This window comes from Sphingobacterium sp. ML3W, from assembly GCF_029542085.1.
Taxonomy (GTDB): Bacteria; Bacteroidota; Bacteroidia; order Sphingobacteriales; family Sphingobacteriaceae; genus Sphingobacterium.
Genome location: NZ_CP107036.1, coordinates 1,498,727 through 1,729,412 on the forward strand (window position 1 = coordinate 1,498,727; position 230,686 = coordinate 1,729,412).

General features: G+C 37.0%; 229 protein-coding genes and 2 pseudogenes (2 of these 231 cut by a window edge). 99 read left to right on the forward strand and 132 right to left on the reverse strand.

Going from position 1 to position 230,686, the window contains the following annotated elements:
* The 5 genes from OGI71_RS06285 to OGI71_RS06305 form a co-directional block, all read right to left on the reverse strand.
* Positions 1 to 1,188, reverse strand: the beginning of a protein-coding gene (locus OGI71_RS06285; protein ID WP_282254535.1) for an FdhF/YdeP family oxidoreductase. 1,206 nt of this gene lie to the left of the window's left edge; the window shows 1,188 of its 2,394 coding nt (coding positions 1-1,188); it begins with the start codon at positions 1,186 to 1,188; the stop codon falls past the left edge of the window.
* Between the two features lie 31 nt (positions 1,189 to 1,219).
* Positions 1,220 to 1,570, reverse strand: coding sequence for a hypothetical protein (locus OGI71_RS06290; protein ID WP_282254536.1), 351 nt, complete (start codon positions 1,568 to 1,570; stop codon positions 1,220 to 1,222).
* 123 nt (positions 1,571 to 1,693) lie between these two features.
* Complete coding sequence (gene fdhD, locus OGI71_RS06295) at positions 1,694 to 2,566, reverse strand: formate dehydrogenase accessory sulfurtransferase FdhD (RefSeq protein ID WP_282254537.1); 873 nt, start codon at positions 2,564 to 2,566, stop codon at positions 1,694 to 1,696.
* Between the two features lie 67 nt (positions 2,567 to 2,633).
* A complete protein-coding gene (locus tag OGI71_RS06300; protein ID WP_282254538.1) occupies positions 2,634 to 3,050 on the reverse strand; it encodes a molybdenum cofactor biosynthesis protein MoaE in 417 nt (138 codons plus the stop codon).
* Positions 3,051 to 3,054: 4 nt separating this feature from the next.
* Positions 3,055 to 3,297: a MoaD/ThiS family protein gene (locus tag OGI71_RS06305; RefSeq protein ID WP_282254539.1), complete on the reverse strand. Its 243-nt coding sequence runs from the start codon at positions 3,295 to 3,297 to the stop codon at positions 3,055 to 3,057.
* A gap of 357 nt (positions 3,298 to 3,654) precedes the next feature.
* Between OGI71_RS06305 and OGI71_RS06310 the strand changes: the two genes are divergently transcribed.
* From OGI71_RS06310 to OGI71_RS06320, 3 genes and pseudogenes are all read left to right on the forward strand, one after another.
* The gene (locus OGI71_RS06310) at positions 3,655 to 4,152 is read left to right on the forward strand and encodes a GAF domain-containing protein (RefSeq protein ID WP_282254541.1); all 498 of its coding nucleotides are present in this window, start codon (positions 3,655 to 3,657) and stop codon (positions 4,150 to 4,152) included.
* Positions 4,153 to 4,309: 157 nt separating this feature from the next.
* Positions 4,310 to 5,266: a Dyp-type peroxidase gene (locus OGI71_RS06315; RefSeq protein ID WP_282254542.1), complete on the forward strand. Its 957-nt coding sequence runs from the start codon at positions 4,310 to 4,312 to the stop codon at positions 5,264 to 5,266.
* 954 nt (positions 5,267 to 6,220) lie between these two features.
* Positions 6,221 to 6,368 (forward strand): annotated as a pseudogene (locus tag OGI71_RS06320) (histone H1).
* A gap of 86 nt (positions 6,369 to 6,454) precedes the next feature.
* On the opposite strand, the gene OGI71_RS06325 reads toward OGI71_RS06320, so the two are convergent.
* The 7 genes from OGI71_RS06325 to dnaK all read right to left on the reverse strand — a co-directional run bounded on the left by OGI71_RS06325 (position 6,455) and on the right by dnaK (position 14,299).
* Positions 6,455 to 7,312, reverse strand: a complete 858-nt coding sequence (locus OGI71_RS06325) for an AraC family transcriptional regulator (protein ID WP_282254543.1) — start codon at positions 7,310 to 7,312, stop codon at positions 6,455 to 6,457.
* Between the two features lie 480 nt (positions 7,313 to 7,792).
* Positions 7,793 to 9,550 carry a hypothetical protein gene (locus OGI71_RS06330; RefSeq protein ID WP_282254544.1) on the reverse strand — a complete coding sequence of 586 codons (1,758 nt, stop codon included), beginning with the start codon at positions 9,548 to 9,550 and terminating at the stop codon, positions 7,793 to 7,795.
* 16 nt (positions 9,551 to 9,566) lie between these two features.
* On the reverse strand, positions 9,567 to 9,749 hold the full coding sequence (locus OGI71_RS06335) for a hypothetical protein (RefSeq protein ID WP_282254545.1): 183 nt from the start codon (positions 9,747 to 9,749) through the stop codon (positions 9,567 to 9,569).
* Between the two features lie 309 nt (positions 9,750 to 10,058).
* A complete protein-coding gene (locus OGI71_RS06340) occupies positions 10,059 to 10,853 on the reverse strand; it encodes a helix-turn-helix domain-containing protein (protein ID WP_282254546.1) in 795 nt (264 codons plus the stop codon).
* A gap of 394 nt (positions 10,854 to 11,247) precedes the next feature.
* Positions 11,248 to 11,838, reverse strand: coding sequence for a hypothetical protein (locus tag OGI71_RS06345; RefSeq protein WP_282254547.1), 591 nt, complete (start codon positions 11,836 to 11,838; stop codon positions 11,248 to 11,250).
* Between the two features lie 79 nt (positions 11,839 to 11,917).
* Complete coding sequence (locus OGI71_RS06350) at positions 11,918 to 12,304, reverse strand: DUF5856 family protein (protein ID WP_282254548.1); 387 nt, start codon at positions 12,302 to 12,304, stop codon at positions 11,918 to 11,920.
* A gap of 114 nt (positions 12,305 to 12,418) precedes the next feature.
* A complete protein-coding gene (gene dnaK / locus OGI71_RS06355; protein WP_282254549.1) occupies positions 12,419 to 14,299 on the reverse strand; it encodes a molecular chaperone DnaK in 1,881 nt (626 codons plus the stop codon).
* Between the two features lie 519 nt (positions 14,300 to 14,818).
* Between dnaK and OGI71_RS06360 the strand changes: the two genes are divergently transcribed.
* The 3 genes from OGI71_RS06360 to OGI71_RS06370 all read left to right on the forward strand — a co-directional run bounded on the left by OGI71_RS06360 (position 14,819) and on the right by OGI71_RS06370 (position 16,476).
* A complete protein-coding gene (locus OGI71_RS06360) occupies positions 14,819 to 15,754 on the forward strand; it encodes a J domain-containing protein (protein ID WP_282254550.1) in 936 nt (311 codons plus the stop codon).
* Positions 15,755 to 15,766: 12 nt separating this feature from the next.
* Positions 15,767 to 16,093, forward strand: a complete 327-nt coding sequence (locus tag OGI71_RS06365) for a chaperone modulator CbpM (protein ID WP_282254551.1) — start codon at positions 15,767 to 15,769, stop codon at positions 16,091 to 16,093.
* Between the two features lie 74 nt (positions 16,094 to 16,167).
* Complete coding sequence (locus tag OGI71_RS06370; RefSeq protein WP_282254552.1) at positions 16,168 to 16,476, forward strand: hypothetical protein; 309 nt, start codon at positions 16,168 to 16,170, stop codon at positions 16,474 to 16,476.
* Between the two features lie 100 nt (positions 16,477 to 16,576).
* Here the strand turns inward: OGI71_RS06370 and OGI71_RS06375 are convergent, their stop codons facing one another.
* Positions 16,577 to 16,903 (reverse strand): YegP family protein, encoded by a 327-nt coding sequence (locus OGI71_RS06375; RefSeq protein ID WP_282254553.1) that lies wholly within the window; start codon positions 16,901 to 16,903, stop codon positions 16,577 to 16,579.
* A 204-nt stretch (positions 16,904 to 17,107) separates the two neighbouring features.
* Positions 17,108 to 18,286 carry a HAMP domain-containing sensor histidine kinase gene (locus OGI71_RS06380; RefSeq protein WP_282254554.1) on the reverse strand — a complete coding sequence of 393 codons (1,179 nt, stop codon included), beginning with the start codon at positions 18,284 to 18,286 and terminating at the stop codon, positions 17,108 to 17,110.
* A gap of 395 nt (positions 18,287 to 18,681) precedes the next feature.
* Between OGI71_RS06380 and OGI71_RS06385 the strand changes: the two genes are divergently transcribed.
* Positions 18,682 to 19,086: a hypothetical protein gene (locus OGI71_RS06385; protein WP_282254555.1), complete on the forward strand. Its 405-nt coding sequence runs from the start codon at positions 18,682 to 18,684 to the stop codon at positions 19,084 to 19,086.
* Positions 19,083 to 19,628: a hypothetical protein gene (locus OGI71_RS06390; RefSeq protein ID WP_282254556.1), complete on the forward strand. Its 546-nt coding sequence runs from the start codon at positions 19,083 to 19,085 to the stop codon at positions 19,626 to 19,628. The genes OGI71_RS06385 and OGI71_RS06390 overlap by 4 nt, the downstream gene beginning before the upstream one ends.
* A 104-nt stretch (positions 19,629 to 19,732) precedes the next feature.
* Here the strand turns inward: OGI71_RS06390 and OGI71_RS06395 are convergent, their stop codons facing one another.
* The 3 genes from OGI71_RS06395 to OGI71_RS06405 are packed head-to-tail and all read right to left on the reverse strand — an operon-like array spanning position 19,733 to position 21,527.
* A complete protein-coding gene (locus tag OGI71_RS06395; RefSeq protein ID WP_282254557.1) occupies positions 19,733 to 20,071 on the reverse strand; it encodes a transposase in 339 nt (112 codons plus the stop codon).
* Complete coding sequence (locus OGI71_RS06400; protein ID WP_282254558.1) at positions 20,061 to 20,495, reverse strand: transposase; 435 nt, start codon at positions 20,493 to 20,495, stop codon at positions 20,061 to 20,063. The genes OGI71_RS06395 and OGI71_RS06400 overlap by 11 nt, the downstream gene beginning before the upstream one ends.
* 39 nt (positions 20,496 to 20,534) lie before the next feature.
* The gene (locus tag OGI71_RS06405; protein ID WP_282254559.1) at positions 20,535 to 21,527 is read right to left on the reverse strand and encodes a hypothetical protein; all 993 of its coding nucleotides are present in this window, start codon (positions 21,525 to 21,527) and stop codon (positions 20,535 to 20,537) included.
* 310 nt (positions 21,528 to 21,837) lie between these two features.
* Here OGI71_RS06405 and OGI71_RS06410 point away from each other — a divergent pair, with 310 nt between their 5' ends.
* The 6 genes from OGI71_RS06410 (at position 21,838) to OGI71_RS06435 (ending at position 26,170) form a co-directional block, all read left to right on the forward strand.
* Positions 21,838 to 22,803: an alpha/beta hydrolase gene (locus tag OGI71_RS06410; RefSeq protein WP_282254560.1), complete on the forward strand. Its 966-nt coding sequence runs from the start codon at positions 21,838 to 21,840 to the stop codon at positions 22,801 to 22,803.
* A 270-nt stretch (positions 22,804 to 23,073) separates the two neighbouring features.
* Positions 23,074 to 23,628, forward strand: coding sequence for an ankyrin repeat domain-containing protein (locus tag OGI71_RS06415; protein WP_282254561.1), 555 nt, complete (start codon positions 23,074 to 23,076; stop codon positions 23,626 to 23,628).
* A 352-nt stretch (positions 23,629 to 23,980) separates the two neighbouring features.
* The gene (locus tag OGI71_RS06420; RefSeq protein ID WP_282254562.1) at positions 23,981 to 24,349 is read left to right on the forward strand and encodes a hypothetical protein; all 369 of its coding nucleotides are present in this window, start codon (positions 23,981 to 23,983) and stop codon (positions 24,347 to 24,349) included.
* A 173-nt stretch (positions 24,350 to 24,522) separates the two neighbouring features.
* Positions 24,523 to 24,930: a GNAT family N-acetyltransferase gene (locus OGI71_RS06425; RefSeq protein ID WP_282254563.1), complete on the forward strand. Its 408-nt coding sequence runs from the start codon at positions 24,523 to 24,525 to the stop codon at positions 24,928 to 24,930.
* 134 nt (positions 24,931 to 25,064) lie between these two features.
* Positions 25,065 to 25,649 carry a hypothetical protein gene (locus OGI71_RS06430; protein ID WP_282254564.1) on the forward strand — a complete coding sequence of 195 codons (585 nt, stop codon included), beginning with the start codon at positions 25,065 to 25,067 and terminating at the stop codon, positions 25,647 to 25,649.
* 8 nt (positions 25,650 to 25,657) lie between these two features.
* A complete protein-coding gene (locus OGI71_RS06435) occupies positions 25,658 to 26,170 on the forward strand; it encodes a hypothetical protein (protein WP_282254566.1) in 513 nt (170 codons plus the stop codon).
* Positions 26,171 to 26,357: 187 nt separating this feature from the next.
* On the opposite strand, the gene OGI71_RS06440 is transcribed toward OGI71_RS06435, so the two are convergent.
* From OGI71_RS06440 to OGI71_RS06450, 3 genes are all read right to left on the reverse strand, one after another.
* Positions 26,358 to 26,531: a hypothetical protein gene (locus tag OGI71_RS06440; protein WP_282254567.1), complete on the reverse strand. Its 174-nt coding sequence runs from the start codon at positions 26,529 to 26,531 to the stop codon at positions 26,358 to 26,360.
* A gap of 180 nt (positions 26,532 to 26,711) precedes the next feature.
* A complete protein-coding gene (locus OGI71_RS06445) occupies positions 26,712 to 27,314 on the reverse strand; it encodes an SMI1/KNR4 family protein (RefSeq protein ID WP_282254568.1) in 603 nt (200 codons plus the stop codon).
* A gap of 65 nt (positions 27,315 to 27,379) precedes the next feature.
* Positions 27,380 to 27,898, reverse strand: a complete 519-nt coding sequence (locus OGI71_RS06450) for a DinB family protein (RefSeq protein ID WP_282254569.1) — start codon at positions 27,896 to 27,898, stop codon at positions 27,380 to 27,382.
* A gap of 142 nt (positions 27,899 to 28,040) precedes the next feature.
* Here OGI71_RS06450 and OGI71_RS06455 point away from each other — a divergent pair, with 142 nt between their 5' ends.
* Positions 28,041 to 28,409: an ATP-binding protein gene (locus OGI71_RS06455; RefSeq protein ID WP_282254570.1), complete on the forward strand. Its 369-nt coding sequence runs from the start codon at positions 28,041 to 28,043 to the stop codon at positions 28,407 to 28,409.
* Positions 28,410 to 28,489: 80 nt separating this feature from the next.
* Here OGI71_RS06455 and OGI71_RS06460 read toward each other — a convergent pair whose 3' ends face one another.
* Both OGI71_RS06460 and OGI71_RS06465 read right to left on the reverse strand, forming a co-directional pair.
* Positions 28,490 to 29,245 (reverse strand): PoNe immunity protein domain-containing protein, encoded by a 756-nt coding sequence (locus OGI71_RS06460; RefSeq protein WP_282254571.1) that lies wholly within the window; start codon positions 29,243 to 29,245, stop codon positions 28,490 to 28,492.
* 112 nt (positions 29,246 to 29,357) lie between these two features.
* Positions 29,358 to 29,621 carry a hypothetical protein gene (locus OGI71_RS06465; RefSeq protein WP_282254572.1) on the reverse strand — a complete coding sequence of 88 codons (264 nt, stop codon included), beginning with the start codon at positions 29,619 to 29,621 and terminating at the stop codon, positions 29,358 to 29,360.
* Positions 29,622 to 30,179: 558 nt separating this feature from the next.
* Between OGI71_RS06465 and OGI71_RS06470 the strand changes: the two genes are divergently transcribed.
* Together OGI71_RS06470 and OGI71_RS06475 are read left to right on the forward strand one after the other, a co-directional pair.
* Positions 30,180 to 30,758 carry a hypothetical protein gene (locus OGI71_RS06470; RefSeq protein ID WP_282254573.1) on the forward strand — a complete coding sequence of 193 codons (579 nt, stop codon included), beginning with the start codon at positions 30,180 to 30,182 and terminating at the stop codon, positions 30,756 to 30,758.
* A 265-nt stretch (positions 30,759 to 31,023) separates the two neighbouring features.
* Positions 31,024 to 31,470, forward strand: a complete 447-nt coding sequence (locus OGI71_RS06475; RefSeq protein WP_282254574.1) for a GNAT family N-acetyltransferase — start codon at positions 31,024 to 31,026, stop codon at positions 31,468 to 31,470.
* A gap of 551 nt (positions 31,471 to 32,021) precedes the next feature.
* On the opposite strand, the gene OGI71_RS06480 is transcribed toward OGI71_RS06475, so the two are convergent.
* From OGI71_RS06480 to panB, 5 genes are all read right to left on the reverse strand, one after another.
* A complete protein-coding gene (locus OGI71_RS06480) occupies positions 32,022 to 33,074 on the reverse strand; it encodes an ATP-grasp domain-containing protein (protein ID WP_282254575.1) in 1,053 nt (350 codons plus the stop codon).
* 294 nt (positions 33,075 to 33,368) lie between these two features.
* Positions 33,369 to 33,773 carry a PaaI family thioesterase gene (locus OGI71_RS06485; RefSeq protein ID WP_282254576.1) on the reverse strand — a complete coding sequence of 135 codons (405 nt, stop codon included), beginning with the start codon at positions 33,771 to 33,773 and terminating at the stop codon, positions 33,369 to 33,371.
* A gap of 205 nt (positions 33,774 to 33,978) precedes the next feature.
* Complete coding sequence (locus OGI71_RS06490; RefSeq protein WP_282254577.1) at positions 33,979 to 34,107, reverse strand: hypothetical protein; 129 nt, start codon at positions 34,105 to 34,107, stop codon at positions 33,979 to 33,981.
* Positions 34,108 to 34,116: 9 nt separating this feature from the next.
* Positions 34,117 to 35,079 (reverse strand): helix-turn-helix domain-containing GNAT family N-acetyltransferase, encoded by a 963-nt coding sequence (locus OGI71_RS06495; RefSeq protein WP_282254578.1) that lies wholly within the window; start codon positions 35,077 to 35,079, stop codon positions 34,117 to 34,119.
* A 19-nt stretch (positions 35,080 to 35,098) separates the two neighbouring features.
* On the reverse strand, positions 35,099 to 35,917 hold the full coding sequence (gene panB, locus OGI71_RS06500; protein WP_282254580.1) for a 3-methyl-2-oxobutanoate hydroxymethyltransferase: 819 nt from the start codon (positions 35,915 to 35,917) through the stop codon (positions 35,099 to 35,101).
* Between the two features lie 765 nt (positions 35,918 to 36,682).
* Between panB and OGI71_RS06505 the strand changes: the two genes are divergently transcribed.
* The 3 genes from OGI71_RS06505 to OGI71_RS06515 all read left to right on the forward strand — a co-directional run bounded on the left by OGI71_RS06505 (position 36,683) and on the right by OGI71_RS06515 (position 38,068).
* Positions 36,683 to 37,078, forward strand: a complete 396-nt coding sequence (locus OGI71_RS06505) for a hypothetical protein (RefSeq protein WP_282254581.1) — start codon at positions 36,683 to 36,685, stop codon at positions 37,076 to 37,078.
* 94 nt (positions 37,079 to 37,172) lie between these two features.
* Positions 37,173 to 37,430 (forward strand): hypothetical protein, encoded by a 258-nt coding sequence (locus OGI71_RS06510; protein ID WP_282254582.1) that lies wholly within the window; start codon positions 37,173 to 37,175, stop codon positions 37,428 to 37,430.
* Positions 37,430 to 38,068 carry a zeta toxin family protein gene (locus OGI71_RS06515; RefSeq protein WP_282254584.1) on the forward strand — a complete coding sequence of 213 codons (639 nt, stop codon included), beginning with the start codon at positions 37,430 to 37,432 and terminating at the stop codon, positions 38,066 to 38,068. Before OGI71_RS06510 ends, OGI71_RS06515 begins: the two co-directional genes overlap by 1 nt.
* Before the next feature lie 355 nt (positions 38,069 to 38,423).
* On the opposite strand, the gene OGI71_RS06520 is transcribed toward OGI71_RS06515, so the two are convergent.
* The 5 genes from OGI71_RS06520 to OGI71_RS06540 form a co-directional block, all read right to left on the reverse strand.
* A complete protein-coding gene (locus OGI71_RS06520) occupies positions 38,424 to 39,074 on the reverse strand; it encodes an HD domain-containing protein (protein ID WP_282254585.1) in 651 nt (216 codons plus the stop codon).
* 409 nt (positions 39,075 to 39,483) lie between these two features.
* Complete coding sequence (locus tag OGI71_RS06525) at positions 39,484 to 40,107, reverse strand: hypothetical protein (protein WP_282254586.1); 624 nt, start codon at positions 40,105 to 40,107, stop codon at positions 39,484 to 39,486.
* A gap of 414 nt (positions 40,108 to 40,521) precedes the next feature.
* Complete coding sequence (locus tag OGI71_RS06530) at positions 40,522 to 41,610, reverse strand: hypothetical protein (RefSeq protein WP_282254587.1); 1,089 nt, start codon at positions 41,608 to 41,610, stop codon at positions 40,522 to 40,524.
* A gap of 213 nt (positions 41,611 to 41,823) precedes the next feature.
* Positions 41,824 to 43,011, reverse strand: coding sequence for an NAD(P)/FAD-dependent oxidoreductase (locus tag OGI71_RS06535; protein ID WP_282254588.1), 1,188 nt, complete (start codon positions 43,009 to 43,011; stop codon positions 41,824 to 41,826).
* On the reverse strand, positions 43,004 to 43,501 hold the full coding sequence (locus OGI71_RS06540; protein ID WP_282254589.1) for a transposase: 498 nt from the start codon (positions 43,499 to 43,501) through the stop codon (positions 43,004 to 43,006). The genes OGI71_RS06535 and OGI71_RS06540 overlap by 8 nt, the downstream gene beginning before the upstream one ends.
* 124 nt (positions 43,502 to 43,625) lie before the next feature.
* Between OGI71_RS06540 and OGI71_RS06545 the strand changes: the two genes are divergently transcribed.
* Positions 43,626 to 44,588, forward strand: coding sequence for an AraC family transcriptional regulator (locus OGI71_RS06545; protein ID WP_282254590.1), 963 nt, complete (start codon positions 43,626 to 43,628; stop codon positions 44,586 to 44,588).
* 325 nt (positions 44,589 to 44,913) lie between these two features.
* Entirely contained in the window at positions 44,914 to 45,966 is a 1,053-nt protein-coding gene (gene rsgA / locus OGI71_RS06550) for a ribosome small subunit-dependent GTPase A (RefSeq protein ID WP_282254591.1), read from the forward strand.
* 55 nt (positions 45,967 to 46,021) lie between these two features.
* Here rsgA and OGI71_RS06555 read toward each other — a convergent pair whose 3' ends face one another.
* Positions 46,022 to 46,249 (reverse strand): hypothetical protein, encoded by a 228-nt coding sequence (locus OGI71_RS06555; protein ID WP_282254592.1) that lies wholly within the window; start codon positions 46,247 to 46,249, stop codon positions 46,022 to 46,024.
* A 434-nt stretch (positions 46,250 to 46,683) separates the two neighbouring features.
* Between OGI71_RS06555 and OGI71_RS06560 the strand changes: the two genes are divergently transcribed.
* The gene (locus OGI71_RS06560; protein WP_282254593.1) at positions 46,684 to 46,878 is read left to right on the forward strand and encodes a hypothetical protein; all 195 of its coding nucleotides are present in this window, start codon (positions 46,684 to 46,686) and stop codon (positions 46,876 to 46,878) included.
* Between the two features lie 454 nt (positions 46,879 to 47,332).
* Here OGI71_RS06560 and OGI71_RS06565 read toward each other — a convergent pair whose 3' ends face one another.
* Entirely contained in the window at positions 47,333 to 47,476 is a 144-nt protein-coding gene (locus tag OGI71_RS06565) for a hypothetical protein (RefSeq protein ID WP_282254594.1), read from the reverse strand.
* A gap of 289 nt (positions 47,477 to 47,765) precedes the next feature.
* Here OGI71_RS06565 and OGI71_RS06570 point away from each other — a divergent pair, with 289 nt between their 5' ends.
* Together OGI71_RS06570 and OGI71_RS06575 are read left to right on the forward strand one after the other, a co-directional pair.
* Entirely contained in the window at positions 47,766 to 48,305 is a 540-nt protein-coding gene (locus OGI71_RS06570) for a cupin domain-containing protein (RefSeq protein WP_282254595.1), read from the forward strand.
* Positions 48,306 to 48,565: 260 nt separating this feature from the next.
* Complete coding sequence (locus OGI71_RS06575; RefSeq protein ID WP_282254596.1) at positions 48,566 to 50,692, forward strand: S41 family peptidase; 2,127 nt, start codon at positions 48,566 to 48,568, stop codon at positions 50,690 to 50,692.
* 836 nt (positions 50,693 to 51,528) lie between these two features.
* Here OGI71_RS06575 and OGI71_RS06580 read toward each other — a convergent pair.
* From OGI71_RS06580 to OGI71_RS06605, 6 genes are all read right to left on the reverse strand, one after another.
* The gene (locus OGI71_RS06580) at positions 51,529 to 51,993 is read right to left on the reverse strand and encodes an HD domain-containing protein (RefSeq protein WP_282256131.1); all 465 of its coding nucleotides are present in this window, start codon (positions 51,991 to 51,993) and stop codon (positions 51,529 to 51,531) included.
* Positions 51,994 to 52,136: 143 nt separating this feature from the next.
* Positions 52,137 to 55,211: an efflux RND transporter permease subunit gene (locus tag OGI71_RS06585; protein WP_282254597.1), complete on the reverse strand. Its 3,075-nt coding sequence runs from the start codon at positions 55,209 to 55,211 to the stop codon at positions 52,137 to 52,139.
* A 12-nt stretch (positions 55,212 to 55,223) separates the two neighbouring features.
* Positions 55,224 to 56,270: an efflux RND transporter periplasmic adaptor subunit gene (locus OGI71_RS06590; protein WP_282254598.1), complete on the reverse strand. Its 1,047-nt coding sequence runs from the start codon at positions 56,268 to 56,270 to the stop codon at positions 55,224 to 55,226.
* Positions 56,271 to 56,278: 8 nt separating this feature from the next.
* On the reverse strand, positions 56,279 to 57,646 hold the full coding sequence (locus tag OGI71_RS06595; RefSeq protein WP_282254599.1) for a TolC family protein: 1,368 nt from the start codon (positions 57,644 to 57,646) through the stop codon (positions 56,279 to 56,281).
* A gap of 46 nt (positions 57,647 to 57,692) precedes the next feature.
* On the reverse strand, positions 57,693 to 58,301 hold the full coding sequence (locus OGI71_RS06600; protein ID WP_282254600.1) for a TetR/AcrR family transcriptional regulator: 609 nt from the start codon (positions 58,299 to 58,301) through the stop codon (positions 57,693 to 57,695).
* A gap of 25 nt (positions 58,302 to 58,326) precedes the next feature.
* A complete protein-coding gene (locus OGI71_RS06605) occupies positions 58,327 to 59,088 on the reverse strand; it encodes an SDR family NAD(P)-dependent oxidoreductase (protein ID WP_282254601.1) in 762 nt (253 codons plus the stop codon).
* Between the two features lie 289 nt (positions 59,089 to 59,377).
* Between OGI71_RS06605 and OGI71_RS06610 the strand changes: the two genes are divergently transcribed.
* From OGI71_RS06610 to OGI71_RS06620, 3 genes are all read left to right on the forward strand, one after another.
* Positions 59,378 to 60,514, forward strand: coding sequence for an NAD(P)/FAD-dependent oxidoreductase (locus OGI71_RS06610; protein WP_282254602.1), 1,137 nt, complete (start codon positions 59,378 to 59,380; stop codon positions 60,512 to 60,514).
* Positions 60,515 to 60,696: 182 nt separating this feature from the next.
* Positions 60,697 to 61,113: a hypothetical protein gene (locus OGI71_RS06615; protein ID WP_282254603.1), complete on the forward strand. Its 417-nt coding sequence runs from the start codon at positions 60,697 to 60,699 to the stop codon at positions 61,111 to 61,113.
* 225 nt (positions 61,114 to 61,338) lie between these two features.
* A complete protein-coding gene (locus OGI71_RS06620) occupies positions 61,339 to 62,040 on the forward strand; it encodes a VIT family protein (RefSeq protein ID WP_282254604.1) in 702 nt (233 codons plus the stop codon).
* A gap of 114 nt (positions 62,041 to 62,154) precedes the next feature.
* On the opposite strand, the gene OGI71_RS06625 is transcribed toward OGI71_RS06620, so the two are convergent.
* Both OGI71_RS06625 and OGI71_RS06630 read right to left on the reverse strand, forming a co-directional pair.
* Positions 62,155 to 63,069 carry an AraC family transcriptional regulator gene (locus OGI71_RS06625; protein ID WP_282254605.1) on the reverse strand — a complete coding sequence of 305 codons (915 nt, stop codon included), beginning with the start codon at positions 63,067 to 63,069 and terminating at the stop codon, positions 62,155 to 62,157.
* A gap of 17 nt (positions 63,070 to 63,086) precedes the next feature.
* On the reverse strand, positions 63,087 to 63,824 hold the full coding sequence (locus OGI71_RS06630; RefSeq protein WP_282254606.1) for an SDR family oxidoreductase: 738 nt from the start codon (positions 63,822 to 63,824) through the stop codon (positions 63,087 to 63,089).
* 913 nt (positions 63,825 to 64,737) lie between these two features.
* Between OGI71_RS06630 and OGI71_RS06635 the strand changes: the two genes are divergently transcribed.
* The 5 genes from OGI71_RS06635 to OGI71_RS06655 all read left to right on the forward strand — a co-directional run bounded on the left by OGI71_RS06635 (position 64,738) and on the right by OGI71_RS06655 (position 70,109).
* Positions 64,738 to 65,406 (forward strand): BON domain-containing protein, encoded by a 669-nt coding sequence (locus tag OGI71_RS06635; protein ID WP_282254607.1) that lies wholly within the window; start codon positions 64,738 to 64,740, stop codon positions 65,404 to 65,406.
* 161 nt (positions 65,407 to 65,567) lie between these two features.
* The gene (locus OGI71_RS06640; RefSeq protein ID WP_282254608.1) at positions 65,568 to 66,329 is read left to right on the forward strand and encodes an SDR family oxidoreductase; all 762 of its coding nucleotides are present in this window, start codon (positions 65,568 to 65,570) and stop codon (positions 66,327 to 66,329) included.
* Between the two features lie 29 nt (positions 66,330 to 66,358).
* Positions 66,359 to 69,100 carry an HAD-IC family P-type ATPase gene (locus tag OGI71_RS06645; protein ID WP_282254609.1) on the forward strand — a complete coding sequence of 914 codons (2,742 nt, stop codon included), beginning with the start codon at positions 66,359 to 66,361 and terminating at the stop codon, positions 69,098 to 69,100.
* 139 nt (positions 69,101 to 69,239) lie between these two features.
* Positions 69,240 to 69,809 carry a DUF308 domain-containing protein gene (locus tag OGI71_RS06650; protein ID WP_282254610.1) on the forward strand — a complete coding sequence of 190 codons (570 nt, stop codon included), beginning with the start codon at positions 69,240 to 69,242 and terminating at the stop codon, positions 69,807 to 69,809.
* A 99-nt stretch (positions 69,810 to 69,908) separates the two neighbouring features.
* Complete coding sequence (locus OGI71_RS06655; protein ID WP_282254611.1) at positions 69,909 to 70,109, forward strand: transposase; 201 nt, start codon at positions 69,909 to 69,911, stop codon at positions 70,107 to 70,109.
* A 121-nt stretch (positions 70,110 to 70,230) separates the two neighbouring features.
* Here the strand turns inward: OGI71_RS06655 and OGI71_RS06660 are convergent, their stop codons facing one another.
* From OGI71_RS06660 to OGI71_RS06675, 4 genes are all read right to left on the reverse strand, one after another.
* Positions 70,231 to 70,620, reverse strand: a complete 390-nt coding sequence (locus tag OGI71_RS06660; protein ID WP_282254521.1) for a RidA family protein — start codon at positions 70,618 to 70,620, stop codon at positions 70,231 to 70,233.
* Positions 70,621 to 70,701: 81 nt separating this feature from the next.
* Positions 70,702 to 71,274 (reverse strand): Crp/Fnr family transcriptional regulator, encoded by a 573-nt coding sequence (locus tag OGI71_RS06665; protein WP_282254612.1) that lies wholly within the window; start codon positions 71,272 to 71,274, stop codon positions 70,702 to 70,704.
* 245 nt (positions 71,275 to 71,519) lie between these two features.
* Positions 71,520 to 72,697, reverse strand: a protein-coding gene (locus OGI71_RS06670) for an IS3 family transposase (protein WP_282254613.1) whose coding sequence is annotated in 2 segments (ribosomal slippage) — positions 71,520 to 72,427 and positions 72,427 to 72,697 — 1,179 coding nt in all. Because the reading frame shifts where the segments join, the coding sequence is not laid out codon by codon here.
* A gap of 306 nt (positions 72,698 to 73,003) precedes the next feature.
* Complete coding sequence (locus OGI71_RS06675) at positions 73,004 to 73,879, reverse strand: helix-turn-helix domain-containing protein (protein WP_282254614.1); 876 nt, start codon at positions 73,877 to 73,879, stop codon at positions 73,004 to 73,006.
* Positions 73,880 to 74,061: 182 nt separating this feature from the next.
* Between OGI71_RS06675 and OGI71_RS06680 the strand changes: the two genes are divergently transcribed.
* Complete coding sequence (locus OGI71_RS06680; protein WP_282254615.1) at positions 74,062 to 75,096, forward strand: hypothetical protein; 1,035 nt, start codon at positions 74,062 to 74,064, stop codon at positions 75,094 to 75,096.
* Positions 75,097 to 75,298: 202 nt separating this feature from the next.
* Here OGI71_RS06680 and OGI71_RS06685 read toward each other — a convergent pair.
* Positions 75,299 to 76,476, reverse strand: a protein-coding gene (locus OGI71_RS06685; protein WP_282251020.1) for an IS3 family transposase whose coding sequence is annotated in 2 segments (ribosomal slippage) — positions 75,299 to 76,206 and positions 76,206 to 76,476 — 1,179 coding nt in all. Because the reading frame shifts where the segments join, the coding sequence is not laid out codon by codon here.
* A gap of 105 nt (positions 76,477 to 76,581) precedes the next feature.
* Between OGI71_RS06685 and OGI71_RS06690 the strand changes: the two genes are divergently transcribed.
* Positions 76,582 to 77,193, forward strand: coding sequence for a hypothetical protein (locus OGI71_RS06690; RefSeq protein WP_282254616.1), 612 nt, complete (start codon positions 76,582 to 76,584; stop codon positions 77,191 to 77,193).
* Complete coding sequence (locus OGI71_RS06695; RefSeq protein ID WP_282256133.1) at positions 77,186 to 77,584, forward strand: nucleotidyltransferase domain-containing protein; 399 nt, start codon at positions 77,186 to 77,188, stop codon at positions 77,582 to 77,584. Before OGI71_RS06690 ends, OGI71_RS06695 begins: the two co-directional genes overlap by 8 nt.
* A gap of 146 nt (positions 77,585 to 77,730) precedes the next feature.
* Here the strand turns inward: OGI71_RS06695 and OGI71_RS06700 are convergent, their stop codons facing one another.
* From OGI71_RS06700 to OGI71_RS06710, 3 genes are all read right to left on the reverse strand, one after another.
* Positions 77,731 to 78,198: a GNAT family N-acetyltransferase gene (locus OGI71_RS06700; RefSeq protein WP_282254617.1), complete on the reverse strand. Its 468-nt coding sequence runs from the start codon at positions 78,196 to 78,198 to the stop codon at positions 77,731 to 77,733.
* 386 nt (positions 78,199 to 78,584) lie between these two features.
* Complete coding sequence (locus tag OGI71_RS06705; protein ID WP_282254618.1) at positions 78,585 to 79,481, reverse strand: GNAT family N-acetyltransferase; 897 nt, start codon at positions 79,479 to 79,481, stop codon at positions 78,585 to 78,587.
* 176 nt (positions 79,482 to 79,657) lie between these two features.
* The gene (locus tag OGI71_RS06710; protein WP_282254619.1) at positions 79,658 to 80,218 is read right to left on the reverse strand and encodes a GNAT family N-acetyltransferase; all 561 of its coding nucleotides are present in this window, start codon (positions 80,216 to 80,218) and stop codon (positions 79,658 to 79,660) included.
* Positions 80,219 to 80,370: 152 nt separating this feature from the next.
* On the opposite strand from OGI71_RS06710, the gene OGI71_RS06715 reads away from it, so the two are divergent.
* Complete coding sequence (locus OGI71_RS06715; protein ID WP_282254620.1) at positions 80,371 to 81,195, forward strand: helix-turn-helix domain-containing protein; 825 nt, start codon at positions 80,371 to 80,373, stop codon at positions 81,193 to 81,195.
* A 100-nt stretch (positions 81,196 to 81,295) separates the two neighbouring features.
* Here the strand turns inward: OGI71_RS06715 and OGI71_RS06720 are convergent, their stop codons facing one another.
* On the reverse strand, positions 81,296 to 82,483 hold the full coding sequence (locus OGI71_RS06720; RefSeq protein ID WP_282254621.1) for an MFS transporter: 1,188 nt from the start codon (positions 82,481 to 82,483) through the stop codon (positions 81,296 to 81,298).
* A gap of 150 nt (positions 82,484 to 82,633) precedes the next feature.
* Here OGI71_RS06720 and OGI71_RS06725 point away from each other — a divergent pair, with 150 nt between their 5' ends.
* Together OGI71_RS06725 and OGI71_RS06730 are read left to right on the forward strand one after the other, a co-directional pair.
* A complete protein-coding gene (locus OGI71_RS06725; RefSeq protein WP_282254622.1) occupies positions 82,634 to 83,503 on the forward strand; it encodes a helix-turn-helix domain-containing protein in 870 nt (289 codons plus the stop codon).
* Between the two features lie 480 nt (positions 83,504 to 83,983).
* The gene (locus tag OGI71_RS06730; RefSeq protein ID WP_282254623.1) at positions 83,984 to 84,430 is read left to right on the forward strand and encodes a GNAT family N-acetyltransferase; all 447 of its coding nucleotides are present in this window, start codon (positions 83,984 to 83,986) and stop codon (positions 84,428 to 84,430) included.
* A gap of 203 nt (positions 84,431 to 84,633) precedes the next feature.
* Here OGI71_RS06730 and OGI71_RS06735 read toward each other — a convergent pair whose 3' ends face one another.
* From OGI71_RS06735 to OGI71_RS06745, 3 genes are all read right to left on the reverse strand, one after another.
* Entirely contained in the window at positions 84,634 to 85,275 is a 642-nt protein-coding gene (locus tag OGI71_RS06735; RefSeq protein WP_282254624.1) for a hypothetical protein, read from the reverse strand.
* 144 nt (positions 85,276 to 85,419) lie between these two features.
* A complete protein-coding gene (locus OGI71_RS06740) occupies positions 85,420 to 85,647 on the reverse strand; it encodes a hypothetical protein (protein ID WP_282254625.1) in 228 nt (75 codons plus the stop codon).
* Between the two features lie 172 nt (positions 85,648 to 85,819).
* A complete protein-coding gene (locus OGI71_RS06745) occupies positions 85,820 to 86,728 on the reverse strand; it encodes an AraC family transcriptional regulator (RefSeq protein WP_335995674.1) in 909 nt (302 codons plus the stop codon).
* Between the two features lie 152 nt (positions 86,729 to 86,880).
* Here OGI71_RS06745 and OGI71_RS06750 point away from each other — a divergent pair, with 152 nt between their 5' ends.
* From OGI71_RS06750 to OGI71_RS06785, 8 genes are all read left to right on the forward strand, one after another.
* Positions 86,881 to 87,732, forward strand: coding sequence for an aldo/keto reductase (locus OGI71_RS06750; RefSeq protein WP_282254626.1), 852 nt, complete (start codon positions 86,881 to 86,883; stop codon positions 87,730 to 87,732).
* A gap of 20 nt (positions 87,733 to 87,752) precedes the next feature.
* Positions 87,753 to 88,736 carry an aldo/keto reductase gene (locus OGI71_RS06755; protein ID WP_282254627.1) on the forward strand — a complete coding sequence of 328 codons (984 nt, stop codon included), beginning with the start codon at positions 87,753 to 87,755 and terminating at the stop codon, positions 88,734 to 88,736.
* Between the two features lie 10 nt (positions 88,737 to 88,746).
* Positions 88,747 to 89,832 (forward strand): alpha/beta fold hydrolase, encoded by a 1,086-nt coding sequence (locus OGI71_RS06760; RefSeq protein ID WP_282254628.1) that lies wholly within the window; start codon positions 88,747 to 88,749, stop codon positions 89,830 to 89,832.
* An 80-nt stretch (positions 89,833 to 89,912) separates the two neighbouring features.
* On the forward strand, positions 89,913 to 90,560 hold the full coding sequence (locus tag OGI71_RS06765) for a flavodoxin (RefSeq protein WP_282254629.1): 648 nt from the start codon (positions 89,913 to 89,915) through the stop codon (positions 90,558 to 90,560).
* Between the two features lie 21 nt (positions 90,561 to 90,581).
* Positions 90,582 to 91,631, forward strand: coding sequence for an alpha/beta hydrolase (locus OGI71_RS06770; protein ID WP_282254630.1), 1,050 nt, complete (start codon positions 90,582 to 90,584; stop codon positions 91,629 to 91,631).
* Between the two features lie 21 nt (positions 91,632 to 91,652).
* Positions 91,653 to 92,096, forward strand: coding sequence for a nuclear transport factor 2 family protein (locus OGI71_RS06775; RefSeq protein ID WP_282254631.1), 444 nt, complete (start codon positions 91,653 to 91,655; stop codon positions 92,094 to 92,096).
* A gap of 53 nt (positions 92,097 to 92,149) precedes the next feature.
* On the forward strand, positions 92,150 to 92,878 hold the full coding sequence (locus tag OGI71_RS06780) for a carboxymuconolactone decarboxylase family protein (protein WP_282254632.1): 729 nt from the start codon (positions 92,150 to 92,152) through the stop codon (positions 92,876 to 92,878).
* Between the two features lie 119 nt (positions 92,879 to 92,997).
* Positions 92,998 to 93,489 (forward strand): cupin domain-containing protein, encoded by a 492-nt coding sequence (locus tag OGI71_RS06785; protein ID WP_282254633.1) that lies wholly within the window; start codon positions 92,998 to 93,000, stop codon positions 93,487 to 93,489.
* A gap of 217 nt (positions 93,490 to 93,706) precedes the next feature.
* Here the strand turns inward: OGI71_RS06785 and OGI71_RS06790 are convergent, their stop codons facing one another.
* From OGI71_RS06790 to OGI71_RS06800, 3 genes are all read right to left on the reverse strand, one after another.
* Positions 93,707 to 94,153, reverse strand: coding sequence for a PD-(D/E)XK nuclease family transposase (locus OGI71_RS06790; protein WP_282254634.1), 447 nt, complete (start codon positions 94,151 to 94,153; stop codon positions 93,707 to 93,709).
* The gene (locus OGI71_RS06795; protein WP_282254635.1) at positions 94,128 to 94,628 is read right to left on the reverse strand and encodes an Rpn family recombination-promoting nuclease/putative transposase; all 501 of its coding nucleotides are present in this window, start codon (positions 94,626 to 94,628) and stop codon (positions 94,128 to 94,130) included. The genes OGI71_RS06790 and OGI71_RS06795 overlap by 26 nt, the downstream gene beginning before the upstream one ends.
* 291 nt (positions 94,629 to 94,919) lie before the next feature.
* Positions 94,920 to 95,159 carry an HD domain-containing protein gene (locus OGI71_RS06800; RefSeq protein WP_282254636.1) on the reverse strand — a complete coding sequence of 80 codons (240 nt, stop codon included), beginning with the start codon at positions 95,157 to 95,159 and terminating at the stop codon, positions 94,920 to 94,922.
* A gap of 1,333 nt (positions 95,160 to 96,492) precedes the next feature.
* On the opposite strand from OGI71_RS06800, the gene OGI71_RS06805 reads away from it, so the two are divergent.
* Positions 96,493 to 98,754, forward strand: a complete 2,262-nt coding sequence (locus OGI71_RS06805; RefSeq protein WP_282254637.1) for a WG repeat-containing protein — start codon at positions 96,493 to 96,495, stop codon at positions 98,752 to 98,754.
* A gap of 325 nt (positions 98,755 to 99,079) precedes the next feature.
* On the opposite strand, the gene OGI71_RS06810 is transcribed toward OGI71_RS06805, so the two are convergent.
* Positions 99,080 to 99,250 carry a hypothetical protein gene (locus OGI71_RS06810; RefSeq protein WP_282254638.1) on the reverse strand — a complete coding sequence of 57 codons (171 nt, stop codon included), beginning with the start codon at positions 99,248 to 99,250 and terminating at the stop codon, positions 99,080 to 99,082.
* Between the two features lie 229 nt (positions 99,251 to 99,479).
* On the opposite strand from OGI71_RS06810, the gene OGI71_RS06815 reads away from it, so the two are divergent.
* Positions 99,480 to 99,644: a hypothetical protein gene (locus OGI71_RS06815; RefSeq protein ID WP_282254639.1), complete on the forward strand. Its 165-nt coding sequence runs from the start codon at positions 99,480 to 99,482 to the stop codon at positions 99,642 to 99,644.
* Between the two features lie 98 nt (positions 99,645 to 99,742).
* On the opposite strand, the gene OGI71_RS06820 is transcribed toward OGI71_RS06815, so the two are convergent.
* Positions 99,743 to 100,654 carry an Rpn family recombination-promoting nuclease/putative transposase gene (locus OGI71_RS06820; RefSeq protein ID WP_282254640.1) on the reverse strand — a complete coding sequence of 304 codons (912 nt, stop codon included), beginning with the start codon at positions 100,652 to 100,654 and terminating at the stop codon, positions 99,743 to 99,745.
* Positions 100,655 to 101,000: 346 nt separating this feature from the next.
* Complete coding sequence (locus OGI71_RS06825) at positions 101,001 to 101,657, reverse strand: CPBP family intramembrane glutamic endopeptidase (RefSeq protein ID WP_282254641.1); 657 nt, start codon at positions 101,655 to 101,657, stop codon at positions 101,001 to 101,003.
* A gap of 639 nt (positions 101,658 to 102,296) precedes the next feature.
* On the opposite strand from OGI71_RS06825, the gene OGI71_RS06830 reads away from it, so the two are divergent.
* From OGI71_RS06830 to OGI71_RS06840, 3 genes are all read left to right on the forward strand, one after another.
* Positions 102,297 to 102,851, forward strand: a complete 555-nt coding sequence (locus tag OGI71_RS06830; RefSeq protein ID WP_282254642.1) for an SMI1/KNR4 family protein — start codon at positions 102,297 to 102,299, stop codon at positions 102,849 to 102,851.
* 131 nt (positions 102,852 to 102,982) lie between these two features.
* A complete protein-coding gene (locus OGI71_RS06835; protein ID WP_282254643.1) occupies positions 102,983 to 103,795 on the forward strand; it encodes a tetratricopeptide repeat protein in 813 nt (270 codons plus the stop codon).
* A 311-nt stretch (positions 103,796 to 104,106) separates the two neighbouring features.
* Positions 104,107 to 104,895, forward strand: a complete 789-nt coding sequence (locus OGI71_RS06840) for a DUF2711 family protein (RefSeq protein WP_282254644.1) — start codon at positions 104,107 to 104,109, stop codon at positions 104,893 to 104,895.
* Between the two features lie 174 nt (positions 104,896 to 105,069).
* On the opposite strand, the gene OGI71_RS06845 is transcribed toward OGI71_RS06840, so the two are convergent.
* From OGI71_RS06845 to OGI71_RS06855, 3 genes are all read right to left on the reverse strand, one after another.
* The gene (locus OGI71_RS06845; protein WP_282254645.1) at positions 105,070 to 105,720 is read right to left on the reverse strand and encodes a hypothetical protein; all 651 of its coding nucleotides are present in this window, start codon (positions 105,718 to 105,720) and stop codon (positions 105,070 to 105,072) included.
* Positions 105,721 to 105,730: 10 nt separating this feature from the next.
* Complete coding sequence (locus OGI71_RS06850; protein WP_282254646.1) at positions 105,731 to 106,774, reverse strand: SMI1/KNR4 family protein; 1,044 nt, start codon at positions 106,772 to 106,774, stop codon at positions 105,731 to 105,733.
* Positions 106,775 to 107,109: 335 nt separating this feature from the next.
* Complete coding sequence (locus tag OGI71_RS06855; RefSeq protein ID WP_282254647.1) at positions 107,110 to 107,424, reverse strand: hypothetical protein; 315 nt, start codon at positions 107,422 to 107,424, stop codon at positions 107,110 to 107,112.
* Between the two features lie 315 nt (positions 107,425 to 107,739).
* Between OGI71_RS06855 and OGI71_RS06860 the strand changes: the two genes are divergently transcribed.
* The gene (locus OGI71_RS06860) at positions 107,740 to 108,588 is read left to right on the forward strand and encodes a DUF5694 domain-containing protein (RefSeq protein WP_282254648.1); all 849 of its coding nucleotides are present in this window, start codon (positions 107,740 to 107,742) and stop codon (positions 108,586 to 108,588) included.
* 122 nt (positions 108,589 to 108,710) lie between these two features.
* Here OGI71_RS06860 and OGI71_RS06865 read toward each other — a convergent pair whose 3' ends face one another.
* From OGI71_RS06865 to OGI71_RS06875, 3 genes are all read right to left on the reverse strand, one after another.
* On the reverse strand, positions 108,711 to 108,866 hold the full coding sequence (locus OGI71_RS06865) for a hypothetical protein (RefSeq protein ID WP_282254649.1): 156 nt from the start codon (positions 108,864 to 108,866) through the stop codon (positions 108,711 to 108,713).
* A 520-nt stretch (positions 108,867 to 109,386) separates the two neighbouring features.
* Positions 109,387 to 110,304, reverse strand: a complete 918-nt coding sequence (locus tag OGI71_RS06870) for an AraC family transcriptional regulator (protein WP_282254650.1) — start codon at positions 110,302 to 110,304, stop codon at positions 109,387 to 109,389.
* 38 nt (positions 110,305 to 110,342) lie between these two features.
* Positions 110,343 to 111,245, reverse strand: a complete 903-nt coding sequence (locus OGI71_RS06875; protein ID WP_282254651.1) for an SDR family oxidoreductase — start codon at positions 111,243 to 111,245, stop codon at positions 110,343 to 110,345.
* Between the two features lie 339 nt (positions 111,246 to 111,584).
* Between OGI71_RS06875 and OGI71_RS06880 the strand changes: the two genes are divergently transcribed.
* Positions 111,585 to 112,493 (forward strand): SMP-30/gluconolactonase/LRE family protein, encoded by a 909-nt coding sequence (locus tag OGI71_RS06880; RefSeq protein WP_282254652.1) that lies wholly within the window; start codon positions 111,585 to 111,587, stop codon positions 112,491 to 112,493.
* Positions 112,494 to 112,895: 402 nt separating this feature from the next.
* Here the strand turns inward: OGI71_RS06880 and OGI71_RS06885 are convergent, their stop codons facing one another.
* Positions 112,896 to 113,642: an SDR family oxidoreductase gene (locus tag OGI71_RS06885; RefSeq protein WP_282254653.1), complete on the reverse strand. Its 747-nt coding sequence runs from the start codon at positions 113,640 to 113,642 to the stop codon at positions 112,896 to 112,898.
* A gap of 101 nt (positions 113,643 to 113,743) precedes the next feature.
* Between OGI71_RS06885 and OGI71_RS06890 the strand changes: the two genes are divergently transcribed.
* Together OGI71_RS06890 and OGI71_RS06895 are read left to right on the forward strand one after the other, a co-directional pair.
* Positions 113,744 to 114,082: a helix-turn-helix domain-containing protein gene (locus tag OGI71_RS06890; RefSeq protein ID WP_282254654.1), complete on the forward strand. Its 339-nt coding sequence runs from the start codon at positions 113,744 to 113,746 to the stop codon at positions 114,080 to 114,082.
* Between the two features lie 154 nt (positions 114,083 to 114,236).
* Positions 114,237 to 114,959 (forward strand): MBL fold metallo-hydrolase, encoded by a 723-nt coding sequence (locus OGI71_RS06895; protein WP_282254655.1) that lies wholly within the window; start codon positions 114,237 to 114,239, stop codon positions 114,957 to 114,959.
* 116 nt (positions 114,960 to 115,075) lie between these two features.
* Here OGI71_RS06895 and OGI71_RS06900 read toward each other — a convergent pair whose 3' ends face one another.
* The 6 genes from OGI71_RS06900 to OGI71_RS06925 form a co-directional block, all read right to left on the reverse strand.
* The gene (locus tag OGI71_RS06900; RefSeq protein WP_282256135.1) at positions 115,076 to 115,429 is read right to left on the reverse strand and encodes a WG repeat-containing protein; all 354 of its coding nucleotides are present in this window, start codon (positions 115,427 to 115,429) and stop codon (positions 115,076 to 115,078) included.
* 319 nt (positions 115,430 to 115,748) lie between these two features.
* Positions 115,749 to 117,407 carry a RagB/SusD family nutrient uptake outer membrane protein gene (locus tag OGI71_RS06905; RefSeq protein WP_282254656.1) on the reverse strand — a complete coding sequence of 553 codons (1,659 nt, stop codon included), beginning with the start codon at positions 117,405 to 117,407 and terminating at the stop codon, positions 115,749 to 115,751.
* Positions 117,408 to 117,410: 3 nt separating this feature from the next.
* The gene (locus tag OGI71_RS06910; protein WP_282254657.1) at positions 117,411 to 120,743 is read right to left on the reverse strand and encodes a TonB-dependent receptor; all 3,333 of its coding nucleotides are present in this window, start codon (positions 120,741 to 120,743) and stop codon (positions 117,411 to 117,413) included.
* Positions 120,744 to 120,928: 185 nt separating this feature from the next.
* Positions 120,929 to 121,990 (reverse strand): FecR family protein, encoded by a 1,062-nt coding sequence (locus OGI71_RS06915; RefSeq protein WP_282254658.1) that lies wholly within the window; start codon positions 121,988 to 121,990, stop codon positions 120,929 to 120,931.
* Between the two features lie 220 nt (positions 121,991 to 122,210).
* Positions 122,211 to 122,789: a sigma-70 family RNA polymerase sigma factor gene (locus tag OGI71_RS06920; protein WP_282254659.1), complete on the reverse strand. Its 579-nt coding sequence runs from the start codon at positions 122,787 to 122,789 to the stop codon at positions 122,211 to 122,213.
* Between the two features lie 394 nt (positions 122,790 to 123,183).
* On the reverse strand, positions 123,184 to 123,555 hold the full coding sequence (locus tag OGI71_RS06925) for a helix-turn-helix domain-containing protein (RefSeq protein ID WP_282254660.1): 372 nt from the start codon (positions 123,553 to 123,555) through the stop codon (positions 123,184 to 123,186).
* A gap of 95 nt (positions 123,556 to 123,650) precedes the next feature.
* Between OGI71_RS06925 and OGI71_RS06930 the strand changes: the two genes are divergently transcribed.
* Complete coding sequence (locus OGI71_RS06930; RefSeq protein ID WP_282254661.1) at positions 123,651 to 124,475, forward strand: alpha/beta hydrolase-fold protein; 825 nt, start codon at positions 123,651 to 123,653, stop codon at positions 124,473 to 124,475.
* A 135-nt stretch (positions 124,476 to 124,610) separates the two neighbouring features.
* Here the strand turns inward: OGI71_RS06930 and OGI71_RS06935 are convergent, their stop codons facing one another.
* Together OGI71_RS06935 and OGI71_RS06940 are read right to left on the reverse strand one after the other, a co-directional pair.
* Positions 124,611 to 125,249: a pentapeptide repeat-containing protein gene (locus tag OGI71_RS06935; protein ID WP_282254662.1), complete on the reverse strand. Its 639-nt coding sequence runs from the start codon at positions 125,247 to 125,249 to the stop codon at positions 124,611 to 124,613.
* A gap of 827 nt (positions 125,250 to 126,076) precedes the next feature.
* Positions 126,077 to 126,424: a helix-turn-helix domain-containing protein gene (locus tag OGI71_RS06940; RefSeq protein ID WP_282254663.1), complete on the reverse strand. Its 348-nt coding sequence runs from the start codon at positions 126,422 to 126,424 to the stop codon at positions 126,077 to 126,079.
* Between the two features lie 89 nt (positions 126,425 to 126,513).
* On the opposite strand from OGI71_RS06940, the gene OGI71_RS06945 reads away from it, so the two are divergent.
* On the forward strand, positions 126,514 to 127,023 hold the full coding sequence (locus tag OGI71_RS06945) for a dihydrofolate reductase (protein WP_282254664.1): 510 nt from the start codon (positions 126,514 to 126,516) through the stop codon (positions 127,021 to 127,023).
* A 52-nt stretch (positions 127,024 to 127,075) separates the two neighbouring features.
* Here OGI71_RS06945 and OGI71_RS06950 read toward each other — a convergent pair whose 3' ends face one another.
* From OGI71_RS06950 to OGI71_RS06960, 3 genes are all read right to left on the reverse strand, one after another.
* On the reverse strand, positions 127,076 to 127,786 hold the full coding sequence (locus OGI71_RS06950) for a hypothetical protein (RefSeq protein WP_282254665.1): 711 nt from the start codon (positions 127,784 to 127,786) through the stop codon (positions 127,076 to 127,078).
* A 985-nt stretch (positions 127,787 to 128,771) separates the two neighbouring features.
* A complete protein-coding gene (locus OGI71_RS06955) occupies positions 128,772 to 129,686 on the reverse strand; it encodes a helix-turn-helix transcriptional regulator (protein ID WP_282254666.1) in 915 nt (304 codons plus the stop codon).
* Between the two features lie 27 nt (positions 129,687 to 129,713).
* The gene (locus OGI71_RS06960) at positions 129,714 to 130,451 is read right to left on the reverse strand and encodes an SDR family NAD(P)-dependent oxidoreductase (protein WP_282254667.1); all 738 of its coding nucleotides are present in this window, start codon (positions 130,449 to 130,451) and stop codon (positions 129,714 to 129,716) included.
* Between the two features lie 260 nt (positions 130,452 to 130,711).
* On the opposite strand from OGI71_RS06960, the gene OGI71_RS06965 reads away from it, so the two are divergent.
* Positions 130,712 to 131,662 (forward strand): hypothetical protein, encoded by a 951-nt coding sequence (locus tag OGI71_RS06965; protein ID WP_282254668.1) that lies wholly within the window; start codon positions 130,712 to 130,714, stop codon positions 131,660 to 131,662.
* Positions 131,663 to 131,785: 123 nt separating this feature from the next.
* On the opposite strand, the gene OGI71_RS06970 is transcribed toward OGI71_RS06965, so the two are convergent.
* Complete coding sequence (locus OGI71_RS06970) at positions 131,786 to 132,196, reverse strand: hypothetical protein (RefSeq protein WP_282254669.1); 411 nt, start codon at positions 132,194 to 132,196, stop codon at positions 131,786 to 131,788.
* A 163-nt stretch (positions 132,197 to 132,359) separates the two neighbouring features.
* Positions 132,360 to 133,832: a WG repeat-containing protein gene (locus OGI71_RS06975; protein WP_282254670.1), complete on the reverse strand. Its 1,473-nt coding sequence runs from the start codon at positions 133,830 to 133,832 to the stop codon at positions 132,360 to 132,362.
* A 265-nt stretch (positions 133,833 to 134,097) separates the two neighbouring features.
* Here OGI71_RS06975 and OGI71_RS06980 point away from each other — a divergent pair, with 265 nt between their 5' ends.
* Entirely contained in the window at positions 134,098 to 134,442 is a 345-nt protein-coding gene (locus OGI71_RS06980) for a TfoX/Sxy family protein (RefSeq protein ID WP_282254671.1), read from the forward strand.
* Between the two features lie 54 nt (positions 134,443 to 134,496).
* Positions 134,497 to 134,718 (forward strand): hypothetical protein, encoded by a 222-nt coding sequence (locus OGI71_RS06985; protein ID WP_282254672.1) that lies wholly within the window; start codon positions 134,497 to 134,499, stop codon positions 134,716 to 134,718.
* 723 nt (positions 134,719 to 135,441) lie between these two features.
* Here the strand turns inward: OGI71_RS06985 and OGI71_RS06990 are convergent.
* The 12 genes from OGI71_RS06990 to OGI71_RS07045 all read right to left on the reverse strand — a co-directional run bounded on the left by OGI71_RS06990 (position 135,442) and on the right by OGI71_RS07045 (position 146,847).
* Positions 135,442 to 136,359, reverse strand: a complete 918-nt coding sequence (locus OGI71_RS06990; protein ID WP_282254673.1) for an alpha/beta hydrolase — start codon at positions 136,357 to 136,359, stop codon at positions 135,442 to 135,444.
* A 114-nt stretch (positions 136,360 to 136,473) separates the two neighbouring features.
* Positions 136,474 to 137,331, reverse strand: a complete 858-nt coding sequence (locus tag OGI71_RS06995) for an AraC family transcriptional regulator (RefSeq protein WP_282254674.1) — start codon at positions 137,329 to 137,331, stop codon at positions 136,474 to 136,476.
* Positions 137,332 to 137,531: 200 nt separating this feature from the next.
* Positions 137,532 to 138,035 carry a DoxX family protein gene (locus OGI71_RS07000; protein ID WP_282254675.1) on the reverse strand — a complete coding sequence of 168 codons (504 nt, stop codon included), beginning with the start codon at positions 138,033 to 138,035 and terminating at the stop codon, positions 137,532 to 137,534.
* Between the two features lie 42 nt (positions 138,036 to 138,077).
* Positions 138,078 to 138,740 carry a hypothetical protein gene (locus OGI71_RS07005; protein ID WP_282254677.1) on the reverse strand — a complete coding sequence of 221 codons (663 nt, stop codon included), beginning with the start codon at positions 138,738 to 138,740 and terminating at the stop codon, positions 138,078 to 138,080.
* Positions 138,741 to 138,819: 79 nt separating this feature from the next.
* Positions 138,820 to 139,713 (reverse strand): AraC family transcriptional regulator, encoded by an 894-nt coding sequence (locus tag OGI71_RS07010; protein WP_282254678.1) that lies wholly within the window; start codon positions 139,711 to 139,713, stop codon positions 138,820 to 138,822.
* A gap of 849 nt (positions 139,714 to 140,562) precedes the next feature.
* Entirely contained in the window at positions 140,563 to 140,688 is a 126-nt protein-coding gene (locus OGI71_RS07015; protein ID WP_282254679.1) for an efflux RND transporter permease subunit, read from the reverse strand.
* Positions 140,689 to 141,244: 556 nt separating this feature from the next.
* Positions 141,245 to 141,976 (reverse strand): SDR family oxidoreductase, encoded by a 732-nt coding sequence (locus tag OGI71_RS07020; protein WP_282254680.1) that lies wholly within the window; start codon positions 141,974 to 141,976, stop codon positions 141,245 to 141,247.
* 122 nt (positions 141,977 to 142,098) lie between these two features.
* Positions 142,099 to 143,004, reverse strand: coding sequence for an AraC family transcriptional regulator (locus OGI71_RS07025; protein WP_282254681.1), 906 nt, complete (start codon positions 143,002 to 143,004; stop codon positions 142,099 to 142,101).
* Positions 143,005 to 143,172: 168 nt separating this feature from the next.
* The gene (locus tag OGI71_RS07030; protein ID WP_282254682.1) at positions 143,173 to 144,174 is read right to left on the reverse strand and encodes an NADP-dependent oxidoreductase; all 1,002 of its coding nucleotides are present in this window, start codon (positions 144,172 to 144,174) and stop codon (positions 143,173 to 143,175) included.
* Between the two features lie 152 nt (positions 144,175 to 144,326).
* Complete coding sequence (locus OGI71_RS07035) at positions 144,327 to 145,055, reverse strand: SDR family NAD(P)-dependent oxidoreductase (RefSeq protein WP_282254684.1); 729 nt, start codon at positions 145,053 to 145,055, stop codon at positions 144,327 to 144,329.
* A gap of 37 nt (positions 145,056 to 145,092) precedes the next feature.
* Positions 145,093 to 146,187: an alkene reductase gene (locus OGI71_RS07040; protein ID WP_282254685.1), complete on the reverse strand. Its 1,095-nt coding sequence runs from the start codon at positions 146,185 to 146,187 to the stop codon at positions 145,093 to 145,095.
* A gap of 69 nt (positions 146,188 to 146,256) precedes the next feature.
* Complete coding sequence (locus OGI71_RS07045; protein ID WP_282254686.1) at positions 146,257 to 146,847, reverse strand: TetR/AcrR family transcriptional regulator; 591 nt, start codon at positions 146,845 to 146,847, stop codon at positions 146,257 to 146,259.
* 570 nt (positions 146,848 to 147,417) lie between these two features.
* On the opposite strand from OGI71_RS07045, the gene OGI71_RS07050 reads away from it, so the two are divergent.
* Positions 147,418 to 148,611, forward strand: a complete 1,194-nt coding sequence (locus OGI71_RS07050; protein WP_282254687.1) for an FAD-dependent monooxygenase — start codon at positions 147,418 to 147,420, stop codon at positions 148,609 to 148,611.
* A gap of 165 nt (positions 148,612 to 148,776) precedes the next feature.
* Here OGI71_RS07050 and OGI71_RS07055 read toward each other — a convergent pair whose 3' ends face one another.
* The 3 genes from OGI71_RS07055 to OGI71_RS07065 all read right to left on the reverse strand — a co-directional run bounded on the left by OGI71_RS07055 (position 148,777) and on the right by OGI71_RS07065 (position 150,322).
* A complete protein-coding gene (locus tag OGI71_RS07055; RefSeq protein WP_282254688.1) occupies positions 148,777 to 148,980 on the reverse strand; it encodes a hypothetical protein in 204 nt (67 codons plus the stop codon).
* Positions 148,981 to 149,210: 230 nt separating this feature from the next.
* Positions 149,211 to 149,582, reverse strand: a complete 372-nt coding sequence (locus OGI71_RS07060) for a response regulator (RefSeq protein ID WP_282254689.1) — start codon at positions 149,580 to 149,582, stop codon at positions 149,211 to 149,213.
* A gap of 155 nt (positions 149,583 to 149,737) precedes the next feature.
* Positions 149,738 to 150,322 (reverse strand): ferritin-like domain-containing protein, encoded by a 585-nt coding sequence (locus tag OGI71_RS07065; protein WP_282254690.1) that lies wholly within the window; start codon positions 150,320 to 150,322, stop codon positions 149,738 to 149,740.
* 389 nt (positions 150,323 to 150,711) lie between these two features.
* On the opposite strand from OGI71_RS07065, the gene OGI71_RS07070 reads away from it, so the two are divergent.
* The 4 genes from OGI71_RS07070 (at position 150,712) to OGI71_RS07085 (ending at position 154,139) form a co-directional block, all read left to right on the forward strand.
* Complete coding sequence (locus OGI71_RS07070; RefSeq protein ID WP_282254692.1) at positions 150,712 to 151,887, forward strand: GAF domain-containing sensor histidine kinase; 1,176 nt, start codon at positions 150,712 to 150,714, stop codon at positions 151,885 to 151,887.
* Positions 151,888 to 152,341: 454 nt separating this feature from the next.
* Positions 152,342 to 152,938 carry a Crp/Fnr family transcriptional regulator gene (locus tag OGI71_RS07075; protein WP_282254693.1) on the forward strand — a complete coding sequence of 199 codons (597 nt, stop codon included), beginning with the start codon at positions 152,342 to 152,344 and terminating at the stop codon, positions 152,936 to 152,938.
* A gap of 353 nt (positions 152,939 to 153,291) precedes the next feature.
* The gene (locus OGI71_RS07080) at positions 153,292 to 153,888 is read left to right on the forward strand and encodes a hypothetical protein (protein WP_282254695.1); all 597 of its coding nucleotides are present in this window, start codon (positions 153,292 to 153,294) and stop codon (positions 153,886 to 153,888) included.
* 11 nt (positions 153,889 to 153,899) lie between these two features.
* Positions 153,900 to 154,139 carry a hypothetical protein gene (locus tag OGI71_RS07085; RefSeq protein ID WP_282254696.1) on the forward strand — a complete coding sequence of 80 codons (240 nt, stop codon included), beginning with the start codon at positions 153,900 to 153,902 and terminating at the stop codon, positions 154,137 to 154,139.
* A 592-nt stretch (positions 154,140 to 154,731) separates the two neighbouring features.
* On the opposite strand, the gene OGI71_RS07090 is transcribed toward OGI71_RS07085, so the two are convergent.
* The 4 genes from OGI71_RS07090 to OGI71_RS07105 all read right to left on the reverse strand — a co-directional run bounded on the left by OGI71_RS07090 (position 154,732) and on the right by OGI71_RS07105 (position 158,655).
* On the reverse strand, positions 154,732 to 155,604 hold the full coding sequence (locus OGI71_RS07090) for a hypothetical protein (protein WP_282254697.1): 873 nt from the start codon (positions 155,602 to 155,604) through the stop codon (positions 154,732 to 154,734).
* A gap of 38 nt (positions 155,605 to 155,642) precedes the next feature.
* Positions 155,643 to 156,422, reverse strand: a complete 780-nt coding sequence (locus OGI71_RS07095) for a toxin-antitoxin system YwqK family antitoxin (protein ID WP_282254699.1) — start codon at positions 156,420 to 156,422, stop codon at positions 155,643 to 155,645.
* Positions 156,423 to 156,768: 346 nt separating this feature from the next.
* A complete protein-coding gene (locus tag OGI71_RS07100; protein ID WP_282254700.1) occupies positions 156,769 to 157,008 on the reverse strand; it encodes a hypothetical protein in 240 nt (79 codons plus the stop codon).
* Positions 157,009 to 157,437: 429 nt separating this feature from the next.
* Complete coding sequence (locus tag OGI71_RS07105; RefSeq protein WP_282254701.1) at positions 157,438 to 158,655, reverse strand: enolase C-terminal domain-like protein; 1,218 nt, start codon at positions 158,653 to 158,655, stop codon at positions 157,438 to 157,440.
* Between the two features lie 650 nt (positions 158,656 to 159,305).
* Between OGI71_RS07105 and OGI71_RS07110 the strand changes: the two genes are divergently transcribed.
* Entirely contained in the window at positions 159,306 to 160,487 is a 1,182-nt protein-coding gene (locus tag OGI71_RS07110) for a glycosyltransferase (protein ID WP_282254702.1), read from the forward strand.
* 166 nt (positions 160,488 to 160,653) lie between these two features.
* Positions 160,654 to 160,806, forward strand: coding sequence for a lmo0937 family membrane protein (locus OGI71_RS07115; protein WP_223585335.1), 153 nt, complete (start codon positions 160,654 to 160,656; stop codon positions 160,804 to 160,806).
* Positions 160,807 to 161,150: 344 nt separating this feature from the next.
* Here OGI71_RS07115 and OGI71_RS07120 read toward each other — a convergent pair whose 3' ends face one another.
* The 3 genes from OGI71_RS07120 to OGI71_RS07130 form a co-directional block, all read right to left on the reverse strand.
* Positions 161,151 to 161,696 (reverse strand): hypothetical protein, encoded by a 546-nt coding sequence (locus OGI71_RS07120; RefSeq protein WP_282254703.1) that lies wholly within the window; start codon positions 161,694 to 161,696, stop codon positions 161,151 to 161,153.
* A gap of 100 nt (positions 161,697 to 161,796) precedes the next feature.
* Complete coding sequence (locus OGI71_RS07125; protein WP_282254704.1) at positions 161,797 to 162,426, reverse strand: NAD(P)H-dependent oxidoreductase; 630 nt, start codon at positions 162,424 to 162,426, stop codon at positions 161,797 to 161,799.
* A gap of 125 nt (positions 162,427 to 162,551) precedes the next feature.
* A complete protein-coding gene (locus OGI71_RS07130) occupies positions 162,552 to 164,918 on the reverse strand; it encodes an outer membrane beta-barrel protein (RefSeq protein WP_282254705.1) in 2,367 nt (788 codons plus the stop codon).
* A gap of 203 nt (positions 164,919 to 165,121) precedes the next feature.
* On the opposite strand from OGI71_RS07130, the gene OGI71_RS07135 reads away from it, so the two are divergent.
* The 4 genes from OGI71_RS07135 to OGI71_RS07150 all read left to right on the forward strand — a co-directional run bounded on the left by OGI71_RS07135 (position 165,122) and on the right by OGI71_RS07150 (position 169,136).
* Positions 165,122 to 166,225, forward strand: a complete 1,104-nt coding sequence (locus OGI71_RS07135) for a histidine kinase (RefSeq protein WP_282254706.1) — start codon at positions 165,122 to 165,124, stop codon at positions 166,223 to 166,225.
* Positions 166,226 to 166,271: 46 nt separating this feature from the next.
* Complete coding sequence (locus tag OGI71_RS07140) at positions 166,272 to 166,910, forward strand: LytTR family DNA-binding domain-containing protein (protein ID WP_282254708.1); 639 nt, start codon at positions 166,272 to 166,274, stop codon at positions 166,908 to 166,910.
* Between the two features lie 338 nt (positions 166,911 to 167,248).
* Complete coding sequence (locus tag OGI71_RS07145) at positions 167,249 to 168,253, forward strand: SDR family NAD(P)-dependent oxidoreductase (RefSeq protein ID WP_282254709.1); 1,005 nt, start codon at positions 167,249 to 167,251, stop codon at positions 168,251 to 168,253.
* A 64-nt stretch (positions 168,254 to 168,317) separates the two neighbouring features.
* The gene (locus OGI71_RS07150; protein ID WP_282254710.1) at positions 168,318 to 169,136 is read left to right on the forward strand and encodes an AraC family transcriptional regulator; all 819 of its coding nucleotides are present in this window, start codon (positions 168,318 to 168,320) and stop codon (positions 169,134 to 169,136) included.
* A 167-nt stretch (positions 169,137 to 169,303) separates the two neighbouring features.
* Here OGI71_RS07150 and OGI71_RS07155 read toward each other — a convergent pair whose 3' ends face one another.
* Together OGI71_RS07155 and OGI71_RS07160 are read right to left on the reverse strand one after the other, a co-directional pair.
* Positions 169,304 to 170,167, reverse strand: coding sequence for an SDR family oxidoreductase (locus OGI71_RS07155; protein ID WP_282254711.1), 864 nt, complete (start codon positions 170,165 to 170,167; stop codon positions 169,304 to 169,306).
* 93 nt (positions 170,168 to 170,260) lie between these two features.
* Positions 170,261 to 172,375: a catalase gene (locus OGI71_RS07160; protein WP_282254712.1), complete on the reverse strand. Its 2,115-nt coding sequence runs from the start codon at positions 172,373 to 172,375 to the stop codon at positions 170,261 to 170,263.
* Between the two features lie 343 nt (positions 172,376 to 172,718).
* On the opposite strand from OGI71_RS07160, the gene OGI71_RS07165 reads away from it, so the two are divergent.
* Complete coding sequence (locus OGI71_RS07165; RefSeq protein WP_282254713.1) at positions 172,719 to 173,075, forward strand: response regulator; 357 nt, start codon at positions 172,719 to 172,721, stop codon at positions 173,073 to 173,075.
* A gap of 119 nt (positions 173,076 to 173,194) precedes the next feature.
* On the opposite strand, the gene ligD is transcribed toward OGI71_RS07165, so the two are convergent.
* On the reverse strand, positions 173,195 to 175,750 hold the full coding sequence (gene ligD / locus OGI71_RS07170; protein ID WP_282254715.1) for a DNA ligase D: 2,556 nt from the start codon (positions 175,748 to 175,750) through the stop codon (positions 173,195 to 173,197).
* Positions 175,751 to 175,795: 45 nt separating this feature from the next.
* Entirely contained in the window at positions 175,796 to 176,575 is a 780-nt protein-coding gene (locus tag OGI71_RS07175) for a Ku protein (RefSeq protein ID WP_282254716.1), read from the reverse strand.
* A 619-nt stretch (positions 176,576 to 177,194) separates the two neighbouring features.
* Here OGI71_RS07175 and OGI71_RS07180 point away from each other — a divergent pair.
* Positions 177,195 to 177,404 carry a transposase gene (locus OGI71_RS07180; RefSeq protein ID WP_282254717.1) on the forward strand — a complete coding sequence of 70 codons (210 nt, stop codon included), beginning with the start codon at positions 177,195 to 177,197 and terminating at the stop codon, positions 177,402 to 177,404.
* Between the two features lie 284 nt (positions 177,405 to 177,688).
* On the opposite strand, the gene OGI71_RS07185 is transcribed toward OGI71_RS07180, so the two are convergent.
* Together OGI71_RS07185 and OGI71_RS07190 are read right to left on the reverse strand one after the other, a co-directional pair.
* Positions 177,689 to 178,627: an SPFH domain-containing protein gene (locus tag OGI71_RS07185; RefSeq protein WP_282254718.1), complete on the reverse strand. Its 939-nt coding sequence runs from the start codon at positions 178,625 to 178,627 to the stop codon at positions 177,689 to 177,691.
* A 155-nt stretch (positions 178,628 to 178,782) separates the two neighbouring features.
* Positions 178,783 to 179,424, reverse strand: coding sequence for a hypothetical protein (locus OGI71_RS07190; RefSeq protein ID WP_282254719.1), 642 nt, complete (start codon positions 179,422 to 179,424; stop codon positions 178,783 to 178,785).
* 479 nt (positions 179,425 to 179,903) lie between these two features.
* On the opposite strand from OGI71_RS07190, the gene OGI71_RS07195 reads away from it, so the two are divergent.
* The 3 genes and pseudogenes from OGI71_RS07195 (at position 179,904) to OGI71_RS07205 (ending at position 181,782) form a co-directional block, all read left to right on the forward strand.
* Entirely contained in the window at positions 179,904 to 180,200 is a 297-nt protein-coding gene (locus OGI71_RS07195) for a GNAT family N-acetyltransferase (RefSeq protein WP_282254720.1), read from the forward strand.
* A 175-nt stretch (positions 180,201 to 180,375) separates the two neighbouring features.
* Positions 180,376 to 180,885, forward strand: a complete 510-nt coding sequence (locus tag OGI71_RS07200) for a hypothetical protein (protein ID WP_282254721.1) — start codon at positions 180,376 to 180,378, stop codon at positions 180,883 to 180,885.
* A 102-nt stretch (positions 180,886 to 180,987) separates the two neighbouring features.
* Positions 180,988 to 181,782, forward strand: a pseudogene (locus OGI71_RS07205) (IS256 family transposase).
* 204 nt (positions 181,783 to 181,986) lie between these two features.
* Here OGI71_RS07205 and OGI71_RS07210 read toward each other — a convergent pair.
* Positions 181,987 to 182,583, reverse strand: a complete 597-nt coding sequence (locus tag OGI71_RS07210; protein ID WP_282254722.1) for a hypothetical protein — start codon at positions 182,581 to 182,583, stop codon at positions 181,987 to 181,989.
* Between the two features lie 231 nt (positions 182,584 to 182,814).
* A complete protein-coding gene (locus tag OGI71_RS07215) occupies positions 182,815 to 183,642 on the reverse strand; it encodes a hypothetical protein (protein ID WP_282254723.1) in 828 nt (275 codons plus the stop codon).
* Positions 183,643 to 183,802: 160 nt separating this feature from the next.
* On the opposite strand from OGI71_RS07215, the gene OGI71_RS07220 reads away from it, so the two are divergent.
* From OGI71_RS07220 to OGI71_RS07230, 3 genes are all read left to right on the forward strand, one after another.
* On the forward strand, positions 183,803 to 184,627 hold the full coding sequence (locus OGI71_RS07220; RefSeq protein ID WP_282254724.1) for a helix-turn-helix domain-containing protein: 825 nt from the start codon (positions 183,803 to 183,805) through the stop codon (positions 184,625 to 184,627).
* 76 nt (positions 184,628 to 184,703) lie between these two features.
* Positions 184,704 to 185,303, forward strand: coding sequence for an NAD(P)H-dependent oxidoreductase (locus OGI71_RS07225; protein WP_282254725.1), 600 nt, complete (start codon positions 184,704 to 184,706; stop codon positions 185,301 to 185,303).
* A 417-nt stretch (positions 185,304 to 185,720) separates the two neighbouring features.
* Complete coding sequence (locus tag OGI71_RS07230; protein ID WP_282254726.1) at positions 185,721 to 186,392, forward strand: phosphodiester glycosidase family protein; 672 nt, start codon at positions 185,721 to 185,723, stop codon at positions 186,390 to 186,392.
* A 70-nt stretch (positions 186,393 to 186,462) separates the two neighbouring features.
* Here the strand turns inward: OGI71_RS07230 and OGI71_RS07235 are convergent, their stop codons facing one another.
* From OGI71_RS07235 to OGI71_RS07260, 6 genes are all read right to left on the reverse strand, one after another.
* Positions 186,463 to 187,536: a nitronate monooxygenase gene (locus OGI71_RS07235; protein WP_282254727.1), complete on the reverse strand. Its 1,074-nt coding sequence runs from the start codon at positions 187,534 to 187,536 to the stop codon at positions 186,463 to 186,465.
* 96 nt (positions 187,537 to 187,632) lie between these two features.
* Positions 187,633 to 188,202, reverse strand: coding sequence for a Crp/Fnr family transcriptional regulator (locus OGI71_RS07240; protein WP_282254728.1), 570 nt, complete (start codon positions 188,200 to 188,202; stop codon positions 187,633 to 187,635).
* A gap of 237 nt (positions 188,203 to 188,439) precedes the next feature.
* Complete coding sequence (locus OGI71_RS07245; RefSeq protein WP_282254729.1) at positions 188,440 to 189,429, reverse strand: hypothetical protein; 990 nt, start codon at positions 189,427 to 189,429, stop codon at positions 188,440 to 188,442.
* A 305-nt stretch (positions 189,430 to 189,734) separates the two neighbouring features.
* The gene (locus OGI71_RS07250; protein WP_282254730.1) at positions 189,735 to 190,406 is read right to left on the reverse strand and encodes a hypothetical protein; all 672 of its coding nucleotides are present in this window, start codon (positions 190,404 to 190,406) and stop codon (positions 189,735 to 189,737) included.
* Positions 190,407 to 191,574: 1,168 nt separating this feature from the next.
* Positions 191,575 to 192,702, reverse strand: a complete 1,128-nt coding sequence (locus OGI71_RS07255) for a serine hydrolase domain-containing protein (protein ID WP_282254731.1) — start codon at positions 192,700 to 192,702, stop codon at positions 191,575 to 191,577.
* A 166-nt stretch (positions 192,703 to 192,868) separates the two neighbouring features.
* Positions 192,869 to 193,393 (reverse strand): hypothetical protein, encoded by a 525-nt coding sequence (locus OGI71_RS07260; protein WP_282254732.1) that lies wholly within the window; start codon positions 193,391 to 193,393, stop codon positions 192,869 to 192,871.
* 213 nt (positions 193,394 to 193,606) lie between these two features.
* On the opposite strand from OGI71_RS07260, the gene OGI71_RS07265 reads away from it, so the two are divergent.
* From OGI71_RS07265 to OGI71_RS07280, 4 genes are all read left to right on the forward strand, one after another.
* Positions 193,607 to 194,784 (forward strand): IS3 family transposase gene (locus tag OGI71_RS07265; RefSeq protein ID WP_282251020.1). Its coding sequence is split into 2 segments (ribosomal slippage): positions 193,607 to 193,877 and positions 193,877 to 194,784, totalling 1,179 coding nucleotides; the frame shifts between segments, so codons are not numbered across the junction.
* Between the two features lie 51 nt (positions 194,785 to 194,835).
* A complete protein-coding gene (locus OGI71_RS07270; RefSeq protein WP_282254733.1) occupies positions 194,836 to 195,369 on the forward strand; it encodes a sigma-70 family RNA polymerase sigma factor in 534 nt (177 codons plus the stop codon).
* Positions 195,350 to 195,622 carry a hypothetical protein gene (locus OGI71_RS07275; protein WP_282254734.1) on the forward strand — a complete coding sequence of 91 codons (273 nt, stop codon included), beginning with the start codon at positions 195,350 to 195,352 and terminating at the stop codon, positions 195,620 to 195,622. The genes OGI71_RS07270 and OGI71_RS07275 overlap by 20 nt, the downstream gene beginning before the upstream one ends.
* A 12-nt stretch (positions 195,623 to 195,634) precedes the next feature.
* Positions 195,635 to 196,318 (forward strand): ATP-dependent Clp protease proteolytic subunit, encoded by a 684-nt coding sequence (locus tag OGI71_RS07280; protein WP_282254735.1) that lies wholly within the window; start codon positions 195,635 to 195,637, stop codon positions 196,316 to 196,318.
* A 145-nt stretch (positions 196,319 to 196,463) separates the two neighbouring features.
* On the opposite strand, the gene OGI71_RS07285 is transcribed toward OGI71_RS07280, so the two are convergent.
* From OGI71_RS07285 to OGI71_RS07295, 3 genes are all read right to left on the reverse strand, one after another.
* Positions 196,464 to 197,641, reverse strand: a protein-coding gene (locus tag OGI71_RS07285) for an IS3 family transposase (RefSeq protein ID WP_282251020.1) whose coding sequence is annotated in 2 segments (ribosomal slippage) — positions 196,464 to 197,371 and positions 197,371 to 197,641 — 1,179 coding nt in all. Because the reading frame shifts where the segments join, the coding sequence is not laid out codon by codon here.
* Between the two features lie 1,571 nt (positions 197,642 to 199,212).
* Positions 199,213 to 199,581 carry a DUF4240 domain-containing protein gene (locus OGI71_RS07290; protein WP_282254736.1) on the reverse strand — a complete coding sequence of 123 codons (369 nt, stop codon included), beginning with the start codon at positions 199,579 to 199,581 and terminating at the stop codon, positions 199,213 to 199,215.
* A 96-nt stretch (positions 199,582 to 199,677) separates the two neighbouring features.
* Entirely contained in the window at positions 199,678 to 200,529 is an 852-nt protein-coding gene (locus tag OGI71_RS07295) for an AraC family transcriptional regulator (RefSeq protein WP_282254737.1), read from the reverse strand.
* Between the two features lie 85 nt (positions 200,530 to 200,614).
* Between OGI71_RS07295 and OGI71_RS07300 the strand changes: the two genes are divergently transcribed.
* From OGI71_RS07300 to OGI71_RS07310, 3 genes are all read left to right on the forward strand, one after another.
* A complete protein-coding gene (locus tag OGI71_RS07300) occupies positions 200,615 to 201,796 on the forward strand; it encodes an MFS transporter (RefSeq protein ID WP_282254738.1) in 1,182 nt (393 codons plus the stop codon).
* 207 nt (positions 201,797 to 202,003) lie between these two features.
* Entirely contained in the window at positions 202,004 to 202,591 is a 588-nt protein-coding gene (locus OGI71_RS07305; RefSeq protein ID WP_282254739.1) for a Crp/Fnr family transcriptional regulator, read from the forward strand.
* 102 nt (positions 202,592 to 202,693) lie between these two features.
* Positions 202,694 to 203,197, forward strand: coding sequence for a GNAT family N-acetyltransferase (locus OGI71_RS07310; RefSeq protein WP_282254740.1), 504 nt, complete (start codon positions 202,694 to 202,696; stop codon positions 203,195 to 203,197).
* 218 nt (positions 203,198 to 203,415) lie between these two features.
* Here OGI71_RS07310 and OGI71_RS07315 read toward each other — a convergent pair whose 3' ends face one another.
* The gene (locus OGI71_RS07315; protein ID WP_282254741.1) at positions 203,416 to 203,577 is read right to left on the reverse strand and encodes a hypothetical protein; all 162 of its coding nucleotides are present in this window, start codon (positions 203,575 to 203,577) and stop codon (positions 203,416 to 203,418) included.
* Between the two features lie 315 nt (positions 203,578 to 203,892).
* On the opposite strand from OGI71_RS07315, the gene OGI71_RS07320 reads away from it, so the two are divergent.
* Complete coding sequence (locus tag OGI71_RS07320) at positions 203,893 to 204,819, forward strand: hypothetical protein (protein ID WP_282254742.1); 927 nt, start codon at positions 203,893 to 203,895, stop codon at positions 204,817 to 204,819.
* A 174-nt stretch (positions 204,820 to 204,993) separates the two neighbouring features.
* Here OGI71_RS07320 and OGI71_RS07325 read toward each other — a convergent pair whose 3' ends face one another.
* From OGI71_RS07325 to OGI71_RS07335, 3 genes are all read right to left on the reverse strand, one after another.
* Entirely contained in the window at positions 204,994 to 205,221 is a 228-nt protein-coding gene (locus tag OGI71_RS07325) for a nucleotidyltransferase domain-containing protein (RefSeq protein WP_282254743.1), read from the reverse strand.
* 141 nt (positions 205,222 to 205,362) lie between these two features.
* A complete protein-coding gene (locus OGI71_RS07330; RefSeq protein WP_335995672.1) occupies positions 205,363 to 205,575 on the reverse strand; it encodes an alpha/beta hydrolase fold domain-containing protein in 213 nt (70 codons plus the stop codon).
* A gap of 131 nt (positions 205,576 to 205,706) precedes the next feature.
* Positions 205,707 to 207,425, reverse strand: coding sequence for a hypothetical protein (locus OGI71_RS07335; RefSeq protein ID WP_282254744.1), 1,719 nt, complete (start codon positions 207,423 to 207,425; stop codon positions 205,707 to 205,709).
* Between the two features lie 403 nt (positions 207,426 to 207,828).
* Between OGI71_RS07335 and OGI71_RS07340 the strand changes: the two genes are divergently transcribed.
* The 5 genes from OGI71_RS07340 (at position 207,829) to OGI71_RS07360 (ending at position 212,166) form a co-directional block, all read left to right on the forward strand.
* Complete coding sequence (locus OGI71_RS07340) at positions 207,829 to 208,791, forward strand: hypothetical protein (RefSeq protein WP_282254745.1); 963 nt, start codon at positions 207,829 to 207,831, stop codon at positions 208,789 to 208,791.
* Positions 208,792 to 209,363: 572 nt separating this feature from the next.
* A complete protein-coding gene (locus tag OGI71_RS07345; protein WP_282254746.1) occupies positions 209,364 to 209,576 on the forward strand; it encodes a hypothetical protein in 213 nt (70 codons plus the stop codon).
* Between the two features lie 2 nt (positions 209,577 to 209,578).
* The gene (locus OGI71_RS07350) at positions 209,579 to 210,124 is read left to right on the forward strand and encodes a hypothetical protein (RefSeq protein ID WP_282254747.1); all 546 of its coding nucleotides are present in this window, start codon (positions 209,579 to 209,581) and stop codon (positions 210,122 to 210,124) included.
* Between the two features lie 72 nt (positions 210,125 to 210,196).
* Positions 210,197 to 210,856, forward strand: a complete 660-nt coding sequence (locus tag OGI71_RS07355; protein WP_282254748.1) for an FCD domain-containing protein — start codon at positions 210,197 to 210,199, stop codon at positions 210,854 to 210,856.
* A gap of 89 nt (positions 210,857 to 210,945) precedes the next feature.
* The gene (locus OGI71_RS07360) at positions 210,946 to 212,166 is read left to right on the forward strand and encodes an MFS transporter (RefSeq protein WP_282254749.1); all 1,221 of its coding nucleotides are present in this window, start codon (positions 210,946 to 210,948) and stop codon (positions 212,164 to 212,166) included.
* Positions 212,167 to 212,215: 49 nt separating this feature from the next.
* On the opposite strand, the gene OGI71_RS07365 is transcribed toward OGI71_RS07360, so the two are convergent.
* Together OGI71_RS07365 and OGI71_RS07370 are read right to left on the reverse strand one after the other, a co-directional pair.
* Positions 212,216 to 214,093: a RagB/SusD family nutrient uptake outer membrane protein gene (locus tag OGI71_RS07365; protein WP_282254750.1), complete on the reverse strand. Its 1,878-nt coding sequence runs from the start codon at positions 214,091 to 214,093 to the stop codon at positions 212,216 to 212,218.
* A gap of 120 nt (positions 214,094 to 214,213) precedes the next feature.
* A complete protein-coding gene (locus OGI71_RS07370; protein ID WP_282254751.1) occupies positions 214,214 to 217,429 on the reverse strand; it encodes a TonB-dependent receptor in 3,216 nt (1,071 codons plus the stop codon).
* 524 nt (positions 217,430 to 217,953) lie between these two features.
* On the opposite strand from OGI71_RS07370, the gene OGI71_RS07375 reads away from it, so the two are divergent.
* A complete protein-coding gene (locus tag OGI71_RS07375) occupies positions 217,954 to 218,493 on the forward strand; it encodes an N-acetyltransferase (RefSeq protein ID WP_282254752.1) in 540 nt (179 codons plus the stop codon).
* A 39-nt stretch (positions 218,494 to 218,532) separates the two neighbouring features.
* Here OGI71_RS07375 and OGI71_RS07380 read toward each other — a convergent pair whose 3' ends face one another.
* The 6 genes from OGI71_RS07380 to OGI71_RS07405 all read right to left on the reverse strand — a co-directional run bounded on the left by OGI71_RS07380 (position 218,533) and on the right by OGI71_RS07405 (position 225,652).
* Positions 218,533 to 219,480, reverse strand: coding sequence for a polysaccharide deacetylase family protein (locus OGI71_RS07380; protein WP_282254753.1), 948 nt, complete (start codon positions 219,478 to 219,480; stop codon positions 218,533 to 218,535).
* A 198-nt stretch (positions 219,481 to 219,678) separates the two neighbouring features.
* Complete coding sequence (locus OGI71_RS07385; RefSeq protein ID WP_282254754.1) at positions 219,679 to 220,428, reverse strand: succinate dehydrogenase/fumarate reductase iron-sulfur subunit; 750 nt, start codon at positions 220,426 to 220,428, stop codon at positions 219,679 to 219,681.
* 11 nt (positions 220,429 to 220,439) lie between these two features.
* Entirely contained in the window at positions 220,440 to 222,356 is a 1,917-nt protein-coding gene (locus tag OGI71_RS07390; protein ID WP_282254755.1) for a fumarate reductase/succinate dehydrogenase flavoprotein subunit, read from the reverse strand.
* A 10-nt stretch (positions 222,357 to 222,366) separates the two neighbouring features.
* Positions 222,367 to 223,023, reverse strand: coding sequence for a succinate dehydrogenase cytochrome b subunit (locus tag OGI71_RS07395; protein ID WP_282254756.1), 657 nt, complete (start codon positions 223,021 to 223,023; stop codon positions 222,367 to 222,369).
* A gap of 11 nt (positions 223,024 to 223,034) precedes the next feature.
* Entirely contained in the window at positions 223,035 to 224,465 is a 1,431-nt protein-coding gene (locus OGI71_RS07400) for an anion permease (RefSeq protein WP_282254757.1), read from the reverse strand.
* A gap of 20 nt (positions 224,466 to 224,485) precedes the next feature.
* Entirely contained in the window at positions 224,486 to 225,652 is a 1,167-nt protein-coding gene (locus tag OGI71_RS07405) for a porin (RefSeq protein ID WP_120257830.1), read from the reverse strand.
* 309 nt (positions 225,653 to 225,961) lie between these two features.
* Between OGI71_RS07405 and OGI71_RS07410 the strand changes: the two genes are divergently transcribed.
* The 5 genes from OGI71_RS07410 (at position 225,962) to OGI71_RS07430 (ending at position 230,213) form a co-directional block, all read left to right on the forward strand.
* Positions 225,962 to 227,350 carry a family 10 glycosylhydrolase gene (locus OGI71_RS07410; protein WP_282254758.1) on the forward strand — a complete coding sequence of 463 codons (1,389 nt, stop codon included), beginning with the start codon at positions 225,962 to 225,964 and terminating at the stop codon, positions 227,348 to 227,350.
* A 48-nt stretch (positions 227,351 to 227,398) separates the two neighbouring features.
* The gene (gene glsA, locus OGI71_RS07415) at positions 227,399 to 228,430 is read left to right on the forward strand and encodes a glutaminase A (protein WP_282254759.1); all 1,032 of its coding nucleotides are present in this window, start codon (positions 227,399 to 227,401) and stop codon (positions 228,428 to 228,430) included.
* Positions 228,431 to 228,552: 122 nt separating this feature from the next.
* Positions 228,553 to 228,918 (forward strand): VOC family protein, encoded by a 366-nt coding sequence (locus tag OGI71_RS07420; RefSeq protein WP_223585281.1) that lies wholly within the window; start codon positions 228,553 to 228,555, stop codon positions 228,916 to 228,918.
* Between the two features lie 128 nt (positions 228,919 to 229,046).
* Positions 229,047 to 229,487: a carboxymuconolactone decarboxylase family protein gene (locus OGI71_RS07425; protein ID WP_282254760.1), complete on the forward strand. Its 441-nt coding sequence runs from the start codon at positions 229,047 to 229,049 to the stop codon at positions 229,485 to 229,487.
* Positions 229,488 to 229,700: 213 nt separating this feature from the next.
* Positions 229,701 to 230,213, forward strand: coding sequence for an SRPBCC family protein (locus tag OGI71_RS07430; RefSeq protein ID WP_282254761.1), 513 nt, complete (start codon positions 229,701 to 229,703; stop codon positions 230,211 to 230,213).
* Positions 230,214 to 230,292: 79 nt separating this feature from the next.
* Here the strand turns inward: OGI71_RS07430 and OGI71_RS07435 are convergent, their stop codons facing one another.
* On the reverse strand, positions 230,293 to 230,686 hold the 3' portion of the coding sequence (locus tag OGI71_RS07435; protein ID WP_259179039.1) for a Bax inhibitor-1 family protein. Its footprint extends 293 nt past the window's final position; the window shows 394 of its 687 coding nt (coding positions 294-687); the start codon falls outside the window, past its right edge; the stop codon is at positions 230,293 to 230,295.

Genomic DNA, 230,686 nt, shown 5'->3' on the forward strand with positions numbered 1-230,686 from the left:
ATTGGGCTGCTGTGTCAGTCCCATTCCCCAACAGAAAATAATACGCTTTTTAAAAGCTAAGGTGGCAGCGGCCTCATACAATGCCTCCTTGGATACACCTGAAAGCGAAGCCAGCTCAGCCAGATTATAGTTATCAAACTGCTTTAGAAAATCTTCATATCCTACCGTTTTTTCCTGAATGAATGGTGCATCGAATACTGTACCTGAGCTTTTCTTCTCAAACTCGATCAATAGAAGTTCCAGGGCTTTCAATAATGCCATATCACCATTGATCTTTACCGGTAGATAGAGATCCGCCAGCTGTGTTCCCCCATGTAGAATCGCACCGACACTCTGCGGATTAATAAAACCCATTAGTCCAGCTTCTGGCAGAGGATTGATCGCAATGATCTTTGCCCCGTTTTGCCTTCCTTTTGCCAAGGCGCTCATCATACGCGGTGCATTGGTCCCCGGATTCTGCCCAATAATGACGATAACCTCTGCATTGTAAAAATCTTCCAACGTTACCGTCCCCTTGCCGATACCTATCGTAGGACGCAAGGCTGAACCCGAGGTCTCGTGACACATATTTGAACAGTCAGGCATATTATTGGTTCCAAACTCTTTAGCGAATAACTGATACACAAATGACGCTTCATTACTCGTTCTTCCGGAAGTATAAAACGCAGCTTCATCCGGCGATTCAAGCGCATTGAGATGCTCAGCTATTTTCTTAAAAGCATTATCCCAACTTATTGGCTGGTAATGGGTCGCTCCCTGAGGCAAATACATCGGGTCGGTAAGCCTTCCCATCTTACCAATCTGATAATCGTCAAGTTTAGCGAGATCAAACACACTATTTTGTTTGAAAAACTCTGGTGTAACCCGCTTACTAGTCGCTTCCTCCGCAAGCGCCTTAGCTCCATTTTCACAGTATTCTCCTAGTACGGAACGTTCATCATCAGGATCAGGCCACGCACAACTTGGACAGTCAAAACCTCCTTTTTGGTTCATTTTGAACAACGCCCGCATCCCTCGGATAGCTGCCTTCTCCTCAAATAAATCACTGAAAGCCGCCATTACTGCCGGAATACCTGCAGCAGATTTTTCAACATGTGTGAGCTTTAGATCAAGTAATCTATAGGGATTCTCCGCGTTAGGTTCCTTTTTCAATTCTTTCTCTACTCCTTTTTTATCAAATTCTTCCATAACCTACGATATTTATTTGATATTTAAATGATTAGCAATTAAGATTTGGATTTGGATAATTATCACTTTGATCCTCAACCGTGTTATCAATACATACAAAATCCTTTTCGATCAAAAGTTTCACTTCTCCAGCCTGCCCATTAAAACCCACTATTTCCGTTGTTGCCAGCTCTTCGACCATATGTTTGGGAACTCCTAGCACAACGCTATCCTCGACAAAACTTGCAGTTAGCTCCCGACCATCTATTTGTTCTATCTTGTAAATAAATGGTCTTCCGATAAATGATGTAACACTCGATACAACACCATTTTTGCCTAACTCAGCTACTTCAGACTGTGTCAGGCGATATCTTACCGAATTATCTTTAATTCTTATTTTCATTTTTACTTTTTTTAAAGCACATTTACAATGCCGCATTTTCTATCACCGATAAACACACATACTCAATTTTTATAACCTAATAAAAATTATCCCTGGCAATGAATGTAAACTGCACTGAACTTATCATTCTTTCTCGATTTTAAGATTGTTTCCCTTATGATAAATATTAAACCGATGATCACGGAGAAATCCTAGCAAAGTAATATCAAATTCTTTGGCTAAATCTATTGCCAGACTCGAGGGTGCACCTATTGCTGCCACAATAGAAATACCAGCCATAGCTGCTTTCTGAATAAGCTCAAAACTTGCTCTACCACTTAATAGAAGAATACTATTCTCCAACGGCAGTTTGTTGGTAAGCAAAGCATGACCAATGAGTTTATCCAAGGCATTGTGTCTGCCAACATCTTCCCGAAGGGCAAGCAGATTTCCATCCAAATCAAAAATACCGGAAGCATGAATTCCACCGGTAGCACTGAAATTATTCTGAAAAGTCTGCAACTTCTCTGATAATTGATAGAGAACATGAACGGATATCCCCCGTTCTTCCCGCATCTGCAGATCAAATATGCTCACAGTCCGTATTGATTCAATAGACCCTTTTCCGCAAACTCCACAGCTGGAAGTCGTATAAAAGTTTCTATCCGCTTTCATCAGTTGAGGTATAAAATTTTCCATCAGCTCAACCGTCACAATATTTTCACTATTTCTAGAACATAATACCTCCGAATGACCGATAGCCTTGATCTGATGATTACTCGAGATAATACCCTCAGTAAAAAGAAAACCTGCGGCTAGTTCACTATCATTACCCGGGGTACGCATCGTAACAGACACATTCTTAAGCACCATCTCTCCTCCCAGATCATATAATAATCTAATTTCAAGCGGTTCTTCAATGGCAATATCATCCAAATAAGAAAAACTACTCAGGCCCTTCATTTTAACAATCTCGATCTTCCTGACCGATTTATTTTCCTGTAAATCCGCTTTCATTTCACAATAACGCTAGTTAACTAAAAATAAACCCTCATATTAAATATACGAAATTATGCATCCATAATTAGGGATGCGCGGCAACCCATTCAGCACCATTTTCAAAGATCTCCTTCTTCCAGATGGGAACACGTTGTTTAGTGGTATCAATAATATATCGACATGCATCAAAAACTTTATCGCGGTGACCTGCATTAACCACAATAATCACGGCAACGTCAGTCGGATACAAAATTCCTATACGATGATGAACGACTACATTCCTTACAGAAAACTGCGCGATAGCAGCTTCCGCTATTTTTCTTATTTCGTTAATCGCCATCGGTTTATAACATTCAAATTCTAAACGCAGAACACGTTCCCCGTTTGTCATATCCCGAACATTGCCAATAAAAATAGCATTTCCTCCGCTTCTCGGATCCTCTGTAAGAGCTAGACAATCCGTTATATCCAATTTATCCGCTGTAATTCTAATATCAATCATATCGCTATCCTCCACTTACTGGTGGTATCAAAGCAATCTCATCGCTGCTTTCAATGATGCGATCGCCTTCGGCATACTCCTCATTGACGGCAATAAAAAAAGATTTTAATTGCTTTAATTGAGGAAAATCTGTTTCCAATATATGACTCAATTGTCCAACAGAAATTCCTTCCATTACGACAATTTCTTTTTCTGCTGCGCCCAAAATATCTTTTGTAATTCCAAAAGCTAATATGTTAAGTTTCATGTGCATCTATTTGTACATAAATTTACCAATTCAAAATGTCCCAAATCTTGCTGGATAATTTATTTACAATATTAGTCATTTTAAATAGTCAACCTGACGTGCCAATTTAAAAGACTGTATAATGATTCGTGAAAAAAATAACACATATTGTGTATCTAAAAAGCAAAACGAAAAACTACAGCTAAATTTGGAAAACACCGCAACGGTCATATAATTTCTTTCATATTTGGCTAACAGAGACTGAATTTATTTACATGTTTTACATAGAGAAGCTGCCTATGAGATATATAGATATAAAATATATAAATAAGAGGAATGTTCGGCTATACCCGGAGTTAGGAAACTAAATAAAAACGAATGGATAAAAACCACAAATGGAGTGAACAGCCGGATGCTTCACCCCTTTTCTCCAAATATATGAATACCTGTAAAAAGATACTGGAGAAGCTATGTCTACACACACATATGGAAACATTGATCATTCATAGAAAAATAAATGAAAAGCTATCCTTCTGGTATCGATACGATGCATTAGTTCATAAACTTACAATCGGATCAGACGAGGATTATAATATCTGCAATAATATCCAATATGAACGTGATCCAATTGTCATTGAAGATGCAGAATCCTGCGAAAATTTAGGCTGGAAGAATTTGCTGCTTCACAATAATATAAGGAGCTATATTTCATATCCTTTCACAGACAAAGATGGTGGCGAGCTTGGATATTTATTTTTTATAAATACGAACCCAATGTTCAGGGATAAATCTATCTCAAGTGATATGCTGAATTTTTGCTGTGATCTAATTGCGATCAATTTTACCTCAATATGGGATATACCAGACAGTATATAAAATATAAATGCATATTTTAACTATACACCTAATCAATAGCATATTATTAAAAACCTTAATAGAAAAATCAATACAATAATCTGTAAAAGAGGTCGAATTAGCATTGGATTCATTCCTTTAAAAAAATGAATATTTACAATTGATAACAATAAAAATTATGGCAACAAAAAATCCCTCATATACACATATGAGATCTCAGAATGTCACTGATTATCCAAATAACAATACCTTTTTTCTTGTTTGGAACTTTAAAGAAAACATCACTCCATCAAAAATACAAGCTGTTTTCCAACGTGTTTGTGCTTTGGTGATCAATTTAAACAATTCAGCATTGGACCGCTTTCCAAATTCAAGAGCAAGTTGCGTGATGGGGATCGGATACGAGGCCTGGATAAAATTGGAGCTCCCAAAACCATTACCAAAAGAATTAAAAAAATTTGAAGAGATCAGAGGAATAAAACATACCGCGGTAAGTACACCTGGTGATCTCCATTTTCATATCCGTGCAGATGAAAAAAGTTACGCCTATGATGTGGCCAATATAATTTCCGATCTTATGAAAGATATTGCGCAATGTCATGTCGAGGTTCAGGGTTTCAGATATTGGGATAGCCGCTCGATTTTAGGCTTTGTCGACGGAACTGAAAATCCTCACGGCCAGGACCGAGAATATTTTGCGCTCATTGATGAAGTAGATCCTTCATATCGAGGGGGCAGCTACTTATTCGTTCAGAAATATATCCATAATCTCGATGCTTGGAAAGAACTTTCCATAAAGGAGCAAGAAAACGTCATCGGAAGATCCAAAGAACAGGATATTGAGATGGATGACCAGACAAAACCCGCTAATTCGCATAGTGCACTCGCAAACATCGGTGACGATTTAAAAATAGTACGGGACAATATGCCCTTTGGAAGTGTTACCTCGAATGAAATGGGAACTTACTTTATCTGCTATGCCAGCACTTTCACAACTGTAGAAAAAATGCTTACCAATATGTTTGTCGGTAATCCACCTGGAAATTATGACCGTATACTGGATTTTAGTACCACTGTAACCGGAACGCTCTTTTTCGCCCCTTCAATCGACATGCTCGATAGTTTCTCTGCATAAAAAAATGCATTGCTCTTATTCCTAAAAGATGTCGAAAGCATAAATAGTCAAGAAGAAACAATAGCCTAAACTTATTTCTTCTTGACTGTTTAGATCAGCTTCCTTAATGACCACAGTCCTTAGTAAAATTAACCCCACAACCCCTATTCTGCACATTGATATTTAAAAATATGCTATACTGGCTCTAAATATCGGATTTAAGTAATAAAAATCATGATTAACAAAACATAAAGTATTAACAATCAAGATATCTATATTATAATTTTATACCATAAACAACATTCAAAAAATCTGTTAGGATCAATGTTAAAAGATTATAAATGAGAAATTGGCATATATTCCTCCAAATATTTCTGTGGAATATGTGAAATGCACAAGGGGTAGCTATAGGTTCAACCATAATCTCCTCTAAACCTAGTTCTGGAGATGTGAAACCAATTCTCTTTATCATAATTCAATTGATTGCCACGGAGCTGTTGAATAGAAATTTAACTATTTAAGATTAGAAATTTTAACAACTTTAAAATTTGGACAGATGACAACAGCACTATTAATCAAATTATTTATGATATGGATTCCATTCTATGTTGTGGTTATATATCTATTTTTTCCGATTAGAAAAGGACATACCCGAACTTCTACTCACTCCAAAAAGAAAATTAGTGCAGTGATATCCCAAAAGGAACTCGAGCAGAAATATATCAGGCACTGAGCTTTCGTTTAGTGTGCCGACTGTCCAATCAAGCTACTAACATCGTTCTTTTTTTATATATGTTTTTTGGTTAACCTGTACGCTTTTTGAAATATAGAAGCGTATGGGTTTATTTGGTTAGTTATCGTCCCAAAAAGCTATTTAATAGGCAAAAGAATCTTATTTCTATCAATCCCAAGCTAAGAAATGCATTCACTTAAAATTAATATCAAAATGGAAAATTCAAATAACTCAAAGATCTAATTAAAGATGCAGAAACTGAAGCCTTAGCCTTCTATGAAAAAGGGAATAAATCCGCAACAACTAGGCTAAGGCAACGCTCTTCAGCAAACCAAAACAATTGCCCAGGAAATCCGAAACGATGTAACTGCCATTAAAAATTCTAAATAAATCGATTTTTATAAGATAAACCCCGTTTATCAAAATAGCAAATGGGGTTTATCTTGAGTATGGTCACTTACGAATTCTACTAATCTTTACTGGTAGCTAGAAGTCGATTCATATAATTCCTCTCTAAGCATCTTTGGAGACATGCCACTATTGATCTTCATGAAAGTTGAAAATGCACCCAAGGTTGGAAAGCCAAGTGTATAACTTATCTCCTTTATACTCAAAGCTGAGCCTAATAATAGACGCTGTCCTTCTAACGACACTCTTTTTGTAATTAAATCTTTCGGCGTTTTATTGAGCTTCCTTCTCACTAAAACAGAAAGATAATCTGGCGCAATACCTAATGACTTCGCATAAAATGCGACCGTTTTCTCCTCCCGGAAATGGATTTCCAATAACTTCAAAAATTTCGATACAATCCACGATGCGCGATCTCCCGAATGAATATCGTTGTCCAGTTCATTCTCAATAAGATCACCGATCAAGGTTAAAACCAGCTGCACGCGTAAACTAACAATATGGTGAGTTACTTTTCCTATATCCTGACCAATCATTGTCAATTCAAAAAAGACTTTCTCTGCGATATCCTTAGGCATATCTATAACAGGACAATTATTAAGGTACAAAGTGGTAAAGACCGATTTAATTAATCGCGTTTCCACGAAATTTTTGGAAAGAATTAGCTTATGCCCTTTGCTTTCTGCCTCTGTTTTCCACGAATGGATCTGACCGGGGAATGATATGTGTACTTGGTTGTCTTTATCTTCGTATTCCACTAAATCTATTGAATGCCATCCGCGACATTCTTCAAAAAAAAGAAACACATAAGAATCCGGTGCCCAAAAATTGGAGTTTTCACTTGCTCCCAAAAGCGGGAGATATGTAATATCATCCTTAACACTGGATTCCCAATCAAGATCTTTCGTTATTTGTTTATCTTTCATTAATTACTTGATAACTTGATATAAATACTGTTTAGTTAAACATTGCACCATTATATTTATAATATGTGACTTCAAAATAGATTTCTCCAAATGATGGTAAAATCTGCCGGATAGTTTTTGAAGGATGGGAATTAATCTTTGAATATGCGCAACGTCAAGTAAAAAAATATAGTTTAGGAGCTTTTTCATATAAGTATTTGTAAGTATGCAAGACAAAGCTATCAATATATAATATTGATAGTTAATCTTTTATGTTATATATATTGTGTTTTCTATTATATATTTCACAAATTAGATGGGTTAATTCCCTACCAATTTCAGCTCCACGAGCCTAACGGACACAAAAAAATTATAATTCTTGCTAATAGCAATAAAATTAAAAGTCCAGTAGGAATTTTGGGTTCCATTGAACATGAAAAATCCCCTACACCATGATCAGAATATGGAAATAGGGGATTAGCTGTTAAAAGTTACAAAGATTTAGTTATTGACAACATTCCGTACACAGCGGATCGTAACTCCTCTGTTATATGCAACCTCCTGTACCGAAGTGTTTCCAAAGGATCCATTGTTTATTTCAGCATAGAGTGACGAGCTTGTATTATTGCTTGTATATCTATTACTTCTATACAATAAGATACCCGTGCCTGAAGCACTTCCCGAAGGTTGTTGTTGCACATTTCCATTAGCGTCACGAATACCATAATAGGAAAGTACCAACTGATTATCAGGGTATGCCGAGTTTGCCGGTTGTGACGTTTGCCATGTCATGCTGTGTCTATATCCATCAGACACCCGTGTAGTAGATGTCGAGCGATTTCCATTCTGCGATAATTCTGTGATCTCGTGTGGACTATTTAGCTCCTGTGGCAATCTCCAAGTTCCTTCTGGATAAACACGTCTACACTCATCAACAGTCTGATAATCTGTCCCTTTAGGTGTAGCAGTTCCGAAATTCCAGAATTCAGTATTGACATTAGCATATGCATACTGGTTATTTGGTCTGAAACGATAAGCATCTGATTTACCTTGAGTATAACTAGAACCATAAAGCTTATTTGCATCATAGATCAAGTTTGTCCTAGCCCACAAAAGACCTTTCACATTTACACCCGACTCAATCAATCTTACATTGGTTTTCGATAATGTACCTTTTGTCAATGATAAAGAAGAACTGTGGCTGATCGGCACAATTGTATTTGACGAGAAGTTTCTTGAAGTATTGTCATCAAGCGTGATGCTCAATGCATTTAATTTTACCTTCAGGTTATTCGCCGCAACAGTAGTAGATGTATTTGCTGTATAAAAACGGGCAACCTTTTCAGCATCTCCCCAGCGGCTATCAACAACAGTCATCTCTGAACCTTTAACGGGATCAGCATCCTTGAAGTTAGAAAAACTAGCATCATAAATATTAAAGTCACCAGTCTGGATAATATTGGTAAAAGTAGAACCCGAACCTGACCCAACAGAAAATGTAGAATTGCCTGTTATTTTGCCAAAAATACCTCGGGTGTTAACAGTAACATCAATAGCGGACATCTGTCTTAAGAAAAGAATATCCAAATAGTTTTGATCCTCCTGTGTTGTGATTTCACCGGAAGCAAACATAAAATCTTTGTTTGCTAAATCCGTACTGGAAATCTTGCCCGAAGCATCAATATCGGGAGCCGTGTTCGTATCATTGATCGAAATCGCGTACCATTTATATTTTTGGTTTGCAGCAACTTCCAGCTCTGGATCTTGTCCAGGAGTTAAAACACCATTGTATATAGGCGTTGAACTTCCATCCTTAATAAAGATCAAACGGAATTTTTTGTTTCCATTCATGGCGACATCTGCCGCACGCTTTGTTGGTGCACTTTTTGTCGATGCCTTCGATTGACCAGCTGAACCATCCTGACTGACTGCATTTGTCTGCATATCAACCATATAATCAAATTCATGAGACGATTGAATAGGAAGTTGAGCCTCGACTTTAGCATTCAATGCCGTTGATATTTGACTATTCCCAGCTGCCCTTGCACTAGCCAACAACTTATCAGAAACTCCCCCCTCTCCTGCAGAATTTACAGTGATCGTATTTTCACCATCTAAAAAATGTACAGCTCTGATAGCTATCTTGTGCTCTCCAGATGGAACATTAATATTATCTTTTTGCGATGAACATGACAGTGCTACCAAAGAGACCATGCCCAACATAATTGAACGATTCAATTTATTGTGATATTTTATCATTTTTTTAATTTTATTATTAAATGTCAAAGTCTTTACCGTTAGACCATCCAGAATTAAATTCTCTTTCATTGGGCACATCATCAGTCTTACCAGTGTTGATGTTTGCAGATCCAGCAGCAATTCCTTGCTCCAATTCTACAAGCTCTGTTGTAAGTCGGGGCGAGACATACTTCAATCTTTTTTTGATTTCTTTTTCCATAATCTTTTTTTAAATTATTTAATTATTTGTCATTTATAACAAGGGCAAAGCTACCAATATAAACACCTTGACTGTTAGTGTTTTATGTTTTGGAAATCATGATATTAGTTATAAAAATCCGAAATAACTTAATATTTGAGTGTACATCATGCTTCTGGTATCTCATACGAAGACGCTCATATCCTGCTTCATAGAAATTATCTTGTCAGCAAAAGCAACCTGAATTCCCTAAAAATTAGGGTAGTGAAGATGTATGAAGAAGAATTATTAAAATGGATTACGGGAAGGTATAGGGCTTCCAATTTATAATCATAGGTTTGATCGAAATGCTCCAGGCGTCATGCCCGTATATCTCCTAAAAAAAAACGTAAAATGGGAAAAAGATTTGAAGCCCAGCTCAAAAGATATCTCCTTAATCGTATAAGTTGAGCGGCCTAATAATTTTTTGGCTTCTGAAATAATTTTTTGGTAAATAACATCCAATGGTGATACCTGATATTGTTTTCTGCAGATCGTACCCAAATAATTGGGAGTAATACATAATTTTCCTGCATAAAATGCTACCCGCTTCTCCATTTTGTAATTCTGCTCTACAAGTGTGAGAAAACGAAAGCCTATATCATTTTGAACGGATTGTCCCGAAAGGCCGTACTTCTCCTTCAAAAATAGATTTATCATTAACGCCATTAACCTCGCCCGGGCATCAATAATCTCCGGAAATATTACTTCCGAGGTGATTTCGCTCCGGATCGCATTAAAATCCGCACTTAATTTATGATATATTTCATCGTTAAGTAGTATTGTTTCGCAATGATGAAGAAAGGAAAAGTTCTGTTTCAGCTTAGAAAATCCCCAAAGAACTGAATCATCTAGAATCAAGGTACGACCAGACGCCCCTGCTGGCAAATTCCACTTATATTCCCTGGATGGATAATAGATAAATAACTGTTTTGAAGTCAGTGCATAAATTTTATTCTCCGCAATACATTCACCATGACTGCAAATATCAATGATAACAATTGCCAAAGAGCTATCCGAAAAGCAACTAAACTCCTTAGCGTAAATTACCTCTTGATATATGACATTAATTTTTTGATTATCCAATTTCTAGCTCTAGCTCCATATTGTTGCCCGCTCAGATTCATAATAAATCTTTGCAAGCTATTTATCGCCAAAACTATCAATATAACCTTATTGAGTGGTAGCCTAAATTGTTATCTAAATTTTTACTTTAGTTATCAAAATCCGTAAAATTCAGTGTTTTATAAGATATTTTTAGATATACCTTTTTTGTAAGATATATTTAAACGCCCAGTTGGCAAACACTTCCTAAAATTGCAAAGAGCTACATGACGTAGCTCTTTGTCTAATAAATACGCAATAACCTCCCCCTATTTTGCGAGGTTTCCAATTCCCCGCAAAGAAAATATTGAATATTAAGCCACCGGTTTCATTTAATTGTTTATCAAAAAAAAATGATGACTACTCAGCGGAAATTTTACATGTATTGCCAATACTGACTATTCGGATTTAGGTTTGAAGCTATGCTATAGTGCGCATCGCTATCAACTTCTAGGCAGTCATTAACCAGCCAGAAGGCTTTCTTTTGATAACAGGCAATAACCGTGGTTATCAGATTCACCAATGAATCATATATTGGGATCGGCGTTCCGGTTCCCAGCAACGACGGGGAATACAAACATATCGTTTTATAAGCAGCGTTATCTTCATCCAGATTTATAAGTAAAATATTTTCATTTCCATCTGAAAACAATGGGAAATAATCCGGTTCAAACAGCTGTTTAGTGATCGCATGCGAATTATACACCCCCACAGCTTCCATTATACTGAACGGAATACCATCAGGAAAAATAAGCAATTGCTCAACTGATGATATACCCATATGACTAACGCCATTTTTCCATGTAAATAGATCATAGACCTCTTCACAAAAATCAACTCGATTCGCAGATGCTATTTTATCAATTTCTTCCTTAGCAATCCCTGTAGTTAATCGCTTAAACAAGGAAGGATGTATTTCCTCCAATACTTCCTCAAGGGTCTTGAGTAAATTTGTATCTAGTATCATAGTATTTCCTTTATTTTTGTGTAATCAATATATCCATATCACCTATCAAATTATATGATCTTGAGTAGGTTTCTAAAATTTATTCTAATCTTTTCAACCTAAACAACAACTGTTGTACGCTCTCCTGAATATCATCGACAATTGATTGCGAAAAAGATTCGGGAAATAACTTTTTTCTTCTGAGCTCTACGTCTTTATAAAAGTTTTCAATATATAATACGTAATCTTTTGGCCTTTCTGTTTTAGGTATGGTAATTTCCAGATTACCCTCCAGTGCAAAAGAGGTCTCAACAAGCCTGTCTGTTGCTTCAATCAGGGATTCTATAGCCTGATCCAGTGATATATGCGCCTCGTAACTTCCTTTACCGGTAATCGACCAATGAATTAATTTCAATGCATTCCGAAATGAAATTAAATCGCCTAGAAATAAAGAAGTTCCCTCTTTGTTTGATTTCAAGTTTGCCATTCTAATATTTTTAAAAGTTGGTTATTATTTGCTGATTTGCTATTTTGGAATAACCTTCACCCTGGGATCTAAAACCGATGATGAAGGTTATTTAAAATAAATAATTGATCGTCCCTATACCTCTTCGTATGGTACATCTGTAACATCGTCGTCAGAACTGTTCTGTACCTCAGCTCCTGCAGAGGTTTGTTGCGATCCTTTACCGTACATATCTTCGCTAGCGCTATTCCACGCCATGCTAAGATCAGCAGAGGCTTTTTCTATTCCAGCAATATCCCCTTCATCCTGTGCATATTTTAACGCTGAAATTGCTCCTTCAATTGCCTTTTTGTTTTCATCGGAAATCTTATCTCCATATTCCCGTAATTGCTTTTCCGACTGAAACAAAAGCCCATCAGCATGATTGAGGGCTTCTACTTTTTCCTTTGCGGCTTTGTCTGCAACCTCATTAGCTTTGGCATCAGCTTTCATTTTTTCGACCTCTTCTTTACTCAAACCACTCCCTGCTTCTATCCTGATGGTCTGCTCTTTACCCGTACCCTTATCTTTAGCACTCACATTCAAAATACCATTCGCATCTATATCAAATGTTACTTCAATCTGCGGTATACCTCTAGGCGCAGGCGGTAAACCATCCAAATTGAAGATTCCCAAACTCTTATTGTCTTTTGCCATAGAACGGTCTCCCTGTAAAACATGCACCTGTACACCGGGTTGGTTGTCAGAGGCCGTCGAAAATACTTCAGATTTCTTAGCTGGAATAGTCGTATTCGCAGGAATAAGCGTTGTTGCTACTCCACCCATGGTTTCGATTCCCAAGGCAAGTGGTGTTACATCCAAAAGGACAACACCCTTAACATCTCCACTTAATATAGCACCTTGAATAGCCGCTCCAATCGCAACCACCTCATCAGGATTGACTCCTTTATTAGGCTTTTTTCCAAAGAACTTTTCTACAATCTCCTGAACCTTTGGAATACGGGTACTTCCACCAACAAGGATAACCTCATCTATATCCTTGGGCGTTAATCCTGCATCTTTCAAAGCGGTCTCACAAGGTTTTAGACAACGTTCAAATAGTGATTCCGTTATTGACTCAAATTTTGCCCGCGTTAGCTTTTTCACCAAATGTTTCGGTACCCCATCAACTGCAGTGACATAAGGTAGATTGATTTCTGTAGAACTCGATGCAGATAATTCTATTTTGGCTTTCTCTACCGCTTCTTTTAGACGTTGTAGCGCCATCGGGTCTTTACGCAGATCAATGTTTTCATCTTTCTTAAACTCATCCGCTAACCAATCTACCACAAGCCTGTCAAAATCATCTCCCCCCAGATGTGTGTCACCATTGGTTGATTTTACCTCAAATACACCATCGCCCAATTCCAACAATGAAATATCGAAAGTTCCCCCACCAAGGTCGAAAACAGCGATTTTATGCGCTTTATCACTCTTATCCAAACCATAAGCAAGTGCAGCTGCCGTCGGCTCATTCACAATACGGCTTACTTTTAGTCCCGCGATTTCCCCGGCCTCTTTCGTTGCCTGACGTTGCGCATCGTTAAAATAAGCGGGTACTGTAATTACAGCTTCAGTGACTGATTGCCCAATATAATCTTCAGCTATTTTTTTTATTTTTTGAAGAAGTATAGCAGAAATTTCCTGTGGTGTGTATTGACGTCCCTCAATATCTATCCGAACAGTATCATTATTACCACGCACAACCTTATAGCTAACATGTGAAATTTCCCCCTGAACCTCATCAAACTTACGTCCCATGAAACGTTTTACGGAGGAAATCGTATTCTGAGGATTAGTAATAGCTTGTCGCTTTGCTGGATCTCCCACCCGGCGTTCCCCATCTTTTAGAAATGCCACAACAGATGGTGTCGTGCGATGCCCTTCATCATTAGCAATTACTGTAGGTTCATGTCCTTCCATTACTGCAACACAGCTATTGGTAGTACCTAAATCTATACCAATTATTTTTCCCATAATTATTAATTTTTAAGTGAAATAATTTACCATGATTTTAATCTAGGTTGAATGTATTCCATCCCAGCGGTGATAAAACTCCCATCAAATGGTGTCCCGGGCGGAGTAGCATATGTAAAAGAAAACTGCAATAATGGTAATAACATTCCAAATCACACATTTCTTAAGTTCCATTCTACAATTTACAACCTTGCATTTGTTGAATATTCAAACAAACACTTCAATTACATTAAATAATTGTAATACAATATTAAATAATATGACCTTTAAGGCAAGATGCTTTTACTATCACAATTCGTGAAAATAATATTTCAGATTATCTATTCACCAAGTAAACCATAGGATAAAAGCTAGGGTATACTAAATTTGAAGTCAAAACAATCAAAATTTGAATCGAAAGAATAAATCTCAGTATGCACAAGCCTACTGAATTAAATAAATAGAAATTACAAGGAAATTCGCAATTATATCGACAAGAATTGAAATTAAATAGAGTAAAATTTATCAATAATATTATAAATGGATTATATAGACTATTATAAAATTTTGGGCATTTCCAAAAATGCCTCGAACGATGAAATAAAAAAAGCATATCGAAAACTCGCGCGAAAGCACCATCCTGACTTAAATCCAAACAATCCTGAAGCCGCAACCTTATTTCAGCAAATCAATGAGGCGAATGAGGTTCTGAGCGATCCAGAAAAAAGAAAGAAATATGATAAATATGGTAAGGACTGGAAACATGCCGATCAATTTGAACAAGCCAAAAGACAGCAAAAAAACACGGGTAACTACGCAAATGCTGGATCTGCAAGAAATGGCGGTAATCCATTTCAAGGAAACGATAGCTATTACTCATATGGAGGTTCGGACGATGGTGACTTCTCTGACTTCTTTTCTTCAATGTTCGGTGGACAACGGACGGGTAATTCCAATCAAACGAAATTCAAAGGACAGGATATTCGCGCAAACTTACAGGTAAATCTTTCCGAAGCATATACTACCCATAAACAAACTTTTTCGATCAATGGAAAAAATATACGTATTACCATTCCTGGAGGAATCGATAATGGCCAGGAAATTAGGCTAGCAGGTTACGGTTCTCCAGGAGCTAACGGAGGTCCCGCTGGTGACCTATATATTACCTTTGAAATTGTTAATAACACAGCATACATCCGTAAGGGAAATGATCTGTACATTAATATGCCCCTAAATCTTTACAAAGCGATATTAGGAGGTGATGAAATGATATCTACCCTATCTGGTAACATTAAACTAAAAATTGCTCCTGAAACTCAGAACAATACGAAGGTCCGGCTGAAAGGAAAAGGTTTCCCTTTATACAAAAAAACAGATGCTTTCGGAGACCTCTATATTACTTGGCAAATCCAAATTCCGACAAAGCTTACAGCAAAGGAAAAAGAACTATTTGAACAACTTTCAAAAGAACGCTAAAAAATGAATACGATGTCAAAATTAAAATTTAAGAAAGTATCAATTGAAAAATGTAGTTTTCACTATAATATCGAAACCTCCTTTATCCAGGAATTGAATGAACGTGGCTTGATAAAACTTACTTTCTTTCAAAAAAATCATTATTTGGATTACAAACAATTGACTGCACTTGAAAAATATATTCGTCTCTATTTCGATTTGAAAATAAATATGGAAGGAATTGAAGCGATCAGTCATTTGCTCCTCCGTTTAGAAAAAATCGAAAATGAGAAAAAGCAGCTTAAAAATGAATTAACAGCGGTTTATAAAACCTTGGATCTTGATATAGAGCAATCTTAGCTCCTATTATTTTTTCACAAAGTTCCAATGAAGAATTTCCATTTACAAACAACAAACTTTTTAAAAATATTCCAATGTTAGAAATAAAAGAAGAAATTGAACAGCACCTTCATATTTTTTTGACTGATCTAAAAAATGAATACAAGGGGGACAAGTCCGCAATTGTCGTAATACATAAATATATCAGTGGTGATGCAATAACTCCTGAAGACGATCTATTGCTGAGAACCCAATTGGTTGATTCATTAAAAATTATAGGTATCGTCGTTCCCTTAGTAATTATTCCGGGAAGCAGTATACTTTTACCGCTATTGATAAAAGAGTCAGAAAAACATCATATCGAAATTATGCCTTCAGCTTTTGAACAAAAAAAATATGATTAATGAACTGATAATTTCGACAAACATAATAAAGCCTGCTATTGAGCAGGCTTTATTTATGATCTAATATCGTTTGTTAATATTTAATCCTCAATTACGTTTTTTACTCCTCAGCCACAGATGCATTTGGGGCATTGTTTTTAACTGAATTAATACCATTATCCCTGCTTGCGGTTGATTCGTACATCTCGCTACTGCCGATTACCTGGCCATTGCTCGCTTTCAGATTAAAAAAGTACTTGCCATTTGATGAAGTTTTCTTCTCATAACGTCCATCATTTGGAGCATTTGTTTTTACCGAATCAATACCAATTATACACGCTCCTTTAGTCGTATACATTTCGCTGGAAAGAATGGTCTGACCATTATCCGCTTTCAAATTAAAATAATACTGCCCGTCTTTGGCAGTTTTAATAACAAATTTTCCCATAATCTAAATTTAAAATGAATGTATAACAAATATATCTTTTTCCTAAAATATTCAAATATAATTAACCATTTTTAATTAAAAATCAACAGGTTAAATCAATGAGTTGGATCTCGAAATATTCAATAATGCATATGCTTGTTGGGCTTAAAAATACTGAACGGCACGCTACACTCCTTTCCATATAACAGAATTCAATAACTAAATCTAAAGTGTACATGGAATTGACAACGTGAACATAATTTTACCATTATTGCTTGAGACTGCCACACCTCCGCCATGTATTTCAGCGATCTGTTTGGTTATAAACAACCCAAGTCCTAACCCGTTCCCCTTTGATTTTCTGACAAATGGCTGGAAAAGTTCGGCTAAGTCATTAGGTGATATCGGATACACCTCATTCTCAATGGTAAAAACATAGTTATTATTGTCTAGAAATGAAGAAATCTCAATGCTTCCCCCTTTCTTCCCATACTTATAGGAATTACCAATTAAATTGGAAAATGCCCTACCTATCTTGCTCTTGTCACATACGATTGGGGTTACATTTTTAATATTTTTAATTAAATTCTGCGAGTTATCTGAGCTGAACTCACTGATAATCTCATCTATTAATTTTTCAACACGAACATATTCGTAATTCAATACAGCAGCACTCCCCAGTTTCATCTTATTGAAATCGAGTATGTCACCTATCATATTTTTCATTCTTAAAGAAGCATCGACTATCTTACCCGCTATTTCATTTAATTTATAACTGGATGCCTTATATTTTAAAAATTGTGACAATATGAGAACAGAACTAAGTGGATTTTGAAGGTCATGGGCCAGTGACATCAAAATGATATCTCTGTTTTTGGAATATTCCAATTCGATATCCAAGCGCTCCCTAACCTTCTGAATATTAGAAATCGAGGCAAAATTTATAACGATAATATCGCAATAAATCGCCATCATCTGAGTAAATATTTTTTTATCGAAAAAGCTTGAAGTTGAACTTAAAAAAAAGAGCTTCCCAAGCAGTATGCCATCTTTATCCAAAAGTGGAAACGATATAAAACTTCCTATCCCATTCTGCAACAAAAAAATTTTCCATGCTCCATTCTCGCAATAGTGAACATCCTGAATAACGATTGGATTGAGGTCATCCCGAATTTTACTACATACATCGTAATAATATCGATCTGAATCAAAAGTCAGCTTTTGATATTTGGCATCGTACCTACACCAAAAGAACTGATTTTCATCACTTTTTCGATGTATGATCGCAGTCTCCATATCTGTTTGAAAACATAACCGTTCCAGAATTTTTCGGATCGTGTCCATATCCCCATTTGCAAAGAGGCTATTGCTTTCCTGTTTCTTTGATCTACTGTATTTATCCATATAACTTTTTATAAGGCTTGACCTATATAGCATATTCAAAAAATATAAACTAGTTTCCAAACTATAGCTTTCATGCTAATAGGATCATCTATAGCCACATAAGACTAACTTCAATGCTTTCAGCTATTCGCTCAAAGTATAACTTAAGTGGCTCTTATATTAACATTATAAGGGTCATTATCACCTTCAAAGACTGAGAAAATATTTAATCTCATAACATTAACACGAAAGGTTAAAGATATTAAATAAGATAAGGTACGGCTAGCTCATTTAGTTGCTATAATCTGGATTTTATTTACAATAATCCAAACTCAATAATACGAATGAACTGCATAAATATCTTTATTAAAAAAGTGTCTTGTCCTGAAATAGCTTTACACTAAATTGTAAAGTATATGACAAAAAAGAGTAATGTGGATAATTCCAAGCCGTTCCAAAGAGTTGGAAGGTCTTATCCAGAAGAGTTAAAAAAGAGGCTCGTGCAAGAAGTTGAAAGCGGTCGGCTCAGTCAACGTACTGTAGAAAGGACTTATAAGATTAATCGGAGGACCATTGACAGTTGGATAACCCAATTTTCTTTACTTCCTTTGGCACCTAATGGATTGATTGCAAAGCCGATGAAGGAACCAAATGAAAGCTCAAAGATAAAGCTACTATCCAAACAAGTTTTAGAATTGCAGAAGACCTTGGAAAAGGCCAACCTAAAAATAAATGGATTAGAAACTTTAATCCAGGTTAGCGAAGAAGAACTTAAGATCAAAATAAGAAAAAAGCATGGTGCCAAACAGTCAAAAGAATGAGGCAGAGCTATCCCTATGTAAGTCTAGGAGATCTCTGTGCACTGTTTGGCGTAACGAGACAAGCTTATTATGACGCTATCCGACATGCTGAAAAAGCTACTATTGCTAATATGGTGGTGCTGACGCTGATTAAAGAAATACGGACACAGATGCCAATGTTGGGGACAAGAAAACTAATGTACGTGCTGGAACCAAAGTTAGTTGAACATGGCATTAAAATAGGGAGGGACCAATTTGATTTACTTCGGTTTCATGGCCTGTTGATCAGACGTCGCAAGCGTATCGCGCGTACAACAGATTCCAACCATGTTTTTAGAAGGTATCCAAACCTCATAAAACTAATTATAACTGGCCCCGAGCAGCTGTGGGTAAGCGATATCACATATATTCGGACTTTACATGGGTTTAGTTACCTTAGCCTGATCACAGATGCTTACTTGAGAATGATCGTCGGCTATTCCTTACATCCAACTTTAGAGGCGATTGGTTGCTTAAAGGCATTAGAAATGGCGATAACAGGGACTGTCCCACTAAGTGTGTAAATAGAAAATACGGAGTTCAGTTATGTTCCTTATAACTGGACTCTTTTTTCAAATAAAGTTAAGAACTGATTTAGGATAATGCCCCAATTATGAATAGGCATAGTTCACTTTTTAGAGATTTCTCTCAAAGCCAAATATACAGATTTTAGTACGGCATCATCACTGGGGAATGACAGTTTATTCTTTGTGTATTTACGGATCTTCCCATTCATGTTTTCGATGATATTGGTCGTGTAGATAATTCTTCGGATCTCAAGTGGAAAGTCGTAAAAGACGGTCAGTTCATCCCAGTTCTCCCTCCATGATCTTACGGCATAGGGATATTTGGATTCCCATCTACCGGCAAAATCTGCCAGCGCGGCTTGTGCAGCCTGTTTATTGGGGGCATCATAGATAGGCTTCATATCCGCTGTAAACGCCTTTTTATCCTTCCTATACAACATATCTGCACGCATTTCTGATCTGATGGACAACACAGACCTGGGTACTACACTCAGGAAAAACACTCCGTATAGTAGCGGAGAAACCATGGAGATTATCGGTCGCTGTAATCAGCATATCCTCTACGCCCCGGGATTTCAGGTCTGTCAGGATTCCCATCCAAAAACTGGCACTTTCATTCTTGCCCAGCCACATGCCCAGAACTTCTTTATAGCCATCCCTGTTCAGGCCCACGGCAAGATAAATGGTCTTATTGACCACTTTGGAGTTCTCCCTGACCTTAAAAACAATGCCATCCATCCAGACAATCAGATATACGCTGTCCAGCGGACGGTTTTGCCAGGCGATCACATCACCCGCCACACGGTCGGTAATCCGGGAAATCGTCGATTTAGAAAGGTCAAATCCATACACATCCCGCATCATATTTTCTATATCAGTTTAATTACTTGCTGGATGCCGATCTTAATAAACTTGAAGCTCCTTGCTATTTTTTGGGCGGTACAGATATAGCGGAATGTAAGTTGTAGTACCAACTTCTTTATCTTTTCGCTTAAAGCCTCCCCATAATGCTGATTTTTCATTGTTAATTTTCTCTAAACACACCAGTTGTCCGTTAGCATAGAAAGTCATTTTGTATTTTTCAATGGGTTTCAGATCAAAAAACTCTAAATCCTCATCTGTTCGGAATTGATATTCTTTGTCCCAGTTGTTTTTTATTTCTTCGGAAGAAAGATACTGTTGCTGTGCAAGTCTTTTTTCTTTTTCATAAACAGCATTCGCCAAATCGTCTTTCGTACCTTTCATATATATACATCTTATCTCATTGTACTTTGCAACAACTTGCTTTTCTAATGCTTGTAACTGGTCTTTATTCTTTGTAAAAAGAACTTCGGCATTATCTAAAATGTTTATTTTGTAGGGAACTTCGGCGTCAAAAGTAAAACTTTCTTCAAAAAAATTCTTTCCGTCAAATGTTGAAACTTCTTTACCTTCCACTATTTTTTGTGGAGTGGTGTAGGTAGTCACTTCTTCCTCATCCCCCCAACTGCCATCTGTATCTATGAAGGATTTTTCGATTTTGATCTGAACCCCAGAGTTTCTCATCAATGATGGATGCATTGACTTTGCATTTTGATTAAATCCGGGAGAGAGACGAATGGTGATTTTTTGCGGGCCTTTTTGTGTGATGTCCCAATTCAAAGGGAAGTACGAACCCGATAAACCACCTCCTGAATTATCCTTGTATTTGATAACGGGAACATCGTTGATAAGAATTTCGAACGAGCAATTACTTGTTACTATATTTGCGCCATAATGCGGTTCTTTATCGAAGTGCTTTATTTCGGTTCCGATAGCATAGATATCCTTTTCTGATTTTGTGCTTTTATTCTGTCCCGTACAGCTTACAGATAGAAGTATAAGATTTATAAATAAAAATATTCTGCTAAATTTCATCGTAATTGGTTATTTATTTTTTTTTTGCCGCGAAAATCAGTAGGCCAATTATCGTAATTGAACTGTGCTTCTTTACGATATACTCATCATCATTTTGCTTATACCATTTGTTTTTCATGGATAGATTTTTGAATAAATTTAAAGATTTAATGCTTAGGTGTTCCCTATAATTACAATTCGCCTGATGTGCTTTATTATTCGTTGCGGTAGGCCAGTTTTTTGGAAAGAGGTCAGTTTTGACTCTTGACATTCTGCTGTCACAAACCAGATTTAAATTTGCCTCATGACAATTTTATTAAACAATAAAAACATGAGCGACATATCATCCGGTGCAGCATCCGATCAGATCGAATTTCCAAAGCCTACACTAATTTCAGTTAATAATGTAGTATTAGAGGTATTTGAAGCCGGAAGACAAAATTCGGGGAAACCGATTATTCTCTGTCACGGTTTTCCGGAACATGCATTTTCCTGGCGTTATCAGATACCAGTTCTGGTCGCTGCAGGTTATCACGTCATTGTCCCAAATCAACGTGGCTACGGTAACTCATCTTGCCCAAGCGAACTAACTGAATATGATATAAAGCACTTAACTGCTGACCTTATCGCGCTACTTGATCATTACGGATACAAGGATGCCACCTTTGTGGGGCATGACTGGGGTGCTAATGTTGTGTGGAATCTGGCTCTATTGTATCCCGAACGGGTAAATAAAATAATAAACTTAGCGCTGCCTTATCAGGAGCGCGGAGAACAACCATGGATTGAATTTATGGAAACCGTATTTGGAGAAGACTTCTATTTTGTTCATTTCAATAAGCAGATCGGAATTGCAGATGCTATAATGGATGAAAATGTATTCCGGTTCCTGCGTAACATATTCCGCAAAGATATACCTCCCGCTCCACCTGCTCCCGGAATGCTAATGATCAATCTCGCAAGAGCAGTAGAACCAATTGGGAAGCCCCTAATGGAAGACAGCGAACTATCTGTATTTGTTTCGGCCTTTGAATTATCGGGGTTTACCGGAGCTATAAATTGGTACAGAAACCTTGATCGAAACTGGCACCTTATGGCGAATATAAAGCCGATCATTCATCAGCCGACGCTAATGATATATGGAGAACAGGATACGATTCCAAAGTCTGAAAATCTTAAAAATATCGTTCCCAATCTGGATATTGTCATTCTGGATTGTGGTCACTGGATTCAACAGGAAAACCCGGAGGAAACAAACCGTTCAATTTTAAAATGGTTAGCAAAACAAAATGCATAATAAGGAGATAGATACATATTATCCGCAAAGTCAAACAGATTGGAGACAATGGTTAGAAAAAAACCATCTGTCCAGACAATCTGTTTGACTTGTCTTTTATACAAAGAAGTCAAATGTCCCTTCATTAAGTTGGAGTGAGGCCGTTGACTAAACGGAGGTTGTAGAAAGTATAGTGACCTCTCTCCAAAAAACTGGAGCATTTTAAAAATAGAGAATTCGGACTTGAATTACTAATTTTAAAAGGGAGGAAAACCATTAAACGACTTAAAGATGGAATTTACAGAATTATTTAAACTTATCTACGAAAATGACATTGATACATTAGAAAAAGCAAGGTCAGAAGGTGTTGATTTCTGCAAAACCGATGCGTATGATCAGAACAGTCTGCTTATAGCATATGCGGGTTCCGGATATGACAAAAGGTATCAACCGGAAGATCTGATAGATTTTCTTTTACACTGTGGCATAGATGTAAATCATAAGCGGAATAAACGTGGCGGTGAACTTGCAGCTCTGCACGTAGCCGTTTCTAAAATGAACTATCGAATTGTAAGCCACTTAATTGATAGCGGTGCAGAAATTGATATCCGTGAAATAAATGGGAATACACCTTTATGGATAGCTGTTATGAATTACCGCGGTCAGGAGAATATGATCAAAATAATAAATCTTCTTGTTTCAAAAGGCGCTTCGCTGGATTTAATCAATTATCATGACCGTTCTGTCAGGGATATTATAAATACTATCGGTGGCGGAATTGATGCTGGGCATAACAAAAAGGAATGGGATCTGAGATACCTGCTAAAATATGAGATTGGAAATTAAATACAGACCCGCATTAAAAAGTGACCTCAAGTTTCTGTTGACCCTCAGGATACAGACGATGAATCCCCATTTAATTGCCAGCTCCTTACCAGTCTCTGATGAGGCACATTTACAAAGGATTGAATACCAATTTGAACAGGCCAAAATAATTGAGATGAATAAATGTGCCATAGGTCTATACAATGAAATCATTGATCGAAGTGGACGGTTACGCTTATCATGCTGTTATTTGAGATATTTTTGTTCATTTTATCCAAAAACTTACTAAAATTCGAACTTCTATTCTTTTTTATGAAGGAATAAGATTTGTACTACGAATATGTCATAAATTAGCATTATAATAAAATCGGTTATGTATAAATTACTTTTAATCACTTTTCTTACCGTCTGTTGTCTAAATCGTAGTTCAGCACATTATCCTATCAACTCTCTAGCTAAAATACAAAACACTTATTCTTATGCGTATATACGGGTTGAAGGAAAATTCCTTTCAAAAAAACTAAAGGTTAAAGTTGACTTAGGAGATTCAGATGAGCAGATCGCCGAAGGTGAAAAGCTGTCAGAAATATTGACCAATAAAAAATCCTATGCTGCCATACTGAACTATATGTCGAAGATTGGATATGAATTAGTAAATTCATTCGATTTAACTGATAACTATAATGGATCGGGCGGCACTTCTGGCATTATTTACGTTATGAAGAAAGCTGAGGAGAATTAACGGATACAGGCTTTGTGGTTTGGGCGTAGGATTAGCCATCTTAGGATTGATACTGAAGAAAAAAGGAAATATTAAAAATTTCGTTTTAAACTGCTTTTCAAAAGTGTTTTTAATGGCTATTGGTCATACTAAAAACCATTACTTAAATATACGAACGAAAACTACAGAATAATATGAACATAAAGCTTAGTGTTAATCGAGATTTGAACGCAAATGACATTCTGCAACTTTACCAAGCTAATAAATGGAGTGCAGCCGAAAAACCAGAACTACTGATGAAAGCCCTCGTCAATTCGCATTCTTTGGTTACTGCCTGGGATAGTGCAACATTAATAGGCCTAGGGAATGCCATTTCCGATGGGTATCTCGTGGTTTATTATCCGCATCTACTAGTGCTACCCTCCTATCAAGGCAAAGGGGTTGGTCGTTTGATTATGGATAAAATGCAAGAGATTTATAAGGATTTTCATATGCAGATGCTCACCGCCGATGGAAAGGCTATAGACTTTTATAAAAAGAATGGTTTTGAACGAGCAGGTCAAACGGAGCCGATGTGGATCTATTCTGGTGCTGATCATTAAAATTGAAGAAATACAAAGTTTGAGCAAATATTGTCAGCAACAATGGAATGATACAAACATTACAAATATCCTCTAGTAATTCCTTGCTAGATTCTAATTCACAAATTAAGAGGAATTGGTTTTACTATTTATTTATGGGCAAACTAGCCGAATATAAGAGATTAAAAAAACTTAAACGTATTGATTATTGGTGGGTAGAAATTGACGATATAAATAATTCAATTACAAAGAAGATCCCCTTTGATGTTTTTAAATATCCAATAAGGGGTTTGAGAGACGTAGAATTACATTTAAACTCCATTCAACCCATAAAGGACATAGATAGAGAGTTGTTTAACGATATGTGGAGTATATATGACAGACGCGATTTCAACAAACTTGAGCAAATAATTTCCAAATATTTGAAAAACTGGAAAAGCACTGACAAATTTGATCCGCCCGTGTTTCCTTCAATAATAATTGATTTAAAATATCCCAAAGATATAATTGAGTTGGAAGCGATTGAAGAATTGGTGAACCAAGTTGATTTCATTGGGTATGAATGGTCTGAATCAGAACGATTGATTGATTCGAAAGGAAATATGTACAGCACTGAATACCTAAATTTCGGACATCCGGTTGGCATTGTGCTACCAAACAAAATTGATGGAACTATAACGAATGAAGAACTAATCCATTTAACAGGAAATAACAAACTGAACTTTAAAATTATAGATTAAACATCCTATTGCTAAAAATAACAGATATTAATCAAGGAGACTTGTTAACATTCAAAGCCGCTGACAATAAATTTAAAGTGTTGCTTTGTACAAGTACGCGCAAGGACAAAAGCCCGCAATATTTTACTTTCGCGGCATTGACCTACGACAGTTTCGACAAGCCTACGACTTCAAACATTAATAATATCGAATTCTTTGGAATAGGAAATAGAAAGTGTGACTGCTTCAAATATTCTGATGATGAACTTAAAAAGATGTGGTCAATTCATCCTGAGACTCGGCCATACTTTTTAGGTTCTTACGGATTTTTAATTTTCCGAAAAGACTTTATGAAGTTTCGAGACAATTTTGAAGTTATTGGTACTTTAAATATTATTGAATACCTCGACAAAAACGGGAATGGTAGCATGAATATAAGTGACGGGGAATTAATTAAGGACTTTTTCGCAAATAGAATTAATTCCGTTATGCTGGACAGAGGACAGAAAGCCTTTAAGATAGATGCCATTATTAAAGATTGAGGGAGGTCCTGAAAACTCTTAGATATCCACACTAAGCCCTCTAATAGCATCAGCACGGATTGCCTCTGCGCGCTGTTTGCGTTAAATCTAATATATCTCCCATACCAGGCCGCCCAATACCAATTTGACCAGAGTGCCATCTTCAACCAGTGTATGTAGCACCTCTTGTAATTCCGACTCCTCCAATTTACCTATTCCATATAACACCGTCTTTCTCTAGACGGCAGCCCGCACCATGAAACTGATAATTGAATCCACCAATTTGTCCAGAACGATTTCGACTGCTCTTCTGTTCAAATTCATCCATATTTGGAGAAAACTGATATTTGAAGTCATTAATGAAAGCGACATAATCATTCAATCTCCCTTATATTAGATTAATCATCTTGCATCAATATACAACATAGTATTTTGCTGTTGGATGCATGTTTTTTTATCTTACATGTTATCAATCAAAAGAATAAGTGAAATTAATATAATAGTAAAAATGAAAATATATCCTCTAAAAGACGGTGATTTCAGTGTCGATAAGAATAAAATCTTAGTGTTTTATTGGAGGTAAACCTTGTAAGGCCCTTATCCTATTGATCTGAATTAAATCTTCGCCTGTAAATTGCTTTAATTTGTCGTCTTCATGGAATTTTGCCCAACTAGTGGACTCATCATTTTCATCGCCATACAAAATTTTAAGTAATGCTGTAAAACTGTCTGCAACAAAATCTAAATGGTAATAATCGGGTTCATGCTCATGATCCGTGATGACTAACTCCTGATGTTCAATAGTAAATTTCTGTTCGTGATCCCATCTCACGATTTGCGGATTGGCTATGTCTATTCTGAAATCATAACACAAAAAGTTTCCTCCGGGATCCATCGTAATGGGATATATCTTTGCTGGAATCTTATTTTCTAATTGGTTATATAAGGAGATGATATTTTCTCGTGCGTCCAAATTAAAATCTATAAGCTCACCAAATGCTTTACCTGTTTGTCGTGAGGTGTCAATTGTATTAGGAGTCGGTGTTGCGGCATTATGTTCCAGTACCACTTCTCGAAAATCTGACGGAAATTTAATACCGAAGTATGCTTCCACTTTCGCTAATGAACCCCTATCTTTTAATTCTTTTCTATATAACCATTTCATAAGATTTCATTATTAGCATTTATCAGGAAAAATACGGATGATAATGTATAACGTGTATTTTTAAGTTACTTGGTAAATAAGTTGTTGGACACTATTATATTTTCTAACTGACGACAATGTCTTTGCGTGTGGTAAATATTAAACCAAATCCATTCATATCTCGTGAATTCACCATATGCCGGAATTGAAAAGGCAATGCAAGTCAGAGACAGATCGCTTGCTTCGATAGTCTCTTTTATTTGTTTAACCCGATTTTCCAAAGACTTTATCAAATCATTTTTATCTATTTTTTCGTTGGAAGGTAATATTGCTTTCGGTGCATTCATTTTAATTGAATCATCTGCGAATAGGGCATTAATTGGATCTAGTTTTTGGTCGATTGGTCGTTCTGTAACAGTTGTTTTTCCATTCAAAATTTCAACAAATTGATAGGATTTATACAAATGATCTCCTAATTGTCCAGCTGACCAACCGTGTGTGGGTTGGAAGTTTAATTGCTCCTCGGATAGTGAAAGCAGCAGTTTCAATAATCTGTAAGCCGTTTTATGAAATTCATTAAATGTATCTTGTTTGGTAGCTGCCATTTCTATGTATTATTTTACCTCCACGACAACTCAAATATATGTGAAACTATCCAAATCGCCAAATTAACGAAGCCGGCAGATGACACCAAAATTTTAAACTATTTAAAAGGTTGGTTACAGAGACACATAACGCAGTAACTTCTTGGCCTGTGCGCTGGGCTTTAAAACGCTATACTTCAGCATGAACCGCTTTATGGATACCGTTGTACAGACCAGGCTTGATGGTACTTATCTGAAATGGATAAAGGGTATCGCAAACCAAAAGTTACTGATACTGGATGACTTCGGGTTAAAATCTATAGACGTCGACACTCGGCTTGCATTGCTGGATATATTGGAAGAAAGATATGGAGATAGCTCTGTTGTCATAACTTCTCAGCTACCGATTGAAGCATGGTACAACTTTATTGATGAGCCAACACTTGCGGATGCGATAATGGACAGATTGACAGCTTCCGCACACAGACTCTCGCTACAGGGGAAGTCTTTAAGAAAGAAAAAAAATCATTAAGTTTGAAAAGTTAATACAATCCAGTTGTAAAATAGCTCGGGTTATTGGTCACTAAATCTGGTGTACTTTTGTCGGAATATTCACCAATGTACCATATCATAAGGATAGAAAGGATGGTCTTTGAAACTACTATCATCCAACCTCATTTTTTTTACTACCGCCCCAACTTCCCAAGCCCAATATCCGCTATAGCCTTTGTCTCTTAAATGGGTATTATACCACGGTTCATTTTTGTGCATTTCGTACCATTTATCCAAATATTCTTTTATAGCCTCCTCTGCTTTTTCTTTTGGAAGTTGGGTTATATTATATAATAATTCGTAAGGTTTATCTCCATCTCTTTTCTTGTCCTTTTCGTTTAATAAAAAGAAAATCAATGAATCCGGCTTCCATATCTCTTCTATTGCACTACCATCTGCTATATTGATAAAATCTTTAATTTTATTCATTTCGTCTTTTTCAACTTCAAGTAACAAAGCGAAACTAACCATTTGCAAAAGAAGGGTATAGTCCTGATATTCTTCCGACCAACCTAACGAAAAATTTTCTGTGGATTCTTGAAATATTGCGAGTAATTCTTGTATGTTTGCCCCAATAGAATATAAAGTTTCTATTTTTTGATTTCTAATACTAGCAGCACTTAAATAATGAAAAGCAGTTAATCTACCATGTTGCTTAAAATACTCAATATCGTTTTTTTTATCTGCTTCAATAAAACGATTACATCTATCCGCTTCCTGTTGAAAATATTTTGCATCTTTGAATTGTGCTCTCACTTTAGTTTCCTGTTCTTTTCTTTTTGAAGAAGATCCAAACAAATTATTAAATAATCGCATATTAATATTTTTAAAATTTAAAAAACAATTTTATACTGAAATATCCAGCCTACCAATGCAGAACCAGTATTACTTCCTGCAATACCACGTATTATGCCTCCTAATAGGCCCCCTACTGTTGTAACGATCCCGGACATATTGCGGTACCAATGATAGCGCCTATCAGCTCTTTACCTTCCATCGCCAGATTGATTTTTGTGTTGTTCGGATTGATCTCGAGGTTGTACTCCAAAAATTCATAGGAAAACGGTTCTTCATCATAACTCACTAAGGAACTGGACTTTGTTTTATTTTCTACCTTGATTTTTTGCGCATGAACAGCTACGCAACCAAATAGTGCGAATAGTGAAAAGCGAATTGTGCCAATACTTTTCATAAAAAAATAATTAATAAATTTTGATAATTGAGTACAATAAGAACCAATTTTACCATAATACGGAAATACTATTTACAATTCGTGCTGATAATTTTAAATCCGAAGAAATAGACAAACACTCTAATATTAAATACAAATATAATCTTGCCTTTCCCTAAATTCTGGCTTTCAATGGCAACTATAATCGGGTTATCTTTACTGGTATGGCCAATAGCAGAGTTAAATAATCTAACGCTAATGGACCCCTGACATTAAGGTATTTTTCCGCATTTTCTGGAATCCATTTATCATGAATATATTTTATAAAGTTAGACCATGCATCGATATGATACATATTCGAATCTACTACTCTTCCATCAGGGAATGAATGTAAATAAGTGTTATGCGTACAATAGAAGTTTGAACCAGTACTTTTAACGTATGTCACGAAGCGCCTTCCAACCGAGATATCAGGAACTAATTTTTTAAAGTCAATACGTTAATTCGTTTTTTTATTGCATATTAGCCATCGGAAAATTAGACCATTTGAATTGATACAACTTATAAAACAAATTGACTATGGAAAGGCCGTATAGCGGTATTGCAACCCATTACGAAACTCCAACGGGATATTCCATTATCGTCCCGGCAAAGAAGCATTTACCTATTATCATTATTTTTAGTTTATGGCTGGTCGGTTGGATACTATCAATTGTTTCTTTTGGACCGACACTCGGAGACTTTTACGATAACACGGGAGGATTAAGCTTCGAGGGAATATTTATTATAGTTTGGTTGATCTTTTGGATAGCAGGTGGCTTATTTGTAATGAAAACGTTGATGTGGTATTTAATTGGAAAAGAAATCATCACAATAGATCGCGAACAAATTACTATTGCAAGACAAAACGATATACTCTTCAGGCAGAAGATATATGATCTACAGGAAGCGAAGAGATTTCATATTGAGGAAGAACATTTTGAATTTAATTTTTGGGGCCGAAGGAATGATTTAGGAGTGTTCAGAAACAGAGGCACTATTCGATTTGAATATGGTTTTAAAACCATAAAATTTGCAAATGATATGGATCAAGCTGAGGCAAACCACATCTTGGAAACATTACGATCGTCGGGCTATCTGACCGCCACTAATTTCTGATTAAATTTTATATCGTTATGGACGGAGCCTTCGATTTAAAAAAATTCATACAATAAGTATCAGCTCCCTTGTTAAGTAACCGAAATCATGTGAGCTCCAATGGTAGGATTGCTTATTATCATTTTGGTTATATTATGAGGCCTTATTATATAATTCATTTATTATATTTGATTTTGCTATTCGGAGAATATTTCATGGATGTTCATTCGATAAAAGAGGACAAACAGTTGCGATAGTTTTTCTGCTTTTTTTGTTTTTAGAATAGATGACATTGGAAATAAAATACAGACCTGCATTAAAAAGTGATCTCAAGTTTTTGTTGGACCTCAGAATGCAGACGATGAATCCGCATTTAATAGCTAGCGATTTACCAGTATCTGATGAGGCGCATTTACAAAGGATTGAATATCAATTTGGACACGCCACAATAATTGAGATAAATAAATGTGCCATAGGTTTATTAAAGGTTCACAGACAAGCAAATAACATAGAACTGATACAAATTCAGGTGGCACCCTCCTACCAAGGCAACGGAATCGGTACGAGAATATTGAATGATTTGATAAAGGAAGCTATTGAATCAAAGAAATCGATCACATTGAGTGTCTTAAAAACCAATCAGGCAAAGAATCTATATTTAAGCGTGGGTTTCAAGATTGTTGGCGAGACTGATGACTCCTACCTGATGTTGTTTGAAAAAGCGAGTATCTGACGAAATAGCATTTTAGGGTATCGTAGTATAGCCAGTGAGATGAAGCATTTATTTGAGTCTTCTATCTCAACCGCATCTATTCATAAAATTCTTAAAAAGGATAATAAACAGTGGAGGTCAATTAGAGAATGTAACTGACTATTTCAACTGCAAACTTACAGCAGGTATATCGTTTTGTTGGCGAACCGACCGCAGTTTCGGCTATAGCTAGTGTTATCCTGAACGGAGGATCTGATAAAAAAATCTTTCCTTTTCAACAATGCGTTATTAATCAAGCCTTTAAGTTTAGGATTCAAGTAAATTCTAAACAAAATTATAGTATGGGTACACCACAAAAAGACCTGTCGTATTTCAGGAAGTGATAAACGGTACATTGTCTAAAGAAAGCCGATTAAGCGAACTAAAAAAGGAACTGGCTCCCATTGAGCGAAGATACAGTTATCTATCACGCCCAAAGCTAAGGAAGACGTCTGACCTGCGAATTAAAACCGTTTACCTTATCTGACACTTCAATGGCACAGTTTTTCAGATAATGAAATTTGATTGTTCTGTTATTCTTTCCAATGCTGATGAAGCATATTTAGTATCAAATCGTCAAAGCTCCACCCAATTTTTCGGGCTGCCAATGCGGTCAGACTGTCCTGGTCTTGGCGGTGCGGACGGGAAGCACCTGTCATATTGGGTTTCATATTAAGGTCAAACAGAAAATATTTACCGTCTGCATTGGCTCTACAATCAATACGAATGGGTGCTTTGGCATTAACTAATTTAGCTGCCTGCTCACATTGTCGGCAAAGTTGTATGATGGCTGTTTGACGTAATTCTTCATCGGTAAGAACCTTGCTGTTGTTGATAACAGCTACCGTTCCGTTATAGGGGGCAATACCGTTGTGATGGTTGAAACGCTTTATAGGTGGTAAAGCCCAATAATCGTTTTTTGCTTCTGTAATCCCATTGAAGATATATTTTCCCCTTGGCATTACGGTAATGGTAATTTCCTGTCCTGATAAAAACTCTTCTACGTACAACGCTTCGCCATAGCTTTTGGAACCAAACATTTGTTTGAGTAGGGCTGTTAGTTCCTCCTTGTGGTTTACGACAGAAACTCCCTGACTGCCCCTGCCACGAATAGGCTTTGTCACCACTGGAAAAGGGAAGCCCAGTTGATAACTGTCTACGTTTTCGTGTGTTATTATTACAGATTTTGGTATGGGCAAGCCGCTTGCTTTTAACAAGTCGTTTGTTATCCATTTATCATCATACAAATCAACATTCTCGGGAATTTGCCCTACGACCGAAATGCCATTTTTGATGAAATCTTCAATGGGGTGTCCTTTGTACAAAACTGTATTGAGCCAGATAATGTTTGCTCCTTTACCAATGGCAGATTGTATTCCTGCAATTGTGTCGGGAAATACCCAATCCAAGTCGTTTTCAATTTTTGGGTTTTCAACGGGCGTTATGACACGGATGTTTTGTTGTTGGAGTGAATAGGCAATATCTGCTCCGCTGTCGGAATATCCGCCTGGTTTCATCGGTTTAATAATTCCGTTTCGTTTGGGTGGTGTTTCTGTCTGATAAATTATAGCTATTGCTTCTTTCATAGTAAGATTATTAGTTTTGTACGGTATGTAGAAAGTTGTTTGCATTTCTGCTATTTCAGCTTTTTTCCGCTGTTTTTTCGTTCTTCGTTTTATATATCCTATAAGAATGTAGTAATACGCCAATCTTACAGCCGATAAAAATTGGTGGAGCATCGAGCATAACACCATACACCACATAAATGGCATTTGCAACCAACCCCAATACTCTTAAATAGAGGCCTTTTTCATTGACATTGAAATGAGATTGAGTGACAGGGTAGTATAACCAATGATTTGTATCATAATAACGGATTGTTACTGTTGTATGGCAATCATCGTTGCCGTCATTTTTGCGATTAGTTTTTCTTCGTTGCTGTCGTAAACATAACCCTCACAAACGGTCAGTGTCCTGCCTGCCTGTAACACCTTACCAATGGCAATGAGCTTGTCTGTTTTGGCGGGTTTCATAAAATTGATTTTGAACTCAACGCTCAATACTTCGGTATTTTCGGGCATCATCGTCAGTGCTGCATAACCGCAGGCACTATCTACAATACTCGTGGCTACTCCTGCGTGAAAAAAGCCGTGTTGTTGTGTCAGTGCTTCAGAAAATTCGCAAGTGATTTTTACCCGCCCTTTTTCGACTTCTCCCAGTTGAGCATTTAAGGTTTTCATCAAACCTTGCTTATCAAAACTCTGTTTTACTCTTTCGTATATCATAAGTTGTACATTTCTTTTTGTTTATGAATTGCAGAGCCATATCAGATGTCTGATACATTTATTTACCTGACAAATTCATAGGTAAAAAAGGATTTCCCGTTCGGTAATATGTTTTCTTGTGAGCCAATCAATTCAAATCCATACTTTAATGCATTTTTTTTCAAATCTTCCCCATCCACAATTCTAAAAATATATTTTACGTCTTTTACACTTTCAATTCCTGTCGGGCTAACTGAACCTGCCCCATTGTATCTTTACCGATGGAAAGCACTACGAAATCAACTTCTAAGAACTGTCTTGCTACGGCGTTTTCTTTTTTTACTACGTTTTTCATATCTGTTGTTTAGTTGTTGTCTAAGTTTAGTTCCATTTGAATGTTGCAGCGTTTGTAAGGTGTGGGGTGTCCTACTATTTTCTGGAAACCCAGTTTGTAATACAGATTGATAGCGGCTTTTAGTATGGTGTTACTTTCAAGGTATAATTTCGAAGCTCCGTTTTCCTTAGCGGAATTAATAACCGTCTGTCCCAATAACCACCCCATATTTTTGCCCTGTGCTTTGGGTGATACAGCCATTTTTGCTATTTCAAAATCATATTCGGGATCGTCTATTTTGATTAAGGCACAAACTCCAAGCGGTTCGTCATTGTATAAAGCCACAAATATTTTTCCACCTTTGTCCAAAATATATTCTTCGGGATTGTTCAGTGCTTTATAGTCCGCTTCTTCCATCTCAAAGTAGCTGGAAATCCATTCTTCGTTGAGCGATCTGAAAGCGGATCGATATTTTGGGGCATATTCAATAACCTTTATATTCTTACTTTCTCGCATTTTTTTTTGTTCCTTTACCCGTTTGAAAATTGATTTTTGTTCCAACAAAAACTCCCATTCTTCAATCGCTTCCCAAAGGTTGTGCGTGGCTTCCGTAATGATACCGTCGATAGCGATGTCAATATCAGCACATTGTACCTTTATCATTTTTTCGGCGACTGTGGCTCCTTTTTCCGTAAGCCCAACTACATTTCTACGTTTGTCATTGGATTTGAGATTATCCTTAACCAATCCAGCTTTTGCCATCTCTTTTACAATTTTTGTGACGGACGGTTGGGAATGTCCGATTTGTTCGGCTATTTCGGTGATGGTTTTTGCTCCCTCATCATAAAGAACGAAAAACACGGGAAACCATTTTGGCGAAAAATCCACATCGTAAAGCTCGTAAATTCTGGCTGCATCTTCGGTTACTTTTGCCGTAAGTAAACGTAGCCGGCTACCCAATGCCATTTTTCCTGTTTTGTTGAAGATTTCCATTTATTTATTCGTCTTACGGTTAATAACTTTCATCTTCGTTCGGGAAATTCCTTGCTTTTACATCTGCGATGTAATGATGTGTCGCTTCTGTCATTATCGTTTGTAGGTCTGCATAACGTCTTAGAAATTTGGGTGAAAAATCCTTATTCATACCCATGGCATCCTGAATGACCAATACCTGTCCGTCTGTTCCCGAACCTGCACCAATACCGATTGTAGGAATAGTTAATCTTTCTGAAATTTCGGTCGCCAGTTTTGCAGGTATTTTTTCAAGTAATATGCCAAATGCTCCCAGTTCTTCCATTAAAAGACAGTCTTCAATAAGTTTTTTCGCTTCTTTCTCATCCTTTCCACGAATGGCATAGGTTCCGTATTTGTTAATGGACTGAGGCATTAAGCCTAAATGTACCATTACAGGAATACCAGCGTCAATTATCTTTTTTACATCTTCTTTTATTTCTGCTCCACCCTCTACCTTAATGGCGTCTGCTCCTGTTTCCTGCATCATACGGATAGCAGTTTCAAGGGATTTTAGGGGATTGCCCGATACCGTTCCGAAAGGCATATCGACAATAACCAATGCTCTTTTTGTTCCGTTTACCACCGATTTTGCGTAATATATCATCTGGTCAAGTGTGATGGCCAGCGTTGTTGGATTGCCCACCATTGTGTTTGAAGCACTATCGCCCACAAGTACCACGTCTATACCTGCACCATCAATTATTCTTGCCGTTGTATAATCATAGGCAGTCAATATGCTTATCTTTTCTCCGCTTTGCTTCATCTTTTTTAACTGAAGCGTAGTAACTTTCTTTTTATCTTCTGTATGGACTGACATAATATTTCTATTCTTTTGGTTCTTTCTGTAATACCTTCTCAGTAATAAATGACTTTACCGAGTAATATCTGTATAATCTTTTTTCAGTTTTTATTCAAGGTAATGTGCGATGTACAAACCAATTTTTTTCATCGTCTTTAACTGCATAAATATCAAATTTGCAAATAATCAATCTCGTAACGTTTTTACTACTTCGCCAGTGATAGCACCTATTTTGGAATATCTACCCTAATATGCTGTTCATATTCTGCGATGAATTGATATATTTTGTATCTTGTATAATTTAACAATAACTAATTACATAACTGATTATGCAAATATATAAAACAAAGTTATTTTGACAAATGCTTTTTCGTTGTCTTGCTTTTATAAAACAAAAATGAAAGTTTATAACTATTATAGGACTAGATATTTCTATATAGCATTAGGAGTATACCCTAACCTATTTTTGAATAGCCGGCTAAAATGTTGGGGACCAGCATTGATTGGGTTGATCATACTTATATCGTGTGTACTCATCATGGGAAATTATCAGTTTAATAAAAATATCGCAATTACAATCGTGTGGATTATCTTAGAAGCTTATTATATATGCTATGAAATTTTAATCGGTGATCTTATTGAGAAAATACCTTTTTTTTAAAATCTCAACTACGGTTTCCAAGCTCAATGCATTTATGTTATTCTTTCCGGCGTATTTCCATTGATTGGCTATGTTATGTTTAGATCAAAAAGAGCATTGAACAAAGAGTAAATCCGGGATCTATGGAAAGTAATTGGGATAAATATGGATTTTCATGTACTATGGGACCAAAGTTAAGGGAACTGGTGCAAATCCAACTTGTTGATGAACTAAATAGTTTATTGGGCATGAGCATCAAATTTGATTTCGACTGGTCGAAATCCTGTATCGAGGGACATAATGGAATGTTTCTGGATGGTAGTCTGGAAAATTATTCAGGTATTATATTGATCGACAAACAAGCATCAATTAAAGCAGATGGTTGGATGGACTTTATTCAGGAAGGAGATTTCTTCCTGGCTTATTGGGATCAAATAACAGTTTGTCATAATAATAAGGAGCTATTCTCAAAAGATTTTGGGATCTCTAGCATTGCCTTTGATTTAGTTCCTGAGGAATTGCGGTGGCATCTAAAATAAGTCAGAAAATACTAAAGAAATGATTATGTTAAAAATTCATAGATAATACCTTAAAACATTTTTTTATCTTTGGTATATCAACTATTTTTTAAGTATGACTGTAATATCGCTACGCGAACAGGTAAAGAGCGGTACTGTAGCAGTAAGAGCGCTAAGATTAAAGAGATTGGAAAACGGTTTACCGTTTATGATCAACGTTAAAGGAATGGAAGAAAAGTTATGTTACATTGAATATCCAAATGGCAATATTCATCTCGTAAAACAATCTTCTCAAGGCAACGATTTTGAAACGCTGGAAGTTCTGGATAAATCAGAAGCTATAAATCTTAGACGTCGATTTAATCTCATATAATGCCTGAGTTATTCGTCATCACTGGATCTAACGGTGCAGGAAAGTCTACAATTGGCCCAATATATTTTCCTCCGCATTTACAAAATGTTTTCGATGGTGACAAACTCTACCTCCAAAAAAGGTCGGAATTATGGAGGTCTGGTATCCGAGTTCAAAGAGAATTGAATTCACAAGCGTCAGATTTTGTCGATTCTACTTTCGAATCGTTAGTAAATAATGCTATTTCCAATAGTATTGACTTCGCTTATGAAGGTCATTTTTCTCAGGATAACAGTTGGGAGCCTTTGCAGAGATTTAAGGATGCTGGATATTATTTACATATGGTTTTCTTCGGTCTGGATAATGTTGATATCTCATCCGACCGTGTACTTATAAGGGCAAAAGAAGGTGGTCACAATGTTGATCCCCTGACTTTGAGAGATAACTATTTTGGGAACTTACACCAAGTAGACAGACGCTTCCTTATCTTTGATAGCTTAAAGATAATTGATACATCGGAAATGGAACACAGAGATCTTATATTTATCCTAAATGGAAACATAAGGGAGTTTCTCCCCCTATCGGAACAACCATGCTGGCTTTTAGAAAATATGCCTAATATTTCTAATCTATTGGGTAAGTCTATTAGTGAACGATAATGAAAAGATCCGATTAGCGCGACCTTTGCTTAGAATATCATAAAACAACTAGATGTCGACTATTGAACAGAGTATTGACAGATTGAGAGTTCTACTTCTTTTCTTATGTATCTAGCAAAAGCTGGGCCTAAGAGAAATACGTACTTGCCCTTATTTTTGATCAAGCAACTTTGTTTGAGCTGTATATATATTTTTCCATCCCTCTATACCTGAGATCTAAATATTTTTATCTTCGTCACAACCATACCATAATCTAAAAATAATTTGTTTACCGTCAGAATCAATTGCATTTATGTTAATTACTACATAGCTGTAATTAGAAGTGAAAAATACTTCTCCGCCAGTAGAACCTCCCCTATCTAAAAGTCGAGATTGCGCGCTCACGAATCTCCGAAACATTCAACCCGGCCTCTTCCAATTTCTGCGAGGCCTGCTGCCCGATTAAATCCTTTAACAGGACAAAGGTCTTGTCAAATTGGACATGTTTGCCCATTACAAAAGAAAGATCATACTCAACTTCTTCCCAGGTAGAAATATCGGCATGATTGTGCTGTAGCTGTACCTCTAACTTGTCAATGGCATTGGCGACCTTGGCTTCAAAGGTTTTCTTCTCTTCAAATTCATAGAAAAGATCATAGATCTCTTGTCCGTTACTTGTGGCCAGCATTTGCCTGATCTTGAGGATGGCCTGTTCTCCATTTTGCTGTTTGATCTTTCTGATCTCCGGATTGCGGATCTGATCTAATACGGACACGTCTCCCGCTTCGGCTTCAACAAGATCATGAATAATGATCATTTTTAACAGACGGGCTAAATCTACCTTCTGATCCAAAAGCGGCTCAATCAATATAGCCATCAGCGACATACGCCAGGTATGCTCGGCAACACTCTCCTGTCGCCCATTGGACAACCAGCTATGCCGTAGTTCGAACTTTAGTTTCTCAGCCAGCTGCAGCACATCCATTATCGCAGCCAATTGTTGTAGCTTAATTTGATCACTCATCATAGTAATATATAATACGTTAGTCTATTTTGATATCTATCGGTTAAATAGCACGACTAATCTACTAAATTCGACGCATGAACGATACTGTTTTTCGATGAACATACAATTCATCACGACGAAAAAAAGGTTTGCCTAGCAACAGCGGGGCGTGGTGTGACTACTTACTGCGTTACCATATAAACTTTCCTTAGGTTTCATTTAAAAACTTTTACTTCGGCAGTCATTGGTAGACGCGGAGAATCACGTTAAGTTCAAAGTTCAAGTACAAAGGACAGAAGCTTAAAAACGGTTTTCTTCAATTATATCTAACTAAAGAAGACTGAATAACAACAGACCACAAATGTCTTTCAAAAATAGTTCAATGACGCAAACAAATCCGCTAAAATTATCTCTTTCCGATCTATATCTTTCAATTGGCAACTGTATCCACACGACAATAAGTATATGTATCATGGTTAAGAGCGCCGGCGAGCGGAAAGAGAATAAGAAAACCGCCTGCTGTCGACTCACTCGGCACGACTAAATCACCATGATTATCTAGTGCAAAGCAAATAGTTTTGGTAAAGAATCTATTGAACAATACATAGATGTCAAGGTCTGTATTTCTGAAAGAAACAAAATTTTGCGGTTCGGGCTTAATTTTCCTCGTTCTTTCACGCACGACATTTCCTAAGGTATCAATTAGTTTGAAATGGACTTTATTTTTTTTGGTGAGCTCCAATGAGGTTTTGTAAAGATAGTGCAGACTATCAGTTTTATAGTAATTTGGTTCTATATAGTTCCATAGACAATATTCATTATAGGCTGCACTCTTCTCCTGACTGCCATGATTATGGCCTATTATCTTCTTGGGATAATTATCAAAGATGTATGTCTCCTTCAATTCTACCTTCGAAACCCTATGTGCCGCAGCAGTTTGTGCTAAATACTTAGGCGATATGGAAGTGCAAGAGATACACAAAAAAAGAAATACCACTGAAAATAGTGCAATGACTACAGTGTGCATATTGTAATGTTTTTGGATTTCTTTCATAAGCTCTTTTGTTCCGTATAAAATCCGATAAATAATAATAAAAAAATGGAAATTTCATATAAGAAGTTTTATAGAAATTAAATCTACTTAATTTATCTGTCCCTTCCAACCATAGTCAAACGAACTGCTTTGGCACTTTAAAAAGAAATAACTGGTGTATATTTTAATGTTGTATTAGCTCTAAACTTACCAAATTTCCATTCAAATAATTGTGATCGCTTAAACATTTCCTACATCCTCGCCTCATGGCTATTGGTGCGAGATATAAAGGAATTTGCATAGCCCGCTCCTATATCACTAAAAATATTGGTGCCGATGACAACATTGGCAGCTATTGACCGACTTTGATATTGCTCTGTGGCGGAATGTTGCAAGATATTAAATGTAATGTAAACTGCGTCAGTGTATAAATATTTATTCAGATCCAAAAAGTTTCTGCCACCACGTCTGCCTCGCTTTTGGCAAGATGCTGTTATGTGCAATAATTTTTTCCTCTTTCATTATTTCTGTCACGTCTTTAATTAAACCATCCACCATCGGAGAAAAGTTGCTGTACTTTTTATTTTGAACTTTTATAATATGATATGATTTCTTAGCTGTCTCGTCTGATGAACTGTTTGTGCTAATAATCATTCGGCAAAGTTGTTCAATACAAGCTCTTACAATATTGCCGTTATCTGTTCCTTTTATTACGCTCTCAAGGATTTCAAGAGCTTTATTATTTTCACCAGTCTCAACATATAACTCTGCCAATTGTCGATTGTAGATGTCGGTTAGAAAATCTTTATCATTTTTTTTGAGTGTCAATTTGAAAGCTTCAATCTCTGAAAGCTTGTCGTCAGCATATTTGGCGTATGTCCTATATAAACCTAGTTCTTCATTAGTCCAAGCTCTTTCTTGATTGATCCATTCAGGTAATTTCGTCAAAAATTGTTCTCTTTCATTTGTCGAATAGAGAAAATACAGTTCGTCTTGAATTGGCAATTTGAAATTTCTGAAATAGGAATTTTTATTTTCTTTCCAATCGTCAATGTCTACCTGCGAATAAATACAACTTTCTTCCGCTTCTCCAATATACTTTAACAGTTCAGTTTTCTTTGGGTTGTCCGCTGTTTTTAAATATTGGTAGGTTTCTTTAACTCCTGCCGAAACCAAATATTCTCCATCAAATCCAATTCCGCTGTCAAAATCAATATTTTTAGCTTCAAGAAACAACCAAACGATTTCGGGTGAATTGAAAAGTGTCAGAATGAAAGCACAGAAATATAAATTATCAATGTCACCGTCTTTTCCATATTTTCGCCATTCCTTTTCTTCTGCAAAAAGATATTTTAAAATTTCATAGTCCGTCTGCCTAAGGTCATTGTAAATTGCAATATTTAGTCTTAATCGGTCAAAGTGTTTTGAATCTATGGCGTCTTTGTCAAAGCGATAATTGTCCAAGAGTTTTGGGTTCTGTCGGACTAAGTTGAGTTCAGTTTTATATTTTTCTACTACTGTCACGGTGTCTTGTTATTACTGCGTATAACTCTCAAATATACACAATTCACCAAATTAGAAAATAGATTTTATGGAAAATGCCAATTGCTGCTTTAGTTTTTTTGAGCTGATTAGCCAAGTAAAACTTGACCTCTCCCCTAAAAACTGGAGCATTTAAAAGTTGAGAATTCGGACTTGAATTACTAATTTTAAAAGGTAGGAAAAGCGATGAAAAAATCAAAAGCTCCTATTCTTACGTGAAAAGGTCCAACCATATATCCAGTCAAGCTGTTTAATTTGTTTTTTAATAAAAAAACCGATTAAACGATCACGAAACCAAGCTGTTATTGGATAGTTTTTTGTTTTGGTATTCCCTACTTTCCTTGCACTTCTTATTACTCTCTCTACTCTGGACTGACGTTCGGCCTGAAAAAGCTGAAAGGCTTGTGCATAGTCTTTGTTTAATTTTAATAATTCAGCAATTACAATCGTGTCTTCCAATGCCAATGATGCTCCCTGCCCAATATGTGGAGAGATACCATGTGCCGCATCTCCAATAAGACAAACCCTGCCTTTATACCAATGCAAAAGCTTGGGCACGTCATAAATAGGATATGCAATAATTTGATGGCTATTTTTGATTATTTTGGAAAATAACGGATCGTCATGCTGATGAATGTTTGCCAAATAGTCCTGAATTTCGGTATTTAATGTTTTTTCTACTTCTTTTGGCTTCGGTTCCTGTTCCCTAAAATAGTTATTAAACCACCAAACTTCACCTTTGTCGGAAACTGAATAAGTAAAAAATCCCCTTTCACCAAAGTTCATTCGTATGCAATCCAACGGTTCGGAAAGTTCGGGAAGATTTGCATAACCACCGGTAGAAATGACTTTCGTATACCTAATGACAGAAGCATTCGAAAATAATTGATTTCTAACCTCGGAAAACATTCCGTCACAGGCCAACATAATATATCCAGTAACCATTGTTCCATCAGCAAAATATGCAGTTACCTGTTCATTAGCCTCATGATATCTGACAATTTTTTTGTCGTACCATATTTTTATCCCGGCTGCCTTAGCAGCTAACCGAACGTATTTATTGAGGTTTGCTCTTTTGATCTGAATTGTTTCTACACCGTATTGTTGTTTCTGATAGGCCGTATCGAGTTTTGCTATTTGCTTTCCTTTAGAATTGAAAAACTTCATTGATCCCGGGGTATAATCTTTCTTGAGCAGTTTTAAATCAATAAATTCTTTCAATACATTCAAACCATTGGGTGTAAGGCCCAAAAAGACTCCCTCTTTGGCATTGTCTTCTGATCTCGCTTCAAATATTTCAACATCAAAACCTATTTTCTTTAGTTGTAAAGCTAGTATGGGCCCAGCTACGCCAGCACCGATAACGAGTACTTTTTTATCCATTGTTTTCCTCTCTTATTTTTAATCCGAATATCAGTAGGAAGTTTAATGCAAAAAAAATGGCCACGCGCACATAATTTAAATTGCGCCATTGAGCTGCTTTTTCCTGTAAGTTTATATCAAGGGTATCACTATATGGTAATTGCTGGAATTCCGTGATAAGAGGCGCGAAATAGGTTAATGTCCATATCCGAACTGCAATATGCGCAACAAGAAGCGGTAACATTAATTTTCTACGATTCTTTATCCTCCAGTTAAAAATAAACGCTGTAATAAATACCGTTTCATGAATTCCATGGATTATTATCCAAAACATTTTAAAATCCAATCCGTAAGGATTTTGAAAAAAGATGAATGAAGAAGGTGGGGCTGCTGTCCATGCAGGAACCATTATAGCAGTTTCCCATAACTGGGCTCCATTCATAATAAAGTAAGCACAGATTGAATAAAATAGCCATTGAGTAGCTTTCGGGTATTGGTATGTGTTTCTCATTTGTCTAAACTTCTTAAATTTATTTCTTACATTACCGCACTTGGCAAAAGTACCGCGCTATCAAAAAATACGCTGGCAAAAAAAGGAGTTAAACTGGTAAATTAGGGCGTAAATGGGATTTGAATTGAAAAATGAAAAAAAGGCTTTTAAAATAGCCTTTGATGAAAATGATCTTGGTGATCATGGTTTTAAAGAAAATACTTTTAAAACGAATATTCCTTTTGGACAACTAACTGCTAAACAATGGCTTTTTGACGGTATTAAGATCTTATATTCCGAAACTGATCTTGATAAACCGACCGAATTGGATTGGAAAGGAGATTCAGAGCTGGTAACCATGCATTTTAATTTGCAAGGAAGAACTTCAATAATACAGGACGGAATGAGCAATACCTTTGAATTAAATGGTAATCAGCACAATTTATTCTATGGTACCAAGGCTAATGGTAAAATGAAATTTGATGGTTTGCAGATGAAATCATTTATGATACAATTTCAAAAAAAATCTTTTTTAACAGTATCAAAAGATGGAAACGAATCCCTAAAGCAGTTTGCTGATAAAATAGTTTCGGGAACTCCGGTTGCTTTTTCAAGTTCTAGTCTAAATATTGACCTGCCAATACAAACCTGTATCCATTCGATTTTGAGTTGTGATTATTCCGGTGGATTAAAGAGACTGTTTCTTCTTTCGAAAACTATTGAGCTACTTGTTTTGCAAGCAGAGTCTTTAAATAATCTGCAATCTTCAAAATCAATATACATAAAACATGATTATGATAAAGAGCGAATTGTATACGCCCGTGACTATCTGGTTAAAAATATCGGATCACCCCCAACCTTAATAGAACTGGCAAGAATAGCTGGGGTGAACGAATACAAACTAAAACGCGGGTTTAAGGAAATATTTAATCAAACTGCTTTCTCCTATTTAGCTGACCTACGTTTGGATCTGGCAAAAAATGACCTATTGGAGGGCAAAAAGCAAGCCACTGAAATAGCGTTTGAATTGGGATACTGTTCCTTACAGCACTTCAGTAAGGCTTTCAAGAAAAAGTTTGGCATGGCGCCAAGTAAAGTCAGACGTTAATGTAAGGTAACCTCCAAAAATGCAAACAGCACATAGTCCCTTCCCTAAAGCACCTATCCTATTCTTAGAGAAATCCAGAGCAACTTGGTATCAAATAACTGATTAACATATTAAATTAGATTTTTTATATCTTTGTATCTTATGCAAAGACAACTATTCACATATTATAGTTTGACGATTGGAATGATTGCCTAATTCCGGGTGTCTTGTTTCTAAATCATCGGTTTGGTAGTTTACGTATTACCAAAGACGATTGGCATGGAACAAGCCATTCGGATGACAGAGAATTAAGCAATTTTATTTCATCATTTTAAATTAATAAGAAGTGAATAACTTATCGTTATATGGTTGGAACGATACGCTGTTGCAACTCAAACAAACTTCGCAATATAAACATCTTTTTCATGGTCGTGTTGCTGCGGTGAACAAAACCAATTATGAGGTCATTGCCGAGAGTGGTCGGCTGTTGTGCGAACTGGCAGGTAATATGCTTTATGGCCGGTCATCGTTTGAACTTCCGTGTACCGGTGACTGGATTATTTTTCAACCTTTTGAAGATAACAAAGGAATAATCGTTGATGTTTTACCACGCAACCATACGTTATACCGAAGGAAGAGTGGTTCGCAGACTGACAGGCAAGCTATAGCATCCCATGTTGACAAGGCATTTATTGTACAAAGTCTTGATGCCAATTTCAGCGTTCGCCGAATGGAACGATTTATGGTTCAAATCGTGGAAGAAAACATTCATCCGATATTGATCCTCACTAAATCGGATTTGGAGTTCAATCGCCATAAAGTAGAGGAATCGCTGAAACATATAGAACGTCAAATGCCAATACTTTTCACAAGCATTCTTTCTCCTGAATCAATACTTCCAGTGCGAAAATTTATCAAGCAGGGAGAATCGATTGTATTTGTGGGGTCATCTGGAGTTGGAAAAAGTTCTTTGATCAATGCACTGTGTGAACTGACAATATTTTCCACATCTGAGATAAGCAAATCATCAGGTAAAGGAAGACATACCTCGACTCGAAGAGAAATGATATTGATGAAGGATAGTGGTGTTTTAATAGATACGCCCGGTGTTAGAGAATTTGGTTTAGCCTCAGACAATTCTGAAACATTATCAGATATATTCGAGCTTGCTGATTTTGCAGCATCCTGTCGTTTTGAAAATTGTAAACATGTTAATGAGCCTGGCTGTGCTGTTGTAGAAGCTGTAAACAACGGTCTTTTGGAACTTGAGATATACAATAGTTACCTCAAGCTGCGGAAAGAATCCTGGTATTTTTCTACCTCGGAGTATGAAAAACGTAAAAGGGATAAATCTTTCGCTAAAATTTCAGAAGAGGCCAAGAGATTAAAAAAGCGTTAACCATTTACACAATACAGGCGTTCCTCTCAATAGTTGAACGCCTGTATTATGCAGTCTATTTATCATAGCGCTGAATAAAAAGATGGGGTTTTACTACGGGACCGTCTTTCCCTAAACGGCAGCCCGCACCATGAAACTGGTAATTGAATCCACCAATATGTCCCGAACGATTCCGGTTGCTCCTTTGTTCAAATTCATCCATATTTGGAGAGAACTGATATCTGAAGTCATCTATGAAAGCGACATAATCGTTCAATACTTTCCTTATAACTAGATTAATCATGTTGTTTCAAGATACAAAATAGTCATGAAAATTATAGCTACGGAGTTATATATTTTGTCTATTTAAAACCTCTTTTGTAAATTAAGCAGTTAGTTAGCCAAATCCCATACAAAGTTAAGAGATGGCCTTTAAAATGAGTTGTTATTCTTGACTTCAAGATAGACGAAATTTATTTTTTATGAGATGGAAATGATTATTTATTGTGGAATACAGGCGAGCGTGCTGTGGTTTTCTGATTTCAACAACGCAGCTTCTTCTTTTGAAGGTGTTATTTTGTTGCATGCGACAAAACATAGCCATATAAATGGCAAAATAAATAATTTCATAGTTGATCTATAAGTGGTTAATTGTTAGGTTAAGATAGGAATCCTAGCGAAAAATTGACACCAACTGATCAATTATTGAACAAAAGTGTAACACTTTAAACTTTAATAGTGATATTATTGACCTCCCCCCAAAAAACTGGGGTATTTAAAAAGAGAAAATTCGGTGATGAATTACTAATTTTAAAAAGGAGGAAAAAAGCGGATGAAAGTTTAAGTATGTCCGGAGCAGATGAGCTTGCTGTTCCTAAAAAATTACAGGAATTCATAAAAGTTGCTACAGGATTTTTCCAGGTTACCGACTAAACTATTCAATCTTTTAATAAAAAAAAGAACATCCGCATGTGAGCAGATGAGTTTTTTAATCTTATGACAATGAAATATTATGTAAGCCCTTTAAATGCTAAAACCGTTGCAGATGATATTTGTGTAGACAATGAATTGGAAGTATTGCTAAGAGAACATAATTTCATTGATTTCAATTCTGATAGCTTTTGAAGGTAATGACCTGGATGAAAAAGATACTTCCTGTTCGAAAACAATAGAGTACATTGTAAAATTGGCTCAGTTTTCCAACCGGGTTATATCAGACTTTGTTATCACGAATGAATTCTTCATACATATCTAGGTAATCTGGAGCTTTCAAATTTTCCAACAATCTTTTCTTAACACTATCCTTATTAATATAATATTTATCAACATACCCTATGCGATTCTTGTAGTTTAAAATTGCCTGGCTATGGAATTCGGCAAACAACACTCAAGTCATGAGTGACATCCATTCATCTAGATCATTGGTCTTCTGTTCGACAGTACCCCATACAAATGATAAATTCTTGAAAAGCACGCCATTCTCGATGAATTGACCATCTTCGATAAATATCTCGCCTGGCCAAAAACTCATAGCTCTATCATATAAAATCTCAAAATCCATATCTAATTTACAATTCTATAGTAGGACACCAAATTATAAAAAATGAATGGAATATTAGGTTACAATCAAATACCTAAGTTATTCATAATCGTCGAAATTCATGCTGAATGAAGGAATATCCAATAAATGGTATTCGCGATGTTCATTTTCAAACAGATGTATATGTATCACATCTGTATATTTTTTTTTGATAGTTCATTTATTTTACTTTATTTAATAAAAAATAATCCACAAATGAACCATATAAATCTATCATATTATGAAAAGACAAAAATTTATCTCGACAATATTGCTGGGAATTCCTTTACTTTCCTCAGCTCACGTTTTGAAGCTTCGAAGCAAAAAAAATATCGGCAAATCATATAAAAATGGTTTTGTAGTTCGGGAAGATGAGAGTCGTTATCACGGTATACAGACGAAGCCTGAAAATGCCTTTCTGCGTTGTAAGCTGTCTTCGGCAGATACTAACGAGGCATTGTTCATCCAAACTTCCACGCCAAAAGTATTTGAGCGTAAAGGTGGTCCCCCACCACATATCCACACATACGAAGATGAAATAATTTACATTGTGTCAGGCGAATTTATTGTACATATAGATGGGGAGGACTTTTCATTAAAGTCGGGTGATACTGCTTTTATTCCAAGAGGTACTTTACATACCGTTACCAATCCCATTGAAAATAATCCTGGTACTTTGATAACCATATTTCAACCTGCCCCCAAAAAGATTGAGGACTTTTTTGGTTACATCAGTGAAAAGGGAGAAATCCCAAAAGATATAATTCCCAATGGATGGTAAAGATTAACAACCGGTTTTGTAAGTACGAGGCAAATATCAATAAAACGCAAAGAAATTAAATAGGATGAATACAATACCATTCTTTATGCTTCTGACTGCATTCACCGGATATAATGGTTGTAGGGCGAAAGTTCAAACTTCTAATGAGTAAGAGATCATTTACAGAATATAAATAGGCTTTTCAATCAGAATCAGAGGTTCGAAGAACTTGCCATATTTTATATAACTGAAAAATATTATTTATTTAAAAAGAACCATGTATGAGATTAGCACTTGCATTCGTGTTTATATTTATGTATACGATAAATTTTGCTCAAGAAATTGTATATTCTTCAAATTGGGTAACTGGTATAAAACATCAGGTAATCCCTAAAAAACGCAGTCTAGTCTTAAACAATGGAAATATACAGGATAGCGTCATGTATTCGAAATATTACAAATTGAGAAAAGTAGACAAAGGCCAACTGACGCTGGATATAATGTTAAAAAAAGTGCGTCCTCTGTCTGTAACCCCAGTACGATTTAATATTGCTGTTATTGGAGGGAATAAAAGTTATAATTCGCTTTACTATTACAGCTCCATACCGCCTAATAAAATTTCTACGAAGATATACATCCCATTTGATTTGGAGACCGATTCCATAGCAGTCTATTTTACTGCTGCTGGAAACTTTAGTTTTTCAAAGATCGAAGTCAATGCAGAGATACAGCAAGGAAAAACATTAGAAAAATGGGAAGATAAATTTTTAGCAAAGGTGAAAGACAGAGAGATGGTATCTAACTTGGCAGAGTTGGCCCAAACCTGGGGTGCTATTAAATATAATGACCCATCAATTTCAGACAAAGATATCGATTGGGATGAGATCCTATTTGATCGACTGTACAATATATTTGATGATATAGAAACACCTAAGCAGAGTATAGATATCTTGTTGAGTTATGCTTCTTCGGAAACCAACCGGGATTCCACGGCTCTAAAATCAGACAGTCTTATATGGGACAATCTTGACAACTCGTGGATCAAGAAGGCTTCATTGCTTACTTCCGTACAAAAAGAAAGGTTACAAGCTATAGTGGACAATCCTCCTGCTTTTAAGAACAAATATATAGACCGATCTGATAATCTCGTCTATACAAAGCTCAGAGAGAAAACATTGCACAAAAATGTATTACCCAATGTATACGAACGCCTTGTAAACCTATTCAGATACTGTAATGTAATAAAGTATCTGTATCCGTACAAGTATACGCTGTCGGGGCAATTTGATAGCGGATCCATTTTAGAAGAACTGATACCACAATTTGTCAGGGCAACGAAGACGTTGGAATACAACAACTGTCTGCTAGCATTGAATGCATCTATTAAAGATGGGCATAGTGCGATACCAACATTGCCAATAGAATTTGTGCACAGTATATATGGGAACTTCGCGATAGGCCTACCCATGCATATTAAAAAATTCAAACAAGATTTTATTGTGACAACTATTGATAGCTCTTTCTCAAAGAAAACTGGGATAGAAGTAGGAAGCCCCATACGTAAAATAAATGGAGTACCGGTAAACGATTTATACAAAAAGATATCGTACTATATAGGGAGCCCCAGGCCAGAAGTACATGAGTACCTTGTCAATAGTCAAAGACTATTGAGTTTTGTCCCCATATCGGACTCCATCGATATCGTCTATGCCACGGATAAAATCGAAAAAAACATCAAGATAAAAGGAGATATCAGTCTTTCTCGACTCTTTAGTAAACTTAAAGACAACAATACAACCCTTCAAAAGTCTATTGAACATCATGGAATTTACAATATCGATGATAGTGTTACATATCTGAATCCAGCACATATTGACACATCAGCCGCTGTCAATGCATTGATTAGTCAAAGTGAAAAAATAATATTGGATCTACGAAATTATCCAAACGGTAAATTTGACGTACAATCGTTGCTCCCATCTAATGTGGTCATCGCAAAAACGCAAAAGCTCTCTCATTATCCTCAACGTCTAATTGAGTCTGATATCACCACAACGGATGGGAGCAATCACCGTCCCAACAGAAAGATCGTGGCGTTGATTTCGGAGGCATCAAGAAGTAATCCAGAATTTCTAGCTATGGCATTGAGAGCTGCTCAGAGAGCAGATGATATCACAATAATAGGACGGAATTCGATGGGGGCAGATGGTAACGTTGTGAAAATCCCATTAATAGGGAGCCCTACGTTTAGCTTATGGTACACTGGAATTCGAATACTTTACCCAGATCATGGAGAAACCCAAGGTATCGGAATTAAACCTGACGTCTATGTTCCACTTACCGAAGAGGAAGTGACCAAGGGAGTAGATAACATACTTAATAACGCTATTGATATTATCAGGAAGTGAAAAACATCAGTACTTTTAATTTTATCATTTATGTAATGGATTTGGCTGTAATGAAGATAAAATTTGTAGCATCGAAAAAGCATAAGTGGATTAATAGTTCCAAATAGTTATATTTGATACAGGCCTTATATCGTTGTGGACGGAGCCTTCGATTTAAAAAATTTCGTGCAATAAGTATCAGCTCCCCTATTAAATAACCGAAACCATATTATCCTAGCATTTTCCAAAACCTTGTTATCAGAAGTTTAAATTTGTTTTTTACGGTTTCTTTGTTTTGGAAGATTGAAATCCACTTAGGATAATTGAAATTAATATAAGTATAATTCCAATTGCTAACAATGGTATCCAAAATATGAAGCAAAATTCTGATAATTTTATAATGAATTTGCTATAATCACCTCTCGAAACAAACATTCCAGCACCAAATACAAAGATTAGAATTGACGAAAGACATAATGTTATCCCAATGAAGAATAATTTTCTATGATTTGACATCCTATTTTTCATTTTAGTGTTTTCATGTTCATAAGTTCCTCAACTTGTTCTTACGATCATTATATTTGGAAATCTCCCTTCCTTCGATAGGATTGGCTGTGGTTAATAGCATGGTATTCTACTTTCAATCGGGCAAGGTTAATACCCAAGCCTAATATACATTATTTGTTTTGAATTAATATGTTTGTCAATATTAACTAGCTAGATTATTACACACTTTGTAAGGCTAGGCTAGTGGTTTATAAAGTTTGTTGCTTAAGGAAAACCGTATAAGCATATTGATATCAACAATAACCCCACCTACTTATCTCTAGCCCAGCTATGAGAGGTAGGTTCCTCCCCTAGCTAAAAGTCGAGATCGCGCGCTCACGAATCTCCGAGACATTCAAGCCGGCCTCTTCCAATTTCTGCGAAGCCTGCTGCTCGATTAAATCCTTTAACAGGACAAAGGTCTGGTCAAATTGGACTTGTTTGCCAATTACAAAAGATAAATCATATTCAACCTCTTCCCAGGTAGAGATATCAGCATGATTGTGCTGAAGCTGTACCTCTAATTTGTCAATGGCATTGGCGGCCTTGGCCTCAAAAGTTTTCTTATCTTCAAATTCATAGAAAAGATCATAGATCTCTTGTCTGTTACTTTTTGCTAGCATCTGTCTGATCTTGAGAATGGCTTGTTCTTCATTTTGCTGTTTGATCTTTCTGATCTCTGGATTGCGGATCTGATCCAATACGGAAACGTCTCCAGCTTCTGCTTCAACAAGGTCATGGATAATGATCATTTTTAACAGACGGGCTAAATCCACCTTCTCATTCAAAAGCGGCAAATGCCTATGATAGTTTTTTATTAAATATGTATATCGGTCTATATTAACCAATACATTTGGCCAGGCCCATATAAACTATATAAGGGACTGGCTTCCTGTATTACCTTTGAAAAGTGTATTTATTACTTATCGTTATCTTCTGTATCTTCTTCAATTTCGATCTGTGGTGGGATGAGCCTGTACATTACGGGTGTTACAATCCTTGATAGGATTGTTGAACTTATAAGCCCGCCAATAAGTACAATTGCCAAAGGAGCAATAAGCGGATTGGGATTTAATGCAATAGGTATCAATCCGCAGATAGCGGTAATAGATGTAAGCACAACAGGTAAAAACCGTGTCTCGCCCGCTATATGGATAGCTTCATCCAAGGAGTGGCCCTCAACCCTAAGCTGGTTTGTAAAATCCACGAGGAGCAACGAATTCTTGACCTGTATTCCCGACAACCCGATAAAACCGATGATAGAAACCAAAGACATCGGATTGCCGGTTAAAAGCAACGCTATCGCACCGCCCAATATACCCAACGGGATAATGGATAATACGATAATAATCCCCTTGAAATTCTTAAACTGTAAAAGGAGCACGCCTATAAAAAGGAAGCCACTTAATAATATGACCGAAAGAAAGTTGCCTCCCAGGGCATCGCCTTCGGACTCGGCCTCACCCGACAATTTATAATAATACCCCGGCGGAAGCTTTAATCTGTCAAGCTGTGGAACGATGTCCTTTAAAATATCATTGGCATACACGTGGTCTTTAGTCAATGATGTCACTTTGGCAAACCTCGATTTGTTAAAATGGTTGATTGCCGTCGGAGATGTTTCAAAACCTATTGTAGCAATTTGGTCAACCTGTATCGGTGTTCCCTGGATATTGTTGACATAAAGTCCTTTGAGCACATTGAGATCTGAAAACTTTTCTCGTGGTAGGGTAATGATCACATTCCTTGAATCGCCGCGGTCGTCGATGTAGTCACCAACATTTACGCCGGCTACTGCCATGCGGATAACCATGTCTACATCACTGGTCAATACACCAAGGGTGCGCGCTTTTTCCTTGTCTATCGAAACCTTGACATCTGATTTGTACGAATTTAGCTCGTTGTTCACAAAGAAGGTACCGGGGTGCTTCCTTAAAATTTCCTCTACCTTAAAAGATAGGGATCGCAAAGTGTCCTGATTATCCCCGAAAACTCTGACCACAATGTTCGCCTCAATCGGTGTGCCCTGTTCAAAATCCTTTACCTCAATTCTTGCATGGGGAAAATCAATGAATTTTTTTCTAAGAGTCTTAATCAGTTCCTGTTTAACTTTTGGGCCGGTATCGTCGCCCAATTGAACAAATATTTGTCCAAAATCGGGCTTAATGTCCTGCTGGTGTACATTGTAGTAAATCTGCGGATTACCTTTGCCGACATTGGAGGTATAATACACGATTTCCTTATGGTTCTTCAGTTCCTGCTCCACGAGTTTGGTGACGCGGTCGCTTTCAGGGATGTTTGCCTGCAATGGCAGCTTGATATTGATCAGGAACATTGGCTTTTCTGATGTTGGAAAAAGCTTGAAGCCTGCCAATGGAAAGAGGGCGAACGCAAAAACACTCAGCGCGATTGAGATCCCTATGGTTACTTTTGGCCATTTGAGTGCGATTGGCATGATACTGCGGTATGAATAGCTCAAAAACTGCTGTAGCTTCTGCAGGAAGTAATTACCGCCGCTATGTGCATGGGGTTTTAATATACGGCTGCCAAGAAATGGAACCAAGGTAAGCGCAACCAGCATGGATGCCAATACGCTTGTCATTACCGCCATCGGCAAGCTTCGGAGAAATTCGCCTGCCGCATCAGGTAAAAAAGCAAGCGGCAGGAACGCTATGACCAAAGTAGCCGTACATCCTACAACTGCATTACCTATCTGCCTTGTCCCTTTTAACACGGCATCCTTAATGGAATACCCCTCTCTTAACCATCTTTCTATATTTTCGACAACAACAATACTGTCGTCTACCAGCAGCCCCAATGCCACCACCAGGCCAACAATACTTAATTGGTTGAGTGAATAGCCCAGCATGTTCATCGCTATCAAACCCAAGGCGAGTGATAACGGAATGGAGATCATAACAATCAATGACGCCCTGAATCCCAGTGGCAACAACGTGATAACGACCAGCACGATCGCCAGCGCAAAATCAAATCCCAGATGTCCCAAACGTTGGGCAACCATGTCCGCCTGGTCAAAATTTTTGATCATTTTTATATTTTCCGGAAGTCCTTTCTGGAATGCTTCCAACACTGGCATATACTCTTCCTTGACCTTGCTAATATTGACATTGTCTTTCATGGCGGCTGTCACGAGCACACAGCGGTGACCGTTAAGGCGGGTAATATGGTTGATGGTACCATCCTTATAGCTAACTTCGGCGACATCTTTTAAATAAATAATCTTCCCGTTGGCGTTATATATAACTGTATTGGCGACGTCTTCGACATTCTTGAATTTGCCGCTGGTCTTCACGTTGAAAACTTTGGTATCGAGGTTGACGCTTCCCCCAGGGATATCGGCAGCTTCGCTTTGCAAGCTCCCGACAACAAGATTTAAGGGTATCCTTAGCTGGGCTAGTTTATCCAGCTGCATGTCTATGCGTATCTCCTGCTCAGGAACTCCGGTATACTTAACTTCCTTAAGGTCGGTAATCTTTTCCAGCGCTGTTTTAAGCAGATCGGCTTTGTCCCTAAGTTCTTTAGCTGATGCAGCATTGGAAACCAAAGCCACTTGGATGATCTTTACATCGGAGGATGCTACTTTTTCCGTTTTGATCAGATAGATGTCTTTTGGGAGTTCACTGTTCTTTAGCGCATTTATTTCGGTAGATATCTCTTGGTATTTATTGTCGACATCGACGCCATATTTGAATTTAGGCTGTATTACGGCAACACCGTCTTCAACAGAAGTAAGTATCTTTTCTATATTTTCAAGCCCGTATATTTTATTTTCAATCGGTTTTACCACCTGTTCTTCCATGTCTTTTGGACTGGTTCCCGGGTAAATGACCGTGATCACATATTGCGGCGGATGCGTTGTCGGATCCTCCGATCTCGGCATAGTAAACAGCGTGAGCAACCCCACTACAGCGAAAAGAACGAACATGATCAGTGTGAACTGATAGTTCTTAACAGCAAAATTTGTTATTTTCATTATGATGTGGGTTTACTTGATAATTTTGACTACTGATTGCTCATTCAGGTAGGCGCTGTTGGAAATGACAATTTGGTTTATCCCGTCCATTTTGTCACTTAAATACACTTTATCCGTTTCAAACTTCATGATGTTTACAGGAATCTTTTTTACCTTGTCTGCGCCGACAGTAGTGAATACGTATCCTTTTTTTCCGTCCGCTTCGACCAATGCATTATAGGGGATCACGATTGCATTCTCCACCTGATCTATCTCAATATCGGCCTTCCCAAACATGCCTACGGGAGGAGCAACGTTATGGAGTTTCAATTTTAGTTCTATCTGAAAAGAGCCTATTTCCCGGTCTGCCGATTGCAGCTTTCTGTATACCGTCGCCTCGAATAGCTGATCAGGGAAACCATCCAATGTAACTTTTGCAGCCTGTCCTGCTTTTATACTTGACCATTCACGGTCTGTTACGCCTGCTTTCAGAAGATAGCTGGCATTCTGCTGTATGGTATTAGTAAGTAGCACCGGCATCCCGCCCCCAATCACCTCTCCTTCATTTGCAACCTTCTTTGAGACAAAGCCGTCCGAGGTGGCATAGATCTTTGCATAGCGCTCGTTGAACGCCACGGCTTCTTTTCCTTTTCTGGCAACATCAAGTGCAGTTCTTGTATTTTGCAGCTGTTCCAACGTAAAGACACTGTCTTTGTAAAGGTTCATTGCACGGTCATAGTCGCGTTGGGCTTTATCCACACCTAGGCTTGACTGGGAAAGCCCGGCTGAAATTTCGGTCGTATTCAACGTTGCCAATAATTGTCCTTTGCGGAAAAAGTCTCCTTCACTGACCAATATACGGCTGATGACACCGCCTATTTTAAAAGAATAGTTTGCCTGGTCTTCTGTACTGACCAACCCGGTTACCTGTACCGAGGTAGGAACACGGAAGGACGACACAGGGGATACCTTTACGGCAATGATATCTGGTTCGCCAAGCGGATTTGTATTTTTGGGGTGCTCTTTGCACGACGACAGCATTAGGGCTGCCGCAATTACTGTAAATTGTATCCTTTTCATTTTTAAAATTATTGTATGTTAAAACTAGCGTTGGCGCGTTCAATGGCAGTAAATGCTATCCATGTATCGAATAGCGCGATGTTGGCCTGCAGCTGGGCATCTACCCATTGATTCTGGGCGTCAAGCACTTCAATATAAATTGCCATTCCCTCCTTATATAGTTTTGATATATCATTGTAATAGGTCTGGCTTGTCTTTAACTGGCTCTGGGCTGCCCGAAATTCAGCAACAGCACTTTCCATACTGGCCTGACGCACTTTAAGCTCTGTAAGAAGCTGTTGTTGCACATAGTCGGTCTGGGATAAAATCGCCTGCTGCTCGGCAAGGGTCTGTTTGATACGGCTGCTGTTTCTCCCAAATCCGAAAAGGTTCCACTCTAAAGAAACGCCCAGAAGGTAATAGCGGCTCTTATTATTGAATTTCCAGTCAAATGCCTGCGAACCCAGGTCCAAACTGGCTCCCACCTTTGGAACGAGGTATGATTTTGCAAGTCCCGTCAGGTCTTCATTGATACCCTTGGCGATTTTAAGTTTGGAAAGCTCCTCGCGATTACCGATATCTTCACCTATTAGAGCGGTCTGGTCCGGCAAGGCGGTTATTTCGTCTATTAAAATACTTTCTGTCTGTGGGCGATTAAGAAGGAAATTAAAATAATACCTGGCCGATTCTTGCGTCTTTATAGCAGTCACGATCGAAGCCTCGATTTTGGAAACCTCATTTTGGCTTCGGACCAAGGCTGTCCGGTTAATCTTACCATTATCCAATAGCTTCCTGTTCACTCTCTCCCCTTCACGCACCAATGCTAGATAAGATTGGTAGATCTTTACGGCATTGGTCGCTTTCAGATAATTATAATAGGCTACTTTAATTTCTTTTACCAATTCTCTTTTATAAAGTAGCACTTCCGCTTTTTGGAGGCCGATCTGCTTTGTCTTAATCTTTTTGTTATAATTGAGCTCGGCATTCAGAATTGGTTGGGTGATGCGAAATTTTGCATCATAGAAATTATCGGGGTTTATCAATACCTGCTGGTTTTGCAATTGCGGAAACGAATTGCTTCCTGTTAACTGATTTAGTGTACTGTACACACCGTTCATCATATCGCCCACAGGAATATCGATTGTCCGTCCGCCATCGGCTTTGGTATAGGTTGTTGAAAAGGCAATATTTGGTAGAAACATACTTTTCGCCTCCGAGAGCGCATAAACATTTTTCTCCAGCATAAAATTTTGCTGTTTTATACTCTGGTTTGATTCCAGACCTTCTTTTATGTATAGGTCAAGCCTATCCTGTGCCCTGCTCTGATGGGCAGTGATCAACACCATGGTCAACAAAATCGACCATAATAATTTAGGTTTTTGATATAATTTAATCACTGTAATAAATTTAAACACTGTTCAATAAAATAATAAAAAAAAGTGCCTAGCTCTTTTCGAGCAAAGCAACAAAACATGCGTAGCCGTTTTCCATCAACTCTTCATTTGTTTTGTTTATAAAACTTGTTGTACGGTCCTTGCAAAACAAGGCACAAATTCCATGCATTGCGGAAAGCACCATAAATGTAAAATAGTCTGTATCCATCTCTATGAATTTACCTTGTTGTTGGCAATCGCGGATCATAGAACACATATGATTTATGGCTTCCTGTGCAATTGTGAACCTAGTTTCGGTAGGATCTTTTACGGTCTCCTCAACCATGAACATGAGGTTGTAGTAATCCTTATTTTCCTGCGCAAATTGAATAAACACACGTCCCGATGCCTTAAGTCGTTCAAATGGATCTGCTACGCTGTTCAGCACTTTCAACTGGTTTAGAAGCAAAGTGAATCCTTCTTTTTGAAGCTCCTGAAAAATTTCGGTTTTATCCTTAAAATGAAAATAGAGACTGCCAGGACTATAATTGATCTCATTGGCAATATTGCGCATACTGGTCTTTTCATATCCTTTTTCAAGAAATATTTTGCGTGCCGCATTTAAGATACGCTGGTGCATTTCCTGTTTTTCTTCCTGTTTTCTTTCTGCTATACTCATTTTAATTTTTATTTGGCTTTAAAATTTAAGCCTTAAGCCCCGGACTAATTTTACCCATTATATTAATCGTTGATTTCCTGTTGAGAAACTTAAACCCAAATAGCATCATTCGGTTTTTAAATCCTTGTATTACTCTTGGCTTTCTTCTTGTTGCCAATGCCTTCATAAATTCGTCGGCAACTTCAGAAACACTCGATACGACAAAACTTGGAAATGCACTTGTATCACTGCCCGAGTTCGAATGGAAATCAGAATCGGCAGCACCGGGGTTAAAGCCTGATACAAAGATACCTTTATTTTTATATTCATACCAGAGTGACTCCGAAAAGTTGGCAACAAAGCTTTTTGTTCCCGCATACACGGCTCCACCAGGAAAAGATGAATGAGCCAGTAGTGACCCAATATTGATCAGCGCATTTCCTGATACTGCTTTGCTTAAAAATGCATAAGACAAGGATACCAATGCCTCCATATTCAATGTCATGGTATTTAACTGTTCTCCAATAGGTATCTCTGTAAACCTTCCATAAGAACCATTTCCTGCGTTATTAACAAGAAGATCATAACTATTTTCAGTAAGGTGCTTACTGACTTTCTCGATATCCTCTTTTATGGTAAGGTCTGCTACAAGAATCTGATGTGCTTCCCTCCCAAGTTGCTCCTGAACAGATTTCAATTTCTGTTCATTTCTTGCCACTAGGGTCAATTGGTAATGCTGTTGGGAAAGACGTCTGGCAATTTCCAAACCTATGCCTCCGCTTGCTCCAGTTATTAATGCTTTTTTCATTTCTTAAATGTTGAAATTAATTTTATGATGCAAATCTATTAAACACTGTTCAATTATCCAATTTTTTTTTACACTTCAATATGATATCTGCTGGAAAATGCCATATATTGAAGTAATTCAGTTGTTTATTTAGTTTAAAGTTGTGTATTACAGCCTGAGCTGTTTAAAAATTTAATCTATCTATTTTGTTAAAACAAATAGATTTTTATTATATTTGAACACTGTTTAATACAAATAAACAATAGATGAATTGGTTTTGAACATTTAGCAACCAATAAATATTACAAGTATGGAGACGGACAGACCAGAAAATAATAGGGAGATCATAGCTAATCTTTGCGAAGATCAGATAAGCGATGGGACGCCTGAAACCAACGGCCTAAGCAGACCGTTGGAAATAAAGGATAAACAGAAAAAAATATCAAGACGAGAATTAATTAAACAAGGAGGACTTGCTTTATCCATTTTAGCTTTACCTCTTCCATTAACATCATTTTTAAATTTTAATGAAATGACAGATAACAAAAATTTTGACGTAATCATAATTGGCGGTAGCTATGCAGGACTTTCGGCAGCGATGGCTCTGGGACGAGCATTAAGAAATGTTTTAATTATTGATAGCGGTTTGCCCTGTAACCGACAAACACCTCATTCACATAACTTTCTGACGCAAGACGGAGAAAAACCAAGCGTTATTGGGGAAAAGGCAAAAGATCAAGTGTTAAAATACGACACTGTAAAATTATTGACTGACCTTGCTGTTAGTGTAACGAAAACTGATAAGGGCTTTGAACTATCAACTCAATCAGGTAAAATATTTTCAGCTAGAAAACTTGTTTTTGCAACAGGTTTAAAAGATAAAATGCTAAACATTAAGGGTTTTTCTGAATGCTGGGGAATCACAGTACTTCATTGTCCTTATTGTCATGGATATGAAGTAAAAAATCAAAAAACAGGGATTTTGGCAAATGGATATGGTGCATTTCACTTGTCCCGACTTATTAATAACTGGACAAAGGATTTAACGATATTTACCAATGGAAAATCGGAGCTGACACAAGAGCAGACCGATGAAATCAAAAGACACAATATTTCAATAGTTGAGAAGAAGATAGCCTCGTTGAAACATAAAGACGGCGTAGTTGAAGAAATAACTTTTTCAGACAATTCAATTTTTAAATTAGATGTCATCTATGCTAGACCTCCATTTGAACAACATTGTAAAATCCCCGAATTATTGGGCTGTGAATTGACAGAACAGGGACTTATCAAAGTAGATGCATTTCAGAAAACAACAGTGGATAATATATTTGCTTGTGGAGACAACACTAATCCGCTACGTGCTGTATCATATGCTGTATCAACGGGCAATAATACAGGTGTATTTTTAAATAACGCTCTGGTAGAAGAAGATTTTTTAAAATGAATGTAAAAGGTGCAACTCCTAGCTATGAAGGTCATATGCTAATTATTAGGAGATGATGATGCAGGATGGACTTTTGGATTTGAAAGTCTTTAGTATTGATGAATTCTTTACGCTGGGTAAAAGTATATCTTTACTTCCCCCACTTGACTTTTATTATTCATGAATCAATAAATATTACATACATGGAAAGTAGCAGAATGGATAAATACAATAATAGTAGGACGCACCACTTAGGCAACGTAATAAGGGAACTGGTAAACGCAGGCGACTTTAATCTAAAGGACGTGGCGACGTATATTGATGTTAGCGAGGAGGAATTGGAGAAAATCTATGACAGCAGCTCCATAGACGTCGAAAAACTTATCAAACTATCAGAACTACTTCAGCATAATCTTTTCATTTATTACCTGAATAATAGAGTGATAAGTAATCTGTTTGAAAATCAGGTAAACGGCCTGCCCCCGCAGATTAGTTATCTTATTGAACAGTTGGAAACTAAGAATGACCAGATTGCACAATTGAAGTCATTAACCGAAACGCTAAGAAAAACCATTGAAATTCTTGAAACAAAAGAGTTTTTACAAAATACTACAAAATAATGGATAATCCAGTTTTTTGGGGAGAGGTCAATATCGATAATACAATTTCATTTACATGGCATAAAAGGATAGCTGAGCAGAATTTATTTCGTGTTTTTAATATAAGCTAATCAACAGCTAAAGAAATTCAGAAGTTGATACAGATAGATTGAAGTACATTCTTGTAACTTGCTGCGGTGCCATATACATCACTTTTTTTTAAGTCAATATAATAAAATAAGAATTATGATAACGATCGATAACTATCTTGATAATCATTACATCCACCGTAGTAATTGGCTCAGAGCCGCTGTGCTTGGTGCGAATGATGGTATTATCTCAATTTCCAGTTTAGCTATCGGGGTAGCCGCGGCCAGCATCTCAAGGGAACCTATCGTATTGGCTACAGTAGCTGGCCTGGTTGCTGGAGCCTTATCCATGGCGGCTGGTGAATATGTATCGGTAAGCTCACAGACAGATACCGAAATGGCCGATATCAAGCGTGAAAAAAAGGAATTAGAGGAAATGCCTGACCAAGAGTTACAAATTCTAACCCAGATATATGAGCGTCGCGGATTAAAAAAAGAGACTGCCATGCAGGTAGCTATTGAACTTACAGAGAAGGATGCACTTGCTACTCATATTCGCGATGAACTTGGTATAAATGAAATAAGCCAGGCAAATCCCATACAGGCCGCACTTGCATCAGGAGCCTCATTTACTGTGGGAGGAATTTTGCCTTTATTGGTCATTCTTTTTGCTCCGGTGAAAGGAATGGAATATTGGCTCTATGGATTTACGATATTCTTCTTGATCATCTTAGGGGTGGCGGCCGCAAAGACCGGTGGGTCGAGCATCATCAGAGCAATCATCCGAATTACCGTATGGGGAACAATTGCAATGGTTCTTTCTGCATTAGTAGGCTATCTATTTGGGGTCAGTGTTTAAATAGTGACTCCTTATCAATCATACTCTTATAAAATCAAGTAGATAAAAAATGTAAAGTCCTTTCGAACTCCGCATTGCTATAACGTATACATTTTATGATACAGTTGTCCCCATTTAATTAAATAATTGTCGAAATTCCAACGGAGAAAAATCTGTTTTTGCTTTGAAAAGTTTATTGAAGGACTGTGAATGCTCAAAACCTAATTCATAGGCAATTTCTGAAACGGACAGATTTGTTGTTGATAATTTTTCTTTTGCTTTTTCCACGACTACATTCTGAACATATTGTTGTGTGCTTAGCCCTGTGAATGAGCGTAACATATCGCTGAGGTACCGTTGTGAAAGCTTTAGTTCCGAACTGATGTATTTCACTGACGGTAAACCCTCCTTTAAACTACTCCCATCTTCAAAATAATCATTTAAAAGTTTATCCAACGACGTTATGATCTCATGATTGACGGTCCTTCTTGTAATAAACTGCCGGTTGTAGAAACGGTTGCTGTAATTCAAAAGTAACTCTAATTGTGATACTAAAACATCCTGACTGAAACCGTCAATGTTATTTGATAATTCATGTGCTATTGTAGAAAATAAATTGGCTACAATAGCTTTTTCCTTTGCCGATAAAAACAGCGCCTCAGAAACATTGTAAGAGAAAAATCCATATTGATGAATTCTCTTCCCTAGTGAGTAATTTCGGATAAAGTCCGGATGAAAATACAAAGCGAACCCTTCATAGCTTTCAGTTTCTTCTGGTGAGAAAACGATTTGTTTCGGTTTCAAAAATGCCAATCCGCCTTCTTCAAAATCGTAGTACCCCTGGCCGTATTTGATGTTTCCTGTAAATGCAGGTTTAAACGAAATTTTATAAAAATCAAGGCTCAATTTTTGCCCTTTGAGAAAAGATTCCATCGGCATCTTACAGTAATCTACCAATGCGATCAACGGATGTAAGGGCGCAGGAAGTTCCAATAACCGCATCAATTGCGATATACTTTTAATTTGATGGATGTTAGGTTGTTGCTGCATTTCGTTTACGAATTTAATCAATTTTGTTTCGACGGACGAATCACAATATCACCAACTTCCACATTTTTGGGTTGACCAATAGCATAGCTAACCGCTTTGGCAATGGCATTGGGGCTAATGGCCAAATTTTCCATATTCCGCGTGATAATCGTTTTCATTTCCTGATTCTTTATACTATCAGCAAAGTCAGTTTTTACAACACCTGGCGAAATGCCAGTAATCCTTATCGTTCCATCTGATTCTTGCCTAAATGCTTCTGCGATAGTTCTTACCGCATTTTTTGTACCTGCATAAACACCCTGCATTGGAACAATCTTTATTCCTGATGTTGATATAATATTGATGATATGTCCCGATCTTTGTTGTTTGAAAACGGGAATTGCAGCTGCCATTCCGTACAAGACACCCTTCAGATTAATGTCTATCATTTCTTCCCAACCATCTGTATCTAACTCGTCAATACGGCTTAATTGACTGACACCCGCGTTGTTTATGATGACATCTAATGTTCCGAATTTATCAACTGCTGTATTGATCAACCGAACCAAATCAGCTTTATACTTTACGTCAATTTGAGCAAAAATGGCTTCACCACCTGTATTTTTGATTTCTTCTACCAGTTGTTGCAATTGTTTTGTTCGTCTTGCGCCCAAAACAACCTTTGCACCTTTTTTTGCTAACTCCAGCGCAATGGCTTTACCTATTCCGCTACTGGCTCCTGTAATGGCAATTACTTTTCCTTTAATACTTTGCATTGCTGTTCATTTTTATTTATCTAGTTGTTTTTCTAGAAATCTAACTGAATTAATTTTCAAGTACAAAATTCTCTATTGCTGCTCTGTAAAAAGTAGTTCAATTGGTAATTGTTGTAGTCAGATTTTCAAACTACTGAGATGTAAGTCTAGAATTTTAGCTTGAAAGAAGATTGATAAATCTTTCGAGTTTTTACAAAAAAACTATTAAATGAGCTCCGCAATGTCGAAATCATCTGCTCCATCTTTGTGATTAGAAGACTATCGTTTTCGATCTTATAAATTTGAGCTTCTCTAGCTGAAAAAGTATCTTGGCTTGCAAAAAGCGTAATTTACCAAGGCCTCCCTATACCATTAAATGCTGCATCGCAAAGTGATTTAGATACTGTAATGTGGAAAGTTTGTCTCCACTCGGAATGCCGGAAACCGGGAAACCTACAGAAAGTTTTTTGCGACATCAGGGACAAGAAAAACAAAAAGTTACTATCCGTATTCTGACAAGGATTCGCCGGACTGATGATACTGGTATCGTGTATGTTCATCACAGGAAATAATCAGTTTAATACCAACAGTTATATCGCCATTTTGTGGTGTACTGATGTTGGGAAATACTACGCACTACAGCTACGTAGTGCTGTACCATTAACGCGTCTCCTATTGTTTCGACACTAAGTGATACTGATGCTCCGTCAAAAGTTGTGGAGATTGCCGCGCCAATGTGTTGTGTCTTTCACTATGCTTTGTCGCTCATATCTTCGATCTGAGCTGATCTTGAACAGCAGGCTAGGCTTGTATATGTCGAAAAAATTGCTACCAATTATACAAAAGAAAACCCTCGTTATACAACATACATTACATTGAAAACAAGAACTTTATACTGGATCAATAATAATATTGTTCTTAAAAAACAGTACACATGAAGACGAATGAAGAATTGCAAAAAGACGTACAGAAGGCAATACAATGGGAACCTTTATTGCACGCAGCGGAAATCGGTGTTACAGCAAAAAATGGTGTTGTTTCCCTAACAGGAGTTGTAGATAATTACTCAAAAAAGCTGGAAGCTGAAAATGCAGCAAAGAAAGTTATTGGAGTAAAAGCCCTTGTAGAAAATATTGATGTGAGATTTCCGAATACATGGTCAAAGACAGATGAGGAAGTGGCAAATGAAGTGCTCAGTGCCTTAAAAGATAATTGGTCGGTACCGAAGGACAAAGTCACCGTCAAAGTTGAAGACGGTTGGGTTACATTGGAAGGTGAGTTGCCTTGGGATTACCAGCGTAAAGGGGCCCAAATAGCAACAAGCCATCTAACTGGCGTGAAAGGCGTGACAAACAATATAGAGGTCAAATCAGATATCCATAATGCCATAGAGAAAAAAGATATTGAACAGGCCCTAGGCAGAAGTACTATTGATGACAGCGATATCAAAGTTTCGGTATCGGGCACAACTGTTACATTGGACGGTACTGCCAATTCGTGGTATCAGAAAGAAGAAGCTGGAGATATCGCATGGAAAACACCAGGTATCTGGCATGTCAAAAATAATCTTATTGTTGACAATTATTCTAGTTTAGAAGAATAAGAAGACTTTAGATTCTTAATGTTAACATGTCAGAAATAGCGAAATTATACGCAATAACTATCTAGTTTCTCTTGGAAACATTATACTAGAGCGATATACGCAATTTTAATGTTTAAGCGAATCTGATCGTTAATATAAAAGTTTACAATTAAGATAAAAAAATGAAAAAGTTAGATAAACAGGTAGCTATAATAACCGGCGGCTCTGGAAGCATTGGTAAAACAACAGCTAAATTGTTTTTGGAACAAGGGGCTTATGTTATGCTGGTCGATCTTAATGAGGATGCTTTAAAAACAACGGTGCTTGAACTGGATAGTGAAGATGTAAAATATTTCGTAGCAGATGTTTCCATAACGGCTCAAGTTAAAGCTTATATCAATCAAACAGTAAAAGTGTTTGGAGAGATTGATGTCTTTTTTAACAACGCTGGAATTGAGGGCATCGTAAAATCCATTGAAGATTATCCCGAAAATATTTTCGATAGAGTAATGTCTGTAAATGTAAAGGGTGTATGGTTGGGCAATAAATATGTATTGCCCAAAATGAAAGATGGAGCAAGCATCATCATGACCTCGTCTGTTGCTGGTATATTGGGATTTGCTAACTTAAGTGCCTATGTCACCAGCAAACATGCTGTTGTTGGAATTATGAGAGCTACAGCCATTGAAGCGGCTCCGCGCAAAATAAGAGTAAATACAATTCATCCTTCTCCAGTTAACAATCGGATGATGCGTTCTATAGAAGAAGGTGCTTCCACAGGCCACGGCGAGGAAGTCAAAAAAGCATTTGAGGCTTCTATTCCTTTTGGACGCTATGCAGAGCCTATTGAAATCGCAAAATTAGCGTTGTTTCTTGCCTGTAACGACAGTCAATTCATTACTGGGACAACACAGGTCATCGATGGGGGTATGACAGCACAATAATTATTAAAAAATAAGTACAACCACACCCAATGAATGAATTTCACAAATTTACTGTTATCGAGGCATTGCAAAAACTTGAAAGTTCTCCTGTAGGATTGGATGAAGGGAATCTACAGGAGAGACGGAAACGGTATGGATGGAATGAGTTACCAGAGGTAGAGCGTAAACCACTGTGGAGGATATTGATCAAGCAATTCCGTAACTTGTTGGTGGTGGTACTCTTATTGGCAGCGGTTATCTCCTATATCATGCATCACGTCGTTGATGTATATGTTATTCTGGCTGTTGTGTTGATTAATGCTACAATAGGATTTACTCAGGAAATACGGGCCGAAAGAGCCATATCCTCATTGAATAAAATGCTTGTGCAGCAAGCTCGCGTGCGCCGCGGAGGTGAAATCCGTTTGATTCGTTCACGCGAACTGTTGCCGGGAGACGTTATCATCTTGGAAGAAGGGGAACAGATACCTGCCGATGCCCGTATTATTCTATGTCGGAGTTTACGTACCATTGAAGCCTCCCTCACAGGCGAGTCGCTATCCATCAGTAAACAGGACATGGCATTGCCCGGGCAGACTCCACTAGCTGATCGGAAAAACATGTTGTGGAAGGGCACATTCGTGGTGGCAGGATACGCAGAGGCTGTGGTTTGTACTACGGGACTCCAAACGGCAATCGGCGACATCGCCAAGACACTTGCAGAGATCAAACCTGAACGGTCTAATTTTCAACGCAAAGCTGATTATTTAGCGAAGCAAATGGCGGTTTTGGCTATCGTTAGTACAGCTTTGCTTTTTACCACAGCGTATTTTTCCGGGAATTTCGAGATGCAGGAGTTATTGCTGGTTTCCATTGCCGCATTAGTATCTGTTATTCCGGAAGGGTTACCCGCCGTGCTATCGATTGTCATGGCCATTGGCTCAAAGCGGATGTCCAGACGTAATGCAATCATCCGCGATCTTAACTCTGTGGAGACGCTAGGCTCAGTTACTACGATTATTACTGACAAAACGGGCACACTGACGCAAAATAGAATGATGGTAAGCCGGATTAAGCTCTTTAATGAAGTAGAGTTTGAGGTATCGGATAAAGGGTGGTTGCCAACCAGGTACTTTAGACAGCACCAAGCCATAGTGGATCCAGGGGACTATCCCATATTAAATAAATTACTGCAAATTGCTGCTTGTTCTAATAATGCGACCATCAAGTACAATGTGAATAAAGAGGGCTATGAGCTGATGGGGGATCCTACAGAAGGGGCACTTCTAGTCATGGTGCAAAATGCCGATCTACTACCCTCCCTCCAACCTGGTGTTATCGAGAAGTTGGATGACCTCCCCTTTGATTCCAAGCGCAAATCTAGAGCTACACTTTGCAAAGTCGAAGCAGGTTTGCAATTGTTTGTAGTTGGCGCTCCAGAGCATATATTGGAACAGGCTTGCCAGGTGCTAAGCCCCCAAGGGGTTATTCAAATGGAAGAAACGTATGCGTCGGTTTTGCGAAAGCAAATTGACGAATGGTCTGGAAAAGCTTTGCGTGTGATCGGACTAGCTTATAAGCCAATACTTGATGGTATTATTAAAATTGATGAAAACGACATCAACGATTTGGTTTTCGTAGGTTTTGTCGGTATGATTGACCCTCCTCGCCCAGAGGTAAAAGAGGCAGTGGAGAAATGCAAGAAGGCAGGCATACGGGTTATCATGGCTACAGGAGACCACATCAACACGGCTAATGCTATTGCGATAGCTACTGGGATTATTGAGGGGAATAATACAGGCCAATTAGGAGCACTTACCGAACAGCAATTGCTGCTATTGGACGATCGGGAGTTTGACGACGCGATAAACACTGTGCGTGTTTTTGCCCGTCTTACTCCGGGTATGAAACTGCGTATAGCCGAACGGTTGCAGGCAATGGGGCAACTTGTGGCCATGACGGGTGATGGTGTGAATGACGCTCCAGCCCTCAAGAAAGCCAATGTCGGTATTGCTATGGGAATTATGGGAACCGATGTTGCCCGTGAAGCGGCCAAAGTAGTGCTGGCTGACGATAATTTTGCCACAATTGTCAATGCTGTGGAAGAAGGGCGCATCGTATTTGCAAATGCGCGGCAGACCAGCTTCTTTTTGGTAACTACCAATTTTGCAGAGGTTACGACACTGATTGTCCTTATTGCGATGGGATACCCAATACCACTTACCGCCATACAGATACTCTGGCTAAATCTGGTAACGGATGGTGTGGGAGATATTGCATTGGCCACCGAAAGAGGACATGGTGATGAATTGTCGGCGAGACCAATAAATAAGAAAGAGAATATTTTAAACAAAGAAATATTCCCCTTTATCCTGATCATGAGCGGAACAATGGCAATACTGTGTATGGGAGTCTATTTGTGGTTTATCGGGCTGGGGCTGGAAAAGGCACGAACCGCTGTCTTTATCACCATGGCTTCTACGCAACTCTTTAACCTCCTGAATATGCGGTCATTAAAAAAACCAATATTTGAAATTGGTTATTTCACAAATCATTACGTAAATCTCGCATTGGCCGCGTCTTGGGCAATACAAATTGCGATTATTGAATTGCCCTTATTTCAGCACATCTTTGGTTTCACGCCAATGACTCTGGTCGAGTTTACTGCACTCATCGTACTTTCTTCATCGGTTTTATGGATCGGAGAGTGTTACAAACTTTTTCTGGATCGTATGCGTGCTTACATGGGTAGAATAAGATTAATGAAGAACGAACCGCGATTGTTTTGTTAGATGACAGTGATGGTTAAGTTGGTTGTGATGTACCTTCATAGGGCGATGACCAGTGTCACAATCTATACCAATAAGAATCATTCGATTCGAAATAGAAATATGTTAGGTTTGAATAGTTAACATTAAAAGATGTCATATCATGAAAGCATTAACAACAAAAAGAACTATGAGCGAGCACAATTTCCAATGGTTTACGTTGCTGCTTGTGGGTATTGTATTGACCTTTGTAGGTGTTTGGACGCTTGCTTCACCCACCGAATCATACCTAAACTTGAGCGTAGCCTTTGGTTTTAGCATATTGGCCGCAGGTGTACTCGAAATGGTATTTTCGCTAATGTTCCGTAAAAGGGTCCTTACCTGGAAATGGAATCTAGCGTTTGGAGGGATTGATCTGTTTGTAGGCTCATATTTGGCTCTCTATCCATCGGTCACCATGTTGCTCATACCTTATGTGATCGGGTTTTGGATGCTTGTCAGAAGCTTTTTGGCGATTGGTAGCGCGATAGATATGCGATCTCAAAAAGGACTTAGATGGAGATTGATCTTATATACTGGTATCATAACCACTTTATTGTCATTGACCGTATTATCCCATCCTATTATAGGAAGAGTTGGTATTATTAGCTATATAGGTCTTTCATTTGTTGCTTTTGGCATTTATCATATATACCTATCGCTAATAGTAAAAAATTGGAAGCGAAATACTTAGTAGAGAAAGCTATACGGAAACTCCTAAAATAGACCCTCTGGACAACGTATATCTGATTGTCTGGATGGAATTGTTTTTAAGATCAGGGAAAACTCCAAAGTGGTCAATAAAACAATTTATCTTGCTGTAGGCATGAACAGGAATGGCTATAAAGAAGTTCTGGGTATGTGGCTGGGCAAGAATGAAAGTGCCAGTTTTTGGATGGGAATCCTGACAGACCTGAAATCCCGGGGCGTAGAGAATATGCTGATTACAGCGACTGATAATCTCTATGGTTTCAAATATGTGCATAATGAATAATAATACTTCAATGATATATATGAACTAAATCATCATTCAAATAACTGACCAATAAATTACCGTAATTCAGATATAAAAAAATGGCAAATAGAGAACTATTGCCATTTTTTTATATCTGAAGTTATTTAACCAGAGTTGCTTCTAATTCTACCTTTAAAGTTTCAAACAATGTCTTGACTTCCAAAACTGTACTTGTTTGTTTTACTTTATTTTTAGTGAGCCAATTTTGAATCACATCAAAGTTTTCAAATAATGCTGTAGAGTCGGTCGTGTAGATATTCAAACGAACGAGATTTCGAGCTTCATATCCACTTGATTGAATTACTTTTTCAAGATTTTCAATAGTATGAAAAATCTGCGTTCTCATACCGGCATTACTCGATATTCCATCTTCACTAATGGCACACTGTCCCGATACATATAAAGTTGAATCTACATGTTTAACTTCAACTGCCTGCACATAATTTCTGGCATCCTGCCAGTTCCAAGGATTGATTACTTTCTTTTCCATCGCTGTAAGATTATTATGAGACAAAGCTCAAGATATTTTTACATTCACCCGTGTGACAAACATCACAATTAAATAAATCAATCAAGAGAACAGACGGCTTAATGTCTCCCTGGATACGCCTAGGTAAGAAGCAAGCAACAATTTTGGAATTCGTTGTACCAAAGTTGGATTTCTTTTTATCAACTGCTCATATCTTTCTTTTGCTCCCAAGGTTAAAAATGACAAGATCCGTTGCTGTGAACCGATATGGCCGGCAATTGATTTACGGAGGAAAAAGCGCTCCATCTTTTGAAGACTGTCGCACAAACATTCAAAATTTTCCAGCGATAGACAAAGTAACGCTGTGTCCTCAAGACATTCCAAAGTAAATGAAGCTTTTCCACTTGTATAAAAGGCCGAAACATCTGTTTCCCACCAATCCTCCATTGCAAATGAAACAATATGTTGCTTAGCATTATCGTCCGTATAATAAAATTTGAGAAGACCGGACAATACAAAGTAGATATAGTTTACGCTATCGCCCTCTCTAAAAATACATTCGGATTTTTTATACTGCTTGTGAATGAAACATTCTTTTACAAATGCAAATTCATCTTCAGTAAGTGTAACGACTTTCTCTATATGTTCTTTTAACAAATTATATTTATCTTCCATTAGTTTCTAAGTACCAATTGCTGCTGATTTTGGTTTGGTTGAATCCATATCAAATATACAGGTGGCCATTCATTTCTGCTTCCAGCATCTGCGATACTAAGTATCTGTAATTCGTAGAAAAACGATTACAGCTTCAATTCGGTTGTGTCTAGTTCTTAAATATAGGTAATTCGTCAAAAGATATCAATGGTTCTTGGTTTTTCCAAAATGAAGCTTGGAATTGCAACAATAAAATGGACACCTAGTTAAGCTGCAATATTTTGTTTATTTATTTTTCTAGTAAACTCCTCTGGTGATAAGTATCCTAAGGCAGAATGTTGCCTTTTTCGGTTGTACCAAGTCTCAATATATTCAAAGACAATAAGCGCAGCTTGCTTCCTGTGAGCGAATTTATGCTGATATATACATTCCGCTTTCAGTGTCTTGAAAAAACTTTCAGCGACAGCATTATCCCAGCAATTTCCCTTTCTACTCATGCTTCTTATGATGAGTGGATTTTTTTCCACCATAGAGCTGAACTCATGACAGGCATACTGTACGCCACGATCGGAATGGAATATTAGTTTCTGGGTGATTGGCCTTGCTTTTTGTGCCATTTTAAAAGCAGAAATCACCGTATCTACCGCATTCATAGTCTCACTTAAAGCCCATCCAATTACTTTTCGATCTCCCAGATCGATTACAGTTGTCAGATACAACCATCCCTGCTGCGTTTTGATGTAAGTGATGTCTGATACCCATACTGCACCAAGTGTTCCCGGTTTAAAATCACGGTCCAATATATTCTCCGGTACCGAAAACTTATGGGTGGAGTCTGTGGTCACCTTAAATTTTTTCTTGACAATACTTCTTAACCCGGCCTTTCTCATCAGTTTGGCTACCCTCACTCTGGATATTTTAATATTCTTTTTGTGTAGTTCTCTGGTAATACGCGGACTGCCGTAAGTATTTTTACTTCTTATAAATGCATCCTGGATTTCCATAGTAATCTGTTGGTTTTCAATACTTCTATTTGAAGGGATACCCTTTAAAAAGTTGTAGTAGCCCGCTCTGCTCACCTTGAACACCTGACACATCTTCTCGACTGAAAATATTTCCCTATTGTCCCTTATGAACCTGAATATTTGGTGTCGCTCTTGGAGAAGATGCTTACAGCCTTCTTTAATATATCCCGTTCCATCTGTGTCTCCCGAAGTTCTTTTCTTAATCGTGCTAACTCCTGTTCACTCTCACTCAAGATAACTTTTCCATTCCCAGAGAAACTACTTCCTTGTTTTACAGAATGTTCCTTTCGCCACCTATACAATAATGCTGGGTTAATATCCAGTTCCCTGGCCAGCGCGCTAAGGTCGCTACGCGTGTTGCTCAGTTCAACGCTCATCAGTTTGAACTCTTTGGTATAAACTTTTCTTTCTCTTGACATAAGTCTGTTAAGTTATTAAATTCTCTTAACTTAATGTCCAGTCAAATGTAGCAACTTCAGCTCTTAATTCATATTGATTTCGAAAAGATCAATGAATGCATGTCAACCAATTCAACTGCAAACTTACAGAAGGTATATCTTTTTGCTATTATGCACTTATTTTATTGAACACAAAAAACAGAAACTTTTCTAAAAATATTGATAACCTCTGTTTTTAAACATATACATAACTTAGCGCTCTTAGTACTATCTATCTTTTATCAAAAGCACAAATAGCTGCACGAACATCCTATGTCAAAATAAATTTTATACTAGTTGTCTAAAACCGTTGGGAGACAAAAGAGTATGCTTTTTAAAATATCTACAAAATAAACTTGGATCATTAAAATTCAAACGATTACTGATCTCCTTTACAGATAGATCTGTTGTTTTTAAAAGTGATTTAGCATGTAAAATAACAACGTGATCTATCCACTTCAAAGCAGATTTCCCTGTTTTTTCACTTATAAGTGTTGTTAAATAAGGAGCTGTTAAATTTAGTTTTTTAGCATAAAAACCTAAATCTCTATGATCCAAAGCATGTTTCGATACAAGTTTATAAAATTCATCTATAATTGTTGTACTTCGATCCCTCAATAAGTACTCCTGGCTTTGTTCTTCGATATGTGCCTCAACTACCATATTGATCAAAGCTAAAATATGATGTCTTAATATTTCATTTTTCTTATCACTTGAATTAGAATGGTAAAATCTCTGAAGATATAAAATGAAATCTCTCTGTAAATCTTGTTTTTCTGAATGAAAATGAATTAATGGATTTAAACGCACCTTATCACTATTAACAAATTCCCATAAATAAGGTATCGAACTAATAAAGTCAATAGACAATCCTATAGTAATTATCTCAATATCTTCACTTTCTGCTTTCACATCAATCATCAAGTGTGGCAATGCGAGAATAACATCACCTTCATTAACATCATACTCAGAAAAATGAACCTGTGTTCTCATTGTTCCTTTTAATACAAAGCCAAGTAATAAACCCTCAAATTGATGCCTGCTATACGCATATTGATTGGTCGGTATATCAGTATGATCTACAATAAAAATCCCTTCTCCTTTTAAAGAAGGATCTAATTGATGTAGTTCATATAACTGATGTAAATTCAAAAATAAAGCCATGCACAAATATCAAAATAAAAGAACATATAAAGGTGTTATCATTTAATTTTAACGGATAAATCTAAATAATTGAACATAATTACCAAATCATGGAACACTATAATTCTTCGATTGTACCTAATTTTGTATCTCGCAATATTAAACACAGAATTATTGTATTTAAACCATAATTTTTAAAATATATGAACAACATTTCAAACAGTATTAATGAGAAAAGAGCTAAGAAACTTCACAATAATCAATCGCATCCTATTTATTTACTAAAGAAAAAAATACAATCTTTTTTCAGCGATTTTACAGTGTTTGACAACCTTGAAGAAGTTGTATCTATACAAGATAATTTTGACAAATTATTAGTTCCTATTAATCATCCCGCACGTTCTAAAAATGATACATATTATATCAACGAAGATTTTGTACTTAGGACACAAACTTCTTCTCATCAGAATCTATTATTGACACAAGGCTATGAAAAATTCATCGTCACAGGGGATGTATATAGAAAAGATACGATTGATAAAACGCACTACCCGGTGTTTCATCAAATGGAAGTAGTCAAAGTGATACCTCACGGAGTTGATGCTTTAGAGGATTTGAAAAAGACATTAAAGGGACTAATACGGTTCTTATATCCTGGAAAAGAATACAGATTTTTAGATGATTACTTTCCTTTTACTGAACCTTCTCTACAGCTAGAAGTTTTACAAAATGGGGAATGGATGGAAGTTCTAGGTGCAGGGGTTATACATCGTGATATTTTAAAGAACTGTAATATCCAAGCTACAGGTTGGGCTTTCGGGTTAGGTCTTGATCGCTTAGTTATGTCATTCTGTAACATCCCCGATATTCGTTATTTCTGGAGTGAAGATGAGCGTTTTATCTCTCAATTTAAAAATGGATTAGTTGAATTTAAAGAATATTCTAAATTCCCTCCAGTATATAAAGATATCTCCTTCTGGGTAAATAATTACACCCATAATAAAGATGAGAATTGGATAGAGTATAATAACCTTTGTGAGATAATAAGAAATAAAGGAAATGATCTGATCGAGAGTGTCACGTTGATAGATAAATACACTATAGCAGATAAAACCTCTTTAGCCTATAGAATAGCTTATAGATCAAATGAGAGAACCTTACTCAATGAAGAGATTAATGAAATACAAAAATCAATTAGAACATGTCTCAATAATACATTTGCTATCAAATTAAGATAGCTAACAACAAATGCAATAATCTATTAATTGTCCAAAACTACAGTCATTGAACGCCTGTAGTTTTTTCTATTCTATCATAATTTAGCTATTTTAACTAGACTATACTTTTAAAAATTTGAAAACAGTTGAGTAATAAAATAATGCTTATCGGAGGTACAGGCCAAATAGGATATGGAATTGCAACAATAAAATGGACACCTAGTTAAGCTGCAATATTTTGTTTATTTATTTTTCTAGTAAACTCCTCTGGTGATAAGTATCCTAAGGCAGAATGTTGCCTTTTTCGGTTGTACCAAGTCTCAATATATTCAAAGACAATAAGCGCAGCTTGCTTCCTGTGAGCGAATTTATGCTGATATATACATTCCGCTTTCAGTGTCTTGAAAAAACTTTCAGCGACAGCATTATCCCAGCAATTTCCCTTTCTACTCATGCTTCTTATGATGAGTGGATTTTTTTCCACCATAGAGCTGAACTCATGACAGGCATACTGTACGCCACGATCGGAATGGAATATTAGTTTCTGGGTGATTGGCCTTGCTTTTTGTGCCATTTTAAAAGCAGAAATCACCGTATCTACCGCATTCATAGTCTCACTTAAAGCCCATCCAATTACTTTTCGATCTCCCAGATCGATTACAGTTGTCAGATACAACCATCCCTGCTGCGTTTTGATGTAAGTGATGTCTGATACCCATACTGCACCAAGTGTTCCCGGTTTAAAATCACGGTCCAATATATTCTCCGGTACCGAAAACTTATGGGTGGAGTCTGTGGTCACCTTAAATTTTTTCTTGACAATACTTCTTAACCCGGCCTTTCTCATCAGTTTGGCTACCCTCACTCTGGATATTTTAATATTCTTTTTGTGTAGTTCTCTGGTAATACGCGGACTGCCGTAAGTATTTTTACTTCTTATAAATGCATCCTGGATTTCCATAGTAATCTGTTGGTTTTCAATACTTCTATTTGAAGGGATACCCTTTAAAAAGTTGTAGTAGCCCGCTCTGCTCACCTTGAACACCTGACACATCTTCTCGACTGAAAATATTTCCCTATTGTCCCTTATGAACCTGAATATTTGGTGTCGCTCTTGGAGAAGATGCTTACAGCCTTCTTTAATATATCCCGTTCCATCTGTGTCTCCCGAAGTTCTTTTCTTAATCGTGCTAACTCCTGTTCACTCTCACTCAAGATAACTTTTCCATTCCCAGAGAAACTACTTCCTTGTTTTACAGAATGTTCCTTTCGCCACCTATACAATAATGCTGGGCTAATATCCAGTTCCCTGGCCAGCGCGCTAAGGTCGCTACGCGTGTTGCTCAGTTCAACGCTCATCAGTTTGAACTCTTTGGTATAAACTTTTCTTTCTCTTGACATAAGTCTGTTAAGTTATTAAATTCTCTTAACTTAATGTCCAGTCAAATGTAGCAACTTCAATATGCTATAACTAACTTTTTCATACAGCGTAATTGGGAAGTATATATGGAACAGTGCTTTTTAAAACATAGCCATAAACCTGTAACTATTTTAAGGCCTTGTGCTGTATATGGGATTTGTTCTCAGCACCCTAGAGAATGGTGGTTTATTAAAAGAATTCTTGATAAAAGACCTTACATTCCATTAAAATATAATGGAGAAAGTACTTTCCATATTACTTTAACACAAAATATAGCTAAAGTTATATGGGCAAGCATAGATAATATGGATTTTCAAATAGTAAATGTGGCAGATAGAACTATTCTCAGTGCAAAAGAGATTGGAGAATATATTATTGTACAATTAAATTCTATAACTAAATTTATATCCACTGATTCTGCTATCATAGAAGATGCTTTAGTAGGTTTTACACCATGGTCTGTTTCAACTCCTTTTACCCTCGACATATCTTATTGCAAATCCTTATTAGATAAAGTAGGATTGGACTTAGGATGCTATACTCGGGATAGTAGAAAATATATAAGCTGGCTCGCTAGTTTTAGCCCCTTAAATTGGGAAAAGCACTTTAAACAGTTAGCTGCTTACCCTTTTGAGCAATTTGACTATCACAACGAAGATCAATTTATCAAAAAACTAATCGTTGGAAAAAATGACTAACCATAATCTTTCACTACAAATTACGCAGACTTCTAACTTTTTAATAAAGAGCTTAGGTGACTCACTTCAAGGACTCTACCTCTACGGATCTTATGTAGATGGAGGACTAAAACATAAAAGCGATTTAGATATTTTTGTGGTAGTCAATGAACCTTTGAATTTTGATATTAAAAAGACCCTTATTCAGAACCTACTCCTATTATCAGGTGCTATAGATAATAAAGAGAACAAAAGATATTTGGAGTTCACAGTGATAAATCAAACTAAATTAACTGACTTACACTTTCCATTATACAGAGAATTTCAATATGGAGAATGGTTAAGAGATAATTTTTTACACGGCTCTATCCCGGAGGCTGTTATAGATCATGATCTTACGGACTGTGATTAATTGATTTTAAGAAACTAAGTCCCGCTTAAAGCTATTGATCTTATTTAAACGTATAACAACATTTCTCATTTTTGTCATCGCTTTTCGTTTCTTTTAGCTGACATGGTTCTTCGTCAAATTACTTTAAGGGCCGCTAGATTGATCAGTTATTCAATTTTCAATCGCATAGATAAACTGTACGGCTCAAAACCCTCGTGCAGATACAGTGCCGCAGCGGAAGCGTTTTTAGACAAGACACTCAACTCCACATAGTCCGCTTCGCTTTCCTTTGCCCACGTTTTAACGCGATCAATCAATGTTTTACCAATTCCCATTCCACGCATATCCGTATCAACAACAATGTCTATTAAATACGTACATTTCAAGGGTACGAAACAATTGTAAGGCGGGCTCTCCTGTAATTGTGTAATTGCAATTCCTTTTACCTCATCATCTGCCCCATATACAAAGACTGTAAACTGATCTTCTCCGGCAATGACTCTTTGCAAAAAACTTTCGTCCTGATGTGCTGTCTGCATATAATCGGGTTCATGATGTGCCATCTGTTCAAAGAGCTGGAAATAAAGGGTTTTTATCTTTGGCAGATCTGCCTGGACTGCTTTTCTAATGTTCATATTTTATATCTCTATATTTTATTCAGATTCTTTAGCGGCCAAATTCCGCACCGAATTTTATTCCCGTGAAACTGCATCAAAATAGCTTCTTGAGCAAAAAAATCTTATCTTTCGGTTTGTAGTCAATAATTCAATTTGACCGATGTTGGCTCTTTAGCAATAGGTTCTACGGACGATTAGTTTGCAGAACCTATGATGTAATTACCATAAGATTATCTCAAATTTATCAGAAAGAACTGCTATGATCTTTTCCTGTATGAGATTGATCTCCTCATTGGAGAACATACGCTGACCTGATCGGTAGGCAATAATTACTTGTTGTCAACTTTTGCTGTGATGACCAATAATGGTCGCCTTCATAATGACTAACGCTTAGAATGTTATATTTAATAATGAGAAGTTATTGGAAAGACAAAGTTCTCCATAAATAGATCCTTTTTGTGTTCAGGATATATGTAAAGAGCATCATCATCGAAAGGATATTTTTCGACCTCAAGTTTTCCACCAAAATCTGTATCCGGAACAAAAAAGAAATTGATCTCTTTCGTATCTGTTTTAACTAAAGTAGGAATTAACTCTTCTAATTTATATGGCCTACTTGAAAAAATATCATAGATATTGAGGTCACCTTCTTCAAATTCCATCAACACTAAGCAGTCTCTTTTTTCTGAATAATACAAAGAATCTTCAAACTGCAATACAAAATGATAGGTCGCTAAACAAGGATTCGGTTCAAACGACAGGGTATTTGACAGAAGTCTATGGTCTTTAGCAAGTCGCTCCAGGAGATTTTTATCATCGCTAATTTGAATAGAAAGTTTTCTCCAATCGTAACTTGCGGGTTCAAAATCTGTTAAATCGTTAAGCTTGAAACTACTTTCATCTAACCTAACAAAACCAAACTTTGGGTAAAAATCTAACACCTCTGCATTAGCAAATAGGTATATGAATTCATATTGCCCACGGAATTGGCTCATTACATGATTCATCAGATAACGCGATAGTCCCTGACCTCTAAAAGCAGGATGTGTCATCACTGCACTAATCTGTAGAACTTTATGGGACTGCCCTTGTAAAATCATTACCATAGGAGATAAAGAAACATTTGCAATTACCGTATTATCCTGAACTATAAAAAATGGTATAAAAGTATTGTCCCAGTATCCCATTTCATACCATGGCATATAATCTCCATCTAGACAGATATGATATAGCTTGTTGAAACTAAGGAAATATGGCGCCATCTCCTCTAATCCGGAATAAACTTTTCTATTTGTATCCATTGTATGTTAGCAATTTTTTATTTTTTTGTATCTATTCAGCTTTCTCTCCCAACGCTCTATTCTATTTAACTTCATAAAGATTTGATGTTTTATAGCTATTTGTACCTTGACCTCCAGGGAATTATTTATTCCTATACATAAATGTATCACAAGCATCCCTATAGAGATGCTTGTGACTAGAATGAGACCTTGCCATAGACAGTCATTGTCCATTCATCACGTGTCATGCGGCTGATATGTTCTGTACGTATGTCATTCATTAACTCATTTGCGGTAGCTTCTTCCACATGATGATGATGGAAACCACACTTCTCCTGTGCGATCTTTGACTTGGCGTTGCCTTCATAATAGCCGGACCAGATATTTACTAATCTCAAATCTTCGAAGCCATAGCGTACCACTTCGCCGATTGCTTCAGGCATTATACCTTTACCCCAAAATGGAACACCTAGCCAATATGAAATTTCGCCTTCCGACTCGGTAATTGGAAAGTTACTTTTCTCTCCTAAAATCAAACTAATCATCCCAATAGCAATGTCGTCATCTTTAAGTGTGATTGCAAATACTCCCTCTTGCGAAAATATGTTTTTGATTACTTCACTACTTTCTTCAACACTCTTGTGGGGAGGCCAGCCAGCAATTGGCCCTACTCTCTCGTCCTTAGCATACTTGAATAAGTCTGCTGCATCAGCATCGCTGAATGGACGCAAAATCAATCTTTCTGTCTCTAAAATCATATCATTCTATTTTTAAATGTACGTAGCAAAATTACTGTCTTTATAGAATAAGGTTATAGCCAAAATTTTGGTAAAATGGGTACTTTTGAAAACAAATCGCACTTACTTACCATAAATAGTCTAAATTTATGGTAAAAATAAAAAGTACCATAATGAATTACACACCGGATATTTCCTTGGGAAAAGACAAACTAGCACTAGGAGAAAGTAATTTTTGCCAAAGTCTGGGATATCCCCTACGGCTCGGCTATACTTCCTTAATTGTATGTTTGGAAGGCTCTTCGGTAGTTAGCGTTAATTTTAAGAATTATCTGCTAAAGACTAATGATGTATTGGTCCTGGCTGAGGATAATATTACAGTGGTGCAACGGGTGTCCGCTGATTTCAGAGCATTCTACTGTCTTGTAGATCGGAGTTTGGCTGCAGAAGTAGCTTTTGATTTACCTAATCAACTATTCTTGTTTCTACATCAATCCCCACTTTGCAGACCTCATGGTCCGGAAGTCGCCCTATTACATGGATGGATAACGCAAATAAAACACATCAAAAATACATGCACAACACATCAGCATATTATGTTGCGGAATAGTCTACAAAATTTCTTTCTCAAAATAGCCGAAAGCGTTTCACTGACAGAAATTAATATAGAACATCAATACAGTCGAAAGGAATTGCTATGTTGGAAGTTTTGGGAGCTTATCAGCCAGCATAGTACGGAGCAGAGAAATGTCGCATTCTATGCAAATAAACTGAGCATTACTCCCTATTATCTTTCTCAGATCACTAAAGACTTTTTAAATGATTCACCAAAGGATTTGATTGACAGGCAAGTTATACTAGAAATTAAAGTACTTTTAAGGACAACCGAGCTGTCAATCAAACAAATTGCTGATCGACTTTATTTCGAGGATACATCATATTTGGCTCGCTACTTCAAAAGGCAAACAGGAATAACTTTGACAGCATTTAGAAATTAATCTAATAAACAATCGTCTTGTGTAGAATATTCTCTTACATCACATGGTGAAAAATTCGTGGACGTTCTTTGGCATCTAAGCGATTGGGGTTACTTATCATTCATTCTATGGGCGCTTTCTCCTTATCCAATATGTCCATTCTACCAGCCATAAAAATCATAACAATACCGAAAACCGACAACAACAGATAAGAATACCTGAGGTCAAATAAATCGGAGATAAAGCCTATCATGGGTGGTCCCATTAAAAATCCAAGGAATGCTATTGTTGAAATCAGCGTCAATGAATTCCCAGCACTGACGGCCTTATGCTTGCCTGCTACACCATACACAGTAGGCACACTGCAGGAACTCCCTAAACCAATGACCATAAAGGCGATTGTGCATAGTACTACTGTAGGATAGAAAACTGAAATAATTAGTCCTGTACTCATCAATATCCCGCATAGCTGAATCAAACGTTTCCTACCCAGTTTGGTGATCAGCCAATCGCCGAGAAAACGCCCTGTGGCCATCATGAGTACAAAAGAAGTATAACCTAGAATGATCAGTTGCTCGGGAGCCCTAACAATATCCTGAAAGTAAACTCCGCTCCAATCAAACATGGCGCCTTCGATTGCCATACTCAAGAATCCTATCAAGCCTAATCGAATCAAGGTTTTGTCAAGATATCTGAAAATAGATCTTCTGTCTTTACGAACTCCTTTTACAGGTACCACATGTAGCAGGAAGTTGGTATTGAATATCCATATTGATACAACCAGGAGGAAAATCACACTGAAATGAATCAATGGTGTTTGATTAAAATTCAATAACAGCAACCCTATCAATGCGCCAATAAAACCAGATATGCTCCAAGTGCCATGAAAAGAGGACATCATAGGTTTTTTCAAAATATTCTCTAACTCGACTCCTTGGGTATTCACGGCGATATTAGACAGATTGCCTACTACCCCAAAGAAATATAGCGCGATGGCAAGCTGTGTATAGCTTGTCGCCGTACCAATGATAACGAGTATAAGCGGGTATAGCAAGAAGCTGTATTTGACAGCATTTTTGCTTCCGAAATGGTTAATTAATCTGGCGGATAAAGGCATTGTGCTGACCTGTCCGACGGGCATAAGCAATAAAAGCGTACCTAGTTCAGCGTCCGAAATACCTAAATTAGTTTTAATAACGGGTATCCTGCTAGCCCAGGAAGAAAGTATCAGTCCATGGGAGAAAAAAAACAGGGAAATAGCTATACGTGTCCTATTTTGCTGCTGGAATGCTTGTCTTTGGTCATTCATTGTGAAAGTTACTACTGCATGTATTGATTTGCCAGCAAATGTAGACGATGATGGCAAGGAAAACATATTCCGTTTTAAGGTGTTTATGTTCAATTTTAGATATTCACCTAACTTTAGTAATGCCGTTTTGTATTTTTACAAGAAAAAACAGTGGATTTATTAAAGATATCCGATCTTCACGCCGCATATAATGTTAACTATCCAAATAAAATGGATGGACTGATAATTATAGACACTTTTCCGCTGCAAATACATTCCTATTTAAGATCAGCACAGAAATTTGAAGGACTAATCCTTTTATTTTGTAAAAAAGGTACGGCAGTTTTGAAGGTCAATAACGAACTTTGTACTGTCGATCAGAACAAAACACTCATCATATTGCCTGAGATGCCCATTGAACCAATGGACTGGAGTACGGATTTTGTGGCTGTCCTATTTGTGATGACCTATGATTTTATTGATAAATTTACTATCCTGCCAGAATTCATAAACAATACTGAAGTGTTGAATATGCCTGTCATCCAACCCAGTGAAAAAGATCGATTATTGATTGAAGATATAGTTCAGCTGCTTCAAAAACATTATATGCTTCCAAAAACAATTCTGTTAGAGCAAATGATACAATACTTGGTTTTTTCTTTAATTACTGCCGTAGCACAGGCGTACCCCACACTATCGGATAAGAATAACCTGCAAAAAAACGGAGTAAATGATATAACAGATACATTCTATAGCTTGCTAAATAAACATGGTCATATACAACGTAATGTTTCCTTTTATGCTGACCACCTACATATAACACCGCAACATCTAAGTACATTGATCAAGAAAAAGACAGGTAAATCTGTTAAATCATGGATTGAATTTGCTATAATTAATAAAGCAAAGGAATATCTAAATAACACGTCGCTATCCATTAAGCAAATCAGCGATGAACTTGATTTTGCTGATGCATCATTATTCTGCAGGTATTTTAAACGCTGCACGGGACAGACGCCAAATACGTATAAAAACAGGTAGTTGTTTTGTCAAAAAAGTATCAAATCGATATTCCACAGGGAAAAAACCTAAGGCCTATATTATTCGGGTATTAAATTTGACCGACAAGCAAGCTTCAATTATAGTAGATGGTTGGATAGAATTTATTCAGGAAGGAGATTTCTTCTTGGCTTACTGGGATCAAACAACTGTTTGGCAGAATGATAACCTCTTTTGACACCGCTTAAAAATCAATGTTGAACTATAGCAACGCAATCCAAATAGCTGGATTCACAGGGAACGCCAACGACGATGAGTTACTCCTATTGGCATACTATTTAGAGAAATTTAAAAATGTTGAGAATGTGCGACACATTCTCAAAAGAAATTGGAGGAATCAAGAGACGTCCACTTAAATCACGTGTAAAATTTCTTCATTTAAACTAATCAAAATAGTGTAAGATGATTTGCCGACCCACGAGTATGATAGTTTCCGGCTTATATTTTTAAATTTGCGAACACATGATATCGAATATCAAATACAGACCTGCATTAAAAAGTGACCTAGAGTTTCTGTTGGATCTCAGGATACAGACGATGAATGCGTATTTAATAGCTAGCTCTTTACCGGTCTCAGACGAAGCTCATCTGCAAAGAATTAACTGTCAATTTGAACAGGCCTTAATAATTGAGATAGATAAATATGCTATAGGGCTATTAAAAATAGTGAGGCAAGCGGATAATATCGAGCTGATACAAATTCAGATAGCTACCTCCTATCAGGGCAAAGGAATCGGTAGGAGAATATTAAATGATTTGATAGAAGAAGCTATTGAATCAGAAAAAACGATAACATTGAGTGTCCTAAAGACCAATAAAGCTAAAAATCTATATTCAAATGTTGGTTTCAAGATTATTGGTGAGACTGATGATTCCTACCTGATGTTGTTTGAAAAAGCAAGTATCTGACGAAACAGCATTTTAGGGTATCGTAGTATAGCCAGTGAGATGAAGCGTTTATTTGAATCTTTTATCTCAACCGCATCTATTCTTAAAAAGGATAATAAACAGTGGAGATCAATTAGGGAATGTAGCTGACTATTTCAACGCAAACTTACAGCAGGTATATCGTTTTGTTGGCGAACCGACCGCAGTTTCGGCTATAGCTAGTGTTATCCTGAACGGAGGATCTGATAAAAAAAATCTTCCCTTTTCACCAATACACTATTAATTAAGTCTTTAAGTTTATCCATGTCTTTTAAATTTAGTTCAATGCATTCTATTGCTGGTTTAGAAAGATGATAATCAATATGATTATAGGCCGATTTCGCAATTCCCATAAAAATAGCATAAGTGCCAATATTTTTTTGAAAGCTTACATCTATAAAAAATTTACCCCGCACGGCTGAAAACAGTAATTCATTGGAAATAGGTAAGATATCACTCAAATTATTATGAATAACTGTCCAGCTCGATATCTTGAGCGGTAACAGGTTCTTTCTCCCAGGATTTAGATAATTCGATAAAACCGTATAGAATTTTTCGATCTCAAACCCTTTCAGTAAAGTTTTATAGATAGTGTTCTCATCCTGGATCCATTGACCGGATTTACGTGTCAAACTACCATGGAGCAACGCAAATCCCACTGCAGCATCCTCGTAGGTCATGGAGATCGTTTGGCCATTTATATGATTGACCGCGCTAAATACCAATGTGTTTTCAAGAAATGACTCCTTAAAACTACCTAAGCCATCCATAAATAGATTTGCATCAATACTCCATCCACCTTCAACCTGAATACCATCTTTATCCATAAAGCTATTAATAAACCTGTTACTATTTTAAAATAAGATATCATGTTTCTCCATCGATCAAGCGACCTAGGTCCACCTATATACGAATTAGTAAATACCTTTGATAAATTCTCTTAACTTAATGTCCAGTCAAATGTAGTAATTTCAATTTAGCATGTTGACTAATTCTTGTACAGATTCATAAGTTGGTGAAGCAAAATCTTCTATCCCATCAACTGTTTCCCGGCAAAGAGGCGGAGCCCTTTCAAACATGATATCTTCATAAGCTGAAATAGCCTCTTTGAGGGTGGTATGATCTCCGTTGGCCAGGCATTCGCATAGATCCAAGACGTCCAATAGGGCCAGATTGACGCCCTCACCATTGGTAGGCATTAAATGGGCTCATCCCCAAAGTGGGTAAGATTGTTTTTAGTAGCCCATCTCTGCGCTAAGGGGAAATAGTTTAGCGGACGCCAGGTGAAATGTCTACTGGCATGAAAAAGTGTAAGGAAAAGAGGATTCCAATTTGCATAGAGGTACCGTGCTCTTTAAGCTTAAAGCATAATTAGTTTAGACTTCGATTTCTATATTCATTTGGGGTAAACCCTACCCTGTTTTTGAATAACCGACTAAAATGCTGGGGATATTTGAACCCGAGTTCAAAGGCGATTTCATTTATAGTTTTGTGGCCCTCAAAAATCTTTTCCTTGGCAATGTCGATTAACTTGTTCTGAATATACTCCTGTGCAGTCTTGCCAGTTTCTTTCTTGACAAGGTCTCCAAAATAGTTAGCGGATAGAAATAACTGCTCAGCAAAATAGGCTACAGTCGGCAAACCGCTTTGCTGTGGTTCGTCTGATTGGAAATAGGCATTCAGGTTTTCATCGAATTTCTCTAGGATGCCCTTATTGACATTTTCACGTGTAATAAACTGGCGATCATAAAACCGCTGGCAATAATCCAAAAAGAGTTCGATATTGGAGACAATCAGTTTTTTTGTATGCTTGTCGATACTATGTGCCAGCTCATGCTTTATTTTGTTGAGACAGTCCATAATAATCTTCCTCTCCTGCTCAGAAAGATGCAATGCCTCACTGGCTGAATACGAAAAGAAAGTATAGTTGCCAATTTCCTTAGCCAGAGAAGTGCCATACAACAACTCTGGATGAAATACCAAAGCTGTTCCCTGTGGCTGGTAGAATTCGGTACCGTTCTCCCCTATGACCTGACCGGGTGCCAAAAAGATCAATGTCCCCTCTTCATAGTCATAGTTTTTAAGACCATACCGCAGATCGCCACATTTTATCTCTTTAAAAAACACGGTATAGAACTCATACCTGAGCTTGGAGAGCTTGCGAGTGTCTGCCTTGCTCAGATCGACAACACTGATCAATGGATGTAAGGTCTCATTGTTGTTGAAGTTATTGTATGCTGTGATACTCTTAAAATTGATGATCTCTTCCATTTCTTTCATTACTGGTAAAACAAATTTACAAAACTGGAATCCAATAATTTGTAGAATCAGTAATATTGGTAGAACTATCCGTAATGCATATACCAAAACCTTAGACCGCAAACCCGAACTTTGTTAACAGTGAATTGTATAATACATAAACTCTTTACATTATGTATAAAGTGAAATTAAACAACGGAATTGAAATGCCTATCCTCGGATTTGGAGTTTTTCAGATAAAAGATACCCAAGAATGCGAACGTGCGATCATTGACGCCGTCGAAACCGGATATCGTCTAATTGATACCGCTGCCTCTTATTTAAATGAAGAAGCGGTGGGCAAAGCAATAAAAAACTGTGGTGTGCAGCGTGAGGAGTTATTTATAACAACTAAACTGTGGGTACAGGATACTGGATATGAACAAACGAAAGCTGCTTTCAAAAAATCCCTCGAAAGGCTACAGCTTGACTATCTCGATCTTTATCTGATCCATCAGCCTTACGGCGATATCTTCGGATCTTGGAGGGCTATGCAAGAACTTTACCACGAAGGAAAAGTGAAAGCTATTGGGGTGGCAAATTTTCATCCGGACCGCATGATGGATCTTATTGCAAACAGCGGTTTTACGCCTGCAGTAAACCAGATAGAAACTCATCCTTTCCATCAGCAAATTGAAAATCAAGCTTTCCTGAAAGAGAATAATATCCAGACTCAATCCTGGGGCCCTTTTGCGGAGGGGAAAAACAATATATTCAATAATGGGCTCCTTACCTCAATAGGAATGAAATACAATAAATCTGTTGCGCAGGTAATCCTCAGATGGCTTGCACAACGTGACATTGTCGCTATCCCCAAATCTGTCCGTAAGGAGAGAATAGCCGAGAACTTTCAAATATTTGATTTTGAACTGACGGAGAAGGATATGGATGCCATAAAATCCTTAGACGGTGGAGAAAGTCTATTTTTTGATCACAGGGATCCTGAGATGGTCAGATCGCTGAGTGAAAGGAAACTAGATATCTAAAATTTAGAACTGACACTAAAATGGAAAAAAGAAAACTAGGAAATAGCGGACTTGAAGTGTCCGCACTTGGATTGGGCTGCATGGGTCTGAGTTTTGGCTATGGCGCAGCTACCGATCATAAAGATGCCATTCAGTTGATCCGCTCGGCTTTTGAATCGGGAATTACTTTTTTTGATACGGCTGAATGTTACGGCCCCTTTGCAAATGAAACGCTGCTGGGTGAGGCATTGGAACCACTCAGAGACAATGTAGTGATCGCGACTAAATTTGGTTTTGAGGAAGGAGATTCAAAAAAAGGTCTGGATAGCAGTCCGGCAAGAATCAGGATCGCAGTTGAAGAATCATTAAAACGACTTCGTACGGATCGGATTGACCTACTTTATCAGCACCGCACTGATCCTAATATTCCTACTGAGGAGGTTGCAGGGACAGTCGCTGATCTGATCAGGGAAGGCAAAGTAAAACATTGGGGACTATCAGAGGCGGGAACTGAAACAATACGCCGTGCTCATGCCGAGCTCCCCCTGGCGGCATTGCAGAGTGAATACTCTCTGTTTTACCGTGAACCCGAAAAAGATATCTTACCGCTGCTTGAAGAGCTGGGAATAGGCTTTGTTCCGTTCAGTCCACTGGGTAAAGGTTTTCTCACGGGAGCGATTGATTCGACAACCACATTTGACCCAACAGATTTTAGAAATATTGTACCCCGATTTTCAGCGGAAAACAGAAAGGCAAATCAGGCCCTAGTTGAGTTTGTAAAATCTATCGCGTTGCAAAAGGACGCTACGCCAGCACAAGTTGCATTGGGTTGGCTGCTTGCTCAGAAATCCTGGATAGCCCCTATTCCAGGAACTACCAAACTGCACCGTCTGAAAGAGAATATCGGTGCTGTAACCTTGAAATTATCGCGTGAAGATATTCAGCAAATAGAAGATGCGGCTTCCCAGATAACGATTCAGGGAGCCCGTTATCCCGCAGATTTACAAAACAGAGTCGGAAAATAAACAAACTGAAATGATAAAGAATTTTTCAAAATACATTATTGCCATCACATGCCTTTTAACGGCAATAACATCGCTGCATGGCCAAACAAAACAAAAACCGTTACAGATAGCAACACAGGGAAGTTTTGCTATCGGTGGCCTGAGCAGAGCAGAACCTGGTAATTTCAATGTCAACGATGCATTGAAGCCGCAGGGTCAGACCTATCATGGAGATCATGCCTATGCATTCTACCAGATTCCTGTAAAGGCTAAAAAATACCCGCTGGTTTTCCTACATGGTGCCGGGCAGTCCAAAAAGACATGGGAAACTACGCCGGATGGACGAGAGGGTTTTCAGAACATTTTCCTGCGCCGTGATTTCGGCGTGTACCTGCTCGATCAGCCCCGACGCGGAGAAGCGGGAAAAAGCATGGTCGAAGCAACGATCAAGCCTGTTGCCGATGAACAGTTCTGGTTCACACAGTTCCGTTTAGGAAATTACCCGGATTACTTTCCAAATGTCCAATTTCCTAAAGATGCTGCCTCACTGGAGCAGTTTTACCGGCAGATGACGCCTAATACCGGAGCTTTTGATGCCAATGTGGTATCGGACGCTGTTTCCAGTTTATTTGACAAAATCGGTGATGGTATTTTGGTCACCCATTCGCAGGGCGGTGGACCCGGATGGATGACCGCTATAAAAAATAATAAAGTCAAAGCTATTGTAGCCTACGAACCGTATAGTGGCTTTGTATTCCCCGAGGGAGAACTACCTCAACCCATCAAATCCGCAGGACTGTTTGGTGAGCTCAAAGGTACCGCTATCTCCCCCGAAGATTTCAAAAAGCTGACAGGTATACCGATCGTGGTCTACTACGGTGATAACATCGCCAAAGAACCGACTACCGTATGGAACAGTGACCATTGGCGCTCGGGACTTGAAATGGCCCGGTTGTGGGCTGCCACTGTCAATAAACATGGCGGGGATGTGACCATAGTCCATCTGCCTGAAAAAGGAATCCTGGGAAATACACACTTTCCGTTTTCTGACCTTAACAACGTGCAGATTGCCGATGAACTATCGAGTTGGCTGAAACAAAAAAAGCTGGATAAGTAACATTGGTAGCATTATCCGTAATCTGTATACCAATAAAGTAGGAAACTATAGAGAACTTTTTGTAAATCAGAAGGATACAAATGAAAACTAAAGTACTATACGGATTTATTATCGGCATATTTCTCTCGGTGACTTCTTGCTCACGGGCAGAAGAATCAGGAGCACAAAAGGATACTTCTCTGGTAGAGAAAGTAGATTCATTGCAGGACAAAAAGATATTGATCGTCTACCTGTCGAGGACAAAAAATACCAAAGTTCTTGCTGAGATTATCCACAGGAAAGTGGGTGGCAGCTTAGTGGGAATTGAATTGGATAAACCGTATCCAGCACATTATCAAACTACCGTGGATCAGGTCGCCCAGGAAAATAGAACAGGCTACCTGCCCCCTCTTAAAACAAAAATCGATAGCATGGATACCTACGATGTGGTATTCATCGGTTTTCCGACCTGGGGAATGCAGCTGCCACCACCAATAAAAAGCTTCCTGAACGACTATAATCTAGCGGGAAAAACTGTCATCCCATTCAATACAAATGCTGGTTATGGTATAGGCAGTACTTTTGACACCGTCCAGCAGCTCTGCCCGGACAGTAAAGTCCTTGAGGGATATTCAACCAAAGGCGGTGTGGAACGTGATGGCATCCTTTTCGTGATGGAAGGTGATAAAGAAAAATCGGTTGAAAAGGAAATTCAGCATTGGCTTGTGAAAATCGGCCTAGCAAAATAAAAGATTTAAAATTATTAAGAAATGGAACATATCAAATATATCATTGTAGCCATGTTCATGGCAACAGGCATGATTTCCGAGGCGCAGGACAAATCAAAAAATCCATTTGGACTGGTCTACGGGGATGCTATTACTGAAAATATCAAAGGAAAAGTAAATATACATCCTGTAACCTATAAATTAAATGGAATAGATATCGCTGCAAATGTATATACGCCAGCGGGCTATGACGCTTCAAAAAAATATCCGGCCGTCATCGTCGCACATCCCAACGGCGGGATCAAGGAGCAAACTGCCGGACTGTACGCGCAACGGCTTGCCGAGGCAGGTTACATAACCATTGCTGCTGACGCTTCTTATCAGGGAGCCAGTGGCGGAGAGCCCAGACATACGGATAAACCACAGTTCAGGACAGAAGATATCCATGGGATGGCAGACTATATAGCAGGCTATGCCGGTGTCGACCCTGCCCGTCTGGGTACACTTGGGATCTGTGGTGGCGGTGGTTATACCCTCAAAGCGGCACAATCAGATAAACGCCTTAAAGCCATTGCCACATTAAGTATGTTTAATTCAGGTGAAGTGAGACGTAATGGATTTCAGAATTCGCAGCTTAATACCATTGAGCAAAGGCTCAAACAAGCATCGGATGCGCGCGCACAGGAAGCAGCTGGTGGAGAGATCAAATATTCTGGTGTTGCTAGCATAACCGACGAGGAAATCGCTAAAACGCCTACAGACCTCTATCGTGAAGGGTTTGAGTACTATTACAGAACCCACGCGCATCTAAATTCAACGTTTTTATATACCACCAGCAGCCTGATGGACCTAATGACCTGGGATGCGACTGATGGTATCGAACTAATCGACCAGCCTCTATTGATGATGGCGGGAAGCAAAGCAGACACCAAGTATATGACGGATGAGGCTTTTCCGAAGGCAAAAAATGCGAAAAATAAAGAGCTGTTTTTAATTGATGGTGCAACGCACATCGAAACGTATTGGAAAAAAGAACACGTTGCAAAAGCGGTAAATAAACTGGTTGATTTTTACGGTAAAAATCTTCAATAACAAACACAATATACTTTTATTATGAGAAATTTATTGCTCAGCGTATGCTTGGCCCTATCCGGAATCCAAATCTCATTTGCCCAATCGGCTACAGATCAGGAAGTCATCAAACTTTCGAAAGACAAATGGCAATGGATGGCCGAGAAAAATGTCGATTCCTTGGCCAGCCTATTTCATGAAAAATCCATGTTTGTCCACATGGGCGGATCCTGGGGGAAACAGCGGGAACTCGAGGTGATAAAGAGTGGCGGCATTTGGTATAAAAAGGCTGATATCCACGAAGTATCTGTCAATATCATAGACAATACGGCTATCCTGCTCAATAGAATCGACCTATTGGCTGTAGTGGGTGGCAACGAGGTGACTAATCCTTTTATGGTTACGGAAGTGTATGTCAAACAAAATGGCTCCTGGAATTTAGGGTCACTATCATTCACTAAACTGCTTACTCCAGGAAATAGATAGCCAACAACCAGAATAATGATCACAAAAAAGGTTACTAAAGACATTAAATAATAATGAAGAGACAAAAGTTTATAATACTATTAATACTGACATTATTCTGCCAAGCCTCCATGCTATACGCAGGCCAGCCGGCCAAAAGCGATTCTTTAAGTAACAAAGAAAAGGGACTTGTAAATATTGCTGCTACCACGGCCAGCGGTGAACTGACAAAACTAAAAGATGCACTCAACAAAGGGCTTGATCATGGATTGACAACCAATCAGATTAAAGAGGGAATCATACATCTTTATGCTTACGCTGGTTTTCCACGAAGTATACGAGGATTGCAGACCCTAATGGAAGTACTCGAGGAAAGAAGGTCTAAAGGCATAAATGACAGGACAGGTGCAGAGGCATCCCCTATTCGAAACGACAAGACAAAATACGATCGTGGAAAAGCTATATTGGAAAAGCTAACGGGTGTACCGGAAAGAGAGCCTAAAACTGGTTATGCCGCTTTTGCCCCAACTATCGAAGTATTTCTAAAAGAACATCTATTTGCCGATATTTTTGAACGGGATGTGCTCTCATACGCAGAAAGGGAACTTGTAACAGTATCTGTACTAGCCAGCATAGGCGGTGTGGAGCCGATGCTGAAATCTCATTTGACGATTTGTTTAAATGTTGGTTTATCCGAGGAAAAACTGCAGCAGTTTGTATCCATTATTGAGGTATCAGTAGGTAAAAAAGAAGCAATGGATGTGCAAAAAATATTGGCCAAGGTATTAGCAGCTAAAAAGTAAGCAGTATATTGCTTTATCTGTATGGTGTACAAAAGAAAGGCCGTTGGTTTTCTTATCCCTTTGAGATTTCCCTAAAATTGGGTTTCATATTGATAAACTTTAATTAAAAAACTAAAATCATGAATTTAAAAAAAATAGTGATATTATGGGTAACGGGTATAGTGACCATCTCTTGTGGTCAACAGATTAAACAGGAAAAGACTGAACAGGATAAAACAAACGACCCAATTTTTGCCAAAGGTGTAAAGATTACAAACGACAACTTTACGGGAACAGCATATTTAAATAATCTTGTAACAGCGGATAGCGTTAATCAGAACGCGGTCGGAAGTGTAACCTTTGAACCGGGTGCGAGGACCAAATGGCATTCCCATCCAGCGGGACAGATCATCCTGGCTTTGGATGGTGTGGGCTACTATCAGGAAGAAGGAAAAGCCAAGGTTGTCGTTCGCAAAGGTGAAGTTGTAAAATGCCCCGTAGACGTCCCGCATTGGCATGGCGCAAGTGCCGATTCAGTTTTTGTACAGATTGCAATTACAGGCAGGGAAAAAGGGGAAACAGTCTGGCTTAAACCGGTGACCGATGAAGAGTATAACCATGATCCTAAATAATGATTGTGCGAGCTGTTAAAAAATGTAGATGAGCTATCAATTGTGCACCCATAACGCCATAGATTTGCTTCCATTGGTAGAAAGTGATTGCTTGGCCACGGGATACGGTAATGATTTTTAAATTTAACAACGGGTAAATTCTAAATTGTTCACAAAAAAAGAAAAGGCCGCTTGGACAGTATCCTAGCGGCCATAAAATCCTATATTGTAATATGCTTTATTTTCCTTTAGTCTCCTTCTCCTCTACCTCGATCTGCTTTACAAACTCTTCAGTGACGTTCGCCAGTTCGGCAATATCCGAAATCGAAAACTTATTCAAAGACAACAGGTTTTTTATTACCTCTGCTTTTCCCTCTACTTTTCCTTCAGCCATTGCTTTTTCGCGCGCTCGTTTCAATAGCTCTTCCTGACTACTTCGGATACTCTCGGCATCCCATTTATTCCTTAAACTTGCGTTGTACATCTCTCGTTCCTCTGGTTTTAGTTTGCTATACTCTGCTAATTTAAATAACTTTTCAAATACCGGTTTCCGCAAATATTTTGAAAGTCCCTTCAGCGAGGACATATTTTTGAGTATATAAAGCCAACGATCTAAATCGTTATCTAACTCTGCCTCAGCTTTAACAAAGTTAACGAATTCAATATAATATAAAGCCCAGATCATCGTAAAATATTTTACCGTGATCCCGATAACATAGACAAATATCGTGCAAAAAATACTTCTCCTCACCCACATCAGGCATCCTAAATCCATCCATTAATACAATGATATAGACTTCACTAATTGCATAATTCCAAGCCCTTCGGTTTCCTTTAGGTGCCTGGTCCGCAATCAATTTACTACTGTAGTAAAGCATGCGCTTTTTCAAATTAACCTGTGCTGTGCGCTGCACTTCAATAATAAACCGTTCTCCATTGTCTGCGGTACAGGTCAGATCAAAAATAACGGAACCGATATCCTCCGTATCGCCAACATGCTCATTTTTGTTATAATATAAATCAGCAATAACCTTGCGACCTATAAAAAGTTCGTTTAAGAAAGCGATGAGAAGATCTTTATTGGTATCTGATCCGAAAACTTTTTTAAAGCCATAATCTGTCGTGATATCGATATATTTCGATTGTTTCAATTCACTCATAATATATTGTTTTTAAATTGGTTAACAATACAAATATAAGTAATTAAAATATAAAAACTAATATTTTTAGTAAACAAATATTATTAACACATATATTTATTTGAATAATATCACACATGATTAAGGCCCTAATCATCCTACTCACTTTCGGGATCGCCTGAAAAATTCGCAAGAAATTGTTTCCGTCTTAAATATCTGTTTGGTGAATTTAATAAAATTAAATACAGACAGTGCTTAAAGAGCTTAATGGTTTTTTTCATCAAATTCATAGAAAAGATCTTAGATTTCTTGTCAGCTACTTGTTGCCAGCATTTGACTGATCTTGAGAATGGCCAGTTCTTCATTTCGTTGTTTGATCTTTCTGATCTCCGGATTGCGGATGTGATCCAATACGGAGACGTCTCCCGCTTCTGCTTCAACAAGGTCATGGATAATGATCATTTTTAAAAGATAGGTTAAATCTACCTTCTCATCCAAAAGCGGCTCAATCAATATCGTCATCAGCGACATGCACCTTAATTTACCGGCCATTGGAATAACTCTTAAAAACCTTATCCCTAATAAACCAAAATAACCAAGGGGTCGAAATGCTCCGGAATATGCAGTAACCGGAAGTGTCTTTTCTATCGTAAATGTTTAGGTTTAAGCTTTTGATCTGCACATTGTACAATTTCGTCAATACTTTTTGTCGTGTTTCTTGCTTTTTGACGAGTACACCTCAGTTTAATATCATTTTTTTGGTCGATTTGCTCAAACTTAGAAAATAGTCCTTTGAACCTTGATATTTTTCAAATTCCATTTTTAAATCATTTGGAATTATCAGTTCTTCTATCTCGTCTAAAATTGCCCATGATCCATTTTGTTTTGCAATTTATACTTCCTGTAAACCCTGATGATTCGAAGGCAGAAATGAACATTGAAAGTTCGTTGTCGTCCATTAAGGTAAAGCCAAGTTTATTATTTTATTAACCCGTTCAGGATGCAATAATGCTAAACTCCAAACAATATTTGTATCCCAGTTGTGGCCGACAAAGGTGGCATCCTTGTAACCAAAATGATCAAGTAGTGCAATAAGGTCACCGGTCAAATGTTCAATGTCATAATCCATTATTTCGGTCGGACAGGATTACCATAACCGCGTTAATTTGGGGCAATGACATGTTAGCCGGTATCAACAAGAGCCTGTATCTTTTTGATATAGGAAGGCGTCTCGCTCAACATTTCAAGTGGATGACATACCTTACATGCCCAATATCCTCTGGTCGACCTAAAGAATTCGATATTGTCAGATTTCAGTTCGCTTACGTTACAAGATGTCCGACAAGTCTCTATTTTTAAAAGTCCTGCTTTTTGGAGGCAGGTCACAATTGTTTGTTTTCATTTCAATTTAAAGTATTTCTACTGTATCACTCCAAAAGCATTTATATTTCGCTAGGTTTGTTTTTCGATTCGCTAAATGTATAATTGAGGGATGGTTTTTCTGCAATCTGTAAAATTAAAAATTTCCCTGTATTCAGGGATGTTTTTGTAAACAGGATAAGCGTAGTTTTGGCAGACAACGTTCTTTATGGCATACAAAAAATTGCGTCGCTAATCTGAGTAAACGTGTACAATCAAGATTTTATACTTGGGACGTGAACGATGAGGTTACAGTTACTGTCGATCTTTATTTTTCATGATAAGAGTGAGCATAAAGATGTGGATGAATACTCCTACAGACCTTTCTTTCCGAACGGTTCATCTGCTGGAAAACATAAAATATCCGCTGTTTTTATGGACAGCGAATCTCATCTAAAACAATTGATATCGAACATACAGGAGCCGAAATTGCCTTTAAAAATAATTTAATAGACGAATAAAAACGATGATCAACAAACTTTTATTATTATTCCTCATACTTTTCACTGCCGGTTCAGCAAGAGCCCAGACCCCTGTTATCTTTGATGCTATCGGCTTTGGTGATTATCGTACTCCTTTTGTAAAAGTGGAAAAAGAAGGTAAAATTTACTTCTGTCATTCAGTTACTGGATTGTTGGTTGATGATGTCAAAGATCATTCAGGTGATTTGCTTTCTGTAGTGAAAGACAGTGCATACGCAGTGATCCACAAAAATGGAAAATTACTAAGCAACTTTGAGTACGATGAGGTGACTTTACACAGCCATTATGACGGGCAATGGTATCCGGGCATCCATTACAATTACCAGTTTGCACAAACAAAAAAAAAGGGAATGCATGGGCTTATCGATCTAGAGGGAAAAGTAATTTCCAAACCACGCTTCCAGGCGCTGGAGATCATCAATAAAGATATCATTGGTTTTAAAGAAAACAATAAATGGGGATGGCTGCGCGCAGCGGATGGTGAAATTATCCAGCCGCCTATCTATGATGAAGTGGACAAGAACTATCTGTTTGAGGATATGCTTCAAATTCATCTTAATGGAAAACAAGGAATAGCAAATATAAGCGGTAAAGTAGTTGTTCCTCCAACGTATGAAGACTTGAGCAACATCTTACTTAAAACCAAAAAGTATACAGCATTTTTTCAAAATAAGGCCTATGGTCTGATTGATTCGCAGGGGACTGTAGTGCTTCCTGCAGTTTACAAATCATTAATTCCGGTGAGAGGTAGTGACTTTCTTAAGATTGATGAACATGGGTTGCAAGGGCTGATTGATGCTGCCGGAAAAGAAGTCACCCCTCCATTGTATGATAGAATAAATGATTTTGTAAGGGGTCATGCTGTTGTAGAAAAGGCGGGAAGAATGGGGCTAATTGATGAAAGCGGCAAATTGCTATTGTATCCCCAGTATGACGAGATCCAGTTCAAAAACTCAGCGGGACAGACAGTTTTTTATGGTGACCGTGTATCACTCATCCCTGCTGTTGCAAATGCTTCAAAAGAATACCTTGAAAGGATAGCCGCCGAAGCCAAACTGGATGCGATGCCTTATTATCTGCGTGTAAAAGACAAGGGTAAAGTAGGAATTTTCGATTGGGAAAACGCAAAACCTATTTTTCCTACAAATTTTACGGAAATTACCATCGTAAATCAGCATGGCGAAACTTATTTTTATGCTGTAAATGGGAATCTCTATGGAATTTACGATAACCTGGGTAAAGAAATATTACCGCCAAAATATCGCCTACAGTCTGATATCTATATCAATCGAAGCTACACCTATGGCGATCTTAACGACAGTCCTTTTATCTTGCCTGTTTATGATGATAAACGACTGGGGATCTACAACAGTTTAAAGAAACAGTTTATTGTTCCAGTAGGCGATGTAGAAATCACGTGGTTAAATGCACGAATTTTTGAAATTAGGAGGAAAGTGGAGGGAAAGAGCTATACCAAAGAATCGGCAGTATACAATAGTGATGGACAAGTGCTGATACCCTATACTCAAGATATTTATCTCCTAAAGATGCTCAGCGATAAGCTCCTGCTGGCAGAACAAGGATCCCAATATGTCATTTTTAATATGAAAGGTGAAAAAGTGTTTGAACGTCCAGAATGGAACAGAAATGGCTACTACAGCAGTTTTAATGTACCGGAAAATAGAAAAGAGGATGCCAAACCTTTTCAAAGCGAACTTTTCAAGATCAATATTAAGGGAGAAAATCTATTTATTGATGAGAATGGAAAGCAGGTTCGCTTTAATGACTTTGCCTATGTTGGTGAATTTTATGACAACCTAGCGTGGGTAGTGAGTAATAAAGGAGATGAAATGCTTTATGGATTGATTGATACGAAAGGAAATGTGGTTGTTAATCCTCGATTTGACCGTCTGGAAGTGATTAATGACCATCCGGATCTCATGCTGATAAAAGAGAAAGGAAAATATGGTGTGCTGAATCGTCAAGGCAAAATTATACTTGAGCCTATGTATGATATGATCGATAACTTTTCACCTGAGCTAATGGAGATCACGTTAAAAGACAAATCTGGCCTTGCAGATAATGATGGAAAGATAATTTTAGAGCCTAGGTATGATAATTTAAGAAGAAATTATGAAGGTGAAAACCGTACATGGCCAATTCTGGCTAAAAAAGGCAATGTGTTTTCATTTATTAATAAAGGAACAGACAGACCGATGGTAGTGGGAAAATCGAAAATTGACTAAGAAAATCCAAAAGTTACAATAAAAATCAGGCTGTAAATGCCAGTAAAGACAAAGTGCAGTTCCTTTGTCGCATATTTTTTGTTTGATTAGCCATTCAAAAGGTTCATTCCCGCTATCATAATTGTAATTTTGAACAAATTGATGCCATTCTTCAGAAGTTAGTTTTTTGTATGATTTTTCACCCTCAATAGCATCATTTACATTGTTTTTATTTTTCTTCGTAAATAATATAATTTCCATTCGCTAGTGGATTTCCAAGTGTTTGTTGATAATCCTCAAATTTACGAATATTCCTAAAATTAGGATAGCAAGTGTCTAATATGGCCTAGGCTAAAATGCTCTTTAAATCTTCACCCGTGTTCAGAAATCTTACTCCCGTTAGGTATTCTCCAATAATATGATCGAGACTTTCGTCAATAAGCTCATGTACCTCATCTATTTTATCACCACGCAACAGAAAATCAAATAGTTTATGGGTAACAGCAAACTCAAACACACCTTCTTCATTGTCCTCAACAACCCATTCGTCAATGAAATCAAATAAATATAATACTTATCACATTGATACTGTAGTTATGTTTTCCAAAACAAATGAAGAATTTGTGTAAGTACACATTTTTCCGACAGTTACGATTGAACTTTTCTAATTTACTTTACTAATCGATTAACGGTTTACAGCTTGCCGAAGACGGAGCTTTCGGGCAAGATCTACCAAACGACGATAAATGTTTATTCAGGAAGGAGATTTCTTCTTGGCTTATTGGGATCAAATAACAGTTTGGCATAATAATAAGGAGCTATTCTCAAAAGATTTTGAGATCTCTCACTTTGCCTTTGATTTAGTTCCTGAGGAATTGCACTGGCATCTGAAAGAGGTCAGAAAACACTAAAGAAATGGAAAACTTAAACGAAAAAGTTTGGTATGCATGTTATGACTCCAACCTACTGCAAGATAGATTTCATTTATAGACATGCCGGCCCTGATGTACTAGAGCTTTTCGACCTCTTCGACAGAAAGTCCTGTGCCCCTAGCAATATCAGCTATAGGCAGCCCCATTTCCTTAAATGCTCTAGCAGTCTCAAGAGCTTTTTTACGCTCTCCTTCCGCTAGACCTTTAGCGTGACCTAAAGCTTCTCCGGATTTCTTGGCCGAATTGAATACGCTCTCAGCATCACGCTTATGTTTTAAACTTGCCTCGTATGACATTAGTTCCTCCTCCGTTAATTTACCTATCTCTCCTATCTCAAAGATAAGACCAAATATTCTTTTATCCAAAAATGTTGGCAATCTATCCATGGTACTCAAGTGTTTAAGTAAGTACAACCACTGATCCATAACTGTCTTTAGTTGCTCTGGCTGTTTATTGAACAATGGAAGCGAAATCATCTTGTACCCCAATTTATCATAAAATATTTCTTTGGTCAATTTGTCACAAAGCGCGACATCATAAAAATAAGGACGCTCTGTGACACGGGATACACCAGAACTTCCATTTCCATCCATGTTAAACTCCAGAATACCGATAAAGTAAACTTCCGGCAGGTAATAATCACTGCCCTTCTTTCCTCGCGCTAATTGCTTATTGATGAGACGCGAGGTATAATACACGGCGCGATCTTTAAAAAACTCCTGGAAGAGCTGCTGCATCTCGATGATGAAAACCTCGCCATCGCTGCTCATACAATGTAAATCAAATACAACGCGACGCATTTCTTCATAATCGCCATCATGCTCTACAGGCTTGTATCTCAGATCTGAAATTATCTTCTCTCCCTGAAACAAGCTATTGAGAAATTCAATTAGTAAGACTTTGTTCTCCTCTCTACCGAAGTAAAATTTCCAACCGAAATCGGTACGCGGATCTACATACTTACCAAGGTGTTTTTTTGATCTTGCCATAATTTTTATCAACTGGTTATCAGTCAAATATACAACAATAAATCAAAAAACTAAAATAATTAGCAGAATAAATATTAGGGGAAATCAATAATTGGGTTTCATGTGTCTAACTAATAACTAGAAAGATTACAATCAATTTCGGACATGCTTATTCATAATATTCGATTTTTCTTTTTATTAAAAGTCCACCTTCAAATTCGTCCTTAAGATTTCTTTTAATCATTTGTTTTTGTTCAATCCAATTTCCGTAATTATCGTATGAGCCTGTTTTATTTTTTTTGATTACATTATTCCGAATTACAGTTTTAAATCTACGTGGTCATGATAGCTCTTTAACACGAATAGATCAATACGTGATAGCTCCAAATGCACCTTTATAAATAAGGATAAGTGTAACAGTGTCAAATAACGCATGGGAAATTATAGGAATCCAAAGGTTGCCAAACTTCTTAGATAAAATAGCCCAATACATCCCTCCCATAAATGCCGCTATAACTGCGAAGATGTCTTGCTGCACATGGTAAATACCAAAAAGTAAACTTGTTAAAAGCATACTGATTAAAGGATTGAAACCTTTAAAAATCCTCTTCTCAAACACGCTTTGTATATAGCCACGAAATACGATCTCTTCATAAAATCCGCCAATAACGATAGCTGCGAATACCGTCATTATCAGCATAGTCATATTGCTTTTGATAAAATTATATTCCGTATAATCTGAAACTTCAAAAAAGTATTTAATACTTGGAATATATACGAATTGCATAAAAGCAACCCAGGTTAATCCTGTAAAAACTCCTAAGATAATTGCTCTTGAAGTAAATTTTCCCTTTATAAGCCCAATATCCCTAAAGGTCTTTCCTTCTTTTCTTAGCATCAGGAAAATTGCTCCAAAACAAACAAGAGCATAAGAATAAAAAGGTAATGGTACAAAGTGCGGAAATATAACAAGAAATACAACAAATCCTAGTTTTCCAATTGCTGAAACTATCTTTTTCTCCATAAGCTGGTAAAATGAAATGTTTTATTTAATGTGCAGATTTTTGAACAGTTACCAATTTTGATAAAATAAAGTTATACAATTTATGGGCTATTTGTATTTTTGCTGGCTTTTGAAATTGTCTTTTGCATGACTAAGTTCTTTATATTCACTTTTTCCAAAGAGATAATATGATTTCCTTATTGATTGAAATCATATTTTAACAAACTTGTTGGACAGAAATGAAGACCTATCAATTTCATTTTAATAACAGTAGCCCCTCCCCCTGCTTTTCTCTTTTGTTTTTTTCCCACATTGCTTTGTATTACATTAACGATCATCATTCTTCCTATGGTTACTGATCATCTCATTCCCGTTTATGTTAATATCGCTGAACAGTTTTTTAAGGTTATATGTTCCCGTCAGTATGTAATCTCACGGTAGCTAGGGTGAGATTACACAAATCAAATATTTTTTAACGAATTTTAAACCAAACCCAGCGAATTGTAAACTGCTTGTTTTGCAATGCCCAATATTTTTACATTTGAAAAATTGGAATAAAGTTCGCCAACACATCTTAAAATGGTATATATACGAAAGTTTATTTCGCATATAAATTAAGTTAGCAAGTAATGCTACAGAACTGAAATACAGACTACACGAATGGACGAAATAATTCAAAAATTAGACAACTATTTATCGACATTAAGACCTGAATTTTATCGACAGCTTAATGAGCCTTTGGACAATTCTCAATTAAACAAATTAGAAGAATATTATAAGATTAAAATACCAAAGGATTTACGAATACTATACAAATGGAAGAACGGACAACAACCGAACTGTTATGAACCTTTTGTAAACAATTCTTGTTTTATTCCTTTGCATCAAGCACTTTATGACGCTTCCGAACTTACACCAATGATTGGGTTTGATTTCGAAATCGAAAATTGGTGGAACGAAAACTGGATACCAATTTTTCAAAATGGAGGTGGCGACAGTATTTGCTTCGACTTGAAAGGAATTTTCACTGAACAAAAAGGACAATTAATAGAATTTTGGCACGCCGACAACGACCGAAATGTAATTGCACCGACACTTGAGATGTTTTTTGGAAAAATAATCGACTTTTATGAAACCAAACAAATGGAAGAATTTGACGAATATTTTAAAGTTGAAAAAATTGACAATTATCCCCAAAAATTTATATTGAAATAACCAGAAAAAGATCTCACCAATAATACAAAGCAATGTTACTTAAGATTTTATAAACTCTGTAATCAATTGTATTTCAATACCAAAATTTACATACTATATTAGTAAGCGTCCTATATTCAATAAATAAAAAAATGAAATTACTTTCCTTGCTCCTATCTTTACTCGTGTTTTCATCTGGTTGCAGTCAGACCAAACAGGAAATCACTATAGAAAAATATCTAAAGAACGGTGCTTACAGATATCATTATACCTTACAGGGATGGGAAGATAATATTAACAAAGGAATTCAAAAGGATTCGACAATTGCTATATTATGGCAAAGTAAGGCTCTTCCTTATTGGAAAATGAAGAAATATGATCTGGCATTACAATGCTATAATAAAGCCGTTATCTATGACCGTGAAAGCTATCTTGGAAGAAGAGGTTATTTAAAATGTATCTTTCAAAAAGACTATAAAAGCGCTATTGTGGATATGGAAACGGCCGAAAAAGAGTTTGGGTACGGTTATCAAAACGATCATTCTTATCAGTTTTACATTTCACTGTGTCGCTTGCAACAGAACGATTTTGCTAAAGCGGAGCAAATTTTGGAAAGAGACTTCGAAAAAACTATAAAAGAGCGCGGAGAGAATTGGATCCACTTTTTGGAATTATTTTATATGGGAATCATCCAATATGAATTAAGGGATTATGACAAGGCTATTTTATATTTTGACAAATCTATGGCTGACTATTCCAATTTTTCTGACGCCAAATATTACAAGGGACTATGTCTATTACAAAAAAAAGATATCGTCAATGCAGAAACGATAATGAGAGAAGCCAAAACAAATTTTGAACAGGGATTTACGATAACGGAAGATGATTCATTTTATGAACCATATCCATATCAGGTAAATTGGCATATGGCAAAATGGACCATACCAAATTACGTAGAGGATTAACTGTGTGACTTATAAAGATCCTTTCAATACATTGAAATAGATGAGTATTATATTCTGAAATTTCGTGGATATCTATAATCGTAATAATCATTTGTGACAATGCCAAGTGAACTCCTCTTATTTTTTACGATCTATATCCTATAAATTGACAACTGTATCCACACGACATCACTTCTCATCATTGAATTGTTCGTAATTCTTCTGCGCATATTTCGTTCGAAGTTGTGACGCCTATTTCCAATTTTCAGATCTCTCCGAAATTACATATATTGGATTTGAAATAAAGGCTATTCATATTTAATCAATATCTTATGGGAAACATATTTGACGATGAAAAGTTATACCCCTACCAAGGGGCAATAAAAGAGCATTTCAAAGACCATTATGACGCCGTTTTCATCGCATTGCTCCCCTTCTTTCAACTTGACAGAGAGGAAACTGATAAAACTAATCTAAAAAAGTCTAAGCTACTATCTCATGAAGAAGCGTTGAAGAAAATTGATTTTTTAAAAAACCTTCCCGAGGCGAATAGGGATATCTATAGTTACGACAATGAACGATATCCTGCCGATGAAGAAATTTTTAGGGGAGCTAAAGCAATACCTTGGAAAAATATCGTGAATGGCTCAACCCTGACGTGCTATGCGGAACTTAATACAGCTCTAAGGACTTCAATAGGTGCGCTAAACCGAAATTTTACTAGACCGGAGCTCATGGAGCAGCTTAACAATTATACAGACAGCGAAAGTATCTACCACCCGACTGAAGGGTCGTTTGGTATGCTTTCAAAGATAACTATCCATAAAGCTTTCAAACTCATGGGAAAGAATCAGATCATGATAACGGACGAGTTTTATGAAAATACCACAACTGTGGATCTTGATCAATTAACCGAATATGAATTCTGCGATGAGATTGGCGGTAAAGATTATTACCTATACTCGGCTGATAAAGAAGCTCTGTTTACCATTGAGTGGGATAGCTTCTTCTTTTTAATTGCAACTGATCAAAATAAAATAGACCAGCTTATCGCAAGCAATTTGTTTGAAGGTTTTCTCTGTAATGACGATACAGATCATTATTGGGAATACACCACTTAGATATAAAATAAAGTTATAATCCGAAAAAAGGTCTATGCCTGCCCTATCGTTTGATATTCATTCTTGAGTATATAGCTCAAAACCTTTACAATATCAACTAATGTCCTGAATTTGTTATCAGCCAGTTCAAGCTGTCGATCAGCAAACCTGATGCAAGATCTATTTCCATAATAATTATTCTTCTCGCCATTCAATCCCGGGATACATTCCTCCTGCTAATAAGTAAAATTGCAGTATTTCTAAACCATCTTTATTATCAACAAGCAATGCCGTAGGGTACTCATCCCTTTGTCCAGTTGTCAACATAAAGTCTTTCATTTCAATAGTTGTCCCTTTTGGATTATGCGTAGTGCAACCTGCATCGCCATTGAATCGGAGATATATTGCAAATGAATGAGTTGAATTTCTCAATAATATAATTGTAGTTTCATCATGTCCGCTAAGGGTATATTCAACAAATGTGGTTTCATTAAACTGTGCAACCACAGTTTTCAATTCTGCCAACTTAGTAACGATAAACTCCTTTCCATTGGCAACCAAGCTTAGCGCTGTAGGATTTGAGTGAACTTCAATTCCATTGAAGACACTTGAAACATTTTCCATTTGTAATACAAAATTTTGGACAGCAATTTTTTCGTCCTCATTGTCAGTGATGCCACTTATTGAAATCGCATGGTCTGCTGTAGCAGAAACACTCAGATTACAAATATGAAATGAGCCCGAAATCTTATCGCTGATTTCTCGTGCTTGAAGAAAAGCCTGTCTGGATTTTATAATTTTTTCCTTAAGTTCATCAGGTAAATGGTCGAATTCTGTTGTATCCATAGTGTCAATATTATTTTTCCGCAATTTCTTTTAAAAAGGTTAGGAAGTTGTCTGCATATAATTCAAATTCCCACTCACCACTCCCGTGTATACTTGTATAAATTGGTGCATCATTTTCTGTTATTTCATTAATGTCTATGCAATACGGGTCAGCTCCTGCATCTGCAATTACAACAAAATTATTTGGCCAATCCTCAATTGACTTGTTAGTTACCGAATTAAATGAATAGCCTTCCTGTCTATTTATCAGGTCAGAAGCTCCATACAAATGTAAACCTTGAAAGTATTTTTCGTTGTCAATAAATACGTTTAAAGGCGAGAAGTGTTTAAGGAACAACAAATAATTTTCCGGTAATTTCCATTTTTTCTCTATGTTTAAAATGTCGGTTTCGCCTGCAATAACGAGCCAGTTTGTCGGGTTTGATAAGTCTAGGTTTTTAGCTCTTTGTGCTTCGAGTTTTTTGTTAAGTTTTGAAGCAATTTTTTCAAGTTCTGTTTTTGTGTTTTCTAGCGAAATATGCGTTTTCGGTTTAGGATAGCCACCACCGTCTTGAAAGCCGTTTTTCTGCCAGATTTCTATTTCTTCTATTCTTAAATCTGCTACTTTCCAATGTCCTGGATCTTTAGGTAGTTCTCGGTCAAAAGGTTGTTTACTAAATAATGAGATACTTTTAATTGCTTTTGCACGGATTGAAGTATTAAAACTTTCGTTTTTTAGAATTTCGATTAGCGCCGGAAGTGATTTTTTGCCGCTGGTTTTTAATAGTCCGTCAATGCCCCAATACGTTAATTCAGACTGAGTGATGCACCATTCGAAAAAGTCAGCGTAGTTAGCTTCATCTTCGTTTACAAGTTCTATAATATCAGTCAGTAGAAAATTTCGCCAATGCAAAATTTGTCCATTCCTTGCGTAATCTGTTAAGATATTCAAAACATATTCTCTGTCAGTTGATGAATATTTTTTCAATAATTTTTCTGCCAGTTTGGAAAATTTACCCCCATCTGTTTCATCAACTATTTGTTGTCTTAATTTTTGTAAGTTTTTGTCTGTCATAAAATTACTATCAAACTTTGGGAGATTTTTTATAAGTTGTAAATTATATCTGTCTCGTCGTCTTTAAAGATAATTTGTATAGGATTTTTTGAATTTGATTTCTAGGCAGCTAATTCATTTGCTTTATCCAGAAATTCGCTCTCTATGAATATTATAAAGGTCAAATTTAGGATTTTTCCAAAATTTCTCTAATCCAAGTGTGGAGATAACATAATATTTATGCACGCTATTTAGTTTGGGAAAATTGGGGAGTGTATCCTCCCCGCTTCAATACGCACTTTATTTAACTTCTAAAGAGCCGCCACAATCACAAGGTGGACAGGTGTCGACTGGAATTAAACACCGGCATTTGCCCTACAGGCCCTGAAAAAATCTCCACAACTGCCATTTGTATAGGTCTCTGAAACAATTGTGCCTACCACACTAAGATCATCATAACTTAATAAGGTCAATACAAAGCGACAGCGTGTAAGTCCGTTCTTCATTTCAGTTGCCTCTTCGGTAACCTTCGCAATAGTGTTTGTTTTGGGAAGGCGATAAGTACTTGTTTTTACCGTAGCATTTTTGTGGGACGCATTTTCCGTTGTCTTAGCCGAGGCAGCGGATGATAGTATCACAAGGGCTACCAGACTCATCATTATTTTTTTCATTGTTTTGTTATTTATTTGTGTTAAACCATCGCATGATTTTGAAGCATGCCTTTATTCTACGACAGTAAAAGTAAAAACAACAATAATTAATCATATAATGATTAATTATCCGTGGTTGATCATTTGGTATTCGTAGCAGGTAGGTGATTATTCGTTATGTCAATGGCGATTACTAAACAACATTGCTGGGCATCTCCTTAAAAAAACGCCTTTGCGATCCAGGTATATCACTGGGTTTACTATGTAGATTAAAGGCTTTGTGTTATCAATTCTTATTTATTAAATTCGTGAATTATTTAATTTATAACACTAATTATGCGAAATTCTAATTTCACTAAAATTTTCACAATCATTTTCTTGGTCCTTTTTCAATTTTTTTCTGTCTCCGCTCAGCAGAAAATAAAAGTTATTTTATTGGGAACCTATCATTTCAATAATCCCGGAAACGATATCATTAAAACACAGGATAGAAATATATTATCTAAAGAAAATCAGCAGGATTTGGATAATATAGTGGAAAAAATTTATTCATCTGATTATAAACCTGACCAGATATTTGTTGAAAGCAATTTTAATGAAAAGAAACAATTGGATGCAAATTACCAGACATATTTAAAGAATCAATATCACGAGTTCACCGATACAATAAAAAACAAAAGGATGAAAAGATTTTTTAAGGAAGGTGAAACGGCCCAACTGGGATTTCGATTGGCAAAAAAATTGAAACATCAGGAATTATATCCCATTGATAGCCTGATAGAAATGAGATTCGATATTTTGATGAAAGAGATTAATTCCAATCCTACCCTAAAAAAAGAATTTGATGAACTAAAATTATCATTATCGGATAACTGTTTGGAAGGAAAGAATTTGACTCAAATTTTTTTATGCATGAATGAAAAATCGAAATTGGACAACAATATTGGCTTTTATTTTTCATTCGCAAACAAAATTATGATCGGGCAGGATTATTTTGGTGCTAGACTCGTTACCGACTGGTATAAAAGAAATTTAATCATGTACGCCAATATTCAAAATCAAATAAAACCTGGCACCAAAACCATCTTTATTTTGGTTGGGACCGGGCATGCTGCAATGTTTAGAACATTTTTTGAGGTTGATAAAAGCTTTGAATTGGTAGATCTAACAAAAGTCCTCAATTGAAATTAGGAAATCAGTGTTTACAATTTTAAACTTCTTCCATGGTGAAATCATCTATAGTTTTAACTTCACCATGGAGTTACGTGCCTTTCTACTCTTAAGATTGAGTAGTAACCCGGGAAATATTAAAGCTCTGTAATGCCTGGTAAAATAATATCACAGCCCAGTTTATTCAATTCCACACAAGCTTCATAGACGTATTCCAGCGCAAGTCCATCAAAATAGCCGTTTTTGATGCCTTGTTCTCCGTAAATAGTTTCCATCAGTTGTTCTTGCTGCATTGGAAATAATAGGTCGTAATCCTTAAAATAACTGTTCAACAGTTGATTAGCCTTAACATAGTCAGTCCGCCAGTCAAGATAAATAAACTTGCCTACTTTAGTCGATTTGCCTTACGTCGTTTTTTTCATTTTTAGAATAGGTTTTGTTGAGCATATAATCTTTCCCTACTTTCCTTTAAAAACTTTTACTTCGGCAGTCTTTGGCTGATACGCAAAATCACCTTGCCATTTCATAAAAAATAGATTCATCCACCGATTTCACCATTCTTTGTTCTCATATATGGCATAATTGTAATCCTCTCCAAAAGACATTATGAAGAAAGGCGCATCTACCTTAGCACGATCCCATGTAACGAATTGCCGCGCGTTAAAAATGTTTGTAAGGGCCGTCCATGGTAAAAAGTCCCAAACATCTTTGAGATGGACTTGATCATATCCATAAATGCAAGTTCTAGTACTACCGCAAATGATAAAAATCCTATTATCCATTTGTTCGTGAGATATTCAGTCCGCCAATTTTTCAATTAAAGGATTTACGAAATTCCATAGGGGAAATATTGGTTTTGGCCTTAAATAGTTTGTTGAATGATTGAGAGTGTTCAAAGCCTAGCTCGTAAGCGATCACACTTATGGTAAGTTCCGTTGTAGAAAGCCTCTCTTTGGCTTTTTCGATTACCTTCTCGTGGATGATCTGTTGCGTGGTTTGCCCTGTCAGCGATTTGAGCAAACCCCGCATATATTGGGTTGACATATTTAGCTTTTCTGACAGCAGCTGTACCGTCGGCAACCCATTCCGTAGGATATATTCTCCTTCAAAATATTCATTAAGAAAGATCTCCAGCGTTTCCAAAAACTGATGACTAGCTTTCTTGCGTGTTATAAACTGGCGTTGATAAAATCGTTGCGAATAATTTAGCAGTGTCTCCAATTGCGAGACAATAATGTCCTGGCTGAACTGATCTATATTGTTCTGATATTCCTGCTTGATGTTTTCGATAATCTGCTGCATTTTCAGTTCCTCGTCCTCAGATAGAAACAGGGCTTCATTCACCGAATAATCAAAGAACTCATATTTTTTAATCGATTTGGACAGCGGGGTATTCCAGAGAAAATCCGGATGGATCATCAGCATCCATCCGGAGGGATTTTTGCCCTGTTCTTCACGTATTACACTTAAAACCTGGTGCGGTGCCATACAAAACATCACACCTTCATCAAAATCATAATCCTTCTGCCCGTACCCGTACTTGTGGTCCATATCACGTTTTACCGAAATCATATAAAAATCGAACAGCAGGCTCTGTTTTCCGACCTTGGTATGCTCGGTCATATCTTCAAAATTGATCACGCTGATCAGCGGATGCTTTGGCGTCGGCAATCCTCGTAGCTTATGGAACTCGGAAATAGTCTTTAATCTTAACGGTTTGCTATAGGACATGATGTTACGGATTAAACGTATAAATACAAAAATACAAATTATTGATGCTCAGAAAAATAATACGGACCTTTTAAATCTTCCAGTAAAGTTGGATGAATCGGGTTCCAGTCCAAAGCTTTCTTTGTCTGCGCACCAGAGCTTTGATTATCCAGCTTTGCAAAATGTGTAAACCAGGAAAAGTGCTGTTCGGCGTCCTGAGAGGTTAAGGAAGCTAAAGGTATATTGAGACGTTCGGCAATCTCAGCAGCCACCTTTTTGAGCTGAATCCCCTCTTCGGCTACAGCATGATATCTGGTTCCTTTTTCAAATGGTTTTTCCAAAGCCAAACGGTAAAGCCTTGCAGCATCCAAACGGTGAACAGCTGGCCAGTGGTTATTTCCATCATTGATGATGGCTGAAATACCTTTTTCCCTTGCTATTTTTATGAACAATGGAACAAAACCTATTTTATCGCCATCACCGTGCACGGAAGGTGATAATCTGATAACGGCAACATTGATGCCTCTGGCAACCTGTTCGTCTGCTGCATTTTCGGTAGCAATCCTTGGATGCGGGTGATTAACACGGCAATCTTTCTCGGTAGTAATTCCATCTTTTGAAAACAGCGCAGTGCCAGAAGTGATCAGAAAGGGTTTTTCAGTTCCGCTCAGCGCATCACCGATAACTCCGATCACCTCACCATCTAAAATGCACATTTCCTGAAAACGCCCAAAATCGTGTACAAATCCCAGATGGATAACAGCGTCAGAAAGTCTGGCTCCTGACTTTAAGCTTTCAAAATCTGTCAGATCGCCGCGGTGGGCCTCTGCTCCTGCCTCAATTAATTTCTTTACTGATTCTTCCGATCTTGCCAGTCCCAAAACCTGATAACCGGCACTCAATAATTCCTGTACTACAGCTGTTCCGACGAAACCTGTAGCGCCTGTAACAAATACTTTCATGTTGAATTTTATTTATAAAGCAAAGTTCAGGCTTGAGGGTCTAAAAAATGTAGCCAAAAGTGACTTTATTGTAGCCAGATCTATCATAACACATAAGACTGGCAGTTCATCAACAAAACTACCAGGTAGTTCATCAATCTCTGTGTCGGCATCAGCGGTATGCGGCGGAAATCAAACTCAGAATAGCGATATGCATCAATTAATGAAGACGGCTAGAGGTAATATTTTCAGGTCTTTATAAAATTATATATATTAGGCTTGAAATAGAGACTATCCATACTTAAATACCATTCCTTGAATTTTTTTGGAAAAACAATAATTTAGTTAATTACTTTTACTATGCTACATTTAATTAATTCCAGTAAGTACTATCCGGCATTCTTGCTAATATTACTCTTCTCATTAAGGGGCTTAGATGTAAGGGCGCAATTGTTTAATCAGGACAGCCTGAAATTGATATCTCGGCAGTTTGCCTTTACAGAAGGACCGGCAGTGGACAAGGATGGGAATATCTATTTTACTGACCAGCCCAATAACAAAATCTGGAAATACAACACGGAAGGTCATCTTTCTCTTTTTAAAGATTCAGCCGGCCGTGCAAATGGACTGTACTTTAACAATCGCGGTCAGCTACTTGCCTGCGCAGACGAAAAAAACGAAATTTGGTCGATAAGCAATGATGGCAAAGTTACGGTCCTGCTGTCAGATGTAGATGGCAGGAAACTGAATGGTCCAAATGATCTTTGGGCAGATAAGAAAGGAGGTATCTATTTTACAGATCCCTATTATCAGCGTGACTACTGGACTAGAAAAAAACCAGAGATAGAAGGGCAGAAAGTTTATTACCTCCCTCCGGGAAAAGGTAAAAAGCCAATTGTAGTGGCTGATGATGTAGCTAAGCCTAATGGCATTGTAGGATCGCCTGATGGAAAATACCTATATATAGCGGATAGGGTGCGAAATAAAACTTACAGTTATACCATTGAATCTAGCGGTAAGCTTAGCGGGCAGAAGGCGGTCATCGACCAAGGTTCAGATGGGATGACATTAGACAATCAGGGAAATATTTACCTTACGGGGAAAGGTGTTTCTATCTATAGTCCGATAGGCGTACTGATAGGACATATTGAGGTAAAAGAACCATGGACATCGAATGTTTGTTTTGGTGGCAAAGATCGAACTGATCTATTTATCACAGCTTCAACAGCGATTTATTGCCTCCCCATGCGTACAAAAGGAGTTGATTAAATTGTCTGTCTTCAGCAGTTGGCGTAAACGGCAATTTAGTAAGCTCTTCTGACTATATGAACAGTTTCGCATTTGACTACATCAAAAGAGAGACGATTTTAACATAGTTCTACCCCTTGCAGAAAAATAAATAATCGTAGGATGAGTAAGCTGTGTATTATCATGATATTCCATTAGAACATCATCATTTGCTAGGACTTTCTCCAAGGGAGGCAAGATCTAGCTCTTCTCCAATTTTCAGATCTCTATAAAATTACATATATGAGATTTGAAACAAAGGCTATTCATACTTAACCGATATCTTATGGACAACATATTTGACGATGAAAAGTTATACACTTACCAAGATGCTGGAAGTTTTTCAGGCTTCCAGCATTCATATTCCAAAAAATAAAGCCCGAATTATAAAACCATGCCGCCGTCGATAAGGATTTCCGTTCCGGTCATGAAGCTTGCCACATTGTTATCTGACAGGTAAATAACAGCTTTGGCAACATCTTCCGCAGTTCCCATTTTTTGTAAAGGGATTTCGCTGATTAACCATTCATCAAGACCTTCTAATGTTTTTTCATCCAATCCCGCTTTGGTCATAATTTCCGTTTTTGTAGGCCCCGGACTTACTAAATTTACTCTGATTTTCCTTGGTGCCAATTCTGCAGCAGCGGTTTTTGCAATGGAATTCAACGCTGCTTTGCTTGCCTGGTAAATCGAACTATTTGGTTTAGAAGTCGTCGCGACGTTGGAGGAAAGAAACACTACTGAAGCACCATCGTTCAACAGGGGGATAAATTTGCTTAAGGTAAAATAAGCTCCTCTGAAATTAATACCCATGACCTTGTCAAAATTTTCGTTACTCATAGTCTCAATCGAACCTAAGGTTCCGGTGATTCCTGCATTAATAAACAGGATGTCAACTTTTCCGAATTGCTTTTCAACTTCGGTTTTGAAATTATCAATGTCATCCAATTTTCCCTGATCCGCCACAAAAGAAATAGCTCCTAACTCTTCAGCAGCCTTTTCAATGGCTTCTTTTCGCCTGCCGGTGATAATTACTCTTGCTCCTTCGGCGATTAACTCTTTTGCGGTGGCATACCCTATTCCGCTGTTTCCACCTGTTACGATGGCTAATTTGTTATTCAACTTTTTCATTTCTTTAATTTTTTTACAAAGTTATAAGGGAATGATATACTTTTGTTACCAGTATCACAGCGTATATCAGTATCATCAATTATATCATTTAACTTTGCAATATGGAAAGAGATCAGACAGAAGAACTTAGAGCTTTGCAGGATACCCTTTATTTCATCGGAGGAAAATGGAGAATTCCTGTCATTAATTCGCTTTGCAATGGCAACCGACGTTTTCGCGAAATTGAAAGAAGTATCCCTGGCATTACCACTAGAATGCTTTCAAAAGAACTGAAAGACATGGAGTTAAACAAGTTGGTTAAACGTACTGTTTATCCCGAAATTCCTGTTTTAATTGAATATGAACCCACTGAATATTGCAGGACTTTCGGGAATATTATTTCGGAAATGATAAACTGGGGTAGAGAACATCGAAGAATAATTGTGGAGGATAAGATTTAGTACGCAGACCATTAAAATTCGTCTATATCTAAACGGGAAGCCGTAAGTAATGTGATAAAATGAGAATTTTCCATATTTTACTTTTGGGATGCGTAGTTTTGTTATCCTATGTTTTATCCATCAGTAGAATAACTGAAATTAAATAATAACAAAAATGAATATATATCCTTTAAAAGACGGTGATTTCAGTGTTGATAAGAACAAAAATTTCACTTATCTGGAGGATACAGATAACGGTAAAAACTTAAAAATGGCGGTGCAGCCTTTCCTTATTGAAACATCTGGTAATCTAGTATTGTTAGATGCAGGATTAGGCTGGATGGAAAACGGAATTCCAAAAATTCATAATAACATAATAAAAGCAGGTTTTCAACCAGAAGATGTAAAGCTAGTCATGCTTTCTCATTTGCACAAAGACCACATTAGCGGACTGGTGAATAGCGCAGAAAATGATTGGTCGCTTAATTTCCCAAATGCTGAGGTTTATATACAAAAGCGTGAATATGATTTTGCGCTTTCAAAAGATGGGAGTCCTTCCTTTGATCTGGATGTTTTGAAGTTCATGGTTGAGCATGCCAATATTGTCTGGATGGATTCTGATAAAGGAAGTATTACTTCAGAATGTGATTTCGAAGTTACCGGCGGACATACTCCTTATCATCAGGTTTTCTGGATTAAGGAAAACGGAGAGACAGCTTTTTATGGTGCAGACAATCTTCCTCAAATGGGATATTTGAACTATCAAATAGCATTTAAAACTGATTATGATGGCAAAAAAGCGATGGAAGAACGAATCATTTGGAAGAAAAGAGCAAAAGAAGAACAATGGAAAATCCTTCTTTATCATGATATGAAAAATGAAATAATTACGCTCTAGTAATTAATACCTATTTTTTGCACAAAGATTTATGGGATTTCAGATACTCATAAAATCCTTCCGCCAATTCTGGGCCGTTGTTAACCGCAGTGGATTGAAAAATAGATAAAGCACAGTCATACACCCTCCCTCAAACTGTTATTCTGGTAAAACTCCTGATAACAGCCATTGTTAAAGCTTGAAATCTCTTTATGAATTGGCGGTGTGATCATTTGGCCCTTGGTATTCATTAGTCCAAGGAGCAACTCTCCTTCTGGCAGCCAAAAGCTGAACAAGCCATTCGAAAAAGTATCATCTATATCATATTTGGCATCTGTAACTATTTCTCCTTTCAGATTGATGATCCTGCCAATGTTATTTTTAGTATACTTTTTGAAAGTATATTTCTCCCACACCTGCGCAAACCCATTTTTAAAGGCTTTTGCATTTACGTATTGAAGCTTAATCACTTCTTCGACTTTTAAATTGATATAGCCATAAAGGTCATTTTAAGCCACTACCGCCAGTCCCTGTAAAAAATGTCCTATCTTATCGTACACTGGCTGTACCACTATTTTCCTGCTGGTATTGATAAAGCCCCATTTATCATTTATTTCAACGCCCGCAATGCCTTCACTAAAAAAAGTGGTATTCGAAAATTGAACAGGAATAACCAATGCATGGCTTATATTAATTATCAGAACAGCTCCCGATGTCGCTATTTATAAAAAGGTTATTTTTTTTACGCTAATGTTATCCCCCATTTGCTTTGCATCTGGGGGATGAACAAAAGCTCCCTACAGAATTAGTTTATTGCCAACCGGGATTATTGGGCAGCAGATTTGCATTTTTACTGGTTTCAGAAAAAGGAATCGGAATGAAATACATTTTCTCCGTAAATACGATCGGATTGGGATCGATAGCTAAATATTGGAAGGTAAAGGTACCGTCCGCGTTCTTAGTAATAAAAACACCTGTACCTTTCTTTCCATGTAATACTGAAGTAGCAACTTTCCAACGTCTCAGGTCAAAGTATCGCTTTTCCTCAAAACAAAGCTCTACATAACGCTCATTGCGAATCAGTTCGCGCATTTGCTCTTTCGTCAGGCTACCCTGCGGAATATTGGAGCTGATGCCTGCACGATTGCGTATCGTATTGATTGCTATATATACGGAGGCATCGGGATTTGAAAGCGCCTCATTCTGCGCCTCGGCATAGTTTAATAGGACCTCTGCGTATCGAAGCTCTATCCAGGGCTGCGTGCTTCCATAACCATAGGAATAGAGGGTGTTTTCCTGATTAACTGATTTAATCCTATAGTATCCCGTGATGGTATTATAAATTTTTGTTGCTGGATTTGCATCGAAATCTTGTCCTCCTTTAAACGTTTCTAAGGTAATTTCCTTTAGTGGCGGACCTGAAGTTGTCCCTTTCATTTTACTACCATTGTATGCGATAGCTGCATAAAACCGTTGATCTCTTCCAACATAGGGATTTTGGGCGTTATAGCCGGAACCAGCTTCAGTGATTCGCTTTCCATTTGCCATTGGGAATGCGTCGACAAGTTCCTGTGTTGGTGAACATTGGCCTGCATCATTATTTGCAAGTCGCAGTGGTTTGACCAAAGCATCCAAACCATGATATTTTTCCGGCATCTTGTACTGAACCTCAAACAGGGACTCCTTATTGACGACCTGCCAAAGTGTCTTTAAATTTTGATGTAATGTAAACTTCCCACTTTCGATAATAAGTTTGCTTGCCGCTGCTGACTTTGACCATAAGGTAGGATCGTTGGTTGTATTGAACAACGGACTAGCCGCAAATAATAAGGCGCGCGCTTGTAACCCTTTTGCAGCCCATTTTGAAGCTTTGCTTGGTGAGACATCTGTAGGCAACATGGCATAGGCGTTTTCAAGATCGTCAACAATAAAATCAAATGTTTCTTTAATGGAATTTCTTTTTACCAGCAAATCCTCGGATAACGTCTGCGCTTGGCTAATAATCGGAACTCCACCATAACGCTTGGCTAGTCCAAAATAATGCAACGCTCGCAAAAAATAGGCTTCACCCTTGATGCTACTTTTGCGATCTGCGGGTACTGGACTTCCATCGATACGTGCTAATAATTCATTGATTCGACGGATGCGTTGATAACTACCCGCCCAATTATCCATAGGACAATTTGTTTCATCCCACTCGCCTACCAAAACGTTGTTTGGAGCTTGCCCAGGATAATTACTGCGCGCTTCATCCGTAATGTTATTATAGAGATTATAATCCCAGCCAGGGACATCTTGGTACATTCCAGCCACATAAGCTTCGATTAACTTGGTATCTTTCCAAACATCGTCTGAAGTGATAGCACCTGGATTGGCGGGGTCTAACATACCGCTCTTGCAGGAATGGAACAAAAATATCGTCCATACCACAAAAATAAACTTGAATATTTTAGATTGAAATAGTCCCATTTTTTAAAGTGTAAGGTTAATACCGAAATTAAAATTCTGTTGTTGCGGATAATATAGTCCGTTGCCCGCTGATACCTCTGGGTCAAATTGTTTGATCTGACTCCAGGTCAGGAGGTTGAAACCGGACAAATAGACTCTTATTTTGCTAATGCCATTTTTGTGTAACCAGGTATTATCTAGTGTATAGCCAAGGCTAGCACTTTTAAGTCGGACATACCCTGCATCTTTAAGCCAAAAAGTAGAATTTCTATTATTGATCGATCTTGCATCCGTCCAAGCTATGGGATATTCAGCATTTATATTATCAGGTGTCCATGAGTCTTCCAAATAGGCAAAGTTGCCTGAGGCTCCTCCTCCAGCATACAACACACGGCCTGTTCCCTGAATCATCAGATTACGCTGTGCGGCGCCTTGAACCAAAAAGTTAAGATCAAACTGCTTCCAGCTTAAGGTACTCGACAACCCGAACATCATCCGGGGTGTATTGTTGTAGTTGGAAATCACTTTTTGATCCTGGATATCAATTTGTCCATTGCCATTGATGTCAACATATCTGAGATCCCCGGCTAAAGACTTTTGTCCAAATTGTTGACCTCCAAACCATGCATCGGCCTCTTCTTGAGTCCGGAAAATACCATCGGTCTCGTAGCCCGATCTAAATCCATAAACTCGTCCTAATTGACGCTGATAATCCAAAGCTGTGACTGGATCATCGATTTTCGTTACTTTATTTACAACATGGCTAATGTTAAAATTAAAGTTCGCATTGACAGCACCTATTTTCTCACGATATCCAAGCGATGCTTCCCAGCCACGATTGCTCATTTTACCATAGTTTTCAGTGGGCAAATCTCTTCCAAATGTAGAAGGTACAGACAGGGCCCTAGCCATTAGGATGTCTTTGGTATTCCGAATAAAATATTCAAAATTTAAATTGATTTTTGAATTCAGTAACACTGCATTAATCCCAAAATTGGTACTCTGCTGTTTTTCCCAGGTTATCGTTGCATTTGGATAGACTCCATAATTTAATCTCGGTGTAGAGCTGCCATCTAAAATTGGACCAGAAGCCGAAACAATACTATAATTATCCAGAAATTGAAACGCTTGCACACGATCGTTTCCGGTCAAACCTGTTGAACCAAAAAACTTAAGATAAGACACTACATTATTTATTGGGCTATCCTTGAAAAACGGTTCCTCTGACATTACCCAACCCGCAGAAATGGCTGGAAAAAATCCCCAGCGGCTTCTTATGGGGAAACGATAAGAACCGTCTGAACGGAATACTCCTTCCAGTAAATAACGATCAGCAAAATTGTAATTGACCCGACCGATCACACTGCGACGTGCATCCGTAATTATTCCGTTTCCACCTAAGTTCTGATTTTCATTCCCAGATGCAAATAGTTCATCTTTGATGTTGGAAAGAAACTGCTGCCTGTAAGCGAAAAATGTATTCCCTTTAGAGTTATACTCTTCATAAACCAAAACTCCCCTAACTTCATGTTTGCCAAAGTTGTGGTCATAGTTGACAGAAAGGTTATAAAACTGTTGGTCGCTTTCCTGGTACCTTTGATTAAGGGAAGTTTGATTTCCAACGAGCTTAGTCCCCGTCACCTGACCAGAAGCATTAACATCGTACATTGTATAAGGGGTAAAGAAAGTTTTATTGAATAGACGGTCTTTATAAATAGAATATAGTCCGTTTAGACTCAAACCTTCTGTTATAAAAGACAGCTTATGCTCAAAAGATAGTGAACCCTGAAATACATTCCATACATTACGATTATATCCTGTTGACTCATACATTGCTACAGGATGTTCTCCTGTGGTATTAAAATATGAACCATCCGAATTGAGGATAGAATATGTAGGATTTTGTCTTAAGACTGCCGCAAAAATAGATCCTGCATCAAATCCGGGATTATTGCTATTTTCCTGGCGACCTTCAAAGCCCAGTTTTACCACCAAATTTTTGTTTATTCGTGCATCGGTATTACTTCGGAAATTATAGCGTTTAAAATTGATATTATCATACATACCATCCTGATCAAAAATACCAACTGACGCAAAATACTTGATTACTTCTGTGCCGCCATTGACTGAAACATTTTGATCATGTTGCATGCTATTTTTTTTGAATGTAGCATCATACCAAACATTTTTATCTCCGCGTGACTGAAAGTCAGTGAGCTGATCTTCGGAGTAAAATAGCCCTGCGTGATTTGGATTATCGGGATCATAACTCATATTTTTCAAAGCCTTGTTCCTTAAAGATGCAAATTGATAGGCTGACATTAATTTGGGATAATTGGTAGGTTGCTGTTTACCGATCATGCCAGAATATGTAATGACAGGTTTCCCCATTTTACCTCTTTTGGTGGTGATCAGAAAAACCCCATTTGCTGCTCTAGCACCATACACACTTGCTGCTGACGCATCTTTAAGTACAGTAATACTCTCTATTTCGTCAGAGTCAATGTTGCCAAATCCATCATAACGTACCACACCATCTACAACAACTAATGGTGAATTGTCATTAAGGGTGGTGATACCGCGAATCTGAAGATTTGACCCAGAACCCGGAGTGCCATTTGGTGTAGTGGATATGACTCCAGGGATATTGCCTGCTATGGCATTGGTGATATTGGCGGTCGGGATCTGCCTCAAAGCATCTCCTGAAACGCTGGAAATTGATCCCGTCACAGTAGATTTCTTTTGAGATCCATAACCTACCACCACAACTTCTTCTAAGGCATTATCTGAAACCTTAAGGCGGACCTGCATAGTTGATCGGTCTACCACAACAGTTTGTTGTTCGTACCCGATAGCCGAAACAATCAATGTAGCTCCCATTTCAACGTTCAATGTAAAGCTACCATCAGTAGAAGTAGAAGTGGCCGTTTTAGGATTCTTTTTATCTGAAACTGTTGCTCCGGCTATTGGCTCACCCTTTTCATTGAAGATAACCCCTTGAATTAATTGTAAAGAATAGATTGCATTTGTATTTGTGACCAGCCTATTAAGGATAATCTGATTCCCGAAGATCTCGTACTTGAGATCAAGTGGCTTCAATAGTTCATCTAAAAGTTCCTGCAAACTTTGGTCTTTGACATCGACAGAAGTTTTTGATTGGTTATCTACTATAGATGACAGGTAGCTAAATTTCACCCCTCCAAGGGATTCAATCCGTCTTAAGATAACAGATAGACTTTCTTGCCGTGCCGTAAAGTTTACTTTTTTGTTCAATACCTCCTGGCCAAGAAGCGTGTTTGTTGCTCCTTGGGCAATGAGTGCACTAACTAAAAATGCATTTACAAAAGATAGTCTCATAAATAGTCTTTGTAATTGGTTATTTATCTTTTTGTTCATAAATTAGTGGTTGAAGTAAATACAATAGAAAGCCTGTACACATGCCTTGAATGTGTATAGATCTTTTTTCGGACGACGATGTTCCCGCATCGTCGTCTTATTTCGTAAGTAGTTTGAAATTTTACATAGGCTTATATATTTGATTATTATTTTATTTCTTCTCTACTCCCACTACAAGTGCCGTCTACAACAATTGTCTGTTCTTCTATTTGGTAGCGCAACCCAGTTGTTCTGGAAATAATAAATAATTTATCATAGATAGAACCTTTTGGTAATGGTAAGGTTGCTTTACACTGATTTAATTGATCCCTATCAAATCGAATTTTGATATCATACATACTGGAAAGACTATCTAATACGTAACTAAGTGATACATTCCTGAATACCAGTATATCATTGGCCATTTGTGGTGTAGTATAGGTAGATTCGTTTTGAAATTTGTCTTTTACAAATCGCCCGGTGCTGGAATTAAGTGTCAATCTTTCTGAAGGCAGTAACGTATATGGCTTACTTTCAATTTCTTGAATACTACCAACCTCCACCTTTCCACTCTTTACCGCCACTTGTTGTTTCTCTGTATGCTTGTCTGCCAATACCCAAAAACTAGTCCCTACTACTTTTACATTAAAAAACGGCGTTTCAACAACAAACCTTCTTGTACTATCTTTAGCCACATCAAAAAATATGCGGCCAATAACGGATACTTTCCTTATTTTATCATTAAATAATGTTTTGCGTTTTAGTACTGCTCCTGGTTCTAAGCTTGCTTTTGTACCGTCAGGTAGAAAAATAATTTTGGAGATCTTGCCCTTGTTGACGTAAACATTATAGCCACTCTCCGATTCTAGATTAATTGATTTACGATCTCTATTGTTTATATAAAGTAGACTCCCATAAAACAGTATAAAAAAAACTATTGCAGCAGTCCATTTATACCAAAGACTCGAAATGATTCTCTTGGGATGATAGGATTGAGATGACACTGTAGATTCGATCTGCTGCCAGATCTGATCCTTCAAATCAATAATCTGATTGGTTGGTTGATAAAACTTATTTAGGCTTTCAACTATAGCCTTCGCACGTAGCATATTGTCCTCGTCTTGTGGATTATTAGCTAGCCATTCAGACCAATAGTTGCTTCGATCTTCATTCGATTCATTTACCCATTTAATAAATTGGTTGTCTTTCAGGTAATCTTCTACTTCCATTCTTAATATTTAAGCATAAATTCGTTGGTCTATATACTATAGTGTATAATCGTATCATTTTATACTCACCTATTTCCACTTTTTTTTTATTTTTTTATGCCGGCATCCTCATTCATAAGTTTTTTAAGCAAAAAACTCAATAATGAACATTTTAGACGTAGACGTTAAAAAAAATACATTTACAAAAAAGGAAGTATATAGATTGTCGGGATCGCTTGCTTTATATGTGCAAACGGGATACGAAAAAGCCTGACAGACTTAGTAAAATATGGAGTAGACTACGTAGACGTATGAGTGCGCGTTGCAGTAGATTTGAAACCGACTGGTAATTTACATTCAATAAAGTAGATATTTCTGTTATAGAGTAAGAGAGATAAAAATAGAGATAAATGACCTCCCGTTGTCTCGGGGCCAATTGATGAAGAGTATCTTCTAATTTATTCAGTTTATTCTCTTTATCATTGATAAGTTCCAGTATGTCCTGATCAACTAATTCTTCATTAAATTCATATTTAATGATTCGATTTTCATTCTTCTTTAATGTAGCTAATAACTTGTAACGAAAAGACTTAAAGAGGTAGAACTTAACGGATCCCACATTAGCCAAACGCTCCCGTGTAATCCAAAGTTCAACAAACAAATCGTGCATCACGTCACGTATAAGATCCTCATCATGATGGATTTTAAATCCGTAGGTTATGATATCGGTCGCAAATAAATGGTAGATTTCGGAAAATGCGTCATAGCTTCCTCCTTTGAATTCCGTCCATAATTTTTGCTCCCCAACTGTATTGCTCACACCTAATCGCCTTTTAATTTATTAATCGATATCAATCCATTGTTAATTAAGTACATATAAACAGATGTCCCACTCTCAAAATCAAACAAGTGTTATATTTGTAGGAACAAAATATCTATAAATATTATCATTTTCAAATTTAAATAATACGCAAACGTTTGCGTTGTTTTTTTACCAAAATAAAAAAATCTACTCCCAAGTTGCTGTTTGCAATAAGCTAAATTCGTTAACTTTGATATTCTCCCCACCAAATTAGGTGCTACAGCCGACCGACCAAACTGATAATAGTTACCGATTAGATCTCCAACACTTGGATTCTGATCAGGATCACGATTGTAATCTGCTTTAAAATTATGCCGCATCCAGACCTGACCATTTATACTGACTCTATATTTTATAACAATGTAGCTATTTCCTTTCCCTCTGCATATGCCTTACCCCAACCACATAAACTTTCCAATATGGGTATAAGATCCAAACCTTTGCTGGTTAAAATATAGGCCACCCCCGGTGGTACAGTACCTTGAATATCTGCTTTTAGCAAAATAGCATGTGTTTCTAATTCTTTTAGCTGCCTAGCTAAAACCTGCTCAGAAATATTGGGTAGTTCCTTCTGTAGCAAATGGAACCTATTGTTCCCCTGACTAATTGAATAAACAATCTGGGATTTCCACCGTCCACTGATCATAGCGATCGCAGAATTTAGCTCACAGACCTGAAAAAGGAACTTCTCATTAATGGCGTTGGTCGAATTACTTTTACGCATAACTGTTGAATTAAAACCTAACAATTTTGTTAGTCATTGACTGCAGTAAAATATCAGTTGATATTTGTAGTACAAAGTTAAGAAATCCAAACAACATGAAATATCTTATTACAGTTATCACACTTCTATACTCGTGGGGCCTTAGTGCTCAGGAACAGTTTGTCATTCAATCAAAATATCTTCAGAAACAGGATACTGTCCTCGTTTTTAAGCCGAAAACTTATAATAAGAATACGAAGTATCCCATAGTTTATTTATTGCATGGCTATAGCGAAAATTACAAGCAATGGAACCATACTGTCGATCTTCAGCAGATGGCTGATCAATATGGTTTTATTGTTGTCACTCCAGATGGTTATACATCTTTTTACCTTAATAGTCCATTGGGAAATGAAATGCAATATGATGACTTTTTCTTCAAGGAACTCAGCCCCACAATACATCAGGCTTATAATGTTGACAGAGACAATATCTTTATCAGTGGATTGAGCATGGGTGGGTATGGCGCATTAAGACTTTTTGTACTGCATGACGACTATTTTAATACCGCTGGTTGCAGCAGTGGTGCACTAAAAATAGATTTTAACATTTTTCAAAAGGTCAGTCAACATTTTTGGAAAAATAACAGATTGGTAGATGACACAAAAAAACTACTGGGTGGGGCAGAAAACAATTATATAAACTGGAATGACTACAGCATATTGGAGATCATCAGTAAAAGGCCCAACTTTAAACGGAACTTTATCTTTGATTGTGGCAGCGAGGATATTTTATACCCTGCCAGCATGGAATTAAAGCAGCTGGTGGATAGTATTGGTATTCCTGCGACATTCATCAGTCGGCCCGGTGATCATAATACGGCTTATTGGAACAGTTCTATTGCCTATCATTTTATTTACTTTAAACAACATATGAAGTAAATTCTTTGACGCACTTAGCATTTTCAACTTATTGTTTTGTTCCTTCCAATGTACTTATACTTTTGGCTGGGATGGAGATCGAATAAGCTCCTTATCTCTATTGCCATACCGGCTTTTGAAATGGTACCAAATTGATTAGATATCAGTAATTGTCAAACGATCAGGACTTCCAGTGCTCAATAGTTTGGGATTTGACGCATCCACCTGATATAAAATTTTATCAAATGTTGTGTCTTTTGGTGCTGTACAGGTTGATAGATCACAATTGTCGAAACTTACGAAATCTCCAAAAATAGAACTAGAGAAATCGCAATGTTGCAAACATGCTTTTGAATCACGATTAGTATCATAGAGCCCATTAAAGGTAACATCCTTGAATTTACCATCAAAAATGCAACTACGAAATTGACTGCCATTGAAATTGACAGTTGTAAATTTCGTTTTTATAAATTTACAGTTGACAAACTGTGTAAAATTAAAGGCTCTATATTTGTACTCACAGTCTTCAAAAATACAATCTGTATAAACTCCTTTGTGGCTACCAAAGGTAGTCTCAGATAAATTAATCTTTTTGAAAATGCAATTTTTGAAATTGGAATCATAAAAAATGCGCGAACCTGCTAAAATTGAGGCTTTAAACAAACAGCCATCAAAATTGGTATTTTCAAATATGGCACTATTGAAGTTTGTGTTTGTGAAATCCCAATTCACAAAGTTTTTGTTTGAAAATTTAGTTTTTAGCGCTAAAGTCTGATTTACATAGTCCTTATTCATATGGCCTATAAATTACAGCTATTGTTAATATTAAGAAGTTATCTGAAAACAAAATACACTCTTAAAAAAAATCAAACACTAAAAGTAAAGGTATTAACATATACAAATTTGGAGATTGGGCCTCAAAATCTGATGCATTTATACGTTTTTATTTTTACCTTTTCTCCTAATTGATGGTTCTCATTTTTATAATTTCCTTCGGTAACAAGTGCAAATTTTCCATTTGATTGTTTTATGCCGTATTGAAATTCGTATTTGTAATATCCTGTTTGATTAAATTTAAAAATAAAATGCCGAGATCTTTGCTGGAATTACAATTCGTTGGATGCGTTTTATTATTCGTTGAGATCTGCCAGTTTTTTGTGGTTGAAACGATAGTGTAGAATGCAGTTTTAGTCATAAGAGGTAGCGTAATAAGGGAAAAGTTAGAGTAAAGAAACGAGAAGAAGTGTTCCACCCAAAACAGCGAAAATCTTCTTTATTATATAATATGATAGGTTTAATGATTGTCAAAAATTCCACCTGTAATTGGCATACATTCTCACCTCCGATTCTTTTCTAATAGCCGATACCCGTATAACAGTATCTATCAAATTTTTTATCAACGAAATTAATGGCGCTCTTAACTGAAATTGTAAAATCACAAAACCGTAAATATCTGGGAATTATCCTTCTCAGACTTCAAGACTTAATCCCAACGTAATCCGTCTTCCATTTTTCTATGAAACCAACTATAAGAATTCTCTAAATGTAAGCATCTAACAGTGAGGAGTTGTCATCACTGGATCAATGTAACCTAGCTCCTGCAGCTGTTTAAAATAGAAACCTCATTTTGCTTTAATTTTATCTCTATGCATTAGGCCAAATTTAATTAAAGCATTGACAACTTCCTCCGTTTCTATGGCATATGTGGTAAGCGCATAAGAGACGGTCACAGGTCTGGTGTTATTAACCGTTCTACTAATCAGCAAATTATCTTCTAATTCCTGAAGTTCTTTGGATAGTACTTTCGGGGATATTCCCTGAGCCATCTCTTGCAGATCTTTAAACCGCATTGTGCCGTGTTTTTGTAAATTGTGCAGGATACAAAATTTCCATTTACCACTGAGCAATTCAATGCCATCTTTTAATGCCAATATAGTTTCTTTATCAATATCACGTTTTTTATTGCTCATAAGATAGTTACTTTCCTAAAGGTAATGAATAGTAAATATATATTGAATATCCAATAGTTTTGTTGAACAGAAATTTAAAAAAAGTCATTATGAAAGTAACAGTAATCGCAAACATTTCGGCTAATGGAAGAATTTTGATATCCGATACCCCGTATCATAAGCTGCCACCGGAAGCAATGGAATTTTACGTACAATCTGTAAGACAGGTTGGAAATGTAGTGATAGGATTGAAAACATTTGAAAATTTTCTAAATTTTCCAGATCAAGTAAAAGAACATTTTAATGGAATAGAAATCATCATATTGGCCGATAAATCTTATACGGCTGATGGCTACAAGATTGTAGCAAGTCCTGAAGAGGCCATTGCATATATGTCTGCAAAAGGAGTACGGGAAATAGCCGTTGGAGGCGGAGCAGGTACTTTCAACGCCTTTTTAGACAAAGATTTAGTTACAGATATTTATTTTAACGTCAGCCCCATAATCACTGGAGCTGGAGCAATTTTAGCAAACAATGAGGAGTTAAGTTCAAAGTTCAAGTACGAAGGTCAGAAACTTAAAAACGGTTTTCTTCAATTGCATCTAACTAAAGAAGACTGAAACAATGGACCAAAAATGTCTTTCAAAAATAGTTGAATGCGTTTTTCATCACCTAAAAAGGCATTGTCACGACTCGTGCTTTATATTTACCTTTTTCAATCGTAAATAAAGCTGCATATCCACCGGCTCCATCACTATTAACAGAAGTGATATATAAAATATCATTTAAATCATCATAGTAACATGCTGCAAATTCATTGTTGATATTAAAGAGGTTCTCAATTTCCTTTTCGGGAACTAGGACAGTCCTACCCTTTATTTTTGCTTTTATGGATATGTAGTGGCTTGACGGGATCCCGCCATCTATTCCCCATAGCTTCTGCCCTTTAAACTTGTCTACAATGGTATAGCCTTCATATTTAGTCGATAAAAAGTAACTTTTATTTTTTTCGTAATCGAACTTGTCGGACCTCATTTCCACAGTGACATCATTTGATCTAAATGTTGCCTTGCTTTCATCAAAAGATATATTTGGGATATGCTTATAAGATTCAATAAATTTAATTCTTGTATTGTGTACATATCCGGTAACACTTTTGTTTTGACTGTTGGTGTAATCAAGACTTACCCAATCGCCGAGTTTTTGATCGGGAAAGGCATAGACAATTTCATCAGCAGCGATTTTAGAAACAATTGCGCTATTAACTGTGGCTTGTTTCCTCACATTTACATAGCCGTCTTTGTCAATGATTTTTGCAAACTGTGCATTAGCTAATTGGCTTGCTGTGAGAAAAAGTAATGTTAGTAGATATTTGTGGTTCATTTGTTATAAAGTTATTACTATGGGTCCAAAATAGAGCTGAAAATTTTCGATCATCCATGGCTCCGAACTAACCCTAGTCGCTTGTTGTTGCAAAACTTCCAATTTCGATGCTATATCCCAGATTTGTCTTTTTATCCAGTTACGAAATGTCTTTGTTCAGTAATTTAACTTTATCTTCGATGGTCAATTCTTCTAACTCTGTAAGCTTTGCCAAGTTTTGCAAGGACTGGATCTCGCCACTTCGAAAGATATAAAGGTATCTCAGTGTGGTCACTTCTGAAACTCTTGTGACAATATTTTCTACATGCGGACAAAGGCTAAGCTCCAGATCAACCAAATCGTGAAAATTGCTGATTCAAGTTATATCTGTCAAGGACTTAATTTCGGAAAGTATAAATTTAATTCCCTGAATTTTGACTCGTCCACCTCATTTTCCGGAACGCCTTCATTGAAATGAGTATTTATAAACACTATTTGTTGATCGGAGATTTTCATGCTCTTAAATTCCGCTTGTCGGATGGTCAATATTAAAAAGAAAAATGGAACTAAAAAATCACGGTTATCAGTGATCTTTTTAAAAAATATGCTACCCCATAGCATCTACTTCCAATTCATTTGCAACAAATCATCCAATATCTCTTTTAGAAAGGGAATAATATTTTCAGGTAAACTTACGTTCTCAATATCTACTACAATCTCACTATGCTGGACGATAGGACTTAATTGCTTATTGTCAATGCTTATGACACTGTAAAGTTTTTCCAGGACGACGCCTACCCTCTTAAATTAATCAGCTCTCTTTTTTACAAAGGATTAAATATCATTGTCTTTAGTGATAGCAAGTATATATTGTCCATTATAAGAAACTCGCCATAATCTGTATCCGAATCTAGTGGCAGAACCATAAACATCTGAAATATGTAATAAATCTTTGCACGGACCAATATGTGGAGAAAGTTCAAAAATAGTTATCCACCAAAAATTATCAGTTAAAAGACTGCCTGAATGCTGAAGGTGAAACATTCATTTTTGCTTTAAATAATTTACTGAATGATTGTGGATGTTCGAAACCTAACTGGTATGCGATTTCACTAATTGAATTTTCAGTCGTCGACAGCTTTTCCTTAGCTTTATCAATCAGTTTATTATGTATGTGCTGTTGCGCATTTTGCCCGGTCAATGAGCGAAGCATATCGCTCAAATAACTTGGGGATGTATTCAGATGTTCAGCAAGATCGTGTACGGTTGGCAGTGCCCTGCCCAATAGTTCCATACTATTGAAATGATTATCCAAAAAGTCCTCCATTCTAACTAAAAGGTCATTATTTACTACTTTTCTCGTGATAAACTGCCTTTTGTAGAAACGGTTGCAGTAATTCAGCAACAAATCAAGCTGGGAAATAATTACCTCATGACTCAACTCATCCATCCTACTCTTTAATTCATCATCAATTATTTTAAAGATTGACATGATCGTTTGCTTTTCATATTCAGATAGATGAAGTGCCTCATTAGTGGCATAGGAAAAGAATCCATGTTGTTTTATTTTCTTTGCCAGCGGATAGGATAATAAAAAATCCGGATGAATCGATAAAACGTAACCTGATTTAGTACTACGTGGTGGGGCTTCGAATATCTGATGCGGAGCTGAAAATATCAATCCTCCTTCGGCAAAGTCATAGTAATTTTGCCCATATCTTGCCTTCCCTTGCATATCCGGCTTATATATGATCTGATAGAAATCTGTCATAAACGAGCTAAAGGATTCATCCGGATCAATATGATTAACACCGATATCGATGAGGCTCACCATCGGATGAAAGGGCATCACCTGCCCCAACGTCCGATGAAAGTCTGACAAAGATTTGAATTTGCGAGGTAGGCCTTCTTCCTTTTCCATGTCGTAAATTTAACAGTTTTTTTATGTCTAAAAAGCAACAATACCGGTTTCGGGGTTGATCTCTTCGGATATAAATTTCCCTGTCGGTCCATCCGTCCCGATCATAGCGTATTTTAAAATACGTTTACCTGCTACCTCAACACTACCCGAACCACGGTGGTTGTTAAAGTCTGTTGCTGTAAAGCCCGGGTCAATAGCATTCACCTTAAACGCTGTGTCGCGCAATTCAAGTGCAAGTGCAATAGTGTACATATTGAGTGCTGCTTTTGATGGTCCATAAATACCGCCCACATAATCGCGGTATTGAAAATCAGGGTTGCCACAAAGCGTCATGGATGCCATACCGGAGGTTACATTGACAATACGTGGTTGCGAAGAATTTTTCAACAGATCGATAAATGCCTTTGTAGTTCTTACAGCTCCATAGAGGTTGACATTAAAGACTTCGTACAAAACGTTAAGATCTACAGACGCCGGTTTCTGTGGCATCCCGCCACTTATTCCTGCATTATTAATAAGAACATCTAATATTTCTGTTTTTCCGCCAATTTCTTTTCGCGCCGCGTCTACCGATGCCTGGTCCGTGATGTCGATCTGGATAGGTTCAACATTACGCAGCCCCTCTGATTTCAACTTTTCAACGGATTGCTGTCCGTTCTTCAAATTACGGGTTCCCAAATAAACATAACACCCTTGCTGTATCAATTGGCGAGCAGTCTCGTAACCAATACTTTTGTTCGCTCCTGTAATAAATACTTTCTTCATTTCTTTAAATTTAATGATGAAACAAAGTTCTGAAAACTGTTTTCGTGGAAGGTAGCCAAAATGAGAAATTGCTAAGCCAAAACAGTTTCTATCATTTTAAATTCCAAATTCGGTTAAGATATATGAGACGAAACTGTCTATTGGGGCTGTTTATAATCCGCATTTTGTACTCCGTCAGAAATTTGTATTTTAGTTGAAAGGTTCGGTTTCGAAATCTCCACCTTCGGCAATACTCAAAACGTTATCTAAAAAATTGACTTGTGAAAAAATATTATTTATTTATAATAGTTTTATTGACTTTTATTTCTTGTAAAGGCCAGGAAAATAAGACAGAACTTTTGGATAAACTAAAATACAATGCGGAGAAAAGTAACTATGGTATTCAACAAACTTTTTATTATCCGACAGAAATATCAATAAATGATTATCCGGTTTTTAGAGGTCTTGAATTCTTTGGAAATACAATTCCAAATTTCATTGACATTGGGATTAACAAAAGTGGAGAACAAGAATTAAAAATTCTAATCGACTTGGCAAATTACAAAAAGCAAGGGAAACCAATTTTAAAAATACTCTTGATCCGGTCAGCTAAAGGAATATCAATTATTTCGAACGAGTCCGATTTTCCTGAAGAAAATATTCTAGTAAATTTTGAGTTATCTGATGAAGATATTACGCAAGAAAACATTCAGAATGGCTACTTTCTGAAAATAATAAATTTTAATGCTAAAATTCCTGTCGAACTACCTTCCTTAAATAATTCGGTTCAATTGAAGAATTCAACAGAACTATTTGATAAACTTTATAATGCTCTTGCCAAACTTACGGAAGATTTAAACAATAAAAACAGTAGAAATGTTTTGGAAATTATCCAAAATGCTGAATTTGAAGTAGCACAATTACGAGGAATGAAAAAAGAATGGATGTTAGACGAAAGAAAAGCGCTTTTATCAAATACTTTCTCATTGTTACCAAAAGATAGTTGTGAAGTCAAAATTTATGGAAACGGGAAAATGGCAACTCTTGTTAAAAAGAATTTGGAAATTATCAAACAACCTGCGATAACTTCGAAATTTACAACCAAGAATTCACCTAGAGGTAAGGTTATTCAATTTTATAATTTTTATTACAATGTGCCAAAAGGAAAAGAAGAGTTAGAACTAATAAGATTTGACGGTTATGCAATAACAAAATACAAAAAAGAATTTTAGATCTTCGTATTTTGATATGCAACTCATGGCAGCAATAATTTCCGGTCTATCTCTTAGGGAGTGTAACTCAAACTGTGTCATTGGATATTTACCCTAAATCTAAAAGCCTCTATCAAGTTTGAGCTATTTATACCTAGAAAACCAAACGCTATCTATAAAAGGGCCCTTTGCATCATTCATCTTTTTTGTACGGTACAGAATAAACTTCCCGGAAGGCAGGATCTCCGCATAGGGGGCTCGCAGATCTGTATTACTTTGCAACATGATCAATTTATTCCCTCTCGGCCAGGCTTTATAGGCGTCAATCATTGGTTCCTTGCCCTGACCATTGTCCTGCCAGTCGTTGATGGTAAAATGATCCTGTCCCCGTTCATGATGGATCGATAGATGCCTTTTATTTTTTTTATCGAACCAATTGCCTTCGATACTTTGAACATCTATCTTGTGGTTTTTCTTATTCTGAGCGTTGCAAATGCTGTGAGCGAAAAAAAGCACATAACCCATAATAAAAAGATATAACTTAATATTTATCATACTCTTATCCATTTAATTACTACTAGTTTGATATGTTCTTAAATTTTTACATTTAACTCTTTTAAAATCAACACTTTTTTGAAAATTCATTTTATGCCGACTAATTAAGGCATTAGTTAATTTGATGCAAATAATATTCGCTGAAAGTTCAAAGCTATTAACCTTACAATGAATTGTCTGTTGGCTCAAAACTTGATATTTCGTCGTATTTAGGCTTAACCACAATGTTTCCTTTTAGATTGATAAGCCCTATTTTGAAATGAGATACGTTTTCATTACTATTACTGAGAGGACGAAACTGGATTAAACCAAATTGGTACGACATGTATTTTCGGCCTTTGTTCTGGCTAGCATTAAAAGGTAATTGTTTGTTTAAACCGACAAGTCCCAATGGTTCGCCTTCAGCATTCATCAGGGCAAACAAACCATTTCCCAAGTCGGCAAGCCCCTTATCCTCTTTTTCAAAGGATAAAATCTTTTTTCCTTGGGGAGTAATAAGTAGGGTTTCATTTGGATTTTTAATGCTAATAGCCATAAGATGCTTACTGTCTAAAAGTACGAGCTGTTTCCAATTGTAACCCAGTACTAATTCTCCCTTGGTATTAATTAAAGCGTGGTCCAGTTCTCCATCGTCTTTATTGTCAAACCTGGCTACTACCGCCATACCCTCATAAAATTCGGTCGCTTTGGCCAGCCCTACCTCCACCACCTCTTTTCCTTTTGTATTGATATAGCCATAGTTGGGATAAAACTCCTTGAAATCCTTATCTTCCTTATAAATCATAACCCTGGCTAAGCCGTTGTTAAAGCGTGAAATCTCTTTATAAATTGGCGGCGTGATCATTTGTCCCTTGGTGTTCATTAGCCCTAGGAGCAACTCTCCTTCTGGCAGCCAAAAGCTGAACAAGCCATTCGAAAAAGTATCATCTATATCATATTTGGCATCTGTAACTATTTCTCCCTTCAGGTTGATAATCCTGCCAATACTATTTTTATTATACTTTTTGGAAGTATATTTCTCCCACACCTGCGCAAATCCATTTTCAAAGGCTTTTGCATTTACGTATTGAAGTTTAATTACTTCTTCGCCTTTTAAATTGATATAGCCATACAAATCATTTTTAGCTACTACTGCCAGTCCTTGTGAAAAATGTCCTATCTTATCGTACACGGGCTGTACCACTATTTTCCCGCTCGTATTGATAAAGCCCCATTTTCCATTTATCTCAACGCCTGCAATTCCTTCACTAAAAAAAGTGGTATTCGTAAACTGAACAGGAATAGCCAATGCCCCAGATGTATCGCAATAGCCCCATTTGCCCTTTCCTTCTTTTTTTATATCAACGGTTTTGTATTGCTCATTATGCTTGACAGAATCTTTTGGATTTACGTTCGATGGCGCAACCAACACCACTGGATCGGCATCAGGTACATACTTACCTATATTTACGGGCACAAGGTTATTGCCCCAAGAACCGGCATCGTCATAAACAGGAGGAATTACCTCACGACCAAAAGCATCAATAAATCCACATTTTCCATCTAGGCGAACCAAGGCCAAGTGCTTTTTTTCTTTTTGTGCAAATGTGACTGAATAAAATCCGATCAATAGCAATAACAACAATGGAAATTTCATATAAGAAGTTGTTTATAGAAATTAAATCTACTTAATTTATCCGTCCCATCCAACCGCAGTCTAACTAACAGTTTTCACCTCTTATTTCTCGCCAAATATGAACCCCACATTTGACATATTTTTATTTACCCATATTTTTATAAGGCTGGAAAATGGTCTGTGAACGACAAACTGATCTTATTATAATTCTTCAAATTATGTTAAGAAAAAGCCGTGTGACAATGCTAGTTTTTAAGTAATTTTAAATAACAGAAAAACTGAAGTGATGGCTTATAACAATGAACTTGTCAACCGCGTCCGTGAAAGACTTGCAATCGAAGAAAATATCGAAATTGAGGAAAAGAAAATGTTTAGCGGGCTATCTTTTCTTGTGAATGGGAAAATGTGTATCAATATCAGCCATGACAATCTGATGTGCCGCTATAACGCTGAACTGGAAGATGAGGTTTCGGAAAAACAAGGTTTCTTACCAATGATAATGAAAGGAAAGCAACTAAAAGGCTATTGTTATGTAGAACCTATCGGTTTTCAATACCATGATGATTTTGAATATTGGATAAAAATCTGTCTTGATTATAACCCAGCTGCAAAAGCTTCGAAGAAGAAATGAAAATGAACCTGAGGTAATATAATTCAGATAAGATAACATCGCTGGCATTCATCAATGTCCCAATTACAATCCCTGAAAAATTTGGATACGAAGATTAGAACCACCGAATTAGAGTTCTGCGCGATGGCTTTCCTGAACTTCTCAACAAAAAATATTGCAGAATATACCTACGAGACCATTTGCGCCGTACAGATCCGTAAAAATAGATTGCGTAAAAAATTTGAGATACCTTCCGATGAGGATTTTAATAACTGGATGCGCGAGTTGGGTAAATAAAAGTGTACTTTGAGGGAGATAACAACCTTCAGGCGCTAACAAATCACACTTTAAGAACAGAACTATAACTAGCAATAATAATTGCGTTTTTAAGGATTTACCACTTATTTTTCAAAAAGATTCAAGCTTTTGCACCATGAAAAAAAAGCAGAAATAGCATTCCGATTCAAGCAATTATATTTATATATCCTGTGCGGAAAAGGAATTGCATTGGAGTAAACACCATCATTACAAAAGTGTATAAACAATTTTGTCTTGACTATATTCTCCCTGGAAAAGCTTTTGTTATCCAAAAAAATAATGCAATCCGCACAAATGCTATTATCATTATTTGTATACTCCTTCTGTATCGAAATTTTAATGCTATTGTCCCAGAAAAAACTTATAATGTCATAGGTCAACTCCTCCTCATTATTATTTTCTATTACTAAATAATTCATATTCTCTTTTAAATTTTTAAAATCTCTTCGCTTAAAACCTACCTAAACAACACTTAACTAACGTATCAGCTGGGTGTTTAAAATATTTCTAGGGTATCTTAAAAGCATAGTCTAATAATTTGAAAAAGAATTCCAAATTATTTTTTTTTCTTTATCCTGCAGAAAAAAGAAATAGGACGATTTCGTCAATTCGAAATCTATTAAAGGCGTTAATATAACAATATAGATAACACTGCTTTTTGTTAAAAAACCTTTTCAATCTCAATTAGTCTAAAACCATATTTTAATTTAAATATTTCAAAAACCAATCAACAGCTGCCTTACATGCAATTTGGAAATGTTCAATGTATGGAGAAAAATGTCCGCCCGGAATTATTTCCAATGCTTTTGGCTCTAAAGTTTTTTCGTATGCCTTTAAACAAAGGTCGGTCGGTGTAACATTATCATTCAGCGCTACAATATACATAATCGGTGTAGGACTAATACGCGACACATAGATATCAGGCTCATACATACGGCTATACTCTGTGGCTCGAAGAGTTACCTCGTTACGAAATGTCTTTGAAAATTTAAACGCTCCCATATAATATTCTTTTGCCTCGAGCATTGGATAGAGGGGGTTTTGTTCCGTATCACCTACGAGTGCTCTCATTAATGGCTCCTTTCCATTAAAGCGGTCAAGTCTATCTTTCTCAACGATCTCCCAATAGATAGCCAAATTCTCGGCAGGCATTCTTCTTAATCCAGATTTAAAACCACTGACAGTAGGAACTTGTGATACGACACATTTAACTCTTCTATCTGTTGCGGCCGTCACAATAACGTGCCCACCAGAGAAACTCGTTCCCCAAATCCCTATTTTTTCATTATCAACTTTATTTAAGGTATAGGCATAAGTAATGCTGTTTTTATAATCTTCTATTTGCATATAAGGATTGACTTCTTGTCGTGGTAATCCCCCACTTTCTCCCAAATTTCGGTAATCAAAAAGGATAACAATAAAGCCATTTTCGGCAAATTTCTCAGCGAATTTGTCTATATAAGCTTCTTTAGTAAGACCAAAGCCATGAGCCATAATAATAACAGGGCATTTTCCTTCTCTTAAGGGAGTATACTGTAACGCTGAAATTTTTACTCCTTCACTTTTATAATTTACTTTTTCTGTCTGATAAGTGTACATAATCTTGACTTTTTGTTCCATCTGGAGAAACATTGTTGCTAGTTCTCAGAGAATAGAATTGTTTACTTCACTGCTTTTGAATTATTTTACATCAAAATTAGCTGGAAGAAAGAAGAAGGGGTTGTTCTAAAGGCTCTAAGTTTTGTCGTTTTGGTTCACAGGTTGTTCTCGAAAGAATGATGGCGTAATTTTGAAATGTCTCCTAAAAGATTTATCAAATAGGGATAACGACTCGAATCCGCTTTCAAATGCAATTTCAGATATACTCTTATTTGTATTTAATAATAGAACACAGGCATCTGAAAGCTTACGGGAGACAATCCATTTCGCAGGAGAGCTTTGAAATATCCTGTTAAAATCCCTTTTAAATGTGGATAGGCTTCGATTTGAAAACTTTGCAAGTTGATCAATCGTATAATTCTCTTTGTACAATTTTTCTACCATGTCTTCCAAATCGTTTCTTTCATAAATAATAGTACTGAAAAATTGTCTAGTATATGGATATGTACTTAAAAGGAGATAAATAAGCTCATTCACTTTTAAAGTAAGAATGGTTTGGTTGTTTTCATTTTCTTGAATATAAACTACATATTGAACAACAAAGCTCTCAATGGTTTTATTTTTATTGAGAACGAGTATCTGCTGATTTAATGCTTTGATGTTAGGTTGATTGGTATCTATACTTACATCATCAAATAGTTTCATTTTTTTTATAAATGTATCGTTAAAGTAAATAACAATCGCTTCAAAAACACCATCCTCAGCAAGATACTCGGTCATATTATGAATCCCTTTCTTTACTATCAAAAGTTGTCTGTTGTTCACTTCCAATATCTCCTTATCTCGGAAAATTATTTTTTTCCCTTTAATAACGAAAACGAACGCGTTTTCTTGCATCAGAATATATTGTTTAGTAGACACTGTATTGGTTTTCCATCTTGCAAACAGTAGTTTATTATTCTCTAGAATTTTTTCTTTTGGGAATTGTTTCATTCTGGTTGTACTCTGATTTCGGTACTAAATATATAAATAACTTTTTTCTATTTCTGTCGAGACAAAACACTTAGAAAAACAGTAGATCGTTCAGCCTTACTATAAGTACCCCATTTTTCAACATCCAAAATGGATATGCAACTATCAGTACAATTTTGTGGCTATAACCGGCATTAGCATGGCCTCGAGAGCAAAATAGCCTATCTTTTTACCCGAATAATATATCCGTCAATCGCATATTTGCCCCCGCCTTCAACTACCAAAGCTAAAGCAATTCCGATAGCCATTAAATCAAACTGACAACCTTCCCCCTGCTGTGTTCCCATCCAATTCATAAAAAATCCATATTGTAAATGGGTCGTAAACATAATTCCCAGCATCAGACCGATATAAGCTATAGCCCAAAACCTAGTCGCAAAACCAAAGATTAAACATATAGCACCAACACATTCAGTCATAATGACCAAGAATGCTACAATTGTCGGAAGATGCATCTGTTCTGTAAAAATTTTCATCATCTGGCTGAAGCCTGCTCCGCCAAACCACCCTACTGTTTTTTGCATGCCGTGCGGAAAAAAAATAATACCTAAGGTCAATCTTAAAATAAATCCTGTTAATGTATTCTGTGTTCTAAAAAATAAATTGTTCATAATTTTAACGATATATTTATTATTGCTGTTTTTTATTGGAGTGATTATTTTCATTGACTTTTTCAATTAATTTGATTGCAATAGAGAGAAGGATAACTAATTAAAGACATTTGCTGCTACAAAGACACCATAATTTGCTTTAGTATTTCTTGTAGGACCATATGCATCCCAGTTGGCTCCTAAGCCAAATCGAAATTCTTTAGAGCTAATCCCCACCCGTAGCATGAGATAGCTCCGAGCATGATCTCCACTGTTGATGGTGGCACAATATAGTCCCTGAGCCCGGGTGTATAGATTCCAAAACTCATTTAGTTGTGGCTTGTATTCAACTAAGGCAAAACCTTCCCAATTGCTATTATTAGCTAAATCAATCCTTGGCATCAATGTAACTAAAAACTGCTTAGAAGAATATGAGTACATTAGTGCGGTATTGGGGCGTACTCCCGAACTGGGTGTGTAATGGGTGCCTGCCAACACACTGAAGCCCTTCGCAAAATGATATGTGAGATGGATTTGATTCATCATATCTTTGGAATTAGTTTCGTTCCAGCGCGAAGAAAAATTGGTTACACTGAATATACCCAATTTTGGGAATGACCGAAACGCCTTATTAACGGTCATTTGGGATGCATAGCCATTATTCCCTACCAAAACCTCAACAACAACTGGTGGATTTTTAAATTCCGGAACGGGATGTTCTTGGGCCTTGAGGTAATTTGAAAGAAGTAATACACATACGATTAAAAGTGGACTTTTCATGATTTTATCTGTTCTTAAATATTGACAATACAAAGTTCAGTATGTGAACTATGAAATATTAGAACAGATAAATCATTAATCAGGACAAACCAATCATATTACGATATTCCGAAGGAGTATAATGTGCATGCTTTCTAAAAAAACGGGAAAAATATGAAATATCTTCAAATCCCAGTGAGTAGGCTACTTCAGAGATTGCATATTGGGGCAGTGATAATAATGCCTTTGCTTCCATTAACAGTGCTTCATTTATTAGTTCAGAAGCCGTTTTACCGGTTGTAATTTTTACGCATTTATTTAGGTGATTGGGAGACACATGCAATAGCTCCGCATACACTTGTATGACGTGGGTATCTTGAATATGTGACGTAATTAGCTTTCGGAACCGCTGTGTAATGGTTTCTCTTGGTGAAAAGATAGGAATAGGTAATGTTTTTATAAAATGGACAAGCTCCCCTATGAAGGTATTTAGATACAATTTTAACAAATATTGATTGTCATCCGATCCATATAAATTCATTGAATGTTTTAAAAGTATTTCGATTCTCTTAGAATGTCCATCGTCTAATTCGAATGAATGGGTATTCAATAATTCCGACAAATGATAAATTTCCTGTACTCTTTTCAACCCACTTCCTTCAGTAATAAAATCATCCGAAAAGTGACAATAATAACCTTCTATATCCTTCGAGCTATATAGGAGGGTTCTGATTTTATACGCAGGCAAAATCATGCAGGTACCGGATGTAAGTGTAGAAATATCCGAGCATACCATTTTATCTAATTTACCTTTACTGATGAAAACAAAATCATTTACTGTCTTGCGATGTGGTAAGGATGGCATAATTGTTTTTTCATCTAACACAGAAAGCGGTTCGATAAAAAAATCATTAAAAATCTTCCTTGTATTTGGACGCTCCACATTGATAATTGCCTTGAAATTATCTGGCTGATATTCAGGTATGCGATTCATTTTCGGTCAACGGACTAATTTTGTGATTTCATAACTATAAATACTCTCCTCACAATGGTACAACAAATAATGATATAAGATAGCGCATTGGTTGAATTTACTTCAATTTATTTCGCACACACACCATTAAACAACTCACTACCAATCATCTATCTGGAATTTTAAATTTAAGCATTTGCTTCCTCAAGCCACAAGTCACCATTGACAATTGCATATATTACTTTATCCCTGATTTCAATAGGATACCTTCTTCTATCATTATTTTTCACATTAATCCAAAATAAGTTTAGTCAAATAGTTTATTTTATCAATACCAGATCTATCCATCCAAATTTTTCGGCACTTTTAATAAACCATACTTTTTGTTGATCATAATTTATTTTTAATATGATACAAAATTCTTTTAAATTATGCCCTTAATTGTATTAAAATCAGTTTTTTTTGTATTCATATTTTTTAGGTCGGTAATTTCCTATAGGGGAAAATCGGTTTTTTGTTAAACATTTTTAGCTGTCTATATTAGCCTTTACATTTGGCCCCATAGGAACTATATAAGGGACTGGCTTCCTATATTGCCATTGAAAAGTGTATTCATTACTTTTCGTTATTTTTTCTTCGATCTGTGGTGGGATGAGCCTGTACATTACTGGTGTTACAATCCTTGATAGGATTGTTGAACTTATAAGCCCGCCAATAAGTACAATCGCCAAGGGGGCAATAAGCGGATTGGGATTAATGCAATAGGTATCAATCCACAGATAGCGGTAATAGATGTAAGACAACAGGTAAAAACCGTGTCTCGCCCGCTATATGAATAGCTTAATCCAAGGAGTGGCCCTCAACCCTAAGCTAGTTTGTAAAATCCACGAGGAGGAGCGAATTCTTAACCTGTATTCCTGACGGGCCGATAAAACCGATGATAGAAACCAAAGACATGGGATTGCCGGTTAAAAGCAGCGCTATTGCACCACCCAATATACCTAACGGAATAATGGATAATAATCCCCTTGAAATTCTTAAACTGTAAAAGGAGCACGCCTATAAAAAGGAAGCCACTTAATAATATGACCGAAAAGAAGTTGCCTCCCAGGACATCGCCTTCCGACTCGACCTCACCCGACAATTTATAATAGTACCCCGGTGGAAGCTTTAATCGGTCGACGAAACGCTAAGAAAAACCATTGAAATCCTTGAAACAAAAGAGTTCTTACAAAATAATGGACACTTTAAAACCATTGAAACCTATCATAGGCAAAGAGTTATGGAATTTGTGTGTTTCTCCCCTTTATTGTGGCTTTGATGGATGTCTAGTAAAAAATTGCTGATCCAAGTTATATCTGTCAAGGAGTTATCTTCGGAAAGATACATTCTTTCTAGGACTGTAACTCCGGTAATGTACAAGTTAGTAAGTCAACAGTTGCTTTGTAATTTCTAACATAATTAATAAAAAATGACTACTAAATAGTAGTCATTTTTTATTAATAGGGCTTAAATCGCTATGACAAATCTCCATTTCTTTATATAATAAAAATTACCAGGGTAAAAGTTCACCGTCTTGGGAAAATGTGCCTGTAGGTCCATCGTCATCTAGCAGAGCTAATGAAACACCTGTTCTAGCACCTTCTTGAGGCGTAAGTGGAGCCTGCTCTGAACCGATGGAAGTCTGTACCCATCCCGGATTCGCTGCGTTAACTTTTATATTTGTCTCACGAAGTGCATCGGCTAAAAAAACTGTAAACTGGTTAAGAGCTGTTTTTGAAGCACTATATGCGTAAGGCTTTAGATCAAAAAGCCAATGGGATTCATCCAAATGGGCAGCGAAAGACCCAGAAACACTGCTGATGTTGACGATACGCCCAGCCTTGCTTTTTTTAATCAACGGTAATAATGCCTGAGTCAGCTCCACTGTACCAAAATAATTGATGTCAAAAGTATCCCGAAGGATCTGCATCGGAACAGTTTCAATGTTGTTTCCAAACCACGAGCTGTCCAAAAATACAGCGGCATTGTTGACCAGAATATCTAATGTTCCATAATCATTTTCAATAAGATTCCTAACATTTTCTATATCAGCCGAATGACTGATATCTAGTTTCATATAGGTCACATCTAGCGAATGACCTCGAAGTTTCTCTTCTGCCCTTTTACCGTCATTTTCATTCCTTGCCCCTAATAAAACCTTGATGTTCTGTTGTGCTAGCTGTTTGGCTGTTTCAAAACCAATCCCTTTATTGGCTCCTGTTACTAATGCTATCTTTGTCATATAAAATCTTTTAAATTACTATGTAAAGGTAGAACGAAAGGTATAATCGGAGCTAGCGTAATTAAAACCAATCCTTACTAAAATCAAACTTACTAGACTGGTTTAAAGCACACAACTATTCCTTATTTCAATTTCCGGTATCCCGTAGGAGAAGTGTTCGCATGTTTTTTAAAAAACAGATTGAAATGAGATGGTTCTTCGAAACCGAGTGCGGATGAAATTTCTGCAATTTGCCAATTGGTTAACTTTAATAGAATTTTTGCTTCTTGTACAAGTCGTGCTGCGATAATATCACTTACGGTCCTACCCTTGGATAATTTCACCTGTCTATTGAGGTAATTCGGATGCAGAGCCAATCCATCCGCAAAATCCTTTGAGGTTTTTAATTTTATAATGTCTTGTGGTGATTCTATCGGAAATTGTGATTCTAACAATCTGATAAAGGAGCAAGCGATAACCTCAGCCGTATTATTTGTTTTTACAAATAAGTTGGCCGCTTCGAGCTTTTGAGCATTGAAAATGATTTCCAGCAGATAGTTGCGTAAAAGATTGACTTTAAAGTCGCTGTCAGCTTTTGATTCGTTATCTATTTTAGTGTAAATAGTGATAATGTTTTTTGTCTGCGCATCAGTGAGGGAATAGATATTCTGCCTTCCAGGTTTATAGATTGGAAATTCGAGCAAACGATATCCACTGTTCGCTTTGGTGATGAATTCTTCTTTAAATATGCAGCTAAATCCTTTATAATCATCATCCATAGCGTGTATCCCAAAAGGTATTTTGGTAGTCGTGAAAAGTAAAGAGTTCCCAGAGATCTCAATGTTCCGGTCCTCAAATTCAAGATTATAATTACCCTGAAGTAAAGTAGCAGTGTAAAATATTTTACGACTATACTCAAAAGGAAACAAAATGGTATTTGCTGTACTAAGGTCAACTATATTAAAGGCATCTGCGTCACTTGCTTTTCTATCTGTTTTTACAACATTGTCTTGAAATGTTTCGGACAATATTCCATCAGAAATTTTCATATACAAAAATAGTTAAAATTTGTCCATGACTTTGTAAATCTTCTCGTTCGAGATAAAGAAAAAACTATTTGTCAGGGGATAAATTGGGCGTAAATCTAATAGCTCTTCCATTTAAATGGCATATAGATATTACGCAAAATCAGTGAAGTGAAAATGTGATAAGTCTTGCTATTTTATTTTTACCACAATCTTTCCCTTTGCTCTTCCACTTGCCACGTGGTTCAGAGCCTCATTCGTTTGCGAAAATGGATAAACCTTATCTACAACAATTTTAATTGTTCCATCTTCAATAAGCTTCGTGATTTGTGCAAGCTGTTTTCCACTTGATTTCATGAACAGGAACTCATAATCAATACCTCGTCTTTTTGCTTTTTTCCTCACTCCGAAACTAAGAAGTGATAATACTGAAGCAATGATCCATGAAGCGCCAATTTCCTGTGCAAATGTTGGTGTTGGAGGACCTGAGATAGAAATTACCTTACCTCCTTTTCTTACTACATTTAGAGACTTCTTCAACGTCTTGTTGTCTTGGCTATTTAATACCAAATCGTAGTTCTTCAACATTGTTTCAAAATCCTGTGTTTTATAGTCAATTAAAACATCTGCTCCTAACTCCTGAAGCATTGGGAAACTTGTTTTTCCAGCTGTAGTGGCAACAGTGGCACCTAAATATTTTGCCAACTGAATGGCAAAAGTTCCAACTCCTCCGGAGCCAGCCTGTATAAAAACTTTTTGTCCTTTCTTTAACTTCCCTATTTCTACTAAAGCTTGCCAAGCGGTCAAAGCCACGAGCGGAACACCAGCTGCTTCGTTCATGGAAAGATTTTTTGGTTTTAAGGCCAAATCATTTTCGTCAACAGCTAAGTATTCGGCAAAGGTTCCGATGTGACGATCGGAAGGACGGGCGTAAACCTCATCTCCCATTTTAAACGTTGTAACCTTTGAACCTGTTTCGATTACAATACCCGCCAAATCATGTCCCAGAATAAATGGTGTTTTATAGGGTAAGATCATTTTGAATTCACCTGACAGAATTTTAGTATCCAACTGATTGAGGCCTGCCGCATAGATCTCAATCATGACCTCGTTCTCGCCGAGCGTGGGTTTACTAACTTCACGGAATGATAACTCCTCTTTCTTACCATAGTTTCGAACTACAAATGCTTTCATAAGTTTTTTTATTGGATAGATTGACAATGCTCTTTTTTATTAACCAATTTATAGGGTTTAGTATTATATTATTTTTTAAGTTCATAACTTCAGAATCTAAATATACCGATCACCTTCCATATTTAAATTCAAATGATCCATAGCATTAGTATTTATGCATGCGCTAATTTCGACATTGCCTCACCGATCGCGGTTGCATAAATCTTGGTTTCTCCAACCGGAATATCAAATAGATTAGTTTCTAATCCAATCAATAGTTCATCCGCCACTTCGCTAGGTTGAATTCCTGCTGCCCCCCCTATTTCAGCTGAAAATTCGGTATTTACAAGCGGTGGGTAAACTTCAAAGATCTGGAGATTTTTCTGTTCTTCATAAGTTTGTCTCAAAGCGGTTGTATAGCTATGTAAAGCTGCTTTCGTAGCTCCATAAGTCGGTAAGAATTTATGACTTCCATATACTGCTATGGACGATACATTCACCACTGCAGACTCTTCTTTTTCCAGTAAGTGTGGAATCATTAATTCTGTAAAATGGATAATTGCAAAATAGTTGGTATTCATTTCAATCAATGCTTTTTCGTGTGCATTAGTTGTTTCACTCAGTAGATATCCAAAAGCGGCTCCTGCATTGTTGATGATAATATTAACATCTGCATGATTCGTTTTCAGGTCTTCTGCAATACGGATCCTGTCTGCTTCCATGGATAAATCCCCCTTAATTGCTACCGCATCTCTTAGTTCTGCTAAAGCACTTTGAAGACGTTCTTCATTACGTCCATTGATAATGATTTTATTTCCGGCAGCATTTAATTTTTTAGCAATTGCCAATCCTATTCCGGCGCTTCCGCCACTGATGAATATTGTATTTCCTGTTGTTTTCATTTTGATTGAATTTAGTTAATGATATTTTTTTATGTAATCAGTTGTTGCTAAGAAAAGGATAATCTATATAGCCCTTTTCTCCGGGTGTATAGAATGTTTCCTGGTCTGGAGCGTTAAGAGCCGCCCCAGTTTTAAAACGTTCCACAAGATCAGGGTTTGCGATAAAAGGAACTCCAAAAGAAACCAAGTCTGCATAGTTATCTTCTAAAACCTGCGTCGCTGTCTCTTTATTAAAAGCACGGTTGATAATGATGGTCCCGTTATAAATCTTTCGGAAATGTTTTGCCACCTCCTGAATGGCGTTGTCATTACCACTGACATCTGTAAAAGGTTCTATTAGATGGATATAAGCTAAATCGTAATCATTTAATCGGTTAACGATATAGTCGTAAGTTGCAATTGTTTCGTCATCTACAGCAATCCCCATGATTCCGTTTAGCGATGGATTGAGTCGAACACCTACTTTTTTTAGATCAACAGCTTCTTTGATTGCCTCAAGTGTTTCAAAAAGAATTCTAGCGCGATTTTCCGGTGATCCTCCATATTCATCGATTCTATAATTAGAGTTTTTGCTAAAGAATTGTTGTAAAAGATAGCCATTTGCTCCATGTAGCTCTACTCCATCAAAACCTGCCTCGATCGCATTGATAGCCCCCTTTTTGAAATCTTCGACAGTCCGCTTGATATCTTCAACCGTCATTGGCTGTGGGGAAATTGTAGGCTTAAAACCTGCAGCTGTAAAAGCTTTCTGCTCAGGATTAAAGTCTGAAGGAGCCATAGGTAATCTGCCTTCATGCAAATCGGGATGTGAATATGCTCCAGTATGCCATAGCTGTGCAAAAATATTACCTCCTTTTGCGTGAACAGCCTTGGTCACCAGCTTCCAACCTGCTATTTGTTCATCCGTGTAAATACCCGGAACGTTAATAAACCCGATTCCTTCTTCACTGATAAACGTACCTTCGGTAATAATAAGTCCGGCTGTCGCACGCTGTGCATAATAGGTTGCTGTCAGTTCTGTTGCAACATTGCCCTGACTAGCAGAACGAGCTCTTGTCATAGGAGCCATTACCATTCTGTTATTGAGTTTCTTTCCACTAAGCTCGTAGCTTTCAAATAATTTGTTACTCATATCTTATTTTGAATTGATTTATAAAATCCTTAAAAATATACTTTTTAGTATATTTTATATCAAAAAAAATTACAGTGTATACCGCTCTAATTCCTTCTTAAGGTCTTTTATAAGTTCGATCATTATTTTTTTAGAATCCATTGTTCTGCTAATGACAATTCCTCCTTCCACTGCTGACAATATTTTAAAAGCGAAAACTTCGGCATTAAGTTCTTTTGAAAACTCTGCATTAGCGATGCCATCCTTTAAAATAGTTGAAATACCCTGCAAGCCTGTTTTCAGAACTGTCGCAACTTTCTTTTTAATGGAAGGAAAATGATCATCTGCTTCAACAGCAGTATTAAAAATCGGGCAACCGCCGGAAATATAGGTATCTAGGGGGTTCTTATGAAAATCGAGATACAAAAAAATCTTTTCTTTTGCAGTTTTGCCCTGGGAAACAATATCAGCCAGCTTTTGTGACATTTTTTTTAATGAAAAGTCTACAACCTGTTCAGATAGATCATCTTTTCCGTTAAAATGTCCATAAATACACCCTTTTGTTAATTTGGTCGCTTCCAAAACCTCATCTATGCTTACACCAGAAATTCCCTTCTCATTGTAAAGAGGGCTTGCTGTTTCCAGGATAAATAACTTCGTTTTTTCTGCCTTTGTTAACATTTTCTTATTTTCTACTTTGCAAATATACTAAAAAGTATATTTCAAAAACAAATAAAATATACTTTTTAGTATATTTTATTTGTTTTTGAAATACAAAACTCTCAAACATCTCGTTTGAGATATATACTCAAAACCCTACATATTGATGAAAAATAAAATAAAAAGGGGTTACACTTATCTCTATCATCAGATTCTCAAAGTAAAAATAAAATCCAAAGGTATTTCGCATTTTTTTGGTACGTCTTCCATTCTTAAGATACTGTTCGCCTTTAATTTTATTATAGAGCTGATGATGTCAATATAAGTTTTTAAAGTTTATAATGGGCTATGGCATATTTGGTTTGAATAGACTAACGGGGAGCCAGAGAATTTTGATACCTGAGGCTAATATCAAAACTTAAGGAGTCTTTTTTTTGCAAACCAAGAGCGGTGATATCTCGTGTTTATGGTACATGCAATAAAATTTTTCCAAATTTTGGAAAATACTATAAAAAATTGGATGAATTTTGAGATATTGAATTTCCTGAATGATATGAATTCATTACAGGTACATGCGACTTAAAATTGAAAATGAAGAAAAGAACAATTCTCGTTTCTGGTGCCAGTATAGCTGGCCCCACCCTGGCATTCTGGCTACACCGATTTGGTTTTGATGTGACGGTTATCGAACGTGCAGATGAATTAAGGTTGGGAGGTCAAAATATAGATGTCCGGAAAGAAGCACAGCAGGTAGTTCAGCTAATGGGATTAGAAGATAAGATCCGCCAGGCCAATACCGGGGAACTGGGCGTTTGTTTTGTTAATAAAAACAATCAAATCATAGGATCTTTTCCAAAGGGAAATTCAGACTTCGGAACAGCTGAACTTGAAATCCTGCGTGGCGATCTGGCAAAAATCCTTTATGACGCAACAAAGGATAGTGTGAAGTATGTTTTCGGTGATCAGATCATAGACCTAGAGGATCAAGAAGATAAAGTTACCGTCACCTTTAAAAATAGCCTCCAACGTTCCTTTGATCTCGTCATTGCAGCAGATGGTATCCGTTCCACAACCCGCACTTTAATATTCGGAAATGAACCTGTCGTAAAATATATTGGTGTATATTGCTCATATCTGACCATTCCACGTATTGAATCGGATACAAAATGGGCTTATTGGTACAATGCTCCAGAATCAAGGGTTATTAACACAAGACCGGACAATGAGGGCACGACCAGAGCATCTTTTTCCTTTCTGTCATCAGATAATGGATATGAAAAGCTCAATTTAGCTGAGCAAAAAGAAATTCTCAGACAAAAGTTTGCAGATGCTGGGTGGCAGGCTTCCCGGATGCTTGCTGCATTAGAAGAAAGCAAAGATGTGTACCTGGACGGAATTAGCCAAGTAAAAGCGCCTAGATGGACCAGCGGACGATGCGCCATGGTGGGAGATGCAGCTTATTGCCCCACCCCTATGACCGGAATGGGCACAAGTCTCTCGATTATTGGCGCTTATATTTTGGCTGGAGAACTGTCTAGGCATAACGATCATAAAGAAGCTTTTACTGCTTATGAAAAATTATTGCGGCCTTATGTTGAAGAAATTCAAAACCTCCCTCCTGGTGTGCCTTGGATCGCGCATCCAAAAACCAAATTCGGTATCGGACTATTCAATACTGTCATAAGAATTGCTTCTAGCAAAATAGCTAAAAAGGTTTCAAAGCTCTTTACGAAAAAAAAAGAGAAAACAACAAAAGAAAGGCTGAATCTACCCATTTATAAGTAACACTTAATTAATTATAAACGGGCTATAAAGTAGTATTCCCGCTTTGGCATTATCCAAATTAGATTGATTAAATGGACTATTCTCCTCTTTACATCGACCATATATAGAAGCCAGGAGTTAAAAAATTTATGCCTAATTTAGTATATTCATTATGAATAACCGATTTTATACGACTTTAGGATGGATAGCAACGGTTACCGTGGCCAATAATCTTAAGGGTGACAAAGGTGACTGGATACAGCCAATGGTTGCTGTAATCAATTGCACATTCTGAGTCACATACGGACTGCTCAGGAAACCCAAAAAAGACTGGCCGGTTGCAAGAGCCAATATAACGGGAATAATATTCGGTTTTACAGCATTTCTCACTGCCCTTTAATCCAATACTTTATTTGGGAATACTATGAGAAAATGTTTGGCACTGCAATTCCCTTCGAAAGAATCGGCCATAGCATTATTTACTGATCAAAATTTAAACAGGCTCTTATAAAAAATAATATCCTGGGAATATTTAATAATTTATTTGGCTCATAAGAACAGTCGAAGTGAAAAGATTCAAAAGTAGAGATGGAAATTATAGCTTAAAACCAAACGCGGTATTAAGATTCATTGTCATAAACAAATCTTCGTATGTAGCTTTCCAGGTCAGTAAGATCAAAAGGTTTTGCTAAAAAACCGTCCGCTCCGCATGCTATTGAAATACTTCGTCCATCGATATGACCTGAAATCATGATCACCGGCAACTTATTATGTTTAGATGAACTCCTGAGATCACGCAGTATCAAATCCCCATTCCGTGCAGCCATATGTATATCCAAAAAAAGTATATCAGCATGTATGCTATCCAACACTTCCATCAGGACTAAACTGTTTGCTACAGTTACGACGATCGTATCTTGATCCTCTAGCACCATAGAAAATACATTTAGTATTTCTTTATCATCATCACACACCACAATTTTCTTTTTCATCTTGATTTTTTTCTATTACTATCGATCGGAGATAACTTTTCAGAGATCATCATTTATAAAAAAGGGATCTTACAGACGTAAGATCCATCCATTTTTTGTCTTTCTGTCGGAGCTGCTCAGAACTTTGCTCGCCTCTCCGTCTTTTTTAATCTCTTTTATTTCGCTTGCGTATTGAGGTTAGTATCAGCCAAAGCAGTTAAATCTGTATCACATTTTTTTTCTTCTGCAAGAGTTTCAAGCAGAAGGTCCAGTGCCTCATTGTATTTCAACACCTTAGCAAATGCGGCGAGTGTGCCATAAGTGGCAATTTCGTAGTGCTCAACTTTTTGGGCAGCGGCGATAATACCTGCATCTCTAACCGTTCCTTCTTCGGTTTCCTCGATAATGTGTTCGCCCTCTTCGATCAGTCCGGCCATCGCTGCGCATCGCTCTGCTTTGGGTTTTAACTCTAAACTCTCAAAACACTGTTCCAAGCGTTTCACATGATTTTCAGTCTCCAAAAGGTGTTTGGAAATTGCTTTTTTTAGCTTATTGGCGGTAGCGTTTTTTTCCATTTTGGGCAATGCTTTTGTCAATGCCTTTTCTGCCCAATAAATGTCTTTGAGGCCGTCTTCAAAAAGCTCTGCCAAATCTTTTGCAGCATCCGATGCTACGCGTTTTTTTGTGTTGTCAGTGGATTGCTTGGTCATCGTTCCATTTTCAGACTTTTCACTTGTGTTACTTTTAGTTGTTGTTGCCATGTTTAGTAAGTTTACTGTTCTAGAGCTTTCTGAAATTGAACATCAATCGAACAGCTTTGGTTCTACTAACAAGGCAATCGCCGCTATTTCACGTGTATATTCCGACGAAGACGTATAAACACGCCTCTTATGTATTGAAACTCGAGGTCTCTCTAAATGAAAATCTAAAATGTCCACAATTAGGATTCTCAATTCTTTCGTATGTGATAAAATTAGAAAAACTGATAAAATATTACTTATATTTAAACAAAAGGTCCGCTAACACAAGATTCTAACAGGAATTCCAATATTTTATTCTACATACAATTTGTATTTAGCTAGTTAGCCGTTAAAAATTCATATACCTTTAGTCTTGAAGGTTGATTTCTTTTTTACTAAACACAATAGTTATGAAAGAAAATAATGATTCAATCACCCATCTGCTTATGCGGATCGAAGATATCCCTGCAGTAAAGAATATATTGAACACAATATGTTTGTATACAGGCATGGATCTAGGGTTGGTGACCTCTCACAATGGCCATCAATGGATAGCATGTGCTGTGCGTGATTCGCTGGGGGTCGGGGTCTCTGTGGGCCAGCAGCTGGAATTACATTATACCTTAGGAGATGAAGCACATGGTAAACATGCGCCTATCATTATTCCGGATATCGATCATTGTGAAAATGAAGATTGGAAAAGCAAATTGCATGCAAAAGGTTTTAAAAGTTATATCGCATTCCCGATAGTCGACAAGGATGGATTGTTCTTTGGAACGCTCTGTACGATAGATTATAAACCAGTACATATCGATACAGAGCGGATAGCGCCACTATTTGAACTTCTATCTGAACTGATAAGTTTTCATTTGGGTTCAATTGCAAAAATCAAAAATACAGAAGCACTGCTGGGTGAGGAATTGCAATACTCTGAACGCAGGGATACCCTATTATCAGTTTTGGGGCACGACCTGAAAAATCCATTAAGTGCTGTCATTACCTTGTCGCAGTATCTCGCCGACAAACTCGAAAATGCGAAACATAAACAGACAGCCAAGCTTATATACGATTCTTCGTACAGAATGAAAGGCTTAATAGATAACATACTGGACTTTGCACGCAGTAAGCTAGGTACTGGTATTCATCTGAACAAAAATGTAGTCGAATTAGATCAGGTGATCCTTCAGGCTCTGCGTGAGATCCACACAAGTTCGCTCGAAAGAAAGGTACTCACACATCTTGGAGCAAAACTTCCTGTCAAATGTGATCATGAACGTATGGCACAGGTGTTTTCAAATCTTATAGGAAATTCATTTCGCCATGGATCTGCAGAAAATACAATCGTTATAAACTCTTCCATTGAAGGCGGGAAATTTATCTTCCAAATAGAAAATGATGGAAGTAAGATAGCAGATTCTATATTAAATAACCTATTTAAACCTTTTGTTGGAAGGAAAAATCAGAATGAAGGCGGGCTGGAATTGGGCCTTTATATCTCCAAACAGATAATCACCGCACATAAAGGAGATATCCATGTCAAATGCATTGATGAAAAAGTGGTATTTAGCCTTTGGATCCCAATATGATAGGTGCTTTGATCATAATCACACGATTATTTCGGAAAAAGTATAAGTGGCAAGTTGAGAAAATCGTGAAAAACTTATGTACAAGGGGCGTGCAAATGACAATTCAATAACCTTGTCTCATTATATACAGCATTTGACATTTGACTACGTTGAAACATACTTCTCTTCAGCGCGGAGACGAATATGAAACTGCGCTTCAAGTACCAAAACCAGAACGTAATTTGTTACAAGTGAGCATGGAGAAACGAAAACGAAGAAATTCGGCTGAGCGAACTGAACGCACTATCAGAGATAACACAATACTTAACTGATTATAGTGGGTAGTTTCATTTTTCTAATCACAGAATCAAAGATTCTGGTTTATTTACCCAAGAAGAAAAAACAATTTCAACTATTTAAAAGATACGTTATATTTATTTGAAAGTAATATCATCACATAACCCCGCCACAACAAATGACGGAAACAGAAAAATATCTCGCAGACTTTAAAGAAGCTGTAGTGAACGTGTATCCTATTTCGGATAAGGCATTTAATTTGTTGGCCGAAACTGTGCACATTCAGCAATTTAAAAAAAATGAAGTTTTATTAAAGGAAGGCCGTGTCGCCAATGACATTTTCTTTGTTTGTAAAGGTGCATTAAACTCTTATTTTATAGATGAAAAAGGAGCTATCTGGAATAAATGGATTTATTTGGAGAGGGATTTTGCGAGCACCAGATTTTCGGCAATCATAAAAACAGCCAATGAATTTACATTGCAAGCTATTGAAAACACCACAGTGGTATGTATGCCCTATCGTCAAACAAGAGCAGCTATTAATCAAAATGATGAGTTAAAGAACCTGTACATTGCCTATCTGGAAAAAAAATGGATAGTCATTAATGAAGAAAGAGAAATTTCCTTACTTACCGAAAGTGCCACTGCAAGGTATCTAAAATTGCTGAAAGCACATCCGGGAATAGACAGCAGAATTCCGCTACAATATATTGCTTCGCACCTCAGCATTACCCCGACACAGTTGAGCAGAATACGTAAAGAACTGACCAAATAAAAATATCATTGTGCCCAACCTATGGAAAGTGTGGGCTTAAAATTACGCTTTAATTTTGCTGTAAATAGTAGGTCAGGCAAAATTGGAATGTCCATATCTCATTTTTGATTCATTGTAGTACGTATTAAGGAAAATGATTGTATTGACTTGCATACCGAGATGGAAATAAAAGATAAAAAAATCCTTGCACTCAACCTATGTAAAGAGTATCCTCGAAACCACACTTTATTTTTGCTTTATAAAAAGCAAAAATAAAGTGTGGTTATAAGGTATTAATCTGGGATAGAACATAAAGTAAGACTAATTAATCCACTGAATATAAGTAAATAACAATTAAAAACTGATATTAAATTATGCAAACAATTTCTAAAACAATAAAGATATTTTTAACCGCACTTATTCTTTCCAATATCGTACTAATGGCTTGTGTAGCCTACTTTTTTTTAAACAACGAGCGCAGCTTAACCACAGAAAGAATAGATATCAAGGACAGATCTGGAAAAAATCGTGTAGTTATTGCAAACACAGATAACATTCCGCAGCCCATTATCAAAGGGAAGACGTACAAAAGAGCTTACTCTCCCGCAGGTCTTATTTTCTTTGATAAAAACGGCGACGAAAGAGGTGGTTTGGCGATTACTGATAATGAGGAGACTAATCTGAACGCACTAGCATTTGATTATCAGAATGCCGATGCCATCGGTATCTTGGCACAGGATAATAAACATGACAATTATTTCAGGGCTGGTCTATTGATTAACGATAAAGATCTATCCGGTAAGCCAGGACATAATATCAACCGTATCAACCTGCTAACGGAAAACGGGAATGCATCTTTGGTAATGAAAGATAATAATGAAGTACCGAGAATTATTTTAAAGGTTGATAGTCTAGGTAACCCCTCTATCGAAATGTTTGACAATAATGGAAAAGTGAAATGGAAACAATAAGCTAAGTACATATGAAAAAAACATTAAAAGCCATAGTCCTTATCAGGTCAATCCTTATGGCGGTAAAAACTTTGGGTCAAAATAAAAACCAACAAAAAATGGAACAATTTCAAATAGAGGAGAAATCTATAACCGAAAAGTGTGCTGTCATTGATAAAATTACTATCTCAGCTAAAGCCATTGAAACATACACCGAAAAGGCAGTATATATCCGTAATATGATTCGACAACAGCCAGGATTTATAAAATAGGGAGTGCAACTCAAACTGTGTCATTGGATAATTACCCTAAATCTAAAAGCCTCTATCAAGTTTGAGCCTATCCCAAAATTTAATGTTAAGTTGGGATATGGTCAAGCCCCAGTTGTGCACCGGCGTCGTCCACTTTTCAGAGATATACTTTATGATCAAATACATCAATTTTATTAATGTTGTTCGGAGCTGAAAGCTCCTTTAGATTATTCATTAGAGTTTATTCTTAAGGCATTCATGAGCTCGCTTCGCTCGGTTTAATGATTTTTCATATCTGACGGTGAATTCCCTCGATCGGATTTGTGGTGTATATAATCTTACGAACCTAATCCTCGTACCCAAAGAAAGTGGAAATATTGGTCCAGTTATCCATCCAGGATTTGGCAGCAAGAGGATATTTCTTGCCCCATTTTTCTTCATTTGCGGCTTTATATACAGATTTTAGGCTCCATTACGAGCTTTTATCTTTCTCAGTTACGTAACGTATACTTGTTCTGATCTGGTGAACATCTATCAATTAGTTATTGTAAAAGCAAAGCAATCATCTAAACCATTAAAACAATAAGATAAATCCTTTTTAGTCGTAGTTTTATTAATAATATTCAATTTTTCTTTTTATTAGAAGTCCACCTTCAAATTCGTCTTTAGGATTTCTTTTAATAATTTCCTTTTGTTCAATCCAGTTTCCATAATTATCATATATATAAGAATAGTTTGATAGTTCAATTGTAGAACGTTTTTCAGACTCGGTTTTTTCTTCTTCTAAATCACCGTGCGAATTGTATTTATAACTTTTTGTTTCTTTAAAATAAGAAGACTCCAACGCTATGGGCTTATTGAAATTATCATACTTTATATTAACTATCCCTGATATATTACCATCAAAATTCTCTGTTTTTTCCTGAATCATATTTTTATGAAGGTCATATATTTTAGTAATGATAGAAGTTAACAGAAATTCTTGTTTTGTTTCATCATATTCATAACGTTTTTCTATTTCTTCATTTACATTATAACAATAATCGGTGTATGCACTCAACTGATTCATCACTAGCTTATTGGCTTGGAATTGGTTTTCAATCTTTTTTACCAATTGCATTTTTTCATTATAGGAAAACAAAACCTCTTGGCATTTTTCAGCTGTATTTGTGCCAATTTCTTCTATTTTGTTGAGTTTTCCTTTTTCATAAACATATCTTTCATTTAAATTGTAGCTATTTTTACCCTTATTTTTGTCAAATTCTACTATATATATTTTTGAAACGGTACCATCTGCATTGTATTCTCTATATTCATCGAGACCTTTCCGATCCACTCTGTTAATATGCCTTCTATCTATTCCGTGATAGGTTATTTCTTCTGATTTTATCAGAGGATTAGTTTTTTGTGTTCCTTGTCCAAAAGCAACAGTCCACAATAAAAACATTGATGTAAATACTATTACTTTTTTTTCATTTAATGCCATTTTGTAAGTGCTCTATTTTTGTCTTGAGATGGAGTCCCCTAGTGTTTCTCTGTTTTAATTAAATTTCCTTTTTCGTCGTAAAATTTCCAATCTCCAGTTTCCTTTCCATCTAAATAGATTTCTGTTTTTACCAGACTGCCTTGTTCATTATAAAATTTCCATTCGCCGTTATATCTTTTGTATTGATTATAGATTTCTACATGTTCCAATTGTCCATTTTGATAATAATAATTCCAAGCGCCAATTTTCATTCCATCATCATATCTACCAATGCTTTCCAATTGTCCATTCTCGTAGTATTCTTTCCATTCGCTCGCTGGACGTCCGTATTCGTCATATTGCTCTAATCCTCTTGTCGTTCCGTCTTGGTAATACAATTTCCATTGATCTATATAACTCCCATTTTTCATATCTCCTAAAGCCGATAGTTGACCATTTTCATAATAATACTTCCAAGCGCCTGTTTTTTCGCCATTTTCATAATTTCCACTGTTTCCCAATTGTCCATTTTCATGGTATTCTTTCCATTCTCCGGACATCTTTTCATTTTCACCGAATGATACACTACCTCTTAGTTTTCCATTTTTCCAATACCACTTGCTTTCACCAATTTTCTTTCCACCTTTATATTTGTTGACCGTCGACAACTTTCCATTGTCAAAATATATTTTTGCTTCGCCAGTCAATTGGCCATTTTCATCTAAATAATATATTTCCTTAACCTGACCGTTCTCAAAAAAGTTCTTTTGCTCCTTATATTGTCCATTACAAGAAAAAAATAAGTGTAAAATAGCGAGTAGAAATAGTACTTTTTTCATTTATCTGTGTATTGTGTTTCAATATCATTATTCAAATCTTGCTATTGAAGAGCAAAAGAAATCATTATAATGTAGCTACCTAGTCCAATGGCAGTGTTTTTCCCAATTCATACCATGAACTACTACTACATGATAAGTGTCGACATAATTTTATATAAATATACTTACGGTTTTCTCGATATCTAGGGATGATTTATAATTCGTTAAGTTGTATTTACTATCCGCTATAACTTTACAATTATCCGTGACTAATCAGCCAACAAAAGATCAAATAAATCAAGGAGACTATCCGCGTGATTGTTTTGTGTCTCATTTAGGGCTTAGGATTGAAAGATTATTTTATCTATCAAAATGCAATCGTATTTGGCATTTTTTCATTCAATTTATCTTCTGGAGATTTGTCGAGTTGATATATATCGTCGTACATAGTTGGTTTCTCATCTTTTATCGACATAGTCAGATAAGTGATGATGATGGGTACAGGCTGCTTCAAAACAAAATCCATTTTACCATACGTTTTCACTGCGTCTTCCAACACCGGAATTTTATCCTTTGAACTATCGAATGCCAACAATTTAGCTGCCAATAGTTTAGGGTTTTGAACCCAAAGATTTTCACAATTGTTTGTGGCTTAGAATCGGATGACTGATTTTGGGTAATTCAAGTTAGATAGATTGAGACTATCCTTAAGGAATAATGTGATCTCGTTAGTTACCTTTAAATCCTGACAGTAGATTGTTGTAGTGATAATACTAAAAAAGATCGCTGTAAAATTCAGGAACGCTTTCATAACTTTGAATTTCAATACACTAAAACTACAAATTATTCCCTAATATATACAAAAATTAATCACTAAAAGAATAATCGTTTACTAACTATATTGGACTATATCGATACAACGACCAACTCTTTTCATTAATGGTCTTCCCATACTTCGCTTTTAGACTTTGGGTACTGGGATTAAAAATCCGCCTCATAAGTAATATGGGGCGGAGAAGGGAATTGTGATCATTTATCATATTTTCTTTAGAAGAGGCATTCCAAAACCTGCTGTGGATGGTGGGATCAGTTTGCCATCCTGGATCTTGTAGCCGGAAAGATCAACGTCGTCGGACGTGCTCGTTACCCCCTCTATGGTGACCGTATTACCAAGCCCTCCTGCTAGATGTGCCGTATAGTAGGACTTAAGCAGAGAGCCCCATGCATGCGGGGAAGCCTGCGCACCCATTTTCTTCAATTGCGGCATCAATCTTCTCCAGCTCGTGAAGCCCAGGCCCTCGATATCTGTAAGGTGTACGTCCAATAGTTTCTTTTCAAAGAGCTCCTTAAGCAGCGCTGGATTGGGATCTGCTTCACCATCCGCCAACAAAGTGTTTATCCCCGCAGTTTTTATGTAATTTCTCAGTTTTTGATAGTCAACAACGGTTTCATGAAAGGGTTCTTCTATCCAGAATAAGCTGACCGATGGAATACCTTTTAGATATTGGATGAATTGATCTATTGTAAAACCATTGTTCCCATCCACTAAAATGCCACAATCAGGGAAGGCTTGGGCCACTGCATTGGTTACATCAATATCTCGCTGGAGCCCTTCTTTGAAAGGCATCCATTTATGGCCCCGCCCGATCTTAAGCTTAAATTGTCTATAGCCAACTTCATAATCATATCGGCACTCCTCCAGAATCCGGTCTATACCTCCAGGCTTTTCCAATGGTTCCAAATCGTCGAAATAAATCATTCCACTATAATAGTCAGTGGTATATGGCGTCTTGCGACCAAGTAGTTCATAAACTGGTTTCTGCAAGATTACTCCCGCAAGATCGTGAAGGGCAATATCAAAAGCGATGTGCCTGTCATTCAAAATTCCAATATTGGAAGCAAAAAGTTCAGATACTTTTTTACCGAGGAGTTCCTTTTCCATCTGCTCTGCATCTTTTCTGGATCCTCGTAAAGAAGCCCAGCCCATAGCACCTTTGTCTGTTTTGATAACACAGATTTCCACATTAGGGCCATAGCCATGCAGATCTAGTCGGGCATTTTTCCCCACGAGGCGGGGATATTTCATCTGAACGTTCGAATATTTTATTTCCTGTATTCGGTGATACGAGAGTTCCTTTTCCCGAACATTACTGTCCAAGATAGCTGTTAATGACATGGCATTTCCTGCACCATGATAGAATGTTGCGGATGCAATGCCCAAATTTAATGTCTGTAAGAACGTTCTTCTTTTCATTTTTGGTTTATTTTGATTTTAATTGATTATCAATGATTTTTCCTTGTCTTTATCGCCAAGACCAGTCTTTATTGGCTCATCAAGCTTCGCAAAATGTTGTGCGCTAGCAATTAACGATTAAATTGCCTGTTTCAAATCTTTATTGGTTATTCGATGTTTTCTTAAATATTATGAGGTATAATTTAAAGTTTTACAGTAGTTTTTGAAAAGTACATTAAAATCAAAAATTTAAGCAGCATTTCTGTTTCAATTTACTATCGAATTTTATCATTATGATGCAAAGTGTTGGTTGGTAAAATACATAATACATTTTCCTATGCGTTGGGGCAGTCAATTTGAGGTGTTGGCATAAATTTTCTTTTGCGGGGGAAAAATACCTGGTCAAGCAGTGTTTGTCCGGTAAGAGCTGTATCACTTTACGGAATACGCCTTTGTAAACTACGGATCTGCAATAAATATCCGCTTATGGGTACAGCTTTTGATGCATAAAACGAAACAACATAACACCTTAATTATAAAATGTCATATGGAAAATATAGATCAAAAAGCAAAGAAAATCGGCCTAGAAAAGGGATATTATTTACTATTAATGGCTATTTTGGGTATTCCAGTAAATAACGAGAACGACAGCACAAAAGAGGACTAAGTGTATGAAAAGAATCGTTATTATAAGTACCTATCCACCCCAGGAATGCGGGTTAGCTACTTTCACGAAAGACCTTAGCAAAGGAATGGCATTGGATCAGACAGTCTCCATTGAGGTGATCGCAGTGTCCAAATCCGGCTCCGAAGAGTTTGATCCTGCCGTTCGCTTTGTTATCGACAAAGAGCGACTTGACAGTTATATCCAGGCTGTACGTATCATCAATGAGGAATACGATTATTGTATTATCCAACACGAATATGGGATATTCGGCGGAGCTGATGGAATATTTATCAATCAGCTGGCTAATCATTTAAAAATTCCTTTGTTAACGATATTCCATACTATATTGAAATCATCGTCCTTACGTCAAAAGGAAATCATGGAATTGTTACTTACCAAATCTCAAGCGGTAGTTTCGCTATCGCCGAAAGGTAGTGAATTATTAAAAGATCTCTTTCCAACAATCGACCGCCAGAAAATCCACGTAATAGCCCACGGTGTACCTCAATTTGATTACAACCAAGGCTTGGCAAAATACAGATTGGGCTTACAAGATAACTTTGTGATGATGACTTTTGGTCTAATTGGACGAAGTAAAGGCCTAGAATATGCGATCCGGTCATTGGCTGAACTCAATCTGCCGAATTTCAAATATCTAATTGTGGGCAAGACTCATCCGAATGTCTTGGCGCATGAGGGTGAATCCTATCGCTTTGAATTACAAAGTTTAGTAACTCAGTTGCAATTGCAGGATAAGATTATTTTTATTGATGAATTCATCAGCGATGACCAACTAAAAGAATACTTAACAGCCTGTGATATTTATTTATCTCCCTATCAACATGAGCAACAGATTAGCAGTGGAACATTATCTTTTGCGGTAGGAGCTGGTGCCGCCGTCATTTCTACTCCTTATTGGCATGCTGCAGACCTATTGACAGATGACCGTGGCATTCTTACACCCTTTGATGATGTCCAAAGCATGAGCGATCATATCAAATTATTATATAGATCTAAACGTTTACTTGCTTGGCATCGTTTCAAGGCTCGTAGTTATGGAGAACAGACGACTTGGGAAATGATCGCGAAAATATATCTTGGACTGCTATCTGAATTGATTACACCTGTACGATCCTTGGTACACTATAAGAATTACCATACGTTTGATTTAAAGCAGGAAGCCTAAAGAACAGGTCTCGCCAATGGCGAGACTTGTTCTTTGTATGTTTGTGCGTTTGACAAATCCTTCTTGACATGTGAATAGTAGTCAAGTATGAAAAGTTCGATTGATTGATTTATTATAAAACATTATCCAAACGAATATTGTTATCAGTAAAAAACATATTAACATTATGGGAAATTTATTATACATCATTGCCGTTATTTTAGTTATCATCTGGGCAATTAGTTTTTTTGGAGGTTATGCGACAGGAAATATAATCCACGCGCTGTTGGTAATCGCAATTATCGTGGTGCTATTACGTGTGATTCGCGGTGCAGCCTAATGGGTATCACTTATTGGTAACAACATGGATTGTCCTTGAAAAACGATTTTGGCCTCCTGTCTCAAAACCCCACGCGTCAAAAATAGAGATTTTCGGTATTATCAGGGGTTTTGTATCCAATAAAACCACTTTTTTAAAAGTGGTTTTATTGTGCAATTTAAGCCATGTACTTAAAATTCGGCAATATGACTGAGAACACGAAAACATCCAATTTATGATCTTGATGGAAGAAGTACCAAATAAATCCGTTCTGGGGAACGGATTTATTTGGCGCTAATTGTTTGATACTAAAAACATTGAGACGAAATATGATCTCACGAATTGTGAGCTATCAAATCTGCTTTTTAATAGGCGTTTTTCACTGTTAAATTATAGGTGTTTGGTGCCCCTGGAATTCCGCCACCAGTTACCAGTGTTTTTACTAGTGTAACAGGTGTCGTAATATTAACATGGTATTTGCCATTGGTATCTATAGTAACATCTGCCGTTCCACCCGAGGTAGTAGTTGCTGCATAATTAACTGCACCGCTTGTAACTGCAGTTCCTACGACGCAAGTGAGCGCCATATAACGTACATTAGGATTAGCCGACATTACACTACTGGTCGTTAATGTATATTTCCCTGCTCCTAAAGAAGATCGAAAAATAATAGTTAATGCGCTACCAGAATAGGCGCCATGATTACCCCCATCCCCGGATGTTGTCACAGTCATTCCTGCCAAACCACCGGTATTACTTTGAGAGGAGGCTCCTCTATTATAAGAATAGGCACCGAGTTTCCAACTAGATTCAGTTGCAGGCGGCTCTGGAACAGGATCATCATCTTTGCTTCCACAGGAAAATAGTGTCGTGGAGCTGGCAAGTAAAATACAAATAAGTGATTTTTTCATATTGTTATATATTAGTTATTAAAGGTCAAAATAGACTGTATTTTGATTGTACAATTCTTTAGGTGAAAATTATTGATTATAGGCAATGAATAGGACTATCCTATAAATAGCCAGGATTATGAATTTGGCTATTCAAAGCCGCATGAGTGAAATTTTGATAAATTCGTTTTCTTTGCTGTTCTAATTTCATAATTGCCTGTTCTGGATTTATGGTACCATCAACTGGAAAATAATTGATGTCTACTATTCCGAGTTGATTTAGGATACGCGTTATCTGTATTTCAATGAGATTCTTTTCTTCTGCTGCGGGCTGAGTCATGCCCATTGCAGAAATGATATATGCCTTTTTATCGGTCAGCAAACCTCTTATTCCGTTACTGTCATTTGTAAAAGTCTTTTCTGTACGGACGATGAGGTCAAAATAAGCCTTTAAAGATGATGGAATGCCATAATTATACATCGGACAGGTAATAAGCAGCTCATCATTGCTATATAGCTCTTCGATCAATTGATCCGATAAAGCAAGAATTTCGGAAGATACAGCGCTATCAAAAAAACCGTTTACAGTGTCCTGAGTAAGGTGGGGAATCATTTGCAGATTTATGTCCCTTTCGATGATCTTTCCGTTTGAGTGTTTTATTTTCCATAATTCTACAAAATAATCACCCATCGTCCGAGAATAGGAACCTTTTATCCGAAGGCTGCTATCAATGCGAAGTATTGTTTTCATGTGTGCTTTTTTTCTAAAGACATAATTACCATTACATGTGAGGCTTAAACCAAGCTTTTAATTCTGAGGGTCTACAATGGAATTGTCTCCCAGATTCGAAAACTACGGTAAAAACGCATTTAATTCTAAGTTGGGAGACGGTCCTTTTGCTCCTTTTTCCTATTGAAACGATAGGTCGCTGTAGCATTGACAATCCGGCCAACACCATAATTCTTTGACTCCAAACGATAAGTCGATCCGTTGAGCGTCTGCTTTTCAACAAGGGAGTCAAATACATTATTGAAAGCCATGCTCACAGTCATTTTTTCGTTAAAAATATCTTTGCTGATAGCGATGTTAAATTTGTATACAGGGCTGTTAAGGGACTGTACTTCCTTAAAATTGCTAGTATAAGTAAATACAGATTCTATCACTAGTCTTGTGGGCAATCTGAGCCTGGAATTTAACTGAGCAGTCCATCGATTGCCTTTCACAAAATAGCGTTCACCGCTAAATTCGCCTTGTTGATTAAAACCATAATAGTTAAAATTTAGAGCTATTCGCCAATTTGGCAACGGACTATATAAACTATTCAATTCTAATCCGTAACGCTTCTCATAATCCATATTAATAGGTGAACGAAGAAAATAGTCCACAGCAGTCTCCTGCACGAAATATTGAAAAAAGCTATTCGTATATTTGTAATAAATTGTAGGGTTGATCGTAAATTGTGAAAGCTTCTGCATTAGCATAAATTCTATTGCATTTGTATAAGCTGGATCGAGATCCGCATTACCAATAGTAAGATTACGTAGGTCAGAAAGACCACCAAAGGGATTCAATTGTGGAAATTCCGGACGGTCAATCCTTCTGCTATAGCTAAGTTGCAAATCGGAATTATCCTGGATTTTATAGCCCAAATGGATAGTTGGAAAAATATCAATATAACGCCTATCCTTGTTAAAGTCCCCTTTTCGATCTGCTATTTCAATCAATGATAGCTCTGTCCTTAAACCGAATTGATAACTCCATCGTTTCATAGTATTGTTCCATTGAAAATAGGCTGCAATAAGACGTTCATTATAATTAAGCTTGTTATCATATTCTTCCAACAATACACCATTGGCAGTAGCCCAATAATCACTTCTAATTGCACGGAGATCGACACGACCACCTACTTCGAGTTTGCCCCTACTACCAATAGTGTTAATATAATCACTCTGGATAAAGATATCATTGCTACTTTCTATGTTTTGAGTGACTAAATTGTCTGTCGCAACTGGCATCGGAAAAACAGACGACTGGCTAATGTATTGATTTTCATTATCATGCCAAAAATCATAACGCATGCTTGTCGTCCAGTTTTTGTCTTTTTTCTCAAATGTCTTGACATAACTAACCTCAAGCTGATTATATTTTTTAGGCTCGTTATATTGCTCAAAGCGCTGGGTAGTACTATCCAGCTTGCCCCCTGAACTGAAATAATCATATTGGTTGTCTATTCTATTATCAACGAGTAGCGTACTATGATAAAAACTAGCAGTCAATGTATTTAGACTATCGATATAATAGTCGCCCCCAATGTAAAAATTATGACCTCTGCCCCCCCAATCCGTACTGGTTTCCTGCTTCAAAAAGCGTTGTTTACCTTCGCCCAACGAAATTCGTTTCAATTCGCTTCTGACAGTTAAATCGCGGTAACGGAAGCCAACATCGCCAAAAAGATTAACCTTATCCGTTTTATAACTCAAATTAATATTTCCATTATGATTTGTAGGACTAGTCCAAGTGGTCTGAACACTTCCGTTTAGACCGGTTAACATATTTTTTTTCAGTACAATATTGATTATTCCCGCAGTTCCTTGGGCTTCATATTTCGCTGACGGATTATTAATCACCTCTATTTTCTCAATAGAGCTAGCCGACAGCTGCTCTAATCCATTATTGGCGGAGATAACCGAAGGCTTTCCATTGACCAGTATACGGACACCCGATTCTCCACGAATGCTAATATTTCCCTTACCGTCAACGTTGACAGAGGGCACATTGTTTAAAACATCATTGGCCGTACCTCCTTTAGCTGACAGATCTGATCCTACATAAAATACCTTCTTATCCAGCTCGAGTGACAATCCTGGCATCATTCCGGTAACCTCAGCACCTTCCAGCAATTGGGTTTTAGCCTGCAACATTACTGTACCGAGGTCCTTATTGCTATCTATTTGTTGCCTAGGAAGCAATAATGCCTGGAACGAAACAAAACTTATTATGATATCGTAGTAGCCTTTCTCAACAGAAACTTTAAATTCTCCATTTGCTGAGGCCATCGTAGTCGTTAGCCCTTGTACTCCTGATATAGCTCGTAAGGTAATGCTGGCACCATCCAATGGTAATTGTGTTTGCCGACTGTGCACACTTCCTTTAACAATGACTTTCTGAATTTCCTGCCCTAGACCGCGATCAGTAAAAAGACTTACCAGTAAAATAATTAATATCGCTTTTATTGTCTTCATAACATTGAATTTGCTACGAAAATGCGGGATTCTCAGTTAGGAAAGATGGTTTGACGATAGATAAGTCGAATAAAGCAGATTAAAACACACTATTGAAGGCAAATGGATTTTGTCGACAGAATAACTCCATTTATAGGGCTATTTGCGGTATTCGTCTTTTACTGATACCTTTCTTTTATAGAAACGTTATCTTTGATACTAACATGTCAATTGTAGAAAAAGCTATTCGCTATAGTACTATTTATCGGGTTTCTAGCCACGTATTATTCTGGTTGGTAGTTTTCATCGTTCCTCAATATCAAACGGATATGAGTATCCGTGATATGCTGATCCAAAACTCATTTTACGTCTCTTTTTACATGATGGCTTCTTATTTTGTAGCTTATTTTATCATCCCCAAGTTTCAAAAAGGAGAAAATTATTTGATTGTTATTCTTTATTTTACAATAGGCGGTTATCTACTTAGTGCTACTTCACGGATCATGGTTGTCTATATGCTTGAACCCTTGATACGTAAGCCTCCATACAGCCAGGAGTCGATATTGGAAATTATTACCGATCTCAGAAAACTCATAACAGATTATTTCCTTCAAAACTTTTCATTGGCATGGATTTTCGGCTTTATCAAACTATCGAAAGACCAATATCTGATAAGACAACGTACATTACAGTTAGAAAAGGAAAAGGCAGAAGCTGAATTAAATGCTTTAAAAGCGCAATTAAATCCACATTTTCTATTTAATACCTTAAATAATATCTATAGTCTTTCGTTGATCAACTCGCCAATCACTTCTTCGTCAATCGCGGGATTGGCGGAAATCTTAGATCACATACTTTATCGCTGCAATAGCAATTTTGTTCCGATGTCTACAGAGATTAATCTGCTCGAGAATTACATTGCATTGGAAAAAATTAGATATGACAAGCGTCTAAACGTACATTTTAATCATGTTATCGACCAAGATGTACAAATCGTCCCGCTCATCCTATTATCAATCATAGAGAATGCATTCAAACATGGTGCGGGAGAAGATATAGGCGAACCGCGCATCGCTATTGATCTAATAGTGCGGGAAGGCGCTCTACATTTTAAAGTGGAGAATACATATGTTGATCAAAAAGAGCAGGTATACACTGAAAAAATAGGTATGAGCAATTTACGCAAACAATTAGCATTAGTTTATCCAAAAAATCATGAATTTACAACATATATTTCAGAAGGCAGATTTGTAACTTTACTCAACATATTCAATTTAACTATTGATGATAATCGATTCAAAAATAAAAGTACGATGTCTTTTAGTTGATGATGAACCGTTAGCAATTCAATTGCTCCAAACTCATCTAAAAAGAATGGAGATATTCGAAGTGGCAGCAACTTCTACTAATGCTCTAAAGGCCCTGGAAATTATACGACATGAGGCAATTGACCTCATGTTTTTAGATATTAAGATGCCACAGTTAAATGGAATAGATTTTTTAAAAACACTGAAGCATCCCCCGGCTGTTATTATTACAACTGCTTTTAGAGAATATGCCATAGAGGGATATGATCTGGATGTTGTAGATTATCTATTAAAACCTATTACTTTTGAGCGTTTTTTTAAAGCAATAGACCGTTATCTTAGAAACCGAAAAATTCAGTCCCAAAACATGATGCCTGAGGCAAAAGACCAAGCGATCACAATCAGGTCAGGTGGAAAATTCCATAGGCTGGAGATTGCTAATATTCTTTATATTGAAAGCAACAAAGATTATATTACTATCCACAGTAGCCAACGAATTGTGACAACTAAATATAAAATCACCGTAATTGAACAAGAATTAAAGCAATTCAATTTTCTTCGTATTCACCGATCTTTCCTCATTAATACAAATAAAATCACAGCTTTTACCACGAATGATATCGAAATTGGAAAACAAATGATTCCGATTGGCACCAATTACAAAGAACTTGTTCAACAAGCATTAAAATATCTTTGTTTAAAATGATTTGCCAAAAATTGCAGACCAACAAAAACCCTAGAAGTCTAGTATAGGTTTCAAATTTTTGGGAGAAACTGCAAGTACTTATTTTGCGCGCTTTGATTTACTATCGGATGAAGGAGCTTAATAATATTTTCTTAATTTTATGGTTAATATCAAAAGGAATGGAAGTGCTCTTCTAATAAGTTTGCTTAACCAAACTTAAGGCATCAGAATGGAATATAGCGTAGAATGCGAAAAACCATTCGCTCTTTTGAACAAAGTTAAATAGGCCTTTTGAACAAAATAAGAAATATGGAAGCTTCCTAATTTTGTCTCATTAATAATAATTAGATGTATTCAAAATGGAAAAAAATAATTATCAGGGAGCTCAACAACATCCTATAGTTTCAGGCTTCAATGCAAAATCAACATCGAATGAAGTAATCGAAAACATCGATCTTACTGGGAAAATAGCAATTGTCACTGGTGGAAATACCGGGATTGGACTGGAAACAACTAAAATTCTCTCAACAGCAGGAGCTACAGTAATCGTACCCGCACGAGATTTTAAAAAAGCAGAGAAGAATCTGGAAGGAATAGCCAACGTTGAAATTACCGCAATGGATTTAATGTCACCAACATCGATTGATACCTTCGCTGAAAATTTTATTGCTTCGGGAAGACCTTTACATTTACTGATCAATAATGCCGGTATTATGTGGGTACCTCTGCGTAGAGATGAGCGGGGTATAGAATCACAGCTTGCCACCAATTACTTGGCATTATTCCAGCTTACTTCCAGATTATGGCCTTCACTAAAGAAAGCCAATGGCGCACGAGTGGTTAATATTTCTTCTCACGGTCATCATTTTGCACCCTTTGATTTTGATGATCCTAACTTTTTGCATAAAGAATATGAAACATTGCAGGGATACGGACAATCCAAGACGGCTGTCAATCTTTTTTCAATGGAACTTGATGTACGAGGACAATCTTCTCATGTCAGAACTTATGCCGTTCACCCAGGCTCTATTGCTGGGACAGAGCTAGGCAGGGAAGCTCCATTGGAGCTGTTTCAAAAAATGGGATTTGTAGATGCTGATGGCAATATGTTACCCGAAATAGCAGCATCACTAAAGACTGTCCCACAAGGTGCTGCTACAACAGTATGGTGTGCAACGAACTCACTATTAAATCATATTGGTGGTATATATTGTGAAGATGGAGATATTGCTGAATTATCATCAGATAGTGGATATCAAAAAGGTGTAAACCCATACTCATTGGATGAAAGCCTTGCAAAAAAATTATGGAAACTTACTGAGGAAATGACAGGTATCAGATTTAATCCAGAAGCATCTTTTTGAACAAAATAAATGATGTTATTTTTATCTTTATAGTATTGATTTACTTTTTAAAAAAAACAAAATCATGGAATACCAAGCCCGCTATATCACCGAAGACATAAAGCTCTCCAGTTATGAAGACAAATTTTTCAAGTCGGACATAATGTTTGACCAACATATGCTGGTATGGTTTCTTTCAGGTGAAACCAAGATTGTGCAAGCTGACGCCTCCTATATCTTTGGAAAAGGTGATATATTTCTGATTCCCAGAAATCAATTGGCCACTATTATCAACTATCCTAAGAATGATGAACCGCATAAAACGGTAGTCATGCATTTATCACGGGAGATATTAAAAAATTATTATGCAGCCAAAAATATAAAACACCAACCGCAAAAATCATCGAGAATCTTTTGCTTCAATAATCATCCGTTACTGGAAAGCTGTCTTGCGTCACTCATCCCTTATTTTGAGATGAAGGATATACCTGCAGATATTGCATCTATTAAAATTACAGAAGCCATAAGCATTCTTAGAACCCTAGACAAGGAGATCGATCTTGTTCTAGCTAATTTTGAGGAGCCAGGAAAAATTGACCTTGCCAATTATATGGAAAAGAATTTTATGTTCAATCTTCCACTTGAAAAGTTTGGTTATCTGACAGGCAGAAGTCTAACAACATTTAAACGTGATTTCAAAAAGGCTTTCACCATGACTCCACAACGATGGTTAACACAGAAGCGTTTGGAACTAGCCTATTATCAGTTGACCGAAAAGAAAAAGAAGCCCCAGGAAGTTTGTTATGAGGTAGGATTTGAAAACCTATCTCATTTTTCCTTTGCCTTTAAAAAGCAGTTTGGAATTGCTCCAAGTCTATTAGTATCCCCCTCTGTTACTTCGTAGGGGATAAAATGACATTTTTCGATCCTCACTATGCCTCTGGGTATTATCCCTACTTACATTGATATGTGGATTTTGAACGACTAGTTTATCAGATTTTTTAAAATCACTTACATTTTTTCCTGTGTGGATGTTGGCAAGTATTTTGACGACGATTGTTATAAGCCTATCTAACCGTTTACGATTTCTCCACCATTAGGGTGCAAAACTTGACCGCTCATAAAATGTGAATCTTTGCTAGCTAGAAATAGAAAGCTTGGTGCTATTTCATTTGGCATTCCTGCCCTTCTCATTGGAGAGTCACTTCCGAATTCGGAGTTCTTTTTGGGGTCAAATGAAGATGCTATTAATGGAGTCCATATCGGACCTGGGGCAACAGCGTTTACCCTAATTCCTTTAGCTATAAGATTTGCTGACAAACTTCGAGTGAAAGAAATTATTGCCCCTTTTGTTGCAGAATAATCTATCAACTTTGGACTGCCTCGATAAGCAGTCACCGAGGATGTGTTAATTATACTTGCCCCCTTCTTAAGATAGGGTATGGCATACTTCGTAATCCAGAAATAGGAAAAGAAATTATTCTGAAAAGTCTTTAATAGCTGTTCGGTCGTAATTTTTTCAATGGATTCTGTTTCCCAATGAAGGCCAGCATTATTAACGATAATATCAACTTTCTTATGAGTTTTTATCGTAATTTTAATTACTTTTTTACAGTGATTTTCTTTTCCCAAATCACCTTTAATCAGTGTGCATTTTCTAGAGAAGGATTCAACATCTTTTTGAGTTTGTTTTGCATCTTTTGTTTCACTAAGATAGGCTACAACGATATCAGCTCCCTCCTTCGCAAATAACAAAGCTACAGCTTTCCCTATGCCGCTATCTCCTCCGGTAATTAACGCTACCTTATTTTTTAATTTTCCTTCTTTAGGATACTTTAATGGAGAAGTATCAGGAACTGGTGTCATATTTATTTCTAATCCCGGTCGCTTTTGCTTTTGCAAAGGTCGATTTTTTTTAATTGCTACTTTTTTCATACTAATTCTTTCAAATAACGACAAACAACATGCGAATTCCATAATGTATTAGAAACAAATAGTCCTTCTTCCGAAGGGCTATTTGTTTTTACTTTAGGAAGGTACTTTTCTTGATTTTTCTCTCTCCCATACACGATGGCCTCTCATAATCGCTATAAAATCCGTTGTTAGATTATCCTTGCTTTCGAAAATAACACCTTTGTCTTTTTTAATAAATGATCTTTCAGCTAACTCTTCAGCACCTTGTGCAAATGCCAAGATCTTACAGTGTCGGTAACCTTCATTGATAAAATGGAGGTAATCGGCATTTTGTGCAAGAGTTTTTACCGATTCACCTGCTGGTGTGAAGAATGCATCGTAACAAACTGACGCTTCAGTAAGATATGAATGCTGGATATCTTCTTCTGTTCCTTCCTTGAACCGGATCTTTCCTACATGAGATGCAATCAGCACGGCTTGCGCCCCTTCCCTCTCAAGTGCTGTTTTCATTTTATCTATAGAGGATTTACTAGCTCCATTATCAACAAGGAAAGCAACCTTTCTGGTCTTGATTGTACCCTCTCCTTCTCTTACCTTCATGCTCAAAGCAGCAGACTTTTCAACTTCTGGTTTGACGGGTTTTAGAGGATATTTGGGATGGTTTTGCCGTGCAAATTTGAGGGTTAATGGATCAAGTTCTTCTGGCGGGGTCAGCCCGAGATTTCTACCAACATTTTCTGCTAATTTTTGGTCTATCTGATTCAAAATAGCCAGTTCTCGCTTTCGTATATTGACATCGTTCACTTTCGAAAGCTCAAAACTCAGGGCATTGACCATGTGGTCCTGTTCTTCTGGACTCTGTGAATTAAAAAATAGTTTTGCTTGTGTAAAGTGATCGGCAAAGGAATCTGAGCGAGCCCTAACTTTTGAACCATCAATAGGTTGCTTGTGGGATTCAAATCCTACCCCATCATTAAGCATTGCGTGATAAGGGCACCCCACAGCCTTACTGTTAGGGAAATAACTCACAGCACCTTTAGGGATTTCAGCCCGGGCAAAACCATCTTTTTGGTTATTATGTTTACCAGTCACTGGACGATTGATAGGAAGTTCATGGAAATTTGGCCCACCTAATCGATAATTTTGGGTATCCATGTATGAAAATATCCGTCCTTGTAAAAGCGGATCATCCGAAACATCTATACCTGGCACCAACCTGCCCGGGTCGAAAGCGGCTTGTTCGGTCTCTGCAAAAAAATTCTCTGGGTTGCGATTTAGTGTCATCGTTCCTATAATCTGAACTGGCACAAGCTCCTCAGGAATAATCTTGGTCGCATCAAGAATGTCAAACGAGTATTTCAATTCATCTGTTTCAGGAATCAATTGAACTCCGAGATCCCATTGCGGAAAATCTCCTTTGTCAATAGCTTCATAGAGATCCCTTCGATGAAAATCGGCATCAAATCCTGAAATCTTTTGGGCTTCGTTCCATGCGACTGAATGTACACCTAATCTTGGTTTCCAATGAAATTTAACGAATGTGCCTTTTCCTTGGGCATTCACAAATTTAAATGTATGTACGCCAAAACCTTCCATCATCCTTAAACTTCTGGGTATCGCACGATCTGACATAGTCCACATAATCATGTGCGCAGATTCGGGCATCAGCGAGATAAAATCCCAAAAGGTGTCATGTGCGGATGCTGCCTGTGGCATTTCGCTGTTCGGTTCTGGCTTTACAGCGTGGACGAGATCTGGAAAGTTCATCGCATCCTGAATAAAAAAAACTGGAATATTATTCCCCACGAGATCGTAATTACCTTCTTCGGTATAGAATTTAACAGAGAAACCTCGTACATCTCTAGCAAGGTCGGTAGAACCTTTGAAACCCGCTACAGTCGAAAATCTTGTAAAAAGAGGTGTTACTGTTCCTTTTTTTAAAAATGCGGCGGTTGTATATTGGGATAGGTCAGCAGTGGCTTCGAAAATACCATGGGCTCCTGATCCACGCGCATGAACGACACGTTCTGGTATACGTTCGCGGTCAAAATGCATCAGCTTGTCAAAATAAATATGATCCTGCTGCAATGATGGTCCCCTCTCCCCGGCCTTTAAGGTATTGTTGTTGTCAGAAATAGGCACACCATCGTTAGTGGTCATAATCTGTTGAGAATTATCCACTAAACGCTGATCAATCTCAGCCGTTTTTAGATTCTTTTCTTTTTTCATATCCAATTCTGTTCTTGTTTATACTAGTATGGGAAAAAATATATTATCAATTCGTACAAAAAATATATAAGAAATAATGCTTCTATATGAGTGTAAGAATGAAATAACAACAATATATCTTACAGCAAATCAAAATGCGATAAATCAAATATTTGACTAATTGTACGTGGTGAAAAAATATTTGTGCAGCAATTGCATATTTAAAACAAATGCTATGTTAGAAACGTTTGAATTTTGCGAAAAAAGGCATAATTATGAATGGATCCTAGTTTCTTTTTTATACAAATTTCTTTTAAAATTTTAACCTTTCATTTTCATATATTTGTCTCGAAATTAGAGCACAATGAAAAAGAAAATTGTACTTATTCAGGATGACAAAGACATTCTGAATGTAATGGATGAAATTTTGGAAGACGAGGGTTTCGATACTGTTGCGTCATTGACAACTGAGCCAATTGACAGGATTGACGATATTGATCCTGACCTTGTTATAGTTGATGACAATATCAAGGGAAATAAAAAAGGATCGAAAGTGATTGAAGAATTAAAAAATGATCCTGAAACCGAAGAATTATCTGCTGTATTAACCTCCACATCCAATGATCTTCCTAGAACTGCTAAGGAATGTAAAGCTGATGACTTTATTGAAAAGCCTTTTGATATTGATCATATGATCGAGGTTGTAAAAAAGAATGCCTAAAATTATGCTCACTTTTACATTTTATAGAAAAGTAGATTTTATTAAATTATAAACTTCACTTTTTTCACTTTTAGTTGTAGCATTATAAAAAATTCGATATTTGGAATTATCAATGAAATCTACAAATATGATTGATTTTCAAATTTGGATAGTGCTTTTAAAAGGTCTATGCCTTTTGCTAATACAGGTTTGAACAAGTCTCCTTTGTCTTTTAAACGTTCGGCCATATTGAAGATATTGAAATCAGTTGGGCGAAGACCTTTTTTAACTTCAGCCCATTCTAAAGGAGCAGAAACAGGTGCACCGGGTTTTGGGCGTATACTGTACACACTCGCCAAGGTCTGCGCTCTTCTATTCTGTAGATAATCCAGATAGATTTTCTTTTTGTCCCTTTTTTGAAGGCTTCTTTCTAATGTGGTAAGCTCAGGAAGTTTCTCCTGAACCAATTGCATGAGTATATGTCCAAAACCCTTCACCTGGTCATAGGTATATTTCCCTCCCATAGGTATATAGACATGAATACCGGAGCTTCCTGAAGTTTTTGGATATCCTACAATACCTATTCTATCCAACACTTCTTTCACAACTAGAGCCACTTCTATGACGTCCTCAAATGTATTTTTTTCGGAGGGGTCAAGATCGAGTACTAGATAATCGGGAAATTCAGCTTTTTGTACACGGCTGGTCCACACATTAAGCTCAATACACCCTAAATTGTTGAGGTATGCCAATGTTTCTTTATCATTACAAATAATATAATCGAGGTATTTATCATTAGTTTCAGAATATACTTTCTCTAATGTCACCCAATTAGGTGTATGTTCATCCGCATCTTTCTGATAAAAACTTAATCCTCCAATGCCATTCGGAAAACGATTGAGTGACTGGGGACGGTTTCTAAGATGGGGCAGAATAAACTTAGAAATACGCTGATAATAATCAACAATATCTCCCTTGCTAACTCTATCTTCGGGAAAATATAGCTTTTTCTGATTGGTAAGGAGCACCTGCTGCTTGCCAATCTTCTTCACTTGATCTTTTTCAGGGGCTTTTCTCGGTATTTTAGATTCCATTTTAGTTTTTTTATCAGGTACGTCTGTCGTAAATTTAACCTCTAGTGGATCAATGTCTTCTCTTAATCTTAAAAAAACAGGATGCCGGTAAATATGATCCTTTGTAAGCTCGGTAAACTTGATCTCGGCGACCATCTCAGGTCTAAGCCAGGTTGCTCTGGAATTAGTCTTGGGTGTTACTTTAAATGCCGATTCTTTCACCCTCAGTTGTTGCATTTTCTGGTATAACTCTCGGAGGAGTTTATCCGTAAATCCAGTTCCGCTATGTCCACAAAAAACCAGCTCATCCTCCAAATACTTTCCTAAAATAAGTGATCCAAATTGCTTTCTAGCCCCCTTAGGTTCCGTAAATCCGCAGATCACCGCTTCGTCGCTTTTATGAATTTTTATTTTCAGCCACTCCGAACTTCTGGTATTCTCTTTATATGTACTGTCCAGTTTTTTAGCAATAATACCCTCCAACCCCATATCTTCAGCAGCTTGAAAAAAATCTTTCCCCTTTTCAAGGATATGGTCGTGATACTGGATAATTTCGTTTTCTGCTAAGGCTTCTTTTAATAATTCTTTCCGTTGCAAATAAGAAAGATTTTCAGTCGAATGCCCGTTCAACGATAACAGATCGAAAACCTGATATATTAGCACCAAATCTATGTTTTGTTCCCCAATCCGCTGCAACCATTGGAAATTGGGCTTTCCTTTATCATCATAGGCAACGATTTCACCATCGAGTACCATCTCATGTTTTTGAATTTTGAGTGAATCAGCAATTTTTTTAAAGGATATTGAAAAATCTAGTCCGTTTCTGGAATATAACTGAATAACTTCATTTCGCAGATCCGCTATAGCCCTGTATCCATCCCATTTTATTTCAAAAGCCCAGTCTTTGTCATCGAAAGGTATATCGCTTGTTTTACATAACATGGGTCTGATGAAACCGGGTAATTTCTTTTCCTGGGAAAGTGACTGCGCATAATTTTTATAATGCTTCAGACTTTCGGCAGTTTCATTTTTTTTTTTGCTGGTCTTCTTCTGAAGATAAGCTGTGACTTTAGAATTTTTTGAAATATGCTCTTCGGCATCATAATCTTCGGAAACAGAATACTTGTCTTTATGCTTAATGAGCAGCCATGCATTCTCTTCTGCGGTGTTTTTTATTTTTACCAGCGCGAACTCACCTTTCAGCTTCTTACCATGTAAAATAACTTTTAAAGATTGTTTATGCAATTCAGCACGCATGATCAGATCGTCAGTTTTTCCAGTTATTTTTTCTAATGGTTCATAAGTTCCTTCATCCCAAATTTCAACTTCTCCGGCACCGTAATTTCCTTGGGGAATACTTCCTTCAAATCTTCTATATTCATAGGGATGATCTTCCACCATCATTGCCAATCTCTTGTCTGATGGATTAAGGGAAGGACCTTTTGGAACGGCCCAGCTTTTAAGAACTCCTTCCATTTCCAACCGGAAATCGTAATGCAGACGTGTTGCGGCATGACGTTGAACCACAAATTTTAATTTTGTGGTACTTTCGTTCTGTTTGCCTTCCGGTTCGGAAGTTGTCTTAAAATCTCTCTTTTTATGATATTCTTCTAATGGCATCATGAATAAATTAGAGTTTCTACAAGGATTAATGATCAGTCTTTTAATCTACCCTACTTTTCTTTTTCCAGACTCGAGACTTGCTTTCAGCATTGCCATAAGATCCGTCGCTTTTCCTGCGGGTTCTTTGGTTTCCTTAGGTTTTACGTTTTTACCCTTTGCTTTCTGTTTTATAATTTTCAGCAGATCCTCATTGTAGGTGTCTCTGTACTTTGAAGGATCAAAAGTCTCGGCTAATGATTTAATTAAGGTTTCTGCCATTTTCAGTTCTTCGGGTTTTGGCGCTTTTCCTGATGGAATTTTCAACTCACTATAATTTCTCATTTCTTCAGGATACCGCATTCTGTTCACCATCAGAACTTTATTTTCGTAAGGGCGAATCATACACAGGATCTCCCTTTCTCTTAGAATGAATGAACCTATTCCTGCCATTTTGGTTTTCTGTAGTGCTTCCAGTAATAGTCTATAGGCCGCTTCGCCATTTTTTTGAGGCTCCAGAAAATAAGGTGTTTCGAAAAGTGCAGGGTCCACTTCATCTTCCTTTACAAACTGAATAATACTTAAGATTTTAGATTTTTCAGGGCTTACAGCCTCAAAATCGGCATCCTCCAGTACAATATATTTGTCTTCTATTTTGTAGCCTTTTACTATATTTTCCCAGGCTACTTCTTTATTGGTATTTTCATTTACCCTTTTGTATTTGATATTGCTGAAATCTTTTTTGTCCAGCATATCCAAATCCAAAGTACTCGATTCACTAGCCGAGTATAGTTTGATCGGTATATTCACCAACCCAAAACCTATTGCTCCATTCCAGATTGCCCTCATATGTTTTGTTTTTTTAAGCTACAGTACCAATCCCTCGCTAAATTGGTTTAAACATCTTCTGATTTCATCAGCCCTTCTTGTCTGTAAATTAACGCCCTACTCCTTTTACCATTTGGTAACTATATAGAGAACAAGTCCTTACAGGGAAAAGTTTTATAGAGATAGATTTTTATATACATATCTTGCATTGTTAATTGCATAAAAAAGGGGAATAAATATTGTTATGTAACTGAACGTCGATAAGTAACAGGATCTGCATCTCTGCGTAAATAAATTGTAATTAATCTAATAAAGACTTCATATCAATTTTGAATCTTTCTTCATCAATATCTTCTACAGACTTGCACAATTTATTTAAATTTGATAGGGACTCCACTCTAGTTACGAACCAACAAGTCCGACTTTGAATATGGTGGCAGTTTTTACAACTCAAAGGAAGACTTTTCAGTTTTTTTTGACTTTCTCACAGCATTAACCGATCAACTGGATAAATATTATCATGCTAACGAACCAGCGAACAGCTATTTAAAAATTCTCGATGAAAATGGTTTTTGGGAAAAATCGCGTAAATTAGAATTGATCAGGAAAAATTAAATATATACACTATTTTTCCATAGAAATGGGCTATGAAAACCTGCTGTCTTTCGAGGAAAAATGGAGTAAGAAATATCCACTTGCCGCCAAATCCTGGTTGGATAACTGGACCAATCTTTCCACTTTCTTTCAGTACGAGGAACAGGTTCGCAAAATTATATACACGACAAATTCGATCGAGGGAATGCATCGTCAGATACGAAAAATCATTAAACCGAGCGAAGCGAGCTCATGAATGCCTTAAGAATAAACTCTAATGAATAATCTAAAGGAGCTTTCAGCTCTGAATAGGCACTAATGAAATTGATGTATCTGATCATAAAGGATATCGCAAAAAAAAGGACGATGCAAATGCATAACTGGGGCTTGACCATATCCCAACTTTATATTAGATTTGGGGATAGGCTCATACTGGAAAGAGATTTTTAAAATTTAATCCTATGACACAGTTCGTGTTACACTCCCATCAATTAATCATAACGAAAGGATGCAACAAACAGATACAGTTCTTTTAAGTTTCTATTCCTGCTGACCTCTATTTTTTGGAAGTTCAGGTGATTGATTTTTATTATATTCGTCTATTTTTTGTGTTGCTGCCATGGAGACAACCAAATCATTTAGCATGGAGCTTGCAGCCGTCGGCGAGTTCGGAAGTAAAACCAAATTGCTTCTGCTATTGGCTCCAATAGCATTCAGCGTGTCATAATGTTGAGTAACCACAATTAAAGCAGAGGCTTCCTGAGCGTTGATATTAGCCGCATTGAGCATTTTCACAGATTCTTCCAGTCCTCTTGCAATCTCCCTTCTCTGGTCTGCAATACCTTGTCCTTGAAGCTTTTTAGATTCTGCTTCAGCTTTTGCAACAGCAACAATTCGGATTCTTTGCGCTTCGGATTCATATTCTGCAGCAGTCTTTTCACGTTCGGCAGCGTTGATTCTGTTCATGGCGTGTTTTACCTGTTCATCAGGATCGATATCTGTCACTAAAGCTTTGATAATATCGTAACCATAACTTTGCATCGCTTCCTGCAATTCACTTTTTACGGCAATGGCAATATCATCTTTTCTTACAAAAACGTCATCTAATTTTGTTTTTGGAACTTCAGCACGCACAACATCAAAAACATAAGACGTAATCTGATTCTCAGGATTTTCTAGACGATAATAAGCGTCTCTTACATTCTCTCTGATCACCTGATACTGAACAGAAACTTTCATCTTTACGAAAACATTATCCAACGTTTTGGTGTCGATAATGACATCCAATTGCTTTATTCTAAGATTCAGGCGTTTGGAGATTTGATCAAAAAACGGAATTTTTAAATGCAAACCGGCGTGGCTTACTTTCAAAAATTTACCTAACCTTTCTACCACAGCTGCAGATTCTTGTTTTACAGTATAAAAGGAAGCAAATAAGGTAATAAGTCCGAAAAAGATTAGAATTCCTAAATATATCATATCCTTAAATTTATTATTGGTGATACACGAATTTACACCTTTATATTGTCATTCTAGCAGCAATTCCTTTTATTTTATCTTTGTTACTTCTTTTTTCAATTTTGTTCAGATTGACTGTACAATGATTTCCAAATGCAATATTCAATCGACAATAATTAATATCGGTCTTTATCAGAAAACTTAAAATCCTGTATTCTGGGTAAAGGTCGTATCAAAACTCTTTTTTTTCTTACTTTCGGTACTTCGGCTGAACCTAATTTTTCATCGGATTCGATTCGAATCCCCGTAATCAGGTTAAATTTTGTTTCTGTGAATATGGTGTTTTCGTCAATATAGCCCTTAGTTGTGTCGCTTGTGAGTTTATCAACATAAATCAATTCAAAATTGCCCTTGTTATATTTGAAGTGGTAAGTAATGTTTCCTCCCTTAATTTCACTCCACATTTTTAAAACTCCTTTTTCTATAAAGAAATTCGGAATTTGAAAGCCATTAAATTTGCCATGGTTTTCAGTAGGAAATTGCGGTTCGATGATTTTATCGGACGATACAGCCAAAGTTAGCTTTCCATTAGGCTGAGACAGGAAAACTTGTAACCTCAACGGCCTTGTTTCATCAACAGTATCCATTTTCACAGTTATTTTGTCCATTTTACCATCGTGATTTAAGTCCCCCTTTTCTTCTCTAACCTGATAAGTATAATTGTTTTTATTTTCAACATTTTGAGAGAATACGCTCATTGGGACTGTAATTAAAATAGATATAAGATAACGGTAAAAATTTTTATTAATTCTATTCATCTTGTTTGTTTTGACCTGCTTTTCGAGTTCACCTTATATCCCGTCAAGAAAACTACACTACCTATCAATCCGTAATGAAACTCCTATGATTATGCATTTTCTTTTCATTAAATTTTGCTGGTGCGCCAAGCGTTGTTTGTATTTTATTATTATTCAATGATTAAAAATCTTCCTGATTATATCTTTACTAATTTACTTTATTTGTATGATACATCACCACTTTATTTGAATGCAAAATTTGAATACAAATCCTGTTAGTGCAAAGTCACATTTTTTCAACGCAATTGCTAGTTCCCATAACTTATTTTTTGATACGGTTGGTCTTTAATTGTTTGAGTTCATATAGGGAATTTTATTTAAGGAGTTAGATATTTTTTCCTTTATCAATCTGGTTTATTAACTTCAAAACCATTGCAGGCAATGGGATTAAATTGATAGAGTTTCTCAAATTGACAGATGAAAAAATTGCTGCAAATGAAATGATTAACTGGATAATCACATTAAAAGATGATCCTAAAATGATTGGAACTATAGGTTATTATCATATTAAACCTGAGCATTATAGGACAGAAATTGGCTATATGTTACTTCCAAACTTCCAGGGACGGAGTTATGTCACTGAAGCTATCGCTGAGGTCGTCAAATATGGCTTTAAGAGAATGAAACTTCATTCGATTGAAGCAGTAGTTGATCCGATAATTCACTATTTTTCTCTCATTAACCGTTTGCATATTGCCAATCATAAGTCCTGTAAGAAATCTAAAAGTATATCGTGATTATATCCTAGTTTAGTAAGAAATATAAACCCATGGAAGAAACTAATTTTTACACAGATATTATTGAAAGCATCAAACTTATTTTTTCCTTCTTGCAAAAAAATATGGTTTCTCGGATTTTGAAGAACGCCAAATTGCTTATGAAATGCATTATGAGGCTCATAAAGATGATATAATGATTGATATTTGGTTTGAAGCAATTGTATCTACCCCAATTTGGGCAAAAATAAACAACTATTACATTGATAATCTAGAGCTTGAAAACGAAAATATAAAAAGGTACAATAAAAGATTAGATGAAATATATGACACTATAGAGGAAAATTCTGATACAAAATGTTTTGAAAATGAATTCTCTCAATACCATAAATATGGCCAGGAGCTTAACACATTTTATCTGACGGAAATTGCAAACCTACTAAAAAGGTATTCTTCTGTATTAGAAGGTAATTTTGAACTACTGGAAGCTAATACGCAATTACTTATCGCTGCTAATAAAAAAGAGACAGACGCCCTTCGAATAGAAAAAGGCACTTACACAATTGAGTTTCAATTATTTTCAAAAGATGACTACGATATGTATATAGAATTTGACTCTTTGGAAGACGCAAAAAGATATATATCAGAAGATGATACTATAAAGGTTTACAGAATATTGGATTGCCATATGAATCCAATAAATTGAAAGGAGAGTAGCGAAGGACATTGTCTCATAAAGTGTGTAAGTTATAAAAATGCGGAGTTGGAAAGGACTTCGCATTTTTTATTTACTTAACTTTATAAGAGTATGATTGACAAGGATTCACTATTAAACGACAAGGAGTTCTTAAAGAGTTTTAAGGACGGCTTGGAGCTGCAATCGTTTTTCCGCGAGTTACAGGCACGTGCAGTATCGCAAATGCTTGAAGGAGAAATGGACGGCCACCTTGGCTATGAAAAGCATGAGCACAGTGGTCAGGGTAATTCACGCAACGGATATACGAGCAAAAAGGTCCGTGGCGATCAGGGAGATCTGGAAATTCAGGTTCCCCGGGATCGCGATGGCACATTCAATCCCATCATCGTTCCCAAACGCAAGAACATGATTGACGGAGTGGAGAACGTGATCGTTTCGCTGTATGCCAAAGGCATGAGTGTTTCGGATATAGAAAATATGATGCGGGATGTGTATGGATTTGACCTTTCTGAATTGACGATTTCCCGGATTACCGACCGTGTCGTGGATGATGTGATCGCCTGACAAAACCGCCCGCTGGACAACGTATATCTGATTGTCTGGATGGATGGCATTGTTTTTAAGGTCAGGGAGAACTCCAAAGTGGTCAATAAGACCATTTATCTTGCTGTGGGCCTGAACAGGGATAGCTATAAAGAAGTTCTGGGTATGTGGCTGGGCAAAAATGAAAGTGCCAGTTTTTGGATGGGAATCCTGACAGACCTGAAATCCCGGGGCGTAGAGGATATGCTGATTACAGCGACTGATAATCTCAATGGTTTCTCCGCTACTATACTATACGGAGTGTTTTTCCTGAGTGTAGTACCCAGGTCTGTGTTGTCCATCAGATCAGAAATCCTACTATAAGATAGGCTAAAGACTCGTCAAGAAATTTATTTTTCAATTCCATTAATCCCGCTAGCTGGGGCATAGACCTATACAGCGTGGAAAATATTGCCCATTCTTCCTCCCCAGGGTAATATTGTTCCAATTTTATAATCTTTTAAAAACATCCAAATCATCCTTGTATGCTTTCTTGTAAAATACTATTATCATATTCGTATATTGCAGTTACATTTTTTTAAACTTGCCATTTTTTAGTAAAGCATATGTTTCTGTTTCAAAAATGGGCTCTTCATTCATCCAATTTGAGCTCGTTATGACTATTTTATCTTTTTCAATTTGGCTCCTTTTACCAAATGCAGATTCTGCTATTTCGTCATAAGAAATTTGAAGTTTATCGATGATTTTGTATTTTTTATCTACTGTAATCAATGTTGTGAAGAGCTCGTGCTCACCGCACTGATAGCTAACCACAATGGAAGTAAAATTTTCAGAGAAAGGTATTTTGTATTTTAACCTGAAATCTGTTGCATCGTTACATCCAGGATCAAACTTTATGCGTTTCAGAAAACCAGTGTCATATACTCCATATTTTTCAACATTGTCGAAAGTAGTACTGTCTATTATCGGAAGATCCCTTAGAGGAAGCTGTGCCAATAAGTCTAGATCATAATTGAAAATTTCTTTGTCTTTTTCTATAAGAGCGCCATCATCTCTAATGCTTTTTGTTATTAGCGGTATTTTTGTCGTTTTCTTTTCCGTTTTGCTGTCGCAACCCAAGAAAATAAATACTGTTATCAACAGTAGTGTAAACAGTTTTTGCATGCTTATTCTATTTTCAGATCTATTCAATGATTAAACTCAATTCTCTATTTAAAAACTCCTTTTCTATAAATGCAAAGAGTTCCTCCTCGTTCAAAGTTGGGTGGATATCATTACCGAGCCATTTCACTGAATTTCTGTGAAGAACATATGCTGATAATTTTGTTGTCGATTTGGGCAGCATAGCTTCGCCCAATATTATCAGCACAGACTAAAGGTGAATGACATATATATTTACCAACATTGTTTATCTGATACAGCATATTCTATACATTGATCAATGGTCTTAAGTTTGCCCCGAACGATTTTATTTTTATAGAGTTTTCTTTCTCTGCTGTCACTTACACCCGTTATTAGATATTTTCCTGTTTTGTCCCATCCATAGAAAGCCGCTTTATCAAAAAAATCTGGGATAAATATAAATTTACTTTCTTTTTCAGACCACTTGTAAAATTGGTAAATATCATTATCTCTCCTGGAGCTTGCTAGATCCAGAATAAGAAGGTCTTCATATCCATCATTATCCATATCTATTATTGTTATAAAATTATAATCTCCTTTACGAAAAGTCATTCTTTTTCTACTTACAAACTCATTTTCTTTAAATTCTTTATCCTTATAATAACCATAGGTATAATAATATGAATCGCTATTTATAGTTTGCCAATGCTGAAGTTCAATAGTTCCTTCAATACATCTGTAAGCAGACTTCGGTAAAAAGATATTTGTACCCGCTTCTATTTCAGCAATGGTATAATTTTTCCCTCGTAACAAATCTTCGGATCTTGCGAGTAACAATCGGATATCTATCTTTTTCTTATTAATTTCCAACGGAATCACTATTACATATTTTGACGGAATATGCAATGTATCTATATATTTTTGCACAACCTGTTTCCTGATAGACTTAGGCTTAGGTATTCGACCGTCGATCGCTGTAGAATCAATTTTAGCTAAATTAGTATCATCCTCGTTTGAGGTGCTTCTAGATTGATTTCTTGTACAAGAAATCAACAACATGATTACAAAAACATATGCTATTATTGTAGTTGTCGATTTCATAAACTTGAACTATTAATTTCTATAAGTCAAAAGTATGGAAAAGAAACAGTTACTCGCTATAAAAAGCTATGTTTTAGTATTGTAAATGTGAAAGACTGTAAGATAGAAATGATCTTATATCTAGCTTATGAATGTTTTTTCGTAAATTGTAAGCTTAAAAATGAAATCCAGTAAACTAACATATTATTATTACAGAATTCCCTCTCCTCAAGAGTTTGAAACAGTATTCTCACATTTTTATTTTGCGGAAAATAGAACTGAAACAACAATAACCAAAACACTTTTACCATCTTTCCAAACCATCATGGTTTTTAATTTCGGAGAGCCTGCATTTTTGATTTCCAAGCAAAAAACGAAAATCAAAGTTGGAAAATGTATTGTTTTGGGACCTATTAAGTCCGCATTTGAATACGGTATCCCTCCAAACTCCAACATATTGGTTCTCAATTTCAAAGATGATTCATTCTACCGTTTTTTTGGCAAAGCATTTTTATCTAATCATTTGCCGATTCATCCCGATGAAGCAATGGAAGAAAATTGTTTTACTAGTCTATGGGCACAATTGAATAGTATAGATGGTGTACAGGAAAAGGTGGCTCATATTCTCAATTTCTGCCAGCCTTATCTCAACTTTCAAAATGTAACGTCTAATCTATTAGCTAGTTTCAAATCAGATACAATAAATCCAATCAAGTCTATTGCAGAAAAAGTACGGCAAAGTGAAAGAAACATTCAATTGATTCATAAAAAGCATTTTGGTTTCAGCGCCAAGGAGATCATCCGTTATAATCGTTTCTTTAAAGCGATTGAATTGATTCAACAGATAGATTTTTCCAATGAAAAGGTAAACTGGTTTGAAATTATCGATAAATGCGGCTATTATGATCAAAGCCAGCTTATTCACGACTTTAAACATTTTATTAATCTTTCGCCTAAGAACTACCTAAAGTTCCAGCAGGATATCTGTCAAGCTACCGGCAAATAGCTATTTTCGTTTTCTTACAATTTTCCTGATTTGCCCTATTTTAAATTTGTACTGTTCAATCAAATAAAGTAACGCTATGAAACATCTTATTACTTATGCCCATCCAAATCAGGAAAGTCTGAATGGTCAGTTTAAACAAGCTATTGAAAAAATTCTAGAACAACAAAAACAGGATGTAATCGTCAGAGATCTTTACACGCTCGGATTTGACCCTGTGCTGTCTCTGGAAGATATGACAGGTCAACGAAAAGGCATTGTCAATGAACTTATTAAAAAAGAGCAGGAATATATTTCTTGGGCAGATATACTCACCTTTATCTACCCAATCTGGTGGACCGGTATGCCGGCGATTATGAAAGGATACATTGACAGGGTATTTAGTTATGGATTTGCCTATCGTTATGATCAGGGTATACAAAAAGGGCTATTAACTGGAAAACAAGCGATAATTCTCAATACGCATGGAAAATCCAATGAAGAGTATAGCACTATCGGTATGGATAAGGCATTACTACTGACATCCGATAAAGGTATCTACACCTATTGTGGATTTCAGGTCAAAGAGCATTTCTTTTTTGATAAAGCCGATCGTGCCACTCCTGAGATCGTTGAAATATGGCTTTCTAAAATCAGAGATGTATATACTAAAATAGGCTCTCAACTTTCTAATTGTTAGAGCTCATCGTATAAGGAAACTCATCTAGCTCACTCAATTCTATTATGTCGTTACGATAGTATTAGTGGGATGGAATTATTTCAATTTATACAAAACATCTGTGGTCCTCGATCATAGGGAATGTGATTAATAAAGACTTAAAGAAAAAAGGCAGGATATTGAAACTCTGCCTTACTTTCTTCTACTTCATAGTCTGGAACATTATTATTAATGAATGCAACAACCTATATTTCAATTGGTGGAACTTTATCAATATGAAAAGCTGTTTTAAAAGTTCTGATATCTAATAGATTCTATTGACATAAACAGTAAGCACCTCTCCTTCAAATCCTTATAGAAAGCACTATTTTTGGCAATATTTTGTTATATAATCTTTCGTATCTTAATTCAGTCAATAGAATGTTCCGAGCAAAGCACATGAAAATTATAACCAGTTTTATCCTCTCACTCCTTCTCCTCTTCATGTTATCCTGTAAAGAAAAAATAAAAAATGAAGATCAGTTTGTAATTTATCAAGTAAGCCCTGATAAAGGAAATGTAAAATTGTATTGGAAAAATAATGATCATACCATTCTAAGAAGTATTGCTCGGCTGAAGAAAGAAGTTGAAGCTAGGAACGAAACATTATTGTTTGCCATGAATGGTGGAATGTTTGAGCCCGACAATTCCCCGAAGGGTCTTTATATCGATAATTTTAAAATGCTAAAATCAATTGATACATTAAAAGGCAACGGAAACTCCTACCTTCCTCGAAATGGAATATTCTACCTGACGAGAAATAATCAGACAGTAATTGTTAAAACTCAAAAATTCAGACAGAGCACGGAAATCAGGTATGCTACTCAATCTGGACCGATGCTACTCATGAACGGAGAAATAAATCCCATTTTTCAAAAAGATTCTAAAAATCTGAATATAGGGAATGGTGTAGGCATTTTGGGAAATGGGGATCTCCTCTTTGTCCTGCCCAAAGAAGAGATCAGTTTTTATAATCTTGCACGATTTTTTAAGGAATCAGGATGCAAAAATGCACTATACCTAGATGGTTTTGTTTCCAGAGCCTATCTTCCTGAGAAAAACTGGGTATAAAATGATGGAGACTTTGGAGTCATGATTGGTATAACTAAGGCTATGCGATAATTTCGGATAATTTACTTTTTTATTCGAATGTTGCCATTTCAGTAATGATATTCTCAATTAAATCTTTGGCCCGATGGAACTTTAAAATTGATGCGGCCTGCCCTGACCAAAATGATTTCAGTTCGGGATCAGACTCTGTATTTGCGGGATATGCACCAAGTTTTCCCACAATCTTGCCCTGAAAAGGGTACGGAGCCAATTGTTCCTGATAATCCTTCAATTCTTCTGTCAATCTATTTTTGATTGCTCGCGATAATCTTCCGGTAAATATTTTGGTTAGCGTGGTATATCGTGCCTCAACTGAGAATAATTTCTGCCGATAGGTTTGACTTGCACCTGATTCTTGGGTAGCCAAAAATGCTGTCCCAATCTGGACAGCATCTGCACCCAGTGAAAAAGCGGCTCTTACGCCTCGATAATCAGCGATACCACCTGCAGCTATAACTGGAATCCTGACATGATCGGCGATCTGAGGGATCAAGGAAAATGTACCTATGAGACTTTCCTCAGCTTTATTTAGAAATGAGACTCGATGCCCACCGGCATCAAAGCCTGTAGCGACTACGGCATCAATTCCCGAATTTTCAATGGCAATAGCTTCATCCAATGTGGTAGCTGCCCCTACAGTTTTGATATTCAATTGGCGGCATTTTTCTAAAATATCTACTGTGGGTATGCCATAAACGAAACTAAATACTGCTGGTCTTATTGCGAAAATAGCTTCAATTTGATTCTCAAAAGACGGACTATCATGGAGTGGAAACGGGGGTGGCTCTATTCCTGCTTCATTAAAATAGGGTTGAAATAGTTGAGTTACCTCCCGAAGGGTAAGTTCATTAAAATCCCCAATATTATCATCCTGACTTTTTACCCAAAGATTGAGATTGAAAGGCTTGTTGGTCTTTTCCCTAATTTCTTCTGAAATTGCAATAATTTCATTTGCATAAAAAGGTTGACAACCATAAGATCCTAACCCTCCACTGTTGGACACGATAGCAGCGAGATCCGTAGATGATATTTTTCCCCCGAAAGGTCCTTGAACAATAGGCAAATCAATGCCTAGTAACCGAGTAAGTTTTGTGTCATTCCACATTGTTTACATTTTTAATATTTTACAATGTAAAATTCACGCTATTTATACTACTATAAAAGGATCTACCGCACAAAAAAAATGTGATATAGATCAAAATTATTTTGTGGAATAAAGTCGGCTAAGGGTTTCCCGGCTAACGCCAAGATAAGATGCTAAAATGTGCTTTGGTAGTTTCTGTACAAGCGATGGATACTCTAATAGAAATTTTTCATAACGCTGTTTTGCACTACTACTCAACAAAGAAAGGACCCGATTCTGCAAGGCAACATTCCTACGATTGGTTTTCTTTCGAAAGAAATGTTCGATCTGATGGAACTCACGACATAGTTTTTCTCTATTATCATTACTCAGGCACAGTACTTCGGTATCTTCTAAGCAATCAATATTGACAATCGCATTTTTCTGGTAGTAATAGGCTTCATAATCGGTAATCCACCAATCTTTTAATGCAAAAAGTAAAATATGCATCTTTCCATTTTCATCACTATAGTAAGATTTCACGCAACCTGAAAGCAAAAAATAATCGAAAGTAACATGTTGGCCATCTTGTACTAAAAACTGATGTTTTTTAAATTTTTTATATATAAAGTGACCTAATATGTAATCAAATTCTTCAGGCTGGATAGCAATAATCTTCTGAAACTGATCTCTTAGAATTTCGCTCATGTTAATAACGCATATTTCAATTTATAGAAAGTTTAAGTGGATTTTAATATTCATCTCCTAAAATTACGAAATTAAAATGCTTAGCACAGCAGATTTCAAGGATTAACTTAAATAAGCTGACATCTATGATCATTGATACATTTTGGAAGGTTTCTCATATTTTAGCATGGCCGAAATAGATACAGTAGGAGCTGGTAATGAACCCTAAATGAAAGACCAATCTGTTAAATTGGTTTCTTAGAACCGAAACTCCCGTTTTTCCAATATTCCTTCGTTATATATTTCGGTATAAATTAACTGTCCTTTTTTCCTAGTATTTACTATGGGTCTTCCTGTTTCTTCATTGTATTTTTGCAGTAATTTATAAAACTTCCATGTTCCAACGGGAGAACCATTTTTATACTCCGCTTCCAAGTAAGTATAAGGATCGGTAAATTCTGAATACCGTTGTAAATCAATATGAAAATTTGATTTAAACTCTATCCATTTGCCTTCTTTCTTATGGTTTTTCACCATCCCTTGCTCCTCATCATTTTTATAGAAGCCATTATTATCATAATATCTAGAAAATTTCCCAGAAGGAAGAATCTGGTATTTACGTAAAGGTCTTAATATTAGGGGACCTTCGCTAAATTCATAATCTTGTATGGAAATTATATAATTTTCAGCGATGGTAAATAAGGTATAGTGTGCAAATCCCATTTCCCCCTCATGATGAAGATATATTCTTTTCATATCAATAAGCTTACTGTCCTTCGTTGAAATTAAGTACACTTGTTCAATAAACGGCTCGGCATAACGGACAGTATTATATACAGCTACAAAGTACAATGAATGCGCTCCATAACCCAGAAAATTAGATGCAATTTTAACACTATCATATTTCTCATTTACATTCTCACTAAATGGCAGAAAAACATCATATTCTTCGGGAAGTAACATCAGATCTTTTTTGATTACTTTTTCAAAATTTAACGCATGAAGTTCTTTCAATTTCTTTTCATTCTGTATGGTAGACAGAATGGCGTCAATGCTCTCTTGTTTTGAAATATCTGAATATCCAAAGGGTAAAACTATAAGGTTAATTTTATTTCCTTTGGAGAACACTAATCCCTTATCGCTCGAAGGTACATCTGTGTCTATTGCCTTATTCTCTATCTGAGCATTACTGTAGCTAGAAAAAAGGGAAAATAAAATGGTAAAACAAATGATATTAATTTTATACATATATAGCTAATATAAAAAGGGAACCATGAAATGGTAATTTTCTTCGAAAGAAGAATGACTTCGGACGGACCCCATACATACAACACAAATATCAATATCTGGTTTCTCAAATTAGTGCGAATACTAATATTCGTCTGCTACAATTTAATATTTGTAAATCTATTCTTGTAATTATCGATATTCCTTTTATATGAGCAAAGTAGCAGATTTCATAATTTCTTAACACAACTTGTATTTAAAACATGATATCCACCATAAAAATGGACAAGAAATATCTGTCACGTTGGTATAGTAATATTTAGGGTTTATTCCTGGTGGAAGCTGGATCTGGACTTATGTTTTTTTGTCAAGTATCCGGTCAAATAGCTCCGAATGTCCTTTGGAAGACCACTCAGCGTAACTTTTAAGCTTTGGACAGGTTTACAGTCCTTTCCTTCTCCACAATAATAGTCTAGATGGAAGATATAGTCCTTGTTTCTATAAATGACAATATAGGATACTTTCATATCATAGCTCTCGTATCCCCCACAGTAATAAAAAGGAATGATAGCCGCCTTTCGCCCACCAAGGTTCTGGATATGTATTTCTTCCTTTACGAAGTAGATTAATGACATTTGAGAATAGGGATATGCATAGACCACCGATGTAGAACCTTTTTTGTTTTTCACACGCGCTTCGATCTGGGTGAGTACTCCATCAAATCTAGACGAATCATCATTGCAGGGATTCGTGACTTTTACGTGCAATGTGTTTTTTCCATATGCATCTTGATAGACGCACTTGGTCACGATGGTATCAAAGACCTGCAGTTCCGAACCTCCTCGAACGGTATCTTGTAGATACCTCTTCGAGGTTGCGAAACACGTAGTGGTAAAGAGAAGCAACACCATAAACATGGTACAGCTAGAAATTGTGGCAATATACACTCGAGAAATCGCTACAACGGATATATTATGTATATTTATTGGTTTTGCCATGTGCAAAGGTTCATAAAAAATAGTATCATTTCGTCTGTATAATCGAGCAAAATCTGTTCCAACATAGGGTCATTTTGCTGTCTTTGAGTTCTTGCTTGTACACGGTCAATTTTTCGATTATTACCATTGGTACCGGACGCATTTCTGATTTTGCTTTTCAATATCTACATCCATTTTTTTTATATTATATCCTTTGAAATTGACAATTCACTAATTATTAAATTAACTGCCTCTAAATAGTTTTTATTTTTGTCATAAAGTATTCTAAAATCAAAGTTTTCCTTTCCATATAAATGATGTTCCGCTTTGTTCAAGATATTGGACAAAGCGGAACATCATTTATTTCGAAAGTCGAATAGACAAGTTTACAGCAGGCTAGGAAAACCTGATTAATCTTTATAGGATCACGCAGGTTTTCAGCGATATGAGCCCTATTCATCAAGGGCAAATGTCCGAGATCATTTTTAAGCAATTTTATCTTAGCATCTTTGATTATATCTATTAGCATTTTCTAACTTTTATGAAAAGGTGTGTATTTCCATTTTTATTAATTTTAGTCTTCAATCTACTATTATACTCCTTCATTTTATTCGTGATCGAAAACTAAATTCCACTTAAATCTACCCTATTTCTTGTTAAGGTGGGCTTATCAATTTATATTTGATAGCGTTCATCTATAATTCGCTTTATTATAGACACAATGATTCATGGGTTAATTGATCGTACTTATTAAATTTATTTACATCAACTCTTACTTCATTACGCCAACAGGCGTCGCCTTGCGATCAAACATAACCGGTTTTTCACTACCGTCCAGCAAAATTCCTATACCTTGAATCTGACCAGCCACATCGCTAAAAAAGTTAAATAGAAGATTGCTTGGCTCCGTATCCGCAACCCCATTTTTATCTACCAATCTTGGATCAAAAACATCATAATGCCTATGTTTGAGAATAACGTTTTCATAACCAAGCAGAGTGTATAAGTTATTATCTTTAAGATGTATTTTAATGATTCCATAAGCAGGATTCTCGAAGGAGCCCGTATAATCTTTCAGCTTATGAGAAGGTGTCGTTGATGGGACAGGAATCTTTCCTTCTTCTTTTTTAACTAGACGTGAAGCTTCAATTTCGGCCTTTTTTTCACCATTCCAATCAATTGGTTCTAATTAAAGTAGCCTATCCGCAATAGAATTCCTTACGATAGTGGGAACCTTAGAAACATTTTGATTAGTCAATACCACTATTCCCAGAGAATCAGTTGGAAAAAATGCAACATTTGCAGAGAAACCATTTATATTACCACCGTGTTCTACTTGATAATGCCCTCTGTAGGAACCAATCATCCAGCCTAAACCATAATTGGAGAGGAAAATGTCTTTGTGTTTGTCCGGTAATGCTGCGTCCATAACCATTTGAGAACTTGCAGCCTCACTAATATAATCTATTGGCAGTATAACTTTCCCATTGAAACGACCGCCATTGAGCCAAATCTTTAGCCAGTTGGCCATGTCATTAACACTACTGTTCATACTTCCAGCTGGTCCCATCCCATTAATATTGTAATAATCAATCTGTTTAATCATATTATCTTTAGAGACAGTATAGGGTAACGAAGCGTTACTATCTCTTTGAAATGTCTGGATATCCGTATTGGAACGCATCATCTCTAAAGGGTTGAAAAACCTTTCCTGTATATTTTTCTCCCAAGTTTTACCACTTAATCGTTCAACAATCATTCCTTGTGCCAAATACATAAAGTTATTATAATACCATTTCATCCGTACAGGCGAACTAGGTTTCATATACTTAACACGTGTTATCAGACTATCTTTGTTATCGCTATTAAATAGAAACCAGGATAAATCATACCTTGACAAACCCGTCCTATGCGCCATGAGGTCCCGAAGAATGATCTGATTATCCATCTCATCACTATAGAACTTCAACTTAGGAAGTAGTGTTACAGCCTTATCCTCAAACGTCAGTTTACCATCCTGCCTCAACAAACCTAACAATGAAGCTGTAAAAGCTTTGGAGCTGGAACCTATGGCAAAAAGCGTATTGGGTGTGACAGGTTTCTTATTGACGATATCACGATAGCCAAATCCTTTACTATAAATGACCTTATTCCCTTTCACCACCGCGACTGCAAAACCAGCTACATGATGATCGCTTAAAACCTGGTCTAACACCGAATCAATAGCTGCAAAGTGATCATTTTTATTTTTTTGTACTTGGGCAAATAGCGAAAGAGAAATCAATGAGCAAAAAATACAGGTTAATAGGGCTTTCATATCGAATTGATTTTTATACTAATCTACTCATTCGCCATCACTCACGCAAATATGGCATCTATTCGCAAAACCCAATTATAAATTTATCATCTGATCTACTCTCTTTCACAAATTTCGATGGCATCAATTAATAGTAAATAAGCTTCACCAAAACTAGATTGCCTACCTATTCCTTCACCTTTATGTATTCGTAGTTAGACGTATTATCTGTTCCCGCTAGGAAAACAAATATCCAGCCCCACCTATTCTGCAGCCTATCCACACGCAGCTGACTATTTTGATCCAACCAGAGTTGGAATTGGTTATTCTGGATCATTCCATATATTAGCGGGATAGGTATGATGGTGCGCTTATGCTGAGATACGAAATAATTGCCTTTTAACTTTCCTTTTAGCACAATGCTTTTCTTTTCGAGACCGTTATCCAACCAAGTCGCTTTGATTTGGCTCCTTCCAATTGCCTTGAGTCTTATTTTCGCGTTCTTGAAATCCAACATATCAATCTCATTTTTCAGGATCAGCTGATTCCATAGAGACGAAAATTCGCTCCCCTCATGATCACTTGTTAGATTCTCATAAGTTCCATCGAAAGACTGTAATTCAGAAATTTCATGCATGCTATCTTGTCTCGTCTGCTTCAACGAAGCACATCCACATAGACTTAAAATAATACACAGAAGCACTAATCGCATCCTCACCTTTCTTATGGGCTTTCTTTTTTCGGCTATCACCATTGCACGGTTTATATAACTTAAATATAACCATCTTTAAGCATATATTATATTGCCAGATAGATCTTACAGACTTGACTGGATCTATAGATACTACAGAAAATTTTTATAGGCTTGAAGTTGCTACATTTGACTGGACATTAAGTTAAGAGAATTTAATAACTTAACAGACTTATGTCAAGAGAAAGAAAAGTTTATACCAAAGAGTTCAAACTGATGAGCGTTGAACTGAGCAACACGCGTAGCGACCTTAGCGCGCTGGCTAGGGAACTGGATATTAGCCCAGCATTATTGTATAGGTGGCGAAAGGAACATTCTGTAAAACAAGGAAGTAGTTTCTCTGGGAATGGAAAAGTTATCTTGAGTGAGAGTGAACAGGAGTTAGCACGATTAAGAAAAGAACTTCGGGAGACACAGATGGAACGGGATATATTAAAGAAGGCTGTAAGCATCTTCTCCAAGAGCGACACCAAATATTCAGGTTCATAAGGGACAATAGGGAAATATTTTCAGTCGAGAAGATGTGTCAGGTGTTCAAGGTGAGCAGAGCGGGCTACTACAACTTTTTAAAGGGTATCCCTTCAAATAGAAGTATTGAAAACCAACAGATTACTATGGAAATCCAGGATGCATTTATAAGAAGTAAAAATACTTACGGCAGTCCGCGTATTACCAGAGAACTACACAAAAAGAATATTAAAATATCCAGAGTGAGGGTAGCCAAACTGATGAGAAAGGCCGGGTTAAGAAGTATTGTCAAGAAAAAATTTAAGGTGACCACAGACTCCACCCATAAGTTTTCGGTACCGGAGAATATATTGGACCGTGATTTTAAACCGGGAACACTTGGTGCAGTATGGGTATCAGACATCACTTACATCAAAACGCAGCAGGGATGGTTGTATCTGACAACTGTAATCGATCTGGGAGATCGAAAAGTAATTGGATGGGCTTTAAGTGAGACTATGAATGCGGTAGATACGGTGATTTCTGCTTTTAAAATGGCACAAAAAGCAAGGCCAATCACCCAGAAACTAATATTCCATTCCGATCGTGGCGTACAGTATGCCTGTCATGAGTTCAGCTCTATGGTGGAAAAAAATCCACTCATCATAAGAAGCATGAGTAGAAAGGGAAATTGCTGGGATAATGCTGTCGCTGAAAGTTTTTTCAAGACACTGAAAGCGGAATGTATATATCAGCATAAATTCGCTCACAGGAAGCAAGCTGCGCTTATTGTCTTTGAATATATTGAGACTTGGTACAACCGAAAAAGGCAACATTCTGCCTTAGGATACTTATCACCAGAGGAGTTTACTAGAAAAATAAATAAACAAAATATTGCAGCTTAACTAGGTGTCCATTTTATTGTTGCAATTCCAGTTATAAAAGGTAATTATAATATGCACAGTATTAGTAATTCAAATCGAGTATTGAGGCGGCAGACACTTATAATGGATCTGTATAAAAGTGCATTTCCAGCAGTCGCTAAATATGTCAGTCGTATGGGGGGAAACTTTGATGAAGCCAAGGATGTATTTCAAGACGCCTTGGTGGTATATTATGAAAAGACTACACGGACTCCAACGGTACTGACGAATGATATTGGGTATTTGGTCGGTACAGCCAAAAACCTCTGGCTGAAACGTTATTATCAAACGAGCCTGAACCTACCCTTAGATCATATTGAAATCCCATTAGCGAACGATGAGTTTCCTTCAAGTAAGCGACTGCTTCGCTTCTTGGAAACTGCAGGACGCAAATGTATGGATTTATTAAAAAGCTTTTACTATGACCAGATGTCACTTCAAGAGATCGCAGATGAATTCGGGTATTCAGGAACCCGGAGTGCTACTGTTCAAAAATACAAATGCTTAGAGAAAGTGAGAGAAACTGTTAAAGAAAAATCCTTAGTTTATGACGACTTCATGGAATGAAACCCAACAGATAGAAACTCATCTCCTAGGGACAAATCATCCTAGTGACACATTGCTTTTCGAAGCCCATTTGTTGCTGGACGAGGAATTGGCAGAGAAAGTTATCATGCAACAAAAAGCTTACGAGGCCATACAACGATATGGTCGCAAGCAGTTAAAAAGTGAAATTGAAGCGATACATCAAACACTGTTTACACAACCCAAAAACACACGTTTTAGCCAAAAAGTAATGCGGCTATTTAGAAAACCATAAATCTCCAAAATCATGAATATTGACAAAAATGAGTTCCGCAAATTTGCGGCCGGGCACTGCTATGTCCCAAAAGAAAGGGTAGATAATTACATTGCACATATCGAAAGCTCCAGTATCCCCCATGCAATGACACCTTACATTACCGAAGAACGCGAGTTGCGAGTATCACAGATGGATGTTTTCTCCAGGTTAATGATCGACCGTATTATATTTATGGGAGCTCCTGTCGAATCCAATATTGCAAATATCGTACAAGCCCAACTATTGTTCCTTCAGTCCGTTGACCCCAAAAAGGATATACATATGTATATTAACTCTCCTGGTGGTGAAGTTTATGCGGGACTTGGCATTTACGATACCATGCAATTAATTAGTCCGGATGTTGCCACAATCTGTACCGGCATGGCCCTCTCTTTTGGTGCAATATTACTTTGTGGTGGCGCTAAGGGTAAACGAAGCGCCCTGACGCATGCACGGGTCATGTTGCACCAACCGTTAGGAGGTGTGCAAGGACAGGCATCAGACATTGAGATTACTGCCAATCAAGTTTTAAAAATAAAAAAAGAACTTTGTGATATTATAGCCAAACATAGCGGCCAAAGCTATCAGAAAGTTCACGATATTAGTGACAGAGATCATTGGATGGTAGCAGCTGAAGCAAAAGAATTTGGAATAATAGACGAAGTTTTGACCTAATAAGCTGTAAGTCATTGATAGTATACAATCGCTAATGACAACTTCCTGTCAATAGCGATTATTATTATTTTCAAGCGAAGGTATATAATTAGCTTTTCCACACCTATATTCAAATTGGAATTGCAACAATAAAATGGACACCTAGTTAAGCTGCAATATTTTGTTTATTTATTTTTCTAGTAAACTCCTCTGGTGATAAGTATCCTAAGGCAGAATGTTGCCTTTTTCGGTTGTACCAAGTCTCAATATATTCAAAGACAATAAGCGCAGCTTGCTTCCTGTGAGCGAATTTATGCTGATATATACATTCCGCTTTCAGTGTCTTGAAAAAACTTTCAGCGACAGCATTATCCCAGCAATTTCCCTTTCTACTCATGCTTCTTATGATGAGTGGATTTTTTTCCACCATAGAGCTGAACTCATGACAGGCATACTGTACGCCACGATCGGAATGGAATATTAGTTTCTGGGTGATTGGCCTTGCTTTTTGTGCCATTTTAAAAGCAGAAATCACCGTATCTACCGCATTCATAGTCTCACTTAAAGCCCATCCAATTACTTTTCGATCTCCCAGATCGATTACAGTTGTCAGATACAACCATCCCTGCTGCGTTTTGATGTAAGTGATGTCTGATACCCATACTGCACCAAGTGTTCCCGGTTTAAAATCACGGTCCAATATATTCTCCGGTACCGAAAACTTATGGGTGGAGTCTGTGGTCACCTTAAATTTTTTCTTGACAATACTTCTTAACCCGGCCTTTCTCATCAGTTTGGCTACCCTCACTCTGGATATTTTAATATTCTTTTTGTGTAGTTCTCTGGTAATACGCGGACTGCCGTAAGTATTTTTACTTCTTATAAATGCATCCTGGATTTCCATAGTAATCTGTTGGTTTTCAATACTTCTATTTGAAGGGATACCCTTTAAAAAGTTGTAGTAGCCCGCTCTGCTCACCTTGAACACCTGACACATCTTCTCGACTGAAAATATTTCCCTATTGTCCCTTATGAACCTGAATATTTGGTGTCGCTCTTGGAGAAGATGCTTACAGCCTTCTTTAATATATCCCGTTCCATCTGTGTCTCCCGAAGTTCTTTTCTTAATCGTGCTAACTCCTGTTCACTCTCACTCAAGATAACTTTTCCATTCCCAGAGAAACTACTTCCTTGTTTTACAGAATGTTCCTTTCGCCACCTATACAATAATGCTGGGCTAATATCCAGTTCCCTAGCCAGCGCGCTAAGGTCGCTACGCGTGTTGCTCAGTTCAACGCTCATCAGTTTGAACTCTTTGGTATAAACTTTTCTTTCTCTTGACATAAGTCTGTTAAGTTATTAAATTCTCTTAACTTAATGTCCAGTCAAATGTAGCAACTTCAAATCAACTATCTATTACTTTTCTAAGTTTCTTTCTGAACACTAGAAATTCAACAACAGTACATAATAAATAGATTATTGAAAAGTATAACAGCATTTTTAATGGAATCAGCGTTACACTATATTGGTAAATATCAACCAAAATAGCGACAGCTAGAAAAACAACACACAAGAACGGAATTCCGGAAAATGTCAATAAGGACAAAAAATAACTGTTCCTAATTTTTTCAATTTGATTTAGAAAAAACAACAAGGTACTAATACAAATAGCAACAACATATAGCATTGAAAACCCAAGACTTAGAAACAAATCCATAATACTAAGAAAACTATCAAAAAGAGTTGTACCGGTAGGCTCTAATCCACTAATAACAATTCTATAAAGGATAAATAATATAACACATAGTAGAAGATTAAACAGCGAAAACCTAAATATAATTTTTTTCATATATTTCCAAGTATACATTCAAAATATAAACCCCCGTTAAGTAGTTTCAATTATTTCTAAGACTTTTTTCAAAGTATTAATCACAGTGATTAACGCTAAATTCAATTTAAAACTACGTTATTTTTCACTATAACGAACCACAATCTTATATTCGATGTACATCATTTAAGATTCGTTTGTATGATATGACTATCGTTATATGTAAATGCACTAAAAGATAATCTGCTTGCGATAAACCCATCGGTTTGTTGCTCTGTTCGCTCTTATTTACTAACTTCAGCAACAATATAGAAAAGTATAAGGAAAATCTCAACGGCATTCACAAACGTGGATTAAGAACAGAGATAATTTAGCGACTTAATTCAACGATACATGAATAAAAATGAGATAACATTATCTATCTTCAATAGTAAATATACCTTTTGGGCATCACTAATCACCATATTTATTTTATTCCCTTTTTCGATAGTATTCATTAAAGCAATTGGTGTTAAATATACTGTAAATCTAACCCAGCTAATCATTGCAGTCTTGAGTGTAGTTTTTGGGCTTCTAATTATTGTTATGAAAAGTACCATGCAGATAATTTCTTTTATGAAATCTGGAGACAAATTTTACATGAAAGATAGTAGTGGGAATGAAATTGATCTACCGACTAATACAACCTATAATATCTACAACTATAATTCGAAAAAGGCTTTTATGCTAAGAATTACAACCCAAACCGGTACACACTATTGTTTATCTCCGGATATAAATATGAAATCAAGTATAGCGGTTTTTTTTGCAAAGTTTCAAAAAAAAACGAACCGAAAGGATACTTATGTTAGGGCATACCCTTACGTAATCTGTTTCGCTTATGTTATTATAAGTATCGTTTTTGGGTTGTTTATTTAATAATTGAATATTAATAAACTCTCCCAACCCCCTTTTAGAATATATGTAACTACATCCAAGTAAAGTTGGTCCATAAATTCATTGTTACAACGCTAACCTATCATTATGCTTCACTATAAGATATTTCATAAGCTATTTCTTTGTCATTAAGACTCATCAAAAACAGTATTTAATAAATACCTGTTGACTCCCCATATTTTTCTAAACAAACTGCATCCGCTATCCCATAAAGTATCTGTTCCGTAAAATCACTAACATTATGGGGTATTTTCTCTGGCTTATCTAAAATTTCAAAATAGAAATTTTCACCATTACTCACCACCCAGTTTGCAATATCTTCCCTCCCGTCTTCTGACTCTTCCATATAATCAGTGAATGGTTCACACTGTAATTCAATAGAAGCGTCCACAAATTCTTCCTGAAACCTAATTATTTCCTCTTTAGAAAAAGAAATAAGAATCTCTTTCAACTTTTCCCTACTAAGTGCTGCCTTTTCTACAATAGCCCAAAACCATTTGGATGTTTCAATATTTTCCATTTATATATTTTGTGAGTCAATTTTAATCATTTTTTCAAGCTTTCTATCATTCGTTTGCTACTGAATTTCTTGGTACAGATAGTTCCGATGTCTTATTTAAGCTTCCAACTCTGTTTGTCCTTTTGTCTTTCTGAATTCAGTCAAGCTCATTATATGCCGCTTTTTAAAGAATTTATTGAGATGGCTTTCGTCGGAAAAGCCAAATTCGGAAACAATTTCGTTAACCCGCATATCGCTGAAAAGAAGTCTATGCTCAATCAATCTCATTTTATAATTCAATATATAATGCTGTATAGTTTCACCACATTGCTTTTTAAAGTAGCTACCGAGATAGCTTTCAGAGAAACCAAATTTTTGTGCTATCGAAGAAACCTTTAACAGGGCTGGATCATGGATGTTTCCTTGGATATAATTAATGATATCCAAGGCCCTCTTGTCTGTATTAGAGGCTACATGCTCTACTCTCATCTTTGAAATATTGCGTGCAGCAATTACAATAATAGCATTCACATAGTGTAGTGTCAGCTCTTCATGGAAGAGGTCTGGATGATTGATATTGTGAAGAAGCGACGATACAATCGAATCAACCAAAATAACATCAGGTTTATTCTGTAAGATGCACCCCGACAAATAGGAAGCACCGTATAATAGGCACTCCATAGAATTAATACTGTTCCATTTGTAATCCTTAACATAACGTTCGCTAAACTTGATAAGCAAAAGTTCCGTTTTCTCGACAATTTCCAAATAGTGCTGATCATTTGGTGTAAGGAGGATCAGGCTGCCTTCGCTGTATGAGGCTGTATTGTTATTTATCTTAAGGAATCCTTTTCCACAAATCACATATATGATTTGAAAAAAAGAGAACTGATTGTCTTTTAGTGGACAGTTTACCTCCTTATGATGCTCTACTTTGACCAATTGGTCGATATTCTCGCGTTTCATCATGTAAAAATACCTATTTATCATTAAAATATACTGATTTTTTAGAATTTTTCTGTTCAAATTTGCTATATATAAATTTTAGACATCAATGAAAAATTCGATCTACGTCCTGGCTCTGGGCGCTTTTGGCATAATCACCACTGAATTTGGGATAGTTGGCATCCTTCCAACGATTAGTCGGCAATTCCAGGTATCAATAGATACTGCGGGGTGGTTGCTTAGTACTTTTGCCATAACTGTCGCAGTCTCCTCTCCTTTTATCACTTCATTCACGACCAAAATAAATCGAAAACTCCTTTTGTGTTTGGTTATGAGCATATTCGTTTTCTCAAACTTAATCTCAGCATTTTCTTCAAATTTCTCGATACTCATGGTCGCCCGTATACTACCAGCCATTTTACATCCCCTATTCTGGAATATCTCTATTGCAATAGCCTTTAAAAACAGTGGCGCAAAAGGCGTTTCTACAGTGATGTTAGGGCTAAGCTTAGCTACAGTATTAGGTATTCCATTAACGACATATGCTGTAGATCTCTTCCACAATTGGCAGGCTTCGTTCTTCCTCAGTAGCGCAATCAGTTTGATTGCCTTTATCGGTCTATTACTCTTCATACCTTCTATCCCAGCAGATAACTCGAAGTCTACACAGAATCAGATATCCGTTCTAAAAAGTCCACAATTGTGGCTCAATCTGATTTCTACCATTTGTACATTAGCAGCAATGTTCTCAAGTTATACTTATCTTACTGCCTATCTTGAGCAAATTACAAAAATGGATGGGGCTCAGATCAGTATCATGTTGCTTCTTTTTGGTGGCATGGGAACTTTAGGAAACTGGCTTATGGGGTTAGCCCTGAATAGAAATGTGTTATTGACTGCAAGACTTTTTTTGGCTTCTTTAATTACAGTACAGGTTTTAGCTTACTACCTTGGTGGAATCTTTACGCCAATGGTCGTTATCGTTTCCCTTTGGGGAATGATTCATACGGGGGGCTTTTTAGTTTCAAATATCAGAACAACACAGTCTGTTCCTCATCATGCCTTAGAATTTGTGAATAGCTTACTTACTTCATCATTCAATATCGGCATATCCTTAGGTGCATTTCTCGGTGGTGTAATAAGCGCGTATTACGGAGTTCATTATGTTTTATGGGTAAGTATTCTGTTACTCGCTGTAACATTCGCTATGAGTTTTGTCAGTTTTCCAAAAGAAAATACAAAAAGTGAAGGAACAATGCACACAAAACTTGCTCCATCGGTCTGTGAATAAACGCTGAAACCATATCAACTGCTTTGTGGTGCAACTTAAGCAACCTCCGGCAACGGAAAGGTTGCTTTTGTGTATTCTAACATAGAATAATTAAAGAATTGCTATAGAAATAAACGACAATAGAAAGCACAATCGATACTTTATAAAACAAATACAAAATTTACCCGAAGCAATTACTACTGTCTTAAATTTGCTATTTTTATCCCTATGGAAGAATCTTTGAAACAACTCTTTAAGGAAAAAATATACTCATATCATAAAATTTCACAAGTTTCATTTGAGAATCTTTTAAAAATAGCAACAGTTGTGAACCTCGAAAGAAATCAAGTACTTGTGCAACAGGGTTCCATTGGACGTGAGTTTTGCTTTTTGCACACAGGTTATTTAAGAGCATATATAAGTGATGAAAAGGGACAAATTTATAACAAGAATATTGCTGTTGGGGGTGACTTTGTCGCATCGACAGTTTCCTGCATTCTAAATCGTCCCTCAAAATTTACCCTTCAAGCCATAACCCACTGTTCATTATTGAGTCTTTCCTATAAAAAGTTCAGAGAACTGCTTTTCCAAACAGATGACCTAAAATCCTTTTATATTAATTATCTTGAAAAGAATTGGGTCATCGATAAAGAAGAACGAGAAGTATCCATCGTCATGGAGGAAGCTCAAATTAGATATGAGAAATTTTTAAAATGTCATTCTATTATAGAGAACTACGTACCCTTACGGGATATCGCTTCCCATCTCGGTATTACCCCCACTCAGCTTAGCAGAATTCGTAAGCAGTTAAAATAATATTTTTATCAACATATGTAAAGCACTATGCGATCTCAGTCTTATAACTTTGATTTATAAAATAACAAAAGAAAATATTTCATGAATTATATGTTAAGGGATATGATACGAAAGAGTCTAAATTCAGAATTCGATACGATCTACGAGATTATTAACGATGCATCTACAGCTTACAAGGGTAAGATACCTGAAGACCGGTGGAAAGAGCCTTATATGGATGAACACGAGTTGCGGGAACAAATTGCTGATGGGGTTGAATTTTGGTGCTATCACCAAGATAACACTATACTTGGTGTAATGGGGATTCAACACAAATCAGATGTGACCCTAATCCGCCATGCATATGTGAGGACGACAGCCAGAAACAATGGAATTGGTGGCAAATTGTTAAAACACCTTTCAGCACTTACCAATAAACCAATCCTAATTGGCACTTGGGCTAATGCCAATTGGGCAATTAATTTCTATGTAAAAAACGGCTTTCGTCAAGTTAGCCATATAGAAAAAGAAGAATTACTGCGGGAATATTGGAATATCCCCTTGCGACAAATGGAGACATCAGTCGTGCTCGTCAGTTCAGATTTTGTTAGTAAGTTAGCGTTCTGAGGCATCTATCTTAAAAGGATCCTGGCGTAAAGTCATTCTACGGTATGCGTCCATCTCACATCATCAAATTTGCCAGTTTCAGCGTAAGATGAAACTGGCTCCGTCGCTCAATGCTAATTCTTAACTGGGTACCTAGAGGCTACTCCTATTGATCCTTGATAACAGGTGCTACTATCATATTTTACCATAAATACGAATCCAGGCTTATCAATTTCCCCTTATCTATTTAAAATACGTTGTAATTTTGCTGTCACTATTGAATCTTGCGTTGCTGGGGTATGGCGATCTCCCAACTCCGATCTGTTACTGTAAACACTAAAAATGGATTTACCCATAAAGAATAAACCTATTAACGGAACAAGAAAATATCTTTTTGGCATAATAATGTATTTTATCTGTTCAAATCTTAAACGAGCATGTGCTTATCTCAAATTGTTTAGTCAAACTTAAAGTATACGAGTTTCTTGTTGAAAAAATAGTGACTAGTTTCGACGATTTGATGACGAAATAAGTTTATCAAAAAATGCAAGAGATCCTTCGATTATGTTGTAACGAGCTAACCTCCAAGACGGTAAATGGGTAGAAAGGCCTTCCAATATTTATCTGTTATCATTCAATAAAATTTATTGTTACTTATCGTATTTTTGATTAAATTAATGTTATATTTATGTTAACTCCCAAAACAACAATAAATTATGGCAAAATCTGCAAACATTCAATCTCCTAAAAAAGAATTAAAAAATCAAGTAATTACTCATCTACACAGTGCGATCGAGTATTTGCGTGTTTATTTGAGCGAAAAAGAGTTTCGTAACAGGATAGAAAAAACCGCCAAATTATTGACAGAAGGTATTAAAAATAAGGATTTAAAGAAAAAAAGTGTTAAATCAGCAAAAGAAAAACTTGTAAAAAAAGAACTTCTTGTTGATGAGAGTAAGTCTACTCCTATAAAAGAAAATACTTTTAAAGCATCAGCTAAAAAAACACTAATTAAAGATGCTCAACCAGTTACTAAAACGAACAGCGTAGATAATCAACAGCCTAAAGTCGCTCAAGCAACAGTTACAAATACACTTAGTTCTACCAAACAACTGTCTAAGGTCACGCCTACAAAGGCAACATCACCGGCTCCTAAAACAACTGCAGTTAAATCGTCGGCCACAAGTAGGTTCACCAAAGTTGTGCAAACAGCAGCCAAAAATACACTTAGTTCGGCCGAACAACAACCGAAGGTCACGCCTACAAAGGCAACATCACCGGCTCCTAAAACAACTGCAGTTAAATCGTCGGCCACAAGCAGGTTCACCAAAGTTGTGCAAACAGCAGCCAAAAATACCCCTAGTTCAACCAAACAACAGCCTAAGGTCACGCCTACAAAAGCAACATCACCGGCTCCTAAAACAACTGCAGTTAAATCACCAGCCAAAAGCAGGGCCACCAAAGTTGTGCAAATAGCTGCCAAAAATACCCCTAGTTCAACCAAACAACAGCCTAAGCCCGCACCAACAAAAACAATATCATCGGCTCCTAAAACAACTGCAGTTAAATCGTCGGCCAAAAGCGGGATCACCAAAGTTGTGCAAACAGCAGCCAAAAATACCGAAGATACTAAAGCAACATAATTAACCTCTTATTTCCAGTGATATTCAAATAGGTCCGATCTGTATTACTTCTTAAAATCAAATTTTGGGTGATATAAACCCTTGGTGAAAAGGACTACTTCATTAAATAGATTTTTCAATTCGGCTGTATTTTTTTCCAACGATTTTATATCCAAAGTCAAAATAACATTCACTTTATTTTTTTACAAATTCTCTGATGTATTGGATTGAAAAGGGCTGCTTTTCGTTATAATAAATGGCTATATCAATATCGGAGTTTTCATTTGCTCTTCCTGTCGCATGTGATCCCCCCAATGCAATCGCCTCAATGTGTTCTATCGTGCGTAGATCTGCAACAAGACGTTCAATAAAATGTCTCTTCCTATCTGTTAAACTTATGATATCTTTTACTATGTACTTCATCTAATTCATTATTTTTTTAATCTCTCAAATGTGAATGTAAACAGTACGCTACCAGACAATAAAGGTATATACTTTATTCTAATATAACTTTTACGCCATCACTGAATAAAATATATACCTTAATCTAAAATTCACTTGCTGCTATTTTCTAAATAGCGCCTTTTTGAGCGCTAGCGCGCCCTGTTCTGTTGAAAGCTTCACTGCTTCGATATGATCCAAGGGATTCAATAATCCATAGTCATGAATAAACCCATTATAAGTTTGAATAGTGGTTGTGACACCTGCTTCATCTAATTTTCTAGCATAGGCTAATCCCTCGTCAAACAGGATATCATTTTCCGCTAGCTGCACCAATGCCGACGGAACCTAATATTGTTTGCATATTATTTTGTTTTACCTATAGACACAAAGTTCTGAAGAACTGTAATAATCAGTGTAACTCAATTAGGGAAATTTGTAACAGAATCTCTGCTATTTATAAGTACCTAAGGCATAATCCTAAAAATAGGATAAAGAAGGTGTGACTTTTCATAGTAGTTCGAATGTCTGTATACCCAATCTATCTGGGCTTTTCCGTCAGCAGCAAATTTTGAATTGCTTGCTTTCTCTTTATCAAATGCAGATTTTAGATCTTTATCTTCTTTTAAAAGTTTCGCAGCAGTATCTTCAAAAACATAGGCCGAATAGTATTCTTTTTGGCCCAGAATAGCATCAAAGAAATTCCAGTTGAAATAGGAATCAATCGCTTCTGGTTCGAGTGTTTCCAAGAGAAACTTTACTCCTTCTTGATTTAGCGGGACCAAGAAGTCCCCAGCTCTGAACTTAATTTTCTTCAATTCTTTGAATACATGAGTATCATAATGGAGATAATGCCCCTCATAGGGGCTTGAAGTTGTCTTAAAATCTTTGATCTTATATTGTTCTACAGTAATAATAGAATCCTTTTGTATTGGATTCAATTTGATCTGATTGAGTTTCAGTAAATCAATAATTTTCCATTCGGATTGTGGAATTACATAATACATTGGTATAGTAATCTCTTTGGTTGGGATATAGGTGTTATACAATTTAACTTGTTTTGAAAATTTGGCATTTCGGTCATACCATAATCTACTTTCTGAGGAAACTTCACTCGGCTTATATTTAGCCTCAAAACCTTTAAAATCGATGTTTTCATATTTTGTAGAATCGAGTTTCCACATAATGGGATACCTATTCCCTATACGATACTGTTTGAGATTTTCTATTCTTTTTTGTCGGATAACTTTGTGGTTCTCATCAATAAATTTGAGGTTATATAGCATATAATCATATGTTGCCTTTACCCGTTCTTTATAAGGCTTCAACATATGTGTTTCCACGACGGTACCAATTACATTGAATAGACTTGTATAGCCTGTTGCATATCGCGGCGAATCCATAAAAACTGGAAAACCACCATCAGGAACATCATTATGAATATTGACATAAGGGACGGAAATAAAACCGTCATTTTCCAGATCCATAAGTAGTTTTCGTTGCATATGACCATTAAAATAGTCACCTAACTCCTTTCCTAAACGCTCCTTATTGGTGGAAATATAGGTGAACGTATATTGATAATCTGCTCCATTACTGACATGATTGTCAATAAACACATCCGGTTTTATCCATTGAAAAATCTGCTGAAAACTCCTCGAATTTCTGGTATCTGTTTTTATAAAATCCCTATTTAAATCGTAATTTCTCGCGTTCCCACGAAACCCATACTCCTCTGGTCCGTTTTGATTCGCTCTAGAAAAACCATTTCGGTTTAGCATACCACTTACATTATAGCTAGCTATGGCAGCAATAATTACATTTTTAGGCGCTTTTATTCTTCCTGTCGCCAAATCTCGCATGAGTATCATGGTTGCGTCAATTCCATCTGGCTCACCTGGATGAATCCCATTATTGATAAACAAAACTGACTTGTCTTTTCTCGATCCTTCCAAAGTTTGTTCTGAGGGGTTGAAAATCACTACATCAATCGGAGCCTTATTATCGTCCTCTCCTCTTGTTTCATAACTGATCGCTGGAAATTGCCTTGACAATCCCCGATAGAATTCACGCATTTCTTCAAAAGTCGTGGATTGATTGCCATTACCTCTTTCGTACGGCGTAAGATTTTGAGAATAGAGAGTATTAGAAATTAGTAGAAGGAATAAAATTGGAAGTTTTTTCATGAGATCAATTTATAAGATCTAATTTAAAAAAAACTTATTGAAATCTATGTCCTATGACAATTCAGCTCGCAAATTGACGAGTAACGACATATTATAAAGTATTTTCATAGAAGGCCACAAAGGGTAGTATACTATCTTAATCAATTCCTTCTAAATTGGTTTCCATTTACCTTTTTTAAAAAACACATTATTAAATTTAGCTGACTCAAACACCAATTCTCGTATTTGCAATAGTGACCTCTATTTTACTATAAAACAAATAATTGTATTGAAGAAAAGCCAGTAAAATACAGCACAATGTTTTATTATTGTAGTCTTTCTATGAATACCTTATCTTTATTATGGAAAATGACACAATACAATATTATGGAAAATGACACAATACAATCATATTACATAATAGATGAGAAATATTTTTTTGTCCACGTTATTATTACTTATTCAATCCGTTTTGGGCCAAAGTATGATGGCTCCTAATCCATTATCTCCTAATGAAAAACTTTCCTCAGACGCCTACATCGTATTAAAAACCAATAAATTTCTAGATTTCAAAGGCAGAGATTTCATGGAAGAAATCATCGACGGGCAGATGTACAAAAAGACTGATCTAAACAATTTTTTTTCCTATAGAAAAGACTGGAATACGATAGAAAATGAGACATTCTACAACTATAAACAGAACAATCCGAAGTACAGTTATACCTATACCGACAACACAATGACGGAATCCTATACGCTATACGGTAGCTATGATGTTCAGCGCGACATAAAAATCAAATATAATGCAAAAGGCTTTGTATTAAGTCGTGAAGAAAAAATAACAATTAATAATATTTTTAAAGAAAGACGCCTTACGATCAACGAATTTGACTCAAAGAATAGAGTAATAAAAATTATCCATACGAGCGAATACCTAAAAAAGGAAGAGGATAAAAAAGCAGTTATCGCTATCACATATGAAGTCGATCTTATAAAAGTAACGAGTGATAATGGCACTATAATCTGTAAATTTATAACTGGAGCAAATCCAGAAGGTTTTATATCCAGGCTAAGTCCGAGAGAAACAATATCTCAATTTATGCACGCGTTAACAGGAGAAAACCCTAAAAAAGCAAAAGATCATCTATCAGATCAAATGCGGGAAAATAATCAATCACTTCCAAAATGGGTTTCAGCGCAGTCCATGGGAGGAACAGACACTTATTCTTCAGACAAAGTAATTGCTGAGGAGAGTTGGTTAATAGAATTCTCAGTAGGAAAAAAGGAACGGCGAAACGTTCAGTTGACCTTGATAAAGCAAATAAATGGATGGAAAATAGACCGGTTTGTAATAGATCAATCCATAGAATCTGCAAGACCGCTATAAGATAAGCTAGTATCATTCAACGAAATAAAAAAAGAACAGTAATCTAAAAATACTAGTTATGATTTTTATTGTTTTTTTTGTTAATATCAACATTGGAAAGGATGGGCCTTTGTTCGAGCCCAAATTTTACGCATATTTCAGTTATCTTTCACAGCTACGTACTTCAAAAAGAAGCCAATAAAAGAAAAGTAAATGTGGCGTAGAATGGCAAGTTTATTGTACCTTGATAGTTGCCGACAACCTTAAGCCAAGAACACAACAACAGTTTGCAAAAATACTCCAATGAGGAGAATCATGCTAGTAGTACCACCTGGAAGCTTTGAAATAAAATTCCATGAAACATATCCACATATTTTGGGAGAACAGTTTCCATCTGGAAAAGCTTCTCATCTCCCGATATTCCCACCGTATTAAGACCCTATTTAGTTTTCTCAATTTAACGACCTTATCTAATAGCTGTTAGAAGTGCTCAGATCGGCTTTTAAACTCTTTTATGTTAATATAATTTTAGTATTTAACAATATCTGTTTATATTTAACACACAGACCTGACAACAATCAATTATATACTAAATGAAAAAAATAATTCCAGACGAAGAGCTGATCACAATCGGAAGGATGCGAAAAGATCCTTTTATAATGGCAATCGAAGAAAAAATAGCTTGGAAAAAAGACCTAGGACAAAATATCCGCCGTCATCTGTTCTCACAGCAATTACCTTTGATCTATCATAAGAACGGACAAATGATTGCTGAGTATCAGGATGGAACAATTCGATTTATCTGAATATGGCAACAATCTACGTAATTGCTGGGCCACCAAACATTGGAAAAAGCACTTGTGGTCCATATTTTATACCCGAAGGTGTTAAAATACTTGATGCTGATCTCACTGTACAGCGTTATCGCGAGCTCGGAATAATGAATGGATACAAACGGTTCGAAAAAATGTTGCAGGATAAGCTTCTAGCTAATCAGGATTTTGCGATAGAAATCAATTTAGGATTGAAAAGACATTTCGACCTGTTGAGACAAATAAAAGCTTTCCACCCTGATAATAGAATCGAAATATTATTTTTCTATACAGACAATCTCGACATTTGTCTGGCTCGGGCACAAAATCGGAAGAGTAGCCAAATACCTCGCAGTTTAGAAAATATTGAGGATTTATACATTCGGGCACTCCCACTCCTGAAACGCAATTTGGATATTTTCGATACATTAAAAGGAGTAGATGTGCGGGAAAACCACATAGAGCCCGAAATTATTTTTCAATATCAATATGCTTCAGCAGATATTGAAGTATCCGAAAAACTCCCACAATGGGCCCGATAATAAAATTGAAAATTTATTTGTGTTGTAGCTGAATTTTATTTTACCTTTGCAATCATCAGATGATATGACTATATGAAAAATGAACACATCGTACGAAGATCCTTGGCTGAAGAAGTCGCTGCCGCAATTGAAGAAAAAATCAAATTGGGTAATTTTCCGGTGGATTCAAAACTCCCTACTGAACCCGAGTTGATGAAACAATTTGCTGTTGGAAGATCTACAATTCGGGAAGCAATAAAGTATTTAAGTCAATCTGGTTATCTAAATGTACAACAAGGTTTGGGAACATTTATCAAAAGTGTGACCGGACACCATGCACTTGATGCAAAAATTGAAAAAGGTAATTTTAACGATATTTTCGAGGTTAGACACGTTCTAGAATTGAAAATCATTGAAAAAGCCGCAATAAATCGTAGCGCAAAAGGATTGAAAGATATGGCTCTTGCGCTTAAAAATAGAGCAAAATATGCCATTAGCGGAGATCTTATCGCTTGTGTAGAAGCAGATATCGCTTTTCATAGCGCAATCGCCGAATCTTGTGGAAATAATATTCTAACAGCGTTATACAATACCTTATCGGTTCACGTGAATAAATTTTTTATGGAAATCTATAAGGATACAACACCCTTCATCGCCTCACAAAAGCAACATGAGGACCTGATGGAAGCCATTAAAGATAAAAACATTCAGCAAGCTGTTGCCGTCGCAAATCAAATTATCCAACATAAATAATTTTTAAAAGCTTTTGTAGTTAAAAATCACGAAAACCAAACAATAATAAATAACGTCACAAAACATCAGATGACCTGATGTATTCATTTATGAAAACAGAATCTTTAAAAGCAGATGGTTCTTGGAATAGTTCCCAGACGGTCTACCCTATTTTATTTGCAATTAGTATTTCTCATCTATTGAATGATCTTATTCAATCAGTTATTCCAGCTGTTTATCCGCTGTTAAAATCTAATTATGCTCTTAGCTTTACGCAAATTGGCATTATCACCCTAGTATTTCAACTGACAGCTTCCATTCTGCAACCTTTTGTTGGACTTTACACAGATAAGAATCCCACGCCAAGATCCTTGGCTATCGGAATGTTGTTTTCCCTCGCCGGTTTGCTTTGTATTGCCTTTGCTTCCAGTTTTATCTATATCTTGCTTTCAGTGAGCCTCATTGGCATGGGATCTTCTATTTTTCACCCTGAGGCCTCCCGTGTTGCGCACTTAGCTTCTGGTGGCAAAAAAGGATTGGCGCAATCAATTTTTCAGGTTGGCGGAAATGCTGGTGGTGCAATAGGTCCTCTCCTAGCGGCACTGATTGTTATCCCATTTGGCCAACAATACATCGGCGTTTTTGGTGTATTGGCAATTCTAGCCATTTTAATTCTTACCTATGTCGGAAATTGGTACCAATTGCATCTTAAACCAAAAGCTACCGTCAGCACACCTAGTGCGACACAGGTAAAATCGAGTTTTTCCAGATCCAAAATCATCTTTGCTCTAGTTATCCTGTTGATTCTTATATTTTCAAAGTATTTCTATATGGCATCTATGACCAGCTATTTTACATTTTATCTTATCGATAAGTTTGGCATTACTGTACAAGAATCACAAATTTATCTTTTTGTTTTTCTTGCATCCGTAGCGGTTGGAACAATACTCGGTGGCCCATTAGGCGATCGCTACGGCCGTAAACTCATTATTTGGGTTTCAATACTTGGTGCGGCGCCCTTTACATTACTTTTGCCACATGTGGGGCTGACATTAACGATGATACTGTCTATTCTGATCGGACTGATTATATCTTCTGCTTTCTCTGCCATATTGGTTTACGCTACAGAATTGATTCCGGGAAAAGTGGGCATGATCGCTGGACTCTTCTTTGGACTTGCCTTTGGTATGGGTGGAATTGGTTCTGCCATTTTGGGATGGCTCGCGGATAAAACTTCCATTGAACACGTCTTTAACATCTGTGCCTATCTTCCATTGATCGGTATTGCGACGGGCTTATTACCCAATATTGAACGTCAGAAAAAGGCCTGATAAAAAAACATCTCTCCGATAATTACCGGAGAGATGTTTCTAAAGATATCTAATATCCCGGATTCTGAATAAGCTGGGTATTTCTATTTATTTCATCGCGATGTAAAGAAGTAAAATACATCTTATCATCCCAGTTTCTATTTTCGATTCCAGGATCAATATTACTTACAAAATATTTGTAATTATAATTGCTCGGATCATATTTATACAATGTCACTGTCTTATTGTCTTTTAGCGTTCCTGTGATATTGATGACGTTGGCTTTACGTCCTATCGTTTCTGCAGCGATCATCCAGCGTCTTGCATCAAAAAAGCGATGCTCTTCATAAGCCAATTCTATTCGGCGCTCATTCCGGTAGCGGTTTTTGAGTGCTGCTCCTGTCTCTTCAACTCCAACTGCAGGCATTCCTGCTCTGAATCGAATTCTATTTAGCCAAGTTCTTGCTTCCGCCTCTTCGCCTAATTCGATACAGGCCTCCACATAGTTTAATACAGCTTCGGTATAACGCAACATCGGCCAAGGAATACGTTGTCTTGTATTTTGATCTTCCTGAGCAGGATCAGGATCAACAAACTTCCGCATATAATAACCCGTTCTTGAGCCATTCCAGTCTTCAACAGGACTTTTTCTAGTGTCTAAACCAAAATGCGTGACTTTACTACCTTGCGCATTAACAATTTCATATTGACCAGTTTGGATCTGATTGCTGGGATCCCTTTTTGTCACATCGGCCGTCCTTGGTTTCCAGTCGGAACCATCGTATAGAATTGTTGCCTTCAATCTCGGATCACGGTTTTGATAGGGAGCCGCAGCCATGGCAGCATTTGACCAATCAAATTTTTGCCCCTTATCCGTCTCATAATCATCAACAAGCAATTGTATAGGTGTATTTCCCGCCCAGTTGTGATAACCATTTGGTCCATTATCACGTCCAACCCATCCACCGCGTTCGTCTTTTTCATTAATGAAAAAACGGCCTAAAATGATGTCTTTGGCTCCTGCAGCATCTGCCATTTTACTTCCACCCCCTAGCGACAAGGCCATATAGTTTGCAGTTCCCTCTGTTGCCGATACTGGCTTGGTCATATCCAGTTTATAGGCAAAGCTGGCCCGATCCAAGACAGCTTTTGCCGCTTCCTTGGCTTTTGTCCAGCGCTCTGTCTGGCTACCGCTGGTATACATCAAATATTCCGGTTTTGTATAAGCTTTCAAGAGGGCGGATTTAGCACCGGCTTTATTAGCATCATGAAGATCACTCGCAGCATATAACAACACTCGGGATTTTAGCGCCAAAGCCGCTGTTTCACTTGCCCTCCCTTTGGCTGGCGTTATATCCTTTAAAAGTAGCGCCGCACTATCTAGATCTTTGACGATCGCGTCGACACATTCAGCATAGCTATTTCTGGGCTTCATAAAATCCTTATCATTTAAGGTATAGATCTTATTATCTACGGGTACACCGCCATAGAAACGTAAGAGTTGCTGATAATAATATCCACGCAAGAAATACGCCTCTCCTAATATTTTATTTGCTTTTACTTGATCAAATTTTGCCTGTCTCAAATTTGAAATAGCAATATTGCTTGCCCGAATACGTACATACATACGTCCATATTCGTAGGTATCCATGATATAACCTTGATCAGCTGGATTAGACCGTGATTCAGTTACTGTATTAATCCCTCGATTTGGGTGAGTGAATAGTGCTTCATCTGTCATAGAAGCCATCTCTTGTTCGTAGAAACCGCCCACACCAAAACCATTGTATATTTCAACCACAAAAGCATCTGACAGCCCTGGATCAGACCACACCAGTTCGTTAGGAACTTCACTAAGTGGCTTTGTATTCACGAAATCGTCGTTACAGGACTGAAGTCCAGACGATAATACAAGTATAGATAGTGATATATTTACTATTTTTTTCATTTTCTTATCTGATTTATTTTTCTGAGAATAAATTTCCAAAGGCTATTCGTTGTACCCAAAACCTATTGGTCCATAAGTACGGAAAGCAAGCCTTTCTTTATTTTCATAATTTTATACTACTTAAAACGATAACAACACCCCTGCATTCAGTAATCTCGCCTGTGGATAATATTGTCCCAGTGCGTTTACAGCCTCTGGATCGTACATCTTTAGCTTACTCCAAGTGACTAAATTCATACCATTCGCATACACACGCAATGAACCAATACCAATTTTATCGCAGATTATCGATGGAAGATTGTAACCCAATTCTACATTTTTTAGGCGTAGGTAATCTGTGCTCCGCATCCAATATGTATTATTGTACGAGTAATATTGGTTACTCCGATCCGTTAGTCGAGGGTATTCACTGCTCGGATTAGTTATGCTCCACCGTTTATCGTAGAATTCTTCCAGAAAATTACCGATGGAACCCGATTCATCTGTACCAACACGAATTTCTCCGCCTGTTGCTCCTTGGAACAAAACAGACAAATCAAAATCCTTATAGCTCAAACTGAAATTAAATCCTCCCTGGAATGTTGGGTCACTGTTTTTGTCTCTTCTTACTTTATCATCCGGTGTGATTTTCCCGTCGCCATTATGGTCTTTGTATTTCATATCACCCGGACGTAAAGTTTTGGTAATGGCACTATAATCAAGTTTATTGGCAGCGATATCATCCATATCTCGAAATACTCCGTCATATACATAATAGATATCAGTTTTGATAGGCTTGCCTGTACTTTGTTGCCAAGCAGGAGCACCTGGGGCCTCATCCCAGAAAATAATTTTGTTCTTCGCATAGCCTCCATTCACTCCGACTGTATATCCAAGTTCGCCGACTTTGCCCTTATAACCGAGATTAAATTCCCAGCCTTTATTATCCACCTTACCAATATTTTCAGCAGGTAGAGTCATACCGGTACTTTGCGGAACAGATGCATTTTTTCGCCATAGAATGGAATTCCGGCGATTTTTGAAGATATCAAATTCAAAATTTAACTTACCCTGCAAAAATTGGAAATCAAAGCCCAAATTATAATTATTGGCAACCTCCCAGGTAACCATTTCATTTGGTACACGGCTCTCAAACAATGTTTTGGCTAGCTTGTCATCCACAACATAGGTTCCAAATGAATAGGTAGAAAAGTATTGATATTCTTGCAGTTTATCTTCCCAATAAATATTGTCATTACCCATTTGCCCATAAGAGGCACGAATTTTAAAATAGTTGATGACTGGGATATTTTCCTTCCAGAAATTCTCTTCCGATACTACCCAACCAGCCATTGCACCAGGGAAAAATCCAAAACGTTCACTTTCAGGGAACATATAGGAGCCATCATAGCGCCAGAGAAACTCCGCAATATATTTACTTTTATAGTTGTAACCAAAACGGCCAAAATAATTTAACCGCGCTCTTTTCCAAGCTGTTCCGTCGTTATTTTTCTCTTGTTCTCCACCTGCAAATAGGTAATCTATACTATTTGAGAGGAAGTAACGCCTATAGGCACTAAACTTGTCGTTATCCGTCGTCTCTCTGTTCACCCCAGCAATAGCGTTTACTTGATGGTCTCCAAATTTTCGGTCAAAACTTAAAATCCCCCCTAATAGAATATTGAGCTGATCTTCATTACTTTGATTTAGGTTTGGATCCGCTGGGCCACGTCGGCCAGCTTGCAATAAAGGTGTCTTACCATCCGCCTCGTAAGCACCCGGCCAGGAATACAATGTCCAAGGAGTACCCCAGGTCTTCTGGTTTTTTACGTACTTATCAACAGAAGCATTTAATGTTAGTTTAAGCCCTTCTACCCATGGATTTGTGATATCCACTTGTCCATTTGTTTGGAAGTAATATCGCTTATCCCGATCATATCCGGTGGCATTCGTTGTAATAACGACAGGATTTTCGCCATTCTCAATATCAGGACCCGGTTTTCCATTTGGCCATATCGCTGGTTGCGTAGGGTTTCCGCGCATCAACATGCGAAAAATAGTTCCTGCACTTTTTGTCGGAAAGTTACGGTTTTCCTGTCTCCCCAAGACACCAAACTGCGTTTTGATGTATTGACTTATGTTTGCGTCAAGGTTAACACGTAAATCATACTGTTTGTAACCGGTTGCAGAATTTTTGTAATAAGCATCTTGATTTTGGTAACCCAATGACAATAGATATTTAACATCTTCTGTTCCTCCATTAATCTGGAGATTATGACGTTGTTGAGGAGACCAATCTTTCAATGTAGATTTATACCAGTCTGTATTCGGGTGGCCCCAAGGATCTGAACCATCTTTAAATTTCTGAATATCGTCAGGTTTAAAAGGTGCCCCCAGCACTGTTCCATCCTTTTTGGTATAAGATCCTGTACCATTTATAGCGGTTAATGCTGCTGACCATTCATCCACAGGTAAGTTATAGATTTCAAGCTCATTACGAATTTCCGCAAACTGTGTAGCGTCTGTCAATTTGGGAATTACCGTTGGTTGAGAATACCCTTGATTGAAGGTATAAGAAAACTGTGGCTTACCGGTTTTCCCCCGACGTGTTGTCACGAGGATAACGCCATTCGCTGCCCTTGCACCATAAATTGCTGCTGAAGCATCTTTTAGAACAGAAATGTTTTCAATATCGCGGGGGTTAAGTCGCTCGATTCCCCCTTCACGCGCCGGCACACCGTCAATAACCACTAATGGGCTACTATTCCCTAAGGTATTTGTACCACGGATCTTGATCGTAGATCCATCATTTCCGGGCTCCGCACTACCATTTGTAGCAATAACCCCAGGAATTCTTCCCGTCATTGCATTGGAAATGTTCAATGCCGGTGATTGGGCAAGATCACTCCCTTTAACTGTAGCAACGGCACCGGTTACTGTTTCCTTCCGCTGTTTACCGTAACCAACGACAATGACTTCATCCAAGCTGGATTGAGAATTTAGCAGTGTTACATCTATGGCACGTCGTCCATTGATCACTTCATCCATAGTCTGTTTACCAACCATGCGAAAGTTGACCGTACTATTGGGCGGAACTTTGTCCAATTTGTAGCGGCCCTCATTGTCCGTTTTTGTCACCAAATTAGTTCCATTAACCGAAACGGTTACTCCAGAAATTGGCATTCCTGTTTCATCTCGCACGATACCAGTGACACTTAATTCTTGTTGAAAGAGATTTCCGTAAGACACAAGGCTTACAGCATCTACAGTTTGGGGGCTCAGTGCGACGATAGAACACAGTGATCCAGTCCAAAACGCTCTCTTCCATTGATTTGAGAAATAATGGCAATTAATCATAAAAACTGTTTAATGGTTTAAATTGTATGTTTATTAGTTATTTATTTGCTTCCACAAGATGCTCGGTTTAGGATCTTATCAAAGACGGTTTATAATTGAATTTCGAATAGATGAAAATACAAAAATAAATAAACAATGCAAGTGTTATTTTAACACTATTTAAATATACACAAACAAACATCTCATTTACAAGTTATTAAAAGAAAATATATGGATTACCACAGCTTGATAATACCGGGTAAAATCGATCTGGTTGAAGCTGTACAATAACCAATTTATAGTTATATATCCCCCTAATTGGTAGTTTAAAAAAAATATCGTCCAAATACATAGACGCTCGATCTTTTACTTAAAAATAGAACAGTTATATTTTGAAAAAATCACATGACAAGTTTTAATTATAATCGCTATAGAATTATATGGAAATACGTATTTTTACAAGAAACATTGTTATTGGTTAATTGCGGATAGCAATAGAAATAATAATGTAGAAATATATCTTTCGAAAAAAATCTACCTCAATCATGAAGATACACATTAGACAGGAAATCCCAAGTGATTATCAAGCCGTTTTTGAACTCGTTCAGAAAGCATTTGAGCAGGAAGAATATAGTGATCATCAGGAACAGTTTCTGGTTGAAAAACTCCGTCAATCGACTGGATTCATACCCAAACTTGCACTAGTTGCAGAGATCGATGGTAAACCAGTTGGCTATATTTTAGTGACAAGGATTAAAATTGTTAATGAAGAAAATCAAGAGAACTATCCTTCCCTTGCTTTAGCCCCAATTGCAGTATTACCTGAATTTCAGGGAAAAGGCATCGGAGGTAAACTAATTGTAGAAGTCCATCAAATCGCAAAGCAACTTGATTTCGGATCTATTATCCTACTAGGGCATGCAGATTATTACCCAAGATTTGGCTATGAACAAACGGTCAAATATGGTATTAAAATGCCATTTGAGGTTCCAGATGAAAATTGCATGATTATCGAACTCCACCAGGGTGCATTAGTTGGAGTTAAAGGAATGGTTGTCTATCCAAAAGAGTTTGGAATAACATAAAAAGGATTGGCTGTAGATGACAGCCAATCCTTTTTTTATTTAATATTTAATGGGGTAATCTTGCATAAGCTCGAATTGGTATCCATCGCTTTTAAGTGCATCGATTAACGAAGATAATTGTTGTTGCCCTTTTTTAGTCTGAAACATGTCATCATGCATTAAAAAAACCACATTATTCGGGACCATCGAACTTTTATTGTTCATAAAGTTGCGTATATGGGATAATGTCGCTTCTTGGCTCACTATCGCATTACCTGTAATACTATTCAAACGCCATTCCACATCCCAACCAAAAATACGATAACCATTTTTATGAAGCATATCAGCTGTTGTAGAGCCATTTTTTAAATCTATCTTGCGGATATCATCATACATCCAGATATTTCTACCCGGAAGTCTAACAATTTTATGCTGAAGATTAAGATCCTTTTCATTCTTTTCAAAATCTGCAAAAGCTTTTTCCGGATTATTATAGAATCGTGAATATTGGTTATTTGCATGCGTGTAGCTATGATTATAGCAAGCAATTAAAGGATTACTTTCATATTTCTGAAGATCCCGCTTTCTCCCCTTGCTCATGTTGGCATGCTTACCGATTAAGAACACACTTACCTTTATATTTTTCTCTCTTGCCAAAGAATCTATCGCCGCACTCCCGATCAAAGGTCCATCATCAAATGTCAAATAAATATGCTTTGGATGTGCATCAAAAGCTCTTCGCAACGAATCTTTCAGGTTACGTTTTTGTTGCTTTACAGGGATAGGATGCAAGCTATCAACTGTAAAATGGAGCTGATTTTTTTGAAGAGAATCCCATTTATTCAAAAGAATAGGTACTTTTTCCTTTTGGGTTAACTTTTCGTTTAAAGTATCCCTACTGCCCTCTTTGCCACTACCCAATACCTTGTTGGAGAAATCTTTGCACGACACATTACCTAAGATCACACCACATGTGAACAATGCAACCAATAACCTTCTACACTTCATATCTATCCTAATAACTTAAGTGATTTTTTTTACATTTCAAAAATACTACAAAAACCTACTTAAAAAGTATAATATTTTATAAATCCCTATTTTCCGGGATAATCGGCTACAAAAACAACAGAAATATTTGTCTAAACAGTTTAATATCATTAATTATCGCCTAATACATGACCGCAAAATTTTGAAATAGTAGAAGAGCTATTTCTTCTTAAAGATTAAGGCTCTATTATATTCAAAGTTCATCCTGGCGATATTTAGGACAGATATACCTTGCGGACATTCAACCTCACATGCTTCTGTATTTGAACAGTGTCCGAAAGATTCCGCATCCATTTGCTTGACCATACTGAGTACACGATGATTTCTTTCCTCCTTTCCCTGTGGCAGTAAGGCCATATGTGTAATCTTTGCTGAAGTAAATAGCGCTGCACTCCCATTTTTACAGGTGGCAACACATGCACCGCATCCGATACAAGCAGCTGAATCAAACGCTTCTTCGGCGAGTTCATGTGAAATGGGAATAACTGTGGCATCTGGTGCCTGACCAGTATTGATAGATACAAAGCCTCCCAGTGAAATAATTCGGTCAAAAGCGGACCTATCCACTTTAAGATCTTTTTTCACCGGAAATGCTGATGAACGGAAGGGTTCTATCACAATAATATCATTATCGTTGAACGAACGTAGATGCAACTGACACGTGGTCGTATGTTTCAACGGACCATGCGCAATACCGTTAATCATTACACCGCATTGGCCACAGATCCCTTCCCTACAATCATGATCAAATTCAACAGGATCCTCTCCGCTCACAATGAGCTTTTCATTTAAGGTATCCAACATTTCAAGAAAAGACATATGTGGATTAAGCCCCTGAAGATCATAGGCCACCAGTTTTCCTGCTGTTTGATTATCTTTTTGTCGCCAGATTTTAAGATGTAGATTCATAATTATTCATTTTATTTGTAGCTTCTTACAGTAGGTTGTATTTCTTCGAAAGTCAAAGGTTCTTTGATCAATTCAGGTTCTTCCCCTTCTCCTTTCCAGGCCCAGGCAGAGATAAATTGAAATTCAGCATCATTTCTCAGCGCTTCTCCATCCGCTGTTTGGTATTCCTCCCTAAAATGTGCACCACAGGATTCTTCACGGGTCAATGCATCATAGCACATCAATTCACCGATTTCAAAATAGTCTGCAACACGTCCAGCTTTCTCTAATTCCGTATTTAATGAATTTAGTTGCCCACTAACCATAACATTGCTATAAAATTCCTGCTTAAGCTTCTTGATTTCCGCTATTGCATATTTAAGTCCCTGCTCATTTCTAGCTAGACCACAATAATCATACAGCAGCTTCCCAAGTGTTTTGTGAAAATAATCGACAGTTTTATTGCCCTTAATCTGTAATAATTCATCAATTTGCTTTTTAACCGCTAACTCTGCCTTTTCAAACTCCGCATGATCTGTAGAAATCTTTCCGGTGTGAATTTCATTCGATAAATAATTGGCGATGGTATAAGGCGCAATAAAATAACCGTCCACTGAAGCTTGAAGCAACGAATTTGCTCCTAAGCGATTAGCGCCATGATCGGCAAAATTAGCTTCACCAAGTGCAAATAGCCCTGGCAAAGTTGTCATCAGCTCGTAATCAACCCAAAGTCCGCCCATCGAAAAATGGGCCGAAGGTGATATCATCATCGGTTCAGAATACGCATCATAGCCCGTTATTTTATGGTACATATCAAAGAGATTACCATATTTCTCTTCAATTTTTTGCTTCCCCTGTTCCTTGATTGCTTTTGCAAAGTCAAGGTAGACGGCATTTTTTAAAGGGCCTATACCAAAACCAGCATCGATCCGCTCCTTGGCCGCTCTAGAGGATATATCCCGCGGTGCAAGATTCCCGAATGCGGGGTATCGACGTTCAAGGTAATAATCTCGATCTTCTTCTGGGATGTCATTGGCTGCTCTGTTTTCATCCTGTTTTAATGGAACCCAAATGCGACCATCATTACGTAAGGATTCTGACATCAACGTCAGCTTGGATTGATAATCGCCTGATTGCGGTAAAGAGGTCGGATGAACCTGAATCCAACTTGGGGATGCCATCAATGCCCCTTTTTTATGTGCCCGCCAAATTGCCGATCCGTTACAGCCCATTGCTAAGGTAGATAGATAATAGATTTTGCCGTATCCACCCGTTGCAAGTATAACAGCATGTGCAGCATGTCGTTCAATCTCTCCAGTATCTAAATTGCGAACAATAATACCACGCACTTTCCCATCGATGACAACAACATCTAACATCTCATGGCGGGAAAAGAGCTGAACAGTTTTTTTACCGACCTGCCGCATCAAGGCCTGATAAGCTCCCAATAGCAGCTGCTGTCCGGTCTGTCCCCTTGCGTAGAATGTTCGGCTCACCTGAACCCCACCAAAAGAGCGATTGTTCAGATATCCCCCATATTCACGTCCAAAGGGAACACCTTGCGCCACCGCTTGATCTATCAAATTCAACGAACATTCAGCCATTCGATAGACGTTAGCTTCACGCGCGCGAAAATCGCCCCCTTTTAAAGTATCCACAAACATACGGTAGACACTATCGCCATCATTCTTATAATTTTTAGCAGCATTGACGCCCCCCTGTGCTGCTACAGAATGGGCTCTTCGGGGACTGTCCTGAAAACAGAATGATTTGACCTGATAGCCCATTTCGCCAAGAGATGCCGCTATTGAGCTTCCCGCCAGCCCTGTCCCCACAACAATGACATCTAATTTTTTGCGATTGGCGGGGTTAACAAGCTTTGCAGTTTTTTTATAGCGTGTCCACTTTTGCTCCAAAGGTCCCGCTGGTATTTTTGAGTTTAAAGTCATGTCTTCGCCTTTAGTTAACAGTAAAAAATATATAAATTGGCATTAACGCAAACCCTATGCTGATGACAATGGAATAGGTTGTACCAATTACCTTAAACCAATGGACAAATTTTGGATGATACAGTCCGAGGGTTCTCACCGCACTATGAATCCCATGGATAAGATGATAACATAAGGCCACCATGGACAAAACATAAATAAGCACATACCACCATTGTTGAAACACTGCAATAACCAATACATAGAGATCCTTATTTCCTTTTGCATCCAGTGGTGGAGCTCCAAACTTATATACGTACCAAAAATTCTGAAAGTGGATGACCAAAAATATCAGAATAAGCGTGCCCAGAATTCCCATATTTCGGGAATACCATTTGCTCGCACGTCCACGCCGGTCTGACTGATAATCCCCACCTGTTTTTTTATTCTTAATAGTGATGACCAATCCATCAATAGCATGCAGTACAATACTCAGGTAAAGGACATAAGAAACAATTTTAATCAGGATATTTCCAGAGAGAAAGTGTGAATAGGCATTAAACTGTAAATGTGCCTGCTCCTGTGGTAAAAATAGCTGCAAATTTCCCAGAAAATGGATAAGCAGAAAGAAAGCGAGAAATAACCCCGTTAAGCACATAAGTATTTTCTTTGATAAGGTCGATAGCATAAGCCTTTTATTTAATAATAACCAATAACTTTCATCCATAAACCACCTACACCCATATAGATAATCAGCAGCACGATCCCGATTTCCAGACCCCGCAACCACCAGGACTTAAGATCAACATAACCGCTACCAAAGAATACGGGTGCTGGACCATGACCATAATGTGTTAACACGCCATATATGGAACCCAGAAACCCAAGCATCATGGCCAACAACATGGGCGGGATGCCTAATGATACACCCACTCCCAATAATGCAGCATACATTGCGGCAACGTGAGCTGTGGCGCTCGCAAAGATGTAATGGCTAAAGAAATACACCAAAACAATTACGGGGAATGCAATCTGCCAACTCAGCCCGCCAATCTGTACCTTTATCAAATCACTAAACCAACCTATAAATCCAAGTTCATTCAGCGAACTGGCCATCATAACTAAAACGGCAAACCAAACAATGGTATCCCAAGCCCCCTTCTCTGCTTTTACATCCTCCCAGGTTAGCACCGAAGTCAGCAAAAGCAAAGTCAATCCAATAAATGCAGTTGTAGTTGCATCAATCGACAGCGAACCTCCAAAAATCCAAAGCGCCAGAAGTATAAAAAATGCCAATAACATCAACCACTCATTTCTGGATATGGGGCCCATCTCTTTTAATTTTTCCGCCGCCATTTTGGGTGCATCACCCGTCTTTTTTAGTTCAGGTGGATACAGTTTATAAAGTACAAGTGGAACAACAAAAAAAGCAACGATGCCCGGAATAAAGCCTGCAACGGCCCAAGACATCCACGTAATATCAATCCCTAGATTAGCCGCAAACTTTTGACACATCGGGTTGCTCGCTGTTCCGGTTAAAAACATGGAGGAAGCAATCAAATTCATGTAGTAGCTATTCAGTGTCAGATAGGATCCCAGCTTTCGATGCGTCTCTGGTTTGTCTGGAACAGAATCAAAACTGATGGCCATAGATTTCATAATTGGGTAAATGATACCGCCACCTCTGGCCGTATTACTAGGTATCGCGGGTGCCAGACACACGTCAGCCAAACCTAGACCATAGGCCAGTCCAAGTGAACTTTTTCCAAAAACTCGAATAAAAAGAAATGCAATACGATTGCCTAAGCCCGTTTTGATAAACCCGCGTGCGATAAAAAACGATATCCCTATAAGCCAGATAACCTTATCACCAAAGCCGGTCAACGCTTTCGTAATAGATTTACCCGCATCTCCGGGAGCTAAAACCTGTGTCAGCGCCGTAAATCCAATCGCCATCATACACATGGTACCCATTGGCGCCGCCTTCAGAATGATCCCGAGTATGGTCGCAGCAAATATGGCAAACAAATGCCAAGCTTCAGGACTAACGCCCTTAGGAACTGGAATAAACCACAAAATGAGCGCAACAATAAAAGTGATGGCAACATTTTTGACACTAATTTCCTTCATAATAATTGAGGTTTAAAAGATTAGAATCTACTTTGTACTTGTACGATAAATAAGTTTTTATTGTATTCATTGGTATTCTGAGTCTGCTTCTTATAGCGATCGAGTTGAAGACCAAGCTGTATCCGGGCACCGTAATTTTTCAAAAACTCCAGACCAAACATTGGCGTAAAAGTTTGCCTTGCATTTGCATTTAACTTATAATTTGGGTCGATATACTCATAACGACAGGAAAGCTCAAATGCACTGAGGTTATAATAGTTGACTTCATACCTTAAATTCGGCAGGAAATAGATACCGCGAACGAGGTAGTCACTTAATTTTGAAGTACGCGCCCCCTCATCCAACGCATAATATAAGTTATGATTGATAGCCTGTTTTGCTTCCAGTTGCATATCCAGGTTCCAACGTTTCCCAAAATCTACGTTTCCACTCAGATCTACCCCCAGTGCGTGTACTTGCTTTTTCATAACCTCACCCACACCGCCATTTAGCCCAAGATTGACCCCATATTTTTTTGAAAGCCCAAATACCAAGCGTGTTGAATATTGCTTTCCATTATCATTGTCGACGACTTGGTTTTTACCATTTCCATTGACCACGGAAAAAGAATAACTAAATGGCATATCTCCTAAATTGACCTCCCCTGTTGCTGCCATTCCAATCTGAAAACTCGCCCAACCCAATTTGCCAAATTCAAGATATTGATTTGACCAATCCAACGATTTAATAATATCTATTGGATAAGTTTCCTCAATGCCAAACCAAGGTCGAAACTGGCCAACTGTAATGGCCAACTTAGGGCTAAACGTATATTTTAAATACGCATTTTCAAGTACCTTTGTTTTTGGGTCACTTTTAAAATCAGCTAAATTGGCAAGGACTGCTACTTCAGTTCGCTTACTGATCTGCGCACGCATCTGCACCCGCATATACTTCACCATAAAATTATTGTCCGTTCCAGAACCATCACTATGGTGAAGCCCGTTCACGTCAACATCTTTAGTTGTGCTCACAAGGTACCGCGCCTGAAAAAGCCCCTTTATCTGCAGTTTGGGATAGGTGATTTCTTCTTTGATTTGCTGTACAGAATCTCTTTTTATCGGCTCAACTGGACCCGGTTCTTGTCCTTTTACAGTCGTGTATAGCAATAAGTATAAGACAGAAATTGGAATGTAAAGTTTCCTCATATCTAAAACAATTATCTATTCGCCAGTAGCCCAGCGCACTTTTCAATGTCAATAATGTATATTATAATTTATTCTTTCTCTAGTAACATCTAAACGGGTGAATAGTTTTAATTTTCTAATAAATTTTGTAACTAAAAGAAAGTTTCCTCCAAAGAGAGGTCAAATTGATTAAATTCAGCGTTTTTGTGTATTTTCACGGTTGAATATACCCAGATTTCAATTTTTGAATTAGTAAAAATTTCAAGATTGAAACAAATAATAAACATCCAAAGAACAAATTATAGATAAATTTTAGAATCAATAAATCATATGAAAGAACAATTAATCAGAAAATGCTGTATTTGCCTCGTACTAATTATCTATGGGTTTTTCGTCCCTGTTTCCGAGGCGGCGGAACGGGAGAAGCCGGCAATGTTTTGGACTTGGCTGGATTATAATCCAACTACAAATTTTGATTCCATCTGCCGTGAGATGAATTACTTGGGTATTGATGGGGTCATGCTAAATGCAGCTAGTCCTGATGAATATAGAGTCGCCATTCCTATTGCAAAGAAATATGGGATACAGGTAATTGCCTGGCTATGGACGATGAACCTGGAGCATGATCGGGATAAGATCTTAAAAGAACATCCAGACTGGTTTAGTGTCAATAGAAATGGAAAAAGTCTGGCTGATACCACTGCGTATGTTGGCTACTACAAATTCTTATCACCCGTTGTACCAGGAGTGAAAGAGTATATTAAACAGAAAATCCAGTCTTATTGCGAGGTTGAAGGTCTCGATGGTATATCAATAGACTACAACCGCTATGTAGATGTTGTATTACCAACCACTTTGTGGCCAAAGTATAATATCGTTCAAGATCGCGAATACCCAGCATGGGATTATGGATATCACCCCATTGCCATAGAAAAATTCAAAAAACAATATGGTTATGATCCCAGGGCACAAAAAGATCCTTCAAAAGATCTAAAATGGAGACAGTTTCGTTGTGACCAGATCACTGACATCGCTAATATGATTGCTGAAGTTGTCCACAGCCATGGAAAGACTATGGCAGCCTCGCCTTTTCCTACACCAAAAATGGCTTCGAGAATGGTTCGTCAAGATTGGGGTAAATGGAAACTGGACGTTGTATTCCCTATGGTATACAGCAACTTTTACACCGAGGACCCAAGCTTTATAAAAGATTGTACGCTAGAAAATGTCAGAGATAAAGCTGCGAATATCACTTTGTACTGTGGATTGATGGCTAAAAACAATGATGAAATGTTTGTCGATATGGATGAGGCTTTAAATAATGGTGCTCAAGGAATCTCTATTTTCACCATACACAGTCTCCAAGATCCAAAGATTAAAGAGCGCTTCAGAGCCTACACAACAGCAGCTAAATCCAAAAAAGAAAAAAACAATGGAACCTTACCTCGTATTTCAACCAATAAGGTAGAAAACGACCCTTTTAAGAAAGCTGGCATCATGAAATTGATCACCCAAAAAATTCAAGACATGGTAAAAGCGGAAAATCCGGCAGCAAATCCTGTGGTATTATCTAAGTATAAGCAAGTTGATGCGTACGATGTCACAAAAAAATATCTCGTAAAGGATAAGGTCAGTAACAAAAACTTCTATGTGACCTTCTTTTTCTATGGTGACATACTTTCGGGCTGGAATGTTGATCCTGCACCCTCGAACAGCTAAAGTATCGATACTTTCCTATCTTTGGATTTTCATAAATAGATTGAAGACATGAATAGAACTTTTGGTTTGATAACAGCTTTACTTGTCCTAAGCTATACAGGGCGAATAGATGTGTGCCAGGCGCAGCAGACGACAAGTACCGCAACGGTAAAGGATGCAAAAAAGATAGATCAAGCAACATTAAATAGCATTCTTGAAAAGAATAGTCAGCGCTTTAAACTGGGAAAAGTAGCAGATTACATTCCAGAACTGGGCAAAGCAAATGCACAATCCATTGCACTATCTGTTGTAAATAACGATGGTACTCTGGTAAGTGCCGGAGATATACATCAAAAATTTACGATCCAAAGCATATCAAAAATAATTGCGTTGATGATTGCGGTACAGGAGAATGGTGAAAAAGCTGTTTTTGAGAAAATGGGATATTTTGGAACCGACAAACCTTTCAATCACTTTGGCAATTTAGAAACAATGGGTAAACCGCTTAATCCTATGATGAATGCAGGTGCTATATTGACCACAGCCCTTATTAAAGGGAATGCTGAAGAACCCTTTGCTAAAATCCTTAAGATGATACGTTTCATTACAAACAATGAACAGATAGATTATAGCCATGCGGTATATAACTCAGAAAGAGAAACTGGTCATAGGAATCGCGGTATGTTCTACATTATGCGAAATAATGGGTTAATTGATGGTGAAGGGGAAGAAAAGCTCAATAATTACTTTAAACAATGTTCCATCGAAATCACAGTGGAAGATCTTGCCAAAATAGGCTATTTTTTTGCCAATCACTGTGTCCGTTATGATGGAAACAAACAATTTCAAGATCCTAATCTGTCACAGCTTATTCAGTCACAAATGCTGATTGCCGGCATGTACGAATTCAGTGGTGAATATGCCCGTACGGTTGGGCTACCGAGTAAATCCGGTGTGGGCGGAGGAATCGCTGTCAGTGTCCCCCGTAATATGGGAATAGGCGCTTTCAGTCCGGCTTTAGACCAACACGGCAACTCACTTGCAGGTTATCATATGATCCTAGATCTGGTGAATGCCAAACATCTGAGCCTATTTGATTAACAGATCAAATAGCTTAAATTAAATCGTTTGCAAAACCGGATCCCTGTTTTGCTTGTTAATTCCTAAGTCTGCATAGCTATATGCAGGCCTAGGAATAAATTAAAATACCAAAAAATAAACCAATGGTGAAAACAGAAACAATAATCGCTGTAGAAAGTGTTTCTAAAAGCTCAACCTTTTACCAGGATTTGCTAGGTTGTACCAGCGAACATGGTGGCGAGACTTTTGAAATTCTAACAGTTGAAAACAATGTGATTTTATGCCTTCACAAATGGGGTGAACACGCACATCCGACCATGCTCCAACCTAAAAATGCCGGAAATGGTCTAATCCTATTCTTTCGGGTAGATAATCTCCAGGAAGTGTTTGAAAATGCGACCAAACTCGATGCCATGTTCGAAAAAGAAATTCACTACAATGAAAATTCATTAAGAAATCAGTTTATCCTCCGGGATCCTGACAATTATTATCTGATTATTTCAGAATAAGAAGTTCGTCCGTAACTATATACGTTGGTTAGATTTAACAGATGTTAATTTGACATGTGCTTTCTTAAACCAGTTTAAGTTTATTATTCAATCTTTCCTGCAACTTTGTAGTATCAAAACATAAAACAATGACAGCACGATTAAATATTGCAAAAGTAGATGCAACAGCTTATAAAGCAATGATGGGTTTAGAAACCTACCTCGCTAATATATTTCTTACCCCTATCCAGAAAGAGCTTATTAAAATAAGAGCATCCCAAATTAATGGATGTGCTTTTTGCCTTGACATGCACACCAAAGATGCATTAAAGTATGGTGAAACTCCTCAGCGTATATTCTTGCTGAACGCCTGGCGTGAGACCGAATTATTTAATGCCGAAGAACAGGTTTTATTGGAGATGACCGAGGAGATTACCCTAATTCATCAAGAGGGCCTGACGGAGGAAACTTATCAAAAAGCGAAGAAACTATTTGACGAAAAACAACTTGCACAGATCATTATCGCTATTATTACAATCAATTCATGGAATAGAATTGGTATAAGCACACATTTGGAATTATTAAAGTAGGTAAACCAGAGACATACCCGGTAGGATGCGAATTCAATCGCTCCCGATAGGATGTAAATGAATTTATAAAAATGGGGTCAGTCTAGCGCGAACGGCCCCGTTTTCGTTTAAAATAACTAGTCGATAAAATCTTAAATCTACCATCCCACAAATCACATTAATCAGCTATCTTTAATCCGAAAAAAGTTTATTAAACCAATTAAACGCAGAAAAATGAAAATCGTTAAAAAAATTTTAATTGTTTTGGTTATTCTCATTGCCATTCCCTTAATTGTGGCTCTTTTTGTTCCTAAAGATTTTGATGCAAAAAGTGAGATTACCATTGACAAACCTAAACAGGAGGTCTTCAACTATGTGAAAATGCTTCGAAATCAAGATTACTTTGGGGTATGGCAACTTTCCGATCCACAGATGAAGAAATCCGAACAGGGCACCGATGGTCAGGTTGGATTTAAATACAGCTGGGATGGCGAGAAAGTTGGAAAAGGTTCACAAACGATTACGCGCATCGTAGATGGAGAAACGATCGAAACATCACTTGACTTTGGATTCGGCGAACCGTCAAAAGGTTATTTTAAGCTGAAGGAAATATCATCGAACCAGACAGCGGTGACCTGGGGCATTACCGGTAAGTCACCTTACCCCTGGAATCTAATGAGCCTATTTATGAATATGGATAAGGATTTTGATCAAGGGCTCAAAAACTTAAAAGATGTCTTGAAATAGCTTCATACATCATAAAAAAAGGTATTTAAAGCATAATTAAATGACCTTTAAATACCTTTTCTTCAAAAAACGAATTGAATTAACGACGACTCATCAGAATACGTAAAATATACCAAAACAACAACATAATAGAGGAAAATAGCTGTAATGCAGCCCCTACATATTGTTCATTGCCGTAATTATATTTCAGACTTTGCGTTTGGTACAAAATGCTTCCTGAAGCAATCAACACCATGATGATAGAAAACCAAAGTCCCAATTGAAATCCAAATAATGCGCCCGCGACAATGGCACCCAATGCCAGGAAGCCACCAATAACAAGGATGTTTTTCAGAAAAGAGAAATCCTTGTTTGACATAAAAGCAACGGCTGTAAGTGCTGTAAACAAGGCCAGCGTCATTATACTTGCCTGGTAAAGCAAGCCCGCACCATCAGTCATCGAAGCGGCAATAAAAATCATTGGTAGGAAAATA

Excerpts from the sequence above, each read along its gene's own strand:
- OGI71_RS06290 (WP_282254536.1), bottom strand. The coding sequence starts at position 1,570 with ATGAAAATAAGAATTAAAGATAATTCGGTAAGATATCGCCTGACACAG.
- fdhD (WP_282254537.1), bottom strand. The coding sequence starts at position 2,566 with ATGAAAGCGGATTTACAGGAAAATAAATCGGTCAGGAAGATCGAGATT.
- OGI71_RS06300 (WP_282254538.1), bottom strand. The coding sequence starts at position 3,050 with ATGATTGATATTAGAATTACAGCGGATAAATTGGATATAACGGATTGT.
- OGI71_RS06305 (WP_282254539.1), bottom strand. The coding sequence starts at position 3,297 with ATGAAACTTAACATATTAGCTTTTGGAATTACAAAAGATATTTTGGGC.
- OGI71_RS06310 (WP_282254541.1), top strand. The coding sequence starts at position 3,655 with ATGGATAAAAACCACAAATGGAGTGAACAGCCGGATGCTTCACCCCTT.
- OGI71_RS06315 (WP_282254542.1), top strand. The coding sequence starts at position 4,310 with ATGGCAACAAAAAATCCCTCATATACACATATGAGATCTCAGAATGTC.
- OGI71_RS06325 (WP_282254543.1), bottom strand. The coding sequence starts at position 7,312 with ATGAAAGATAAACAAATAACGAAAGATCTTGATTGGGAATCCAGTGTT.
- OGI71_RS06330 (WP_282254544.1), bottom strand. The coding sequence starts at position 9,550 with ATGATAAAATATCACAATAAATTGAATCGTTCAATTATGTTGGGCATG.
- OGI71_RS06335 (WP_282254545.1), bottom strand. The coding sequence starts at position 9,749 with ATGGAAAAAGAAATCAAAAAAAGATTGAAGTATGTCTCGCCCCGACTT.
- OGI71_RS06345 (WP_282254547.1), bottom strand. The coding sequence starts at position 11,838 with ATGATACTAGATACAAATTTACTCAAGACCCTTGAGGAAGTATTGGAG.
- OGI71_RS06350 (WP_282254548.1), bottom strand. The coding sequence starts at position 12,304 with ATGGCAAACTTGAAATCAAACAAAGAGGGAACTTCTTTATTTCTAGGC.
- dnaK (WP_282254549.1), bottom strand. The coding sequence starts at position 14,299 with ATGGGAAAAATAATTGGTATAGATTTAGGTACTACCAATAGCTGTGTT.
- OGI71_RS06360 (WP_282254550.1), top strand. The coding sequence starts at position 14,819 with ATGGATTATATAGACTATTATAAAATTTTGGGCATTTCCAAAAATGCC.
- OGI71_RS06365 (WP_282254551.1), top strand. The coding sequence starts at position 15,767 with ATGTCAAAATTAAAATTTAAGAAAGTATCAATTGAAAAATGTAGTTTT.
- OGI71_RS06370 (WP_282254552.1), top strand. The coding sequence starts at position 16,168 with ATGTTAGAAATAAAAGAAGAAATTGAACAGCACCTTCATATTTTTTTG.
- OGI71_RS06375 (WP_282254553.1), bottom strand. The coding sequence starts at position 16,903 with ATGGGAAAATTTGTTATTAAAACTGCCAAAGACGGGCAGTATTATTTT.
- OGI71_RS06380 (WP_282254554.1), bottom strand. The coding sequence starts at position 18,286 with ATGGATAAATACAGTAGATCAAAGAAACAGGAAAGCAATAGCCTCTTT.
- OGI71_RS06385 (WP_282254555.1), top strand. The coding sequence starts at position 18,682 with ATGACAAAAAAGAGTAATGTGGATAATTCCAAGCCGTTCCAAAGAGTT.
- OGI71_RS06390 (WP_282254556.1), top strand. The coding sequence starts at position 19,083 with ATGAGGCAGAGCTATCCCTATGTAAGTCTAGGAGATCTCTGTGCACTG.
- OGI71_RS06395 (WP_282254557.1), bottom strand. The coding sequence starts at position 20,071 with ATGTTGTATAGGAAGGATAAAAAGGCGTTTACAGCGGATATGAAGCCT.
- OGI71_RS06400 (WP_282254558.1), bottom strand. The coding sequence starts at position 20,495 with ATGATGCGGGATGTGTATGGATTTGACCTTTCTAAATCGACGATTTCC.
- OGI71_RS06405 (WP_282254559.1), bottom strand. The coding sequence starts at position 21,527 with ATGAAATTTAGCAGAATATTTTTATTTATAAATCTTATACTTCTATCT.
- OGI71_RS06410 (WP_282254560.1), top strand. The coding sequence starts at position 21,838 with ATGAGCGACATATCATCCGGTGCAGCATCCGATCAGATCGAATTTCCA.
- OGI71_RS06415 (WP_282254561.1), top strand. The coding sequence starts at position 23,074 with ATGGAATTTACAGAATTATTTAAACTTATCTACGAAAATGACATTGAT.
- OGI71_RS06420 (WP_282254562.1), top strand. The coding sequence starts at position 23,981 with ATGTATAAATTACTTTTAATCACTTTTCTTACCGTCTGTTGTCTAAAT.
- OGI71_RS06425 (WP_282254563.1), top strand. The coding sequence starts at position 24,523 with ATGAACATAAAGCTTAGTGTTAATCGAGATTTGAACGCAAATGACATT.
- OGI71_RS06430 (WP_282254564.1), top strand. The coding sequence starts at position 25,065 with ATGGGCAAACTAGCCGAATATAAGAGATTAAAAAAACTTAAACGTATT.
- OGI71_RS06445 (WP_282254568.1), bottom strand. The coding sequence starts at position 27,314 with ATGAAATGGTTATATAGAAAAGAATTAAAAGATAGGGGTTCATTAGCG.
- OGI71_RS06450 (WP_282254569.1), bottom strand. The coding sequence starts at position 27,898 with ATGGCAGCTACCAAACAAGATACATTTAATGAATTTCATAAAACGGCT.
- OGI71_RS06460 (WP_282254571.1), bottom strand. The coding sequence starts at position 29,245 with ATGCGATTATTTAATAATTTGTTTGGATCTTCTTCAAAAAGAAAAGAA.
- OGI71_RS06465 (WP_282254572.1), bottom strand. The coding sequence starts at position 29,621 with ATGAAAAGTATTGGCACAATTCGCTTTTCACTATTCGCACTATTTGGT.
- OGI71_RS06470 (WP_282254573.1), top strand. The coding sequence starts at position 30,180 with ATGGAAAGGCCGTATAGCGGTATTGCAACCCATTACGAAACTCCAACG.
- OGI71_RS06475 (WP_282254574.1), top strand. The coding sequence starts at position 31,024 with ATGACATTGGAAATAAAATACAGACCTGCATTAAAAAGTGATCTCAAG.
- OGI71_RS06480 (WP_282254575.1), bottom strand. The coding sequence starts at position 33,074 with ATGAAAGAAGCAATAGCTATAATTTATCAGACAGAAACACCACCCAAA.
- OGI71_RS06485 (WP_282254576.1), bottom strand. The coding sequence starts at position 33,773 with ATGATATACGAAAGAGTAAAACAGAGTTTTGATAAGCAAGGTTTGATG.
- OGI71_RS06490 (WP_282254577.1), bottom strand. The coding sequence starts at position 34,107 with ATGAAAAACGTAGTAAAAAAAGAAAACGCCGTAGCAAGACAGTTCTTA.
- OGI71_RS06495 (WP_282254578.1), bottom strand. The coding sequence starts at position 35,079 with ATGGAAATCTTCAACAAAACAGGAAAAATGGCATTGGGTAGCCGGCTA.
- panB (WP_282254580.1), bottom strand. The coding sequence starts at position 35,917 with ATGTCAGTCCATACAGAAGATAAAAAGAAAGTTACTACGCTTCAGTTA.
- OGI71_RS06505 (WP_282254581.1), top strand. The coding sequence starts at position 36,683 with ATGGAAAGTAATTGGGATAAATATGGATTTTCATGTACTATGGGACCA.
- OGI71_RS06510 (WP_282254582.1), top strand. The coding sequence starts at position 37,173 with ATGACTGTAATATCGCTACGCGAACAGGTAAAGAGCGGTACTGTAGCA.
- OGI71_RS06515 (WP_282254584.1), top strand. The coding sequence starts at position 37,430 with ATGCCTGAGTTATTCGTCATCACTGGATCTAACGGTGCAGGAAAGTCT.
- OGI71_RS06520 (WP_282254585.1), bottom strand. The coding sequence starts at position 39,074 with ATGATGAGTGATCAAATTAAGCTACAACAATTGGCTGCGATAATGGAT.
- OGI71_RS06525 (WP_282254586.1), bottom strand. The coding sequence starts at position 40,107 with ATGAAAGAAATCCAAAAACATTACAATATGCACACTGTAGTCATTGCA.
- OGI71_RS06535 (WP_282254588.1), bottom strand. The coding sequence starts at position 43,011 with ATGGATAAAAAAGTACTCGTTATCGGTGCTGGCGTAGCTGGGCCCATA.
- OGI71_RS06540 (WP_282254589.1), bottom strand. The coding sequence starts at position 43,501 with ATGAGAAACACATACCAATACCCGAAAGCTACTCAATGGCTATTTTAT.
- OGI71_RS06555 (WP_282254592.1), bottom strand. The coding sequence starts at position 46,249 with ATGATTAATCTAGTTATAAGGAAAGTATTGAACGATTATGTCGCTTTC.
- OGI71_RS06565 (WP_282254594.1), bottom strand. The coding sequence starts at position 47,476 with ATGAGTTTTTGGCCAGGCGAGATATTTATCGAAGATGGTCAATTCATC.
- OGI71_RS06570 (WP_282254595.1), top strand. The coding sequence starts at position 47,766 with ATGAAAAGACAAAAATTTATCTCGACAATATTGCTGGGAATTCCTTTA.
- OGI71_RS06575 (WP_282254596.1), top strand. The coding sequence starts at position 48,566 with ATGAGATTAGCACTTGCATTCGTGTTTATATTTATGTATACGATAAAT.
- OGI71_RS06585 (WP_282254597.1), bottom strand. The coding sequence starts at position 55,211 with ATGAAAATAACAAATTTTGCTGTTAAGAACTATCAGTTCACACTGATC.
- OGI71_RS06590 (WP_282254598.1), bottom strand. The coding sequence starts at position 56,270 with ATGAAAAGGATACAATTTACAGTAATTGCGGCAGCCCTAATGCTGTCG.
- OGI71_RS06600 (WP_282254600.1), bottom strand. The coding sequence starts at position 58,301 with ATGAGTATAGCAGAAAGAAAACAGGAAGAAAAACAGGAAATGCACCAG.
- OGI71_RS06605 (WP_282254601.1), bottom strand. The coding sequence starts at position 59,088 with ATGAAAAAAGCATTAATAACTGGAGCAAGCGGAGGCATAGGTTTGGAA.
- OGI71_RS06610 (WP_282254602.1), top strand. The coding sequence starts at position 59,378 with ATGGAGACGGACAGACCAGAAAATAATAGGGAGATCATAGCTAATCTT.
- OGI71_RS06615 (WP_282254603.1), top strand. The coding sequence starts at position 60,697 with ATGGAAAGTAGCAGAATGGATAAATACAATAATAGTAGGACGCACCAC.
- OGI71_RS06620 (WP_282254604.1), top strand. The coding sequence starts at position 61,339 with ATGATAACGATCGATAACTATCTTGATAATCATTACATCCACCGTAGT.
- OGI71_RS06625 (WP_282254605.1), bottom strand. The coding sequence starts at position 63,069 with ATGCAGCAACAACCTAACATCCATCAAATTAAAAGTATATCGCAATTG.
- OGI71_RS06630 (WP_282254606.1), bottom strand. The coding sequence starts at position 63,824 with ATGCAAAGTATTAAAGGAAAAGTAATTGCCATTACAGGAGCCAGTAGC.
- OGI71_RS06635 (WP_282254607.1), top strand. The coding sequence starts at position 64,738 with ATGAAGACGAATGAAGAATTGCAAAAAGACGTACAGAAGGCAATACAA.
- OGI71_RS06640 (WP_282254608.1), top strand. The coding sequence starts at position 65,568 with ATGAAAAAGTTAGATAAACAGGTAGCTATAATAACCGGCGGCTCTGGA.
- OGI71_RS06645 (WP_282254609.1), top strand. The coding sequence starts at position 66,359 with ATGAATGAATTTCACAAATTTACTGTTATCGAGGCATTGCAAAAACTT.
- OGI71_RS06650 (WP_282254610.1), top strand. The coding sequence starts at position 69,240 with ATGAAAGCATTAACAACAAAAAGAACTATGAGCGAGCACAATTTCCAA.
- OGI71_RS06660 (WP_282254521.1), bottom strand. The coding sequence starts at position 70,620 with ATGGAAAAGAAAGTAATCAATCCTTGGAACTGGCAGGATGCCAGAAAT.
- OGI71_RS06665 (WP_282254612.1), bottom strand. The coding sequence starts at position 71,274 with ATGGAAGATAAATATAATTTGTTAAAAGAACATATAGAGAAAGTCGTT.
- OGI71_RS06675 (WP_282254614.1), bottom strand. The coding sequence starts at position 73,879 with ATGGCTTTATTTTTGAATTTACATCAGTTATATGAACTACATCAATTA.
- OGI71_RS06680 (WP_282254615.1), top strand. The coding sequence starts at position 74,062 with ATGAACAACATTTCAAACAGTATTAATGAGAAAAGAGCTAAGAAACTT.
- OGI71_RS06690 (WP_282254616.1), top strand. The coding sequence starts at position 76,582 with ATGGAACAGTGCTTTTTAAAACATAGCCATAAACCTGTAACTATTTTA.
- OGI71_RS06695 (WP_282256133.1), top strand. The coding sequence starts at position 77,186 with ATGACTAACCATAATCTTTCACTACAAATTACGCAGACTTCTAACTTT.
- OGI71_RS06700 (WP_282254617.1), bottom strand. The coding sequence starts at position 78,198 with ATGAACATTAGAAAAGCAGTCCAGGCAGATCTGCCAAAGATAAAAACC.
- OGI71_RS06705 (WP_282254618.1), bottom strand. The coding sequence starts at position 79,481 with ATGGATACAAATAGAAAAGTTTATTCCGGATTAGAGGAGATGGCGCCA.
- OGI71_RS06710 (WP_282254619.1), bottom strand. The coding sequence starts at position 80,218 with ATGATTTTAGAGACAGAAAGATTGATTTTGCGTCCATTCAGCGATGCT.
- OGI71_RS06715 (WP_282254620.1), top strand. The coding sequence starts at position 80,371 with ATGAATTACACACCGGATATTTCCTTGGGAAAAGACAAACTAGCACTA.
- OGI71_RS06720 (WP_282254621.1), bottom strand. The coding sequence starts at position 82,483 with ATGAATGACCAAAGACAAGCATTCCAGCAGCAAAATAGGACACGTATA.
- OGI71_RS06730 (WP_282254623.1), top strand. The coding sequence starts at position 83,984 with ATGATATCGAATATCAAATACAGACCTGCATTAAAAAGTGACCTAGAG.
- OGI71_RS06735 (WP_282254624.1), bottom strand. The coding sequence starts at position 85,275 with ATGGATAAAGATGGTATTCAGGTTGAAGGTGGATGGAGTATTGATGCA.
- OGI71_RS06740 (WP_282254625.1), bottom strand. The coding sequence starts at position 85,647 with ATGCCTACCAATGGTGAGGGCGTCAATCTGGCCCTATTGGACGTCTTG.
- OGI71_RS06745 (WP_335995674.1), bottom strand. The coding sequence starts at position 86,728 with ATGAAAGAAATGGAAGAGATCATCAATTTTAAGAGTATCACAGCATAC.
- OGI71_RS06750 (WP_282254626.1), top strand. The coding sequence starts at position 86,881 with ATGTATAAAGTGAAATTAAACAACGGAATTGAAATGCCTATCCTCGGA.
- OGI71_RS06755 (WP_282254627.1), top strand. The coding sequence starts at position 87,753 with ATGGAAAAAAGAAAACTAGGAAATAGCGGACTTGAAGTGTCCGCACTT.
- OGI71_RS06760 (WP_282254628.1), top strand. The coding sequence starts at position 88,747 with ATGATAAAGAATTTTTCAAAATACATTATTGCCATCACATGCCTTTTA.
- OGI71_RS06765 (WP_282254629.1), top strand. The coding sequence starts at position 89,913 with ATGAAAACTAAAGTACTATACGGATTTATTATCGGCATATTTCTCTCG.
- OGI71_RS06770 (WP_282254630.1), top strand. The coding sequence starts at position 90,582 with ATGGAACATATCAAATATATCATTGTAGCCATGTTCATGGCAACAGGC.
- OGI71_RS06775 (WP_282254631.1), top strand. The coding sequence starts at position 91,653 with ATGAGAAATTTATTGCTCAGCGTATGCTTGGCCCTATCCGGAATCCAA.
- OGI71_RS06780 (WP_282254632.1), top strand. The coding sequence starts at position 92,150 with ATGAAGAGACAAAAGTTTATAATACTATTAATACTGACATTATTCTGC.
- OGI71_RS06785 (WP_282254633.1), top strand. The coding sequence starts at position 92,998 with ATGAATTTAAAAAAAATAGTGATATTATGGGTAACGGGTATAGTGACC.
- OGI71_RS06790 (WP_282254634.1), bottom strand. The coding sequence starts at position 94,153 with ATGATCTGGGCTTTATATTATATTGAATTCGTTAACTTTGTTAAAGCT.
- OGI71_RS06795 (WP_282254635.1), bottom strand. The coding sequence starts at position 94,628 with ATGAGTGAATTGAAACAATCGAAATATATCGATATCACGACAGATTAT.
- OGI71_RS06800 (WP_282254636.1), bottom strand. The coding sequence starts at position 95,159 with ATGGCCGGTAAATTAAGGTGCATGTCGCTGATGACGATATTGATTGAG.
- OGI71_RS06805 (WP_282254637.1), top strand. The coding sequence starts at position 96,493 with ATGATCAACAAACTTTTATTATTATTCCTCATACTTTTCACTGCCGGT.
- OGI71_RS06815 (WP_282254639.1), top strand. The coding sequence starts at position 99,480 with ATGTTTATTCAGGAAGGAGATTTCTTCTTGGCTTATTGGGATCAAATA.
- OGI71_RS06820 (WP_282254640.1), bottom strand. The coding sequence starts at position 100,654 with ATGGCAAGATCAAAAAAACACCTTGGTAAGTATGTAGATCCGCGTACC.
- OGI71_RS06825 (WP_282254641.1), bottom strand. The coding sequence starts at position 101,657 with ATGGAGAAAAAGATAGTTTCAGCAATTGGAAAACTAGGATTTGTTGTA.
- OGI71_RS06830 (WP_282254642.1), top strand. The coding sequence starts at position 102,297 with ATGGACGAAATAATTCAAAAATTAGACAACTATTTATCGACATTAAGA.
- OGI71_RS06835 (WP_282254643.1), top strand. The coding sequence starts at position 102,983 with ATGAAATTACTTTCCTTGCTCCTATCTTTACTCGTGTTTTCATCTGGT.
- OGI71_RS06840 (WP_282254644.1), top strand. The coding sequence starts at position 104,107 with ATGGGAAACATATTTGACGATGAAAAGTTATACCCCTACCAAGGGGCA.
- OGI71_RS06845 (WP_282254645.1), bottom strand. The coding sequence starts at position 105,720 with ATGGATACAACAGAATTCGACCATTTACCTGATGAACTTAAGGAAAAA.
- OGI71_RS06850 (WP_282254646.1), bottom strand. The coding sequence starts at position 106,774 with ATGACAGACAAAAACTTACAAAAATTAAGACAACAAATAGTTGATGAA.
- OGI71_RS06855 (WP_282254647.1), bottom strand. The coding sequence starts at position 107,424 with ATGAAAAAAATAATGATGAGTCTGGTAGCCCTTGTGATACTATCATCC.
- OGI71_RS06860 (WP_282254648.1), top strand. The coding sequence starts at position 107,740 with ATGCGAAATTCTAATTTCACTAAAATTTTCACAATCATTTTCTTGGTC.
- OGI71_RS06865 (WP_282254649.1), bottom strand. The coding sequence starts at position 108,866 with ATGCAGCAAGAACAACTGATGGAAACTATTTACGGAGAACAAGGCATC.
- OGI71_RS06870 (WP_282254650.1), bottom strand. The coding sequence starts at position 110,304 with ATGTCCTATAGCAAACCGTTAAGATTAAAGACTATTTCCGAGTTCCAT.
- OGI71_RS06875 (WP_282254651.1), bottom strand. The coding sequence starts at position 111,245 with ATGAAAGTATTTGTTACAGGCGCTACAGGTTTCGTCGGAACAGCTGTA.
- OGI71_RS06880 (WP_282254652.1), top strand. The coding sequence starts at position 111,585 with ATGCTACATTTAATTAATTCCAGTAAGTACTATCCGGCATTCTTGCTA.
- OGI71_RS06885 (WP_282254653.1), bottom strand. The coding sequence starts at position 113,642 with ATGAAAAAGTTGAATAACAAATTAGCCATCGTAACAGGTGGAAACAGC.
- OGI71_RS06890 (WP_282254654.1), top strand. The coding sequence starts at position 113,744 with ATGGAAAGAGATCAGACAGAAGAACTTAGAGCTTTGCAGGATACCCTT.
- OGI71_RS06895 (WP_282254655.1), top strand. The coding sequence starts at position 114,237 with ATGAATATATATCCTTTAAAAGACGGTGATTTCAGTGTTGATAAGAAC.
- OGI71_RS06905 (WP_282254656.1), bottom strand. The coding sequence starts at position 117,407 with ATGGGACTATTTCAATCTAAAATATTCAAGTTTATTTTTGTGGTATGG.
- OGI71_RS06910 (WP_282254657.1), bottom strand. The coding sequence starts at position 120,743 with ATGAGACTATCTTTTGTAAATGCATTTTTAGTTAGTGCACTCATTGCC.
- OGI71_RS06915 (WP_282254658.1), bottom strand. The coding sequence starts at position 121,990 with ATGGAAGTAGAAGATTACCTGAAAGACAACCAATTTATTAAATGGGTA.
- OGI71_RS06925 (WP_282254660.1), bottom strand. The coding sequence starts at position 123,555 with ATGCGTAAAAGTAATTCGACCAACGCCATTAATGAGAAGTTCCTTTTT.
- OGI71_RS06930 (WP_282254661.1), top strand. The coding sequence starts at position 123,651 with ATGAAATATCTTATTACAGTTATCACACTTCTATACTCGTGGGGCCTT.
- OGI71_RS06935 (WP_282254662.1), bottom strand. The coding sequence starts at position 125,249 with ATGAATAAGGACTATGTAAATCAGACTTTAGCGCTAAAAACTAAATTT.
- OGI71_RS06940 (WP_282254663.1), bottom strand. The coding sequence starts at position 126,424 with ATGAGCAATAAAAAACGTGATATTGATAAAGAAACTATATTGGCATTA.
- OGI71_RS06945 (WP_282254664.1), top strand. The coding sequence starts at position 126,514 with ATGAAAGTAACAGTAATCGCAAACATTTCGGCTAATGGAAGAATTTTG.
- OGI71_RS06950 (WP_282254665.1), bottom strand. The coding sequence starts at position 127,786 with ATGAACCACAAATATCTACTAACATTACTTTTTCTCACAGCAAGCCAA.
- OGI71_RS06955 (WP_282254666.1), bottom strand. The coding sequence starts at position 129,686 with ATGGAAAAGGAAGAAGGCCTACCTCGCAAATTCAAATCTTTGTCAGAC.
- OGI71_RS06960 (WP_282254667.1), bottom strand. The coding sequence starts at position 130,451 with ATGAAGAAAGTATTTATTACAGGAGCGAACAAAAGTATTGGTTACGAG.
- OGI71_RS06970 (WP_282254669.1), bottom strand. The coding sequence starts at position 132,196 with ATGATAAATATTAAGTTATATCTTTTTATTATGGGTTATGTGCTTTTT.
- OGI71_RS06975 (WP_282254670.1), bottom strand. The coding sequence starts at position 133,832 with ATGAAATTTCCATTGTTGTTATTGCTATTGATCGGATTTTATTCAGTC.
- OGI71_RS06980 (WP_282254671.1), top strand. The coding sequence starts at position 134,098 with ATGGCTTATAACAATGAACTTGTCAACCGCGTCCGTGAAAGACTTGCA.
- OGI71_RS06985 (WP_282254672.1), top strand. The coding sequence starts at position 134,497 with ATGTCCCAATTACAATCCCTGAAAAATTTGGATACGAAGATTAGAACC.
- OGI71_RS06990 (WP_282254673.1), bottom strand. The coding sequence starts at position 136,359 with ATGGAACAAAAAGTCAAGATTATGTACACTTATCAGACAGAAAAAGTA.
- OGI71_RS06995 (WP_282254674.1), bottom strand. The coding sequence starts at position 137,331 with ATGAAACAATTCCCAAAAGAAAAAATTCTAGAGAATAATAAACTACTG.
- OGI71_RS07000 (WP_282254675.1), bottom strand. The coding sequence starts at position 138,035 with ATGAAAATAATCACTCCAATAAAAAACAGCAATAATAAATATATCGTT.
- OGI71_RS07005 (WP_282254677.1), bottom strand. The coding sequence starts at position 138,740 with ATGAAAAGTCCACTTTTAATCGTATGTGTATTACTTCTTTCAAATTAC.
- OGI71_RS07010 (WP_282254678.1), bottom strand. The coding sequence starts at position 139,713 with ATGAATCGCATACCTGAATATCAGCCAGATAATTTCAAGGCAATTATC.
- OGI71_RS07020 (WP_282254680.1), bottom strand. The coding sequence starts at position 141,976 with ATGACAAAGATAGCATTAGTAACAGGAGCCAATAAAGGGATTGGTTTT.
- OGI71_RS07025 (WP_282254681.1), bottom strand. The coding sequence starts at position 143,004 with ATGAAAATTTCTGATGGAATATTGTCCGAAACATTTCAAGACAATGTT.
- OGI71_RS07030 (WP_282254682.1), bottom strand. The coding sequence starts at position 144,174 with ATGAAAGCATTTGTAGTTCGAAACTATGGTAAGAAAGAGGAGTTATCA.
- OGI71_RS07035 (WP_282254684.1), bottom strand. The coding sequence starts at position 145,055 with ATGAAAACAACAGGAAATACAATATTCATCAGTGGCGGAAGCGCCGGA.
- OGI71_RS07040 (WP_282254685.1), bottom strand. The coding sequence starts at position 146,187 with ATGAGTAACAAATTATTTGAAAGCTACGAGCTTAGTGGAAAGAAACTC.
- OGI71_RS07045 (WP_282254686.1), bottom strand. The coding sequence starts at position 146,847 with ATGTTAACAAAGGCAGAAAAAACGAAGTTATTTATCCTGGAAACAGCA.
- OGI71_RS07050 (WP_282254687.1), top strand. The coding sequence starts at position 147,418 with ATGAAGAAAAGAACAATTCTCGTTTCTGGTGCCAGTATAGCTGGCCCC.
- OGI71_RS07060 (WP_282254689.1), bottom strand. The coding sequence starts at position 149,582 with ATGAAAAAGAAAATTGTGGTGTGTGATGATGATAAAGAAATACTAAAT.
- OGI71_RS07065 (WP_282254690.1), bottom strand. The coding sequence starts at position 150,322 with ATGGCAACAACAACTAAAAGTAACACAAGTGAAAAGTCTGAAAATGGA.
- OGI71_RS07070 (WP_282254692.1), top strand. The coding sequence starts at position 150,712 with ATGAAAGAAAATAATGATTCAATCACCCATCTGCTTATGCGGATCGAA.
- OGI71_RS07075 (WP_282254693.1), top strand. The coding sequence starts at position 152,342 with ATGACGGAAACAGAAAAATATCTCGCAGACTTTAAAGAAGCTGTAGTG.
- OGI71_RS07080 (WP_282254695.1), top strand. The coding sequence starts at position 153,292 with ATGCAAACAATTTCTAAAACAATAAAGATATTTTTAACCGCACTTATT.
- OGI71_RS07085 (WP_282254696.1), top strand. The coding sequence starts at position 153,900 with ATGAAAAAAACATTAAAAGCCATAGTCCTTATCAGGTCAATCCTTATG.
- OGI71_RS07090 (WP_282254697.1), bottom strand. The coding sequence starts at position 155,604 with ATGGCATTAAATGAAAAAAAAGTAATAGTATTTACATCAATGTTTTTA.
- OGI71_RS07095 (WP_282254699.1), bottom strand. The coding sequence starts at position 156,422 with ATGAAAAAAGTACTATTTCTACTCGCTATTTTACACTTATTTTTTTCT.
- OGI71_RS07105 (WP_282254701.1), bottom strand. The coding sequence starts at position 158,655 with ATGAAAAGAAGAACGTTCTTACAGACATTAAATTTGGGCATTGCATCC.
- OGI71_RS07110 (WP_282254702.1), top strand. The coding sequence starts at position 159,306 with ATGAAAAGAATCGTTATTATAAGTACCTATCCACCCCAGGAATGCGGG.
- OGI71_RS07115 (WP_223585335.1), top strand. The coding sequence starts at position 160,654 with ATGGGAAATTTATTATACATCATTGCCGTTATTTTAGTTATCATCTGG.
- OGI71_RS07120 (WP_282254703.1), bottom strand. The coding sequence starts at position 161,696 with ATGAAAAAATCACTTATTTGTATTTTACTTGCCAGCTCCACGACACTA.
- OGI71_RS07125 (WP_282254704.1), bottom strand. The coding sequence starts at position 162,426 with ATGAAAACAATACTTCGCATTGATAGCAGCCTTCGGATAAAAGGTTCC.
- OGI71_RS07130 (WP_282254705.1), bottom strand. The coding sequence starts at position 164,918 with ATGAAGACAATAAAAGCGATATTAATTATTTTACTGGTAAGTCTTTTT.
- OGI71_RS07135 (WP_282254706.1), top strand. The coding sequence starts at position 165,122 with ATGTCAATTGTAGAAAAAGCTATTCGCTATAGTACTATTTATCGGGTT.
- OGI71_RS07140 (WP_282254708.1), top strand. The coding sequence starts at position 166,272 with ATGGAGATATTCGAAGTGGCAGCAACTTCTACTAATGCTCTAAAGGCC.
- OGI71_RS07145 (WP_282254709.1), top strand. The coding sequence starts at position 167,249 with ATGGAAAAAAATAATTATCAGGGAGCTCAACAACATCCTATAGTTTCA.
- OGI71_RS07150 (WP_282254710.1), top strand. The coding sequence starts at position 168,318 with ATGGAATACCAAGCCCGCTATATCACCGAAGACATAAAGCTCTCCAGT.
- OGI71_RS07155 (WP_282254711.1), bottom strand. The coding sequence starts at position 170,167 with ATGAAAAAAGTAGCAATTAAAAAAAATCGACCTTTGCAAAAGCAAAAG.
- OGI71_RS07160 (WP_282254712.1), bottom strand. The coding sequence starts at position 172,375 with ATGAAAAAAGAAAAGAATCTAAAAACGGCTGAGATTGATCAGCGTTTA.
- OGI71_RS07165 (WP_282254713.1), top strand. The coding sequence starts at position 172,719 with ATGAAAAAGAAAATTGTACTTATTCAGGATGACAAAGACATTCTGAAT.
- ligD (WP_282254715.1), bottom strand. The coding sequence starts at position 175,750 with ATGATGCCATTAGAAGAATATCATAAAAAGAGAGATTTTAAGACAACT.
- OGI71_RS07175 (WP_282254716.1), bottom strand. The coding sequence starts at position 176,575 with ATGAGGGCAATCTGGAATGGAGCAATAGGTTTTGGGTTGGTGAATATA.
- OGI71_RS07180 (WP_282254717.1), top strand. The coding sequence starts at position 177,195 with ATGGGCTATGAAAACCTGCTGTCTTTCGAGGAAAAATGGAGTAAGAAA.
- OGI71_RS07185 (WP_282254718.1), bottom strand. The coding sequence starts at position 178,627 with ATGATATATTTAGGAATTCTAATCTTTTTCGGACTTATTACCTTATTT.
- OGI71_RS07190 (WP_282254719.1), bottom strand. The coding sequence starts at position 179,424 with ATGAATAGAATTAATAAAAATTTTTACCGTTATCTTATATCTATTTTA.
- OGI71_RS07195 (WP_282254720.1), top strand. The coding sequence starts at position 179,904 with ATGATTAACTGGATAATCACATTAAAAGATGATCCTAAAATGATTGGA.
- OGI71_RS07200 (WP_282254721.1), top strand. The coding sequence starts at position 180,376 with ATGATTGATATTTGGTTTGAAGCAATTGTATCTACCCCAATTTGGGCA.
- OGI71_RS07210 (WP_282254722.1), bottom strand. The coding sequence starts at position 182,583 with ATGCAAAAACTGTTTACACTACTGTTGATAACAGTATTTATTTTCTTG.
- OGI71_RS07215 (WP_282254723.1), bottom strand. The coding sequence starts at position 183,642 with ATGAAATCGACAACTACAATAATAGCATATGTTTTTGTAATCATGTTG.
- OGI71_RS07220 (WP_282254724.1), top strand. The coding sequence starts at position 183,803 with ATGAAATCCAGTAAACTAACATATTATTATTACAGAATTCCCTCTCCT.
- OGI71_RS07225 (WP_282254725.1), top strand. The coding sequence starts at position 184,704 with ATGAAACATCTTATTACTTATGCCCATCCAAATCAGGAAAGTCTGAAT.
- OGI71_RS07230 (WP_282254726.1), top strand. The coding sequence starts at position 185,721 with ATGAAAATTATAACCAGTTTTATCCTCTCACTCCTTCTCCTCTTCATG.
- OGI71_RS07235 (WP_282254727.1), bottom strand. The coding sequence starts at position 187,536 with ATGTGGAATGACACAAAACTTACTCGGTTACTAGGCATTGATTTGCCT.
- OGI71_RS07240 (WP_282254728.1), bottom strand. The coding sequence starts at position 188,202 with ATGAGCGAAATTCTAAGAGATCAGTTTCAGAAGATTATTGCTATCCAG.
- OGI71_RS07245 (WP_282254729.1), bottom strand. The coding sequence starts at position 189,429 with ATGTATAAAATTAATATCATTTGTTTTACCATTTTATTTTCCCTTTTT.
- OGI71_RS07250 (WP_282254730.1), bottom strand. The coding sequence starts at position 190,406 with ATGGCAAAACCAATAAATATACATAATATATCCGTTGTAGCGATTTCT.
- OGI71_RS07255 (WP_282254731.1), bottom strand. The coding sequence starts at position 192,702 with ATGAAAGCCCTATTAACCTGTATTTTTTGCTCATTGATTTCTCTTTCG.
- OGI71_RS07260 (WP_282254732.1), bottom strand. The coding sequence starts at position 193,393 with ATGCGATTAGTGCTTCTGTGTATTATTTTAAGTCTATGTGGATGTGCT.
- OGI71_RS07270 (WP_282254733.1), top strand. The coding sequence starts at position 194,836 with ATGCACAGTATTAGTAATTCAAATCGAGTATTGAGGCGGCAGACACTT.
- OGI71_RS07275 (WP_282254734.1), top strand. The coding sequence starts at position 195,350 with ATGACGACTTCATGGAATGAAACCCAACAGATAGAAACTCATCTCCTA.
- OGI71_RS07280 (WP_282254735.1), top strand. The coding sequence starts at position 195,635 with ATGAATATTGACAAAAATGAGTTCCGCAAATTTGCGGCCGGGCACTGC.
- OGI71_RS07290 (WP_282254736.1), bottom strand. The coding sequence starts at position 199,581 with ATGGAAAATATTGAAACATCCAAATGGTTTTGGGCTATTGTAGAAAAG.
- OGI71_RS07295 (WP_282254737.1), bottom strand. The coding sequence starts at position 200,529 with ATGATGAAACGCGAGAATATCGACCAATTGGTCAAAGTAGAGCATCAT.
- OGI71_RS07300 (WP_282254738.1), top strand. The coding sequence starts at position 200,615 with ATGAAAAATTCGATCTACGTCCTGGCTCTGGGCGCTTTTGGCATAATC.
- OGI71_RS07305 (WP_282254739.1), top strand. The coding sequence starts at position 202,004 with ATGGAAGAATCTTTGAAACAACTCTTTAAGGAAAAAATATACTCATAT.
- OGI71_RS07310 (WP_282254740.1), top strand. The coding sequence starts at position 202,694 with ATGATACGAAAGAGTCTAAATTCAGAATTCGATACGATCTACGAGATT.
- OGI71_RS07315 (WP_282254741.1), bottom strand. The coding sequence starts at position 203,577 with ATGCCAAAAAGATATTTTCTTGTTCCGTTAATAGGTTTATTCTTTATG.
- OGI71_RS07320 (WP_282254742.1), top strand. The coding sequence starts at position 203,893 with ATGGCAAAATCTGCAAACATTCAATCTCCTAAAAAAGAATTAAAAAAT.
- OGI71_RS07325 (WP_282254743.1), bottom strand. The coding sequence starts at position 205,221 with ATGAAGTACATAGTAAAAGATATCATAAGTTTAACAGATAGGAAGAGA.
- OGI71_RS07335 (WP_282254744.1), bottom strand. The coding sequence starts at position 207,425 with ATGAAAAAACTTCCAATTTTATTCCTTCTACTAATTTCTAATACTCTC.
- OGI71_RS07340 (WP_282254745.1), top strand. The coding sequence starts at position 207,829 with ATGAGAAATATTTTTTTGTCCACGTTATTATTACTTATTCAATCCGTT.
- OGI71_RS07345 (WP_282254746.1), top strand. The coding sequence starts at position 209,364 with ATGAAAAAAATAATTCCAGACGAAGAGCTGATCACAATCGGAAGGATG.
- OGI71_RS07350 (WP_282254747.1), top strand. The coding sequence starts at position 209,579 with ATGGCAACAATCTACGTAATTGCTGGGCCACCAAACATTGGAAAAAGC.
- OGI71_RS07355 (WP_282254748.1), top strand. The coding sequence starts at position 210,197 with ATGAAAAATGAACACATCGTACGAAGATCCTTGGCTGAAGAAGTCGCT.
- OGI71_RS07360 (WP_282254749.1), top strand. The coding sequence starts at position 210,946 with ATGAAAACAGAATCTTTAAAAGCAGATGGTTCTTGGAATAGTTCCCAG.
- OGI71_RS07365 (WP_282254750.1), bottom strand. The coding sequence starts at position 214,093 with ATGAAAAAAATAGTAAATATATCACTATCTATACTTGTATTATCGTCT.
- OGI71_RS07370 (WP_282254751.1), bottom strand. The coding sequence starts at position 217,429 with ATGATTAATTGCCATTATTTCTCAAATCAATGGAAGAGAGCGTTTTGG.
- OGI71_RS07375 (WP_282254752.1), top strand. The coding sequence starts at position 217,954 with ATGAAGATACACATTAGACAGGAAATCCCAAGTGATTATCAAGCCGTT.
- OGI71_RS07380 (WP_282254753.1), bottom strand. The coding sequence starts at position 219,480 with ATGAAGTGTAGAAGGTTATTGGTTGCATTGTTCACATGTGGTGTGATC.
- OGI71_RS07385 (WP_282254754.1), bottom strand. The coding sequence starts at position 220,428 with ATGAATCTACATCTTAAAATCTGGCGACAAAAAGATAATCAAACAGCA.
- OGI71_RS07390 (WP_282254755.1), bottom strand. The coding sequence starts at position 222,356 with ATGACTTTAAACTCAAAAATACCAGCGGGACCTTTGGAGCAAAAGTGG.
- OGI71_RS07395 (WP_282254756.1), bottom strand. The coding sequence starts at position 223,023 with ATGCTATCGACCTTATCAAAGAAAATACTTATGTGCTTAACGGGGTTA.
- OGI71_RS07400 (WP_282254757.1), bottom strand. The coding sequence starts at position 224,465 with ATGAAGGAAATTAGTGTCAAAAATGTTGCCATCACTTTTATTGTTGCG.
- OGI71_RS07405 (WP_120257830.1), bottom strand. The coding sequence starts at position 225,652 with ATGAGGAAACTTTACATTCCAATTTCTGTCTTATACTTATTGCTATAC.
- OGI71_RS07410 (WP_282254758.1), top strand. The coding sequence starts at position 225,962 with ATGAAAGAACAATTAATCAGAAAATGCTGTATTTGCCTCGTACTAATT.
- glsA (WP_282254759.1), top strand. The coding sequence starts at position 227,399 with ATGAATAGAACTTTTGGTTTGATAACAGCTTTACTTGTCCTAAGCTAT.
- OGI71_RS07420 (WP_223585281.1), top strand. The coding sequence starts at position 228,553 with ATGGTGAAAACAGAAACAATAATCGCTGTAGAAAGTGTTTCTAAAAGC.
- OGI71_RS07425 (WP_282254760.1), top strand. The coding sequence starts at position 229,047 with ATGACAGCACGATTAAATATTGCAAAAGTAGATGCAACAGCTTATAAA.
- OGI71_RS07430 (WP_282254761.1), top strand. The coding sequence starts at position 229,701 with ATGAAAATCGTTAAAAAAATTTTAATTGTTTTGGTTATTCTCATTGCC.